Origin of the sequence: Streptomyces sp. NPDC017943, from assembly GCF_044328425.1 — a bacterium.
In the GTDB taxonomy this organism is placed as follows: domain Bacteria; phylum Actinomycetota; class Actinomycetes; order Streptomycetales; family Streptomycetaceae; genus Streptomyces; species Streptomyces djakartensis_A.
On sequence record NZ_JBIRHH010000004.1, the window covers coordinates 429,336 to 611,988 of the forward strand.

At 71.2% G+C, this 182,653-nt stretch carries 158 protein-coding genes, 4 tRNA genes, 1 pseudogene and 1 riboswitch; of the genes and pseudogenes, 70 read left to right on the forward strand and 93 right to left on the reverse strand.

The annotated features are described in order from the left end of the window. Nucleotides 1–226 (forward strand): annotated as a pseudogene (locus ACH4C6_RS15545) (hypothetical protein); the annotation flags it as partial. A 7-nt stretch (nucleotides 227–233) separates the two neighbouring features. Beyond that, complete coding sequence (locus ACH4C6_RS15550; protein ID WP_398109099.1) at nucleotides 234–491, forward strand: hypothetical protein; 258 nt, start codon at nucleotides 234–236, stop codon at nucleotides 489–491. Nucleotides 492–575: 84 nt separating this feature from the next. On the opposite strand, the gene aspS is transcribed toward ACH4C6_RS15550, so the two are convergent. Then, nucleotides 576–2,339 (reverse strand): aspartate--tRNA ligase, encoded by a 1,764-nt coding sequence (aspS, locus tag ACH4C6_RS15555; RefSeq protein WP_398109100.1) that lies wholly within the window; start codon nucleotides 2,337–2,339, stop codon nucleotides 576–578. Between the two features lie 157 nt (nucleotides 2,340–2,496). Here aspS and ACH4C6_RS15560 point away from each other — a divergent pair, with 157 nt between their 5' ends. Both ACH4C6_RS15560 and ACH4C6_RS15565 read left to right on the forward strand, forming a co-directional pair. After that, a complete protein-coding gene (locus ACH4C6_RS15560) occupies nucleotides 2,497–4,635 on the forward strand; it encodes a SpoIIE family protein phosphatase (RefSeq protein WP_398109101.1) in 2,139 nt (712 codons plus the stop codon). Between the two features lie 134 nt (nucleotides 4,636–4,769). Beyond that, entirely contained in the window at nucleotides 4,770–5,543 is a 774-nt protein-coding gene (locus tag ACH4C6_RS15565) for a hypothetical protein (RefSeq protein WP_398109102.1), read from the forward strand. A 6-nt stretch (nucleotides 5,544–5,549) separates the two neighbouring features. Here the strand turns inward: ACH4C6_RS15565 and ACH4C6_RS15570 are convergent, their stop codons facing one another. After that, on the reverse strand, nucleotides 5,550–6,527 hold the full coding sequence (locus ACH4C6_RS15570; RefSeq protein WP_398109103.1) for a pirin family protein: 978 nt from the start codon (nucleotides 6,525–6,527) through the stop codon (nucleotides 5,550–5,552). A 217-nt stretch (nucleotides 6,528–6,744) separates the two neighbouring features. Continuing rightward, on the reverse strand, nucleotides 6,745–7,209 hold the full coding sequence (locus ACH4C6_RS15575) for an SseB family protein (RefSeq protein WP_030245078.1): 465 nt from the start codon (nucleotides 7,207–7,209) through the stop codon (nucleotides 6,745–6,747). 204 nt (nucleotides 7,210–7,413) lie between these two features. Here ACH4C6_RS15575 and ACH4C6_RS15580 point away from each other — a divergent pair, with 204 nt between their 5' ends. The 3 genes from ACH4C6_RS15580 (at nucleotide 7,414) to ACH4C6_RS15590 (ending at nucleotide 10,971) form a co-directional block, all read left to right on the forward strand. After that, entirely contained in the window at nucleotides 7,414–9,240 is a 1,827-nt protein-coding gene (locus tag ACH4C6_RS15580) for an acyl-CoA dehydrogenase (protein ID WP_398109104.1), read from the forward strand. A gap of 78 nt (nucleotides 9,241–9,318) precedes the next feature. Then, nucleotides 9,319–10,656, forward strand: coding sequence for a M18 family aminopeptidase (locus ACH4C6_RS15585; RefSeq protein WP_398109105.1), 1,338 nt, complete (start codon nucleotides 9,319–9,321; stop codon nucleotides 10,654–10,656). 87 nt (nucleotides 10,657–10,743) lie between these two features. After that, a complete protein-coding gene (locus tag ACH4C6_RS15590) occupies nucleotides 10,744–10,971 on the forward strand; it encodes a DUF6458 family protein (protein WP_398109106.1) in 228 nt (75 codons plus the stop codon). A 50-nt stretch (nucleotides 10,972–11,021) separates the two neighbouring features. Here ACH4C6_RS15590 and ACH4C6_RS15595 read toward each other — a convergent pair whose 3' ends face one another. After that, nucleotides 11,022–12,854: an NHL domain-containing thioredoxin family protein gene (locus tag ACH4C6_RS15595; protein WP_398109107.1), complete on the reverse strand. Its 1,833-nt coding sequence runs from the start codon at nucleotides 12,852–12,854 to the stop codon at nucleotides 11,022–11,024. Nucleotides 12,855–12,952: 98 nt separating this feature from the next. Here ACH4C6_RS15595 and ACH4C6_RS15600 point away from each other — a divergent pair, with 98 nt between their 5' ends. Further along, nucleotides 12,953–13,444, forward strand: coding sequence for an LURP-one-related/scramblase family protein (locus tag ACH4C6_RS15600; protein ID WP_398109108.1), 492 nt, complete (start codon nucleotides 12,953–12,955; stop codon nucleotides 13,442–13,444). 21 nt (nucleotides 13,445–13,465) lie between these two features. Here ACH4C6_RS15600 and ACH4C6_RS15605 read toward each other — a convergent pair whose 3' ends face one another. Next, nucleotides 13,466–14,266 (reverse strand): carbon-nitrogen family hydrolase, encoded by an 801-nt coding sequence (locus tag ACH4C6_RS15605; RefSeq protein ID WP_398109109.1) that lies wholly within the window; start codon nucleotides 14,264–14,266, stop codon nucleotides 13,466–13,468. 181 nt (nucleotides 14,267–14,447) lie between these two features. Between ACH4C6_RS15605 and ACH4C6_RS15610 the strand changes: the two genes are divergently transcribed. Next, complete coding sequence (locus tag ACH4C6_RS15610) at nucleotides 14,448–15,272, forward strand: maleylpyruvate isomerase family mycothiol-dependent enzyme (RefSeq protein ID WP_398109110.1); 825 nt, start codon at nucleotides 14,448–14,450, stop codon at nucleotides 15,270–15,272. Nucleotides 15,273–15,352: 80 nt separating this feature from the next. Next, a complete protein-coding gene (locus ACH4C6_RS15615) occupies nucleotides 15,353–16,096 on the forward strand; it encodes an SAM-dependent methyltransferase (RefSeq protein ID WP_398109111.1) in 744 nt (247 codons plus the stop codon). Nucleotides 16,097–16,211: 115 nt separating this feature from the next. On the opposite strand, the gene ACH4C6_RS15620 is transcribed toward ACH4C6_RS15615, so the two are convergent. Together ACH4C6_RS15620 and ACH4C6_RS15625 are read right to left on the reverse strand one after the other, a co-directional pair. Then, nucleotides 16,212–17,507 (reverse strand): nitrate/nitrite transporter, encoded by a 1,296-nt coding sequence (locus ACH4C6_RS15620; RefSeq protein WP_398109112.1) that lies wholly within the window; start codon nucleotides 17,505–17,507, stop codon nucleotides 16,212–16,214. Next, entirely contained in the window at nucleotides 17,504–18,154 is a 651-nt protein-coding gene (locus tag ACH4C6_RS15625) for a GntR family transcriptional regulator (RefSeq protein WP_398109113.1), read from the reverse strand. Before ACH4C6_RS15625 ends, ACH4C6_RS15620 begins: the two co-directional genes overlap by 4 nt. A gap of 223 nt (nucleotides 18,155–18,377) precedes the next feature. Between ACH4C6_RS15625 and ACH4C6_RS15630 the strand changes: the two genes are divergently transcribed. Next, on the forward strand, nucleotides 18,378–19,265 hold the full coding sequence (locus ACH4C6_RS15630) for a D-alanyl-D-alanine carboxypeptidase family protein (RefSeq protein WP_398109114.1): 888 nt from the start codon (nucleotides 18,378–18,380) through the stop codon (nucleotides 19,263–19,265). 81 nt (nucleotides 19,266–19,346) lie between these two features. Here ACH4C6_RS15630 and ACH4C6_RS15635 read toward each other — a convergent pair whose 3' ends face one another. The 4 genes from ACH4C6_RS15635 to ACH4C6_RS15650 form a co-directional block, all read right to left on the reverse strand. Next, nucleotides 19,347–20,807: a dihydrolipoamide acetyltransferase family protein gene (locus ACH4C6_RS15635; RefSeq protein WP_398109115.1), complete on the reverse strand. Its 1,461-nt coding sequence runs from the start codon at nucleotides 20,805–20,807 to the stop codon at nucleotides 19,347–19,349. A 10-nt stretch (nucleotides 20,808–20,817) separates the two neighbouring features. After that, the gene (locus tag ACH4C6_RS15640) at nucleotides 20,818–21,795 is read right to left on the reverse strand and encodes an alpha-ketoacid dehydrogenase subunit beta (RefSeq protein ID WP_398109116.1); all 978 of its coding nucleotides are present in this window, start codon (nucleotides 21,793–21,795) and stop codon (nucleotides 20,818–20,820) included. 1 nt (nucleotide 21,796) lies between these two features. Beyond that, the gene (gene pdhA / locus ACH4C6_RS15645; RefSeq protein ID WP_398109117.1) at nucleotides 21,797–22,999 is read right to left on the reverse strand and encodes a pyruvate dehydrogenase (acetyl-transferring) E1 component subunit alpha; all 1,203 of its coding nucleotides are present in this window, start codon (nucleotides 22,997–22,999) and stop codon (nucleotides 21,797–21,799) included. Nucleotides 23,000–23,446: 447 nt separating this feature from the next. Continuing rightward, nucleotides 23,447–25,042 (reverse strand): protein kinase, encoded by a 1,596-nt coding sequence (locus ACH4C6_RS15650; protein ID WP_398109118.1) that lies wholly within the window; start codon nucleotides 25,040–25,042, stop codon nucleotides 23,447–23,449. Nucleotides 25,043–25,389: 347 nt separating this feature from the next. Between ACH4C6_RS15650 and ACH4C6_RS15655 the strand changes: the two genes are divergently transcribed. Next, nucleotides 25,390–27,018 carry a protein kinase gene (locus tag ACH4C6_RS15655; RefSeq protein WP_398109119.1) on the forward strand — a complete coding sequence of 543 codons (1,629 nt, stop codon included), beginning with the start codon at nucleotides 25,390–25,392 and terminating at the stop codon, nucleotides 27,016–27,018. Between the two features lie 102 nt (nucleotides 27,019–27,120). Here ACH4C6_RS15655 and ACH4C6_RS15660 read toward each other — a convergent pair whose 3' ends face one another. Next, nucleotides 27,121–27,663 (reverse strand): bacterial proteasome activator family protein, encoded by a 543-nt coding sequence (locus ACH4C6_RS15660; RefSeq protein ID WP_398109120.1) that lies wholly within the window; start codon nucleotides 27,661–27,663, stop codon nucleotides 27,121–27,123. A gap of 220 nt (nucleotides 27,664–27,883) precedes the next feature. Between ACH4C6_RS15660 and ACH4C6_RS15665 the strand changes: the two genes are divergently transcribed. Then, a complete protein-coding gene (locus ACH4C6_RS15665) occupies nucleotides 27,884–28,384 on the forward strand; it encodes a hypothetical protein (protein ID WP_398109121.1) in 501 nt (166 codons plus the stop codon). A 61-nt stretch (nucleotides 28,385–28,445) separates the two neighbouring features. On the opposite strand, the gene ACH4C6_RS15670 is transcribed toward ACH4C6_RS15665, so the two are convergent. Continuing rightward, on the reverse strand, nucleotides 28,446–29,426 hold the full coding sequence (locus ACH4C6_RS15670) for an NAD(P)H-quinone oxidoreductase (protein ID WP_398109122.1): 981 nt from the start codon (nucleotides 29,424–29,426) through the stop codon (nucleotides 28,446–28,448). A 190-nt stretch (nucleotides 29,427–29,616) separates the two neighbouring features. On the opposite strand from ACH4C6_RS15670, the gene ACH4C6_RS15675 reads away from it, so the two are divergent. Both ACH4C6_RS15675 and ACH4C6_RS15680 read left to right on the forward strand, forming a co-directional pair. After that, on the forward strand, nucleotides 29,617–30,633 hold the full coding sequence (locus ACH4C6_RS15675; RefSeq protein WP_398109123.1) for an ATP-binding cassette domain-containing protein: 1,017 nt from the start codon (nucleotides 29,617–29,619) through the stop codon (nucleotides 30,631–30,633). Next, nucleotides 30,630–31,478 (forward strand): ABC transporter permease, encoded by an 849-nt coding sequence (locus tag ACH4C6_RS15680; RefSeq protein ID WP_398109124.1) that lies wholly within the window; start codon nucleotides 30,630–30,632, stop codon nucleotides 31,476–31,478. Before ACH4C6_RS15675 ends, ACH4C6_RS15680 begins: the two co-directional genes overlap by 4 nt. 89 nt (nucleotides 31,479–31,567) lie before the next feature. Here the strand turns inward: ACH4C6_RS15680 and ACH4C6_RS15685 are convergent, their stop codons facing one another. From ACH4C6_RS15685 to pdhA (ACH4C6_RS15710), 6 genes are all read right to left on the reverse strand, one after another. Then, on the reverse strand, nucleotides 31,568–32,686 hold the full coding sequence (locus ACH4C6_RS15685; protein ID WP_398109125.1) for a potassium channel family protein: 1,119 nt from the start codon (nucleotides 32,684–32,686) through the stop codon (nucleotides 31,568–31,570). Beyond that, a complete protein-coding gene (locus tag ACH4C6_RS15690) occupies nucleotides 32,683–34,101 on the reverse strand; it encodes a molybdopterin molybdotransferase MoeA (RefSeq protein ID WP_398109126.1) in 1,419 nt (472 codons plus the stop codon). Before ACH4C6_RS15690 ends, ACH4C6_RS15685 begins: the two co-directional genes overlap by 4 nt. Further along, entirely contained in the window at nucleotides 34,098–35,108 is a 1,011-nt protein-coding gene (locus tag ACH4C6_RS15695) for an NTP transferase domain-containing protein (RefSeq protein ID WP_398109127.1), read from the reverse strand. Before ACH4C6_RS15695 ends, ACH4C6_RS15690 begins: the two co-directional genes overlap by 4 nt. Nucleotides 35,109–35,193: 85 nt before the next feature. Then, the gene (locus ACH4C6_RS15700) at nucleotides 35,194–36,657 is read right to left on the reverse strand and encodes a dihydrolipoamide acetyltransferase family protein (RefSeq protein ID WP_398109128.1); all 1,464 of its coding nucleotides are present in this window, start codon (nucleotides 36,655–36,657) and stop codon (nucleotides 35,194–35,196) included. Then, nucleotides 36,657–37,661 (reverse strand): alpha-ketoacid dehydrogenase subunit beta, encoded by a 1,005-nt coding sequence (locus ACH4C6_RS15705; RefSeq protein WP_398109129.1) that lies wholly within the window; start codon nucleotides 37,659–37,661, stop codon nucleotides 36,657–36,659. Before ACH4C6_RS15705 ends, ACH4C6_RS15700 begins: the two co-directional genes overlap by 1 nt. Then, nucleotides 37,658–38,803 carry a pyruvate dehydrogenase (acetyl-transferring) E1 component subunit alpha gene (gene pdhA, locus ACH4C6_RS15710; RefSeq protein ID WP_398109130.1) on the reverse strand — a complete coding sequence of 382 codons (1,146 nt, stop codon included), beginning with the start codon at nucleotides 38,801–38,803 and terminating at the stop codon, nucleotides 37,658–37,660. The genes ACH4C6_RS15705 and pdhA (ACH4C6_RS15710) overlap by 4 nt, the downstream gene beginning before the upstream one ends. Before the next feature lie 188 nt (nucleotides 38,804–38,991). Here pdhA (ACH4C6_RS15710) and ACH4C6_RS15715 point away from each other — a divergent pair, with 188 nt between their 5' ends. Continuing rightward, a complete protein-coding gene (locus ACH4C6_RS15715) occupies nucleotides 38,992–39,474 on the forward strand; it encodes an Lrp/AsnC family transcriptional regulator (protein ID WP_398109351.1) in 483 nt (160 codons plus the stop codon). A 59-nt stretch (nucleotides 39,475–39,533) separates the two neighbouring features. Here the strand turns inward: ACH4C6_RS15715 and ACH4C6_RS15720 are convergent, their stop codons facing one another. Together ACH4C6_RS15720 and ACH4C6_RS15725 are read right to left on the reverse strand one after the other, a co-directional pair. After that, complete coding sequence (locus ACH4C6_RS15720; RefSeq protein WP_398109131.1) at nucleotides 39,534–40,124, reverse strand: TetR/AcrR family transcriptional regulator; 591 nt, start codon at nucleotides 40,122–40,124, stop codon at nucleotides 39,534–39,536. Beyond that, nucleotides 40,121–41,638 (reverse strand): 3-hydroxyacyl-CoA dehydrogenase, encoded by a 1,518-nt coding sequence (locus ACH4C6_RS15725; protein ID WP_398109132.1) that lies wholly within the window; start codon nucleotides 41,636–41,638, stop codon nucleotides 40,121–40,123. The genes ACH4C6_RS15720 and ACH4C6_RS15725 overlap by 4 nt, the downstream gene beginning before the upstream one ends. 160 nt (nucleotides 41,639–41,798) lie before the next feature. Here ACH4C6_RS15725 and paaN point away from each other — a divergent pair, with 160 nt between their 5' ends. After that, nucleotides 41,799–43,490: a phenylacetic acid degradation protein PaaN gene (gene paaN, locus ACH4C6_RS15730; protein WP_398109133.1), complete on the forward strand. Its 1,692-nt coding sequence runs from the start codon at nucleotides 41,799–41,801 to the stop codon at nucleotides 43,488–43,490. Between the two features lie 135 nt (nucleotides 43,491–43,625). Here the strand turns inward: paaN and ACH4C6_RS15735 are convergent, their stop codons facing one another. The 8 genes from ACH4C6_RS15735 to ACH4C6_RS15770 all read right to left on the reverse strand — a co-directional run bounded on the left by ACH4C6_RS15735 (nucleotide 43,626) and on the right by ACH4C6_RS15770 (nucleotide 51,775). Then, on the reverse strand, nucleotides 43,626–44,828 hold the full coding sequence (locus ACH4C6_RS15735) for an alpha/beta hydrolase (protein ID WP_398109134.1): 1,203 nt from the start codon (nucleotides 44,826–44,828) through the stop codon (nucleotides 43,626–43,628). Between the two features lie 110 nt (nucleotides 44,829–44,938). Further along, the gene (locus ACH4C6_RS15740) at nucleotides 44,939–45,703 is read right to left on the reverse strand and encodes a TrmH family RNA methyltransferase (RefSeq protein ID WP_398109135.1); all 765 of its coding nucleotides are present in this window, start codon (nucleotides 45,701–45,703) and stop codon (nucleotides 44,939–44,941) included. Next, a complete protein-coding gene (locus tag ACH4C6_RS15745; RefSeq protein ID WP_398109136.1) occupies nucleotides 45,700–46,911 on the reverse strand; it encodes an HTTM domain-containing protein in 1,212 nt (403 codons plus the stop codon). The genes ACH4C6_RS15740 and ACH4C6_RS15745 overlap by 4 nt, the downstream gene beginning before the upstream one ends. Beyond that, nucleotides 46,908–47,726 carry a DUF5819 family protein gene (locus ACH4C6_RS15750; protein WP_398109137.1) on the reverse strand — a complete coding sequence of 273 codons (819 nt, stop codon included), beginning with the start codon at nucleotides 47,724–47,726 and terminating at the stop codon, nucleotides 46,908–46,910. The genes ACH4C6_RS15745 and ACH4C6_RS15750 overlap by 4 nt, the downstream gene beginning before the upstream one ends. A 330-nt stretch (nucleotides 47,727–48,056) precedes the next feature. Then, entirely contained in the window at nucleotides 48,057–48,386 is a 330-nt protein-coding gene (locus ACH4C6_RS15755) for a rhodanese-like domain-containing protein (RefSeq protein WP_398109352.1), read from the reverse strand. Nucleotides 48,387–48,452: 66 nt separating this feature from the next. Continuing rightward, nucleotides 48,453–49,274 carry a hypothetical protein gene (locus tag ACH4C6_RS15760; RefSeq protein WP_398109138.1) on the reverse strand — a complete coding sequence of 274 codons (822 nt, stop codon included), beginning with the start codon at nucleotides 49,272–49,274 and terminating at the stop codon, nucleotides 48,453–48,455. A gap of 273 nt (nucleotides 49,275–49,547) precedes the next feature. Continuing rightward, nucleotides 49,548–50,993 carry a DUF2252 domain-containing protein gene (locus ACH4C6_RS15765; protein ID WP_398109139.1) on the reverse strand — a complete coding sequence of 482 codons (1,446 nt, stop codon included), beginning with the start codon at nucleotides 50,991–50,993 and terminating at the stop codon, nucleotides 49,548–49,550. Nucleotides 50,994–51,106: 113 nt separating this feature from the next. Continuing rightward, nucleotides 51,107–51,775 (reverse strand): ScbR family autoregulator-binding transcription factor, encoded by a 669-nt coding sequence (locus ACH4C6_RS15770; protein ID WP_398109140.1) that lies wholly within the window; start codon nucleotides 51,773–51,775, stop codon nucleotides 51,107–51,109. Between the two features lie 191 nt (nucleotides 51,776–51,966). On the opposite strand from ACH4C6_RS15770, the gene ACH4C6_RS15775 reads away from it, so the two are divergent. Together ACH4C6_RS15775 and ACH4C6_RS15780 are read left to right on the forward strand one after the other, a co-directional pair. Beyond that, nucleotides 51,967–53,016, forward strand: coding sequence for a ScbA/BarX family gamma-butyrolactone biosynthesis protein (locus ACH4C6_RS15775; RefSeq protein ID WP_398109141.1), 1,050 nt, complete (start codon nucleotides 51,967–51,969; stop codon nucleotides 53,014–53,016). After that, nucleotides 53,013–53,942, forward strand: a complete 930-nt coding sequence (locus tag ACH4C6_RS15780) for an NAD-dependent epimerase/dehydratase family protein (RefSeq protein ID WP_398109142.1) — start codon at nucleotides 53,013–53,015, stop codon at nucleotides 53,940–53,942. The genes ACH4C6_RS15775 and ACH4C6_RS15780 overlap by 4 nt, the downstream gene beginning before the upstream one ends. A gap of 65 nt (nucleotides 53,943–54,007) precedes the next feature. Here ACH4C6_RS15780 and ACH4C6_RS15785 read toward each other — a convergent pair whose 3' ends face one another. The 3 genes from ACH4C6_RS15785 to ACH4C6_RS15795 all read right to left on the reverse strand — a co-directional run bounded on the left by ACH4C6_RS15785 (nucleotide 54,008) and on the right by ACH4C6_RS15795 (nucleotide 57,356). Then, nucleotides 54,008–55,318 (reverse strand): cytochrome P450, encoded by a 1,311-nt coding sequence (locus ACH4C6_RS15785; RefSeq protein ID WP_398109143.1) that lies wholly within the window; start codon nucleotides 55,316–55,318, stop codon nucleotides 54,008–54,010. 144 nt (nucleotides 55,319–55,462) lie between these two features. Next, nucleotides 55,463–56,122 (reverse strand): response regulator, encoded by a 660-nt coding sequence (locus ACH4C6_RS15790; protein ID WP_398109353.1) that lies wholly within the window; start codon nucleotides 56,120–56,122, stop codon nucleotides 55,463–55,465. Then, nucleotides 56,112–57,356, reverse strand: coding sequence for a sensor histidine kinase (locus ACH4C6_RS15795; protein ID WP_398109354.1), 1,245 nt, complete (start codon nucleotides 57,354–57,356; stop codon nucleotides 56,112–56,114). The genes ACH4C6_RS15790 and ACH4C6_RS15795 overlap by 11 nt, the downstream gene beginning before the upstream one ends. A 182-nt stretch (nucleotides 57,357–57,538) precedes the next feature. Here ACH4C6_RS15795 and ACH4C6_RS15800 point away from each other — a divergent pair, with 182 nt between their 5' ends. The 3 genes from ACH4C6_RS15800 (at nucleotide 57,539) to ACH4C6_RS15810 (ending at nucleotide 61,371) form a co-directional block, all read left to right on the forward strand. After that, nucleotides 57,539–58,264: an ABC transporter ATP-binding protein gene (locus ACH4C6_RS15800; RefSeq protein WP_398109144.1), complete on the forward strand. Its 726-nt coding sequence runs from the start codon at nucleotides 57,539–57,541 to the stop codon at nucleotides 58,262–58,264. Between the two features lie 314 nt (nucleotides 58,265–58,578). Beyond that, nucleotides 58,579–60,768 (forward strand): FtsX-like permease family protein, encoded by a 2,190-nt coding sequence (locus ACH4C6_RS15805; protein ID WP_398109145.1) that lies wholly within the window; start codon nucleotides 58,579–58,581, stop codon nucleotides 60,766–60,768. A gap of 69 nt (nucleotides 60,769–60,837) precedes the next feature. Further along, nucleotides 60,838–61,371, forward strand: a complete 534-nt coding sequence (locus ACH4C6_RS15810) for a winged helix-turn-helix transcriptional regulator (RefSeq protein ID WP_398109146.1) — start codon at nucleotides 60,838–60,840, stop codon at nucleotides 61,369–61,371. A gap of 111 nt (nucleotides 61,372–61,482) precedes the next feature. On the opposite strand, the gene ACH4C6_RS15815 is transcribed toward ACH4C6_RS15810, so the two are convergent. Further along, a tRNA-Leu gene (locus ACH4C6_RS15815) sits at nucleotides 61,483–61,566 on the reverse strand. A 472-nt stretch (nucleotides 61,567–62,038) separates the two neighbouring features. Between ACH4C6_RS15815 and ACH4C6_RS15820 the strand changes: the two genes are divergently transcribed. The 6 genes from ACH4C6_RS15820 to pknB all read left to right on the forward strand — a co-directional run bounded on the left by ACH4C6_RS15820 (nucleotide 62,039) and on the right by pknB (nucleotide 70,272). After that, the gene (locus tag ACH4C6_RS15820) at nucleotides 62,039–62,905 is read left to right on the forward strand and encodes an FhaA domain-containing protein (RefSeq protein ID WP_398109147.1); all 867 of its coding nucleotides are present in this window, start codon (nucleotides 62,039–62,041) and stop codon (nucleotides 62,903–62,905) included. A 10-nt stretch (nucleotides 62,906–62,915) separates the two neighbouring features. After that, a complete protein-coding gene (locus tag ACH4C6_RS15825; RefSeq protein WP_398109148.1) occupies nucleotides 62,916–63,425 on the forward strand; it encodes an FHA domain-containing protein in 510 nt (169 codons plus the stop codon). A 140-nt stretch (nucleotides 63,426–63,565) separates the two neighbouring features. Continuing rightward, nucleotides 63,566–65,122, forward strand: coding sequence for a Stp1/IreP family PP2C-type Ser/Thr phosphatase (locus ACH4C6_RS15830; protein ID WP_398109355.1), 1,557 nt, complete (start codon nucleotides 63,566–63,568; stop codon nucleotides 65,120–65,122). A gap of 27 nt (nucleotides 65,123–65,149) precedes the next feature. Beyond that, on the forward strand, nucleotides 65,150–66,607 hold the full coding sequence (locus ACH4C6_RS15835; RefSeq protein ID WP_398109149.1) for an FtsW/RodA/SpoVE family cell cycle protein: 1,458 nt from the start codon (nucleotides 65,150–65,152) through the stop codon (nucleotides 66,605–66,607). Then, nucleotides 66,604–68,082, forward strand: coding sequence for a peptidoglycan D,D-transpeptidase FtsI family protein (locus ACH4C6_RS15840; protein ID WP_398109150.1), 1,479 nt, complete (start codon nucleotides 66,604–66,606; stop codon nucleotides 68,080–68,082). The genes ACH4C6_RS15835 and ACH4C6_RS15840 overlap by 4 nt, the downstream gene beginning before the upstream one ends. A 168-nt stretch (nucleotides 68,083–68,250) precedes the next feature. Continuing rightward, complete coding sequence (pknB, locus tag ACH4C6_RS15845) at nucleotides 68,251–70,272, forward strand: Stk1 family PASTA domain-containing Ser/Thr kinase (protein ID WP_398109151.1); 2,022 nt, start codon at nucleotides 68,251–68,253, stop codon at nucleotides 70,270–70,272. A 96-nt stretch (nucleotides 70,273–70,368) separates the two neighbouring features. On the opposite strand, the gene ACH4C6_RS15850 is transcribed toward pknB, so the two are convergent. From ACH4C6_RS15850 to ACH4C6_RS15870, 5 genes are all read right to left on the reverse strand, one after another. Beyond that, nucleotides 70,369–71,118 (reverse strand): class E sortase, encoded by a 750-nt coding sequence (locus ACH4C6_RS15850; RefSeq protein ID WP_398109152.1) that lies wholly within the window; start codon nucleotides 71,116–71,118, stop codon nucleotides 70,369–70,371. Nucleotides 71,119–71,131: 13 nt separating this feature from the next. Then, nucleotides 71,132–72,328 carry a class E sortase gene (locus tag ACH4C6_RS15855; protein WP_398109153.1) on the reverse strand — a complete coding sequence of 399 codons (1,197 nt, stop codon included), beginning with the start codon at nucleotides 72,326–72,328 and terminating at the stop codon, nucleotides 71,132–71,134. Further along, a complete protein-coding gene (locus ACH4C6_RS15860; RefSeq protein ID WP_398109154.1) occupies nucleotides 72,325–72,963 on the reverse strand; it encodes an aminodeoxychorismate/anthranilate synthase component II in 639 nt (212 codons plus the stop codon). Before ACH4C6_RS15860 ends, ACH4C6_RS15855 begins: the two co-directional genes overlap by 4 nt. Further along, on the reverse strand, nucleotides 72,960–73,157 hold the full coding sequence (locus tag ACH4C6_RS15865; RefSeq protein ID WP_369196916.1) for a hypothetical protein: 198 nt from the start codon (nucleotides 73,155–73,157) through the stop codon (nucleotides 72,960–72,962). Before ACH4C6_RS15865 ends, ACH4C6_RS15860 begins: the two co-directional genes overlap by 4 nt. A 168-nt stretch (nucleotides 73,158–73,325) precedes the next feature. Next, a complete protein-coding gene (locus tag ACH4C6_RS15870; RefSeq protein ID WP_398109155.1) occupies nucleotides 73,326–74,108 on the reverse strand; it encodes a DUF881 domain-containing protein in 783 nt (260 codons plus the stop codon). 140 nt (nucleotides 74,109–74,248) lie between these two features. On the opposite strand from ACH4C6_RS15870, the gene crgA reads away from it, so the two are divergent. Then, a complete protein-coding gene (gene crgA / locus ACH4C6_RS15875) occupies nucleotides 74,249–74,503 on the forward strand; it encodes a cell division protein CrgA (protein WP_369196914.1) in 255 nt (84 codons plus the stop codon). A 255-nt stretch (nucleotides 74,504–74,758) separates the two neighbouring features. Here crgA and ACH4C6_RS15880 read toward each other — a convergent pair whose 3' ends face one another. Beyond that, on the reverse strand, nucleotides 74,759–75,649 hold the full coding sequence (locus ACH4C6_RS15880; RefSeq protein ID WP_398109156.1) for a rhomboid family intramembrane serine protease: 891 nt from the start codon (nucleotides 75,647–75,649) through the stop codon (nucleotides 74,759–74,761). Between the two features lie 93 nt (nucleotides 75,650–75,742). Next, on the reverse strand, nucleotides 75,743–76,270 hold the full coding sequence (locus ACH4C6_RS15885) for a peptidylprolyl isomerase (RefSeq protein WP_369196912.1): 528 nt from the start codon (nucleotides 76,268–76,270) through the stop codon (nucleotides 75,743–75,745). 339 nt (nucleotides 76,271–76,609) lie between these two features. Between ACH4C6_RS15885 and ACH4C6_RS15890 the strand changes: the two genes are divergently transcribed. After that, the gene (locus ACH4C6_RS15890) at nucleotides 76,610–77,311 is read left to right on the forward strand and encodes a DUF5324 family protein (RefSeq protein WP_398109157.1); all 702 of its coding nucleotides are present in this window, start codon (nucleotides 76,610–76,612) and stop codon (nucleotides 77,309–77,311) included. Nucleotides 77,312–77,475: 164 nt separating this feature from the next. On the opposite strand, the gene ACH4C6_RS15895 is transcribed toward ACH4C6_RS15890, so the two are convergent. Next, nucleotides 77,476–77,548, reverse strand: a tRNA-Ala gene (locus tag ACH4C6_RS15895). A 180-nt stretch (nucleotides 77,549–77,728) separates the two neighbouring features. Here ACH4C6_RS15895 and ACH4C6_RS15900 point away from each other — a divergent pair. After that, on the forward strand, nucleotides 77,729–78,277 hold the full coding sequence (locus tag ACH4C6_RS15900; protein ID WP_243380052.1) for a DNA-binding protein: 549 nt from the start codon (nucleotides 77,729–77,731) through the stop codon (nucleotides 78,275–78,277). Nucleotides 78,278–78,474: 197 nt separating this feature from the next. Beyond that, nucleotides 78,475–80,244, forward strand: a complete 1,770-nt coding sequence (locus ACH4C6_RS15905) for a protein kinase (RefSeq protein ID WP_398109158.1) — start codon at nucleotides 78,475–78,477, stop codon at nucleotides 80,242–80,244. 36 nt (nucleotides 80,245–80,280) lie between these two features. On the opposite strand, the gene ACH4C6_RS15910 is transcribed toward ACH4C6_RS15905, so the two are convergent. Then, nucleotides 80,281–81,639 carry a hypothetical protein gene (locus ACH4C6_RS15910; protein WP_398109159.1) on the reverse strand — a complete coding sequence of 453 codons (1,359 nt, stop codon included), beginning with the start codon at nucleotides 81,637–81,639 and terminating at the stop codon, nucleotides 80,281–80,283. A gap of 143 nt (nucleotides 81,640–81,782) precedes the next feature. Continuing rightward, a complete protein-coding gene (locus ACH4C6_RS15915; protein WP_003999697.1) occupies nucleotides 81,783–81,911 on the reverse strand; it encodes a DLW-39 family protein in 129 nt (42 codons plus the stop codon). 338 nt (nucleotides 81,912–82,249) lie between these two features. Here ACH4C6_RS15915 and ACH4C6_RS15920 point away from each other — a divergent pair, with 338 nt between their 5' ends. Then, complete coding sequence (locus ACH4C6_RS15920; protein WP_398109160.1) at nucleotides 82,250–82,615, forward strand: DUF6344 domain-containing protein; 366 nt, start codon at nucleotides 82,250–82,252, stop codon at nucleotides 82,613–82,615. 339 nt (nucleotides 82,616–82,954) lie between these two features. On the opposite strand, the gene ACH4C6_RS15925 is transcribed toward ACH4C6_RS15920, so the two are convergent. The 9 genes from ACH4C6_RS15925 to dnaA all read right to left on the reverse strand — a co-directional run bounded on the left by ACH4C6_RS15925 (nucleotide 82,955) and on the right by dnaA (nucleotide 95,998). Beyond that, a tRNA-Ile gene (locus ACH4C6_RS15925) sits at nucleotides 82,955–83,031 on the reverse strand. 89 nt (nucleotides 83,032–83,120) lie between these two features. Further along, the gene (locus tag ACH4C6_RS15930; RefSeq protein ID WP_398109161.1) at nucleotides 83,121–83,879 is read right to left on the reverse strand and encodes a DUF3566 domain-containing protein; all 759 of its coding nucleotides are present in this window, start codon (nucleotides 83,877–83,879) and stop codon (nucleotides 83,121–83,123) included. A gap of 19 nt (nucleotides 83,880–83,898) precedes the next feature. Then, nucleotides 83,899–86,493: a DNA gyrase subunit A gene (gene gyrA, locus ACH4C6_RS15935; protein ID WP_398109162.1), complete on the reverse strand. Its 2,595-nt coding sequence runs from the start codon at nucleotides 86,491–86,493 to the stop codon at nucleotides 83,899–83,901. A gap of 42 nt (nucleotides 86,494–86,535) precedes the next feature. Next, nucleotides 86,536–88,596: a DNA topoisomerase (ATP-hydrolyzing) subunit B gene (gene gyrB, locus ACH4C6_RS15940; protein ID WP_398109356.1), complete on the reverse strand. Its 2,061-nt coding sequence runs from the start codon at nucleotides 88,594–88,596 to the stop codon at nucleotides 86,536–86,538. A gap of 408 nt (nucleotides 88,597–89,004) precedes the next feature. Continuing rightward, nucleotides 89,005–89,550: a DUF721 domain-containing protein gene (locus tag ACH4C6_RS15945; protein ID WP_398109163.1), complete on the reverse strand. Its 546-nt coding sequence runs from the start codon at nucleotides 89,548–89,550 to the stop codon at nucleotides 89,005–89,007. Further along, on the reverse strand, nucleotides 89,547–90,668 hold the full coding sequence (recF, locus tag ACH4C6_RS15950) for a DNA replication/repair protein RecF (protein ID WP_398109164.1): 1,122 nt from the start codon (nucleotides 90,666–90,668) through the stop codon (nucleotides 89,547–89,549). The genes ACH4C6_RS15945 and recF overlap by 4 nt, the downstream gene beginning before the upstream one ends. A gap of 31 nt (nucleotides 90,669–90,699) precedes the next feature. Then, complete coding sequence (gene gnd / locus ACH4C6_RS15955; protein WP_398109165.1) at nucleotides 90,700–91,575, reverse strand: phosphogluconate dehydrogenase (NAD(+)-dependent, decarboxylating); 876 nt, start codon at nucleotides 91,573–91,575, stop codon at nucleotides 90,700–90,702. Nucleotides 91,576–91,750: 175 nt separating this feature from the next. Further along, entirely contained in the window at nucleotides 91,751–92,881 is a 1,131-nt protein-coding gene (gene dnaN, locus ACH4C6_RS15960) for a DNA polymerase III subunit beta (RefSeq protein ID WP_398109166.1), read from the reverse strand. 969 nt (nucleotides 92,882–93,850) lie between these two features. Further along, on the reverse strand, nucleotides 93,851–95,998 hold the full coding sequence (gene dnaA, locus ACH4C6_RS15965; RefSeq protein ID WP_398109167.1) for a chromosomal replication initiator protein DnaA: 2,148 nt from the start codon (nucleotides 95,996–95,998) through the stop codon (nucleotides 93,851–93,853). Between the two features lie 398 nt (nucleotides 95,999–96,396). Between dnaA and rpmH the strand changes: the two genes are divergently transcribed. The 9 genes from rpmH (at nucleotide 96,397) to ACH4C6_RS16010 (ending at nucleotide 103,394) form a co-directional block, all read left to right on the forward strand. After that, nucleotides 96,397–96,534 (forward strand): 50S ribosomal protein L34, encoded by a 138-nt coding sequence (gene rpmH / locus ACH4C6_RS15970; protein WP_003949374.1) that lies wholly within the window; start codon nucleotides 96,397–96,399, stop codon nucleotides 96,532–96,534. A 21-nt stretch (nucleotides 96,535–96,555) separates the two neighbouring features. Then, the gene (gene rnpA / locus ACH4C6_RS15975) at nucleotides 96,556–96,927 is read left to right on the forward strand and encodes a ribonuclease P protein component (protein ID WP_388166508.1); all 372 of its coding nucleotides are present in this window, start codon (nucleotides 96,556–96,558) and stop codon (nucleotides 96,925–96,927) included. After that, complete coding sequence (gene yidD / locus ACH4C6_RS15980; protein WP_398109168.1) at nucleotides 96,924–97,298, forward strand: membrane protein insertion efficiency factor YidD; 375 nt, start codon at nucleotides 96,924–96,926, stop codon at nucleotides 97,296–97,298. The genes rnpA and yidD overlap by 4 nt, the downstream gene beginning before the upstream one ends. Nucleotides 97,299–97,301: 3 nt before the next feature. Further along, entirely contained in the window at nucleotides 97,302–98,588 is a 1,287-nt protein-coding gene (gene yidC / locus ACH4C6_RS15985) for a membrane protein insertase YidC (RefSeq protein WP_398109169.1), read from the forward strand. Nucleotides 98,589–98,603: 15 nt separating this feature from the next. Next, the gene (locus ACH4C6_RS15990) at nucleotides 98,604–99,116 is read left to right on the forward strand and encodes a protein jag (RefSeq protein WP_398109170.1); all 513 of its coding nucleotides are present in this window, start codon (nucleotides 98,604–98,606) and stop codon (nucleotides 99,114–99,116) included. Between the two features lie 126 nt (nucleotides 99,117–99,242). Then, entirely contained in the window at nucleotides 99,243–99,959 is a 717-nt protein-coding gene (gene rsmG, locus ACH4C6_RS15995) for a 16S rRNA (guanine(527)-N(7))-methyltransferase RsmG (protein WP_398109171.1), read from the forward strand. Nucleotides 99,960–100,287: 328 nt separating this feature from the next. After that, on the forward strand, nucleotides 100,288–101,364 hold the full coding sequence (locus ACH4C6_RS16000; protein WP_398109357.1) for a ParA family protein: 1,077 nt from the start codon (nucleotides 100,288–100,290) through the stop codon (nucleotides 101,362–101,364). Beyond that, entirely contained in the window at nucleotides 101,361–102,458 is a 1,098-nt protein-coding gene (locus tag ACH4C6_RS16005) for a ParB/RepB/Spo0J family partition protein (RefSeq protein ID WP_398109172.1), read from the forward strand. Before ACH4C6_RS16000 ends, ACH4C6_RS16005 begins: the two co-directional genes overlap by 4 nt. 318 nt (nucleotides 102,459–102,776) lie before the next feature. Further along, entirely contained in the window at nucleotides 102,777–103,394 is a 618-nt protein-coding gene (locus tag ACH4C6_RS16010; protein WP_398109173.1) for a GNAT family N-acetyltransferase, read from the forward strand. 95 nt (nucleotides 103,395–103,489) lie between these two features. On the opposite strand, the gene trxA is transcribed toward ACH4C6_RS16010, so the two are convergent. From trxA to ACH4C6_RS16045, 7 genes are all read right to left on the reverse strand, one after another. Further along, nucleotides 103,490–103,822 carry a thioredoxin gene (gene trxA, locus ACH4C6_RS16015; RefSeq protein ID WP_398109174.1) on the reverse strand — a complete coding sequence of 111 codons (333 nt, stop codon included), beginning with the start codon at nucleotides 103,820–103,822 and terminating at the stop codon, nucleotides 103,490–103,492. Nucleotides 103,823–103,867: 45 nt separating this feature from the next. Next, nucleotides 103,868–104,836, reverse strand: a complete 969-nt coding sequence (gene trxB / locus ACH4C6_RS16020) for a thioredoxin-disulfide reductase (protein WP_398109175.1) — start codon at nucleotides 104,834–104,836, stop codon at nucleotides 103,868–103,870. A gap of 168 nt (nucleotides 104,837–105,004) precedes the next feature. Further along, a complete protein-coding gene (locus tag ACH4C6_RS16025; RefSeq protein ID WP_398109176.1) occupies nucleotides 105,005–105,943 on the reverse strand; it encodes an anti-sigma factor family protein in 939 nt (312 codons plus the stop codon). Further along, entirely contained in the window at nucleotides 105,940–106,665 is a 726-nt protein-coding gene (sigM, locus tag ACH4C6_RS16030; protein WP_398109177.1) for an RNA polymerase sigma factor SigM, read from the reverse strand. The genes ACH4C6_RS16025 and sigM overlap by 4 nt, the downstream gene beginning before the upstream one ends. Nucleotides 106,666–106,692: 27 nt before the next feature. Beyond that, a complete protein-coding gene (locus ACH4C6_RS16035) occupies nucleotides 106,693–108,384 on the reverse strand; it encodes a protein kinase family protein (RefSeq protein ID WP_398109178.1) in 1,692 nt (563 codons plus the stop codon). Between the two features lie 139 nt (nucleotides 108,385–108,523). Next, complete coding sequence (gene murJ / locus ACH4C6_RS16040; protein ID WP_398109179.1) at nucleotides 108,524–110,821, reverse strand: murein biosynthesis integral membrane protein MurJ; 2,298 nt, start codon at nucleotides 110,819–110,821, stop codon at nucleotides 108,524–108,526. 43 nt (nucleotides 110,822–110,864) lie between these two features. Next, nucleotides 110,865–113,255 (reverse strand): DUF6049 family protein, encoded by a 2,391-nt coding sequence (locus ACH4C6_RS16045; RefSeq protein WP_398109180.1) that lies wholly within the window; start codon nucleotides 113,253–113,255, stop codon nucleotides 110,865–110,867. A 256-nt stretch (nucleotides 113,256–113,511) separates the two neighbouring features. On the opposite strand from ACH4C6_RS16045, the gene ACH4C6_RS16050 reads away from it, so the two are divergent. Continuing rightward, the gene (locus ACH4C6_RS16050) at nucleotides 113,512–114,957 is read left to right on the forward strand and encodes a CCA tRNA nucleotidyltransferase (protein WP_398109181.1); all 1,446 of its coding nucleotides are present in this window, start codon (nucleotides 113,512–113,514) and stop codon (nucleotides 114,955–114,957) included. Between the two features lie 114 nt (nucleotides 114,958–115,071). Here ACH4C6_RS16050 and ACH4C6_RS16055 read toward each other — a convergent pair whose 3' ends face one another. The 4 genes from ACH4C6_RS16055 to ACH4C6_RS16070 all read right to left on the reverse strand — a co-directional run bounded on the left by ACH4C6_RS16055 (nucleotide 115,072) and on the right by ACH4C6_RS16070 (nucleotide 118,868). Next, the gene (locus tag ACH4C6_RS16055) at nucleotides 115,072–115,575 is read right to left on the reverse strand and encodes a hypothetical protein (protein WP_398109182.1); all 504 of its coding nucleotides are present in this window, start codon (nucleotides 115,573–115,575) and stop codon (nucleotides 115,072–115,074) included. Nucleotides 115,576–115,701: 126 nt separating this feature from the next. Continuing rightward, complete coding sequence (locus ACH4C6_RS16060; RefSeq protein WP_398109183.1) at nucleotides 115,702–116,967, reverse strand: MFS transporter; 1,266 nt, start codon at nucleotides 116,965–116,967, stop codon at nucleotides 115,702–115,704. 89 nt (nucleotides 116,968–117,056) lie between these two features. Beyond that, nucleotides 117,057–118,139: an inositol-3-phosphate synthase gene (locus ACH4C6_RS16065; protein WP_398109184.1), complete on the reverse strand. Its 1,083-nt coding sequence runs from the start codon at nucleotides 118,137–118,139 to the stop codon at nucleotides 117,057–117,059. Nucleotides 118,140–118,184: 45 nt separating this feature from the next. Continuing rightward, nucleotides 118,185–118,868 carry a PadR family transcriptional regulator gene (locus ACH4C6_RS16070; protein WP_398109185.1) on the reverse strand — a complete coding sequence of 228 codons (684 nt, stop codon included), beginning with the start codon at nucleotides 118,866–118,868 and terminating at the stop codon, nucleotides 118,185–118,187. A gap of 403 nt (nucleotides 118,869–119,271) precedes the next feature. On the opposite strand from ACH4C6_RS16070, the gene ACH4C6_RS16075 reads away from it, so the two are divergent. Then, entirely contained in the window at nucleotides 119,272–121,905 is a 2,634-nt protein-coding gene (locus ACH4C6_RS16075) for a transglycosylase domain-containing protein (RefSeq protein WP_398109186.1), read from the forward strand. A 122-nt stretch (nucleotides 121,906–122,027) separates the two neighbouring features. Beyond that, the gene (locus ACH4C6_RS16080; protein WP_398109358.1) at nucleotides 122,028–123,539 is read left to right on the forward strand and encodes a glycosyltransferase family 87 protein; all 1,512 of its coding nucleotides are present in this window, start codon (nucleotides 122,028–122,030) and stop codon (nucleotides 123,537–123,539) included. 77 nt (nucleotides 123,540–123,616) lie between these two features. Here ACH4C6_RS16080 and ACH4C6_RS16085 read toward each other — a convergent pair whose 3' ends face one another. From ACH4C6_RS16085 to ACH4C6_RS16095, 3 genes are all read right to left on the reverse strand, one after another. After that, nucleotides 123,617–124,648 carry an alanine racemase gene (locus ACH4C6_RS16085; protein ID WP_398109187.1) on the reverse strand — a complete coding sequence of 344 codons (1,032 nt, stop codon included), beginning with the start codon at nucleotides 124,646–124,648 and terminating at the stop codon, nucleotides 123,617–123,619. A 163-nt stretch (nucleotides 124,649–124,811) separates the two neighbouring features. Continuing rightward, nucleotides 124,812–125,933, reverse strand: coding sequence for a peptidoglycan bridge formation glycyltransferase FemX (gene femX, locus ACH4C6_RS16090; protein ID WP_398109188.1), 1,122 nt, complete (start codon nucleotides 125,931–125,933; stop codon nucleotides 124,812–124,814). A gap of 164 nt (nucleotides 125,934–126,097) precedes the next feature. Then, nucleotides 126,098–126,403, reverse strand: coding sequence for a hypothetical protein (locus tag ACH4C6_RS16095; protein ID WP_398109189.1), 306 nt, complete (start codon nucleotides 126,401–126,403; stop codon nucleotides 126,098–126,100). 264 nt (nucleotides 126,404–126,667) lie between these two features. Between ACH4C6_RS16095 and rpsF the strand changes: the two genes are divergently transcribed. The 4 genes from rpsF (at nucleotide 126,668) to rplI (ending at nucleotide 128,361) form a co-directional block, all read left to right on the forward strand. After that, nucleotides 126,668–126,958, forward strand: a complete 291-nt coding sequence (gene rpsF, locus ACH4C6_RS16100) for a 30S ribosomal protein S6 (RefSeq protein WP_003991486.1) — start codon at nucleotides 126,668–126,670, stop codon at nucleotides 126,956–126,958. Nucleotides 126,959–127,029: 71 nt separating this feature from the next. Beyond that, nucleotides 127,030–127,614 carry a single-stranded DNA-binding protein gene (locus ACH4C6_RS16105; RefSeq protein ID WP_398109190.1) on the forward strand — a complete coding sequence of 195 codons (585 nt, stop codon included), beginning with the start codon at nucleotides 127,030–127,032 and terminating at the stop codon, nucleotides 127,612–127,614. A 45-nt stretch (nucleotides 127,615–127,659) separates the two neighbouring features. Then, nucleotides 127,660–127,896 carry a 30S ribosomal protein S18 gene (gene rpsR, locus ACH4C6_RS16110; protein ID WP_003949403.1) on the forward strand — a complete coding sequence of 79 codons (237 nt, stop codon included), beginning with the start codon at nucleotides 127,660–127,662 and terminating at the stop codon, nucleotides 127,894–127,896. 18 nt (nucleotides 127,897–127,914) lie between these two features. After that, nucleotides 127,915–128,361, forward strand: a complete 447-nt coding sequence (rplI, locus tag ACH4C6_RS16115; RefSeq protein ID WP_398109191.1) for a 50S ribosomal protein L9 — start codon at nucleotides 127,915–127,917, stop codon at nucleotides 128,359–128,361. A gap of 174 nt (nucleotides 128,362–128,535) precedes the next feature. Here the strand turns inward: rplI and ACH4C6_RS16120 are convergent, their stop codons facing one another. Then, nucleotides 128,536–129,873, reverse strand: a complete 1,338-nt coding sequence (locus ACH4C6_RS16120; RefSeq protein WP_398109192.1) for an MATE family efflux transporter — start codon at nucleotides 129,871–129,873, stop codon at nucleotides 128,536–128,538. A 460-nt stretch (nucleotides 129,874–130,333) separates the two neighbouring features. Between ACH4C6_RS16120 and dnaB the strand changes: the two genes are divergently transcribed. Both dnaB and ACH4C6_RS16130 read left to right on the forward strand, forming a co-directional pair. Then, complete coding sequence (gene dnaB, locus ACH4C6_RS16125; protein WP_398109193.1) at nucleotides 130,334–131,812, forward strand: replicative DNA helicase; 1,479 nt, start codon at nucleotides 130,334–130,336, stop codon at nucleotides 131,810–131,812. An 80-nt stretch (nucleotides 131,813–131,892) separates the two neighbouring features. Then, nucleotides 131,893–133,281 carry a serine hydrolase domain-containing protein gene (locus ACH4C6_RS16130; protein ID WP_398109194.1) on the forward strand — a complete coding sequence of 463 codons (1,389 nt, stop codon included), beginning with the start codon at nucleotides 131,893–131,895 and terminating at the stop codon, nucleotides 133,279–133,281. Between the two features lie 56 nt (nucleotides 133,282–133,337). Here the strand turns inward: ACH4C6_RS16130 and ACH4C6_RS16135 are convergent, their stop codons facing one another. Then, nucleotides 133,338–133,790, reverse strand: coding sequence for a GNAT family N-acetyltransferase (locus ACH4C6_RS16135; RefSeq protein ID WP_398109195.1), 453 nt, complete (start codon nucleotides 133,788–133,790; stop codon nucleotides 133,338–133,340). A gap of 41 nt (nucleotides 133,791–133,831) precedes the next feature. After that, nucleotides 133,832–134,296: a MarR family winged helix-turn-helix transcriptional regulator gene (locus ACH4C6_RS16140; RefSeq protein ID WP_398109196.1), complete on the reverse strand. Its 465-nt coding sequence runs from the start codon at nucleotides 134,294–134,296 to the stop codon at nucleotides 133,832–133,834. A 140-nt stretch (nucleotides 134,297–134,436) separates the two neighbouring features. On the opposite strand from ACH4C6_RS16140, the gene ACH4C6_RS16145 reads away from it, so the two are divergent. Together ACH4C6_RS16145 and ACH4C6_RS16150 are read left to right on the forward strand one after the other, a co-directional pair. Further along, nucleotides 134,437–135,645, forward strand: coding sequence for an MFS transporter (locus ACH4C6_RS16145; protein ID WP_398109197.1), 1,209 nt, complete (start codon nucleotides 134,437–134,439; stop codon nucleotides 135,643–135,645). Nucleotides 135,646–135,713: 68 nt separating this feature from the next. Next, nucleotides 135,714–136,136: a heme-binding protein gene (locus ACH4C6_RS16150; RefSeq protein WP_398109198.1), complete on the forward strand. Its 423-nt coding sequence runs from the start codon at nucleotides 135,714–135,716 to the stop codon at nucleotides 136,134–136,136. Between the two features lie 68 nt (nucleotides 136,137–136,204). Here ACH4C6_RS16150 and ACH4C6_RS16155 read toward each other — a convergent pair whose 3' ends face one another. The 5 genes from ACH4C6_RS16155 to ACH4C6_RS16175 all read right to left on the reverse strand — a co-directional run bounded on the left by ACH4C6_RS16155 (nucleotide 136,205) and on the right by ACH4C6_RS16175 (nucleotide 139,920). Beyond that, nucleotides 136,205–137,071, reverse strand: a complete 867-nt coding sequence (locus tag ACH4C6_RS16155; RefSeq protein ID WP_398109199.1) for a GNAT family N-acetyltransferase — start codon at nucleotides 137,069–137,071, stop codon at nucleotides 136,205–136,207. A gap of 190 nt (nucleotides 137,072–137,261) precedes the next feature. Next, nucleotides 137,262–137,744, reverse strand: coding sequence for an NUDIX domain-containing protein (locus ACH4C6_RS16160; RefSeq protein WP_369196855.1), 483 nt, complete (start codon nucleotides 137,742–137,744; stop codon nucleotides 137,262–137,264). A 156-nt stretch (nucleotides 137,745–137,900) separates the two neighbouring features. Beyond that, nucleotides 137,901–139,049, reverse strand: a complete 1,149-nt coding sequence (locus tag ACH4C6_RS16165; protein WP_398109200.1) for a cystathionine gamma-lyase — start codon at nucleotides 139,047–139,049, stop codon at nucleotides 137,901–137,903. Continuing rightward, nucleotides 139,046–139,537 carry a low molecular weight protein-tyrosine-phosphatase gene (locus ACH4C6_RS16170; protein ID WP_398109201.1) on the reverse strand — a complete coding sequence of 164 codons (492 nt, stop codon included), beginning with the start codon at nucleotides 139,535–139,537 and terminating at the stop codon, nucleotides 139,046–139,048. Before ACH4C6_RS16170 ends, ACH4C6_RS16165 begins: the two co-directional genes overlap by 4 nt. Before the next feature lie 5 nt (nucleotides 139,538–139,542). Next, nucleotides 139,543–139,920: a phage holin family protein gene (locus tag ACH4C6_RS16175; protein ID WP_398109202.1), complete on the reverse strand. Its 378-nt coding sequence runs from the start codon at nucleotides 139,918–139,920 to the stop codon at nucleotides 139,543–139,545. Between the two features lie 59 nt (nucleotides 139,921–139,979). On the opposite strand from ACH4C6_RS16175, the gene ACH4C6_RS16180 reads away from it, so the two are divergent. The 4 genes from ACH4C6_RS16180 to ACH4C6_RS16195 all read left to right on the forward strand — a co-directional run bounded on the left by ACH4C6_RS16180 (nucleotide 139,980) and on the right by ACH4C6_RS16195 (nucleotide 142,247). Further along, nucleotides 139,980–140,297 (forward strand): cupin domain-containing protein, encoded by a 318-nt coding sequence (locus ACH4C6_RS16180; RefSeq protein WP_369196851.1) that lies wholly within the window; start codon nucleotides 139,980–139,982, stop codon nucleotides 140,295–140,297. Between the two features lie 162 nt (nucleotides 140,298–140,459). Beyond that, nucleotides 140,460–140,672: a DUF5326 family protein gene (locus ACH4C6_RS16185; protein ID WP_333931721.1), complete on the forward strand. Its 213-nt coding sequence runs from the start codon at nucleotides 140,460–140,462 to the stop codon at nucleotides 140,670–140,672. Nucleotides 140,673–140,948: 276 nt separating this feature from the next. Then, the gene (locus tag ACH4C6_RS16190; RefSeq protein WP_398109359.1) at nucleotides 140,949–141,713 is read left to right on the forward strand and encodes an IclR family transcriptional regulator; all 765 of its coding nucleotides are present in this window, start codon (nucleotides 140,949–140,951) and stop codon (nucleotides 141,711–141,713) included. A 99-nt stretch (nucleotides 141,714–141,812) separates the two neighbouring features. Beyond that, entirely contained in the window at nucleotides 141,813–142,247 is a 435-nt protein-coding gene (locus tag ACH4C6_RS16195; RefSeq protein ID WP_031115219.1) for an SsgA family sporulation/cell division regulator, read from the forward strand. Between the two features lie 137 nt (nucleotides 142,248–142,384). Here ACH4C6_RS16195 and ACH4C6_RS16200 read toward each other — a convergent pair whose 3' ends face one another. Next, a complete protein-coding gene (locus ACH4C6_RS16200; protein ID WP_398109360.1) occupies nucleotides 142,385–143,992 on the reverse strand; it encodes a YibE/F family protein in 1,608 nt (535 codons plus the stop codon). A gap of 234 nt (nucleotides 143,993–144,226) precedes the next feature. Then, nucleotides 144,227–144,416, forward strand: a riboswitch (TPP riboswitch). On the opposite strand from ACH4C6_RS16200, the gene thiC reads away from it, so the two are divergent. Both thiC and ACH4C6_RS16210 read left to right on the forward strand, forming a co-directional pair. Then, the gene (thiC, locus tag ACH4C6_RS16205; protein WP_398109203.1) at nucleotides 144,409–146,193 is read left to right on the forward strand and encodes a phosphomethylpyrimidine synthase ThiC; all 1,785 of its coding nucleotides are present in this window, start codon (nucleotides 144,409–144,411) and stop codon (nucleotides 146,191–146,193) included. Its footprint overlaps the riboswitch before it by 8 nt. 78 nt (nucleotides 146,194–146,271) lie before the next feature. After that, complete coding sequence (locus tag ACH4C6_RS16210) at nucleotides 146,272–147,378, forward strand: hypothetical protein (protein ID WP_398109204.1); 1,107 nt, start codon at nucleotides 146,272–146,274, stop codon at nucleotides 147,376–147,378. Nucleotides 147,379–147,460: 82 nt separating this feature from the next. Here the strand turns inward: ACH4C6_RS16210 and ACH4C6_RS16215 are convergent, their stop codons facing one another. The 3 genes from ACH4C6_RS16215 to ACH4C6_RS16225 form a co-directional block, all read right to left on the reverse strand. After that, entirely contained in the window at nucleotides 147,461–148,330 is an 870-nt protein-coding gene (locus tag ACH4C6_RS16215; protein WP_398109205.1) for a hypothetical protein, read from the reverse strand. Nucleotides 148,331–148,513: 183 nt separating this feature from the next. Next, nucleotides 148,514–149,608 carry a metallophosphoesterase family protein gene (locus ACH4C6_RS16220; RefSeq protein WP_398109206.1) on the reverse strand — a complete coding sequence of 365 codons (1,095 nt, stop codon included), beginning with the start codon at nucleotides 149,606–149,608 and terminating at the stop codon, nucleotides 148,514–148,516. A 334-nt stretch (nucleotides 149,609–149,942) separates the two neighbouring features. Beyond that, on the reverse strand, nucleotides 149,943–151,055 hold the full coding sequence (locus tag ACH4C6_RS16225; protein ID WP_398109207.1) for a LacI family DNA-binding transcriptional regulator: 1,113 nt from the start codon (nucleotides 151,053–151,055) through the stop codon (nucleotides 149,943–149,945). 431 nt (nucleotides 151,056–151,486) lie between these two features. Between ACH4C6_RS16225 and hisC the strand changes: the two genes are divergently transcribed. Continuing rightward, entirely contained in the window at nucleotides 151,487–152,566 is a 1,080-nt protein-coding gene (gene hisC, locus ACH4C6_RS16230) for a histidinol-phosphate transaminase (RefSeq protein WP_398109208.1), read from the forward strand. 35 nt (nucleotides 152,567–152,601) lie between these two features. Here the strand turns inward: hisC and ACH4C6_RS16235 are convergent, their stop codons facing one another. Beyond that, the gene (locus ACH4C6_RS16235) at nucleotides 152,602–152,994 is read right to left on the reverse strand and encodes a cyclophilin-like fold protein (protein WP_398109209.1); all 393 of its coding nucleotides are present in this window, start codon (nucleotides 152,992–152,994) and stop codon (nucleotides 152,602–152,604) included. Nucleotides 152,995–153,136: 142 nt separating this feature from the next. On the opposite strand from ACH4C6_RS16235, the gene ACH4C6_RS16240 reads away from it, so the two are divergent. The 4 genes from ACH4C6_RS16240 to ACH4C6_RS16255 all read left to right on the forward strand — a co-directional run bounded on the left by ACH4C6_RS16240 (nucleotide 153,137) and on the right by ACH4C6_RS16255 (nucleotide 160,362). After that, nucleotides 153,137–154,642, forward strand: a complete 1,506-nt coding sequence (locus ACH4C6_RS16240) for a cytochrome ubiquinol oxidase subunit I (RefSeq protein WP_398109210.1) — start codon at nucleotides 153,137–153,139, stop codon at nucleotides 154,640–154,642. Nucleotides 154,643–154,662: 20 nt separating this feature from the next. After that, nucleotides 154,663–155,667 carry a cytochrome d ubiquinol oxidase subunit II gene (gene cydB, locus ACH4C6_RS16245; protein WP_398109211.1) on the forward strand — a complete coding sequence of 335 codons (1,005 nt, stop codon included), beginning with the start codon at nucleotides 154,663–154,665 and terminating at the stop codon, nucleotides 155,665–155,667. 12 nt (nucleotides 155,668–155,679) lie between these two features. After that, the gene (cydD, locus tag ACH4C6_RS16250) at nucleotides 155,680–159,168 is read left to right on the forward strand and encodes a thiol reductant ABC exporter subunit CydD (protein ID WP_398109212.1); all 3,489 of its coding nucleotides are present in this window, start codon (nucleotides 155,680–155,682) and stop codon (nucleotides 159,166–159,168) included. 117 nt (nucleotides 159,169–159,285) lie between these two features. After that, nucleotides 159,286–160,362: a peptidoglycan DD-metalloendopeptidase family protein gene (locus ACH4C6_RS16255; protein WP_398109213.1), complete on the forward strand. Its 1,077-nt coding sequence runs from the start codon at nucleotides 159,286–159,288 to the stop codon at nucleotides 160,360–160,362. Between the two features lie 48 nt (nucleotides 160,363–160,410). Here the strand turns inward: ACH4C6_RS16255 and ACH4C6_RS16260 are convergent, their stop codons facing one another. The 4 genes from ACH4C6_RS16260 to ACH4C6_RS16275 form a co-directional block, all read right to left on the reverse strand. Beyond that, nucleotides 160,411–161,298, reverse strand: coding sequence for an HAD-IIB family hydrolase (locus ACH4C6_RS16260; protein WP_398109361.1), 888 nt, complete (start codon nucleotides 161,296–161,298; stop codon nucleotides 160,411–160,413). Between the two features lie 70 nt (nucleotides 161,299–161,368). Further along, a complete protein-coding gene (locus tag ACH4C6_RS16265; protein WP_398109214.1) occupies nucleotides 161,369–162,271 on the reverse strand; it encodes an LLM class flavin-dependent oxidoreductase in 903 nt (300 codons plus the stop codon). An 83-nt stretch (nucleotides 162,272–162,354) separates the two neighbouring features. Then, nucleotides 162,355–162,903: an RNA 2'-phosphotransferase gene (locus ACH4C6_RS16270; RefSeq protein WP_398109215.1), complete on the reverse strand. Its 549-nt coding sequence runs from the start codon at nucleotides 162,901–162,903 to the stop codon at nucleotides 162,355–162,357. 143 nt (nucleotides 162,904–163,046) lie between these two features. Next, nucleotides 163,047–164,804 (reverse strand): SDR family oxidoreductase, encoded by a 1,758-nt coding sequence (locus tag ACH4C6_RS16275; protein ID WP_398109216.1) that lies wholly within the window; start codon nucleotides 164,802–164,804, stop codon nucleotides 163,047–163,049. Between the two features lie 168 nt (nucleotides 164,805–164,972). Between ACH4C6_RS16275 and ACH4C6_RS16280 the strand changes: the two genes are divergently transcribed. From ACH4C6_RS16280 to ACH4C6_RS16300, 5 genes are all read left to right on the forward strand, one after another. Next, nucleotides 164,973–165,941: an ABC transporter ATP-binding protein gene (locus ACH4C6_RS16280; RefSeq protein WP_398109362.1), complete on the forward strand. Its 969-nt coding sequence runs from the start codon at nucleotides 164,973–164,975 to the stop codon at nucleotides 165,939–165,941. After that, complete coding sequence (locus ACH4C6_RS16285; RefSeq protein ID WP_398109217.1) at nucleotides 165,931–166,848, forward strand: ABC transporter permease; 918 nt, start codon at nucleotides 165,931–165,933, stop codon at nucleotides 166,846–166,848. The genes ACH4C6_RS16280 and ACH4C6_RS16285 overlap by 11 nt, the downstream gene beginning before the upstream one ends. Continuing rightward, a complete protein-coding gene (locus ACH4C6_RS16290) occupies nucleotides 166,845–167,756 on the forward strand; it encodes an ABC transporter ATP-binding protein (protein WP_398109218.1) in 912 nt (303 codons plus the stop codon). Before ACH4C6_RS16285 ends, ACH4C6_RS16290 begins: the two co-directional genes overlap by 4 nt. A 9-nt stretch (nucleotides 167,757–167,765) precedes the next feature. Next, a complete protein-coding gene (locus ACH4C6_RS16295; protein WP_333931693.1) occupies nucleotides 167,766–168,485 on the forward strand; it encodes an ABC transporter permease in 720 nt (239 codons plus the stop codon). Nucleotides 168,486–168,823: 338 nt separating this feature from the next. Then, nucleotides 168,824–168,910: transfer RNA gene (locus tag ACH4C6_RS16300), tRNA-Ser, on the forward strand. A 14-nt stretch (nucleotides 168,911–168,924) separates the two neighbouring features. Here ACH4C6_RS16300 and ACH4C6_RS16305 read toward each other — a convergent pair. The 9 genes from ACH4C6_RS16305 to ACH4C6_RS16345 form a co-directional block, all read right to left on the reverse strand. Further along, nucleotides 168,925–169,728 carry an HAD family hydrolase gene (locus ACH4C6_RS16305; RefSeq protein ID WP_398109219.1) on the reverse strand — a complete coding sequence of 268 codons (804 nt, stop codon included), beginning with the start codon at nucleotides 169,726–169,728 and terminating at the stop codon, nucleotides 168,925–168,927. Then, a complete protein-coding gene (gene serS / locus ACH4C6_RS16310; RefSeq protein ID WP_398109220.1) occupies nucleotides 169,725–171,002 on the reverse strand; it encodes a serine--tRNA ligase in 1,278 nt (425 codons plus the stop codon). Before serS ends, ACH4C6_RS16305 begins: the two co-directional genes overlap by 4 nt. Nucleotides 171,003–171,522: 520 nt before the next feature. Then, complete coding sequence (gene pheA / locus ACH4C6_RS16315; protein WP_398109221.1) at nucleotides 171,523–172,455, reverse strand: prephenate dehydratase; 933 nt, start codon at nucleotides 172,453–172,455, stop codon at nucleotides 171,523–171,525. Between the two features lie 61 nt (nucleotides 172,456–172,516). Continuing rightward, nucleotides 172,517–173,806 (reverse strand): iron uptake transporter deferrochelatase/peroxidase subunit, encoded by a 1,290-nt coding sequence (gene efeB / locus ACH4C6_RS16320; RefSeq protein ID WP_398109222.1) that lies wholly within the window; start codon nucleotides 173,804–173,806, stop codon nucleotides 172,517–172,519. 6 nt (nucleotides 173,807–173,812) lie between these two features. Further along, complete coding sequence (locus tag ACH4C6_RS16325; protein WP_398109223.1) at nucleotides 173,813–175,723, reverse strand: copper resistance protein CopC; 1,911 nt, start codon at nucleotides 175,721–175,723, stop codon at nucleotides 173,813–173,815. Nucleotides 175,724–175,736: 13 nt separating this feature from the next. Further along, on the reverse strand, nucleotides 175,737–176,204 hold the full coding sequence (locus ACH4C6_RS16330) for a copper chaperone PCu(A)C (protein ID WP_398109224.1): 468 nt from the start codon (nucleotides 176,202–176,204) through the stop codon (nucleotides 175,737–175,739). Beyond that, nucleotides 176,201–176,854 carry an SCO family protein gene (locus tag ACH4C6_RS16335; RefSeq protein WP_398109225.1) on the reverse strand — a complete coding sequence of 218 codons (654 nt, stop codon included), beginning with the start codon at nucleotides 176,852–176,854 and terminating at the stop codon, nucleotides 176,201–176,203. Before ACH4C6_RS16335 ends, ACH4C6_RS16330 begins: the two co-directional genes overlap by 4 nt. Before the next feature lie 92 nt (nucleotides 176,855–176,946). Further along, nucleotides 176,947–177,684, reverse strand: coding sequence for a YcnI family protein (locus ACH4C6_RS16340; protein ID WP_398109226.1), 738 nt, complete (start codon nucleotides 177,682–177,684; stop codon nucleotides 176,947–176,949). Between the two features lie 137 nt (nucleotides 177,685–177,821). Further along, nucleotides 177,822–178,643: a hypothetical protein gene (locus ACH4C6_RS16345; RefSeq protein ID WP_398109227.1), complete on the reverse strand. Its 822-nt coding sequence runs from the start codon at nucleotides 178,641–178,643 to the stop codon at nucleotides 177,822–177,824. Nucleotides 178,644–178,865: 222 nt separating this feature from the next. Here ACH4C6_RS16345 and ACH4C6_RS16350 point away from each other — a divergent pair, with 222 nt between their 5' ends. Then, nucleotides 178,866–179,330: an ATP-binding protein gene (locus ACH4C6_RS16350; protein ID WP_398109228.1), complete on the forward strand. Its 465-nt coding sequence runs from the start codon at nucleotides 178,866–178,868 to the stop codon at nucleotides 179,328–179,330. A 73-nt stretch (nucleotides 179,331–179,403) separates the two neighbouring features. Here the strand turns inward: ACH4C6_RS16350 and ACH4C6_RS16355 are convergent, their stop codons facing one another. Next, the gene (locus ACH4C6_RS16355; RefSeq protein WP_398109229.1) at nucleotides 179,404–182,397 is read right to left on the reverse strand and encodes a glycine--tRNA ligase; all 2,994 of its coding nucleotides are present in this window, start codon (nucleotides 182,395–182,397) and stop codon (nucleotides 179,404–179,406) included. Nucleotides 182,398–182,653 lie beyond the last annotated feature (256 nt).

The window sequence follows — 182,653 nt, forward strand, 5'->3', positions numbered from 1 at the left end:
CGAGCAGACCTACCTCGAAGGCAAAGCCGACGGGAAGGCGGAAGCCAAAGCCGAGAATCAGGCCGAGCTCATCCTCCGCGTGCTCCAGAAGCGAGGAATCCCCCTCACCCCCGACGACCGCGCACGCATCACCACCTGCACCGACCTCGACACCCTCACCCGATGGTTCGACCGGTCCCTCACGGCCGCGTCGGCGGCCGACCTCTTCGCCGACGCCGAAGACTGAGCCGAGCATGGTCGCCACCTACTTCCCGGGCAGGGGAACCCTCTTCGAGCAGACCTACCTCGAAGGCAAAGCCGACGGGAAGGCGGAAGCCAAAGCCGAGAATCAGGCCGAGCTCATCCTCCGCGTGCTCCAGAAGCGAGGCGTCCCCCTCACCCCCGACGACCGCGCACGCATCACCACCTGCACCGACCTCGACACCCTCACCCGATGGTTCGACCGGTCGCTGACCGCCGTCGGTGCGCACGAGGTCTTCTCCGCGGAGTGAGCGCGGGGCGCGGACAGCACAGCGGCCCGGGACCGTTTCCGGTTCCGGGCCGCTGCGCTGCTCGGCGTGCTGGTGCTCCGCGGGCTACTTCGGCTGCGGCTTCCGCACCGACAGGTGCAGTTCCTTCAGCCGGGCCTCCTCCAGCTCCGTCGGCGCGCCCATCATCAGGTCCTGGGCGTTGCCGTTGAGCGGGAAGGCGATCGTCTCGCGGATGTTGGGCTCGTCCGCGAGGAGCATGACGATGCGGTCGACGCCCGGCGCGATGCCGCCGTGCGGCGGGGCGCCGAAGCGGAAGGCGCGCAGCATGCCGGCGAACTTCTCCTCGACGGTCTCCCGGTCGTAGCCGGCGATCTCGAACGCCTTCAGCATGATCTCCGGCTCGTGGTTCCGGATCGCGCCGGAGGACAGCTCGACGCCGTTGCAGACGATGTCGTACTGCCAGCCCAGGATGTCCAGCGGGTCCTGGGTCCGGAGGGCTTCCAGACCACCCTGCGGCATCGAGAAGGGGTTGTGCGAGAAGTCGATCGCGCCGGTCTCCTCGTCCTTCTCGTACATCGGGAAGTCGACGATCCAGCAGAACCGGAAGACGCCGTCCTCGAACTGCCCGGCGCGCTTGGCGGCCTCGACCCGGACCGCGCCCATGATCTTGGAGACCTCGTCGAACTCGCCCGCGCCGAAGAACACCGCGTGACCGGCGGCCAGCGAGAGCCGCTTGGTGAGCTCCGCGACGTTGTCCTCGGTGAGGAACTTCGCGATCGGACCGGTCAGCAAGCCGTCCTCGGCGACACGGACCCAGGCCAGGCCCTTGGCGCCCTGCGAGACGGCGTAGTCGCCGAGCTGGTCGAAGAACTTGCGCGGCTGGCCGGAGACGTCCGGCACCGGCAGGGCGCGGACGTGCTTGCCGGCGAACGCCTTGAACTCCGAGCCCTCGAAGATGTCGGTGATGTCGACGAGTTCGAGCTGGGCGCGCAGGTCGGGCTTGTCGGAGCCGTACTTCAGCATCGCCTCGCGGAACGGGATCCGCGGGAACGGCGAGGTGACGTGACGGCCGCCGCCGAACTCCTCGAAGAGCTCGGTCATCAGCTTCTCGACGGGCTGGAAGACGTCCTCCTGCTCGACGAAGCTCATCTCGATGTCGAGCTGGTAGAACTCGCCCGGCGAACGGTCGGCGCGGGCGTCCTCGTCACGGAAGCAGGGCGCGATCTGGAAGTACCGGTCGAAGCCCGAGATCATCAGCAGCTGCTTGAACTGCTGCGGAGCCTGGGGCAGGGCGTAGAACTTGCCCGGGTTCAGCCGGGAGGGGACGACGAAGTCGCGGGCGCCCTCGGGGGAGGTCGCGGACAGGATCGGCGTCGCCATCTCGTTGAACCCGAGGGCGACCATCTTCGAGCGGATCGAGGCGATCACCGACGACCGCAGCATGATGTTCTTGTGCATGCGCTCGCGCCGCAGGTCGAGGAAGCGGTACTCCAGGCGCCGCTCCTCGTTGACGCCGTCCTCGGTGTTGATCGTGAACGGCAGCGGGGCCGCCGCACCGAGCAGCTCGACCTCACCGACCTCGACCTCGACCTCACCGGTCGGCAGCTCGGGGTTGATGTTCTCGGCACCGCGGGAGACGACCTTGCCGTCCACACGGACGGTCGACTCCTTGGAGAGCTTGTCGAGGGCCTCGTAGGCGGGGGTGCCGGGACGGGCCACGAGCTGCGTGATGCCGTAGTGATCGCGCAGATCGATGAAGAGGATGCCGCCCAGGTCGCGCCGATTGTGCAGCCAGCCACTCAGCCGGACGTCGGTGCCGACGTCAGAGGCGCGGAGCTCGCCGCAGGTGTGGGACCTGTACCGATGCATCGTCGTTCATCCAGTCTTCGCTGATCGGGGTCTGTGTTTCACGTGAAACTGGTCCCCAGCGTACCGGGCAGGTGAAGATCGGCTCTCCCCCGTTGTGCATCGCGCACGGGTCCGCCTTCGGTGGCAGTCTTCGAGCGCCTCTTCTTAAAGTGGGGCAATGCGCACTGGCGAGCCCCTGCCCGCCGTGGGGGAGGCACTGGCCGCCCTCGCGACCGGTCTGTGGCAATGGGACACCGCCACCGGGCTGGTCACGGTCGACGCCGAGGCGGCACGGCTGCTCGGGCTGCCCGCCGAGCAGGTCACGCTCACCGAGGCCCAGGCCCGGGCCCGGCTGCACCCGGTGGACTGGAACGAGATCACCGGCGTGGTCCAGCTGGCCGTCGCCGAGGCCACCCTCGCCGAGGTCCGCATCCGGATCATGGACGAGCAGGGGCAGGTGGTCCGGGTCGTGCGCAGCCGCTCCAAGCCGACCTTCGACCGCGCCCGCAAGGCGTACCTGCTGATCGGCACCCTCCAGGAGGTCACCGAGCCGACGCCGGGCACCCCAGCGGGGCGCAGCGCGGTCACCGGCGACTGGCGGCGCTCGCGGGAGGCCTTCCTGCTGGACGCGGGCCGGGCGCTGGCGGAGGCGCGCTCCACCCAGGAGGTCCTGCGGGTCACGGCCAATTTGTCGATGCCGGGCTTCTCACCGGACGGGCTGGCGGTGTTCGGGGTGGAGGGCGACCGGCTGACGGTCATCGGCCACCACGGCCAGCAGCGGGGCACCGAGAACCCGTTCTCGGACATGCCGCTGGACACGGACTACCCGGCCGCGGAGGTGGTGCGCACGGGCCGGGCGGTGTACCTGTCGTCGGCCCAGGAGTACAAGGCCCGCTACCCCCTGACGTGGCCGCTCGCCGAGCGGTTCGGGCGCCGCTCCTGGGCGTTCCTGCCGCTGACCGTGGCCGGCCGCACGATGGGCGCGTGGATGGCGGCCTTCGCCTATCCGGTCGCCTTCACGCCGGACGAGCGGTCCGTGCTGGCGACCGTGGCGCGGATGCTGGCGCAGGCGCTGACCCGGGCCGGGCTGGCGGAGAGCGAGCGGGCGCTGACCGACGGGCTCCAGCGCACGATGCTGCCGAGGCTGGGACCTCAGCGCATCCCGGGCATGAGCGTCGCCGCCCGTTACGTGCCCACCGGCGGCGGCCTCCAGGTGGGCGGTGACTGGTACGACGTGATCCCGCTGCCCAGCGGACGCTTCGCGCTGGTCATCGGGGACGTCCAGGGCCATGACGTCCGGGCGGCGGGCCTGATGGGGCAGCTGCGCATCGCCCTGCGCGCCTACGCCTCCGAGGGGCACCGCCCCGACGCCGTGCTGTCCCGGGCCTCCCGCTTCCTGCACGGCATCAGCGACGAGGACCCGTACGACCCGCGCTTCGCGACCTGTGTCTACGTCGAGGTCGATCCGTCGTCGGGGGTGCTGGACATCGCCCGGGCGGGCCATCCGGACCCGGCGATCCGGATGGCCGACGGCACGGTGCTGACCCGGCCGACCTCGGGCGGGCTGCCGCTGGGCATCGACCCGGACGCCGACTACCCGACGACCCGGCTGGTGCTGGAGCCCGGCGAGACCATGCTGATCTGCACGGACGGCCTGATCGAGACCGGCGGCCACGACCTGGACACCGGCTGGCGGCGGCTGCGGGCGATCCTGGAGGAGCACACGGGGGACCTGGAGGAGCTGGCCGACACCCTGGTGCAGGCCGTGCACGGGCCGTCCTCGCACCACACCATCGGCCCGCTGGCCGACCGCCGCGAGGACGACATCGCCATGCTGCTGCTGAGCCGGGAGGGCGGGGGCTGCGGCTGCGGGGACACCCGGGCGGCGACGCCGCCGGTGCGGCGCTCGGTGCTGACGGTGGCGCAGGCGGAACCGGAGCGGGTCGCGGTCGCCCGGCAGCAGCTGCGGGAGCTGCTGCACGACTGGTCCTCGCCGGACCAGATGGACTCGGCGGTGCTGCTGCTGTCGGAGCTGCTGACGAACGTCCTGGTGCACACGGACTCCGACGCGCTGCTGGTCGTGGAGTTGACCGGCGCCGTGGGGGAGCGGCGGCTGCGCGTCGAGGTGACGGACGCCGGCGACGACCTGCCGCACAAGCGCAGGCCGGGCGAACTGGCGTCCTCCGGCCGCGGCCTGGTCCTGATCGAACTGCTCGCGCACGCCTGGGGGGTGGAGCCGCGGGGCGAGGGCAAGAGCATCTGGTTCGAGCTCTACGAGTCGGTGAACGGCTCGGGCGAGGGCGCGTGGACGCCGTGACGATCCCCCCGGCGTCAACCCAGTGACGCCGATACACCCTTTCGTGTGACCACCGGGTGAGTGACGACGACGCCCTTCACACCACCTGCACGATGTGTGCCCTGGCCGCTTCCGACCGCAGGCAAGGAAATCGCATGGGCAAGTCCGCATCCCGTGAGGAACGGGGCAGGAGTTCCTCCTTCTCGATGTCGTACGAGGGCGGGCGGCGCGACCCCTCCACGCACGTCAAGCTCGGACGTCTCTCCTACAAGGGCCCCGCCACCGCCGTGGTGGCCCTGGCCGTGGTGGCGGCCGGTGGCGTGGTCGGGTACCAGCTGCTCGCCGGTCAGGACGGCTCCGGCGGCACGGGGTCCGGGCCGGGGACGAGCGTCTCCTCGGGCCCCGAGGCGGCGAAGGACACCGGCGGGCCGGACGCGGGCGGAGCGGGCCCGGGCCCGCAGGCCGCGGACGCGGGCGCCACCTCGGCACCGCCCGCGTCCGGCTCGTCGGCCACCGGCGGGTCCGGCCGCGCCACTCCCGCCGCCGACGGCGGGCCGGCGGCGGGAGCCGTCCGGGAGCACCGCAAGGTGGTGCTGCGGTCCGCGTCCAACATGGACCTGGACTTCGCCGACGCGGTCTCCGACATCACCTTCACGATGCCGTCCGGCGGCAACGGCTGGTCCCTGGTCGGCGACAGCGGCGACCTCGCCACCGTCGACGGCCCGGCGACCGCCGAGAGCTGCGCGGCGGCCACCGACTTCGGCTTCACCATCGACCGGAAGAACATCGCCAAGGGCCTCACGGCCTGCGTGCTCACGGACGAGAACCGGGTGGCGGCGATCACCGTCCTGGGCTGGCAGAAGGACGACAACGGCCTGTCGTCGGTCACCATGGACGTCACCCTGTGGGAGAAGCCCGAGGCGCCATGACGCCCGTCAGCCCTGGGGGCCGCTCTCGGTCATGCCGTGCACCGCGGGGACCGTGCCCAGCCGGCCCTTCTGGAAGTCCTCGAAGGCCTGCATGAGCTCGTCCTTGGTGTTCATCACGAACGGGCCGTAGTGGGCCATCGGCTCCCGGATGGGCTGCCCGCCGAGCAGGACGACCTCGAGGTCCGGGGTGTGGGAGTCCTGCGTGGCGTCCGCGCGGACGGTCAGCGAGGAGCCCGCGCCGAAGACGGCGGTCTGCCCGGCGTGGACCGGACGGCGGTCCGCGCCGACGCTGCCGCGCCCGGCCAGGACGTACGCCAGGCCGTTGAAGTCCTCGCGCCACGGCAGGGTCAGCTCCGCGCCCGCCGCCACCGTCGCGTGGATCATCGTGATCGGCGTGTGGGTGATGCCGGGGCCCTGGTGGCCGTCCAGCTCACCGGCGATGACCCGCAGCAGCGCGCCGCCGTCGGGGGTGGTGAGCAGCTGGACCGAGCCGCCGCGGATGTCCTGGTAGCGCGGGGCCATCATCTTGTCCTTGGCCGGGAGGTTCACCCACAGCTGCAGGCCGTGGAAGAGCCCGCCGGACATCACCAGGTGCTCCGGAGGGGCCTCGATGTGCAGCAGGCCCGAGCCGGCCGTCATCCACTGGGTGTCCCCGTTGGTGATCGTGCCGCCGCCTCCGTTGGAGTCCTGGTGGTCGAAGATCCCGTCGATGATGTAGGTGACGGTCTCGAAGCCGCGGTGCGGGTGCCAGGGGGTGCCCTTGGGCTCGCCCGGCGCGTACTCCACCTCGCCCATCTGGTCCATCATGATGAACGGGTCCAGGTAGCGGTAGTTGATGCCCGCGAACGCCCGGCGCACCGGGAACCCCTCGCCCTCGAAACCGCTCGGAGCGGTCGTGACGGCGAGCACGGGACGTGCCACGGCGTCGGCGGGCGCGGTCACGCGGGGCAGGGTCAGCGGGTTCTCGACGGTCACAGCAGGCATGTCGGTTCCTCCTCGGGTACGCCCAGTTTAGTTGAGCGTTGAACTTTCTGCCACCCCCAACCACGGAACCCGGGACCGCATTCCCGGCCGGGGGACGGCGCAGCGAACCACGGGGGACCTGCACGACGAAAGGCCGCCACCCCTGAACGGGACGACGGCCTCCGGACACCCGGCCGCCCGGCGCGGCGGCCGGGCCTGTGCACGGCAGCGGCGGCCTCTAGCCGTACATCCGCCGCATCGCGAACTCCACCATCTGCTCCACGGCCTTCGCGTCGAACACCATGCGGTGCTCGCCCTCCATGTCGAGGACGAACCCGTAGCCGGTCGGCAGCAGGTCCAGCACCTCGGCACCGGTGATCACGAAGTACTTGGACTCCTTGCCCGCGTACCGGCGCAGCTCCTTGAGGGTGCTGAACATGGGGATCACCGGCTGCTGGGTGTTGTGCAGCGCGAGGAAGCCGGGGTTGTCACCGCGCGGGCAGTACACCTTCGAGGTGGCGAAGACCTGCTGGAAGTCCTCGGCGGCCATCTGCCCGGTGGTGAAGGCGCGCACCGCGTCCGTGAGCGAGGGCGGGGACGGCTCGGGGTACAACGGCGGCTGCTGCCCGTATCCGCCGGACATCGGCTGCTGCGGAGGGGCGTACTGCGCTTGCGGGCCCGCTGTCTGGTCGTAGCCGTACATGGGCGCAAGCGTACCGAGCGCGGCGTCGCGGGGGTGCCGGTACGCCGGGCCCTTGACCGTCCCGGTGGGACCTGTCACAGATGACCGGGTGGGGTTGCGTCTTATTACTGACGGGTAGCATCATCGTAGCTACTTGTTGGTACGTGAACTAGCGCGAGGATCCAGTGCCTCGCCGATCTCTCTACGGAGCCGGGAGCCGTCGCCATGGGGCACTACAAGTCGAATCTCCGCGACATCGAGTTCAACCTCTTCGAAGTACTCGGGCGCGACAAGGTGTACGGCACCGGCCCGTTCGAGGAGATGGACGTCGAGACCGCCAAGAGCATCCTGGAGGAGCTGACCCGCCTCTCCGAGAACGAGCTGGCCGAGTCCTTCGCCGACGCCGACCGCAACCCGCCGGTCTTCGACCCGGAGACCAACACCGCGCCGGTCCCGGCCTCCTTCAAGAAGAGCTACCAGGCCTTCATGGACTCCGAGTACTGGCGCCTCGGGCTGCCCGAGGAGATCGGCGGCACCACCTCGCCCCGCTCCCTGATCTGGGCCTACGCCGAGCTGATCCTGGGCGCCAACCCGGCCGTGTGGATGTACTCCTCGGGCCCCGCCTTCGCCGGCATCCTCTTCGAGGAGGGCAACGAGGTCCAGAAGCACATAGCCAAGATCGCCACGGAGAAGCAGTGGGGCTCCACGATGGTGCTCACCGAGCCCGACGCGGGCTCCGACGTGGGCGCCGGCCGCACCAAGGCCGTGCAGCAGGAGGACGGCTCCTGGCACATCGAGGGCGTGAAGCGCTTCATCACCTCCGGTGAGCACGACATGTCGGAGAACATCCTCCACTACGTGCTGGCCCGCCCCGAGGGCGCCGGACCCGGCACCAAGGGCCTGTCCCTCTTCCTCGTCCCGAAGTACCTCTTCGACTTCGAGACCGGCGAGCTCGGCGAGCGCAACGGCGTCTACGCCACCAACGTCGAGCACAAGATGGGCCTGAAGGCCTCCAACACGTGCGAGATGACCTTCGGCGACAAGCACCCCGCCAAGGGCTGGCTGATCGGCGACAAGCACGACGGCATCCGCCAGATGTTCCGCATCATCGAGTTCGCCCGCATGATGGTCGGCACGAAGGCGATCTCCACGCTGTCGACCGGCTACCTGAACGCGCTGGAGTACGCCAAGGAGCGCGTCCAGGGCCCCGACCTCGCGAACTTCATGGACAAGACCGCGCCCAAGGTCACCGTCACCCACCACCCGGACGTCCGCCGCTCGCTCATGACGCAGAAGGCGTACGCCGAGGGCATGCGCGCGCTGGTGATGTACACCGCCTCGATCCAGGACGCCATCCAGATCAAGGAGGCCACCGGCGAGGACGCCACCGCCGAGCACGCGCTGAACGACCTGCTCCTGCCCATCGTCAAGGGCTACGGCTCCGAGAAGGGCTACGAGCAGCTCGCCCAGTCGCTGCAGACCTTCGGCGGCTCCGGCTTCCTCCAGGAGTACCCGATCGAGCAGTACATCCGGGACTCCAAGATCGACACCCTCTACGAGGGCACCACGGCGATCCAGGGCCAGGACTTCTTCTTCCGGAAGATCGTCCGCAACCAGGGCACCGCGCTGAACGGCCTGGCCGAGGACATCAAGAAGTTCCTCGCCCTCGGCACGGGCGGCGAGGAGCTGGCCGGCGCCCGCGAGCACCTCGCCAAGGCCGCCGTCGAGCTGGAGGCCATCGTCGGCCTGATGCTCACCGACCTCGCCGCCACCGAGCAGGACGTCAAGAACATCTACAAGGTCGGGCTCAACACCACCCGCCTGCTGATGGCCTCCGGTGACGTCGTCGTCGGGTACCTGCTGCTCAAGGGCGCCGCGATCGCCGCCGAGAAGCTGGAGACCGCGACCGCCAAGGACAAGGCCTTCTACACCGGCAAGATCGCCGCCGCGAAGTTCTTCGCCGCCAACGTCCTGCCGGGCGTCACCCTGGCCCGCAAGGTCGCCGAGGGCGTCGAGCTGGACCTGATGGAGCTGGACGAGGCCGCGTTCTAGACCTCGCTCCCGTCCCGTGTACGAGGGCCTGTTCCCCACCGTGGGGAACAGGCCCTCGTCCGTCGTTAAGGTGAAGCCATGACCCAACCTGCCCGCCCGTCCTCCCCCGCGAGCGCCCCGCGCGCGACCCGCCCCTTCGACCGCGGCCACACCGACGACCTCATGGCCTTCCTCGCGGCGAGCCCCTCGCCGTACCACGCCGTGGCCAACGCCGCCGAGCGGCTGGAGAAGGCCGGGTTCCGGCAGGTCGCCGAGACGGACGCCTGGGACGGGACGAGCGGCGGCAAGTACGTGCTGCGCGGCGGCGCGATCGTCGCCTGGTTCGTGCCGGAGGGCGCCGCACCGCACACGCCGTTCCGGATCGTCGGCGCCCACACCGACTCCCCCAACCTGCGCGTCAAGCCCCGGCCCGACAGCGGGGCGCACGGCTGGCGCCAGGTCGCCGTGGAGATCTACGGCGGGCCGCTGCTCAACTCCTGGCTGGACCGCGACCTCGGCCTCGCCGGCCGGCTGACCCTGCGCGACGGCTCCACCCGCCTGGTGAACGTCGACCGGCCCCTGCTGCGCGTCCCGCAGCTCGCCATCCACCTGGACCGCACGGTCACCGCCGACGGCCTCAAGCTCGACAAGCAGCGGCACCTCCAGCCCGTCTGGGGCCTCGGCCACGACGTGCGCGACGGCGACCTCATCGCCTTCCTGGAGGAGAGCGCCGGCATCCCGGCGGGCGAGGTCACCGGCTGGGACCTCATGACCCACTCCGTCGAGCCACCCGCCCATCTCGGCCGCGACCGCGAACTCGTCGCCGGGCCCCGCATGGACAATCTGCTGTCCGTGCACGCCGGGACCGCCGCCCTCGCCGCCGTGGCCACGGCCGCGACCGCGCCCGCCTCCATCCCCGTCCTGGCCGCCTTCGACCACGAGGAGAACGGCTCCCAGTCCGACACCGGCGCCGACGGGCCCCTCCTCGGCAACGTGCTGGAGCGGTCGGTCTTCGCCCGCGGCGGCACCTACGAGGACCGGGCCCGCGCGTTCGCCGGCACCGTCTGCCTGTCCTCCGACACCGGCCACGCCGTCCACCCCAACTACGCCGAGCGGCACGACCCGACGCACCACCCGCGGGTCAACGGCGGGCCCATCCTCAAGGTCAACGTCAACAACCGCTACGCCACCGACGGTTCGGGCCGCGCCGAGTTCACGGCGGCCTGCGAGGCGGCCGACGTGCCGTTCCAGTCGTTCGTCTCCAACAACTCCATGCCCTGCGGCACCACGATCGGCCCGATCACCGCCGCCCGGCACGGCATCCGCACCGTCGACATCGGCGTGGCCATCCTGTCGATGCACAGCGCCCGCGAACTCTGCGGCGCCGACGACCCGTTCCTGCTGGCCAACGCGCTGACGGCGTTCCTGGAGAGGTAGAACGGCCCCTCACCGCATGGGTGTTCGCCTCCGGGGTACCCGGTGTTCGGGACCGGAACGTCCGGACCGTACAGGGAGGCGACACTCATGGGCCTCGGCGGATGCATCATCCTCATCGCCGTGGGAGCCATCCTCACGTTCGCGACCGACTGGGACATGCAGGGGGTCAACCTCGACCTGGTCGGCATCATCTTCATGATCGTCGGACTGATTGGCGTCACGGTGTTCAGCAGCATTTACCGGCGCAGGCGCGTGGTCGTGCCGCCCCCCACGGCTCAGGTCGTGGACGACCCGGCGGCCCGCCGCGACGGCTAACACGGCGGATACGGCGTCTGACACAACCGCTCAGGCGGTGTCGGACCCGGTCAGGCGGTGTCCGTCCCGGTCAGCACCAGCGACAACCGGTCCGTTCCCGAGCCGTCGAGGCGCACGGGCACGTCCCAGTCCCGCCGGTGCACATGGCAGGCGGGGTGCGCGGTGCCCGGGTCGTCGTCGCAGGAGACGGCCCGGGCGGAGACATGCAGCACGCCCTGCCGCACGGCGGGGTCGAGCGCGAGGGTGCGGGACAGATCCGTCCCCGCGCCCTGCCCGTCGCGCAGCAGCTCCGGCGGGGTCGCCGAGACGGCCAGCCGGGTCGCCGGGCCGTTCCCGGTGTCCGGCCTCTGCCCCGGCGGCACCTCGAACACGACGTCCAACCGGAGCCGCCCGGCGGCCACTTCGGCCACCTCCCGCCGTCCAGGACGGGCCGCGCCGGGTGCTTCGGTCACCTCCCGGGGCAGCCGCAGCCGGGTCAGCCGGTGCCGGGCCGACTCGACGACCACGACCTCCTCGCCCACGACCACCGCGGCGCCGGCCTCGCGCAGGTCCGTGGCGAGGGTCGTCACCTCGTCCGTCACCGGGTCGTAGCGCCGCAGGGCGTGGTTGTAGGTGTCGGCGATCGCCACCGAGCCGTCCGGCAGGGCGGTGACGCCCAACGGGTGCTGGAGCAGGGCCTGTCCGGCGGGGCCGTCGCGGTGCCCGAAGGCGAACAGGCCGGCGCCGACGGCGGTGTGCACGGAGCCGTCCGGATCCACCCACCGCAGGGCCGAGGTCTCGGCGTCCGCCACCCACAGCCGCCCGGGTGCGGCGGCCAGTCCCGACGGCTGCGCGAACAGGGCCCGGCTGCCCGGCCCGTCGACCAGCCCCTCCTCCCTCGTCCCGGCCGCGACGGCGACCGTGCCGTCCTCCGGGTCGTACACCCACAGCTGGTGCACCCCGGCCATGGCGATCCACAGGCGGCCCCGCCACAGGGCGACGTCCCAGGGCGAGGACAGGTCCACCTCCCGGGCCGGGCCCGAGACCGGTGCCCCCCGCCACCACTGCCGACCGGTGCCCGCGAGGGTGGTGACCTCACCGCTGGCGAGGTCCAGCCGCCGCAGGGCGTGGTTGACGGTGTCGGCGACCGCCACGGATCCGTCGCCGAGCAGGGCGAGCCCCTGCGGCTCGTCGAACGCGGCCTCCTGCGCCCCGCCGTCCCGGAACCCCCGCGCACCGGTCCCGAACCGGCGCACCACGCTCTCGCCGTCCCCGGCCAGCTCCACCAGCCGGTGCCGGGCGGTGTCGCTCACCAGGAGGTTCCCGCCCGGCAGCAGGAGTGCCTTGCCGGGGAAGCGCAGCGCCGTGGGCCGCTGCGGCGGTGCCACGTACGGGACGCCGCCGCGCCGGAGCGTGCCCTTCGCCGCGTGCTCCGCCTCCAGCTCCCCCACCAGCCGCTCGATGGCGCGCACGTGCCCTTCCCCGGCGTGCTGGGCGACCACGTACCCCTCGGGGTCGACCACCACCAGCGTCGGCCAGGCCCGCACGGCGTACTGCGTCCAGGTGGTCAGCTCCGGGTCGTCGAGCACCGGGTGCCTCACCCCGTAGCGCTCCACCGCGTCCACGACCGTGCGGTGCTCGGCCTCGTGCGGGAACTTCGGCGAGTGCACCCCGATGACGACGACGGTGTCCCGGTGGCGGTCCTCCAGTTCCCGCAGCTCGTCGACGACGTGCAGGCAGTTGATGCAGCAGGAGGTCCAGAAGTCGAGCAGGACGATGCGTCCGCGCAGTTCGGCGAGGCTGTACCGCCGCCCGCCCGTGTTGATCCAGCCGCCCGCACCGGTGAGCTCGGGGGCGCGGACGCGGGCCCGGCGGCGGACGGGCGCGGGTGCGGGATCGGCCATGTGTCCAGCTTGCCACTCCGGCCGGCGCGGCCCGCCCGGCTCAGCCCGTCGGCCTAGCGGCCGCGTCGCCCGGGCGGCGACGGGGAAGCCCTCGTGTCATGAGATTCCTCGTGTACGACCGGCTCCTCGGCTTCGGCGACGACTACTGGATCGAGGACGAGCACGGCTCCAAGGTGTTCCTCGTCGACGGCAAGGCCCTGCGGCTGCGGGACACCTGGGAGCTGAAGGACGCCCAGGGCACCGTCCTGGTCGACATCCACCAGAAGATGCTCGCCCTGCGCGACACGATGGTGCTCCAGCGGGCCGGGGAGCCGCTGGCGACGATCCGCCGCAAGCGCCTGTCCCTGCTGCGCAACCACTACCGCGTGTCCCTGGCCGACGGCAACGAGCTGGACGTCAGCGGCAAGATCCTCGACCGGGAGTTCGCCGTCGAGTACGACGGGGAGCTGCTGGCGGTGGTCTCCCGCCGGTGGCTGACCCTGCGGGACACCTACGGGGTGGACGTCATCAGGGAGGACGCGGATCCCGCCCTGCTCATCGCGGTGGCGGTGTGCGTGATCCACCTGGCGGAGAAGGAGCGCGAGGACTGAGCCCGCTGCCGGCCGGGGCCGTCACGGCCGCCGGCGCGGGGGCTCCAGGCCGAGCAGCCGGTCCTTCAGCGCGGGGAACTGCTCCCGGGTGGCGGCGACCTTGCCCGGGTCGAACTCCACCGTCAGGACCTCCTCGCCGGCCCCGGCCTCGGCCAGGACCTCGCCCCACGGGTCCACCACGATCGAGTGACCGGCCTGGGGAACTCCGGCGTGGGTCCCGGCCGTTGCGCACGCGACGACGAACGCCTGGTTCTCCACCGCCCGTGCCTGCGCGAGCAGCGTCCAGTGGGACCGGCGGCGCTCCGGCCAGCCCGCCGCCACCACGAGCGTCTCGGCGCCGGCGTCGACGAGACCGCGGAAGAGTTCGGGGAAGCGGAGGTCGTAACAGGTCGACAGGCCCAGGGTGGTGACGGGCAGACGGACCGTCACCAGCTCCGACCCGGCGCCCATCAGGACGGCCTCGCCCTTGTCGAAGCCGAAGCGGTGGATCTTGCGGTAGGCGGCGGCCAGCTCGCCGGAGGGCGAGAAGACGAGGGAGGTGTTGTAGAGGGGGCCCTCGGGGTCCCGCTCGGGGATGGAGCCGGCGTGCAGCCAGACGCCCGCGTCGCTCGCCGCCTTGGCCATGGCCTCGTGGGTCGGGCCTTCGAGCGGTTCGGCCTCGGTCGCGAACGCGTCGTAGGCGAAGGCGCCGGTGGTCCACAGCTCGGGGAGGACGACGAGGTCGCTCCCGGCCTGTTCGCGCACCATCGCGGCGGCCCGCCGGCGGCGCGATTCGACCGATTCGCCCTCATCCACGGCGATCTGGATCACAGAGGCGCGCACACTACCACCGTCCTGGCATTCGAGCCGTCCACACGGGCCTACGATCGTCACACGAAAGCACTGCCGGGGTGCCCCACAGCAGCGTAACTTAGCTCGCAAGACACCCGCCGACAGCCGCAACCTCCCACTGGCAACGCCGCCACCACCTGCCCGTGCACCGACCGCCGAGGGGTCCCGTTCCGTGAGTCTGCATCCCACCCTCCAGCCCTACGCCGACGCCTGGACCCACTCCGTCGAAGCGATATCCGAGCTGGTCCAGCCGCTCGCGGAGGCCGAATGGAATGGGCGGACGCCGTGCCCGGGGTGGTCGGTGCGGGACGTGGTCTCCCATGTCATCGGCCTGGACTGCGAGATGCTCGGCGACCCGCGCCCCATCCACACGCTGCCGCGCGACCTCTTCCACGTCACCAACGACCACCAGCGCTACATGGAGATGCAGGTCGACGTCCGCCGCCACCACACGGCGCCGGAGATGACCTCCGAGCTGGAGTACGTGATCATCCGCCGCAACCGGCAGCTGCGCAACGAGTCGCGCGACCCGGGCGCCAAGGTGCGGGGCCCGCTGGGCAGCGAGCTGACGCTGGAGGAGTCGATGCGGCGGCACGCGTTCGCCGTGTGGGTGCACGAGCAGGACCTGCGCACGGCCCTGGGCCGCCCGGGCAACCTGGACTCCCCCGGCGCGCACGTCACCCGCGACGTGCTGCTCGGCGAACTCCCGCGTGTCGTCGCCGAGGACGCGCAGGCGCCGCGCAGCTCCGCGGTCGTCATCGACGTCCACGGGCCCGTGGAGTTCCTGCGCACGATCCGGGTCGACATCCAGGGCCGCGGCACCCTGGAGACGGCCCCGGCGCTCGGCCCGGCGGCGACCCTCACCCTGGACTGGGAGACCTACGTCCGCCTGGCCTGCGGCCGGGTGTCGCCGGAGGCGGTGACCGACCGGGTCAAGACGGAGGGCGACCCGGACCTGACGGCGGCGATCCTGCGGCACTTCACGGTGACGCAGTAGCCCCCGGGCAACCCCCGGGCCGGCGCCGCGGGCGGAAATCCGCGTGCCGCTTTCCCGCCTCGCGCCGTAGCGTCCCGGGCATGACGCCTTCCCGCCACGCCCGCCTCACCTTCCACGGCCCGCTGTCCGAGCAGCGGGCCGACGCCCTCGCGCGGCGCCTCACCCGCCACGGCCCCGCGACGGTCCTGGACATCGGCTGCGGCTGGGGCGAGTTGATGCTGCGCGTGCTGGCCGCCGCGCCGGAGGCGACCGGCACCGGGATCGACCTGGACGGCGGCGACCTGGAGCGGGGGCGGCGGGCCGCCGAGGAGCGCGGCCTGGCGTCCCGGGTCCGCTTCCTCCAGGAGTCCGCCACCGGCACCACCCGTGGCCCCGCCGACCTCGTGCTGTGCGTCGGCGCGAGCCAGGCGCTCGGCAGCGGGCTGCCGAAGGCCCTGGCCGAGCTGCGCCGCCTCGTCACCGACGGCGGCCGGGTGCTGCTCGGGGAGGGGTTCTGGCAGCGCACCCCGGAGCCGGGCGAGTTGTCGCGCATGTGGCCGGGTGCCACCGCCGGCGACCATCCCGATCTGGCGGGTCTGGTCGACACGGCGATCGGCGCGGGCTTCCGGCCCGAGTGGACCGAGACGGCGAGCCCGGACGAGTGGGAGCAGTTCGAGGCGGCGTACCTGGCGGACACGGAGGTGTGGCTCGCGGGGAACCCCGGCCACCCGGAGGCGGGGGAGGTCCGGCAGCGGGCGGACCGGCACCGGGCGGCCTGGCTGGCCTACCGCGGCGTCCTGGGCCTGGCGTACCTCACGCTCGTGCCGGTGCGGACCGCGACCTGACGCGGGCGGGGGCGGGGGCGGGCCCGGTAGCCGCCCGTCCGGGCCACGCCGGCCCGTGCCCGGCACCCGCCCGTCCGGGCCACGCCGGCCCGTGCCCGGCACCCGCCGGTCCGGCTTACGCCGGGACGTGCACGGTCTCCACCCGGCTGGCCACCAGCCGCTCCCGCTCCCGGTGGGCCGCCTGCCGGCGCAGCCGCAGGATCTGCGTGACGCCGGCCGCCTGGAGCACGAAGACCACGGAGAAGGCGACGCGGTAGTCGTCACCGGTGGCGTCCAGCAGGACACCGATCGCGAACAGCGTGGTCATCGAGGCCACGAAGCCGCCCATGTTGGTGATGCCGGAGGCGGTGCCCTGCCGCTCGGGCGGATTGGCCGGGCGGGCGAAGTCGAAGCCGATCATGGAGGCCGGGCCGCAGGCGCCGAGGACCGTGCACAGCACGATCAGCAGCCACATCGGGGCGTGCGCGCCCGGGTGGGCGAGGGTCGCCGCCCACAGCAGGGCCGTGGCCCCGACCGTGCCGAGCGCGAGCGGCAGCCGCGCCCCGTGGTGCCGGGCGACGATCTGGCCGTAGACCAGGCCGACGACCATGTTGGACAGCACGACCAGGGTCAGCAGCTCGCCGGCGGTGGCCCGGGTGAGGCCCTGCGCCTCGACCAGGAACGGCAGGCCCCACAGCAGCAGGAAGACCATCGCGGGGAACTGGGTGGTGAAGTGCACCCACAGGCCCAGCCGGGTCCCCGGCTCCCGCCAGGCCGCGGCGATCTGCCGGCGCACGTAGGCCGTCCCCTGGTGCGGGACGGGTGCGGTCGCGTGGCCTTCGGGGTGGTCCTTGAGGAACAGCACCACCAGGACGAACACCACGGCCCCGGCCGCGGCGCTGCCCGCGAAGGCGGCCGTCCAGCCGACGCCGTGCAGCAGCCGGGCCAGCACGAGCGTCGAGACGAGGTTGCCGGCCATGCCGATCAGCCCCGCGAACTGGGCGACGAGGGGCCCGCGCCGGGCGGGGAACCAGCGGCTGCCCAGCCGCAGCACGCTGATGAAGGTCAGCGCGTCACCGCAGCCGAGCAGCGCCCGGGAGGCCAGGGCCGTGCCGTAGGAGGGGGAGAACGCGAAGCCGAGCTGCCCGGCCGTGAACAGCACCGCGCCCAGCGTCAGCACCTTCTTGGTGCCGAGCCGGTCCACGAGCAGGCCCACGGGTATCTGCATGCCCGCGTAGACCAGCAGTTGCAGGATGGAGAAGGTGGACAGCGCGGAGGCGTTGACGTGGAAGCGGTCGGCGGCGTCGAGGCCGGCGACGCCCAGGGACGTGCGGAAGATGACCGCGACGAAGTAGACCGAGACGCCGATGCCCCAGACGGCCAGGGCGCGGCGGCCGCCCGGGGGGTCCTCCGGCAGCGCGGCCGAGCTCATCGGACCTCCCCGCGGGCCAGGTGGGAGAACCAGCCGACGTGCCGGTGGACGATGCCGACGGCGGCCTCGGCGTCCCCGGCGCGCAGCGCGTCCAGGATCTCCTCGTGCTCGGCGAGGGTCTTGGCGATGCGGTCGGGGTGGGAGTGCATGACGGCGACGCCCATCCGCAGCTGGCGGTCGCGCAGCTGGTCGTAGAGGCGCGAGAGGATCTCGTTGCCGCCGCTGCGGACGATCTCGGCGTGGAAGCAGCGGTCGGTGACGGCGGCGCCCGCGAGGTCACCGGCGGCGGCCTGCTTCTTCTGCCGGGCCAGCAGCTCCTCCAGGCGCTCGATGAGCCCGTGGGGCGCGGGGACGGCCTTGCGCGCCGCGTGTTCCTCGACGAGCAGGCGGGTCTCCACCACGTCCGCGATCTCCTGCGCGGAGACGGGCAGGACGAGGGCGCCCTTCTTGGGGTAGAGCCGGATCAGCCCCTCGGCCTCCAGCCGGAGCAGCGCCTCGCGCACCGGCGTGCGCGAGACCCCGACGGCCTCGGCGAGCTCGCCCTCCGTGAGCAGGGTCCCGCCTTCGTAGCGGCGCTCGAGGACGCCCTGTTTGACGTGGGTGTAGACCCGGTCGGCGGCGGGGGGTTGCTTCACGGCCACAGTCATACGAACAGGATAGATACATCAGGTGTGCATGGATGCATCCGTCCAGTATGCGGACCCGGATGTCACACATCCGTGGCAAAGCAGGGACCCCTCCCGGCAACAGCACAACCAACTGTGCTAGTTACGAGTCAGACACGTGCGGCCCCTTTCCCCTCGTCCTCAACTCGGCCGCACCGATGGGGCATTCGACGTAATCGGGGTACTTGACTTGATAACCGGCATTATGGGCACTCGTCTGCGCAGAGCCGCGGCCGTCACCGTGACCACCGGCGCCATGCTCGCGACCGGTGCCCTCACCGTCGCGCCGGCGCAGGCCGCGGGCTCGGCGCCCTCCATCGCCGCCAAGGGCGGCTACGTGATGAACAACGCGACCGGCAAGTCGCTCTACACCAAGGCGGCCGACACCCGTCGCTCGACCGGCTCGACCACCAAGATCATGACGGCCCTAGTGGTGCTGAAGCAGTCGAACCTCAACCTGGACAGCAAGGTCACCGTCCAGAAGGCGTACAGCGACTACATCGTCGCGAACAACTGGGCGTCCAACGCCAAGCTGATCGTCGGCGACAAGGTCACCGTCCGCCAGCTGCTGTACGGGCTGATGCTGCCGTCCGGCTGCGACGCCGCATACGCGCTGGCCGACAAGTACGGCTCCGGCTCGACGCGGTCGGCGCGGGTGAAGTCCTTCATCGGCAAGATGAACACCACCGCCAAGAGCCTGGGTCTGACGAACACCCACTTCGACTCGTTCGACGGCATTGGCAAGGGCAGCAACTACTCCACGCCGCGCGACCTGACGAAGCTCGCCAGCGCCGCGATGAAGAACTCCACGTTCCGCACGGTCGTCAAGACGAAGAAGTACACGGCGAAGACGACCACCAAGTCCGGCGGCACGCGGACGATGGCGCCGTGGACGAACACCAACCCGCTGCTCGGCAGCTACAGCGGCGCGATCGGTGTGAAGACGGGCTCGGGTCCGGAGGCCAAGTACTGCCTGGTCTTCGCGGCGACGCGCAGTGGCAAGACCGTCATCGGCACGGTCCTCGCCTCGACCAGCGCGACCGCGCGGCAGTCGGACGCGACGAAGCTGCTGAACTACGGCTTCACCAAGTAGCCGCGGGCTCCGCCAAGGAGCCGCGGACGCGCAACGCGAAGGGGGCCCGCCACAGCCGGTGGCGAGCCCCCTTCCCGTGTGTCAGGCCCAGGTGATCAGGCGCTTGGGCTGCTCCAGCACCGCGGCCACGTCGGCCAGGACCTTCGAGCCCAGCTCGCCGTCGACCAGGCGGTGGTCGAACGACAGCGCCAGGGTGGTCACCTGACGGGGCTTCACCTTGCCCTTGTGGACCCAGGGCTGCGGCTTGATCGCCCCGACCGCGAGGATCGCGGACTCGCCCGGGTTCAGGATCGGCGTGCCCGTGTCGACGCCGAAGACGCCGACGTTGGTGATCGTCACCGTGCCGCCCTGCATGGCCGACGGGGACGTCTTGCCCTCGCGCGCCGTCGCGACCAGCTCGCCCAGCGACCCGGCCAGCTGCGGCAGGGTCTGGGCGTGCGCGTCCTTGATGTTCGGCACGATCAGGCCGCGCGGGGTCGCGGCCGCGATGCCCAGGTTCACGTAGTGCTTGACCACGATCTCCTGGGCGGCCTCGTCCCAGGAAGCGTTGATCTCCGGGTTGCGCTTGATCGCGACCAGCAGGGCCTTGGCGATCAGCAGGAGCGGGTTCACGCGCAGGCCCGCGAACTCCTTGTCCTGCTTCAGCTCCTCGACCAGCTTCATCGTGCGCGTCACGTCGACCGTGACGAACTCCGTGACATGCGGCGCGGTGAACGCCGAGCCGACCATCGCGGCCGCCGTGGCCTTGCGCACGCCCTTGACGGGCACGCGGGTCTCGCGCGCGGTGTCGTACGAGGCCGGGGCGGTCGCGGCGGCGGCCGGGGCCGTCGAGGCCGGGGCCGGGGCGGCCGGGGCGGGAGCCGCGGCCGTGGCGGCGGCGACCGCCGCGTGCACGTCCTCACGCGTGATGATGCCGTCCGGGCCCGTCGGCGTGACCGTCGTCAGGTCGATGCCCAGGTCCTTGGCGAGCTTGCGCACCGGGGGCTTGGCCAGCGGCCGGTCCCCGCCCACCGCGGGGGCCGCCGGGGCCGGAGCCGGGACGGGCGCCGGGGCGTGGCCGTTCAGCTCGGACTGGATCGCCGGGGAGGCCGGCCGGGCCGGGGTCTCCTGGGTCTTGCGGGGGCGGCGGCGGGTGGAGGAGGTTGCCACCCCGTAGCCGACCAGGACCGGCTGGCGGCCCGAGCCCTCGGCCTTCGGCTCCTCGGCCGGCGGGGCGGCCGGGGCCGGGGCGGCGGGCTCCTGGGCCGCGGGCTGTTCGGCGGCGGGCGCGGACGCGGCACCGCCGCTCACGTCCACGGCGATGATCGACGTGCCCACGTCGACCGTGGTGCCCTCCGGGAAGTGCAGCTCCCGGACCACTCCGTCGTAGGGGATGGGCAGCTCCACGGCCGCCTTCGCCGTCTCGACCTCGCACACGACCTGCCCGTCGGTGACCGTGTCACCGGGCTGGACGTACCACTTGAGGATCTCCGCCTCCGTGAGTCCCTCGCCCACGTCGGGCATCTTGAACTCGCGCACGGACGCTTCCGTCATCGTCGTCACGACCCTCTCCTCAGTACGCCAGGGCGCGGTCGACGGCGTCCAGCACCCGGTCCAGGTTCGGCAGGTACTCCTCCTCCAGGCGGGCCGGCGGGTACGGGGCGTGGTAGCCGCCGACCCGGAGCACCGGGGCCTCCAGGTGGTAGAAGCAGCGCTCCGTGATCCGGGCGGCGATCTCCGCGCCCGAGCCGAAGAACACCGGTGCCTCGTGGACCACGACCAGGCGGCGGGTCTTCTCCACCGACGCCTGGATCGAGTCGAAGTCGACCGGGGAGATCGAGCGCAGGTCGAGGACCTCCAGGTTCCGGCCCTCCTCGGCGGCCGCGTCGGCGGCCTCCTGGCAGAGCTTCACCATCGGGCCGTAGGCGGCCAGGGTCAGGTCGGTGCCCTCGCGGACCACCTGGGCCTTGTGCAGCGGGCCCGGGATGGCCTCCGTGTTGACCTCGCCCTTGTCCCAGTAGCGGCGCTTGGGCTCGAAGAAGATCACCGGGTCGTCGCTCTGGATGGCCTGCTGCATCATCCAGTACGCGTCCGAGGCGTTCGACGGGCTGACCACCTTCAGGCCCGCCACGTGCGCGAACAGCGACTCGGGGGACTCCGAGTGGTGCTCGACCGCGCCGATGCCGCCGCCGTAGGGGATGCGCACCACGACGGGCATCTTGACCTTGCCCAGCGAGCGGGCGTGCATCTTCGCGAGCTGCGTGACGATCTGGTCGTACGCCGGGAAGACGAAGCCGTCGAACTGGATCTCCACCACCGGTCGGTAGCCGCGCAGGGCCAGGCCGACCGCGGTGCCGACGATGCCCGACTCGGCGAGCGGGGTGTCGATGACGCGGCTCTCGCCGAAGTCCTTCTGCAGGCCGTCCGTCACCCGGAACACGCCGCCCAGCTTGCCGACGTCCTCACCCATGATCAGGACCTTGGGGTCGGAATCCAGGGCGCGGCGCAGCGACTCGTTGATCGCCTTGGCCAGTGCCATCTTCTCGGCCATCTCAGTTACCCCCCTCGTCGGCGAAGGACGCCTGGTATGCGGCGAACTGGGCGCGCTCCTCGTCGACCAGCGCGTGTCCGTCCGCGTAGGCGTTCTCGAAGATCGCGAAGTGGTCCGGGTCCGGCATGGCACGGACCGCCTCGCGCACTCGCCTGCCCAACGCCTCGGACTCGGTCTCCAGTTCCGCGAAGAACGCCTCGTCCGCGTGGTTCGAGGCCTCCAGGTAGCTGCGCAGGCGCAGGATGGGGTCCTTGGCCTCCCAGGCCTGGCGCTCCTCGTCGCCCCGGTAGCGGGTCGGGTCGTCGGAGGTGGTGTGGGCGCCCATGCGGTAGGTGAACGCCTCCACGAGGGTCGGCCCCTCGCCGTTGCGGGCCCGCTCCAGCGCCCAGCGGGTGACCGCGAGGCAGCCGAGCACGTCGTTGCCGTCGACCCGGACACCGGGGAAGCCGAAGCCCTGGGCGCGCTGGTAGATCGGCACGCGGGACTGCTTCTCGGTCGGCTCGGAGATGGCCCACTGGTTGTTCTGGCAGAAGAACACGACCGGGGCGTTGTAGACCGCGGAGAAGGTGAACGACTCGGCCACGTCGCCCTGGCTGGAGGCGCCGTCGCCGAAGTAGGCGATCACCGCGCTGTCCGCGCCGTCCTTGGCGACGCCCATCGCGTAGCCGGTGGCGTGCAGCGTCTGGGAGCCGATGACGATCGTGTAGAGGTGGAAGTTGTTGCCGTTGGGGTCCCAGCCGCCGTTGTTCACCCCGCGGAACATGCCGAGCAGGTTGGTCGGGTCCACCCCGCGGCACCAGGCGACGCCGTGCTCGCGGTAGGTCGGGAAGACGTAGTCGTCGTCGCGCAGGGCCCGGCCGGAGCCGATCTGGGCGGCCTCCTGGCCGAGCAGCGACGCCCACAGGCCCAGCTCGCCCTGGCGCTGAAGGGCGGTGGCCTCGGCGTCGAAGCGGCGGGTGAGCACCATGTCGCGGTACAGGCCGCGCAGCTCCTCGGCGGTGACCCCGGCGACGTACTTGTCGAACTCCGCGTTCTTGACCCGCTTGCCCTCGGGCGTCAGCAGCTGCACGAGCTGCGGCTCGCCGCCCGTGGCGCCCGCGTCCTTCTTGGCGGTGGTGCGGGTGGTGCGCTTGGTGCCGGTGGCGCCGGCCTTGCTTCCGGCGCTGCGTCGCGGTGTGCGCGCGGCAGTGCTCTCCACGGTCACGTGTGCTCCTCCGTCGGTCCGGCTCCCGGGGTTGCCGGTGGGCCTGGGGTTCCCCCTGCTCGTTCAGAGCCTGGGGGAGCGGCTCACCTGTTCTCGACCACGGGCACGGGGTGGGTGCCGCTCAGCCGGGAGACAGGCGTGACAGGTGCCCCGGCGAGCGCCCTGCAGAAAGCACGTTACCCAGTGCGCCACATTTCTGTGAAACCCCATCTGACCTGCGATTTTGCTTGGATTTCCAAGTAAATCGGGAAGGCTGCGAAGGGGCCCTGGTCACAGCCTTGCAGGAGGCCGGAGCTACCGCACGTTAACCCGGTGACCCAGGTCACGGGAAGAGCCAACTTCCGGGCGCGGTGAAACGGCACGCGCGCGTGGGGCCCGTTCCCGGGTCCCACGCGCGCGTGGATCGTGTCTCCTCGGCCGGCAGTCAGCCGTCTTCCGCCGGACGGATCAGCCGCCGTCGCCGCCGGCGCCGCCCGCGTCACCGGCGGTGGTGCCGCCCGCGTCGGTGCCACCGGTGTCGTCCGGCGGGGTCTCCGGGTCGGTGGGCTCCTCGCCGCCCGTGGGCTCGCCGGTGGGCTCCGCGGAGGTCGGCGGGTTCGACGGCCGGCCCGTGGGCGACTGCGGCGCGCTCTGGGACGGCGTGTAGGAGGGCGTGTACGACGGCGTCCAGTCGCCGTTGCCGTTGCCCGTGCCGGTACCGCCGTCCGTGGTGCTGCCGGTCGGCTCGTCCGTCGGCTCGTCGCTCGGCTTCTTGCTGGGCTCCTTGTCCTCGCTGCTGCGCGAGGAGCTCGGCGACTGCTTCTTGCCCGGCTCCTCCTTGCCGCCGCCGGTGTTCTGCAGCGCCAGGGCGACGCCCGCGACCACGGCGATGACCGCGAGCACGGCGAGGATCCACAGTTTGCCCCGGCCGCTGCCCTTGTTGCCGTGGCCCTCGAAACCGCCGTCGTCCCCGCCGCCGTAGCCGGCCGGCAGGATCGGCGAGGGGATCTGGGTGGTGCCGGAGGCGTCCCCCGGGTGGCCCATCACGGCCGTCTGCGCGAAGCCGCCCGACGGGGTGTTGCGGCCCTCGTGCGCGACGACGGGGCCGGTGTTCCAGGTGCCGGTGTGGCCGCCCTGGTCGTACAGCATCTGCAACGCGTACTGGACCAGGCCGCGCATCTCCTCGGCCGTCTGGAAGCGGTCGTCGGGCTCCTTGGCCAGGGAGCGCATGACCAGGCCGTCCAGCTCCGGCGGGCAGGCGTCGGAGGCCTCGGAGGGCGGGGTCGGGATGTCCTGGACGTGCTGGTAGACCACCGACAGCGGGGTCTCCCCGGTGAACGGCGGGCGCAGCGACAGGAGTTCGTACAGCAGGCAGCCGGTCGCGTACAGGTCGGAGCGGTGGTCGACGGCCTTGCCGAGCGCCTGCTCCGGGGACAGGTACTGCGGGGTGCCCATGACCATGCCGGTCTGCGTCATCGTCGTCGACGCGCCGTGCAGGGCGCGGGCGATGCCGAAGTCCATCACCTTCACCGCGCCGTTGTGCGTGATGATGACGTTGGCCGGCTTGATGTCGCGGTGCACGATGCCGTGCTGGTGCGAGTAGGCGAGCGCCTCCAGCACCCCGGAGACGATGATCAGGGCCTGCTCGGGCCCGGGCGCCTCGGCGTTGAGCAGCAGGTCGCGGATGGTGCGGCCCTCGACCAGCTCCATCACGATGTAGGGCACGGACTGGCCGCCGACGACGTCCTCGCCGGAGTCGTACACGGCGACGATCGCGTGGTGGTTGAGGCCGGCGACCGACTGCGCCTCGCGCGTGAAGCGGGCCTTGGACACCGGGTCCTCGGCGAGGTCGGCGCGGAGCAGCTTGACGGCGACGGTGCGCCCGAGCCGGACGTCCTCGGCAGCGAACACCTCGGCCATGCCGCCCCGGCCGAGCCTGTGGGTCAGCCGGTACCGGCCGTCCCCGACGAGCCCGCCGTTGCCCCAGTTGTCCGGCGCGTCCGACATGCCGCCGCCAGTCGCCTCGGGGTCGGACGGGCCCTGAGCGCGCTGCTGCTGTGCCATCAGTCCTCGCCGTCGTTTCTGCCCGCGGTGCGCGCGGTGTTGTTACGGTCTCCGTCGGCCACGCTACAGCCTCCGCGCAAGCCTGAGGTGCGAGACGGGTGCCAGGGACCGGCACGAGACGGACCGGCCATGAAACCGTCACTCCGTACTGTCGTGCAAATTCCGTGTACCGGCCGTACGCCCCCTGTAACGCTTCCGCGACGCTTCTTTCGCGTACGGTCACGGAACGGGCACCGAGCTTGACGTGTCACTGCCCTGGGGCAGACTTGGCCGGGAATCACGGTGTGGATCACGACGGATCAGCGACAGGTCGGCGGCGCCCGCGGGGGCTACGGGGGACAGGGAACATGAGCCAGGACGGCGCACAGGGCCATTACACGGGGCGGGCGCTCGCCGGTGGCCGCTATCAGCTGCGCGACCTGCTCGGCCAGGGCGGCATGGCCTCGGTGCACCTCGCGTACGACAGCGTGCTCGACCGGCAGGTCGCCATCAAGACGCTGCACACCGACCTCGGCCGGGAGCAGGCGTTCCGCGAGCGGTTCCGCCGCGAGGCGCAGTCCGTGGCCAAGCTCACGCACACCAACATCGTCTCGGTCTTCGACACCGGCGAGGACACCGTCGACGGCATGACGACGCCATACATCGTCATGGAGTATGTCGAGGGCCGCCCGCTCGGCTCCGTGCTCGACGAGGACGTCCGGCAGCTGGGCGCGATGCCCGCCGACAAGGCGCTGAAGATCACCGGGGACGTGCTGGCCGCGCTGGAGATCAGCCACGAGATGGGCCTGGTCCACCGGGACATCAAGCCGGGCAACGTGATGATGACCAAGCGCGGCGTGGTCAAGGTGATGGACTTCGGCATCGCCCGCGCCATGCAGTCCGGTGTGACGTCGATGACGCAGACCGGCATGGTCGTCGGCACCCCGCAGTACCTCTCGCCCGAGCAGGCCCTGGGCCGCGGCGTGGACGCCCGCTCCGACCTGTACTCGGTCGGCATCATGCTGTTCCAGCTCGTCACCGGGCGGCTGCCGTTCGAGGCGGACTCGCCGCTGGCCATCGCCTACGCGCACGTGCAGGAGGAGCCGCCGGTCGCGTCCTCGATCAACCGCTCGCTGCCCCCGGCGGTGGACGCGCTGATCACCCGGGCGCTGAAGAAGAACCCGAACGAGCGCTTCCCCAGCGCCGAGGCCATGCGCGACGAGTGCCTGCGCGTGGCGGCCTCCTTCCAGGCGGCGCCGCCGAGCATCGTGCCGGGCACCCAGGCGCCGAGCGGCTCGGGTGTCGGCTCGGCGGTGTTCCCGCCGGTCGACCAGACCGGCCCGGCACCCTCCGGCCAGGTGCAGACGCCGTACCAGCCGACCCCGCCGCCGAACCCGTACGGCACCCCGGCCCCGGCGTACGGCTACCCGCAGCAGGGCGGCTACCAGGCGCCCACCCCGGCCGGCTACTCCCCGCAGCACGGTCCGTCGACCCCGCCGCCCTACAACCTCACCCCGCAGACGACGTCCGTCGGGCAGGGCGGCGGCAGGAGCAACAAGCCGGTGATCGTCGGCTCGGTCGTCGTGGCCCTGCTCGCCGTCGGCGGACTCGTCACGGCGCTGCTGATGATGGGCGGCGGCGAGGACGACAAGGGCGGCGGCAGCGACCCGAGCACGTCGGCCTCCGCGGAGAAGAAGCCCGGCTACCGCGGCCCGGACCGGTCGAGGACGGTCGACACCGAGGAGTGCACGGAGCCGCAGGAGTCGTACAACGACCCCGAGAAGATCGAGATCCCGAGCTTCAAGTTCAAGGACATCCAGTCCGTGAAGGCCTGCGCCCAGGCCGCCGGCTGGCAGGTCAAGACCGAGAAGGTCGACGAGAACACCTACGGCGAGGGCACGGTCATGAACCAGTTCCCGTCCAAGGGCACCGACGTCGACCCCAAGGACATGCCGACGATCGTGCTCAACGTCTCGACGGGCAACCCGCCGTCCTGACGGCCCGGGCCCGGACGCCCGGGACCCTGGCGCCCCGGACATGAGGAAGGGCCCGGCGGCCGCGGCCGCCGGGCCCGTGTCGGGTACGGGCTGTGCCGCCGTCTACAGGTACGGGCCGCCGGAACGGCCTCCCGGGTGCTGCTCGTCGAGCCCTTCGTGACCGACGCCCGGCGGGAGGGCGCGGCGCATCTGCTCCAACTGGGCACGGGCCGCCATCTGCTGGGCGAACAGCGTCGTCTGGATCCCGTGGAACAGCCCCTCCAGCCAGCCCACCAGCTGGGCCTGCGCGATGCGCAGTTCCGCGTCGCTGGGCGTGGCCTCGTCCGTGAACGGCAGGGAGAGCCGCTCGAGCTCCTCCACCAGTTCGGGCGCCAGGCCGTCCTCCAGCTCCTTGACCGAGCTGGCGTGGATCTCCTTGAGCCGGACCCGGCTGGCCTCGTCCAGGGGAGCCACGCGCACTTCCTCGAGCAGCTGCTTGATCATGCTGCCGATGCGCATGACCTTCGCCGGCTGCTCGACCTGCTCCGTGACCGGGGTCTCGCGGGAGTCCTCGTCTCCGCCGCCGCCGCTGAGCGCCATGCCGTCCTGGCCCACGACCAGGATCTGCGGGTTCTCCGGCGACCTTTCGTTCCTCGGCATCTCCATGCCGCCATTGTCTCGTACGCCTGCGCACCGCCCTCGGGGTGCCCCCGCGGGTCTTCCCGCCGTCGTCGTGACGGGTCGGGACACCCGGGCCGGGCGCCGGTTCCGCCCGTCGGCCGAACCCGGAGTGCCCGGTGCCGCGTGCGGTGTGAGGCTGAGTGCCCGGACACGACCCGACATGCCGTTCTGCCCCACCGGGGCACGGCGGGAGGGAGTCACCCCCGTGGCTCCATGGCTACACGCCCTGCGGGCGGCGGCACTGGCACTGGCACTGGCACTGGGAACGGGCGCGGCCGTCGCACCGTACGGGGCCGCCCCGTCCCACGCCGCCGTCCTCGCCCCCGGCGTCCTCGCCCCCGGACTCCCCACCGACGACGAGGACGCCGTGGCGGCCGCCCCCAGTCTCTCGCCGGTCCCCTCCGGCCCGGGTGAGCCCTCGCGGGCGGGCAGCCGGGCCGGGCAGGGACGGGAGCGCCCGGGCCGCCCTGCGGCCGCCTCGGAGGAGCCGGGCGTCACCGACGCCACCGCCCTGCCCGCGACGCCCCCGGAGCCCGTCCCCGAGCCGCCCGTGCCGACGGTCGAGGACGAGCCCGTGCGCCGGGCCGCCACCGCCGAGAGCCCTACCGCCCCGGTCCTGCGCATCCTGCCGCTGGGCAGCGGCCTGGTGCTGATCGGGCTGGGCCTGGGCCTGGCGTTCCTCGGGCTGAGGCTGCGGCGGGGGTAGCGGCCGGGAGGAACGGCGCCCGCCTCGGCCCGGGGCACCCGGACCGGCCCGGCGGTCCGCCCTACGGCGCGATCAGCAGCACCTTGCCGATGTGGCCGCTCTCCTCGACCACCCGGTGGGCCGTCGCCGCGTCCGGCATCGGGATCTCGCGGTCGACGACCGGGCGTACCCGGCCCTCCGCGAGCAGGGGCCAGACGTGCTCGCGCACGGCCGCGACGATGGCCGCCTTCTCCTCCCGCGGCCGGGCCCGCAGGGACGTCGCGCTGACGGCGGCGCGCTTGGCGAGCAGCGCGCCGATGTTCAGCTCGCCCTTCGCCCCGCCCTGCATGCCGATGATCGCGAGCCGGCCGTTGACCGCCAGGGCCCGGACGTTGCGGTCCAGGTACTTCGCGCCCATGTTGTCCAGGATGACGTCGGCCCCGGCCCCGTCGGTGGCCTTCCTGACCTCCTCGACGAAGTCCTGCTCGCGGTAGTTGACCAGGATGTCGGCGCCCAGCTCGGCGCACCGCTCCAGCTTCTCCTTCGTCCCGGCCGTGACCGCCACGCGCGCGCCGACGGCCTTGCCCAGCTGGATGGCCATGGTGCCGATGCCGCTGGAGCCGCCGTGGACGAGCAGCGTCTCGCCGGGGCGCAGGTGGGCGACCATGAAGACGTTCGACCAGACGGTGCAGACCACCTCGGGCAGCGCCGCGGCCTGCTTCAGATCCATCGACCCGGGCACCGGCAGCAGCTGCCCGGCCGGGACGGCCACCTTCTCGGCGTAACCACCGCCGGAGAGCAGCGCGCACACCTCGTCACCGACGTTCCAGCCCGAGACGCCCGGGCCGATCGCGGCGATCCGGCCGGAGCACTCCAGGCCCGGGTAGGGGACCGCGCCGGGCGGCGGGTCGTAGAAGCCCTGCCGCTGGAGGATGTCGGCCCGGTTGACGGCCCCGGCCGCCACCTCGACCAGGACCTCGCCCTCGCCGGGCACGGGGTCGGGGACCTCGTCCCAGACCAGCGCCTCGGGCCCACCAGGTTCGGGAATCGTGATCGCATGCATGAAGGGGACCGTACCCCCCGGCCCCGGGACCGAGTCCGATCCCTTCGCGGACGGCCCGGCTCGCCCCCGGGAAGAGGCCGGTTCGCTCCCCGGGCGGGCCGCGGCGGAAATCCATGTGCGCGACCGATGAGTTTGAGCGACGGTAAAGGTCTCCCCATGCGTAGCCCACGTACTCGGAAGGACCCGAAGCATGAGCACGCAGACGTCCGGCCTGGCGATCGAGACCGCGGGCCTGGTGAAGACGTTCGGCGAGACCCGGGCCGTCGACGGGGTGGACCTGTCCGTGCCCGCGGGCACGGTCTACGGCGTCCTCGGCCCGAACGGCGCCGGCAAGACCACCACCGTGAAGATGCTCGCCACCCTCCTGCGTCCGGACGGCGGTCAGGCCCATGTCTTCGGTCACGACATCGTCCGCGAGGCGGACGAGGTGCGCGGCCGGGTCAGTCTCACCGGCCAGTACGCCTCCGTCGACGAGGACCTCACCGGCACGGAGAACCTGGTCCTGCTGGGCCGGCTCCTCGGCCACCACAAGCGGGCCGCCCGGGACCGCGCGGCGCAGCTCCTGGAGGCCTTCGGGCTGACGGACGCCGCCGCCAAGCAGGTCAAGCACTACTCGGGCGGCATGCGGCGGCGCATCGACATCGCCGCGTCCATCCTCAACACCCCCGACCTGCTCTTCCTGGACGAGCCGACGACCGGCCTGGACCCGCGCAGCCGCAACCAGGTGTGGGACATCGTGCGGGCGGTGGTCGCCCAGGGCACCACCGTGCTGCTGACCACGCAGTACCTGGACGAGGCGGACCAGCTGGCGTCCCGGATCGCCGTCATCGACCGCGGACGGGTGATCGCCGAGGGCACCAAGGGCGAGCTGAAGTCGTCCGTCGGCGCGGGGTCGGTCCATCTGCGGCTACGGGATCCGGACCAGCGGGAGCTCGCGGCGGAGCTGCTGCGCCGCACCCTCGGCGCCCAGGTCCAGCCGGAGCCCGACCCGGTGGCCCTGACCGCCCGGCTCGCCGCGGCGAGCGACGACTCGGCGGCCGCGCACGCCTCGCGCGCGCTGGGCGAACTGGCCCGCGCCGGGGTCACCGTCGACAACTTCTCCCTGGGCCAGCCCAGCCTGGACGAGGTGTTCCTCGCCCTGACCGGGCACGACACGCACGACTCCGCCGACCGCTCCGACGACCCGAAGGACGAGGTGGCGGCATGAGCACCGCGACGACCACCGACAGCAAGGAACTCGCCCCGGTCAGCGCCGAGTCGCTCGCCGCGCTGCTCATCTCCAAGGAGCGGCCGCCGCGCCCCAGCGCGTGGTCGGCCTCGATGACCTTCGGCTGGCGGGCCATCCTCAAGATCAAGCACGTGCCGGAGCAGCTCTTCGACGTCACGGCGTTCCCGATCATGATGGTGCTGATGTACACGTACCTGTTCGGCGGGGCGCTGGCCGGCTCGCCGAAGGAGTACATCCAGTTCCTGCTGCCGGGCATCCTCGTGATGTCGGTCGTGATGATCACGATGTACACGGGCGTCTCGGTCAACACCGACATCGAGAAGGGCGTCTTCGACCGGTTCCGGAGCCTGCCGATCTGGCGGCCCTCGACCATGGTCGGCTATCTGCTCGGTGACGCCCTGCGGTACACGATCGCCTCGGTCGTGATGCTCACCGTGGGCATGATCCTCGGCTACCGGCCGGAGGGCGGTCCGGCGGGCGTGCTCGCGGGGATCGCCCTGCTGGTGCTGTTCTCGTTCGCGTTCTCGTGGATCTGGACGATGTTCGGGCTGATGCTGCGCACCGAGAAGTCGGTGATGGGCGTCAGCATGATGGTGATCTTCCCGCTGACGTTCCTGTCCAACGTGTTCGTCGACCCGAAGACCATGCCGGGCTGGTTGCAGGCCTTCGTGAACAACAGCCCCATCACGCATCTGGCGTCGGCGGTGCGCGGTCTGATGGGCGGCGACTGGCCGGCTGACGAGGTGGCCTGGTCGCTGGGCTGGGCCGGGCTGTTCGTCCTGGTCTTCGGGCCGGTCACGATGCGGCTGTACAACCGCAAGTAGCCCCATGGACCCCGGCCGGCCGTCACGCGCACCCGGTGCGGGACGGCCGGCCCTTTCGTGTCCCGGCCCTGTGCCGCCTCTGCCCGCGGCTACTTGTTGCGGGGCATCGGGGGCAGGGGCGGCATCGGGCGGACGTCCGGCGCGACCTGCGTGCCGGGGGTCTTGCGCACGATGGTGATGAGCCGGTCGGTCAGCTCCAGCCGGCCGACGGCCGGGTCGTCGTAGCCGAGCACCCGGTGACCGCGTATGACGCTGACCACCAGGTCGTCGATCTCCCGGGGTGTCCTGCCCACCTCCGCCTTCACGACCGGCCGCTCAACGATGTCCAGGCCGCTGCCCTGCTGGATGAGGTCCTCCATCACCATGCCGGCCGACGGGCTGAGCACGGACAGGCCGAGCAGCCGGCCCGCGGCGCTGGCACTGGTGATGACGGCGTCGGCGCCGGACTGCTTGAGCAGCGGGGCGTTCTCCTCCTCGCGGACCGCGGCGACGATGTTCGCCCCGCGGTTGAGCTGCCGCGCGGTGAGCGTCACCAGGACCGCGGTGTCGTCGCGCTGGGTGGCGATGATGATCTGGCGCGCCTTGTGGACCTCGGCCCGCTTGAGGACCTCGCTGCGGGTGGCGTCACCGACGATGCCGGCGTACCCCTCGGCGGTCGCGGCGTCGATCACCTTGGAGCTGGGGTCGACGACGACCACCTGCTCCTTCTTCAGCCCCGTCGCGCAGACGGTCCGGATCGCCGAGCGGCCCTTGGTGCCGAAGCCGACGACGACGGTGTGATCGCGCAAGGTGGACCTCCAGCGGGTCAGTCGCCACTCCTCCCGGGTGCGTTCGGTGAGGGCTTCCAGGGTCGTACCGACCAGGATGATCAGGAACAGCACGCGCAGCGGCGTGATGACGAGGATGTTCGTCAGCCGGGCGCTCTCGCTGGCCGGGGTGATGTCACCGTACCCGGTGGTGGAGAGGGTGACGGTCGCGTAGTAGAAGGCGTCGAGGAGGGTGAGGCCGCCGCCCGCGTTGTCGTTGTAGCCGTCCCGGTCGGCGTAGACGATCAGCGCGGTCAGGACGAGGACCACCAGGGCCATCGAGAGCCGCTTGGCGACCTGGCGGATCGGGTGCTCCACGACCTGCCGCGGGAGTTTCACCCGGTGGGTCACCAGGTGCTCGTCGGCCTGGCGGGCGATGGCGTCCTGGCCCGGAAGTTTCACGTGAAACACACCCCGATCCCGGCGGACGCCCAGGGCATGTCGAGCAGTTCCGCCTCCTGTCCCGGGCCGGCGCCACCCGGCGGCACGACGGCCAGTGCGTCGGCCGCGGCGATGCCGCGCAGCATGGCGGGCCCGTTGTAGTGCAGCGGCATCGCCCGGTCGCCGCGCAGGACCACGGGCACGAGCCGGGTGTCGTGGGGGTGCCCCTGCACGGCGTCCCCCAGCGGCAGCGTGTACGGCTCGGGAGCGGGGCGGGCGGAGAGGATCCGCAGCAGCGGCTCCGCGAGCGTCAGCAGCCCCGAGACGGCGGCGAGCGGGTTGCCCGGCAGGCCGACCAGGTGCCGTGTCTCGCCGATGCGGGCCAGGAGCATGGGGTGCCCGGGCCGGACCTGGACGCCGTCCACCAGGAGGTCGGCACCGATGCGCTCCAGGACCGGGTGGACGTGGTCGACCGGGCCCGCGGCCGTGCCGCCGGTGGTCACGACGACGTCGGCGCCCGAGGCGGTGATCGCCTCGTGCAGCGCCTCGATGTCGTCGCGCACGCGCTGGACGGCGGTGACCTCGGCCCCGAGCGCCCGCAGCCACGGCGGCAGCAGGGGGCCGAGGGCGTCCCGGATGAGGCCGTCGTGGGGCAGCCCTTCGGTGAGCAGTTCGTCGCCGAGGACGAGGACGTCCACCCGGGGGCGGGGCACGGCGGTGACGTTGTCGTACCCGGCCGCCGCGGCCAGTCCGAGGACCGCCGGGGTGACGAGGGTGCCGACGGGCAGCAACTGGTCGCCGGCGCGGCACTCCTGGCCGCGCGGGCGGATGTCCTGGCCGGTGACGACCTCGCGGGTGGCGTGCAGCCGGCCCTTGTCGTCGGTCCGGCCGTGCTCGCTGCGCAGGACGGCCGTGGTGTCCGCCGGGATGCGGGCGCCGGTGGCGATCCGGATCGCCTCGCCGTCGGTGAGCCGGGCGGGCGCGGCGTGCCCGGCGAGGACGCCCTCGTCCCGGACGGCCCACGGGGCGGGACCGGCCACCGCCCAGCCGTCCATCGCCGAGGTGTCGAAGGAGGGCAGGTCGGTGAGGGCGTCGAGCGGGGCGGCCAGGGTGAGGCCCAGGGCACCGTCCAGGGGCACGGAGACAGGCTCGCGCCGGGCGGCCCGGACGGTGGCCCGTGCGGTGCGTTCGGCGCGGGAACGGGCCTCGGACCAGGGCGTGGCGCGGTGGCCGCGCCCGGACCCGGCCGCGGGCGTACGGGCGTCGCCCCCCGCGGTGGGGCCGCCGGGTCCGTGGTCCGGAGCGGGGTGGTGCGCGCCCGAGCCGTGCCCCCGGCCGCCGAGGGTGCTGTCGTTGCTGTCGCGCACGAGTGCGAGCACCTCCTCGACGTCGAGATCCTCGGCGTCCTCGCCGGCGCGGGTGCCCGGCGGGGTCATCCGGCGTCCGGGCGGGTGTCCGGGGTGGCGTCCGGGGCGACGTCGCCGCCGGGCCGCCCGGCGGAGCCGTCCTGGGGGGTTCCGGGGGCGGCGGTGCTCTCCCGTGCCCAGCGCTCGGCGAGGGCTGCGGCCTTGCGGGAGGCCTCGGCGACCGCCTCGGGGCCGCCCCCTGCCTGTGCGGCGGCGTAGCCGACCAGGAAGGTGGTCAGCGGCGCCGCCGGCCGCGCCACCCCGTGGGCGGCGTCGCGGGCGAGGTCGAGCAGTCCGCGGGTGTCGACGTCGAGGTCGAGCCCGAGTTCGTCCTTGACGGCGGAGATCCAGTCATCCAACACGTGCCCATGCTCCCTGATGCGTGCCCTGGCGGTGGCGATGTCGTCCCAGGTGTCGCAGTCGAAGGACGCGACGGGGTCCGGGACCCGGGTGAGGTTCAGCTCTGCGACGAGGCGCCGCAGGGGGAGACCGGCGAGCGTGCCGTGCCGTTCCCGCAGCACAGCGAGGGTCTCGCGCAGCCGCGGCGCGCGGTAGGCGGCCACGAGCGGCTGGTCACGGCCGTCGGGGTCGGTGAGCAGCACGCCGTCGGCGCCGCTCGTGCGCAGCGTGCCGAGCAGCCCGGCGACGGTCTGCGCACCGAGGAACGGCAGATCGGCGGAGAGCACCACGACGTGGCCGGCGGCGGTGTGGCGCAGCCCGGCGTCGAGGGCGGCGACCGGGCCGCCGCCGGGCGGGTCCTCCAGAGCCCAGGTGACGGGCCGTTCGGTGGGTCTCGGCGTGGCGACGACGACGGTCGTGCGGGCGTCCCGGCACGCGGCGAGGACGCGGTCGAGCAGCGCCCGGCCGCCCACCCGCACCCCGGGCTTGTCCGCTCCGCCCAGGCGCCGGGCGCCGCCGCCCGCGAGCACGACGGCGTCGTGCGGGGCGTGGTCCGGCCCCTGCTCGGGGCCGTGGCCGGCGCGGGGCGCCGGACCGGTGCCGGCCCGGGGCGCGCGGGTGGGCTCGTTGGCGGTCACGCACCGAGTATGCGTGCCCCCGCGATCACACGGAACGCGGGGGAATCGACACGATCACGGACACCGGCTCACGGGCCGGACGGAATCAGAGCGTCCGCAGCAGCACCGCCGGCTGTTCCACGCAGTCCGCCACGTACCGCAGGAAGCCGCCCGCCACGCCGCCGTCGCACACCCGGTGGTCGAAGGTGAGGGAGAGCTGCACGACCTGACGTACCGCCAGCTCGCCGTCGTGCACCCACGGCTTGGGGACGATGCGGCCGACGCCGAGCATGGCGGCCTCGGGGTGATTGACGATCGGGGTGGAGCCGTCGACACCGAAGACGCCGTAGTTGTTCAGCGTGAAGGTGCCGCCTGTGAGGTCGGCGGGCGTCAGGGTCCCCGCCCGGCCCGCCTCGGTCAGCCGGGCGAACTCCGCCGTCAGCGACTCGGCGTCCCGCGTGTGCGCGTCCCGGACGACCGGGACGACCAGCCCCCGGTCCGTCTGGGCAGCGAAGCCCAGGTGCACGTGGTCGAACCGGACGATCTCCCTGGCCTCCGTGTCGACCGTGGAGTTCAGCTCGGGGAAGCGCGCGAGCGCCGCCGTGCAGATCCGGGCCAGCAGGGCCAGGAGGGAGACCTTCGGTCCGCCGGTCGCGTTCATGGCCGCCCGGGCCCGCATGAGCTCCGTGGCGTCGGCGTCCACCCAGCAGGTCGCGTCCGGGATCTCGCGGCGGCTGCGGGCGAGCTTGTCGGCGACGGCGCCGCGGACGCCCTTGAGGGGCGTGCGGATCTCGCCGGGCGCCGCGGTCGCGGAGGACCGGGGCGCGGAGACGGCCGGGGCCGCGCCGCGCGGTGCGGCGGTGCCGGCCTGGGCCGGCCGCGCCTGCGCCGGCGCGGTGGTCTGCCCGGCCGCGCGCAGAGCGTACTCGACGTCCGCCCGCAGGATCAGCCCGTCGGGCCCGGAGCCGGTCAGCTCCCGCAGGTCCAGGCCGTTCTGCCGGGCCAGGCGGCGCACCAGGGGCGAGATCACCGGGACGGGCCCGTCCTCGGACCGGGCGGCCGCGGGGGCGGAGCCGTGACCGTTCACCGCGAGGGCCGCGCCCTGGCCGGTCATGGCGGGCGCGGCGCTCACGCCCTCCACGGCGGCGCCGGCGGGTCCGGACGGCGTGCCGTGCACCGGGTGGGTCCGGCGCACCCGGCGCCGCCGCGCCGGTGCCTCGGAGGTGCCGTACCCGACCAGGACGTTCCCGGAGCCCTCCGCACCGGTGGCCGCGGGGGCCTCGGCGGTCCCGGCCGGAGTCCCGCCGTCGCCGGAGGCCGGGCGCTCCCCCACCGCCACCGTGATCAGGGGCGCCCCGACGGGCAGTTCCGTGCCCTCCTCGCCGAAGCGGGCCGTGACCACACCGCCGTAGGGGCAGGGGACCTCGACCATCGCCTTGGCCGTCTCGACCTCCACGACGGGCTGGTCGATCGCGACCACGTCGCCGACCTCGACCAGCCAGCGCACGATCTCCGCCTCGGTCAGTCCCTCACCGAGGTCGGGCAGCTTGAACTCCAGCACCTGTGCCATCAGCTCTCGGCCTCCCACTGCAGACGCGCCACGGCGTCCAGGATCCGGTCCACGCCGGGCAGGTGGTGACGCTCCAGCATGGGCGGCGGGTACGGCAGGTCGAACCCGGCCACGCGCAGCACCGGCGCCTCCAGGTGGTGGAAGCAGCGCTCGCCGATCCGGGACGCGATCTCGCCGCCCGGGCCGCCGTAGGAACCCGCCTCGTGGACGACGACCGCGCGGCCCGTGCGACGCACCGAGGCGCACACCGTCTCGTCGTCGAAGGGCACCAGGGAGCGCAGGTCGACGACCTCCAGGTCCCAGCCCTCGGCGCGGGCCGCCTCGGCGGCCTCCAGGCACACGGGCACGGACGGGCCGTAGGTGACGAGCGTGGCGCTGCGGCCGGGGCGCCGGACCACGGCACGGCCGATGGGCTCGACCGGGGCGGGCGCCTCGGGGTTCCAGGAGTCCTTCGACCAGTAGAGCCGCTTGGGCTCCATGAAGACGACCGGGTCGTCGGAGGCGATGGACGCGCGCAGCAGCCCGTAGGCGTCGGCGACGGTCGCGGGCGTGACGACGTGGAGCCCCGGGGTCGCCATGTAGTACGCCTCGGAGGAGTCGCTGTGGTGCTCGACGCCGCCGATGCCGCCGCCGTAGGGGACCCGGATGGTGATCGGCAGGGGCATCTTGCCGCGGGTGCGGTTGCGCATCTTCGCCACGTGCGAGACGAGCTGCTCGAACGCCGGGTAGGCGAACGCGTCGAACTGCATCTCCACGACCGGCCGGAGGCCGTACATGGCCATGCCGACGGCCGTGCCGAGGATGCCCGCCTCGGCGAGCGGGGTGTCGGTGCAGCGGTCCTCGCCGAACTCCTTGGCGAGTCCGTCGGTGACCCGGAAGACACCGCCCAGGGTGCCGACGTCCTCGCCCATGACGTGCACGGCGGGGTCGGCGGCCATGGCGTCGCGCAGCGCGCGAGTGAGCGCCTGCGCCATGGTGGCCGGCTTGACGGCGACGGTGGTCATCGGTGCGTGCCCTCCTCCGGCTCGGCCTCGGCCTCCAGCTCGGCCCGCAGCTGCTCGCGCTGCTCCAGCAGCTGCGGCGTGGGCTCGGCGTAGACGTGGCCGAACAGGTCCATCGGGTCGAGGACCGGGTCCTGGTTCATCTGCTCGCGCAGGGCGGCGGCCATGGTCTCGGCGTCCTGGCGGGCGGCCTCGATGCCGGCCTCGTCGAGCAGGCCGCGCCCGGTCAGCTCGCGCTCCAGCAGCCGGATCGGGTCGTGCTCGCGCCAGGCCTCGACCTCGGCGTCGCCGCGGTAGCGGGTCGCGTCGTCGGCGTTGGTGTGCGCGTCCATGCGGTAGGTGATCGCCTCCACCAGGACCGGACCGCCGCCCGCGCGGGCGTGGCGCACCGCGTCGGTGAGCACCTCGTGCACGGCGGCGGCGTCGTTGCCGTCGACCAGGCGGCCGGGCATGCCGTAGCCCACGGCCTTGTGGGCCAGCGAGGGGGCCGCGGTCTGCTTGGCGAGCGGGACGGAGATCGCGAAGCCGTTGTTCTGCACGAGGAAGACCACCGGGGCCTGCCAGACGGCGGCGAAGTTCAGCGCCTCGTGGAAGTCGCCCTCGCTGGTGCCGCCGTCGCCGACCATGGCCAGCGCGACCACGTCGTCGCCCTTGAGGCGGGCGGCGTGCGCGAGGCCCACGGCGTGCGGCAGCTGGGTGGCCAGCGGGGTGGACAGGGGGGCGACCCGGTGCTCGTGCGGGTCGTAGCCGGTGTGCCAGTCGCCGCGCAGCAGCGTGAGCGCCTCGGCCGGTGCCACGCCCCGGGCGACCACGGCGAGCGTGTCGCGGTAGCTGGGGAAGAGCCAGTCCTGCTCCTGCAGGACCAGCGCGGCGGCGATCTCGCAGGCCTCCTGGCCGGTGGTGGAGGGGTAGACCGCGAGACGGCCCTGCTTGGTGAGGGCGGTGGCCTGCGCGTTGTAGCGGCGGCCCTTCACCAGCTCCGCGTAGAGCCTGCGCAGCAGCTCCGGGTCGGCCTTCGCGGCCGCCTCGGTGCCGAGGACGCGGTAGGGCTCCGCGTCCGGCAGCAGCGGCGCGGGATCCGTGCGGGGCTGCCAGGCGGGCGGCGGGGTCGGCCGGTACGCGCCCCGCTGCTCCATGACCGTCATGACGGCACCTCCTCGTGGGAGCGGCTAGGAGGCACGTCGCCTGTGACGCGCCTCACCTACCGATTGTTCGGTCGCCGGCACATTTTGGCTACGGGTGGCCTCAGGCTGTGGACAAACGGTTCTCCACAACCTGAGATGGACGCAGTACGTCCATCACCGGGAGGCGGGCGCAGGTGGCACCTGAACAAATGGCCGACGGCCGGGACGACGGCCAGGCTCCTGCGCCCCGGCCGCTGGACGCCATAGACCAGGACATCCTGCGCATGCTCCAGGCGGACGGCCGCGCCTCGATACGGTCGGTCGCCGAGCGCGTCCACGTCTCGCGGGCCAACGCCTACGCCCGGATCAACCGGCTCGTCGAGGACGGCGTGATCCGCGGTTTCGGCGCCCGCGTCCACCACGAACGGGCAGGTCAGGGGACGTCCGCGTACGTCACCCTGAAGATCGTGCAGAACTCCTGGCGCACGGTCCGCGAGCAGCTCCGGCAACTGCCCGGCGCCTCGCACATCGCCCTGGTGGGCGGGGACTTCGACGTGCTGCTGCTGGTGCACGTGTCGGACAACCGCGCGCTGCGCGAGCTGGTGCTGACCCGCCTCCAGGCGATCCCGGAGGTGCTGAGCTCGCGCACGCTGCTGGTCTTCGAGGAGGAGGACCTGGAGCCGCAGGGCTGACCCGGTCCGTGTGGTGGCCCGCTGATCAGCACTGCGCTGTGGGAGGGCTCCGGCGCGGTTCAGCCGCTCCTGCGGAGCCCGCCGAACGCCAGCTGCACCACGGCGTCGGCCACCTCGCGCTCGCCCATGCCGCGGCCGTCCGGCCGGTACCACTCCACTATGGAGTTGATCATCCCGAAGACCAGCCGGGTCACCAGCCGGACCTCCACGTCCTCGCGCACGTCCCCGTCCGCCGCGGCGGCCTTGAGCAGGTCGGCGACCCGGTGGTCGAAGTCCCGGCGCCGCTCCAGGGCCCACCGCTCGGTGTCGGTGTTGCCGCGCACGCGCAGCAGCAGCGTCACGTACGGCAGTTCGGCCATGAGCACCTCGACCATGCGCCGCACGACGTGCTCCAGCCGCTCGACGGCCCTGCCCACGCGCGCGTGCTCCTCGTCGAGGATGCCGAACAGGCCGTCGAGGGCGCGGCTGACGGCCCGGCGCAGCAGCTCCTCCTTACCGGTGACGTGGTGGTAGATCGACGACTTGGAGATGCCGGCCGCCTTGGACAGGTGCTCCATGGAGGTGCCGTCGTAGCCGCGCTCGTTGAACACCTGGACGGCGACGGACAGCAGGGTGTCCGGCGTGTACGTGTCGCGCCTGGCCGTGGTCATGAGGCAGGGCCCTCCCGCTTGTCGGAGGCGTGGGCGTGGCGGTACAGCGCGAGGGACGGCGCGTAACGCCCCGAGGGGTCGCGCAGGTGCAGGTCGTCCAGGAGTGCGTAGGCCCAGAAGCGGCCGAGCCGGCGGCTCCACTCGAAGGGGCCCAGGGGGTAGTTCACACCGAGACGCATCGCGGTGTCGACGTCCTCCTCGGTGGCGACGCCCTTGGCCACGGCGTCGTGGGCGAGGTCGATGATCCGCGCGACCGTGCGGGCGACGATCATGCCGGGCACGTCCCCGATGACGCTGACCTTCTTGCCGAGCGCCTGGAACAGCCCGACGGCCTCCGCGAGGGTGCGCGGCGAGGTGTCCTGGGAGGCGGACAGGGCGATCCGGGTCGCCTTGCGGTAGTCCAAGGCGAGGTCGAAGTAGACGACGTCGCGGAACTCCACCGAGGTCTGCCCGTCGGCGAGGACCAGCTGGCCCCCGCTCGGCAGCACCAGCCGGGAGCCGTTGTCCTCGTCCTCCTCGCGCACCTCGACGCCCGCCTCGCGGATCATCGCGAGCAGCTCGGCGGCCGGCCCCAGGTCGCCCTCGGCGACGACGTACGCCGGCGGCTGCCGGTGGTCCGCCGTGTCCGGCTCGGGACGCTCGGCGCCGTCCCCGTGGTCGTACCAGCCGTGACCGCTCTTGCGTCCCAGCCGGCCGGACTCGACCAGCCGCCGCTGGGCCAGGGACGGGGTGAAGCGCACGTCCTGGAAGAAGGACTCCCACACCGAGCGCGTGACCGACTCGTTGACGTCCTGGCCGATCAGGTCCGTCAGCTCGAAGGCGCCCATGCGGAATCCGCCGGACTCGCGCAGCACCGCGTCGATGGTGGCCGGGTCGGCGCCCTGTGCCTCGTACACCGCGAAGGCCTCGGCGTAGAACGGCCGGGCGATGCGGTTGACGATGAAGCCCGGGGTGTCCGCGCAGGCGACCGGCGTCTTGCCCCAGGCGCGTGCGGTCTCGTACGCGCGCGTGGCCGAGGTGACGTCGGTGGCGAAGCCGGAGACGACCTCGACCAACGGCAGCAGGGGCGCGGGGTTGAAGAAGTGCAGTCCCACGAACCGGCCCGGGACGCGCAGGGCGCCGCCGATGGCGGTGACGGACAGGGACGAGGTGTTGGTGGCGAGCAGGCAGTCGTCGCCGACGACGTCCTCCAGCTCGCGGAACAGCGCCTGCTTGACGTCCAGCCGCTCCACGACGGCCTCGACGACCAGGGCGCAGCCGGCCAGCTCGGCGAGGGTCTCGGCGGGCCGGAGCCGCGCCCGGGCGGCGTCCCGGTCGCCGGCCGGCAGGCGTTCCTTCTCGACGAGGCGGTCCAGCCGGGCGCCGATGGCGTCGGCCGCCTGCCGCGCCCGCCCCGGCAGGGCGTCGTACAGCCGCACCGGATGGCCCGCCATCAGCGCGACCTGGGCGATCCCCTGGCCCATCGTGCCGGTGCCGACGACCGCCACGGGGCTGCTGAGGTCGAGTGCTGTCATGTGCGCGATCCTCCCGCACGGGGTTTTCCACAGATGCGGCGGACCCCCTTGAACCGACCGATCGTTCGGTTACTCTAGCTCTGTCCGAGTGTTCCTGCCCAGGTTTCTGCCCAGGTCATGAACTCGACGAGGAGTTCTTGAGACGAGGAGTTGGTCACCCATGACCGCCGCACTCTCGGCGCACGAGCTGATCGCCCGGCACCGGTCCACCCTCGACCAGGCGCTGGAAGCGATCCGCACGCGCGCCTACTGGTCCCCCCACCCCGAGCACCCCAAGGCCTACGGGGAGAACGGCAGCCTGGACGCGGCCGCGGGCAAGGCAGCCTTCGACGCCCTGCTCGGCGGCCGCCTCGACCTCGGCCAGCCCGGGACGGACGACTGGGTGGGCGGCGAGACGTCCCCGTACGGCATCGACCTGGGCGTCACCTACCCGCACGCGGACCTCGACGTGCTGCTGCCCGCCATGAAGGCCGGGCAGCGTGCCTGGCGGGACGCGGGCGCCGAGCAGCGCGCGGTGGTCTGCCTGGAGATCCTCAAGCGCATCAGCGACCGCACGCACGAGTTCGCGCACGCGGTCATGCACACCTCCGGCCAGGCGTTCATGATGGCGTTCCAGGCGGGCGGCCCGCACGCCCAGGACCGCGGCCTGGAGGCGGTGGCCTACGCGTACGTGGAGCAGGTCCGCACGCCGGACGAAGCCGAGTGGACCAAGCCGCAGGGCAAGCGCGACCCGCTGGCCCTCACCAAGCAGTTCACGCCGGTCCCGCGCGGCATCGCCCTGATGATCGGCTGCAACACGTTCCCGACGTGGAACGGCTACCCGGGCCTGTTCGCCTCCCTCGCCACCGGCAACGCGGTGCTGGTCAAGCCGCACCCGCGCGCGGTGCTGCCGCTCGCCCTCACCGTCCAGGTCGCCCGCGAGGTGCTCGCCGAGGCCGGCTTCGACCCGAACCTGGTGGCGCTGGCCGCCGAGCGCCCCGGCGAGGGCATCGCCAAGACGCTCGCGCTGCGCCCGGAGATCCGGATCATCGACTACACGGGCTCGACCGAGTTCGGCGACTGGCTGGAGGCCAACGCCCGCCAGGCGCAGGTCTACACGGAGAAGGCCGGCGTCAACACGGTCGTCGTCCACTCCACGTCGGACTACAAGGGCATGCTCTCCAACCTGGCCTTCTCGCTGTCCCTGTACAGCGGCCAGATGTGCACGACCCCGCAGAACCTGCTGATCCCGCGCGAGGGCATCGCCACCGACCAGGGCCCCAAGTCCTACGACGAGGTCGTCGCGGACCTGGCCCGGGCGGTGGACGGACTGCTCGGCGACGACGCCCGGGCCAACGCCCTGCTCGGCGCCATCGTCAACCCGGACGTGAAGGCCCGGCTGGAGGCCGCCGCCGGCCTGGGCGAGGTCGCCCTGGCGTCCCGCGAGATCACCAACCCGGACTTCCCGGGGGCGGTCGTGCGCTCGCCCGTGATCGTGAAGCTGGACGGGGCCAAGCCGGACGCGGAGGCCGCGTACATGAGCGAGTGCTTCGGGCCGGTGTCCTTCGCCGTCGCGGTCGACTCGGTCACGGACGCGGTGGAGCTGCTGGGCCGCACCATCCGTGAGAAGGGCGCGATGACGGTCGGCGCGTACACCTCCGACCCCGAGGTGGAGCAGGCCGTGCAGGAGGTGTGCCTGGAGGAGGCGGCCCAGCTGTCGCTCAACCTCACGGGCGGGGTGTACGTGAACCAGACGGCCGCCTTCTCCGACTTCCACGGCTCGGGCGGCAACCCGGCGGCCAGCGCGGCCCTGTGCGACGGCGCGTTCGTGGCCAACCGGTTCCGGGTGGTCGAGGTGCGCCGGGAGGCGTAGGGACCCGGGGGTGCGGTGAGTGCGCGCGTGCCGGTTGTTCGTGGTTGCTCGCGCAGTTCCCCGCACCCCCACAGGGGCGCTCGGCCCGGGCCCGGCGTACGTCACCCGGCTCCGGACGTCACGTGGCGCCGGGCGTCACAGCACCTCGGTCAGCACACCGTCCACATCGATGGCCCAGCTGCCGTCCTTGACGTCGTAGACCCTCTTGTCCTTGAGCCACTTCCAGGACATGTGCTGCAGGACCTTCGCGGCTCCGCGCTCCCAGACCGGGTTGTGGTCCCAGCCCTCCATGCGGAACATCAGCTTCCCTCCCCCGGGGACGGCCTTGTACAGCTTCGGCACGGAGAAGTGCAGCAGGGGTCCCATCTCCGGTGGCGTGTTGGCCGTCGTGTCGCGGTCCCCGTAGACGATGCACACGGGCACGCTGCCGCCGAGCACGGAGCCCTGTGGCGCGGTCTTGTCGTTCCAGCCCCACCAGTAGGAGTTGCGCCACCGCATGACGCCCTCCGGCTCCCCCGGTACCGAGCCGCCCCACTCCTTGCCGATGCTGTCGCCGTCCAGAACGGCCTGCCACACGGCGTCGGCCACGTCCTTGTCGCTGATGCCCGCCTGCAATGCCGTCTTGCTGGTCAGATTCATCGGGAAGCCGAAGACCGCGGCCGGCTGCGACTCGGGCTTCGTGGGCAACGGCGTCCCCGGAGGGGCCGCGAAGGGGTCGGCGCTGCTCGTCGACCACCGGCCGTTCGGAGGGAACATGGGTGCCAGCAGGAAGAGGCTCGCCACGTCCCCGGGGTGCTGAATCGCGTACGGCCCCATGACGAAGGACGCCGCCGACCACCCGATGAAGGAGACCTTCTCGTCGTTGCTCCGCTCCCTGACGAAGGCGACGACGGTGCCCAGTTCGTCCCATTCGCTCTTCGAGTTGCCCAGCTGATGCGGGTAGTTCGCCGTGGGGTCGCAGTCCGCCGTACCGGGGTTGTCCTTCAGCAGGGACCGCTGCGCCGGATTGGCATTGCACGGGTCGTGCATCTCGGGGCGCGGCGAACGCCCGGAACCCTGCAGATCCATGACGTATACGTCGTATCCCTTGCCCGCCAGCGCCTGGGCCCAGCTGAGGCTGGTGTCCGGGTGCGGGGATCCGCCCTTCGCAGGGAGTACGACGTCCAGTCCGGGAAGGGCCGGGACACTCCTGCCGTGGAGCATGAGGACCGGCTTGTGGGTGCCTCCGGAACCGAAGGCTTCGTATTGCCGGACGAAAAGGTTGACCTTCTTCCCGTAGTTCGCCGGCACGGTCGATGTGTGCTCGACCTCGTGGTCGATCGGAGTCAGGTGCGACATGGTCGCCTCCGGATGGGTTCGCCCTGGTAAAACCTCCCCGATAACAAGCCTTGACCTGTTGGGAGTACGGGGCAACCGGTGGGCAACCAGGTGAAGAGGAAACCACTTTGTCAACTGTTCAAAGTCGTCTGTCCGCCGGGTGCGCCGCAGCTCCAGTGGTACAGCGTCATCGCCACGCTCGTCGCCAGGTTGTAGCTGCTGACCTGGGGGCGCATGGGCAGGGACAGCAAGTGGTCGGCCCGGGCGCGCAGTTCGGGTGACAGGCCCGTGCGTTCCGAACCGAACGCGAGGACGGTGTCGTCCGGGAGCCTCACGCCCCGGAGGTCGTCGCCCTCCGGGTCCAGGGCGAAGAGCGGGCCGTGCGGCAGTTCGCCGACGGTCAGGCGTTCCACCGCGGTCGCGAAGTGCAGGCCCGCGCCGCCGCGCACGACGGTCGGGTGCCAGGGGTCGACGGTCCCGGTCGTCACCACACCGGTCGCCCCGAAGCCCGCCGCCAGGCGGATCACCGCCCCCGCGTTGCCGAGGTTGCGCGGGTTGTCCAGGACGACCACCGGGGCCGTGCGCGGCCGGTGCGCCAGCTTCTCCAGGTGGGAGGCGCGCGACGGGCGGACCGCCAGGGCGGCCACCGCCGTCGGGTGCGGACGCGGCACGAGCGAGGCGTACGTCCCCTGCGGCACCTCGGTCAGCAGAGCGTCCAGCGCCGGCCGCACGTCCGGCGCCAGTTCGGCGGCCAGGGCGAGCGTGGCCGCCCGATCGGCGGCGACCGCCACCGGCACCTCGGCGCCGAACCGCAGCGCGTGCTTGAGGGCGTGGAAGCCGTCGAGCAGGACGGTCTCACCGGCGATCCGGTGCCAGAGGGTGACGGGGTCGGTCATGTCCGGAAGCCTACGTGCGCGGCGTCGGCGCCCTCCGGGGCACGCTGCCCCGGCACCGGTGCCCGCCCGCCGCGCCGCAGCAGCCGGTCGCGGGTCCGGGCCGCCACATCGCCCAGGCGCCGCAGGAAGCCCGTCGGCAGGAACACCGCGTCCGCCGCGATCATCGCCAGCGAGAAGAACGGCAGCCCCAGGACCACGGCGATCGCCGCGTGCTCGGTGATCATGACGGCGAGCAGGACGTTCTTCACCCGCCGGTTCAGCAGGGTGAACGGGAAGGCGACCTGCACCAGGACCGTCCCGTACGTCACCAGCAGGACCATCGTGCCGCTGGCCGACAGCACGTCCGCGAGCGCGGGCCAGGGCGAGAAGTACTCCAGGTGGAGCGGGTAGTGGACGGCGGTGCCGTCCTGCCAGCGCGAGCCCTGGATCTTGTACCAGCCGGCCGTCGCGTAGATCAGGCACGTCTCCGCCATGATCACGAGCAGCGCGCCGTTGTGCACGATGTCCGCCACGACGTCCAGCAGCATCCGCGGCTGAGCGGTCCGGGCGGACCGTCCCACCAGCCACCACAGGGCCTGCCCCAGCCACACCGTCCACAGCAGCGCCGGGATCAGCCAGTCGCCCTCCAGCCGCCCGGACAGGGTCACCGCGACCAGCACGGCCCCGAGCACCGCCCACAGGGCCGGACCCGTCCGGTCGGTGACCCGCTCGCCCCGGGCCCGGGCCCCGGCGTCCCGTGCGGCGCGCCGGGCGTCCAGCGACCACACCCGGCCGCAGCGCGTGAACACCAGGTAGATCGACATCAGGTGCAGCACGTTGTCGCCGCCGTCGCCCATGAAGACACTGCGGTTCTGCAGCGACAGCACACCCACCATGAACAGCACCGACGTCGTGCGCGTGCGCCAGCCCAGCACCAGCAGGGCCGCGGCCAGGAGCGCCAGCGCGTAGACGGCCTCGAACCAGGTCCGGCCGTCGAACCACATGAGGGCGGTGAAGGACCCGTTGGAACCGATCAACTGCTCGGCGAGGTCCCGGCTCCAGGGGCCGTCGGGGCCGTACAGCTCCCCGCGGTGGGGGATCTCGCGCAGCAGGAACAGCAGCCAGGTGACGCCGGTGCCGATGCGCACGATCGCGGTCTGGTACGGGCCGAGGGCGGTCTCCGTGACCCGGGCGACGGCACGCGAGACGGCCAGGGACCAGCGGTTCATCCCACGCCTCCCACGGCCTCGTCCCGCGGCACCTTCCACCAGGGCAGCTCACGGTAGGACGGCGTCGTGGCGACCTTCTCCCGGCTCCACTCGGGCGGGGGCACGTTGCTGGTGCGCGAGCGGAACTGGAGCCGTTCGACGACGCCCCCGCCTCCGGTCGCCGCGCGCACCGCGTCGGCCCGGTCCAGGCGCAGCACCCCGATCCGCCGCAGGTACGACTCCGAGAGCGCGCCGCGCAGTCCCACCGGCCGGTTCCGGCTGTCGTGCGTGGCCACGTAGAAGTCCCAGGCGCGGCGCAGTTCGTTCTGCTGGGTGTGGCTCGGCAGCGGATTGCCGTCGATGGCCCGGCCGTCCTCGGCGGACAGGTCGTACCAGCCGGTGGTCGGTGCCGCGCCGTCCCGCCCCCGGACCTGGGCCCGGACCTGCACCGAGACGTTCTGCTGCAGCGGATTCGGCGCGAACAGCTTCCAGTTCTGCTCGAACTCCGGGTAGATCCAGTCGTCCACGGCACTGCCGTGCTGCCGGGTGAGCGTGTTGGCCGGGGCGACGTGCAGGAAGGTCATCCCGAGGTGCGCGCAGACCCCGGCCGCCACGATCGCCAGCGCCACCGCGACGGCGATCCGGTAGCCGAGGGGGAGACCGGCGATCCCGCCACGGGGATCGCCGGGGTCTGTGGCGTCGCCGGGGCCTGCGGCGTCGCCGGGTCCGGCCGGGAGGTCGTGCACGGGCCGGGCACCGGGCGGCGGACCGTCGCCCGTGTCTCCGGGCCCGCCCGGCGCACGCCGGGTCACCGAGCCCTCGTCGTACGCGTCCATTCCGCCCCGTTTCCGATCCCGGTCCGTCGTTCCCGATCCCGGTCCGTCGTTCCGCCCGCCCGGTCGCGAGGGCGTCGTCCCGCCGCGCAGCGCCGCGCGACCCCGGCACGGCACGGTACTCAGGCGGACCGTCCGGGCACATCCCCCGTCACGGGTTCGCGGCCGTGGCCGTCACCACATCGCCCGGGGGCTCCGACCGTACGGCGGTCGCGGCCGCCCTGGGGCGGGAACGGGGCATCCAATGCGGTGGCGCGGGGAGGGGTGTCCCGGCAGCCGTCGCACGGGACACCCGGGCGGCACCACCGCGCCGCCCGTCCACCGCGGGGGACGCTAGAGGACGAACCCCGGCTGTCCCTCGTCCGTGACCACGGGACGGCCCGCCGCCTCCCACACCTGCATGCCGCCCTCGACGTTGACGGCGTCGATGCCCTGCTGGGCCAGGTACATCGTGACCTGGGCGGAACGCCCCCCGGACCGGCAGATCACGTGGACCCGGCCGTCCTGCGGGGCCGCCTCGGTCAGCTCCCCGTAGCGGGCGACGAAGTCACTGATGGGGATGTGCAGCGCGCCTTCGGCGTGACCGGCCTTCCACTCGTCGTCCTCCCGGACGTCCAGCAGGAAGTCGCCGTCCTTGAGATCCGCGACCGCGACCGTGGGCACACCAGCTCCGAAATTCATGCGCCCGACGCTACCGGAACGGCCCGCCGCGGCGACCCGCGCCAGGACTCAGTCCGAGCCCTCGCCGAGCAGCGCGGCCAGCTCGGTCTCCCGCTCGCCGACCTGGGTGAGCAACTGCTGCCCGATCTCGTCCAGCAGCCGGTCCGGATCCTCCGGGGCCAGCTGGAGCATGTGCCCGATGGCGCTGTCCTCCAGCTCCTTGGCGAGCAGGGCCAGCAGCTCCTTGCGCTGGGAGAGCCATTCGAGGCGCGCGTACAGCTCCTCGGCCCGGCTCGGCAGGCGCTTCAGCTCGGGTCCCTTCGCCCATTCCTCGGCGAGCTCCCGCAGCTCGGTCTCGTCACCGCGGGCGTAGGCGGCGTTCACCCGCGTGATGAACTCCTCCCGCCGCACACGCTCCTGCTCCTCCTGCGCGAGGTCGGGGTGGGCCTTGCGGGCGAGGTCGCGATAGAGCTTGCGCGCCTCCTCGCTGGGGCGGACCCGCTGCGGGGGCCGGACCGGCCGGTCCGTGAGCATCGCCGCGGCCTCGGGGAACAGACCGCTGTCGTCCATCCAGCCGTTGAGCAGTTCCTCGACCCCGGGGATCGGGGCGAGCTGGGCCCGGGCCTCCTCCGCGCGGCGCCGGTCCTCCGCGTCGCCGGTGCGGGCGGCCCTGGCCTCCAGGATGCGGGCGTCCAGCTCCTCCAGGCGGGCGTAGAGCGGTCCGAGCTTCTGCTCGTGCAGCCGGGAGAAGTTCTCGACCTCGACACGGAAGGTCTCGACGGCGATCTCGTACTCGATCAGCGCCTGCTCGGCGGCCCGTACGGCCCGCTCCAGCCGCGCCTCGGGCCGGGCGGCGTCGCCGCCCTCGTGCTCAGCTTCCGGGGTCGTCACCCGACCAGCGTAGGCCACGGCCCGTCCCCGCCCGTGCCCCGGACAGCGATTGCCGCCGACCGGCCCCGGCGCCGGGACCTGGCATCCTCCCGCCGGCCCTCTCGCCCGGAGCCGACGCCCCTCGCGCACCGCCCGACCCCGGCCCCCGCGCACCGCCCAAGTCCGAGTCCGACTTCTGCGCACCGCCCGAGCCTCCCGCACCGCCCGAGTCCGGGACCAGGGCCTCCGCCGACGGGCGCCGCTCCTCCGCTCCTCCCCTGGGCCCCCGGCGCCCTACACCCCCGTCTCCGCCGCGATCCTGCCCGCCTTGATGCCCGCCAGCAGATCCGCGTGATCCGCCTCCGTGCGGTCGGCGTAGGCGACGGCGAAGTCCCTCATCGCCTCGTCCAGCTCCTCGTTCTTCCCGCAGTAGCCGGCGACCAGCCGCGGATCGGCGCTGTGGGCGTGCGCCCGGGCCAGGAGGGCGCCGGTCATGCGGCCGTAGTCGTCCAGCTGGTCGGGGGCCAGGGCGGCCGGGTCCACGCTTCCCTTGCGGTTGCGGAACTGGCGGACCTGGAAGGCCCGGCCGTCGACCGTCGTCCAGCCCAGCAGGTTGTCGCTCACCACCTGCATCCGCTTCTGCCCCAGCACCACCCGGCGGCCCTCGTGCCCGGCCTCCGGCACCTCGATGCCGGCGGTCAGCAGATGCGGCACCAGGGCCGACGCCCGCGCCTCCTTGACCTGCAGCACCAGCGGCTCACCGCGGTGGTCCAGGAGCAGCACGACGTAGGACCGGGTGCCGACGCTGCCGGTGCCGACGACCCGGAACGCCACGTCCTGCACGGCGTACCGGGCGAGCAGCGGCAGACGGTCCTCGGGCAGGGTCCCGACGTACTCCTCCAGGGAGAGCGCCACCGCGGCGGCCTCCTCGTCCGGCACGCGCCGCAGCACCGGGGGAGCGTCGACGAATCGGCGGCCGCCGCCGTCGGTGGCCTCGGTCGACTTGGCCGCGAAACGCCCGCTCGTGTTGTGCCGCGCCTTGTCCGAGATGCGCTCCAGCGTGCCGAGCAGGTCGTGGGCGTCGGCGTGGGACACGAGCTGCTCGTCCGCGATGGCGTTCCAGGCGTCCAGCACGGGCAGCCGGGCCAGCAACCGCATGGTCCGGCGGTAGGCGCCCGCCGCGTCGTGCGCCGCCTTGCGGCACTGGTCCTCGTCCGCGCCCGCCTCGCGGCCCGCCAGCACCAGCGAGGTCGCCAGCCGCTTGAGGTCCCACTCCCAGGGGCCGTGCACCGTCTCGTCGAAGTCGTTCAGGTCGATGACGAGGCCGCCGCGCGCGTCGCCGTACAGGCCGAAGTTGGCCGCGTGGGCGTCCCCGCAGATCTGCGCCCGGATGCCGGTCATCGGTGTGCGCGCCAGGTCGTGGGCCATGAGGCCGGCCGAGCCGCGCAGGAACGAGAAGGGCGAGGCGGCCATGCGGCCGACCCGGATCGGGGCGAGTGCGGGCAGCCGGCCGCGGCCCGACTCCTCGACCGCGCCCAGGGCATCGGGACGGGAGGCGTGCAGCTCCAGCGCGGCGTGCGCCCGGCGCGGAGTGCGCCCGCGCAGGGCCTTGCCCTCACGCTTCGGCGACCCCTCGGCCGGCCACTGGGCGAATCCGCGCACCCGCGGCAGCCGGCGCCCCGGCCCCGGCCCCGCCCCGGGCCCGCCCCCGGCCTTCGATCCGCTCTCCGTCCCGGTCATCCCGGCCGCCTCCCCCGTACCGCCACGAACATCAACTCGTGCCGACCGTACAACCGGCGCCCGGAACGCGTCAGACCCTGTGGACAACTTCCCGGCTGTGGATTTCCGCGCCGTCAGCCGCCGGAGACGGCTCGCGCCTCGGCCGGCTCCTGGTCGCCGCCCTCCGCCAGCAGCCGCTCGCCCCGGTCCGCCGACACCTCGAGCCGGGCCAGCACCGCCGGAACCGCGATGCTCGGCAGGAAGTGCTCGAAGAGCACGACGACCCGCTGCTCCAGGTCCTGCCGCTGGCAGCGCAGCTGGGACAGCAGCTGCACCCCCGAGAAGCTACCGACCAGCAGCTCCGCCGTGGCCGCCACGTCGACGTGCGGCAGCAACTCGCCCCGCTCCTTGGCCTCACCCAGCGTCTGCGCGTTCTGGTCGATCCACATCTGGAAGGCCGGCGACCGGTCCAGGTCCACGGCCCCCTGGTCGAGGGCGAGCCCCACGCTGGCCCGCACCAGCGGCTCGGACTTCAGCCGGCGGGCCAGCACCAGCCCGGAGTCGACGAGTTCCTGGAGCTTGCTGGCCTGCGGCGGGAGCGTCGGCGCGAGCTGCTCCCCGAACACCCCTGCCGCCAGCTCCTCCTTGGAGCCGAAGTGGAAGTACAGCGCGCCCTTGGTGACGCCCGCCCGGTCCAGGATCTCCCCGATGGTCGCCGAGGTGTAGCCGCGTTCGTCGAAGACGGCCGCGGCCGCCTCCAGGATGGTCCGCCGCGTGCGGATCGCGCGCTCCTGACGCGTCATCGGGTGCCTCCTGATCTCCGTCTGTCCCTGTGACATCGCATGACGTCGCACTGCGTCGGCGGCGGGAGAGCCTGCCCGGGCGGCGGGCCGCGCCCTTGGGGAAGACCGGCGCGCCTTTGAAAACGACCGGCGCGTCCGTACCTTAGTCGGACGCCGACCGCAGCCAGTCAGCCGATCCCCGGGGGGTTCCCATGCCGGAGACAGGCCCTTCGGGCGCGCTCGCGGAAGGCCTGAGGGGACCCGGGCGCCACCCCGCGGACAGGACCCTCGCGGCCGTCGGGACCGCGCCGCACCCCGACCACCGCCCTCCGCAGACCGCCGTCACCCGCGAACTCGCCCACCGCACCGCCGACACGGACGTCTTCCCCACCCGCTGGCACCGAATCTCGGACACCCGGTTCCGCTTCACCGCGCACTGGCCCGCCGACCACCCCTTCCTCGGACCCGTCGACGAGCGGCACCAGGACCCGATGATCGTGGGAGAAACGTTGCGTCAGGCGTCGATGGTGCTGGCGCACGCCGAGTTCGGCGCCCCGCCGGACACCCACTTCGTCATGGCGGACCTGGCGGTCGGCACGGACCCCGATGCACTGCTGCTGTCGGAGGCCGGCGAACCGGTGGAGATCGACGTGGAGTGCTCGGAGGTACGCCGCCGGGGCCGCCGCCTGGCGGGCATGCGCACCACGATGGAGTTCCGCCGCGCCGGCCGCCTCGTCGCCCGGGGCACCGGCAGCACCGGCTGCGTCTCGCCGGCCGCCTACCGCCGGCTGCGCGCCGGACGGCTCGACGCCTGGGACACCCCGGTGCCGCCGCTGCCGGGCCTGCCGCCCGGGGCCGTGGGCCGGGCACGCGCCGCGGACGTCCTGCTGGCCCTCACCGGCCGGCCCGGCGTCTGGCGGCTGCGGGTCGACACCGGCCACCCGCACCTCTTCCCGCGGCCCAACGACCACGTGCCCGGCATGGCCCTGCTCGAGGCGGCCCGCCAGGCGGCCGCCGCCGCGTCCGGCGTGCGCCCCTTCCTGCCCTCGTCGATGTCGGTCGTCTTCGCCCGCTACGCCGAACTGCACGACCCCTGCCTGCTCGTGACGGAGCCGCTCGTGGCCGAGCCGCTCGTGACGGAGCCGCTCGGCGCGGACCCGCAGCAGGTGACGGTGCGGGTCACCGGACGCCAGGGCGGCGAGACGGTGTTCACGGCCGTCCTGACCTCCGCTCGAACGGCGCCGGTACGGTCCGTGGGGTGACGACCCACCTTCTGATCGCCGGGGCGAGCGGATTCGTCGGCAGCCGGGTGGCCGCCGAGGCACGCCGCCGACCGGACGTGCGCGTCCGGCTGCTGTCCCGGCAGGCCCCGCCCGGCCCCGAGTACGTCCGCGGCGATCTGGCCGTCCCGCCCTCCCTGCGCGGTGCCTGCGCCGGCATCGACGTCCTGGTCCACTGCGCCTCCAGGATCGGCGGCGACGTGTCCGCCGCCGAGGCCGTCAACGACCGCGGCACCCGCGCCCTGGTCGAGGAGGCCGTGCGCGCCGGTGTGCGCCGGATCGTGTACGTGAGCACGGCCGCCGTCCACGGCCGCGGACCGTTCCGGGGTGTGCGCCCCGGTGAGGCGCCGGTCGCCCCCGTCTCGGCCACCAGCCGCACCCGGGCGGCCGCCGAGCGGCACGTCCTGGACGCCGGTGGCCTGGTCCTGCGCCCGCACCTGGTGTACGGCGAGGGCGACCGCTGGGTGATCCCCGGGCTGGTGTGGCTGATGGAGGAGCTGTCGGCCACCCTCACCGGCTGCGACGCGCGCCAGTCGATGATCGACGTCACCGCCCTGGCCCGCGCGGTGGTGGCCGCGGCCCTGTCCCCCCGGTACGCCGGTGGCGTGCGCCATGTGAACCACCCCGAGCCGGTGCCCGTCACGGATCTGCTCGGCAGGGTGTGCGCCGAGGTCGCCGCGCCCTGCCCGGGCGCCCGGGTGGACGTGCCCACCGCCCTGGAGCGGGCCGCGGGCTCACCCCGGGCCCTGCACCACCTGGGCATGCTCACCGTCGACCACTGGTTCGCCGACGACGCCTTCTGGACGGGCGTGGACTGCCCGCCCGGCGAGGGCTTCGCGGCCGGGTTCGCCCGGGCGGCGCCCTGGTACCGCTCCTACCTCGGGAACCGGACGGCGAGGACCCCCTAGGGACCGGACGGCGAGGACTCCGTGGGGACCGGACGGCGAGGACTCCCCAGGGACCGGACGGCTCCCTACGGGCCGGACGGCTCCCCGACCGGCTCCGCCCGCCCCGGCTCCCGGGGGCCCGGCAGGGCGTCCGGTGCCGCCCCGTGCAGCAGCACCGGCAGGCTCTCGTGGCCCGTGGAGATGATCGACCGCAGCCGCCGGGGCGGACGCGAGGGATCGGCCAGGGCCAGCCGGGGGAAACGCTCGAACAGGGCGGACAGCGCCACCGTCGCCTCGGCTATGGCCAGGGGCCGGCCCAGGCAGTGGTGCACGCCGTGGCCGAAGGACACGTGGTCGCGGCTGGTCGGGCGAGTGAGGTCGTAGCGGTCGGCGTCCGGCCCGTGCCGCTCGGGGTCACGCCCGGCGCCGGCGAAGGAGACCACGAGGGCATCGCCCCGGGGGATGGTCAGCCCCGGCTCGATCTCGATGTCCTCCACGGCGTAGCGCAGGCCCGACATCGCGCCCGGGGCCTCCAGGCGCAGCGACTCCTCCAGGGCGTCCTCCCAGCTCGCGCGCCCGGAGCGGACCAGCGCGAGCTGACCGGGGTGGGCGAGCAGGCTGTGCACGGTGTTGTCGATGAGGTTGACGGTCGTCTCGAAACCGGCGGTGAGCAGCAGGATCAGGTTGTCCCTCACCTCCTGTTCGCTCATCTCGCCCGCGTCGTGGGCGGCGAGGAGCGCCGTGGTCAGGTCGTCGGCGGGGTGCTCGCGCTTGTGCCGCAGGAACGCGCTCAGCGTGTCGTAGAGGTCCACGGCGTTCGCCCGGGCGTCCTCCAGGGAGATAGCGGTGTCGAAGAAGCGGTCGATGATGCGGTACAGCGCCGCCCGCGGGCCGTCCTCGCCGCGCGGTACGCCGAACAGCTCGCACACCACCTCGTGCGGCACCGGAGCGGCGAACTCCGCCCGCAGGTCGACGACTCGGCCGGGTGGGTGGTCCGCCAGGCGGTCCAGCGCCCGGCCGACGATCTCCCGCACGCGGGGCAGGAGTGCGTCGACGCGGCGCCGTGTGAAGGCGGCCGCCATCGGCCTGCGCAGCCGGCCGTGGTCCTCCCCGTAGGCGGTGACCATGTTGCGCACCGAGACCCAGATGGCCAGCGGCCAGGTGCGGGAGACGTCCCCGTTGATCCAGGCCGGCCAGTGCCGGTAGGCGTCCTTGCTGGTCTCGGGCCCGGCCAGCAGCCGCTTGTTCAGCTCCAGCCCGTTGATCCACCAGGCCCGTACCCCGCCCGGGAGTTCGACCTCGACGGCCGGGCCGCGGGCGCGGATCCGGGCGATCTCGCCGTAGAGGTCCTGGCCGGACGGGTCGATCTTCAGGAAGGGGCAGCCCTGCTGTGCCATGACGTGGCTCCTCGGTCCGGAGGCTGGGCCACCCATGGTGCGACCCGGACGACGGGACCACGCCGCGTCCGACAGCTTTCGGCCATTACCGCACTCGTCGTCGGCCAGGGGGCCGCCCGCTGGCGCGTTCCCTTCCCGGGCGTCCTACGCCCGCAGATACGCCAGCACGGCCCGCACCCGCCGATGGGTGTCGTCCGCCGGGGGCAGGTCCAGCTTGGTGAGGATGCCGGAGATGTGCTTGCCCACGGCCGCCTCGGAGACGACCAGCCGGCGCGCGACGGCGCTGTTGGAGTGGCCCTCCGCGATCAGCGCCAGCACCTCCCGCTCACGCGGCGTGAGCCGCTCCAGCGGGTCGCGGCGGCGCCGCAGCAACTGCCGTACGACCTCCGGGTCGACGACCGTGCCGCCGTCGGCCACCTTGCCTAGCGCCTCGACGAACTCCTCGACCTGGCCGACGCGGTCCTTGAGCAGATAGCCGACGCCCGTGCCGTCGCCGGTGTCCAGCAACTCGGCGGCGTAGCGGCGCTGGACGTACTGGCTGAGCACCAGCAGCGGCAGCCCGGGCCGCTCCCGGCGCAGCCGCACGGCGGCGCGCAGGCCCTCGTCCTGGAAGCCGGGCGGCATGCGCACGTCCGTGACGACCACGTCCGGGTCGTGCTCCGCGACGGCGGCGACGAGCGCCTCGGCGTCCCCGACGGCCGCGACGACGCGGTGCCCGCAGCGTTCGAGCAGCCCGACCAGGCCGTCGCGCAGCAGCACGCTGTCCTCGGCCAGGACGACCCGCAGGGGCCGCTCACCTCGCAGGCTCACCAGGGATCTCCACATGCAGCAGGGTCGGCCCGCCGGGCGGGCTGGACAGGGAGAGTGTGCCATCGAGCACCGACACCCGGTCGGCGAGCCCGGTCAGCCCGCCGCCGTCCCGGACCCGCGCCCCGCCGCACCCGTCGTCGCGTATCCGCAGGGTCAGCCGTCCGTCGCGGTACCCGCCGCTGACCTCGGCCCGCTGCGCACCGCTGTGCCGGCCGACGTTGGCGAGCGCCTCGCACACCACGAAGTACGCGGCGGCCTCGACGGCCTGGGAGAACCGCCCCGGCAGCTCCAGGTCCACGTCCACCGGCACGGCGGAGCGGTCGGCCGCGTCCGCGACGGCCGCCTCCAGGCCGAAGTCGGCGAGGACCTTGGGGTGGACGCCCCGGATCAGCTCGCGCAGTTCGGCCAGGACCGCACCGGCCTCCTGGTGCGCCCGGGCGAGCTGGTCGGCGAGCGGGCCCGGCGGGGCGTCGAGCCGGGCCAGGCCGAGCGTCATCGTCAGGGCGACCAGCCGCTGCTGCGCCCCGTCGTGCAGATCGCGTTCGATGCGCCGCCGCTCCGCCTCGAAGGCGTCCACCAACCGCACCCGGGACCGGGTCAGTTCGACGACCCTGGCCCCCAGCCCGGCCTCCCGCGGGGCGACCAGCAACCGGGTCAGCCCGGCCCGCGCCCCGGCCAGGCACCCCAGCGGATAGGCGCCCGCCGCGAGGAGGACCAGGCCCGCGACGGCCCAGCCGGCAGCGGCCGTCCAGTCCGTCACGAGCCACACCTTCAGCACCTTCGCCTCGCCCGCCACGGCCAGGACCAGCGGGGTCGCGGCCACGGAGAGCGGGAGCAGCAGGAGGACGGCGAGGGCGAGCGCGTCGACCGGCCACAACACCCCCGCGAGCAGCAGGGCGTGGCCCAGCTCGCGCCAGGTGGCGCGCTCCCGCAGCCGGCACGACAGCCAACTGCGCAGCCCGGGCCCGCCGGGCGGCTCGTGCGGGTCGCGTGCGGTCTCCGCGTCGGCCAGCCGCAACCGGTACCGCTCCACGGCCGCCACCGGGACACCGGCCAGGGCCGCGCCGAGCAGCAGCGGCAGCCCGGCCAGCACCACCGCGAGCACCCCGCCGGCCACCAGCGACGTCACCAGGGCCACGAGCACCACCGCGCCGAGCACCGCGCCCGACAGCAGGTACCCGGCCGACCGCCACGGCCACGCCGAGAGCAGGTAGCCGGGGCGGGACATGGCCTGCCAGACGTTGCGAGGGTGCATGGGGATCACCGTAGGAGCAGGTCGGGGGCGCGGCCATGGGCCTGGGCGGAGCATCGGGGTAGGTCTGGCCCTACCCCGGGTCTAGGCCCCGCCGCACTGCGCCGCGGGCCCCCGGCCCGGTTTCCTGGGACCCACACCGACACCAGGGGGTTCCCATGACGCACGACGCCGTCCGGCTCGACTCGGTCACCAGGACGTACGGGCGGGTCACCGCACTCGACGGGGTCTCGCTCGCGTTCCCGGCCGGGTCCTTCACCGCCGTCATGGGTCCCTCGGGCTCCGGCAAGTCCACGCTGCTGCAGTGCGCGGCCGGGCTGGACCGGCCCACGTCCGGCTCGGTCACCGTCGGCGGGACCGAGTTGACCGGCCTGAGCGAACGCCGGCTGACGCTGCTGCGCCGTGAACGCGTCGGGTTCGTCTTCCAGGCGTTCAACCTGCTGCCCTCCCTCACCGCCGAGCAGAACGTGGCCCTGCCGCTGCGCCTGGCCGGCCGCCGCGTCCCGAAGGACCGGGTGCGCGCGGCCCTGCGGCAGGTCGGCCTCGCCGACCGGGCCCGGCACCGCCCGGACCAGCTGTCCGGAGGCCAGCAGCAACGCGTCGCCCTCGCACGGGCGTTGACGACCCGGCCCGATGTGCTGTTCGCCGACGAGCCCACCGGCGCCCTGGACACGCGCACCGGCCACGAGGTCCTCGGGCTGCTGCGCGCGCTGGCCGACCGCGACGGCACGACGGTGGTGATGGTCACCCACGACCCGGTCGCCGCCGCGTACGCCGACCGCGTCGTGGTGCTCGTCGACGGCCGGGTGGGCGAGGAGCTGACCGGCGCCGACGCCGTCACCATCGCCGCCCGCACGACCCGCCCCCAGACCCTGCCGTGCTGAACGCCGCCCGGGCGTGGTCACCCCCGTCGCGGCCCGCACACCCCGGCGCACCGACCACCCACCACCCCTCACCCGCACCCCCCGCCGTGCCGATCACCGACCCGACCCCCACCCACACCACCCACACGACCCGCCCCCAGGCCCTGCCGTGCTGAGCATCGCCTGGGCGTGGTCACACCCGTCGCGGCCCGCACAACCGGCCCGCACACCCCGGCGCACCGACCACCCACCACCCCTCACCCGCACGACCCGCACCACCTGCACGACCTGCCCGCAGAACCCCCCGTGCCAAGCACCGACCCGGAGGTCCGCCCGTGCTGAACGTCGTCCTGCGCACCCTGCGCACCCTGCGCGCCCACCGGTCCGCCTTCGCGGGCGGCTTCGTCGCGCTCGCGCTGGGCGTGGCCCTGCTCACCGTGACGGGCCTGGCCCTGGCCTCCTCCCTCTCCGCCGGTCCCGGCCGGGCGCCGGCCGCGTCCGTCGTCGTGCAGGCCCGGGACACCCTGCGCGTGCCGACCCCGGCCGGCGAGCGCTCGGCCCGGCTCGCCCACCCCCGGCCGATCCCGCCCGCGACCGTCGCGGAGCTGCGGAAGCTGGGCCCGGTGCGGGTGGACGGGCGGTCCGGCCCCTCCCCTGTCGTCCGGCTGGAGACCGACGCCGACCCGGCGGCCGTGCGGAAGGCCGTGCGCGGCACGGCCCTGGTCCTCACCGGCGACGCGCGCCGGATCGGGGACCCCGCCCACGACCGCGACCGGGAGGCGCTCACCGCGCTGAACGCCCTGTTCGGCACCGCCGGAGGCGTGACCGCGTTCGTGTCGGTCTTCGTCGTGGCGTCCACGTTCGCCTTCGCGGTCGCCCAGCGGCGCCGCGAGTTCGCCCTGCTGCGCACGGCCGGGGCGACCCCGGGCCAGATCCGCCGCGGCGTCCTCGCCGAGGCCCTGGCCGTCGGCGTCCTCGCCTCGGCCACCGGCTGCGCCCTGGGCGCCCTCGCGGCACCGCACCTCGTCGCCTGGGCCGTGGCCGAGGACCTCGCTCCCTCCTGGTTCACCCTGGGCGACCCCACCTGGCCGTACCACGCGGCCTTCTGGACCGGGCTGCTCGTCGCCCTGGCCGGGGCGGGCGCGGCCTCCTGGCGGGCCGGACGCATCGCGCCGGCCGAGGCCCTGCGCGAGGCGTCGGCCGACAGCGGCGGCATCACCCGCGGCCGCCTGCTGTGCGGCACGGCCCTGCTCCTCACCGCCGCGGCGACCCTGGTTCTCGCGCTGGGCACCGACCCGGGCGACCTGCTCCACCGCAAGACCTACATCAGCCGCCCGATGCTGCTGATCAGCGCGGCCGCCCTGCTCTCCCCTCTCCTGCTGCGGCCCCTGACCCGGTTGCTCACCGCCCTGCCGGGGGTCAGCGCCCTGCTCGTCCGCGAGAACACCGCCACCGGTCCGAGCCGGTGCGCCGCACTCGCGGCCCCGGTTCTGATCACGGTGGCCCTCGCCGGCTCCCTGCTCGGCACCACCGCGACCCTGGACCGGGCCAAGGCCAAGGAGGCACGGGAACGGACCAGCGCCGCGTTCGTCGTGCTGCCGAAGGACCGGGCGGGCTTCGACGGGGCGACCCTGCGCAGACTGCGGCAGGTGCCGGGCGCCGTGGTCGCGCCCTCGGCCGCGACGGCCGTGCACGTGCTGGAGGACGGCGTGGCCCTGATCCGCTCCGAGGCCCGCGCCACGGATCCGCGCGCCCTGGCAGCGACCTCGCACGTGCCGCTGACGGCCGGCACGGTGAGCGCCCTCGACGACGACTCGATCGTCGTCAACGAGGAGTGGCAGCGGCACCGGGTGGGCGACCGCGTCCGGGTCTGGCTCGGCGACGGCACCCGCCGGACCCTGCGCATCGCCGCGGTCATGCCCACCGGAACCGGCGGCAACGGCGTCCACCTCACCCCGCGCAACGCCCCCGGGGCCCCGGTCGACCGGGTCGACGTCGCCCTGGCCCGGGGCGCGGACGCAGCGGCCGTCTCCACCGCCCTGCACCGCGCCGCCCGCACCGACGGCCGGGTCCTGACCCGGGAGGCGTGGTTGCAGGAGACCCGGCCCGGCACCCGGCGCACCACCCGGCTCGGCCTCCTTCTGGTACTCGGTCTCGCCCTGCTGTACACGGGCATCTCCGTGGCGAACACCACGGCCATGGGGGCGTCCGGCCGGCTCCGCGACGTGGCCGTGCTGCGGCTCGCCGGCGCCACCCGGTGGCAGGTGCTGAAGGTGACGTGCGCCGAGTCCCTCACGGTCGTCGCGGCGGGCGCCCTCCTCGGCGTCCTGGTCACCGTCGTCAACCTGGCCGGCCTGTGGGGCGCCCTCGCGCTGCTGTCCGCACCTCCGGCCCTCGTCCTGCCGTGGCAGGCGCTGGGCGCGACGGTGGCCGCGTGCGCCGCCCTGGCCGTGACCTCCGCGCTGCTCCCCACGGCCTTCGCACTGCGCCGCCGCCCGGCGGTCCTGGCGGGCGTCCGGGAGTGACCAGGAGGCCCGCCCGGCCTTCGTCTCATCATGAGACCGACCAGGAGGCGTCCTTCTACAGTGGAGCGCATGAGACGGACCTCGTTCGACGGCTGGCCCTGCTCCATCGCCCGCACCGCCGACCTCCTGGGCGACGCCTGGACCCTGCTGATCCTGCGCGAGCTCTTCTACGGCGAGTCCCGCTTCGACGGCTTCACCGCGACCCTGGGCATCGCCCGCAACACCCTCACCGACCGGCTGCGGCGCCTGGAGGCGGAGGGACTGCTGCACCGCCGGGCCTACCAGAGCGAACCGGTCCGCCACGCATACCTGCTGACCGACAAGGGCCGGGACTTCTTCGGGGTGCTCGCCGCGCTCAACGCCTGGGGCGACCACTGGCTGGCCGGCGACGAGGGTGCGCCGGTGGTGCTGCACCACACGACCTGCGGTCACGACACGCAGGCCCAGGTGGTCTGTTCCTCGTGCGGGGACCCGTTGGACCCCGGGGACCTCACCGCCCGCACCGGCCCGGGCTACCCGCCCCGCCTCCGGGACACCCCGGCGGCCCGGGCCCGCTTCGCCCCGGGCCGCACCCTGGGCCGGGCCGACTCCGAGCAGACCTGAGAGCTTCCTCACACGGCAGGGAACCGGGGTCCGCCTCGCAGGCGAGAGGGCCGTCACATCCGGGGAAACGACGAACGGGCGGCATCTGATCGATGCCGCCCGTTCCGACGGTGCGCGAGGGGGGAGTTGAACCCCCACGCCCTTGCGGGCACTGGAACCTGAATCCAGCGCGTCTGCCTATTCCGCCACCCGCGCATTGGGTGTGTCCTGGGCTCCGTCCTTTTCGGGCCGGCGCCTTCCGACACCCAGAACATTAGCACGCTGGACGGGGTGGGTTCACATCCCTTTCCGCCCCTGGCGGGGGCCGCCCCGGGTCATGGATGTCCCTGCCACGTATTGGCGCGTGCCTGTTCACGTATCAACCTCGTACCGGTACCCCCGGTCTCCCCGGGAGGGGGCCCGAGTCCACAGCCGGGTGCGGGACACTGGTCTCCCGCCGCCTCTACGATCCATGGCAGGAGTACGCCGGGCGGTTGCGCGCACCAGTACTCCGGCAGGAGTTCGAAGAGGAGCTCCACAGGGAACTTCGTCATGCGTCGACACCTGTCGGCGGGGCCGACAGGGGGAACCAGCCGATCGACCGGCGCGTGGATACGATCAGTAAGCAGTACCAGGCAAGTGCCCCGCAGGGCGGTACACAGGACGGCAGCGACGGAGGAGGTGCCCCATGGGAGTCCTGAAGAAGTTCGAGCAGCGTCTCGAAGGTCTGGTCAACGGCACCTTCGCCAAGGTGTTCAAGTCCGAGGTCCAGCCCGTGGAGATCGCGGGCGCGCTGCAGCGCGAGTGCGACAACAACGCCACCATCTGGAACCGCGACCGGACGGTCGTCCCCAACGACTTCATCGTGGAGCTGAGCACCCCGGACTTCGAGCGGCTCAGCCCCTACTCCGGGCAGCTCGGCGACGAGCTCGCCGGCATGGTGCGCGACTACGCCAAGCAGCAGCGCTACACCTTCATGGGCCCGATCAAGGTGCACCTGGAGAAGGCGGACGACCTCGACACCGGCCTGTACCGCGTGCGCAGCCGTACGCTCGCCTCCTCCAGCAGCCAGCAGGGCGGCCCGGGAGCCGGTGGCGCCCCCGCCGCCCCGCAGGGCGCCCGCCCGGGCGGCTACGGCTACCCGCCGGCCGCCTCGCCCACCGGCGCCCCGCCCATGCCGGCCGCGCCGCCCCCCGGCGGCCGCCCCGGCGGGTACGGCCACCCCCAGCCCGCGAGCGGCCAGCGGCCCCCTGCCGCGCCGGCCGCCGGCGGACGCACCCGCCACTGGATCGAGATCAACGGCACCCGCCATCAGATCTCCCGCCCGACGCTCGTGCTGGGCCGCAGCACCGACGCCGACGTGCGGATCGACGACCCCGGCGTCTCCCGCCGGCACTGCGAGATCCGGACCGGAACGCCCTCGACGATCCAGGATCTCGGATCCACCAACGGCATCGTGGTGGACGGGCAGCACACCACCCGCGCTACGCTCCGCGACGGCTCGCGGATCGTCGTGGGCAGCACCACCGTTATCTATAGGCAAGCCGAAGGGTGAAGCGGGGGCAATGTCAGAGCTGACCCTCACGGTCATGCGGCTGGGGTTCCTGGCCGTTCTGTGGCTGTTCGTGATCGTGGCCGTGCAGGTCATCCGGAGCGACCTGTTCGGAACGCGGGTCACGCAGCGCGGATCGCGCCGCGAGGCCGGCCGGCAGCAGCAGGCCGCCCGGCAGGCACCGCCGCCGCAGCGCCAGCAGTCCGCGGGCGGGCGGCGCGGCCGCAAGGCCCCCACCAAGCTCGTCGTGACCGAGGGCACCCTCACCGGCACCACGGTCGCCCTCCAGGGGCAGACCATCACCCTGGGCCGGGCGCACGACTCGACGATCGTGCTGGACGACGACTACGCCTCCAGCCGGCATGCCAGGATCTACCCGGACCGCGACGGCCAGTGGATCGTCGAGGACCTCGGCTCCACCAACGGCACGTACCTGGACCGGACGCGGCTGACGACTCCCACACCGATCGCGCCGGGCGCGCCGATCCGCATCGGCAAGACCGTCATCGAGCTGCGGAAGTAGTGCTACATCATGGATAGGCGCGAGCGGAGCGAGCACGCAGCGGCGGGCCTCACCCCGGCCCCCGGCGCGCTCCCGACCGGAGGGTGGGCAGTGTGGCTCGACACGACCGGCTGTACCCGGAGCCGACGGGCGAGGTGCGCATGAGTCTGTCACTGCGCTTCGCCGCCGGATCGCACAAGGGCATGATCCGCGAGGGCAACGAGGACTCCGGATACGCCGGCCCGCGCCTGCTCGCCATCGCCGACGGCATGGGCGGCGCCGCCGCCGGCGAGGTCGCCTCCTCCGAGGCCATCTCCACCATCGTCGCCCTCGACGACGACGTCCCCGGCTCCGACGTCCTCACCTCGCTCGGCACGGCGGTGCAGCGCGCCAACGACCAGCTGCGCTCGATGGTCGAGGACGACCCGCAGCTGGAGGGCATGGGCACCACCCTGACCGCCCTGCTGTGGACGGGCCAGCGCCTGGGCCTGGTGCACGTCGGCGACTCGCGCGCGTACCTGCTGCGCGACGGCGTGCTGACGCAGATCACCCAGGACCACACCTGGGTGCAGCGCCTGGTCGACGAGGGCCGCATCACCGAGGAAGAGGCCACCACGCACCCGCAGCGCTCGCTGCTGATGCGCGCGCTGGGCTCCGGCGACCACGTGGAGCCGGATCTCTCCATCCGCGAGGTCCGCGCCGGCGACCGCTACCTGATCTGCTCCGACGGCCTGTCCGGCGTGGTGTCCCACCAGACCCTGGAGGACGCCCTCGCCAGCTACCAGGGCCCGCAGGAGACCGTGCAGAACCTGATCGAGCTGGCGCTGCGCGGCGGCGGCCCGGACAACATCACGGTCATCGTCGCCGACGTGCTGGACCTGGACACCGGCGACACCCTCGCCGGGCAGCTGTCCGACACCCCCGTCGTGGTCGGCGCCGTCGCCGAGAACCAGCACCAGCTGCACGACAACGGCATCATGCAGACCCCCGCCGGCCGCGCCTCCGGCCTCGGCCGCCAGGGCCGCGGACAGGGCGGCGGCGGCGAGTTCGGCCCGCCCGGCTCGGGCGACACCACCGGCTACATCCCCGCCGGTTTCGACTACGGCGACGGCGACTTCGACAAGCCCCGCAAGAAGGGCCGCTGGCTCAAGAGGTCCTTCTTCATCGCCCTGGCCCTCGCCGTCGTCGGCGGCGGCCTGTACGGCGGCTGGCGCTGGACGCAGACGCAGTACTACGTCGGTGCCGAGGACGAGCACGTCGCGCTGTACCGGGGCATCAGCCAGGACCTGGCCTGGGTGTCGCTGTCGAAGGTCGAGAAGGACCACCCCGAGATCGAACTCAAGTACCTGCCGCCCTACCAGCAGAAGCTGGTCAAGGCGACCATCGCCGAGGGCGACCTGAAGAACGCCCGGGCGAAGATCCAGGAACTGTCGGTGCAGGCCTCCGCGTGCAAGAAGCAGGCACAGCGGCGCGAAGCCGAGAGCCAGAAGAACGCCAAGACCGGTGAGGGCGAGGCCGGGGGCACCACGGGAACCACACCCGCCTCCTTCACGTCCAAGGCCACAGCCACTCCGACACCGAACCCGTCGAACCCGTCGGGCTCGCCGTCGGCGCCCTCGAAGTCCACGCCCCCGACCACGACCGCACCCACTCCCAGCCCCGGCCCCAGCCTCTCGGAGGAAGAGCAGAAGGTCGTCTCGCTGTGCGGTAAGCAGTAGGCAAGCGGTGAGAGGCCCCGTCACACGATGAGCAGTACGAATGCATCGCACTCGGCGACGCACCACACGTCCACGATCGGCGCGATCGGCGCCCCGAGCCGCCGCAACACCGAGCTGGCCCTGCTGGCGTTCGCCGTCGTCATCCCGGTGTTCGCCTACGCCAACGTCGGCCTGGCCATCAACGGCTCGGTGCCGCCCGGCCTGCTGAGCTACGGTCTCGGGCTCGGCCTGCTCGCGGGCGTCGGCCACCTGGTCGTCCGGAAGTTCGCCCCGTACGCGGACCCGCTGATGCTGCCGCTGGCGACCCTGCTCAACGGCATCGGGCTCGTCGTCATCTGGCGGCTGGACCAGTCCAAGAAGCTCCAGGCGAGCAAGCAGTTCGTCGAGGCGGCGCCCCGGCAGCTGCTGTACTCCGCGATGGGCGTGGCCCTGCTGGTGGCGGTGCTGATCTTCCTCAAGGACCACCGCGTCCTGCAGCGTTACACGTACATCTCCATGGCCGGTGCGCTGTTCCTGCTGATCCTGCCGCTGGTGCCGGGCCTCGGCGCCGACATCTACGGCGCCAAGATCTGGATCAAGATCCCCGGCCTCGGCACGCTGCAGCCCGGTGAGTTCGCGAAGATCGTCCTCGCGGTCTTCTTCGCCGGCTACCTCATGGTGAAGAGGGACGCCCTGGCACTGGCCAGCCGCCGCTTCATGGGGCTGTACCTGCCGCGCGGCCGGGACCTCGGCCCGATCCTCGTCGTCTGGGTGCTCTCCATCCTCATCCTGGTCTTCGAGACCGACCTCGGCACCTCGCTGCTGTTCTTCGGCATGTTCGTGATCATGCTGTACGTCGCCACCGAGCGGACCAGCTGGATCGTCTTCGGTCTGCTGATGTCCGCGGTCGGCGCCGTCGGCGTCGCCAGCTTCGAGCCGCACATCCAGACGCGTGTGCAGGCGTGGCTCGACCCGATGCGCGAGTTCGAGCTGTCCCGGGCCGGCGTGCAGGACGGGATCATCCACTCCGAGCAGGCCATGCAGGCCCTGTGGGCCTTCGGTTCCGGCGGCACCCTGGGCACCGGCCTCGGCCAGGGCAACTCGGACCTCATCGGCTTCGCCGCCAACTCCGACTTCATCCTCGCCACCTTCGGCGAGGAGCTGGGCCTGGCCGGCGTCATGGCGATCCTGCTGCTGTACGGGCTGATCGTGGAGCGGGGTGTGCGCACCGCGCTCGCGGCCCGCGACCCGTTCGGCAAGCTGCTCGCGATCGGCCTGTCCGGCGCCTTCGCCCTCCAGGTCTTCGTCGTGGCCGGCGGTGTCATGGGCCTCATCCCGCTGACCGGTATGACGCTGCCCTTCGTGGCGTACGGCGGTTCCTCCGTGATCGCCAACTGGGCCCTGATCGGCATCCTGCTGCGCATCAGCGACACGGCCCGCCGCCCGGCCCCCGCCCCCGCCGCCAACCCCGACGTCGAGATGACCCAGGTGGTCCGCCCGTCATGAACAAGCCCCTGCGCCGGATCGCGATCTTCTGCGGCCTGCTGGTCCTGGCCCTGCTGATCCGCGACAACTGGATCCAGTACGTCCAGGCCGACGAGCTCAGGTCCGACAAGAACAACCGCCGCGTCACCATCGAGCGCTACGCCTCGCCGCGCGGCGACATCATCGTCGACGGCAAGCCGGTCACCGGCTCCGCCGAGACGTCGGGCAGCGACTTCAAGTACAAGCGGACCTACAAGAACGGCCCGATGTGGGCGCCGGTCACCGGCTACGCCTCCCAGGCCTTCGGCGCGACCCAGCTGGAGTCCCTCGAGGACGGCATCCTCACCGGCAACGACGACCGGCTGTTCTTCCGCAACACCCTGGACATGCTCACCGGTGAGAAGCAGCAGGGCGGCAACGTCGTCACGACGCTGAACGCCGCCGCGCAGAAGGCCGCCTACAACGGGCTGAAGAGGCAGGGCGGCAAGGGCGCCGTCGTCGCCCTGGAGCCGTCGACGGGCAAGATCCTGGCCCTGGCGTCCTACCCGTCGTACGACCCGTCGTCCTTCGCCGGCAACTCCACGACGACGGACACCGAGGCCTGGCAGAAGCTGCAGAAGAAGAACAACCCGAACGACCCGATGCTCAACCGGGCGCTGCGCGAGACCTACCCGCCCGGCTCCACCTTCAAGGTGGTCACCGCGGCCGCGGCCCTGGAGGACGGCATCTACACGAGCGCCGACGAGAAGACGGACTCCCCGGACCCCTGGGTCATGACGGGCACCACCACCAAGCTGCCCAACGAGGGCAACATCCCCTGCAAGAACGCCTCCCTGCGCATCGCGCTCCAGTACTCCTGCAACACGGTCTTCGGCAAGATCGGCGCCGACCTCGGCAACGAGAAGATGCTGAAGGAGGCCAAGGAGTTCGGCTTCGGCGAGGAGCACTTCACGCCGGTCCGGGCCAACGCCTCGGTGTTCTCCGACGACATGAACCCCTCGCAGACGGCGCTGTCCTCCATCGGCCAGTTCAACACCGCCGCGACCCCGCTGCAGATGGCCATGGTCGCCTCGGCCGTCGCCAACGACGGCAAGCTGATGAAGCCGTACATGGTCGACGAGCTCCAGTCGTCCGGCGTCGACCCGATCACGAAGACCGACCCGGAGGAGATGAGCCAGCCGCTGTCGCCGGAGAACGCCCAGATCCTGCAGTCGATGATGGAGACGGTCGTCGAGAAGGGCACCGGCTCCAACGCCAAGATCCCCGGCGTCAAGGTGGGCGGCAAGACCGGTACCGCCCAGCACGGTGTGGACAACAGCGAGAACCCCTACGCGTGGTTCATCTCCTACGCCAAGGACTCCGACGGCAACGCGCCGGTCGCCGTGGCGGTCGTCGTCGAGGACGACAACGCGGTGCGCGACGACATCTCCGGCGGCGGCCTCGCGGCACCGATCGCGCGGGGCGTGATGGAGGCGGTCATCAACGACAAGAAGTGACCCCGCTCACGTCTGCTTCACATCGGTGCACGTTGCGGTACCGGTCCGGTATCGGCTGACGGGCTTGGCCAGGTCACACAAAACGAGCCGGGTACGGTAGGCCCGGACGGCAGCCTCCGACCGCACACGCTTCCGGTCGGGACCGACGGAGAGGGCTGGTAGGTAACCATGGAAGAGCCGCGTCGCCTCGGCGGCCGGTACGAACTGGGCCAGGTGCTCGGGCGTGGTGGCATGGCGGAGGTCTACCTCGCGCATGACACCCGTCTCGGCCGCACCGTGGCGGTGAAGACGCTGCGCGCGGACCTCGCGCGTGACCCTTCCTTCCAGGCCCGGTTCCGCCGGGAGGCCCAGTCGGCCGCCTCGCTCAACCATCCCGCGATCGTCGCGGTCTACGACACGGGCGAGGACTACATCGACAACGTGTCGATCCCGTACATCGTCATGGAATACGTGGACGGCTCGACCCTCCGTGAGCTGCTGCACTCCGGCCGCAAGCTGCTGCCGGAGCGCGCCATGGAGATGACGATCGGCATCCTCCAGGGCCTGGAGTACGCCCACCGCAGCGGCATCGTGCACCGCGACATCAAGCCCGCGAACGTCATGCTGACGCGCAACGGCCAGGTCAAGGTGATGGACTTCGGCATCGCCCGGGCCATGGGCGACTCCGGCATGACCATGACGCAGACCGCCGCCGTCATCGGCACCGCCCAGTACCTCTCCCCGGAGCAGGCCAAGGGTGAGCAGGTGGACGCCCGCTCGGACCTGTACTCCACGGGCTGCCTGCTGTACGAGCTGCTCACCGTCCGCCCGCCGTTCGTGGGCGACTCCCCGGTGGCCGTCGCCTACCAGCACGTGCGCGAGGAGGCCCAGGCCCCCTCGGTCTTCGACCCCGAGATCACGCCCGAGATGGACGCGATCGTCCTCAAGGCCCTGACGAAGGACCCCGACTACCGCTACCAGTCGGCCGACGAGATGCGCGCCGACATCGAGGCCTGCCTGGACGGCCAGCCCGTCGCCGCCGCCGCGGCCATGGGCGGGGTCGGCTACGGCGGCTACCCGGACGACCAGGCGACGACGGCCCTGCGCGCGGACTCCGGCGCGGGCGCCACCTCGATGCTGCCCCCGATGAACCCGGACGACGGCGGCTACGGCTACGACGACCGCCCCGACCGGCGCCGCGGCCAGCAGCGCAAGTCCAACACCTCGACGATCCTGCTGGTCGTGGCCGGCATCCTCGTCCTGGTCGGCGCGATCCTCATCGGCCGCTGGGCGTTCAGCGGTGACGGCGTGGCCAACGACAAGGTCTCCGTCCCCAACCTGGTCGGGGAGAAGCTCGAGGACGCCAGGAGACTCGCGTCCAACAGCGAGCTGGAACTGACCACGACCAACAAGCCCTGCGAGAACCAGAGCAAGGGCAAGATCTGCGACCAGGACCCGAAGCCGCCGGCCGAGGTCAAGAAGAACTCCACCATCGAGGTCGTCGTCTCCACCGGCGCCCCGAAGGTGACCGTCCCCAGCGTCACCGGCCTGAGCATCGACGAGGCCAAGGACAAGCTGGAGGACGACAAGTACGCCTTCCAGGTCAAGACGGAGACCCGGACGTCCCCCGAGGACCCGGGCAAGGTGCTGGAGCAGAACCCGACCACGGGCGAAGAGGTGGAGAAGGGTTCCACCATCACCCTCACCATCGCCAAGGCGGAGAAGAAGTCCACCGTCCCGGACGTGGTCGGCCAGAGCTGCGACGCGGCGAAGGCCCAGATGCAGGCCAACGACCTGGTCGGCAACTGCACCGAGCAGGAGACCGACGACCCCAACCAGGTCGGCAAGGTCGTCTCCACCACCCCGCAGGCCAACCAGCAGGTCGACAAGAACTCGTCCGTGCAGATGGTGGTGGGCAAGGCCAAGCAGCAGAAGAAGGTGAAGGTGCCCGAGGTGCGGCTGCGGCCGCTGGGCCAGGCCAAGCAGATCCTCCAGCAGCAGGGCTTCACCAACATCCAGGTGTCCGGCCCGCAGGACGACAACGCCATCGTCACCCAGCAGGACCCGCAGCCCGGCACCGAGACCGACAACCCGGGCGGCCAGACGATCACGCTGACGACGGCCGGCGGCGGAGGCAACAACAACGGCGGCGGTGACAACGGCGGAGGCGGCATCTTCGGCGGCATCACCGGCCGCAGCGAGGACGACTGACCGCCTCACGCAGGACGTACGGCAAGCGGACATACGGCAAGCGCCCCGGCACTCGACGAGTGCCGGGGCGCTTCGCTGTCGGGGCCCGCCGTCACCTCACCGCAGTTCCTTCGGCCATGTCCGCTGCTCGTCGACCTTCTCGACCCGCTCCAGCTCGCCCCACACGACGTACCGGTAGGTGCTGGTGTACACCGGGGTGCAGGTCGTCAGCGTGATGTAGTGGCCCGGCTTCTTCCGGCCGGACTCCTTGGGGACGGGCGACAGGACCTGGACGTTGTACTTCGAGGTCTCGGGCAGGATGCCGTAGACCTTGTACACGTACCACTTGTCCTTCGTCTCGAAGACGATCGGGTCGCCCTTCGCGATCTTGTCGATGTTGTGGAACTTCGCGCCGTGGCCGTCCCGGTGGGCGGCGAGGGAGAAGTTGCCCTTCTTGCCCGACATCGGCAGGGCCGCCTTGACGGGGTCCGTGTAGTAGCCGGCGACACCGTCGTTGAGGATCTTGTTCGAGGTGCCCTTCTCGACCAGCACCTCGCCCTTGCTCATCGCGGGCACGTGCAGGAAGCCGATGCCGTTCTTCGTGTCGAGCGCACCCGGGCCGCCCCTGCCGTGGGCCCAGTCGTCACGGACCTTGTCGGCCTGCTTGCCGGCCGCGCGGTCGGCGACCACGTTGGTCCACCACAGCGAGTAGACGACGAACAGGCCGAGGACCAGGCCCGCGGTGATGAGGAGTTCGCCGAAGAAGCTGACCGCCATCCCCATCGGACCGGGACGGCGCCGTGCCGCGGGCGGCCGGGCCCCCCTGCCGGTGTGCTCTTCTGAACTCGTGTCGGTGGTCGCTGCCACTGGTCATCTGCCCTTAACTGACGAGCGCATCCGGCTTGCCCTTGCTGCGCGGCCGTTCCTCGACCATCTTGCCCCAGACGATCATCCGGTACTTGCTGGTGAACTCCGGGGTGCACGTGGTCAGCGTGATGTAGCGGCCGGGTTCGGTGAACCCCGACCCCTTGGGGATCGGGTCGAGGACGCTCGTGTTGCTGGGCGAGGTCACCGGCAGGATCGAGGCCATCTTGTAGACGTAGTAGTCGTCCTGCGTCTCCACGACGATCGGATCGCCCGGGGAGAGCTTGTTGATGTAGCGGAACGGCTCGCCGTGCGTGTTGCGGTGGCCCGCGAGTCCGAAGTTCCCGGCCTTGTCGCCCGGCATCGCGGTCTTGAGCGCGCCCTCCGCGTAGTGGCCCACCATGCCCCGGTCCAGGACGCCCTTGCTGCTGGTGCCCTCGGCGATCGGTACGACCACGTCCAGCTTCGGGATGTGCAGCAGGGCGAATCCCTGCCCCGGCTCGAAGGTGCCCGGGTTGCGCTTGCCGCTCGCCCAGTCGTTCTGGAGGCTGCTGGCCTCCTTGCCGGCCTGGGCGTGGGCCCGGACGTTGGTCCACCACAGCTGGTAGGTGACGAACAGCAGCATCAGCACACCGGTGGTGATGAACACCTCGCCGATCGCCCGGCTGGCCACGACCGCGGCGCCGGGCTTGCGCGCCCGGGCCCGCCGCCGCGCCTCGACGCGGGACAGCGGCGCCCGCGCGTCCTCCCGGACCGGCTGTCCGGCCCCGCGGGCAGCCCTCCGGCCCGACGGCGGGGCCTCGGCAGCGTCTCCATGGCGCCCGCGGCGGCCCTTGGCGGCCTTTCTGCGGGCCGCACGGCCGCCGGAGGCGGATCCGGGTCCCCGCGCCCCGTCGGCGCCCGCAGAGCCCGCTGTGAAGTCCTCGCTGGGCGGCGGATCCGGCACCCGCAGCGCGACGGTCTCCTCGTCGATCACCGGCGGCGGCTGGTACTCCTGCGGCACCGGTTCGTACGACGCCGGGTACGGCTGCCGCGCCCCGGGCGGGAACGGCCCGCGCCCCGGGCCGGGCTCCTGCGGGTACGGCTGCGGCCCCGCCTGCGGACCGCCCCCGTGGGCCGCCGGCCCCGGCCACCCCCCGAACGCGCCCGGCGCCCCGTACGACTGCTGCCCGTACGAGGTGTCGGACTCGCGCTCGGGGCGCAGCGCGGTCACGCCGTGGCCCTGCCCACCACCGGGGCGAGCCCGGCCGACCTCGCCACCGCGCCCTCGTCGCCGCACTCCGCCAGCCAGTTGGCCAGCATCCGGTGCCCGTGCTCGGTCAGCACCGACTCGGGATGGAACTGCACGCCCTCGACCGGCAGTTCACGGTGCCTCAGGCCCATGACGATGCCGTCCTCCGTCCGGGCGGTGACCTCCAGCTCGGCCGGCACCGTGGCCGGCTCGGCGGCCAGGGAGTGGTAGCGCGTCGCCGTGAAGGGCGAGGGCAGACCCGCGAAGACGCCGCCGCCCGCGTGCTCGACCAGGGACGTCTTGCCGTGCAGCAGCTCCGGCGCCCGGTCCACCACACCCCCGTACGCCACCTGCATCGACTGCATGCCGAGGCAGACGCCGAAGACCGGGACACCCGTCGCGGCGCAGTGGCGGACCATGTCCACGCAGACACCGGCCTGCTCGGGGGTGCCGGGCCCGGGGGAGAGCAGCACACCGTCGAAGCCGTCCTGGGCGTGTGCCGTGGAGACCTCGTCGTTGCGCAGGACCTCGCACTCGGCGCCCAGCTGGTACAGGTACTGGACCAGGTTGAAGACGAAGCTGTCGTAGTTGTCCACGACCAGAATGCGCGCGCTCACTGGTTGTCCACCGTCACATCGTTGAAGGGAAGCAGCGGCTCCGCCCACGGGAAGACGTACTGGAAGAGGACGTAGACCACGGCCACGACCAGGACGAGTGAGAGCAACGCCTTCACCCACGCGTTTCCCGGCAGATGCCGCCAGATCCAGCCGTACATGCCGTCCCTTCCGTCGTACCACGGCACCAGACCCACGCCGTACAGCCACCAGACTAACGGCGCAGCGCCTCCGGTTTCCCGGCCTCCGCGGGTACCGGCCCCCGGACCCGTCCACCCGGAAGTACGTGGGACAGCGTCGAACACCTCGATGTCGGAGGGCACTGTTCTGTACGGGGTCGGTGGATGTACCTGATCGCGACAGGCCTACTGCTCCACGGGCTTCGCGTGGTGCAGGTCCACGGTGCCCGAGTAGCCGGGCAGCGTCACCGGGCCGTTCTCCTCGACCTTCCAGCCGAGCCCGTAGACGTTGACGTAGACCATGTAGTTCTGGATGGCGGGCGCCTCGGCCAGCGCCTTCTTCAGCCGCCCGGGATCCCCGACCGCCGTGATCCGGTACGGGGGTGAGTAGACCCGGCCCTGGAGGATCAGGGTGTTGCCGACGCAGCGCACGGCGCTGGTGGAGATCAGCCGCTGGTCCATGACCTTGATGCCCTTGGCGCCGCCCTGCCACAGCGCGTTCACCACGGCCTGGAGGTCCTGCTGGTGGATGACCAGGTAGTCGGGCTGCGGCTCGGGGTAGCCGGGGAGCTTGGCGGTGGCGTCCGGCGGGGCGTCGTCGAGGGTGACGGTGAGCCCTTCGCCCTTGAGCTTCTGCGTCCCCGCCCGCTTCTCCAGGGCCGCGAGCTTGGCGTCCTCCGCGCGCGTGCTGCCGTCGTCCCGCTCGGCCAGGGCCTCTATGTCCTGGCGCAGGGCTCCGTTGCTCTCGTCCAGCTCGCCGTTCTCCCGGCTGCGCTCGTGGATGAGGTCGGACAGCTTCAGCAGTGAGGTGTCCGTGCGGATGTTGGTGCCCTTGGCGGTGTTGAAGCTGGTGAAGAAGATGAGTCCGGCGAGAGCGAACACGGCCGCCGTGAGGATCCGCACCGGCCGGAGACGACGTGCGCGCGCGGGGGTGGATCCCGTCCCGGGGGAGTCGGCAGAATTGCTCAACGTACCCTTATCTCCTTCGGCGCGGCGGAAGCACTACGCTAACGGACGCCCCGGGGGAGCCATCGGAGTCCCCTCCCGCTGCCCCGAGACCGACCCAGTTACCTGCGCGGCCACGCAGCGCATCGACAGGAGAGACCCTCGTGCCGAAGTCACGTATCCGCAAGAAGGCCGACTACACTCCGCCGCCTGCGAAGCAGACGACCGCGATCAAGCTGACCAACCGTGCCTGGGTCGCGCCCGTCATGCTGGCCATGTTCCTCATCGGTCTGGCCTGGATCGTCATCTTCTACGTCACCGACGGCTCGCTGCCCATCGACTCCCTGGGCAACTGGAACATCGTGGTGGGCTTCGGTTTCATCGCCGCCGGATTCGGCGTCTCGACGCAGTGGAAGTAGCGGTCACCAGCCGGTGAACGCAGCTCTGCCAAGGGTTGTTCACTGAGTTATCCACAGCGGTTTTCCACAGGTGGAAAAGAAACGACGATCTGTGGATAACTAGTTGCGTGTTGACGCCGGTATGACGGAAGTACCACGAGTCGAAAATACGTTCGCCCCCCGTCTGACCTGCGGTGACGCAGGTAGGTGACAGGGGGCACGTATGTTCCCGCACCGTGTGCACAGGATCCGCCACCCGCTGTGGACAACGCCTGCTCAGGTGAGCTGCACGGTCCTCAGCACGGTCAGCAGGAGGACCACGCCCAGCACGACGGCGCAGGTGCCGTACTGCACCAGGGCGCGGTGCTCACGCGGGGCGTGGACCATGCCGTAGCCGACGACGACGCCGGCGACGAGGCCACCGATGTGGGCCTGCCAGGAGATGTTGAAGCCCGGGCTGAAGGTGAAGATCAGGTTGATCGCCAGCAGCGCGATGATGGGCCGCATGTCGTAGTTCAGCCGGCGCATCAGCACGGCCGTGGCACCGAACAGCCCGAAGATCGCCCCGGAGGCGCCGAGCGTCGCCGTGTTGGGTGAGGCCAGCAGGTAGGCCAAGGCGCTGCCCGCGAGTCCCGAGACGACGTACAGGGCGAGGTAGCGCACCCGCCCGAGGGCCGCTTCCAGCGGACCGCCGAGCCACCACAGGCTGAGCATGTTGAACGCGATGTGCCAGATCTCCTGGTGGGTGAACATCGAGGTCACCATGCGGTACCACTCGCCTCCCGCGACGCCCTGCGTGGGCGTGAAGGGAGCCGGGGGCCAGGCGCCGAGCAGGACGAGGTCGCTCAGCAGCGACTCGTGCACCGAGACGGCGATGAAGACGGCCAGGTTGATCCCGATGAGGATCTTGGTGATCAGCCGGGGGTCGGACGTGACGGCACCGCCGGCGATGGTCCGGGGCCGGGCGGCCGAAGGAGGGTGGCCGGTGCCGGAGCCGGTCCGGACGCACTCGGGGCACTGGAAACCGACCGAGGCGTCGACCATGCACTCGGGGCAGATCGGACGCTCGCAGCGGGTGCAGCGGATGCCGGTCTCGCGGTCCGGGTGCCGGTAGCACAGGGGGACGCTGTGGGCGTCCTGCGGGCTGCCCGCAGCCTGGTCGTCCATGGGATCCCCTCGGTCGTGGTGAAAAGGCCCGCCCTGCCCATCCTTACGGACGAGCAGGGCGATTGGTTCCCCGGGGCGACCTCGGTACCCGGCTCAGCGGGTCTCGATGACGACCGACTCGATGATCACGTCGTTCAGCGGGCGGTCGGTGCGCGGGTTCGTCTGGGTCGTGGCGATGGTGTCCACGACCTTCTGGCTGGCCGCGTCCGTGACCTCACCGAAGATGGTGTGCTTGCGGTTCAGCCACGCCGTCGGGGAGACGGTGATGAAGAACTGCGAGCCGTTGGTGCCCGGGCCGGCGTTGGCCATCGCCAGCAGGTAGGGCTTGTCGAAGCGCAGGTCCGGGTGGAACTCGTCCTCGAACTGGTAGCCGGGACCGCCGGTGCCGTTGCCCAGCGGGTCACCGCCCTGGATCATGAAGCCGCTGATCACCCGGTGGAAGACCGTGCCGTCGTAGAGCTTGTCCGTGGTCTTCTGACCCGTCTCCGGGTTCGTCCACTCCCGCTCGCCCTGGGCGAGCTCGACGAAGTTCTTGACCGTCTTGGGGGCGTGGTTCGGCAGCAGCCGGACCTCGATGTCGCCGTGGTTGGTCTTCAGGGTGGCGTAGAGCTGCTCAGCCACGATCTGCCTTCCGTTGTCTTTCTGTGACTCCCTGATCCTCGCATGGACGGGCCTCCGCGTCGCCCGGCCTCGGTGCAGCGGGGGGAAACCCTCGGCGGGCGGTCGCGGAAATCCGGCCGAGTCGCTCCGGGTCGGGGGCGGACGGCGACGATCCGTGGCATTGTCGACGACAAGCTCCTGTTGCCCCTTATTCATCCGCTATCGCACGTGATCGGCGCTCGGGCGCCCGTTTGCGTGACCCGGATGCCCGTCCGCGCATGCCCGGTCGTGCACCGAGAGGCATGATCCGTAAAAGGGTGGAAAGTCGAATTACCGTACGCCACCGAGGAGGAGGAACCCGTGACCCGCATCGACAGCGTGCGCGCCGCGACCGGTTCGGCGAAGGAGAGCGTGCTGCACGCCGCGGAAGTGGTGGCGCCCTACGCCGACACGGCCAAGGACAGGGCCGCGCACTACGCACACGAGGCACGCGTACGGCTGGCGCCCAAGGTGACGCAGGCCGCCGGGCAGGCTCGCGTTCAGTACGGCACGCACGTACAGCCGTATCTGGAGCAGGCCCGGACGCACGTACCGCCGAAGGTCGACCAGGCCGCCCATGAGGCTGCCGTCCGCACCCGCAAGGCCGCCCGTCAGGCGGCGGAGTACTCCCGCCCGAAGATCGAGCAGGCCGTGGCGGCGGCCGGACCCGTCACGACCGAGGCCGCGGCACGGAGTGCGGCCGTCATGGCCGCGCTGCGTGGACAGGTCTCGTCGAAGGAGATCCAGAAGCTCGTCCGCAAGCAGCAGCGGCGGGCCAAGGCCGGCAAGGCCCTCAAGACGCTGGTGATCCTGAGTGCCGTCGCGGGCGGTGCCTTCGCCGCCTGGAAGTGGTGGGACAAGCAGGCCAACCCGGACTGGCTGGTCGAGCCACCCGCGGCGACGGAGGTTCCCGAGTCGGGGCGTCTGTCCTCCGTGGACGGCACGGGCGAGTCGGTTCTGGACCCGGAGGTCGAGGCCAAGCAGGCCGAGGACGAGGCCGCTCAGCGCGACGACCGTTCCTGACGGCCGGATCCAACAGCTCGGCGGGACCGGAGACTTGGAGTCTCCGGTCCCGCCGAGCTGTTTCACGTGAAACACCCACGCGGGGAAGACCGCGGAAGACCGCAGCACGCACGAAAAAGACCCTCCGCATCTGCGTTTCCGCAGCTCGGAGGGTCTTTCCGTAGTGGAGCCTAGGGGAGTCGAACCCCTGACATCTGCCATGCAAAGACAGCGCTCTACCAACTGAGCTAAGGCCCCGGAAGGAGACGTCCGACCCGGGAACCGCGTCCCGGCGGGCGTCGGAGACCAGAGTACCGGGTCACCCCCGGGATTCCGCAAAAAGATGGGGGGTCCCCGTCGACGACCACTCTCCGTAAGATGCACGGCGTGGTTCGCTACCGCGAACCGCCGTACTTGGGGAAGCGATGGGGAGACGCAATGGACGCCGCACAGCAGGAAGCCACCGCAAGAGCGCGGGAACTGCAGCGGAACTGGTATGGGGAGCCACTGGGGGCGCTCTTCCGTAGGCTCATCGACGATCTTGGGCTCAACCAGGCTCGTCTCGCGGGGGTGCTGGGACTGTCCGCACCGATGCTGTCCCAGCTGATGAGCGGTCAGCGGGCGAAGATCGGCAATCCCGCCGTGGTGCAGCGGGTGCAGTTGCTGCAGGACCTGGCGGGGCAGGTCGCCGACGGCAGCGTCAGCGCCGCCGAGGCCACCGAGCGCATGGAGGAGATCAAGAAGTCGCAGGGAGGCTCGGTGCTCAGCAACACCACGCAGACGACGAGCAGTTCGGGAGCGCCCACGGTCAAGCGCGTCGTCCGTGAGATCCAGTCCCTGCTCCGCTCCGTCGCGGCCGCCGGCGACATCATCGACGCCGCCGAGACCCTCGCCCCCACCCATCCGGAGCTGGCAGAGTTCCTCCGGGTCTACGGCGCCGGCCGCACCTCGGACGCCGTCGCGCACTACCAGTCCCACCAGAACTGACCTCGCCCCGCTGCCGAAGGGGGTTCGGCAGCAGGCAGTGAGCGAAGTGACGGGGGATGGGCGCGGTACGGGGAATGCGCCACAGCACGGGGGATGCTCACGGCATCGGGATCGCTTGAGAGGGCCCGGGGGGAGTCGCACGGCCCGCCACGGGGAGGCAACGGGGGTAGCCACTGGGGGAGGAGCGACGTACATCCATGGGTGAGGTCTTCGCCGGCCGGTACGAACTGGTCGACCCGATCGGGCGCGGAGGAGTCGGCGCCGTCTGGCGCGCCTGGGACCACCGCCGTCGCCGCTACGTGGCCGCCAAGGTCCTGCTGCAGAGCGACGCGCACTCGCTCCTCCGGTTCGTCCGCGAACAGGCCCTGCGGATCGACCACCCCCATGTAGTCGCCCCCACCAGCTGGGCGGCCGACGACGACAAGGTCCTGTTCACCATGGACCTGGTGGCGGGCGGCTCGCTGGTGCACCTGGTCGGCGACTACGGCCCGCTTCCGCCGGCGTTCGTCTGCACCCTGCTCGACCAGCTGCTGGCCGGACTGGCCGCCGTGCACGCGGAGGGCGTGGTGCACCGCGACGTCAAGCCCGCCAACGTACTGCTGGAAGCCACCGGAACGGCCCGGCCGCGCCTGCGCCTGTCCGACTTCGGGATCGCGATGCGGCTGGGCGAGCCCCGTCTGACCGAGACCAACCTCGTGGTGGGCACGCCGGGTTACCTGGCGCCGGAGCAGTTGATGGGATCCGAGCCGGACTTCCCGGCCGACCTGTTCGCCGTGGGACTGGTTGCCCTGTACCTGCTGGAGGGCGCCAAGCCGGACAGCAAGGCACTCGTCCAGTACTTCACCGAGCACGGGACGCCCGGCGCGCCCAAGGGCATGCCCGAACCGCTCTGGCAGGTGGTGGCCACCCTGCTCCAACCGGACCCCGAGGCCCGGTTCCGGACGGCCACGGGTGCGCGCAAGGCCCTCGCGGCCGCGGCGGAGCTGCTCCCCGCGCCGGGCCCGGACGACGAACTGATCGAGATCTTCGACCAACTCGGGCCGCTTCCCCAAGGGTTCGCCCCCGAGGGCCCACTGCGGCGGGCGAAGGGGCTGGGGCCCGCCCAGGACCCGCCCGGACGGCCGCAGACCGGCGACGGCCCGGGACGCGGCCCCGAACAGGGCCCGGGCACCGGTACGGACGGCGGGAACGGTACGGGCGACGGGACCGGTCCGGGCGACGGGGCGGGTACGGGCGGCGGGGCGCCGGGTTCCCTGACCGGCTCGGGCATGACGGACAGTGAGCGTGCGGGCCCGGTGACCGACTCGTCGGCGGCACAGGGGAACCCCCGGTCACAGGACGACCTCGCAGCCGGCCATCCCTCGCACCGGCCGCCCGTCCCGGCGACGACCGACGAACCACCCCGGGCGAACGAGCCCGCGCACCCCTCGGCCCGCCCCACCGCCGCCCCGATCAACTCCTCAAGCACCTCTTGGCCCGCACCGGCCGCCGCGCAGGAGCCCTCGACCTCCGACCCCCGGGGTGCGGGCCCCCGGGTCGCGGGCCCCCGGGGTGCAGCGGCCCTCCCTCCCCAGCCACCGTCCATGTCGGACACCGGCAGCTCCCCCCTGCCGCCCCCGCGGGCCACCGACACCTCCTCCCCCACCCCCCTGCCGCCCGCCGAGGCACTCCCCCCTCAGCACCCCGTCTCCCCCTACGACCCCACCCACCCGCTGCCCCCCGCGCAACCGGCCCCGTCGACGTACACCGCCCAGCCGCTGCCACCCGCCCAGCACTACCGCGTCGACACCGTCACCGCCTCGTACACGGCCCACAGTCCGCAGAGCGCACCCTCCGGTCAGCAGCCCGCACGGCATCGCGCCCGGCGCCCGGCCCGCCCCGGTCCCCCGGCCAAGGCGGTCGTCCCGCTCCTGGTCCTGGCACTCGCCTGCTACGTCGTGGGCTTCTGGGCCCTCGCCAAGATCTGAAGCGGTTGGTCTGACGCGGTCCCGCCCTCCCAGGCGTCAGCGGGGCGCTGCGCTCCGCCGGCGAGCCAGCAGGGTCCACACCCCGAGCCCCACCAGCAGCGCGCTCCCGGTGCCGATGCCGCTCACGGCGACCAGGCGCAGCGCGGTGTCGTCACCCCCCGGGACCCCGTCCGCCGCCTCCCGGTCCTCCTCGGAGACGTCGAAGAGACCTGCGGGATCGGATGTCCCCGCGTAGTCGGGTCCGGCCTGTGCCGTTCCGCTCACCTTGACCCGCAAGGTCATCGGGAAGGGCCCGTCCCCGAAGCTGTCGGCGACGCTCTCCGACAGGTGGGCGACCAGGTAGTAGGAGCCCGCGAAGCGCAGCGCGCCGGTCTGGGCCAGCGGGGAGTTGCGGTTGGCGTGGTCGACGGGCGGCAGGGGCGGCAGGCTGCCGGACTTCCGGTCGCCGTCGTAACCGACGCCGAGGCGGGCGACATGGCCGCGCGCCGGGTTGTAGAGGGTCACCTCCAGGGCGTCCGAGGCGTATCCCGTGCCGCCGGAGCCCGAACCGCCGAGGTCGGCGGTGACGGAGAGCTGCTGTCCCCAGTCGACCGGCACCGCGTAGAAGACCGTCTGCCCGGGACGCAGTTCCTCCCGCCAGACCCCCTGGTCCAGGGGAGTCGCCCCGGCGAACCCGGCACCGCCGTCGCGCTGCTCGGCGTCCCCGCGCAGCGGCTCCGGCGTGGCCGAGTCCCACGCCTGGGGAGCCCCGGTGGCACCGGCCTTCGCCGTCCGCGGCTCCGTCACGGCCAGCAGTTCCAGCTGCCAGGTGTCCGGCGAGGAGCCCTCGCCCTTCGGGTCGGCCCGTTCGACGGACACGTAGTACGCGCCGGCCTCGCGGCACAGGGACTTGCCGGGTGAGATCTCGCGCATGCCCCAGGCCGCGAGCGGGTGCGGGCTGCGGGCGGCGCCGAACGTCGTGGTGTCGACGGAGCAGGAGTTGCCCTCGGCGTCCTGCACGGACACCTTGAGGCCGTCGACGACGGAGACGGAACTGCCCGGAGGCGGGACGGCGGTGACCGAGACGTAGGCGTTGGTGGTGGCGTCGAGGTCCAGGCGGTAGCTGACCCGGGCGCTGCTCGGGAGCGAGCTCCGGTAGGACCGGCCGGGCGCCAGCGGCTCCGCGTCGGCGGTGCTGCGGGCGCCCTCGATGCCGGTCGCGGCCTCGGCGAAACCGTAGGAGCCGGGCGCCGCGGCCGCTGCGGGCAGCGCCGGCAGGGCCATCGCCTGCCCGGGCACGCCGGCGATCGACAGGCCGAGCGCCAGTGTCGCGGCCCCCCGGCGCACCGCCCGCGCGGGACGGCCGCGCCACGCCTTCGTACGCCGTCCCCCGGCCGTACGACACCGTCCCCTCACGCGCCACCCCTCACCGTCGCCGGACCACGAACCGTGAAACCGTGGCCCATCCTGCCCCGCCCCCGGGCTCCGCGGCGGGCCCTCGACACACAAAACCCCGACCGCGACGCGGCCGGGGTGTGCTCGTTAGGGGTGCTCGTGGCTCACGAACCCGTGGGCACGGAGTCGGTCGCCTCCGTCCACAGATCCTGCTCGGCGCGATCCGCCTGGATCTGGCGGTACACGAGGAGCCCGCCGATGGCGGCCAGTGCGACCAGGAGAAGCTTCTTCACCGCGCGACCTCGTCTTTCCTTGACGTAGGGGACCTCTGGCGCCCGACTATACACACCGACCGATACCGATCGGTGACCTGCATCGGCCCTCAACTCGCCGCCCCCACAGCGGGATAGGAGCGAAGGCGGCCGATCCGATCGGAGGGTGATCACACCCCGACGGACGGTTACTTCTGTCCCCTCTTCACTGCTCTGCGCACCTTTTCGCCCCTCCTGCGGCCATCCGGGTGGTGTTCATCTGAACATCGCGGCGCCACGGTCGGAGATCCACCACTTCCCGGCCCACATACACATCATGAGGAAAGTACGCAAATCGCCCGACCCGAAAGTGAGGGGCCATGGCCCGGAACAAGGTCATGAAGCTGTGGACCACCATCGTCACCGCCTTCCTCGCGCTGTGCACGGCGCTCGGACTCGTCACCACCACCGCCGCCGCGGCGGTACCGCAGGCCGAGCAGGAGCGCAACAGCACGAGCACCGGCGGCGGCATCCCGCAGCAGCGGACGGCATCGGTCCCGCTCCCCTGGACCCAGGCCAGGGCCCTGCCCCCCACGATGAAGCAGCGCATCCGCGCCGAGGCCCACGGGAAGTCGCCCCGCTGCCGCCACCGCGCGGTCGCGGACACGGCGGCCCCGCCCACCACCGACTGCGCCGACGAGGACAGCGACTCCGAGGGCGAGCAGCTCACACCGCTCCAGCGCTGACTCCCTGATTCCACCCCGGCGATCCTGCGTACAGAGCCCGGCAGCTCGACAGAGCCGCCGGGCTCACGCATGTCCCGCGCCGGCCGGGCGCGGACGGCATGCACCGGACACCACGCCCCCCGACCGCAACCGGTCGGGGGGCACCGCGCTGCCCGTCACTCCGGCGACGCGGCCTCACAGGCCTCCGACACCCGCACCACCTCGAGGACCACCAGGTACGCGGCGCTCCTCGCGCACCGTCGACCGCCTCGCCACACGTGCCGGCAGATCCCCTCATCGGCTGATGTCAGCCATGGATGCCAAAAACCCCCAGTCGCTATCGACTGGGGGTCTTCGTGCTGGTGGGGCTAACAGGATTTGAACCTGTGGCCTCATCCTTATCAGGGATGCGCTCTAACCAACTGAGCTATAGCCCCGCCGCGCTCTGCGGTGTGTGTCCCGCGCGCTGACTCCTGAAGATTAGCGCACGACATGGGCAGTCCCAAAATCGGTTGTGGAGCGTCCCTCACTCGTCCTCGGCGAGGGTCAGCTCCACACCACCGACGAAGCCGGCGGAGAGGTTGTAGATGAACGCGCCGAGCGTCGCGAGGGCCGTCGCCAGGACGACGTCGATGACCGCGATGATCGAGGTGAACATCAGGACGTTGGGCAGCGACAGGAAGGCCTGCAGGTCGAAGCCGTTGGATTCGTTCGAGCCGGTGGCCTCGGAGATCGTGCCGCCGACCGTCGAGAAGACGCCCATCGCGTCCATGACCATCCACAGCACGGCGGCCGCGACGATCGTGCAGATGCCCAGGGCGATGGAGAGCAGGAAGCTCACCTTCATCACCGACCACGGGTCGGCCTTCGCCACCCGCAGCCGCGCCTTGCGCACCCGCGGCACGGTCCGCGCCCCCGTGCGGGGCCGCCGTACGGCCGCCCCGGCCGCGGCGCCCTGCTGCGCCGGGTAGGCCTGCGGCGGGTGGTACGGCCCGGCCTGCTGCTGCGTCTGGCGTTCGCCCGGCAGCGGGGAGGCGGTGTCCTGCTCCGGAGCGGCCGTGCCCGCGCCGCCCTTGCCCCGGGCCTGCTTGCCCCGGCCGTCCGTCCCTGCCGCCCCCTTGGCGTCCCGTGCGCCGCGCGCGGGCGTCTCCGCGTCCGCGGACTTGACCGGCTTGAGATTGGTCGTCTGCGGGTCCGCCGCACGCGCGGCGGAGCCACGGCCGCCGTCGCCCGTGTCCGTACCCGTCGAGGTACCGCTCGGTCCGGCGCCCGTGGCTCCGCTCACGCTGACTCACTCCTCGTGCCTACTCGGCCGAGGGCGCCTCACCCTCGTCCGTGCCGGTGACAGCGGCGCCCTCGGCGGTTTCGTCGACGACCACGTCGCCGTCGACCTCTTCCGCCTCGCGCCCCGCCTCGGCGTTGCGAGCGATGCCCACGACGGCATCGCGCTTGCCCAGATTGATCAGTTGGACGCCCATGGTGTCACGGCCGGTTTCCCTGATCTCGTTGACTCGCGTACGAATCACACCGCCCGACAGCGTGATGGCGAGGATCTCGTCGGTCTCCTCGACCACCAGCGCGCCGACGAGGGAGCCGCGGTCCTCCACGATCTTGGCAGCCTTGATGCCGAGGCCGCCGCGACCCTGGACGCGGTACTCGTCGACGGCGGTCCGCTTCGCGTACCCGCCGTCTGTGGCAGTGAACACGAACGTACCGGGTCGAACAACATTCATCGAGAGGAGCTCGTCCCCTTCGCGGAAGCTCATGCCCTTGACACCCGAGGTGGCACGGCCCATGGGACGCAGGGTTTCGTCCGACGCGGTGAACCTGATCGACTGCGCCTTCTTGCTGATCAGGAGCAGATCGTCATCGGACGAGACCAGCTCGGCACCGATCAGTTCGTCGTCGGAACCGTCCGCCATCGAGCGGAGGTTGATCGCGATGACACCGCCGGAACGCGGCGAATCGTAATCCTTCAGCGGCGTCTTCTTCACCAGGCCGGCCTTGGTGGCGAGGACGAGGTAGGGGACCGCCTCGTAGTCGCGGATCGCGAGGATCTCGGCGATCGCCTCGTCCGGCTGGAAGGCGAGCAGGTTCGCCACGTGCTGACCGCGCGCGTCCCGGCCCGCGTCGGGCAGCTCGTAGCCCTTGACGCGGTAGACCCGGCCCTTGTTCGTGAAGAACAGCAGCCAGTGGTGCGTGGTGGACACGAAGAAGTGGTCGACGATGTCGTCTTCCTTGAGCTTCGTGCCCCGCACGCCCTTGCCGCCGCGCTTCTGGGCGCGGTAGTCGTCGGTCTTGGTGCGCTTGATGTAACCGCCCCGGGTGACCGTGACGACGATGTCCTCCTCGGCGATCAGGTCCTCGATGGACATGTCGCCCTCGTAGGGGATCAGCTTCGTCTTGCGGTCGTCGCCGTACTTCTCGACGATCGCGGCCAGCTCGGCGCTGACGATGCCGCGCTGGCGGACCGGGGAGGCCAGGATCTCGTTGTACTCGTTGATCTTCGCCTGGAGCTCGTCGTGCTCCTGGACGATCTTCTGGCGCTCCAGGGCGGCCAGCCGGCGCAGCTGCATCTCGAGGATGGCGTTGGCCTGGATCTCGTCGATCTCCAGCAGGCTCATCAGGCCGCCGCGGGCGATCTCGACGGTGTCGCTGCGCCGGATCAGCGCGATGACCTCGTCGATGGCGTCCAGGGCCTTCAGCAGGCCACGCAGGATGTGCGCCCGCTCCTCGGCCTTGCGCAGCCGGAAGCGCGTACGGCGGACGATGACCTCGATCTGGTGCGTCACCCAGTGGCGGATGAACGCGTCGAGGGACAGCGTGCGCGGCACGCCGTCGACCAGCGCCAGCATGTTGGCGCCGAAGTTGGTCTGCAGGTCGGTGTGCTTGTACAGGTTGTTCAGCACGACCTTGGCGACCGCGTCCCGCTTCAGCACGATGACCAGGCGCTGACCCGTGCGCGAGGAGGTCTCGTCGCGGACGTCCGCGATGCCGCCGATCTTGCCGTCCTTCACCAGGTCGGCGATCTTCTGCGCGAGGTTGTCCGGGTTGACCTGGTAGGGCAGCTCGGTGACCACCAGGCACTGGCGGTTCTGGATCTCCTCGACCTCGACGACCGCGCGCATGGTGATGGAGCCGCGGCCGGTGCGGTACGCCTCCTCGATGCCCCGGCGGCCGACGACGAGCGCGCCGGTCGGGAAGTCCGGACCCTTGATGCGCTCGATCAGCGCGTCCAGCAGCTCCTCGTGGGAGGCCTCGGGGTTGTCCAGGTACCACTGGGCGCCGGCGGCGACCTCGCGCAGGTTGTGCGGCGGGATGTTGGTCGCCATGCCGACCGCGATACCGGCCGAGCCGTTGATCAGCAGGTTCGGGAAGCGGGCCGGCAGGACGGTCGGCTCCTGGGAGCGGCCGTCGTAGTTGTCCGTGAAGTCGACGGTCTCCTCGTCGATGTCGCGGACCATCTCCATCGACAGCGGCGCCATCTTGCACTCGGTGTACCGCATGGCCGCGGCCGGGTCGTTGCCCGGGGAACCGAAGTTGCCGTTGGAGTCGACGAGCGGCATGCGCATCGACCAGGGCTGGGCCAGGCGCACCAGCGCGTCGTAGATGGAGGAGTCGCCGTGCGGGTGGTAGTTGCCCATGACGTCGCCGACGACGCGGGCGCACTTGTAGAAGCCGCGCTCGGGGCGGTAGCCGCCGTCGTACATGGCGTACAGGACGCGGCGGTGGACGGGCTTGAGGCCGTCGCGGACGTCGGGCAGCGCACGCGAGACGATGACGGACATCGCGTAGTCGAGGTACGAGCGCTGCATCTCCGTCTCGAGCCCGACGGGCTCGACGCGCATGGCCAGGGCGTCACCCTCGGACGTCGTCACGGGAGTGTTCTCGTCGGTCATTGCTGGTGAAGGTCCTTCCTGGTGCGGTCAGCTGAGACCGACTCAGATGTCGAGGAAGCGGACGTCCTTGGCGTTGCGCTGGATGAACGCGCGGCGGGCCTCGACGTCCTCGCCCATGAGGACCGAGAAGAGGTCGTCGGCCTGGGCGGCGTCGTCGAGGGTGACCTGGCCGAGGACGCGGTGCTCCTGGTCCATGGTCGTGATGCGCAGCTCCTCGGCGTTCATCTCACCGAGACCCTTGAAGCGCTGGACGGAGTCGTCCTTGATGCGCTTGCCCGCGTTGCGGCCCATCTCGATGAGGGCGTCGCGCTCGCGGTCGGAGTACGCGTACTCGAAGTCGTCCTTGCCCCACTTGATCTTGTAGAGCGGAGGACGGGAGAGGTACACGTGCCCGGCCTCGACCAGGGGCCGCATGAAGCGGAACAGGAAGGTCAGCAGCAGGGTGTTGATGTGCTGGCCGTCGACGTCGGCGTCCGCCATCAGGATGATCTTGTGATAGCGGAGCTTCTCGATGTCGAAGTCCTCGTGGACTCCGGTGCCGAAGGCCGAGATCAGCGCCTGGATCTCCTGGTTCTGCAGGATCTTGTCGATCCGCGCCTTCTCGACGTTCAGGATCTTGCCGCGGATCGGCAGGATCGCCTGGTACTCCGGGTTGCGGCCGGACTTGGCCGAGCCGCCGGCGGAGTCGCCCTCGACGATGAAGATCTCGCACTTGGTGGGATCGTTCGACTGGCAGTCGGAGAGCTTGCCGGGCAGGGACGCGGTCTCCAGCAGGCCCTTGCGGCGGGTGAGGTCACGGGCCTTGCGGGCCGCCACGCGCGCGGTGGCCGCCTGGATGCCCTTGCGGATGATGTCCGCGGCCTCGTTCGGGTTCCGGTCCAGCCAGTCGGTGAGGTGCTCGTAGACGACCTTCTGCACGAAGGTCTTGACCTCGGTGTTGCCCAGCTTGGTCTTCGTCTGGCCCTCGAACTGGGGCTCGCTCAGCTTGACCGAGATGATCGCCGTCAGTCCCTCGCGGATGTCGTCACCCGTGAGGTTGTCGTCCTTCTCGCGCAGCAGCCGCTTGTCGCGCGCGTACTTGTTGATCAGCGAGGTCAGCGCCGCGCGGAAGCCCTCCTCGTGCGTGCCGCCCTCGTGGGTGTGGATGATGTTGGCGAACGAGTACACGCCCTCGGTGTAGCCGCCGTTCCACTGCATCGCGACCTCGAGGGACAGGTTCTTGTCCTTGTCCTCGGCCTCCAGGTCGATCACGGTGGGATGCACCAGGTCTCCCTTGCGGGAGTTCAGGTACGTCACGAAGTCGACGATGCCGCCCTCGTAGTGGTACGAGACGCTCTTGACCTCGTGCTTCTCGTCCTCGCCCGCCTCGTCCGCACCGGCGGTGGCCTTCGCCGACTCGCGCTCGTCGGTGAGGTTGATCCGCAGGCCCTTGTTGAGGAAGGCCATCTCCTGGAAGCGCCGGGAGAGCGTCTCGAACGAGTAGTCCGTGGTCTCGAAGATGTCGCCGTCGGCCCAGAAGGTGACCGAGGTGCCGGTCTCCTCGGTGGCCTCGTGCCGCGCGAGTGGTGCCGTCGGGACACCCAGCTTGTAGTCCTGCGTCCAGCGGTGACCGTCCGTCTTGACCTCGACGGCGACCTTCGTGGAGAGGGCGTTGACGACGGAGACGCCCACGCCGTGCAGACCACCGGAGACCGCGTAACCGCCGCCGCCGAACTTGCCGCCCGCGTGCAGCACCGTCAGCACGACCTCGACGGCGGGCTTGCCCTCGGACGGGACGATGCCCACCGGGATGCCTCGGCCGTTGTCGACGACCCGGACGCCGCCGTCGGCGAGGATCGTCACGTCGATCGTGTCCGCGTAGCCGGCCAGGGCCTCGTCGACGGAGTTGTCGACGACCTCCTGCACCAGGTGGTGCAGGCCGCGCTCACCGGTCGAGCCGATGTACATGCCGGGTCGCTTGCGGACCGCGTCCAGACCCTCGAGGACGGTGATGGCGCTGGCGTCGTACGAGGCGGTGACCTCGCCGTTGGAGGTGATCGCCTCGCCGGTCACGCCTGCGTCGGTGGACGGGTTGTTCTCGTTGGGGTTGCCGGAATCGGCCACGAAGCGCCCTTTCTGGCACAGCACGAGCCGGGCTCCTGGGGGTGCCCCCTCCGCGGGGAGGGATGCCGGAGCGGCTGCGGCATGTTGCGTTGGTAAGCCTTGAGATCAGCGTTGCTCAGCTTTTCCCGGACGGTCCCCACGCTGGGGGCGGGATTGCTCTCCATTCTACCGGTAGCACTGACACTGATGGGGGTTTGCGGGTACCTGAGTCCGCATGTGCCGCCCTCGACGGGTCTCGTCCGACTCCCGATATACGGATGGGGGCTCCAAGAGGCTCACAGCGGCACTCAGCGCTTTCGGCCGTCAACCCGTTGCTACTTAGGAGTCAGCTCCCGATTCGCCACGTTGTGCGGCCCCATGCCGAGGGGACCGGACCCGTCGTTCCGGGCCGGTGAGGCGTGACGTAAGTCACCTGTAGGTATCGCCGGGACCGCTGCTGCCGGGGGCGCGGAGAGGGCCGTAACGGCGTGCGGGGGCGCTGGGCGCGAGCACCTTGATGTGCCGCACCCGGCCGTGGCCCAGGTCCTCGTTGAGACGGGCGACCAGGGTCGGGGCGAGCAGCCTGAGGTTCGTCGCCCAGGCCGTGGAGTCGCAGCGCACGACCAGGACGCGCTCGTCCTCGTCGTACCTCTCGGGCACGCAGTGCTTGGCGACGTCCTCGCCGACGATCTGTGGCCAGCGGCCCATCACGCCGCCCACCGCGGCCGGGGCCTCCCAGCCCCGCTCGGTGATCAGCCGGTTGATCGCGGCGCCGAGCGCCAGGGGGTCGCGGCCGTCGGCGTGCGCGCCGGAGCGCAGCCCGCCGCCCCGCCGCGCCTGCTTCTTCTGCTGTGCCGCGTCCCCGCGCGCGCGGGCGGCGTCCTTGGCCGCGCGCAGCACCACGCGCGCGAGGTCGACGCCGGAGGGTTCGGGCTGCCCGGACGGCTTCGGAGGCTGCGGTGTGTTCTCCGTCATACGCGCTCCACCGTTCCCTCGGACACGGCGAACCGGGTCCCGGACAGCACGTGGGGCACGTCGTCGTCGACCGCGGCGGTCACCAGGACCTGCTCACCGGGCGCGACCAGTTCGGCGAGCCGCTCGCGCCGGCGGGTGTCGAGCTCGGCGAAGACGTCGTCCAGCACCAGCACCGGTTCGTTGCCCTCGGCCCGCAGCAGGTCGTAGGAGGCCAGACGCAGTGCGAGCGCGTAGGACCAGGACTCGCCGTGGGAGGCGTAGCCCTTGGCGGGCAGCTGGCCCAGCTTGAGCTGGAGGTCGTCGCGGTGCGGGCCGACCAGGGTGACGCCCCGTTCGATCTCCTGCTTGCGGGCCTCGCCGAGCGCGGCGATCAGCTGCTCGAACAGGTCCTCGCGCGTGTGCGCCCCACCCGGGGCCGACGGCTTGTACTCCAGCGCGATCGGCCCGCCGCCGGGGGCCAGCTGCTCGTACGCCTTGTCGGCCAGCGGCTGGAGCGTGGCGATCAGGTCCAGGCGCTGCGCGAGCAGCTCGGCGCCGGCCCGCGCGAGGTGCTGGTCCCACACGTCCAGGGTGGACATGTCCATGGAGCGGCCACCGTGCCGGCGGGCCAGGGCGGCCGACTTCAGCAGGGTGTTGCGCTGCTTCAGCACCCGGTCGTAGTCGGAACGGACCCCGGCCATGCGCGGGGACCGGGCCGTGATCAGCTCGTCGAGGAAGCGGCGCCGCTCCCCGGGATCGCCCTTCACCAGGGCGAGATCCTCCGGCGCGAACAGCACGGTCCGTACGATCCCCAGCACGTCACGCGGCCTGACCTGCGAGGACCTGTTGATGCGGGCGCGGTTGGCGCGCCCGGGGTTGAGCTCGAGCTCGACGAGCTGCTGCCGCTCGCCCTGCCGGACCTGGGCCCGGACGATCGCCCGCTCGGCGCCCATGCGGACCAGGGGGGCGTCGGAGGAGACCCGGTGGCTGCCGAGGGTGGCGAGATAGCCGACGGCCTCGACGAGGTTGGTCTTGCCCTGCCCGTTCGGCCCGACGAAGGCCGTCACCCCCGGGTCGAGCGGGACCTCGACCCGGGGATAGGAGCGGAAGTCGGCCAGCGACAGATGCGTGACGTGCATGGTCGTACCGCCGACCTCCCTCGGTGCTCGGTTACTTCTTCTCGACCGCGTGGCCGCCGAACTGGTTGCGCAGCGCCGCGATCATCTTCATCTGGGGCGAGTCCTCCTGGCGCGAGGCGAACCGCGCGAACAGCGAAGCGGTGATCGCCGGCAGCGGGACCGCGTTGTCGATCGCGGCCTCCACCGTCCAGCGTCCCTCGCCGGAGTCCTGTGCATAACCCCGGAGCCCGTCCAGGTGCTCGTCCTCGTCGAGCGCGTTCACCGCGAGGTCGAGCAGCCAGGAGCGGATGACCGTGCCCTCCTGCCAGGAGCGGAACACCTCCCGGACGTCGGTGACGGACTCGACCTTCTCCAGCAGCTCCCAGCCCTCGGCGTAGGCCTGCATCATCGCGTACTCGATGCCGTTGTGGACCATCTTCGCGAAGTGGCCCGCGCCGACCTTGCCGGCGTGCACGGAGCCGAAGTCGCCCTCCGGCTTGAGGGCGTCGAAGACGGGCTGCACCTTGGCGACGTGCTCGGCGTCGCCGCCGTACATCAGCGCGTAGCCGTTCTCCAGGCCCCAGACGCCGCCGGAGACGCCGCAGTCGACGAAGCCTATGCCCTTGGCCGCCAGCTGCTCGGCGTGCTTCTCGTCGTCCGTCCAGCGGGAGTTGCCGCCGTCCACGACGACGTCGCCGGGCTCCAGCAGCTCGCCGAGCTCGTCGATGGTCGACTGCGTGGCCTCGCCGGCCGGGACCATCACCCAGACCACGCGCGGGCCGCTGAGCTTGCCCACAAGCTCGCGCAGGCTGTGGACATCGGCAAGGTCCGCATTGCGGTCGTATCCGTAGACGGTGTGGCCGGCGCGGCGGATCCGCTCGCGCATGTTGCCGCCCATCTTGCCGAGGCCGACGAGACCGAGCTCCATCAGTTGTTTTCCTTTGGTTCGCAGGTGTCCGACTGGCGTTGCGGCACGTATGTACCCGCGTCCGAGCCTAGACCCGGACGCTCATGCACATCTGTGGGCATACGCGCTCAGTCGTACGTCCTCACCTGCGGGTTTGTCCTCAGCCTGTGGACAGTGACCGCCGGATCCGGCCGTCTCAGCCGCTGAGGCGCACCGGCATGATCAGGTACTTGTAGGCCTCGTCCGCCTCGGCGTCCAGCGCGGGCCGGCCGCTCAGCAGGGCGGGCTTGGTGGACGTCGTGAACGACAGCTGGGCCACCGGGGAGTCGATCGCGCTCAGGCCGTCCAGCAGGAACGTCGGGTTGAAGGCGATCGAGATGTCGTCGCCCTCCAGCTGGGCGTCGACCCTTTCCACAGCCTGTGCGTCGTCGCTGGAGCCGGCCTCCAGGATGAGCACGCCCTGCTCGAAGCTCAGCCGCACCGGGGTGTTCCGCTCGGCGACCAGGGCGACGCGCTTGACGGCCTCCACGAAGGGGGCGGTCTCGATCACGGCGACGCTGTTGAACTCCGTCGGGAACAGCGTGCGGTACTTCGGGAGGTCGCCCTCCAGCAGGCGGGTCGTCGTGCGGCGGCCGGCGCCCTCGAAGCCGATCAGGCCCTCGCCGGAGCCCGAGCCGGACAGCGCCAGGGTCACCTGGTCACCGCTGGTGAGGGCCTTGGCGGTGTCCAGGAGCGTCTTGGCGGGCACCAGGGCGACCGCGGAGGCGTCCGGGTTCTCCGGCTTCCACAGGAACTCGCGGACCGCGAAGCGGTAGCGGTCGGTGGACGCCAGCGTGACCGTGTCGCCCTCGATCTCGATGCGGACGCCGGTGAGGACGGGCAGCGTGTCGTCACGGCCGGCCGCGATGGCGACCTGGGCGGCCGCGGAGGCGAAGACCTCGCCGGGGACGGTGCCCGTGGCGTTCGGCATCTGGGGCAGGGCCGGGTACTCCTCCACAGGCAGGGTGTGGAGGGTGAACCGCGAGGAGCCGCAGACCACCGTCGCCCGTACACCGTCTGTGGAGATCTCCACCGGACGGTTGGGCAGCGCACGGCAGATGTCCGCGAGCAGGCGGCCGGAGACCAGGACCGTGCCCTCCTCCTCGACCTCGGCCTCGACGCCCACCCGGGCGGAGACCTCGTAGTCGAAGCCGGACAGGCTCAGCTGGCCCTCCTCGGCCTTCAGCAGCAGGCCGGCGAGGACAGGCGCCGGCGGACGGGCCGGGAGGCTGCGTGCCGCCCAGGCAACTGCCTCCGCGAGTACGTCGCGTTCCACCCGGATCTTCACTGTTGCCGCCTCCTGCTGTTGCCGGCGCTTCTCGCTCTGCCTGGCCCTCGTCGTCTGTCTCGGTGTCGACGGTCCCGGTGAGGGGGAGGACACCGGGGACCAGTCTGACGCACCCCACTGACAGTAGGTGCCTCTCGGGGTCAAGTCGTGACGAGGGGCAGCCGGGCACCGGAGAGCGAGTTGTGCACAGGACCCGCTTCGAAACGAATTCCCAGCTCTCTCTAGTTGGGAGTAGTAGTAGGGCCTGTGGATACCGTGGATAACCGCGTTTGCCCTGCTCAGAGCCGGAATTTTGTCCACGGGGCCTGTGGGCGACGGCGGTGGACAACCCGGGGTTTCTGTGGAGAACGGAAAGTTCTGCACACCCCGTGCACAGGGAAGGGCGAGTTCTCCCCAGTGCCGTCCCCAGGTTTACCCGTCTTTCCCACAGCCCAACCCGGCACCTTCGTGTGACGCCTTTCACTCGACCCGGTGAGGAGGCGCGCCGCGTTGCCGAACAGTGGACAGGCGTGTGGAGAAGCGGCCCCACACTGGGGACAACCGCCCCCAGCCTGTGGGCGGGCGGTGGACAACTCGATGCACAGCCTGTGGATCAATCCTTCGTCCACAGTCTGTGGAGATCCTTCGTCCACGAATCCACAGCCTGCTGAGCTGGTCTGATGGTCCGTCCGCAGGGCGTGCTGTGGACACGGTCTGGACAACTTGCCGGTCCCCAGGATGTGGACGGCAGAAAGTCACCGAATCTGTGGAGGGAAGCCGTAACCCGGCAGCTATTCGAACAGAGGGTTGCGATCGGGTCGCTGGGGGCCGGGCCGCTGGGGGACGGGCCGGTGGTTGGTGGCCGGGCCGGTGCCGTGCCGGGGCGCTCCGCCGCGCACCCCACAGAGAGCACCTGCCGCCCTGCCGCATGCAGAAGGGCGTCCCCGGGGAAAGCCCCGAAGACGCCCTCAGCGGCTCCTGCCGCCGTCCTCAGCCGTTCTTGATGCGGTTGGTCAGCTCGGTGACCTGGTTGTAGATGGAGCGGCGCTCGGCCATCAGATTGCGGATCTTGCGATCGGCGTGCATGACCGTCGTGTGGTCGCGGCCGCCGAACAGCGCGCCGATCTTCGGCAGGGACAGGTCCGTCAGCTCACGGCACAGGTACATGGCGATCTGCCGGGCCGTGACGAGCGCCCGCCCGCGGGAGGTGCCGCAGAGGTCCTCGACGGTCAGCCCGAAGTAGTCCGCGGTCGCGCCCATGATGGCGGTCGAGGTGATCTCGGGGGCGGAGTCCTCACCACCGGGGATCAGGTCCTTGAGGACGATCTCCGTCAGCCCCAGGTCCACCGGCTGCCGGTTCAGCGAGGCGAACGCCGTGACGCGGATCAGCGCGCCCTCCAGCTCGCGGATGTTCCGGGAGATCCGGGACGCGATGAACTCCAGCACCTCGGGCGGCGCGTTCAGCTGCTCCTGCACCGCCTTCTTGCGCAGGATCGCGATCCGCGTCTCCAGCTCGGGCGGCTGGACGTCGGTGATCAGTCCCCACTCGAAGCGGTTCCGCAGCCGGTCCTCCAGCGTGACCAGCTGCTTCGGCGGTCGGTCGGAGGACAGCACGATCTGCTTGTTCGCGTTGTGCAGCGTGTTGAAGGTGTGGAAGAACTCCTCCTGCGTCGACTCCTTGTCCGCGAGGAACTGGATGTCGTCGACGAGCAGGATGTCCATCTCCCGGTACCGCTTGCGGAAGCTGTCGCCCTTGCCGTCGCGGATGGAGTTGATGAACTCGTTGGTGAACTCCTCGGAGCTCACGTACCGCACGCGCGTGCCCGGGTAGAGGCTGCGGGCGTAGTGCCCGATCGCGTGCAGCAGGTGGGTCTTGCCGAGCCCGGACTCGCCGTAGATGAACAGCGGGTTGTACGCCTTCGCCGGCGCCTCGGCGACGGCAACCGCGGCCGCGTGCGCGAAGCGGTTGGAGGCGCCGATGACGAACGTGTCGAAGAGGTACTTCGGGTTCAGGCGCGCGGTGGGCTCGCCCGGACCGGTCGCCGGCGCGGGCTGCGCGGCCAGCGGGCCGGGCGCCCCGGTCGTGGGCAGGTTCGGGCCGACGGGGCCGCCCCGGTGCACGTGCCCGGAGCCGGCCGGCGGCTCGGGCAGCTCCCGGCGGACCGCGTCGCGCTGGTCGTACTCGGGGCGCGGGGCGTGCGCGGTGTGGGGCTCGTCGTAGTCGGAGCGCGGCTGCTCGTAGGGCGGACGGTCCACCGGCTGCGGCCGGTAGTCCTGCGAGGGGGAGCCGTAGGAACCCTTCGGGCCGTACGAGTCCTGCGCGCCGTAGGTGTCCTGGGCGCCGGCCCCCGAGCCGTAGGGGTCCTGCGAGCCGTAGCCGTCCTGGCCCGGTGACGCGTACGGGTCACGCTCGGGGAAGCCGAGGCGCTGCTGCTGCCAGCCGTAGTCGTCCTGCGTCGGGCGCGGCCAGGCGCCCGGCTCGGGGCGCTGGTACTCGGAGGGGTACGCGGGGCGGGCCTTGGGGATCTGATCTCCGCGCGTAGGCGGGAGCTGGTCGGCGGCCGTTCCGGGCAGCGGCTCGGCGCGGTGGCGGCCGTACCCCTCGTACCCGTCTCGCTCCTGGCGGTCCTGCCGGTCGTGACGGGGGTCGTACCGGTCGCCGTCCGGCCGGGGGTCGTATCCCTCTCGATCCCGGTCCCGGTCCCGGTCCTGGCGGTCGTATCCGTCCCGGTCCTGGCGGTCGTACCGCTCGGCGTCCTGGCGGTCGTAGCGGTCGCTGTCCTGGCGCGCGGCCGGGAGCTCGGGCTCCTCGTAGCGCGGCTGGGGGCGCGACGGGGGTGCCGCCGGGGCGGGGGGCTCGCCCGCGGAGTCGTCCACGGTGATCGCGATGCGGATCGGCCGGCCGCACTCGCGGCTCAGCGTCTCGCTGACGACGGGCGCCAGCCGGCCCTCCAGCACGCCCTTCGCGAACTCGTTCGGTACGGCGAGCAGGGCCGTGTCCGCGACCAGCGCGAGCGGCTGGCAACGGCGGATCCAGTGCTCGTCCTTGGTCTCGACGCCCTGGCCCCGGCCCTCCCCGAGGAGCTGCTCCAATACGCGTGGCCACACTGCGGCAAGATCGGCAGGTACGTCAGCCACAGGGCACGCTCTCTCGCAGGTCCCACGAACGTGTGGTTCTGGGACGGGTCGGGATTGTCATCCGGGTGGGTGCCACGGGGGCAAACCCACCGGGGCAGGGACAAGGGAACGAATCGGAGTCCGCCACGGTAGTCAGGGCGACCGGTACGGTTCAAGTTGTTGTCCCCAGGCTGTGGACAAGTGTCTCCCGGCGGCTCCCGGTTTGACCGGATGGCGTAGCCGCGCGTACCGTAACCAGGTCGAGTTGTCGATGGCTGCTGCCGCCTGCCTCCGATGGGCACAGGTCACTTGGGTGATCGGTCAGCGGTGCAATCGGGCGTAACTGCGAGCTACTCGTGGGCGCACGGTGACAGCCAGGACGGCACCCCGCAACTACCGAATCTTTCTGGAGCCCCCGAGTGAGCAAGCGCACCTTCCAGCCGAACAACCGTCGTCGCGCGAAGACCCACGGCTTCCGGCTGCGTATGCGCACCCGTGCCGGCCGCGCGATTCTCGCGTCCCGCCGTGGCAAGGGTCGCGCCCGCCTGTCCGCCTGATTCCGATCAGGTCATGACGTCGTGCTGCCCACCGAGAACCGGCTGAGGCGGCGCGAGGACTTCGCGACCGCGGTACGACGAGGCCGTCGGGCAGGACGCCCGCACCTCGTCGTCCACCTACGAAGCGGTGCCACGGACCCGCATGCGCCTGGGGAGAGCGCTCCCCCGACGCGTGCGGGTTTCGTCGTGAGCAAGGCAGTGGGCGGCGCGGTCGTCCGCAACAAAGTGAAGCGCAGGCTTCGCCACCTGATGCGCGAGCGAGTCGCCCTGCTGCCCCCCGGTAGCCTGGTAGTCGTACGAGCGCTGCCCGGATCGGGCGACGCCGACCATGCACAGCTGGCCCGAGACCTGGACGCCGCTCTTCAACGGCTGCTGGGAGGGGGCGCGCGATGAAGTACCCGCTGCTGGCTCTGATCAAGCTGTACCAGTGGACGATCAGTCCGCTGCTGGGGCCGGTCTGCAAGTACTACCCGTCGTGCTCCCACTACGGCTACACGGCCATCGACCGGCATGGTGCCGTCAAGGGCACGGCGCTCACGGCCTGGCGCATCCTGCGGTGCAATCCGTGGTCGCTGGGCGGTGTGGACCATGTTCCCCCGCGCAAGCGTCCGCGGTGGCACGAAATGCTGCGTAACGCGTGGCGCGCACGCAAGGGCGGGCCCTCCGCCGCCGACCCGGCCACCGAGGGACAGACGTCACCCACAAGTCCGTCGAGTCCCTCGAGCCCGGCCGCAGAGACACCGTCCCATGCCCAAGGAGCATGATTAGTGGACACGATTGCCAGCCTCTTCAGCTTCATCACCACACCCGTCTCCTGGGTCATCGTCCAGTTCCACTCGGTGTACGGCGCCCTCTTCGGGCCCGACACCGGGTGGGCCTGGGGCCTGTCGATCGTGTCCCTGGTGATCCTGATCCGTATCTGCCTGATCCCGCTCTTCGTGAAGCAGATCAAGGCGACCCGGGCGATGCAGACGCTCCAGCCCGAGATGAAGAAGATCCAGGAGCGCTACAAGAACGACAAGCAGCGTCAGTCCGAAGAGATGATGAAGCTGTACAAGGAGACGGGCACCAACCCGCTCTCCTCGTGCCTTCCCATCCTGGCGCAGTCCCCGTTCTTCTTCGCCCTGTACCACGTGCTCAACAGCATCGCGTCGAACGACACCATCGGCGTGATCAACGACCGCCTGCTGGAGAGCGCCCAGAAGGCCCACATCTTCGGTGCGCCGCTCGCGGCGAAGTTCACCGACAGCTCCTCCAAGGTCGAGGCCCTCGGCTCGACCATCACGGACGTCCGGGTCGTCACTGCGATCATGATCGTCCTGATGTCGGCCTCGCAGTTCTTCACCCAGCGCCAGCTGATGACGAAGAACGTCGACACCACGGTGAAGACGCCGTTCATGCAGCAGCAGAAGATGCTGATGTACGTCTTCCCCATCATGTTCGCCGTCTTCGGCATCAACTTCCCCGTCGGTGTCCTCGTCTACTGGCTGACCACCAACGTGTGGACCATGGGCCAGCAGATGTATGTGATCCACAACAACCCGACGCCGGGCTCCAAGGCCCAGGCCGCCTACCTGGAGCGCCTGCACAAGCACGTCACGCAGCGCGACAAGGTGACCCGTCGCCGCGACCGCGCCATCGTGAAGGCGATCGTCGCGAAGGGTCGGGACCGCAACGAGTTCGAGCGCAAGTTCATCAACGGCCTGAGCAAGGCCGGACTCGCCGCCCAGCCCGACGGCACCGTGATCAAGGGCGACACCGCCGCCGTCACCGTGGCCGAGGACGGCACGCCGATGGCCACCGGTACGCCGAAGCGCCAGCAGCCCAAGCGCCAGAGCAAGGCCCAGCGCCAGTCCGGCACGGTCACCGGCGCGAAGGCGACCGGTGAGCAGGAGCCGAAGACGTCGCTGACCAAGTCCGAGGACCCGGAGGACGCCAAGCCCGCCGGCGCTGCCAAGAAGGGCGGCGCCAAGCCAGCCGGCGGTGCCCGGAGCAAGGCCCAGTCCGGTCAGCGCAAGGGTCCGCAGCGGCCCAAGTCCCCGTCCAAGAAGTAAGAAGGAGTCCATCCCGTGACGGAAGGCACCACCTCCGCCGCTGCCGAGGGCGCAGACACCGTGACGCGCCTGGAGCAGGAGGGCGACATCGCTGCGGACTACCTGGAGGGTCTGCTCGACATCGCCGACCTCGACGGCGACATCGACATGGACGTCGAGGCCGACCGCGCCTCCGTGTCGATCATCAGCGACACGGGCAGCCGCGACCTGCAGAAGCTGGTCGGCCGTGACGGCGAGGTGCTGGAGGCTCTCCAGGAGCTCACCCGTCTGGCCGTGCACCGGGAAACCGGTGACCGCAGCCGGCTGATGCTCGACATCGCGGGATACCGGGCCCAGAAGCGTTCCGAGCTGTCCGAGCTCGGTGCCAAGGCGGCTGCCGAGGCGAAGAGTAGCGGTGAGGCCGTGAAGCTCAAGCCGATGACGCCGTTCGAGCGCAAGGTCGTCCACGACGCGGTCAAGGCCGCCGGGCTGCGCAGCGAGTCCGAGGGCGAGGAGCCGCAGCGGTTCGTCGTCGTGCTGCCCGCCTGATCGGCCTCTCCTGGTCACCGGCCCCGTCTGTTGCGCAGACGGGGCCGAACTTTGTCAGCCTGATAGTTCTGGTTGGTTTCGGTGTCGGCGCCGGGTGCGCTGACGCGGTACGGAAGGACGGTCCCCGTGACGGAGGCAGCGGAGCTTCCCCCCGCGCCCGAGCAGGCGCGTGAGGTGTTCGGCGATCGCTTCGCGGATGCGGTGCGCTATGCCGAGCTGCTCGCCGAGGCGGGCGTGCAGCGCGGCCTGATCGGCCCGCGCGAGGTCCCTCGCTTGTGGGAGCGGCACCTGCTGAACTGCGCGGTGCTCTCGGAGGTCGTGCCGGAGGGTGTGACGGTGTGCGACGTGGGCTCGGGTGCCGGCCTGCCGGGCATTCCGCTGGCCCTGGTGAGGGAGGACCTGAAGATCACGCTGCTGGAGCCCCTGCTGCGGCGGACCAACTTCCTCACCGAGGTGGTGGAGCTGCTCGGCCTCGACCACGTGACCGTCATGCGTGGGCGGGCCGAGGAGGTCATGGGCAAGATCCAGCCCGTCCACGTGGTCACCGCCCGCGCTGTCGCTCCGCTCGACCGTCTCGCCACCTGGGGGATCCCGCTCCTGCGCCCCTACGGGGAGATGCTGGCCCTGAAGGGCGACACGGCCGAGGAGGAGCTGAAGAGCGCGTCGACGGCTCTCAGCAAGCTGGGCGCGGTGGGGACGTCCATCCTGCACGTGGGTGAGGGTGTGGTCGATCCCCTGTCCACGGTCGTGCGGGTCGAGGTCGGGGAGAGCCCCGGCGGTGTCCGGTTCGCAGCCAAGAGGGCCAAGGCGGCTCGCACAGGACGGACGCGCCGCAGGCGCTGAGCCGGCATCGAGTGCCCGCTCCGGTGAGCGACCGCGGTGATGTCGGTCACCGGCAAGGGTGGGTGACTTTTGCGAGCGAGACGTACTCCACACAAGCTGCCAAACCTACGCATGCCGGAGTGTCGCGACAGAACGGCCTCGGCTGCTGTGCATCGTGTTTCACGTGAAACGTCGCTCACTGCTGCACGGCATCATCAGTCGTGGCCGCGCTGCGGCCGAACCCCGCGACCGCAAGCCTCTCGGTTCACTCGATGAGGGACCTGAGATGTCCACAGAGGTGGATTTCTCCACAGAACGCCAGGCCTCACTGGTTCATGACCCCGAAGACATGGGAGGCTCTGTTCATTGCGAGCCTGAAGTCGAGGAGAGTGAATCCTTGCGGTCCGACGCTAACATCGCGGGACCGATGACCGATCCGGTCCCCGGTCCCCGTACCGAGTCGATGGGGGCGGATGTTTCACGTGAAACACCGCCTCCGATGGACGACACTCCCATCGGTCGAGCTGCCCAACTGGCAGTGGAGGCTCTGGGGCGCGCCGGCGAGGGTCTGCCGCGGCCCGAGCAGACCCGGATCATCGTGGTCGCCAACCAGAAGGGTGGCGTGGGCAAGACGACGACGACCGTCAACCTTGCCGCGTCCCTGGCTCTGCACGGCGGTCGCGTTCTCGTGGTCGACCTCGACCCTCAGGGCAATGCGTCCACTGCTCTGGGCATCGACCATCACGCCGAAGTCCCGTCCATCTATGACGTGTTGGTGGACAGCAGGCCCCTCTCCGAAGTGGTCCAGCCGGTCCCCGACGTCGAGGGGCTCTTCTGTGCCCCTGCCACCATCGATCTGGCCGGTGCAGAGATCGAGCTGGTGTCCCTGGTCGCACGAGAGAGCCGGCTGCAGCGTGCCATTCAGGCGTACGAGCAGCCGTTGGACTACATCCTCATCGACTGCCCGCCCTCTCTGGGGCTGCTGACGGTCAACGCGTTGGTGGCGGGGCAGGAGGTGCTGATCCCGATTCAGTGCGAGTACTACGCGCTCGAAGGCCTGGGGCAGCTCCTGCGCAACGTCGACCTGGTGCGAGGACATCTCAATCCCGCCCTGCACGTGTCGACCATCCTGCTCACCATGTACGACGGCCGGACCCGACTCGCGTCACAGGTCGCCGACGAGGTGCGGACGCACTTCGGCGACGAGGTACTGCGGACGAGCATCCCCCGGTCCGTCCGTATCTCGGAGGCGCCGAGTTACGGACAGACGGTACTGACTTACGATCCTGGATCGAGCGGTGCTCTCTCCTACCTGGAGGCGGCGCGCGAGATCGCACTGAAGGGCGTCGGCATCAGTTATGACGCGACGCACGCTCACATCGGTGCACAGCAGAACGACCCGAGCATGGTGGAGGGCATCCAGTGAGCGAGCGACGGAGGGGGCTGGGCCGTGGTCTCGGCGCACTGATCCCTGCCGCCCCGACGGAGAAGTCGGTGGCCCAGGCCGCGGTGGGCAATACCGCTTCCGCATCCCCGGCGGCAGTGCCCACAGTCCCGCACGATCGAGGTGTGGCCGCGGCCAAGGTGGCGACCTTGCCTCCTGTTTCACGTGAAACAGAGGAGCCGAAGCAGCCGAGCGCGCCCGCCCATGCGGCACCGATCGGAGCGCACTTCGCGGAGATCCCGCTCGGCGCCATCACGCCGAACCCGCGGCAGCCGCGTGAGGTCTTCGACGAGGATGCGCTCTCCGAGCTCATCACCTCCATCAAGGAGGTCGGGCTCCTCCAGCCGGTTGTCGTCCGGCAGGTCGGCCCCGCGCGCTACGAGCTCATCATGGGCGAGCGCCGCTGGCGTGCCTGCCGCGAGGCGGGGCTGGAGGCGATCCCGGCCATCGTGCGGGCCACGGACGACGAGAAGCTCCTCCTCGACGCTCTGCTCGAGAACCTGCACCGAGCGCAGCTCAACCCGCTGGAAGAGGCTGCGGCCTACGACCAGTTGCTGCGGGACTTCAACTGCACGCACGACCAGCTGGCGGACCGCATCGGTCGGTCCCGACCGCAAGTCTCCAACACCCTGCGGCTGCTGAAGCTCTCGCCTGCCGTGCAGCGCCGGGTCGCCGCCGGTGTGCTCTCGGCGGGGCATGCGCGGGCACTGCTCTCTGTGGAGGACTCGGAGGAGCAGGACCGGCTCGCCCATCGCATCGTGGCCGAAGGCCTCTCGGTGCGTGCGGTCGAGGAGATCGTGACCTTGATGGGGTCGCGGCCGCAGAAGGCTCAGAAGCCCAAGGGCCCGCGAGCCGGTGCACGGGTCTCTCCCGCCCTTTCCGACCTCGCCACGCGGCTCTCGGACCGCTTCGAGACCCGGGTGAAGGTCGACCTGGGGCAGAAGAAGGGCAAGATCACCGTCGAGTTCGCCTCCATGGAGGACCTCGAGCGGATCCTCGGCTCACTCGCCCCGGGCGAGGGACCGGTCCTGCAGAGGAGCCTCCTCGAGGGCGACGCCGAGGACGGCGAGTCCTGACGTTCGAGGGACGTCTGCCGCGCAGGTGACAGAGCGGGCCGTGTCCGGTGTGTGCCGGAAGGTGGCCCGCTCTTTCCTTTTTGGCGGTATCGACGGAATGGCATCGTGGATACGATGCGATCGAGTACGGCGCGACCACTCGGCAGCACCTCTGAAAGGGAGGCAGGGGCCCATGCGAACGATGAGCCGCACCGGACTGGTGGGCGCCGGTTTGGGGCTGGGGGCGGTCGGTGGGTTCATCGGCAGCCTGCTCAGGGAACGGAGCGCTCTGACAGCAGCCCGCGACGCCGCGGGCGAAGGAAGTGAGGATCAGCCTTCATGGGGCGCCGGCTCGCACCGCTCACGCTGGACAACCTTCAGGATCTCCCCCAGCGCTGTGGTTCGTGTGTCTTCTGGGAACTCGACCCGGTCAGTGGTGAGGCCGCGATAAAGGCGGGCACGGCCGCCTCCGAGAAGGAAGCCTGGATTTCGGCGGTCCTCCTGGACTGGGGATCCTGTGGTCGCGTCGTCTATGTGGACGACGTCCCGGTCGGCTTCGTGCTCTACGCCCCGCCCGCGTACGTCCCCCGGTCCACGGCGTTTCCCACGAGCCCTGTCTCCCCGGACGCCGTGCAGTTGATGACGGCGTTCATCCTGCCGGGATACCAGGGGCAGGGCCTGGGCCGGGTCATGGTCCAGACGGTCGCCAAAGATCTGCTCCGCCGTGGGTTCAAGGCCATCGAAGCGTTCGGCGACGCCCGCTGGAAGGAGCCGGCCTGCGTGCTGCCTGCCGAGCATCTCCTGGCGGTCGGATTCAAGACCGTGAGGCAGCACCCCACGCATCCGCGCCTGCGGCTGGAACTGCGGTCGACGCTCTCCTGGAAGGAGGACGTCGAGATGGCGCTGGATCGGCTGCTCGGCGCTGTGCAGAAGGAGCCGGCGCTGCGGCCTCTGTAGGTGTTCCTGGGCAAACAAAATGGGCCAGCCTTCTCGGGCTGGCCCATTCGTGTTTCACGTGAAACACGCACCGCCGGTGCGGCGGCGCGATCGCCTTACTCGGCGATGAAGGCCTCCAGGTCGCGCACGATGGCGGCCTTCGGCTTGGCACCCACGATGGTCTTGGCGACCTCGCCACCCTGGTAGACGTTCAGGGTCGGGATGGACATGACGCCGTACTTGGCGGCCGTGCCCGGGTTCTCGTCGATGTTGAGCTTGACGACCTCGATCTTGTCGCCGTACTCGGAGGCGATCGCCTCGAGGGACGGAGCGATCTGGCGGCACGGGCCGCACCAGGCGGCCCAGAAGTCCACCAGGACAGGCTTGTCGCTCTTGAGGACGTCCTGCTCGAAGGAGTCGTCGGTCACGTTCTTCAGGGTGCCGGCCACGGCGGGCTCCTTAACTGTTGGTGCGTGGGGCGGGTAGGGGGAAAGTCAGGCGGGGGTCTTCTCGGGCTCGGGCTGCTCCTCGTCCGCCAGGGCGGCGAGGTAGCGCTCGGCGTCGAGAGCGGCGGAGCAGCCGGTGCCGGCTGCGGTGATCGCCTGCCGGTAGGTGTGGTCGACCACGTCGCCGGCGGCGAAGACACCGGTCACGTTCGTCCGGGTCGACGGGGCGTCCACCTTGAGGTAGCCCTCCTCGTCCAGGTCGAGCTGGCCCTTGAAGAGCTCGGTGCGCGGGTCGTGACCGATCGCGATGAACAGTCCCGTCACCGCCAGGTCCGACAGCTCCCCCGTCTTGAGGTTGCGCAGCTTCAGGCCGGACAGCTTCGGGTCACCCTGGATCTCGGCGACCTCGCTGTCCCAGACGAACGAGATCTTCGGGTCGGCGAAGGCTCGCTCCTGCATGGCCTTGGAGGCACGCAGGGTGTCGCGACGGTGGACGACGGTCACGGACTTGGCGAACCGCGAGAGGAAGGTCGCCTCCTCCATCGCGGTGTCACCGCCACCGATCACGGCGATGTCCTGGTCCTTGAAGAAGAACCCGTCACAGGTGGCGCACCAGGACACGCCACGCCCGGAGAGCGCGTCCTCGTTCGGCAGGCCGAGCTTGCGGTGCTGCGAGCCGGTGGTCACGATGACGGCCTTCGCCCGGTGGACGGTGCCGGCCGTGTCGGTGACGGTCTTGATCTCGCCGCTGAGGTCGACGGCCACGACATCGTCCGGAACGAGCTCGGCGCCGAAGCGCTCCGCCTGGGCACGCATGTTGTCCATGAGCTCCGGGCCCATGATGCCGTCCTGGAAGCCGGGGAAGTTCTCGACGTCGGTGGTGTTCATGAGCGCGCCACCGGCGGTGACGGCGCCCTCGAAGACCAGCGGCTTCAGCGACGCGCGCGCGGTGTAGAGCGCCGCCGTGTAGCCGGCGGGCCCGGAGCCGATGATGATCACGTTACGGACGTCGCTCACGGCTGGATTCCTCGTCTCTGGACTGCGTCGTTCGACCGGTGAAAGCTCGTCTCGGAACTCTCACCCCACCCAACGGATCCTAAGGGGCTGGCATTCCCGCTGTGCCCGGGCACACGGAGCCGCCCCCACCGTGCCGGTTACCACACAGGGCGAAGGTGAAGCGCTCCGTCACACAGACGGGTACGTGCGCTCCAGAAGGATCTTGCCGGAGGTGGAGGATGCTCGATGATCCACACACGTGGCATCGACGATGTACGCGGTGACCCGAGTCGGGTCCGATGCTGCGGGAAGCAGGACGAGCAGGGCCTTCTTCCCCTGGTACCTGCCGTCCTCGACGGCCAGGGCGGCGTCGTCCCGGCCGATGCCGTCGCGGACACAGCCCGGTACGACAGGCTCCTGGAAGACCTTGGTGCGATTGCCGTCCGGTGCGGTCGCGGCGCCGAAGGGAGTGCGGGAGTTCCCGCCGCCCTCGGTCTTCTCGGACTTCTCCTCGGCAAGGAGACCGGCTACCTGCTGCTGCAGCTTTCCCTCGGAGAAGGTGTCCGCCGGGGCGGTTGCCCGTTCCCCTGCCGTGTCGTGCGACGGCTGGTCGTCGCCGAGCGATGCCAGCAGGACCGAACCGAGACCGAGAGCGGCGACGGTGAAGACGGTGCCCAGGACGGCGATCCTGCGACGCCCGCTGCGTGTGCGGCCCTTGCGGCCGGGGCCAGTGGTGGAGGCGCGGGGATGGCCTGCGGGACGACCGGCCGGCGTCGATGTTTCACGTGAAACACGCGCGACGCTCTCGTCCTCGGGCCGGGCACCGGAGCTGTCGAGTGGCTCCTCGGTGGACTCCCGCCCCTCGGTGTTCTTGGTGTTCAGCAGGGCTTCGGCGGCCAGAGCGGCGTCGATGCGGTGCGCGACGTCATCGGGCATGCGCGGTGGGCCCGGCAGTGTCCCGAGCAGTCCGCGGATCTCCTCCAAGGAGGCATAGACGTCCGCGCAGAGCTCGCACGCGTCGAGATGACGGCGCACAGCGGAGCCGCGAGACGGTGGCAGAAGGCCTTCGGCGAGGTCGGAGATTTCTGCAACGTCCGGGTGCCCGGTCCTGTCTGTTGTCGACGTCACGCTCGTCCACCTCCGCCCTTCACTGCGGCTGAGTCACTCGGTCCTGTGTCCGGCGGGTGCGCCCGAGGCGGTCCCGCTGCGGGTGGGACGGTCGGCTCCTGCGTCCGGTTCCGTTCCTCGTCGGGATTCTCGCTCCCGGCGTCGCCGTCCGGCCGGAGGTGGGTCAGCAGCGGCTGGAGTCTGGCCCGGCCGCGTGAGCAACGGCTCTTCACCGTGCCGGTCGGCACGTCGAGGATCCGGGCCGCTTCCGCGACGGGGTAGCCCTGCATGTCGACCAGGACGAGGGCGGCGCGCTGGTCGGCCGGCAGGGTGCCGAGGGCCTGGACCAGCTGCCGGTGGAGATCGTTGCGTTCCACCGGTGCCGAGGCGGACTCGTGCGGCTCCAGGAGTTGCTCCAGCCGCTCGGTGTCGTCGACCGGGGACGTCTTGCGGGAGGCCACCTTGCGGGCGCGGTCCAGGCAGGCGTTGACCGTGATGCGGTGCAGCCACGTCGTGACGGCCGACTGGCCCCGGAAGGTGTGGGCGGCCCGGTAGGCGGAGACGAGGGCGTCCTGCACCGCGTCAGCGGCCTCCTCGCGGTCCCCCAGGGTGCGCAGCGCAACGGCCCACAGCCGGTCCCGGTGCCGCCGTACGATCTCACCGAAGGCGTCGGGGTCGCCCTGGACGTGTCGGGCGAGGAGGTCCTGGTCGCTCACTCCGTCGTACCCGGTGCCGTCTGCCATCGGCCCCCTTCCTCGAGGCAGATGCCGTCAGCTGGTCACCTTGATGTCCACCACGCGTCCGCGGTAGTTGCCCTCGGCGGTCAGCGGCAGCTTGGTCAGCCAGACCAGGAGGTACCGGCTCTTGACCGACTCGCCGGGCTTGAGCGCCACGGTCGTACCGGATCCCTGGGCGACCTTGTCGTAGGCGTCGAGGGAGGTGGGTTGCGTGGTCGCGTCACCGGCGGCGCGCAGTTCCACGGAGGTGGCGCCCTGGAAGGACACCGTCACCTGTCCGACCTCCTGGACCTTGCCGAGGTCGAGGATGACGCCCACGCCCGACTTCAGCCGGCCGAAGTCGGCGCTGGTGTAGAAGCTGGTCTCCCAGTAGGTGCCCGGGGCGCTGTCGTGGACGCGGTTCGTCTCGTCCGGGTTCTCGGAGCCGTCGCTGCCCAACGGGTCGAAGTCCTTGGCGCCTTCGATGGCGACGGGCTTGCTGAGCGGCTTCTTCGGGCTCTTGTCGTTCCCGTCGTTGGTCTGGGTCTGACCCGGGTCGTCGTCTGTGCCGCCGTGGTCCATCAGGGCGTCCGCCAGCTGCCAGCTGCCGAGGCCCAGGGCGGCGATGAGCAGCGCGGACACGGCCCACTTCAGGGCCTTGCCCGTGCGGCTCTGCAGCGGGGGCGGCGGAGTGGTGACCGGCTGGGTCGCTCCGGGATGCCCGCTCTGCCGGCCGTAGGTGCCCTGCTGGTAGGTGGTGCGCTGGTACTCGGGCGGGGCGGTGAACGCCGGCTCCGGCGGGCGGATACGCGGCATGTCACCGATCGCCTTCACCAGCTCCTCGGGTGTGGTGCAGGGCGATTCGTGCCGGGAGGCGGTGGCGCCGTCGTTGGCCAGTGCGCGCATGGAGAGTTCGGACAGGCCTCGGTGCACACCGGCGCGCACCTGGTCCGGCGCGATCAGGCCGATGTCCTTCGGCAGGCCGGACAGCCCGTAGGCGTCGCTCTCGTACGGCCAGCGCTGGGTGAGCGCCGCGTACAGCAGGGCGCCGATGGCCTCGGTGTCCGTGCGCTGCGGGGTCTCGGAGGAGACGCCGCGCAGGGCGGCGTTCACGGCGAGACCGCGGATGCGCCACTGGCCGGTCGAGGTGCGCAGCACGGCGTTGGGGTTCAGGCGCAGATGGGCCAGGCCCTCACGGTGTGCGGCGGCCATGGCGGAGGCGACCTGGCTCACCAGCTGGTAGGCGTCGTACGGCTCCAGCGGTCCGGAGGCCAGGAGGGTGGTCAGTTCGGTGGCGTCGGGGAGCCACTCGTGGACGACGTAGACGACGTCGTTCTCCTCGACCGCGTCGAGGACCTGGACGAACCGTGGGTCACCCAGGAGGGCGGAGGAGCGGGCGGCGGCCAGGACGGAGCGGGCGCGCCCGTGGTCCGCAGGCAGGATGTGGACTCCGACGGCACGGCGGAGCTTCTCGTCGACGGCACGCCAGCTGCTGAAGCCGTCGAGGCGGGTGACGCACTCCTCCAGGCGGTAGCGCCTGGCGAGTTTGTGACCGCTGTGCAGTTCGGGCGGCGAGGTCTTTCCGGAACCGTCGGCCCGGGGGCTCTCCTGTACCTCGTCGCTGTCCGTGTCCCGCTCCCGGTTCTTGGCCACCCCGTCGGCCGTGGACTGGTCCGCCTGTGCGGTCAGCGACGTCTCGTCGCTGTTGTCTGCCACGTCGACGGCAGCCGTACTCCGTTCCGCCACCGTCGTTCCTGCCTCCCCATCCATTGCGCGTCGGCCGGCATCCGTTGCGTGCCGTCCGACGCCGAAACCAATTGTGCCCACAGTCCGCCGCTATGCACGACACGCGGTGCCCGACGATGGTTGTGCGCCCGCCCCCGCCTCAGCGTCCCAGGCGCCCGCGGACCATGCCCACCAGGGAGTTGAGCTCCTCGATGCGCATGCGGCGGGCGGCGACGAAGAAGACGGCGAGCAGCACCGCACCGCCCGCGAACACCGCGACGAGCGAACCGGCGACGCCCTGGCCGAGCGTCTGGGCGATGCCGTAGCAGGCCGCGCCGCTGAGCAGTGCGGCGGGGATCGACGCGATGCACAGCCGGGCGTAAGTGCGCAGCACCCGGGCGCCGTCGAGGTCGCCGCCCAGCCGCTTGCGCAGCCGGCGCCAGGCGACGCCCACTCCGATCGCGTAGGCCAGGCCGTAGGAGGCGGCCATGCCGACGACGGCCCAGCGGGACGGGATGACGAAGTAACAGATCGCCGAGGCGCCCGCGTTGACGGCGGCCACGATGACCGTGTTGTAGAAGGGGGTCCTCGTGTCCTCGTAGGCGTAGAAGGCACGCAGGACGACGTACTGCACCGAGTACGGGATCAGTCCGAGGCCGAACGCCATCAGCATGAAGCCCATGTTCGTGGCCTCGCTGGTGCCGGAGGAGCCGAACATCAGCGTGCACATCGGGATGCCGAGGGAGAGGAACCCGAACGCGATCGGGACGATCGCGACGGCCGTGGTGCGCAGGCCCTGCGAGATGTCGTCACGGACGGCGCCGCCGTCCCCCTCGGCCGCCGAGCGCGACAGGCGCGGCAGCAGCGCGGCCATCAGGGAGACGGTGATGATCGCCTGGGGCAGGCCCCAGATCAGCTGGGCGTTGGCGTAGGCGGCGAAGCCGGTGCCGTCGACGGGTGAGGCCTTGCCGGCCGCGGTGGACAGCTGGATGACGATCATGGCGCCGGCCTGGTTGGCGAGGACGAACAGGACCGTCCACTTGGCCAGTGTGATGGCCTTGCCCAGGCCTTGGCCCCGCCAGTCGAAGCGCAGTCGCAGCCGGAAGCCGGTCTCGCGCAGGTAGGGGATCATCGCCAGCGCCTGGACCACGAGGCCGAGCAGGACGCCGACGCCGAGCAGGTGCTGGCCCTCCGGCGGGATCGTCCCGGCCTTCATCCCGGACTCTGCGGCGGTGCCGTAGACGTAGATGAACATGCCCAGCGTCACGATGATGACGATGTTGTTCAGGACCGGGGTCCACATCATCGCGCCGAACTTGCCGCGCGCGTTCAGGATCTGGCCCATCACCACGTGGACGCCCATGAAGAAGATCGTGGGCAGGAAGAACTGGGCGAAGGTGATGGCAACCTGGTTCGCCGCCGGGTCGCTGGCGACCCCGTTGGACAGCACGCGGATGAGCAGCGGTGCCCCGATGACCGAGAGCGCGGTGAGCCCGCCGAGCGTCACGATGACGAGGGTCAGCAGCCGGTTGGCGTATGCCTCGCCGCCGTCCTCGTCGTTCTTCATGGCGCGCACGAGCTGCGGCACGAACACGGAGTTGAGGCCGCCGCCGACGGTGAGGATGTAGATCATCGTCGGCAGCTGGTAGGCGACCTGGAAGGTGTCGCCGAGGAGGCCGACGCCCAGGGCCGACACGATCAGTGCGGAGCGGACGAAGCCGGTGAGGCGGGAGACCATCGTGCCCGCCGCCATCACGGCGCTGGACTTCAGCAGGCCCGCGGCCCGTCCGCCCTTCTTGGCGGCGGGAGCGGACACGGGCTCCGGCTCGGGAGCCTCCTCCACCAGCGGGGTCGGTGCCGTCTGCCCGTACGCCGCGTAGGGGCCCTGCGGGGCCTGGCCCGGGGCGGGAGACGGGCCGGGGACCGAGGGCGACTCGTACGAGGGGTGCCCGCTGCCCTGCTGCTGGTCACGGAAAAGGTGCGCGAAGGCGTCCGGCTCCTGGCGCGGCTCGCCGGCCTGGGAGACGAGGTCGTCCACACCCACGAACTGGGTGGTGCGCGGGTCGTCGCCGTAGGGCAGGTGCCGGGTCGGTCCGTCCGGCTCCGGTGCGGGTGTCCGGGCCCAGACCCGTGGGTCGGGCGCGTAGGGCGACTGCGGCGGCTGTCCGTACAGCTGCTGTGCCTGAGAGGTGCCCGGAGCGGGCGGCTGGTGCGCGGCGCGGTCGTAGAGCGCATCGGCGCCCGGGTCCTGGACGGAGGGGCCCTGCGTCCGGTAGGCGTCCTGTGCGTACGCGTCCTGGGCGTAGACGTCCTGGGCGTAGGCGTCCTGGAGGTAGGCGTCCGCCGGGTGGGGCGGCACCTGGCCGTGCTCGTCCGGCGCGCCTTCGGGCCCGCCCCTCTCGGGCCGGCCCGGGCTGCCCGCGGCACGGCCGCGGTCACCGTCGTACGGCGCGTTCATGGTTACCCCACCTCATCGTCCCGGGCCCACCGGCCACGACATCTCAACGGTCCACTCTCTCACCCGTGCCGGACGGGTCGGCGCTTTCCGCTGCGGTGTCCGGGGCCGGGTCACTCGGCTGCTCGGGCGCGTCCGCGCGGGCACCGGCCTCCTCTTCCTGACGGTGACCGGGGTCCTCCGGGTTCCGCGGGGCGTCCGCCGGTCCGTCGGCTTCGCCGTCGGTCTCGGCTGCCTCGTCCTCGGCCGCCTCGCGGGCGGCGGCGCGCTTGCGCTGGGTGTACATCCGGAAGCCGGCCAGGACCAGCAGCAGCACGCCGCCGCCGATGACCAGCATGACCGTGGGCGTGACCTCGGTGACGCGCACGTCGAAGGTGACCGGCTCGCCGTACTTCTGACCGTCCTGCGTGTACAGCTGGGCGATGACCTCGGCCCGGCCGTTGGCGTTGGCGGACGTGGTGAACTTCACCGACTGGGCGTGGCCGCCGTTCACGGTGACCGGTTGCTCGTCGTAGGGCTCGCCGCTGATCTTGAGTCGGGTCGGGTTCTTCGACGTGAGCCGCAGTTCCAGGTGATCGACACCTTGGACCAGGTTGTTCTGGACGGTCACGGGGATGGTGGCGCTGCGGCCGGAGAGCTTGGTCTCCGACTTGTTGATCAGTTTGACCCCGTTGATGAGGCCGTCGAGGTAGCCCTCGATGCCGTCGCGGTAGCCCACCGCCGCGACGCCGCGCCCCCGCCACGTCGTGGACATCTCGCGCTCCATGGCCCGCCCGAAGGGCGTCACCACGCGGTCCTGGCGGGTGAGGATCACCTTGAACTTGTCGAGCTTGGCCTGAGTCCGGGCGATCTGCTCGAACGCGGCCCGCCGCAGCTCCTGCCTGCGCAGCGAGGAGGGGTACGCCGACGCCGACGGCACCCTGGTGGTGGCCGCGGGGTCGGGCTTCGTCCTGGCGGCGGCCGTGAGGTCCTGGGACTCGGACCAGGTCCCGTCCTGCAGGGTCCCGAGCGCCTTGGCCATGGCCTGGGCCTGGCTGACGGACGGCATGCGCTGCGGGGCGACGACGACGCTGCGCTCCTTGCCCGTCTGGAGGCCGAAGGCCAGGCTCTGGGCCAGGAACCGCTGTACCGCCAGTGTGGAGGCCGAGGCGCGCGTCAGATCGCCCTGGAACGCCGTGGACATCCGGGCGTCGCTCACGACCGCCGTGGTGCCCCCACCGATGGGGCGGGCGGCGGAGGGGGTGTAGGAGAGGTCGTCCTGCATGCTGTCGCTGCGGGCGATCACCTTGTCGGCGCCCGCGGAGGTCGCGACCTTCACGATCGACGGGTCGACGGCACCGTCCACGGGCCATGCGAAGTCCTTGGACGGTTTCACGTGGAGAATCGTCGGGATCGTGTTGTCGATGACGTCGGTGGCCTCCTTCAGGTGATTGAGGGTGCCGGTGACGCTCGTGCCCTTGTGGGCGATGGACGCCAGGTCGGGATCGCCGTACGGCAGGGCGACGACCTCCTTGCCCGACACCGCCTCCTGGAGGTCTGCGAGCCAGCGGTTGGCGTCCGCCTGGTGGGTGCCGTCGGTGGTGCCGCCGTCCGGGCCGCGCACCTCGTAGCTCTTGGTCATCGCGTCGACGGAGGCCAGCAGGTCCGGGTCGACCACCCAGGTGACGTCGAGCCCCTTGCCCAGCGACACCATCTGGTCGAGGCGACCGCCGGGAGCGATCTCCTCGGCGAGCTCGTCGTCGCGGAACACCGGCGTCTGCTGCTCGTTCGAGCCCGTCTCGGCGACCATGTGGGAGCTGGAGATGAGGGGCCACAGGAACGTGGTCTTCGTCTTGGTCCCGGCTTCCTCCGGCTGCCACGGCAGGAACGTGCGCTGGACGCCGAGGACCTGGTCCCAGGGCTGCGCGGCGGTCTCCCCGGACAGCGCGACGGCGAGCTGGTAGACGCCGTCCTCACCCAGATCCAGCTCGTCGACCGGTACCGAGATGCTGAAGGGCTCCGACACCCCGGGGGTGAGCTCGGGGAACTTCTCCGTGTACTTGCCGCCGACCGTCTCACCGGCGGGGCCTTGGATGCCGGCGCTCTTCCTTGCGAGGGCGTCGATGGACGAACGGGTGTCCAGCGGGGGCCCGACCTGAAGGTCGACGTGGGCGTCGGTGACGGCCTGCTTGCCCTTGTTGGTCACCGTGCCCGACACGGTCACCGTGTCCCCGTCGGTGGGGGCGCTGGGTGTGAGCGAATCGACGGCGACGGCCACCGAGCCCGAGCCGGCGGCGGCCCGGGCGGACTCCTGTCCGGCGGCGTCCGCCGGGCTCGCGGCGGGCAGCTGGAGGAGGCCGGTCAGCAGGGGCGCACCCGCGAGCAGTGCCCCGGTGCGCCGCAGCCACCGGCGGGCAGGTGAGGCACTGGTCCCCTGGAAGTCTGCCGCCTCGGCCACGCGCTCGTCCGTCCCTCGTCGTCGTCAGTGGTCGTCGGAATGTGCGTCCACGCATGGTAACGATGCGCGCGGAGGTGAAGTGCCGCGGTCCGCACCACAAGATCGCTCAGGACGGCCCGCCTGCCCGGTATGCGGTTCTCCGGAGAACGAACGGCCCCTTACCGGTCCGGGGCATGCCTTGTGCCGGTATGGCAGTACCTGTCCGCTCGAATATCCGGGGGAGCCCACGGCAGCGGGCCACGTACCCTCTTCTGTTGTGCCGAACGCCAATGAAGACACGTCCAGTGCCCTGAGCCAGGTGCAGCAGCGAGCCGTGAGTGAACTGCTGCGAGTCGCTCCTGTCGCCGATGACCTCGCCCGCCGCTTCCAGGAGGCCGGGTTCTCGCTCGCCCTGGTCGGCGGCTCGGTACGCGACGCGCTGCTGGGCCGGCTCGGCAATGACCTGGACTTCACGACCGACGCCCGACCGCAGGACGTGCTCAAGATCGTCCGCCCGTGGGCGGACGCCGTCTGGGAGGTCGGGATCGCGTTCGGCACGGTCGGTGCGCACAAGGGCGGCTACCAGATCGAGGTGACGACCTACCGGTCCGAGGCCTATGACCGGACCTCGCGCAAGCCCGAGGTCTCCTACGGCGACTCCATCGAGGAAGATCTCGTGCGCCGGGACTTCACCGTCAACGCGATGGCCGTCGCGCTGCCGGAGAAGGAGTTCGTCGACCCGCACGGCGGTCTGGAGGACCTGGCGGCACGTGTCCTGCGCACTCCCGGCACTCCGGAGGATTCCTTCTCGGACGATCCCCTGCGGATGATGCGGGCGGCGCGGTTCGCGGCCCAGCTGGACTTCGAGGTGGCTCCTGAGGTCGTCACGGCCATGACGGAGATGGCCGGACGCATCGAGATCGTGTCTGCCGAGCGTGTGCGGGACGAACTGAACAAGCTGATCCTCTCCGCCCACCCTCGCAAGGGCCTCACCCTGCTCGTGGACACCGGTCTCGCCGATCGCGTGCTGCCCGAGCTGCCGGCCCTGCGGCTGGAGCGTGACGAGCACCACCGCCACAAGGACGTCTACGACCACACCCTGATCGTGCTCGAGCAGGCGATGGCCCTGGAGAGTGACGGCCCCGACCTCACCCTGCGCCTGGCCGCCCTGCTGCACGACATCGGCAAGCCGCGCACGCGCCGCTTCGAGAAGGACGGCCGGGTCTCGTTCCACCACCACGAGGTGGTCGGGGCGAAGATGACCAAGAAGCGCATGACGGCCCTGAAGTACTCCAACGAGCTGGTCCGGGACGTCTCACAGCTGGTGGAGCTGCACCTGCGCTTCCACGGCTACGGCACGGGTGAGTGGACGGACTCGGCGGTCCGCCGTTACGTCCGTGACGCCGGTCCGCTCCTCGACCGTCTCCACAAGCTGACCCGCTCGGACTGCACCACACGCAACAAGCGCAAGGCGGCCGCTCTCTCCCGTGCCTACGACGGCTTGGAGGAGCGGATCGCGAAGCTGCAGGAGCAGGAGGAGCTGGACTCCATCCGCCCGGACCTCGACGGCAACCAGATCATGGAGATCCTCGGTGTGGGTCCGGGGCCGGTCATCGGCCGTGCCTACAAGCACATGCTGGAGCTGAGGCTGGAGAACGGACCGATGGAGAGCGATGCCGCGGTGACCGCGCTGAAGGACTGGTGGGCGGAGCAGCAGGGCTGAGCCCACGAAGCCGGGGGGCATGTTTCACGTGAAACATGCCCCCCGGCCCGAAGATCCCTGAACGAAGGGAGGGGCGGTGTTTCACGTGAAACACCGCCCCTTCGTGCGTCTGCCTTACTTCTTGTGGTCCTTCAGGCAGAGCAGGAAGTCCTTGCCGTCACCGCTCTGGGTGTAGACGTACTGGAAGTCCTTGGCCTCGGACTCGCACTTGCTGGACGCCAGGGTGTCCGTGAGGAACTTGCCCTCGATCTTGGCCAGCACCTCGTACTGAGCGGCCGCGTCCTTGCAGTCGACGACCTCGAGGTCCGGGTCGTTGTCGTTGGTGCTGCCGCGGTGCATGCAGTCGCCGACGGCGGCCGTGTTGGCGTCATCCCGGCTGGCTATGTACCCGCCGATGGCCGCACCGGCGACGATGAGGACGATGACGATGTTCTTGATGGTCTTGAAGCTGAGCTTGCGGCCGGTCGGCTGCGGCGGAAGCGGGGCGCCGCCCGGGGGCGGGAAGCCGGGCTGGCCGGGCTGCTGAGGGACGCCGCCCTGCGGCGGGTACGGAGCCTGCGGCTGGCCCGCGGGCTGGCCCTGTGCGAACGGGTTGCCCTGGGGCGGCGGAGTGGACATACGGGGGTCCCCCTAGAAACGCGCGATGAGTGACGCGAACATGTCGCGAGATAAGACGCACGTAAGTTATCGGTCCCCACTGACAACGCAGTAGCCAGGAAGGGCTCTGTGGCATTGATGTGACACTTACCGGCGGACAGATCGGGCCATAGCAGCAGCTACTGCCGCGTAGATAACGGCGATCGTGATCACCAGAGACACGGACCGGCCGTCCGGCGGCAGCATCAGGGCCGCTACGGCGGCTGCTCCGACGAAGAAGACGTTGAACAGCACGTCGTAGACGGAGAAGATTCGGCCACGGAAGCCGTCGTCGACGCACGACTGGACGATGGTGTCCGTGGCGATCTTCGCGCCCTGTGTCGTCAGGCCCAGCACGAAGGCAGCGGCCAGCAGTGGGACGGCGGCGAACGGCAGCCCCAGGGCGGGCTCCAGCAGTGCCGCGGCCCCCGCACACGCCACGATCCAGCGGCCCGGGCCGAGCCGGCCCGCGGCCCAGGGTGTCACCACGGCTGCCGCGAAGAAGCCCGCGCCGGAGACGCCCAACGCCAGCCCCAGCAGTGCCAGTCCGTCATCGGTCGTCGAAGTGAGGGCGTACCGGCAGAGCATCAGCAGCATGACCAGCAGGGCGCCGTAACAGAACCGCATGAGCGACATCGCCGCCAGTGCCCAGGCGGCCTCCCTGCGGGCCGGGGCGGCCAGATGGCGCACGCCGGCCGCCAGGTCCCGGGCAGTGCCGGAGAGGGCAGTCCTGATCCGCTGCGTCTGTCCGTCCCGCTTGTCGGGACCGAGGAGGTCACGCGCCATGCTCAACGACGCGACGGAGGCGCACAGATACAGCCCCGCCGCCACGAGCACGACGACCGCATCCGAGTCCACCGTCGCGAGGCGTACGACGAAGGCGATCCCGCCGCCGGCGGTCGCGGCGAGGGTTCCGGCCGTCGGGGACAAGGAGTTGGCGACGACGAGCCGGTCCGCGTCGACCACACGCGGCAGGGCGGCGGACAGACCGGACAGGACGAAGCGGTTGACGGCCGTGACGCACAGGGCCGAGACGTAGAAGAGCCAGTCCGGAGCGGGACTGAGCATGAGCAGGGCCGTCGCCATGGCCAGCAGGGCCCGCAACAGGCTGCCGCACAGCAGGACCTGACGGCGCCTCCAGCGGTCCAGCAGGACACCGGCGAAGGGTCCGACGAGCGAGTACGGGAGCAGCAGCACCGCCATCGCGGAGGCGATGGCGGCCGCCGAGGTCTGCTTCTCGGGGGAGAAGACGACATAGGCGGCGAGCGCCACCTGGTAGACGCCGTCGGCCCCCTGGGACAGCAGGCGCACGGCGAGCAGGCGTCTGAACCCCTGGAAACGCAACAGGACCCGCAGGTCACGGACGACGGCCATGGGCCCCAGCCTCACATACGGGGAGGGGCCCCGGGTCATGCGACCCGGGGCCCCTCACAGCCCTGGCAGGAGCGATCAGTTGTGGCGCGTCAGCGCTCGACCTCGCCCTTGATGAACTTCTCGACGTTCTCGCGAGCCTCGTCGTCGAAGTACTGCACGGGCGGGGACTTCATGAAGTAGCTCGACGCCGACAGGATCGGGCCGCCGATGCCGCGGTCCTTGGCGATCTTCGCGGCGCGCAGGGCGTCGATGATGACGCCGGCCGAGTTCGGGGAGTCCCAGACCTCGAGCTTGTACTCGAGGTTCAGCGGGACGTCACCGAAGGCGCGGCCCTCGAGGCGGACGTAGGCCCACTTGCGGTCGTCCAGCCAGGCCACGTAGTCGGACGGGCCGATGTGGACGTTGCCCTCGCCCAGCTCGCGGTCGCGGATCTGGGAGGTGACGGCCTGCGTCTTGGAGATCTTCTTCGACTCGAGGCGGTCGCGCTCGAGCATGTTCTTGAAGTCCATGTTTCCGCCGACGTTCAGCTGCATCGTGCGGTCCAGGATCACGCCCCGGTCCTCGAAGAGCTTCGCCATGACGCGGTGCGTGATGGTGGCGCCGACCTGGGACTTGATGTCGTCACCGACGATCGGGACGCCCGCCTCGGTGAACTTGTCGGCCCACTCCTTGGTGCCGGCGATGAAGACCGGAAGGGCGTTGACGAAGGCGACCTTGGCGTCGATGGCGCACTGGGCGTAGAACTTCGCCGCGTCCTCGGAGCCCACGGGCAGGTAGCAGACGAGGACGTCGACCTGCTTGTCCTTGAGGACCTGGACGACGTCGACCGGCTCCTCGGCGGACTCCTCGATGGTCTCGCGGTAGTACTTGCCGAGACCGTCGAGGGTGTGGCCGCGCTGGACCGTCACGCCGGAGTGGGGCACGTCGCAGATCTTGATGGTGTTGTTCTCGGAGGCGCCGATGGCGTCCGCCAGGTCGAGACCGACCTTCTTGGCGTCCACGTCGAACGCGGCGACGAACTCGACGTCGCTGACGTGGTAGTCGCCGAACTGGACGTGCATCAGGCCCGGCACCTTGGACGCCGGGTCGGCGTCCTTGTAGTACTCGACTCCCTGCACCAGCGATGCGGCGCAGTTGCCCACACCGACGATGGCTACGCGGACCGAACCCATTCCGGTTGCTCCCTGTGTGTACGAGTGAGGCCCATCAGCGGGCTCTCACGTGGCGGTGTCGCCGGGCGTATCCGGCCGGGGGTCGTCCCCCGGCCGGGGCAGGCCGCCCGGCGCTCCAGATGTGGTGTCGCGCGATGCGGGCTCCCCGGTGGCGGAACCCTTCAGGTCCCGTCCCGCCCGCTCGCTCTCGATGAGCTCGTTCAGCCAGCGCACCTCGCGTTCCACGGACTCCATCCCGTGGCGCTGGAGTTCGAGCGTGTAGTCGTCGAGACGCTCCCGGGTCCGGGCCAGGGAGGCGCTCATCTTCTCGAGGCGCTCCTCCAGCCGGCTGCGGCGCCCCTCCAGCACGCGCATGCGCACGTCGCGTGACGTCTGCCCGAAGAAGGCGAAACGGGCCGCGAAGGTCTCGTCCTCGTACGCGTCGGGACCCGTCTGCGAGAGCAGTTGCTCGAAGTGCTCCTTGCCCTCCGCGGTCAGCCGGTAGACGATCTTGGCCCGGCGCCCTGCGAGGGGGGCGGCGAGGGCGTCCTCGGCGGTACTGCCCGGTTCCTCGATCAACCAGCCGTTGGCGACCAGCGTCTTGAGGCACGGGTAGAGCGTCCCGTAGCTGAACGCCCGGAACACCCCCAGTGACGTGTTGAGGCGCTTGCGCAGCTCGTAGCCGTGCATCGGAGACTCGCGGAGCAGGCCGAGTACGGCGAACTCGAGGATCCCGGAACGCCGGCTCATCGTCGCCTCCTCTCTGCCGCGGTGCGCATGTATCGGACCGATGCGTCGGACCGATGTGTCGTGCCGATGTATCGACTCGATACATCACGACGATAGAACGGCCTTCCGGATGCGACAAGAGGGGGGGTGGTGAACGGGATCACATCACCGATTCGTCGGACACTACTTGCCTGATTTGAGGTGAACTTGGGGGCTCGGCAGGTTTTGGCGGTGCGTAGTCTGTGCGCCATGCACATCGCCGGGAACCGAGTGACGCCTGTGGGCGTCGTGGTCCTCGGTGTAGTACGGGTGCATGCGGGACCGATGAATACCGAGCCCACCGCATCCGTACTTCGGGGGGACCGGAAACAAGCCGCCGTTTCCAGGCGCGCAGGGGTGCGCCTGCCCGAGGAGTAGTCGTTCGATGAGCGAGCACCGTCGCAAACCGCCGCAGCCGCAGGGAGGCGGACGTGCCGCGGCCCGACGCGGCCAGTCCGGCTCGTCCTCCGGCCGCCGCGCGGCACCGCGAGGCGCAACCGGGTCTCCGTCCGACTCCTATGGGTCGGGTTCTCTCGGCTCGGGGGGTGAGGAGCGTCAGTACGGCGGCCGTGCAGAGGCCCGGCGTGCGGCGCAGAAAGGCACCGGCGGCGGCAGCCGCCGCCGTGCTGCCGAACCGGCCCGGGGCGGTCGGCGCGCCGCTCCGGCAGGAGGCCGCGCCGCAGCCGTCTCCGACCGGAAGCGGCTGGTCGACTACCCGCGGGCCGGGAAGTACGGCTGGCAGCGCTGGGTGCCCTCCTGGAGGCTCGTCTCCGGCCTCTGCATCGGCTTCCTGGGCAGCCTGGTGGCCGTGGCGGGCATCGGATACGCCATGGTCAGCGTCCCCAGCGAGAAAAACGCAGCGGCTCTGTCGCAGAACAACGTCTACCTCTGGGCCGACGGCAGTCGGATGGTCGCGGCGGGCAGTGGCACCAACCGGCAGAACGTCACGATCGAGCGGATCCCGCCGGCCATGCGGTGGGCCGTGATCTCGGCCGAGAACAAGAGCTTCTACGACGACAGCGGCGTCGACCCCATGGGTATCGCCCGCGCCCTGGCGAACATGGCCCGCGGCGGTGACACGCAGGGCGGTTCGACGATCACGCAGCAGTTCGTGAAGAACACCTACCTGAGCCAGGAGCAGACGCTCTCCCGCAAGTTCAAAGAGATGTTCATCTCCATCAAGGTGGGCAACAAGCTCAGCAAGGACCAGATCCTCCAGGGCTACCTGAACACCTCGTACTACGGCCGTGGCGCCTACGGCATCCAGGCGGCCGCGCAGACGTACTACGGCAAGGACGCGGAGCGGCTCTCGCCGAGTGAGTGCGCCTTCCTCGCCGCCCTGCTGAAGGGGCCGACGTACTACGACCCCGCGGGCAACGATGGCCTCGACCCCAGTGCGACCAAGGACGCCAACCGCAAGCGGTCGGAGGAGCGCTGGGGCTGGATCCTCGAGCAGATGCACAACGATGACAAGCTGACGGACGAGCAGTACCAGAAGGCGATCAAGGAATACCCCGAGCCCCAGGGCCGCAAGGCGACCAAGGGCATGACGGGTCAGATCGGCTACCTGGTGGACACGGCCAAGAAATACGTGCTGAACCACTCCAACATCTCGGAGAAGCAGTTCGACCAGGGCGGCTACCAGATCAAGACGACCTTCGTGAAGAAGAACGTCGAGGCTCTGACCGCCGCCGTGAAGAAGGTCGAGAAGCAGCACATCAACCCGAAGCGTGAACTCGACAGGCACGTTCAGTTCGGTGCGGCCTCGGTGAAGCCGAAGGACGGTGCGATCGTCGCCCTCTACGGCGGAGCGGGCTACGAAAAGGGTCACTTCAACAACAACGCCGACACCTCGGGCGTCCCCGTCGGCTCCACGTGGAAGCCGTTTGTGCTCGCCGCCGCAATGGAGCACGGAACGTACCGCAGCGACGGTCCTCTCTCGCCGCTCAGCAAGTACAACGGCAACGACCACCTCAAGGTCAGGAACAACGACGGCACCTACGTCCTGAAGAAGGACAACACGCCGTTCTTCCAGGAGAACGAGAGTGACCACCCCTGGGGCTACATCACCCTGCGCAAGGCGATGGAGCAGTCGGTCAACACCCCCTTCGTGCAGCTCGGTATGGACGTGGGGATGAAGAACGTGCGCGACGTGGCCGAGAAGTCCGGCATTCTGGACGCCAGCTTCGCGACCCTGGACCCGTCGTTCGCCCTCGGGACCTCGACCCCCAGCGCAATCCGTATGGCTGACGCATACGCGACGTTCGCCGCCGCCGGTAAGCAGGCAGCCCCCTACTCGGTGACCAGCGTCAAGTACGAGGGACAGGACGTCGCCGGCTTCGAGAAGCCGCGCGTGACGCAGGCCATGCCGGAGAACGTCGCCAAAAACGTCACTGACGTGCTGGAGAACGTGATCCAGAACGGCACTGGCAAGAACGCCCTGAGCCTGGGGCGCACGGCGGCCGGCAAGACCGGTACGACGGACGAGAACAAGTCCGCCTGGTTCGTCGGTTACACCCAGCAGCTGTCGACGTCCGTTGCGATGTTCCGCGAAGACCCCAAGAGTGCCAAGCTGCTGTCCATGAACGGCACCGCCGGTGTCGAGTCCATTCACGGTGGTGACATCCCCACCCTCGTGTGGACCGAGTACATGAAGGCCGCTCTCAAGGGCAAGGCCGACCTCGGCTTCCCGGAGCCCGAGAAGATCGGCACCGTCCAGGACGCCCTCGGCGCCCCCACGCCCAAGCCGACTCCCAGTGAGCAGCCCAGTCAGACGCCGTCCGAGACGCCGAGCGCCACGCCCAGCGAGACGCCGACGTCTCCCTCGCCCACACCGAGCGACACCTGCGGCTTCTTCGGCTGTGAGGAAGACGGAGGCCAGGAGAACGGCGGCCAGGACAACGGCGGCACGGACGGAGGCATCACCGCTCCGCCGACAGGGCCCACCGAGACGAACGACGACGGTGGCAACAACAGAGGCAACGGCAACGGAGGCATCTTCGGAGGCCCCAACGGCTAGCCGGACAAACGCCCGGCTTGGGTGTTTCACGTGAAACGCGAAGGTGTTTCACGTGAAACGAGGGCCGCCGCACCCACTCGGGTGTGGCGGCCCTCGGCGTATGGCCGGACTCGTACGGCAGGATGTGCGGCATGCCCAGTGCAGAATCGACGCGAGCAGGCGTCCACGAGCCGGAGCCGGTGCTGCCGACCAAGGAGGACGCGGTCGCCGCGGCCGGCAGTGAGCTGATCGGCGGCCCGATCGGGCGCCGTGCCCTGCTCGGGACGTCGTGGTGGACTCCGGTGCGAGTGATCGCGCTGGTGGCGATCGGCATGTTCGTTCTCGGCCTGGTCCAGAAGGCCCCTTGCTACAACGGCGCCTGGTTCTACGGCGCCAGCTCGCAGTACACGCACGCCTGCTACTCGGACATCCCGCACCTCTTCCAGGGGCGTGGCTTTGCCGACGGACTCGTGCCGTACTTCGACCGGCTCCCCGGTGACATGCAGTACCTGGAGTATCCGGTGCTGACCGGTGTCTTCATGGAGGTCGCTTCCTGGCTCACGCCCGGCAGCGGCACCATCCAGGACCAGGAGCAGTGGTACTGGATGGTCAACGCCGGGATGCTGATGGCCTGCGCGGCGGTCATCGCCGTCTGCGTGACCCGAACGCACGCCCGGCGTCCGTGGGACGGTCTGCTGGTCGCCCTGGCGCCCGCGTTCGCGTTGACGGCGACCATCAACTGGGATTTGCTGGCGGTCGCTCTGACGGCCGCGGCGATGCTGATGTGGTCGCGAGGCCGGGCCCTCGCGTTCGGCGTCCTGCTGGGGCTGGCGACGGCCGCCAAGCTCTATCCGTTCCTGCTCCTCGGTCCGCTGCTGGTGCTGTGCTGGCGCGCGGGGAGGTGGCGGGAGTTCGGGACGGCCCTGGGCGGCGCGGTCGTCGCGTGGGTCGTGGTGAACGGTCCGGTGATGCTGTTCGCCTTCGAGGGCTGGTCGAAGTTCTACACCTTCAGCCAGGAGCGGGGCGTCGACTTCGGGTCCTTCTGGCTGATCATGGCGCAGAACTCGGACGACCCGCTCAGTACCGACACCGTGAACACGCTCGCCACACTGCTGATGCTGGTGTGCTGCGCGGCCGTCGCGGTGCTGGGGCTGACGGCACGGCGCCGCCCCCGGTTCGCCCAGCTCGCCTTTCTGATCGTCGCGGCGTTCATCCTCACCAACAAGGTCTACTCGCCGCAGTACGTCCTGTGGCTGGTGCCGTTGGCCGCTCTCGCCCGGCCGAAGTGGCGGGACTTCCTGATCTGGCAGGCCTGCGAGGTGGCGTACTTCCTGGGGATCTGGCTGTACCTCGCGTACACGACCAGCGGAGAGGCCCACAAGGGGCTGCCCACCGACGGCTACCACTGGGCCATCGGCCTGCATCTGCTCGGGACGCTCTACCTCTGCGTCATGGTGGTGCGTGACATCCTCCGGCCGGACCGCGACCCGGTGCGCAGGTCCGGCGACGACGATCCCTCGGGCGGCGTGCTGGACGGAGCCGAGGACGTCTTCGTTGTGGGCCCGGCGGCCCGGCCGAAGCGGCACGAGGTGGCCCGGTCCGAAGGACCTGCGGTCGACTGGGGGCGACAGGGAGCCACGGGCGGTTCGCTCTGAGCGAACGTCCTTCGAGGGCTGGGAAAGCGAGAAGGCCGGACACGGGGACCGTGCCGGCCTTCTCGCCGAGTGTCCCGTCAGCGGTCCATGAGCCGGTCGAACTGGGTGGTGGTGTGCCGCAGGTGGGCCACCAGCTCATCGCCGACCTTCGGCTCGGGCGCGTCCGCCGGCACGAACAGGATCGACACCTGCATGTGCGGCGGTTCGGCGAACCAGCGCTGCTTGCCGCCCCACACGAACGGCGAGAGGTTCCGGTTCACCGTCGCCAGGCCGGCCCGGGCGACGCCCTTGGCGCGCGGCATGACGCCGTGCAGCGCCTTGGGGGCCTCCAGACCCACCCCGTGCGACGTTCCGCCCGCCACGACCACCAGGAAGCCGTCCGAGGCCGCCTTCTGCTGCCGGTAGCCGAAGCGGTCGCCCTTGGCGACGCGGGTGACGTCCAGGACCGCGCCGCGGTACTCGGTGGCGTCGTGGTCCCCGAGCCACAGCCGCGTGCCGATGCGCGCCCGGAACCGGGTCTGGGGGAACTGCTGCTGCAGCCGGGCGAGGTCCTCTGCCTTGAGGTGGCTGACGAACATGGTGTGCAGCGGCAGGCGCGCGGCCCGGAGCCGGTCCATCCAGCCGATGACCTCCTCGACGGCGTCCGAGCCGTCGGTGCGGTCCAGCGGCAGGTGGATGGCGAAGCCCTCCAGGCGGACGTTCTCGATGGCGGAGTGCAGCTGGGCGAGGTCCTGCTCGCTGATGCCGTGCCGCTTCATCGAGGACATCACCTCGATCACCACACGGGCGCCGACGAGGCCGTACACACCGTCTATCGAGGAGACGGAGCGGATCACCCGGTCCGGCAGCGGCACGGGCTCCTCACCGCGCCGGTACGGCGTCAGCACCAGCAGGTCGCCGCCGAACCAGTCCTTGATCCGGGCGGCCTCGTAGGTCGTGCCGACGGCCAGGACGTCCGAGCCCAGGCGGGTGGCCTCCTCAGCCAGCCGTTCGTGCCCGAAGCCGTAGCCGTTGCCCTTGCAGACCGGCACCAGGCCGGGGAACTGCTCCTGCACGTGCTTGTGGTGCGCCCGCCAGCGCGCGGTGTCGACGTAGAGCGTGAGCGCCATGGCCGGACCTGGAACCTTTCTCGTGGTTGCCGTGAATCGGCGATGCGGTGGATCGGCGATGCGATGGATCAACGATCGAGGTGGATCACGATCGCGGTGGATCAGCGGTGCCGCAGGGCGGTGGCCGCCGCGGGCCGGGAGTGGGGAAGCACCGAAGGGCGCGTCACCGGCGCGACATATACATGTCGAGCGCCTTGTGCAGCAGCTTGTTCAGCGGGAAGTCCCACTCGCCGAGGTACTCGGCGGCCTGGCCGCCCGTGCCCACCTTGAACTGGATGAGCCCGAAGAGGTGGTCGGTCTCGTCGAGCGAGTCGGAGATGCCCCGCAGGTCGTAGACGGTGGCGCCGAGCGCGTAGGCGTCGCGCAGCATCCGCCACTGCATGGCGTTCGAGGGCCGGACCTCGCGGCCGATGTTGTCGGAGGCCCCGTAGGAGTACCAGACGTGCCCGCCAACGATCAGCATGGTCGCCGCGGAGAGGTTCACACCGTTGTGCCGGGCGAAGTACAGGCGCATGCGGTTGGGGTCCTCGGTGTTGAGGGCCGTCCACATGCGCTGGAAGTACGACAGGGGGCGCGGACGGAAGTGGTCGCGCACGGCGGTGATCTCGTACAGGCGCTGCCATTCCTCGAGGTCCTGGTAGCCGCCCTGGACGACCTCGACGCCGGCCTTCTCGGCCTTCTTGATGTTGCGGCGCCACAGCTGGTTGAAGTTCTTGTGGACTTCTTCCAGGGACCGGTTCGCCAGCGGTACCTGGTAGACGTAGCGGGGCTGGACGTCGCCGAAGCCGGCGCCGCCGTCCTCGCCCTGCTGCCAGCCCATGCGACGCAGCTTGTCGGCCACCTCGAAGGCACGCGGCTCGATGTGGTCGGCCTCGATGTCGCGCAGGCGCTTCACGTCGGGGTTCTGGATGCCCTGCTTGATGGACGCGGCCTCCCAGCGCCGGATGATCACCGGCGGGCCCATCTTCACCGAGAAGGCGCCCTGCTGCTTCAGGTGAGCCAGCATCGGCTCGATCCATTCCTGCAGGTTGGGCGCGTACCAGTTGATGACCGGGCCCTCGGGCAGGTAGGCGAGGTAGCGCTTGATCTTGGGCAGCTGCCGGTAGAGGACCAGGCCCACACCCACCAGCTCGCCGGTGCGGTCGTCGAACCAGCCGAGGTTCTCCGAGCGCCACTCGGCCTTGACGTCAGCCCAGGCCGGGACCTGCATGTGGCTCGCCGACGGCAGGCTCTGGATGTATGCCAGATGCTGCTCTCGACTGATGGTCCTCAGGGTCAGGCTCATTCGGGGCGCTCCTCGGGCTGGTGTGTCCCCATGGGTTCAGGGGCTCCGGCTCTCGCGCGAAGCCTACTGCGCCGTGGGAGCGCGTCGTCTGGGCGTACGAATCTCCGCCCCGGCGTGAGGCCGGCCGGGGCGGGATCCGGTGTGCGGAAATGGGGTGCCCGGCGTCAGCCGATGAGGCCGCCGTGCGCCATGCCCAGGAAGAACCCGACGCCCGATGCGCCGAGGCCCAGGATGAGGCCGAAGCGCTCCCGGGTCGTCTCCGAGATCCACTGGCCGTACGCACCGGTGAGGATGCCCACCAGACCGGCCCAGGAACTGAGAATGTGCAGGTCGTCCTCGATGATCGCCGTGAGGAAGGCGGTGAGGCCCAGCACCAGGGTCACGGCGAGGAGGGCGTCCTGGAGAGGGTGGGGCTTTCCGTCCGTGGCGAGAAGGCCGCCGCCGGTGTTGGGTCGCAATGCCTGTGCCATGGGGCACCTCCTGCGAAAGTCGGCGCATCGTAGCGCCATACACACCCGATGTGTACAGATTGGCTGCCCCGGCGGCCGGATTTCAACCGGAAGCCACCGGGCGGGTAGTGTGTACCGTCTGCACCGGTGTCTGCCCATGCCATGGCGAGGGCTTCTCCACAGGACCCCTGATTGTCAGTGGTGGCCGATACCGTTGCGTACGCATCACAACCCTCCTGCCACGGAACGACCGTGGCCGCTGAGTCCAAAGGAGGTGGGTTCCACATGCGTCACTACGAGGTGATGGTCATCCTCGACCCCGACGTCGAGGAGCGCGCTGTCTCCCCGCTGATCGAGAACTTCCTCTCTGTCGTCCGTGACGGCGGCGGAAAGGTCGAGAAGGTCGACACCTGGGGTCGTCGTCGTCTCGCGTACGAGATCAAGAAGAAGCCCGAGGGCATCTACTCGGTCATCGACCTGCAGGCCGAGCCTGCGGTCGTCAAGGAGCTCGACCGCCAGATGAACCTGAACGAGTCGGTCCTCCGGACCAAGGTCCTCCGTCCCGAGACCCACTGAGCTTCCCCGCTCAGCTGATCCCGGGATTCGAGTAGCAAGCAGCCAGAGCAAACCCGCCGAGAGGTTCCCCCATGGCAGGCGAGACCGTCATCACGGTGGTCGGCAATCTTGTCGACGACCCCGAGCTGCGCTTCACCCCCTCCGGTGCGGCCGTCGCGAAGTTCCGTGTCGCGTCCACTCCCCGCACCTTCGACCGCCAGACGAACGAGTGGAAGGACGGCGAGAGCCTGTTCCTGACCTGCTCGGTCTGGCGTCAGGCGGCGGAGAACGTCGCCGAGTCGCTCCAGCGAGGCATGCGCGTCATCGTGCAGGGCCGGCTGAAGCAGCGGTCCTACGAGGACCGTGAGGGCGTCAAGCGCACGGTCTACGAGCTGGACGTCGAGGAAGTCGGCGCCAGCCTGCGCAACGCCACGGCCAAGGTCACCAAGACCACCGGCCGGGGTGGCCAGGGCGGCTACGGCGGTGGCAGCGGCGGCGGCCAGGGTGGCGGCGGCTGGGGCGGCGGCCCCGGCGGCGGTCAGCAGGGCGGCGGCGCTCCCGCCGACGACCCGTGGGCGACCGGTGCTCCCGCCGGTGGCAACCAGGGCGGTGGCGGCGGCTGGGGTGGAAACTCCGGCGGCGGTGGCGGCGGCTACTCGGACGAGCCCCCCTTCTAGGGACCGGCTCGCACCCACACTTCTTGATCACACAGGAGAAACACCATGGCGAAGCCGCCTGTGCGCAAGCCGAAGAAGAAGGTCTGCGCATTCTGCAAGGACAAGGTCACGTACGTGGACTACAAGGACACGAACATGCTGCGGAAGTTCATTTCCGACCGCGGCAAGATCCGTGCCCGCCGCGTGACCGGCAACTGCACGCAGCACCAGCGTGACGTCGCCACGGCCGTGAAGAACAGCCGTGAGATGGCGCTGCTGCCCTACACGTCCACCGCGCGATAAGGGAAGGGTGACCGACACATGAAGATCATCCTCACCCACGAGGTCTCTGGCCTCGGTGCCGCCGGCGACGTCGTCGACGTCAAGGACGGTTACGCTCGCAACTACCTGATCCCGCGGAAGTTCGCTATCCGCTGGACCAAGGGTGGCGAGAAGGACGTCGAGCAGATCCGTCGTGCTCGCAAGATCCACGAGATCCAGACCATCGAGCAGGCCAACGCTGTGAAGGCCCAGCTCGAGGGTGTCAAGGTCCGTCTGGCCGTCCGCTCCGGCGACGCCGGTCGTCTCTTCGGTTCCGTCACCCCGGCCGACATCGCTTCGGCGATCAAGGCTTCCGGTGGCCCCGAGGTCGACAAGCGCCGCATCGAGCTCGGCTCGCCGATCAAGACGCTGGGCGCCCACACGACGTCCGTGCGTCTGCACCCCGAGGTTGACGCCAAGGTCAGCATCGAGGTCGTCGCGGCCTGAGTGCCGCCCTCACTGACGAAGTGAGCGAGGGGGCCGCATCCTTCGGGATGCGGCCCCCTCGTCGTGTCGGCTGTGAGCTGGTTTCACGTGAAACACCGTCATCGGCGGACCGATGCTCAACAGTGAGCTGGTGCTCGTTTCACGTGAAACGCGCCCTCGGCTTTCCCTGAGTTGTCAGCGCGTCGCGCCCGTCACGATCCAGCGGCCCGACCGGCTTCGCAGCCACAGGGTCAGCATCCTGACGATCATCATCAACGTCATCGTGGACCAGAGGGCGGTGAGTCCACCGCCGAGCACCGGGACCAGCAGGGCGGCCGGTGTGAAGACCGCCAGCGTGACCAGCATGGCCCACGCCAGGTAGGGACCGTCACCGGCGCCCATGAGGACCCCGTCCAGGACGAAGACGATCCCGGAGATCGGCTGGGAGAGGGCGACGATGATCAGGGCGGGCAGTGCCACGTCCTTGACCGCCGGATCGCTGGTGAACAGAGGCAGGAAGGCCGGCCGGGCGACGACCACCAGAACACCGAGAACGACTCCGACGGCGATTCCCCACTCCACCATGCGGCGGCACACGGCACGGGCGCCCTCGGCGTCACCGGCTCCGAGGTAACGCCCGATGATGGCTTGCCCGGCGATGGCGATGGCATCCAGGGCGAAGGCCAGCAGACTCCACAGGGAAAGGATGATCTGGTGGGCGGCGATGTCGGCGTCCCCCAGCCGGGCGGCGACCGCCGTAGCGATCATCAGGATCGCGCGCAGGGAGAGGGTACGCACCAGCAGGGGCACACCGGCCTGTGCCGAGGCCCGGATCCCGGCTGCGTCGGGTCGCAGGGAGGCACCGTGCTTGCGGGCTCCTCGCAGGACGACCGCGAGGTAGACGCCGGCCATGCCGCACTGGGCGATGACCGTGCCCCACGCGGAACCGGCGATGCCCAGGTCGGCGCCGTAGACAAGCCCCACGTTGAGAGCTCCGTTGGCGACGAAGCCGGCGACGGCGACATAGAGCGGCGTCTTGGTGTCCTGCAGGCCGCGCAGAACACCGGTCGCGGCCAGGACGACGAGCATGGCGGGGACGCCGAGGATGGAGATGCGCAGGTAGGTCGTCGCGTACGGGGCGGCCGCGTCGGACGCGCCGAACAGGTCGACGAGGTGCGGTGCCGTCGGCAGAGCAGCGGCGACGACAGCGGCGCCGAGAAGCAGGGCCAGCCAGATACCGTCCATGCCTTGTCGGATGGCGGCCGGGAGGTCATCGGCGCCCACGCGTCGGGCGACCGCCGCGGTGGTGGCATAGGCGAGGAAGACGAAGACGCTGACCGCGGTCATCAGCAAGGCCGAGGCGACGCCGAGTCCGGCGAGTTGCGCGGTGCCCAGATGGCCCACGATGGCGGTGTCGGCCATGAGGAACAGGGGCTCGGCGACGAGCGCGCCGAAGGCCGGAACGGCCAGCGCGACGATCTCTCGGTCGTGCTGTCTGCGGCCGGTTGGGCGGCGCTCGGAGGCCTGTGTCATGTGCACCAATCTAATCGTCCACAGGTAAGAGATGCAAAGGTTCTCCGACCCTTACTTAGCCTCCTGTCGTGCGTACTGCTGTGCACCATTCGAAGCGATCTTGCTCCGCTGGGGAAAGTTTTTCTTCTGCACAGCCGGTGGACGGCAAAGTCGCAGGTCAGCTAGTTGAGGAGAGCGTCGGTTGGAGCTTGTTCACAGGACTGTCCACCGGGTCGTGCACAGGTTTCGTGGAGTTCTCCACAGCATCTGGGCCGTCGTCCACATGGCCTGTGGATAACCAGATTGGCTGACGGTGCCGACGGGCCTACGGTGGTCCGGCGCCCGCTCCGTCCGCCGGTTTTCAAAACACCACAAAACCGGCCTGCGTCAACCGGAGTTGGGCCTCTCATTTGTCAGTGCCGTGCCGTAGAAAGAAGGGGCACGGCGAGGTCTGCTGCGGCGGACGGGAGGAGGTGGCTCGGTGAGCATTTCCGAGCCCTTGGACGACCCGTGGGCCGACAGCGGTCCCAGTGATCGTCTGCCCGCCTCCCGCCGACGCGGCGACGGAGCGCGGGGCCGCGAGGAGCAGCACGAGCGCGGCAGGGACAACGGATGGGACGGTGGCTCGGCCCCGTCGTTCGAGCGGGTGCCCCCCCAGGACATCGACGCGGAGCAGTCCGTCCTCGGCGGCATGCTCCTGTCCAAGGACGCCATCGCCGACGTCGTCGAGATCCTCAAGGGACACGACTTCTACAAGCCGGCTCACGAGACGATCTACCAGGCCGTCCTCGACGTCTACGCCAAGGGCGAGCCGGCCGACCCCATCACGATCGCCGCCGAGCTGACCAAGCGCGGTGAGATCAACAAGGTCGGCGGGGCCTCGTATCTGCACACCCTCGTCCAGACGGTACCCACGGCGGCGAACGCGGCCTACTACGCGGAGATCGTCCACGAGCGGGCGGTGCTGCGCCGTCTCGTCGAGGCGGGCACGCGCATCACGCAGATGGGATACGCGGCGGACGACGACGTCGACGAGATCGTCAACCGCGCCCAGGCGGAGGTCTACGCGGTCACGGAGCAGCGCACCAGCGAGGACTACCTCCCGCTGGGAGACATCATGGAGGGCGCGCTCGACGAGATCGAGGCGATCGGCTCGCGCAGCGGTGAGATGACGGGTGTGCCGACGGGCTTCACCGACTTCGACTCGCTGACCAACGGTCTGCACCCAGGGCAGATGATCGTCATCGCCGCGCGTCCCGCCATGGGTAAGTCGACGCTCGCACTCGACTTCGCCCGGGCGGCGTCGATCAAGAACAACCTGCCGAGCGTGATCTTCTCCCTCGAGATGGGGCGCAACGAGATCGCGATGCGCCTGCTGTCCGCCGAGGCCCGGGTCGCCCTGCACCACATGCGGTCCGGCACGATGACGGACGAGGACTGGACCCGCCTGGCTCGGCGGATGCCGGACGTCTCGGCCGCACCCCTCTACATCGACGACTCGCCCAACCTGTCGATGATGGAGATCCGCGCCAAGTGCCGGCGCCTGAAGCAGCGCAACGACCTGCGACTGGTCGTCATCGACTACCTGCAGCTGATGCAGTCCGGCGGTTCCAAGCGGGCCGAGAGCCGCCAGCAGGAGGTCTCGGACATGTCCCGTAACCTCAAGCTGCTCGCCAAGGAGCTGGAGATCCCGGTCATCGCGCTCTCCCAGCTGAACCGTGGCCCCGAGCAGCGTACGGACAAGAAGCCGATGGTCTCCGACCTGCGTGAGTCGGGCTCCATCGAGCAGGACGCCGACATGGTCATCCTGCTGCACCGCGAGGACGCCTATGAGAAGGAGTCCCCGCGCGCGGGTGAGGCCGACCTGATCGTGGCCAAGCACCGTAACGGCCCGACGGCAACGATCACGGTGGCCTTCCAGGGCCACTACTCCCGTTTCGTGGACATGGCGCAGACCTGATTGCCACGAAAGCAGGGAACCCGCTCCGCCGGCGGTGAAATGGAGTCGACTCCGGGGCCGTCGGCGGGTGGACTGGGGACATGACGACACCTCAGGAAGAGCTGCTCCCCGCCACGCGACGGGCGTTGCTGCACCGGATCGCCGTGGCCCAGGCCGAGGGGCGGGCACCCTCGCTCGTCGCGGCCGTCGTGCGTGACGGGCGGGCGGTGTGGCACGGGAGCAGGTCCTCGGTGGAGGGGCACGCGCCCGATGAGAACACGCAGTACCGCGTCGGCTCGATCACCAAGACCTTCACCGCCGTTCTCGTGATGCGCATGCGTGACGAAGGGCTGGTCGGGCTCGACGATCCCCTGGAGAAGCACCTGCCGGGCACCGGCGCCGGGGAGGTCACGATCGCCCAACTGCTGGCCCACACCGGCGGGCTGGCGGCCGAGTCCCCCGGGCCGTGGTGGGAACGCACTCCCGGATCCCTCCGGCCGGAACTGTCCGACGTCCTCGGCGAGCAGCCCCTGGTCCACCCCGTCGGACGACGGCACCACTACTCGAACCCTGGCTACACGCTCCTGGGCGCGCTCGTGGAAGAGGTGCGCGGGACGTCCTGGGAAGAGGCACTACGGCGGGAAGTGCTCGAACCGCTGGGACTGAACCGAACCGGCGTGCGGCCGGAAGCCCCCCACGCGAGTGGCTGGGCGGTGCACCCCTGGGCGGACGTCCTGCTGCCCGAACCGGCCGAGGATCTTGGGCGGATGGCCCCGGCCGGCCAGCTCTGGTCCACGACGGGGGATCTGGCCCGGTTCGCGTCTTTCCTGGTGCGGGGCGACGACCGGGTGCTGAGCGCCGAGTCCGTGCGGGAGATGCGGACCCCGGCGGCACCCGCAGAGGCGGCGGACGTGATGTCCGGTGACGCCTACGGCCTCGGCATGCAGATCCAGGGACGGCACGGCCGGCTCCTCGTCGGGCACTCGGGCTCCCTGCCGGGGTTCCTGGCCACCGTGACCATCAGCGTGGAGGACGATGCCGCCGCGGTCGTCCTGGCGAACTGCACCTCCGGCCCGGCGGTGGCCACGGTCGCCGCCGACCTGGTCCGGATCGTGGCCGAGGCCGAGCCGCGCATGCCCGCCCCTTGGACGCCGCTGCGCCAGGCCGATCCGACGGTGCTGGAGCTGGCAGGTCAGTGGTACTGGGGGACGTATGCCTTCGCCCTGCGCTTCAGGTCCGACGGACTGGCCTCACTGGAGCCGCTGTCCGGCAACGGCCGCCGTTCGAGGTTCCGGCCGAACGGTGACGGTTCCTGGACCGGTCTGGAGGGTTACTACGCCGGCGAGCTGCTGAAGGTCGTGCGAGGGGGTGACGGGCGCGTCGACCATCTCGACGTGGGGTCGTTCGTGTTCACACGGCAGCCCTATGAGCAGGGAGCCGAGGTGCCGGGCGGGGTCGACGCCGGCGGGTGGCGCGGGATCGATCGGTAGGCGTAAGGACGGGGGCCGCTGTTTCACGTGAAACAGCGGCCCCTTCGCATGTTCGGTCAGAGCTGGAGCTTGAAGCCCGTGTGCGAGGCTTCGAAGCCGAGCCGCTCGTAGAAGCGGTGGGCGTCGACGCGGGTCTTGTCGGAGGTCAGCTGAACCAGCTGGCAGCCCTGCTCGCGGGATGTGTCGATGGCCCATTCGATGAGTTGAGTGCCGAGGCCGCTGCCCCGTTCGTCGGCGTGGATACGCACACCTTCGATGATCGACCTGGTGGACCCCCGCCGGGACAGTCCGGGGATGATCGTCAGCTGGAGCGTGCCGACGACCCTGTTCTCCCGGACCGCCACCACCACGTGCTGGTTCGGATCGGCGCTGAGTCGCTCGAGTGCCGTCAGGTACGGCGTCAGGTCGTCCGGTGATTCCCGGCGGGCACCCAGGGGGTCGTCCGCGAGCATGGCGACGATCGCCGGGACGTCGTCGGCGACGACAGGACGTATTTCAAGATCTCCCATAGCGGCACCCTACGCAGGTGGACCGCTGTCCGGACCCCTTTTCAGGCCGGTACCGGGGCCTTCAGCGTCTCGACGACCCGGACCAGAGGAGCCAACTCGGGGTTCTTCGCCGCCTCGTCGAGAGCCTCGCGCAGAGCGGCGTCGTTGGTGGGCCGTGCCGCCTCGAGCAACGCCAGACCCGCCTCGGTGACGTTCGTGTAGATGCCCCGGCGGTCGGTGGGGCAGAGGTAGCGCTCCAGGAGTCCGCGGTCCTCGAGCCGGGTGACCAGGCGCGTGGTGGCGCTCTGGCTGAGGACCACCGCGTCCGCCACCTGCTTCATCTGCAGATGGCCCCCCTCGCCGTCGTGCTGTCGGCTGAGTACGTCCAGCAGGGAGTATTCGCGCGCACTCAGGTCGTGCTGGGCCTGTAGGGCGCGCTCGATGTGGGCCTCGATCCTCCCGTGAAGCAGGGAAAGGGCGCACCACCCCTGGGCGAGAGCGGTGAGCGCGGGGTCCGTCGCTGTCATTGGCGTTTCCTCCGTCCCGAGCGGCTGCTTCCAGGATAGGGCAACGCCGCAATAGACGGCGGTTGCATATAGCCCGCGTGTGCAACTATTGTGGACGCACGCAAAGCGCTCCTGCAATCTTCTGGGAAGGTAACCCCTCCATGCCTCTCGCGCTTCTGGCCCTCGCGATCGGGGCCTTCGGGATCGGAACGACAGAGTTCGTGATCATGGGCTTGCTGCCCGAGGTCGCTGCCGACTACGGGGTCTCCATCCCCACCGCCGGGTACCTGGTGACCGGGTACGCGCTCGGCGTGATGTTCGGCGCCCCGCTGATGACCGTGCTTGGCACCAAGGTCTCCCGCAAGCGGATGCTGATGCTGCTCATGGGCCTGTTCATCGCCGGCAACCTGCTCTCGGCCGTCGCCCCGACCTTCTCCGTCATGCTGCTCGGGCGGATCGTCGCCTCGCTCGCCCACGGCGCCTTCTTCGGCATCGGTTCGGTGGTCGCGGCCGACCTCGTCGCCCCGCACAAGCGGGCCGGGGCCATCGCGATGATGTTCACCGGTCTGACCGTGGCCAACGTCGTCGGAGTCCCGCTGGGCACACTCGTCGGTCAGTCCATCGGCTGGCGGGTCACCTTCGCCATCGTGGCCGCCCTCGGCGTGATCGGCCTGGCCGGCATCGCCCGGCTCGTCCCCGACATGCCCAAGGCGGAAGGCGTGCACCTGCGGCACGAGCTGGCCGCCCTCAAGAACGTGCAGGTGCTGCTCGCGATGGCGATGACCGTCCTCGGCTTCGGCGGAGTCTTCGCGGCCATCACCTACATCGCGCCGATGATGACCCACGTCGCCGGCTTCGCCGACGGCTCGGTCACCTGGCTGCTCGTCCTCTTCGGCCTCGGCATGGTCGGCGGCAACCTGGTCGGCGGCAAGTTCGCGGACCGCGCCCTGATGCCCATGCTGTACGTCTCCCTGGGCGCTCTGGCCGTCGTGCTGGCACTGTTCACACTCACCGCCCATGACAAGGTGCTCTCCGCCGTCACCATCGCCCTGATCGGTGCCCTCGGCTTCGCCACCGTGCCGCCGCTGCAGAAGCGGGTTCTCGACCAGGCACACGGAGCCCCCACCCTGGCCTCGGCCGTGAACATCGGCGCCTTCAACCTCGGCAACGCCCTGTCCGCCTGGCTCGGCGGCATCGTGATCGCCGCGGGACTCGGCTACACCGCCCCCAACTGGGTGGGTGCCGCCCTCGCCGCTGCCGCCCTGGTCCTGGCCGTTCTCTCGGCCGCCCTGGAACGCCGCGGCAGCACCTCCGCCCCTGTCGTCGAGGGGCCCGCTTCCACCGGGCAGCGGATCAGCGTCCACCAGTGAGCATCCGGGCTGCCCAGGCCCACCTCGTCCCCTAGACCTGTTCGACCACTCTTCAGGAGACACACCTCATGAGCACCATCACCGCCGTCGCCCCGCTGACCACGCAGGACGCGGACGCCCTCGTCACCGCCGCCGGCCGTGCGGCCGAGGCCGCAGGCGTCACCGTCAGCATCACCGTCCTCGACGCGGGAGGACACCTGCTCGCCTTCCGACGCGACGACCGGGCCGTGCTGATCTCCGGTGAGACCAGCACCCGCAAGGCCTACACCGCCCTCCAGCTGAACGCGCCCACCGCCGACCTCGTGGACGCCGTGCAGCCCGGCGGCCCCTTCCACACGCTGCCCACCGCGCTCGACCGGCCTCTGCTGTTCATCGCCGGCGGCGTACCCCTGCACCGCGACGGCCGCCTGATCGGTGCGATCGGCGTGGGCGGCGGCGCTCCGGAGCAGGACCACGCCTTCGCCACGGCGGCCGTGGAATCTCTCGCCTGACCCGGCTCCCGCAGCGTGAACGCCGGCTCCCCCGTCCTGGGGGAGCCGGCGTTCGTCGTCTCGGAACGTCAGCCCGCCGCCACCGTGACCGGAGCGAACCGCCGGCTCCAGTCCCCGGGCAGCTCGGTGATGCCGTACGTCATCACCGCGTTGAAGGCGATGGAGTCCAGGCCGCGTTCCTTCACCCAGGCCAGGAGGTCTTCGTGCCGCACGTCGATGTCGGTGCGCAGGGGGCGATCGGTGTGGGCGGCGAGAGAGGCGATGAGGGCCTGGGCCACCGCCGTGTCCCGGGCGATGAGAGGGCCGACGACATGAGTGGCCATGTTCGGCCACGCGGCCGCGTAGCCGATGATCCGTCCGTTCTCCTCGGCGACCCGCAGCTGGTCGGCGAAGGCGGGCAGCCGCGTGACGATGTGTGTGCGGTCCGCCCCGAAGACCTGCTCGTCGAGCCGGAGGATCGCCGCCAGATCCTCGGCGGTGGCCGCACGGGTGGCGACCTCGAGTTCGGGTCCGCCGGGGACGAAGTGCCCGCTCACCATCTCGGCCCGTCCGGTGACCTTGAAGCCGAGCTCCTCGTAGAGAGGCCGGCCGTACGGTGTGGCATGCAGAGTGAGAGGCGTGGTGCCCATCTCGGCCACGACGTACTGCATCAGACGGCGTCCCACACCCTGCCGAGCGTGCCGTCCGGCCACGAGCACCATGCCGATGGCGGCGAGGGCGGGACGATCCCTCGGGCCGTACTCGGTGACCACGCAGGCGCTCACGAGACCGCCCTCGGGATCGTCGATGCCGAAGGCCTTGCCTGCTGTGAGCAGAAACTGCCACTTGTGCTCCTCCCGTAGCCACCCCCGGTCTTCGGACAGGTCGGCGCAGGCGGTGAGGTCGCGAAGCGTCAGACGGCGAACGGGCAGAAAGGCAAGGGAAGGAGTCGGCACGCAGGTCAGGCTGTCCGACGAAGACCCCCGGCGTCCACCTGTTTCGGTGGAGAGGCGCGAGCTTTTGGCCAGTTGTAGCCGCTCGCACCACCTGCGGTCAGGCGCTGGTCGTTTCACGTGAAACAGGCGGAACAGCACCATGGCGCATTCCCGCCGACGAGCCGGTCCTGGCCGGGTACTGACCACCGGTTCAGCCCAAGTCGGGTGCGTGCATGGCGCGGACACCCTCGATGTTGCCGTCCAGGTAATGCCGCAGCGACAGGGGAACGAGATGCACCGAGGCGATGCCGACGCGGGTGAACGGCACGCGCACGATCTCGTACTCGCCGATGGGCTCGTCCACCTCGGGGCCATGGCGGAGCGAGGCATCCATGGACTCCAGGTGACAGACGAAGAAGTGCTGCACCTTCACACCCGTGGCGCCGCCGTCGTCGCCGATGTGCTCCACGGTGTCGACGAAGCACGGCACCACGTCGCTGATCTTCGCGCCGAGCTCCTCGTACACCTCCCGGTGCAGGGCATCGACGACGGTCGGGTCGTCGGGTTCGACCCCGCCGCCGGGCGTGACCCAGTACGGATCGACACCCGGCTTGGTGCGCTTGATCAGGATCAGGTCGTCACCGTCCAGGAGAACGGCGCGGGCGGTGCGCTTGACCACGGGTCGGACGGTCATGGGGGAAATGTGGCCCGGCTGGTTCCACGTGAAACATTGCCTCATAGGTCGGCAGGGGTTCCGAGGGTGAGGCGGTGTCCCGTGCGCCCCGGTTACGAGGAACCGGGGGACGGTCCGAGCCACCAGGAGGGAGGTCCGGACCGTCCGTGGGGGTCTTCAGGGCGCCGACGCGTCCAGAGCGTGCAGCAGGTCCGCCACCAGGTCCTCGGGGTCCTCGGCGCCGACCGACAGCCGGATGAAGCCTTCCGGCACCGCGTCCCCGCCCCAGCGCCCGCGCCGCTCCGCCGTGGAGCGCACGCCGCCGAAGCTCGTGGCGTCGTCCACGATCCGCAGCGCCTCCAGGAAGCGATCGGCCTGCTCACGCGAGGGCAGGGTGAAGGACACCACGCAGCCGTAGCGCCGCATCTGCTGTGCGGCGATCTTGTGCGACGGGTCCTCGGGCAGCCCGGGGTAGCGCAGACCCGTCACCTCAGGGCGGTCGCGGAGCGCCTCCGCGACCGTCAGCGCCGTCGCGCACTGCCGGTCGACCCGCATCTGCAGGGTCGCGATCGACCGATGGGCGAGCCAGGCCTCCATCGGGCCGGGGATCGCGCCGACGATCTTGCGCCAGCGGCGCACCGCGGCCATGGCCTCGGGATCGCGGCCGGCGACGTAGCCCAGCAGGACGTCGCCGTGCCCGGTGAGCTGCTTGGTGCCGCTGGCCACCGCGAAGTCGGCGCCCAGCTCCAGCGGACGCTGTCCCAACGGGGTCGCCAGGGTGTTGTCGACGGCAACCAGGGCGCCCCGCGCGTGTGCCGCCTCGGAGAGCCGCCTGACGTCGCACACGTCGAGCCCGGGGTTCGAGGGGGTCTCGATCCACAGCAGCTTCGCGCCGTCGAGGGCGCCGAGCTGGGCGTCACCGCCGGTCGGGGCGGTGCGCACCTCGACGCCGTACGCCTCCAGCTGTGCGCGGACGAGGGGGAGCGCCTGGTAGCCGTCGTCGGGCAGGACGCACACGTCGCCGGTGCGCAGCTGCGAGAAGAGCACCGCGGAGATCGCGGCCATGCCGGACGCGAAAACGAGCGTCTCGACGTCGTCGTGGCCGGGGGCCTCCAGCTCACCGATGGCGCGTTCCAGCAGCGTCCAGGTGGGGTTCTCGTCGCGCCCGTAGGTGTAGGGGCCGGTGGGGTCGCCGGGCAGGTGGAAGTGGGCGGCGAAGACGGGGCCGGGCAGGGTGGGCTCGTGCTTCACCGGTTCGGGCAGCCCGGCCCGCACCGCACGGGTGCCGTCCCCCGCAAGCGTGTGACCCGCAGCGGATTCGCTCATGCCGCTCTTCCTTCCATGTCCTCGCGCACTGCGGCGAGCAGACCGTCGCTCGCCGCCTCCACCATCTCAAGACACGCGTCGAAGCCTTCGGCGCCCCCGTAGTAAGGGTCCGGAACGTCGGGGTCGTCGCCGGCGGCGGGGTCGTACGAGCGCAGCAGCCGTACCTTCCGCGCGTCCTGTTCCGTCGGGGCCAGGCGGCGCAGGTCCGCGAGGTGGCCGGAGTCGAGCGCGACCACCAGGTCGAGGCGGGAGAACCACGACGGCTGGAACTTCCGGGCCGTGTGACCGGTGGCGTAGCCGTTCTCCGCCAGGACCGCCGCGGTACGCGGGTCGGCGGCGTCGCCTTCGTGCCAGCCGCCCGTGCCGGCACTGTCGACCACCACCTCGCCCTCCAGCCCGGCCTCCGCGACGCGCGCGCGGAAGACGATCTCGGCCATGGGGGAGCGGCAGATGTTGCCCGTGCAGACGAAGCAGACGCGGTACGTCATGCCGCTCAGTCCCCGTCCGGCAGGACGACGTTCAGCGCCCAGGAGACCACCGAGATGATCAGGCCGCCCAGGACGGCGGTCCAGAAGCCCTCCACGTGGAAGCTGAGGTCGAACAGACCGGCCAGCCATGAGGTCAGCAGCAGCATCAGCGCGTTGACGATCAGCGTGAACAGGCCCAGCGTCAGGATGAGCAGCGGCAGGCTCAGCAGCTTGACGACCGGCTTGACCAGGAAGTTCACCAGCCCGAAGAGCAGCGCCACGACGATCAGCGTGCCGATCTCCTTGGCCGTGCTGTCACCGGTCAGGGTGATCTTGTCGAGCAGCCACACCGCGACGGCCAGGGCGCCCGCGTTGGCGATCGTCTTGACTAGGAAATTCTTCATGTGTCTGATCGTGGCAGACGTGATCGGACGCGGGCACAAGAGGCAGGGGCGGACAAGGCATGAAGGCATTCCGGCTGGACGAACTGGAGGCGGAGCGTGCCGCCAACGAGGGCGCCTACCTGCAGTTCCTTCGCGAGCAGAACATGTCGGTCGGCCTGTACGCACTCGACGCCGGTGAGCAGGATCCACAGAAGCCGCACCACCAGGACGAGGTCTACCTCGTGGTGAGCGGCCGCGCCTCGATCACCGTCGGCCTGGAGACGACCCAGGTGGCGCGCGGCAGCGTGGTCTACGTACCGGCGGGCGTGGCCCACAAGTTCCACCACATCACCGAGGACCTGAGGGTCGTGGTGGTCTTCTCTCCGCCCGAGAGCTGACGCGGCGCCTCGGGGTTCCCTAGGGGTTCGGTCAGGGGCAGACGGGGGGTGCGAGCCCCCCGCCGGGCGCCCTCGCGGACCTAGCATCGGGTGCAGGACACCAGAGGTCCGCACAACCGACAGGACCCGGCACGAACGGGCGGAGAGGCAAGGACGAGGGCGATGCGTGAGATCTTCGCGGGACTGCCGTGGTGGGTGAAGTGGGTCGCGGTGCCGGTCATCGCCCTGGTCGTGTTCGGCGGACTCATCGCCAGCGTGGTCGGGTTCGTCATCGGACTGCTCTTCAAGCTGCTGGTCTTCGTGGCCCTGGTCGGCGGACTGATCTACGTCGTACGGAAGTTCACCTCGAGTTCTTCGTCCCGCAGCGACTGGTGAGACCCCTGGGACACCGGTGGGGGTAGAGGGAAACGGGTGGGATCACCGGTTCCCTCGGGCGGGGGAACATTCCCGCCTGGGCCGTCTGCGCGCGGTGGCGGGCGAATAGAGTCCAGAACTCGACGCGGGGACAACCCCGCGAGCGGCCCCCACCCGTGTTTCCCGCACGGTCTCCCCCTCGCGCTCCGGGAGTGACCCTTGGTCCCCGCCGACACCGCCACCGTCCACCTGCACGCGGTCCCCGCGCAGCCCCGCTCGGCGGCGTCCGTCCCACCGCTGCCGCCCGCCGCAGCGCCGGCGACGCTCATCGGATCCGTGCAGCGCGCGATGCGTCTGCTGGAGACCGTCGCCCGGCACGAGTACGGCGCCCCGGCCAAGCAACTGGCCCGCGAGACGGGGCTGGCCCTGCCCACGACGTACCACCTGCTGCGCACCCTGGTGCACGAGGGATATCTGCGCCGGGACAAGGGGCTGTTCTTCCTCGGCGAGGCCGCCGAGCGGCTGGGCAGCAGCGGAGCACGGCAGAAACGTCGCAGCACGGTGGTGGACGCCCTCGCGCACTGGCGTGACACCCTCGGCGTGCCCGTGTACTACGCGGTGTACCGCGAGGGCGAGATCGAGATCATGTGCGTCTCCGACAGCCCCGGTACGCCGGCGGTGGAGGAGTGGGCCGACTTCCGCGAGACGGGGCACGCGCATGCCATCGGGCAGTGTCTGCTGTCCCAGCTCGACGAGGAGGCCCGGCGGGACCACCTCGACCGCTATCCCGTGCAGGCGCTCACGCCGTATACGGTGCGGGACAGCCACAACCTGTTGAGGCGACTGGAGCGGCTGCGGCGGATGGAGCCGGTGACCGAGCGTCAGGAGTACGCCCTCGGCGCGGTCTGCGCGGCGATCCCCCTCACCCTGGGCGCCACGGCCGCGACCGTCGCCATCTCGCTGCCGGCTCACCAGGAGCACCGTCTGCTGCCTGCGGCCCGGCAGTTGCAGTGCGAGATCGGCCGGATGCTCGGCTCGCTGGCGCTCTCTATCAGTATGTGAAAACTCACTCCTTGTGATCTGCTGTGTACGTTCAGCAAGATTCCTCCCAGTGTCAGAGGTTCGTACCCGGCCAGTCGACGGCGAATGACGGGGTTATCGATGCGCGAGTCCGTACAGGCAGAGGTCATGATGAGCTTTCTCGTGTCCGAGGAGCTCTCGTTCCGCATTCCGGTGGAATTGCGCTATGAGACCAGTGATCCCTATGCCGTCCGACTGACGTTCCACTTGCCGGGCGACGCCCCGGTCACCTGGGCTTTCGGGCGGGAGTTGCTGATCGACGGGGTCGGCCGGCCGTGCGGGGAGGGCGACGTGCGGGTCACGCCCGTCGAACCCGACGCGCTGGGCGAGGTGCTGATCCGCCTTCAGGTCGGCAGCGATCAGGCGCTGTTCCGGTCATCGACGGCCCCGCTGGTGGCCTTCCTCGACCGCACCGACAAGCTGGTGCCCCTGGGACAGGAAGGTTCCCTCGCCGACTTCGACGCCCATCTCGACGAGGCGCTGGACCGCATTCTCGCCGAACAGGGCGCCGGCTGACCGACTGTCCGCGCGGCACGGTGGAGGAACGCTTCACCGGACGCCGCCGGACGGTTGCGGGAACGTTCTTGTGAGGTGCCGTCGGGACCGAGGGCGGGGCGCCGCCGTGGATGAGGCGGGTGTCCCCCGGGCGCGCGTCAGCGCTTGCGGCGGCGGCCTCTGCCTCCACGCGCGGGTGCGGCGGCGGCCTCCGCGGCCGGCTGCGATCCCGGACGGTCCGCGGAGACCACGAGCGCCGCCAGGGCCGTGGTGACCGGCACCGAGGCGACCAGGCCGATCGAGCCGACCAGCGTGCGCACGATCTCCTCGGCGACCAGCTCGCTGTTGGCGACCGTCCCCACACTGCTCTGCGCGATCGAGAACAGCAGCAGCAACGGCAGCGCGGCACCCGCGTAGGCCAGGACGAGCGTGTTGACGACCGAGGCGATGTGGTCACGGCCGATCCGGATGCCCGCGCGGTAGAGCCCCCGCCAGCCCATCGTGGGATTGGCCTCGTGCAGTTCCCACACCGCCGAGGTCTGGGTGACCGTCACGTCGTCGAGCACACCGAGCGACCCGATGATGATCCCGGCGAGCAGCAGACCGCTCATGTCGATCGTCGGGTAGAGGCCGTGGATGAGGCCGGTGTTGTCGTCGGTGTTGCCGGTGAGGGCGGCCCAGTCGATGAACACCGAACCCAGGACGCCGATCAGCAGCAGCGAGATGAGCGTGCCCAGCACCGCCACGGAGGTCCGCGCGGACAGGCCGTGACACAGGTACAGCGCGATGAGCATGATCGCGCTCGAGCCGACCACCGCCACCAGCAGCGGATTCGAGCCCTGCAGGATCGCGGGCAGGATGAAGAAGTTCAGCACCATGAAGCTGATGGCCAGCGAGATGAGCGCCATGAGGCCCCGCAGCCGCCCGACGACCACCACGGCGACCGCGAAGATACCCGCGAGCAGGCTGAGGGGCAGCCGCCGGTCGACGTCCGTGACCGAGTACTGCAGATCCTTCGGCGCGGAGGGCTCGTAGGCGACCACGACCCCCTGGCCCTCGCTCAACTGGCGGGACTGGTCGGGCTGGATGATCTCCGTGAACGTGCGGCCCTCGTCCGGGCCGGTGTCGACGCGGATCGTCGCCCGCTTGCAGGTGCCCTCCTCCTGCTGCTTCGCGGACGAGCCCTCGGCGGTGGAGGTGTCGCCGGTGGGCGGGACGCCCTGCGCTCCGGCCTCCTTGCAGCTCACCTCCACGACCTTGGTGACCGTGGCCTGCTGCGTCTGCCGGTCGAACCCGACGCCCGTGCGCTCGTGGCCCGGCGCACCGCCCGGCCACAGCACTGCCAGGCCGATGAGTACGGCCGCCGCGAACGGGATCAGGACAGCGGCGATGACCTTGCGTAGATGCTGCGAGACGGGAGCGGCCGGGCCGTGGCTGTGCGAGTGCCCGTGCCCGCCCCCCGGAGAAGGATCGGAGCCGTGGCCGCCTCCCTGGCCGCTTCCGTGGCCGCCCCCGTGTCCGGGTCCGCCGTGCCCGTGTCCGGGTCCGCCGTGCCCGCCGCCGTCGACGCCGTCGTGGTCGGCACCATGGCCGTGTCCGCCGCCGTGGCCTGCTCCAGGACCGTTTCCGTCGCCGGGGCGGAAACCCGCGCCCTGCTCGTAACCCGGTCCCGTACCTGACCCCCGCTCAGCTCCCGGGCCCTGCCCGAAGCCACCCGACGGTCCGTGCCCCGGCCAGTCACCCTGGAGTGGCCCCGGCGGCGGCACCGCCGCAGGACCGCGTCCCCGCCCCGTGCCCGGCCCATGGCCGGAACCGGCGGCGAAGTCGTGGTCGTCTCCCCGGCCGTTGCCGTTGCCGTTGCCGTTGCCGGCGCCGGGTCCGCGGGGCGGCTCGGGCGGTGGGTAGGGGGAGCGATGCGTGGTGGTCACCCACCGATCATCGCAAGAACGAGGGGGGCCCTCTGGTCACCGCGCCAAGATTGCCGCTAGCGTGGAGTCACCTTTTGTACACGCGGGAGCTCGGAGCACCGGGCTGAGAGGGCGCTGACCTTCGTCCCAGCGATGTTTCACATGAAACATCACCGAAGTCGGGTGATGGTTCCCACGGAACGTCGGAGGACGGAAGCCGCTGCGTCGACCGCCGAACCTGTTACCGGGTAATGCCGGCGTAGGGAGTAGGTCTCATGACCAACAAGGACGCACGCACGCCTGCCTCCGTTCAGGACGCACAGTCCGAGGAGGCCGGGAAGTCCATCGGCTGGCACAAGGCGTACCTCGAGGGCAGCCGCCCCGACCTGCGCGTGCCTGTCCGGCAGGTGCACCTCACCAATGGGCGGTCGGTGACGCTGTACGACACGTCCGGCCCGTACACCGATCCACTCGTCGAGACCGACGTGCGCAGGGGTCTGGCCCCCCTGCGCGAGAACTGGATCGTCGCCCGCGGCGACACCGAGGAGTACGCGGGCCGCCCCGTCCGTCCCGAGGACGACGGCATCAAGCACACCTCGCCCCGCGGCGGCCTCCGCAACCTCGACGCCGTCTTCCCCGGGCGCCCGCGCCAGCCGCGCCGCAGCCGGGACGGCAAGGCGGTCACGCAGCTCGCCTACGCACAACGGGGCGAGATCACCCCGGAGATGGAGTACGTGGCTGTCCGGGAGAACGTGGCACCCGAGGTGGTGCGGGACGAGATCGCGGCGGGCCGCGCCGTTCTTCCGGCCAACGTCAACCACCCGGAGATCGAGCCGATGATCATCGGCAAGAGGTTCCTGGTGAAGGTCAACGCCAACATCGGCAACTCCGCGGTGACGTCCTCCATCGAGGAGGAGGTCGAGAAGATGACCTGGGCGACCCGCTGGGGTGCCGACACGGTGATGGACCTGTCCACCGGCCGCAACATCCACACCACGCGCGAGTGGGTGCTGCGCAACTCCCCCGTCCCCATCGGCACCGTGCCGCTCTACCAGGCCCTGGAGAAGGTCGACGGCCGCGCCGAGGAGCTGACGTGGGAGATCTACAAGGACACGGTCATCGAACAGGCCGAGCAGGGCGTGGACTACATGACCGTCCACGCGGGCGTGCGTCTCGCCTACGTGCCGCTCACCGCGAACCGGAAGACCGGCATCGTCTCCCGCGGCGGCTCGATCATGGCGGCCTGGTGCCTCGCGCATCACAGGGAGTCGTTCCTGTACGAGAACTTCGAGGAACTCTGCGAGATCCTCGCGGCGTACGACGTCACGTACTCGCTCGGTGACGGTCTCAGGCCCGGTTCCATCGCGGACGCCAACGACGAGGCGCAGTTCGCGGAGTTGAGGACGCTCGGGGAACTCAACCGGATCGCGAAGCGTTTCCACGTACAGACCATGATCGAGGGTCCGGGGCATGTCCCGATGCACAAGATCAAGGAGAACATCGACCTTCAGCAGGAGATCTGCGATGAAGCCCCGTTCTATACGCTCGGCCCGCTGACCACCGACGTCGCGCCGGCGTACGACCACATCACCTCCGGTATCGGCGCCGCGATGATCGCCTGGTGGGGCACGGCGATGCTGTGCTACGTCACGCCCAAGGAGCACCTGGGCCTGCCGAACCGCGACGACGTGAAGACCGGCGTCATCACGTACAAGATCGCCGCCCATGCGGCCGACCTCGCCAAGGGGCACCCGGGCGCCCAGGAGTGGGACGACGCCCTGTCCGACGCCCGCTTCGAGTTCCGGTGGGAGGACCAGTTCAACCTGGCCCTCGATCCGGACACGGCCCGGGAGTTCCACGACGAGACCCTCCCCGCGGAACCGGCCAAGACGGCCCACTTCTGCTCGATGTGCGGCCCGAAGTTCTGCAGCATGAAGATCTCGCAGGACATCCGCCGGGAGCACGGCGGCAGCCGGAGCGAGATCGAGGAGGGCATGGCGCAGAAGTCCAAGGAGTTCGCGGCGAGCGGGAACAGGGTGTACCTGCCGATCGCGGACTGAGCCGGCTCACGCAGATCCACGGTCCCTGAACAGGACAAGATCACGCGCGGTGTGATCGCAGTCCCTACCATGCCTGGCATGGGTGGGGTTGACGTGGCCAACGGAGTCGTCGGTGCCGTGCTGGGGATGCTGTGCGCGGTGCTCTTCCAGCAACCGCTGCAGGACGCCTGGTACAGGCTGCGTACTCGCTCCATGAGGGCGGTACGCAGCCTCCGGCAGCGGGAGGAGTCCGGCCCGGCGTGGCGGACCTTCTCCTTGGGCCCCCTTCACACGTCCGCCCTGATCGTGGAAGGGGACGGCGAGTCGTCCATAGCCAACGACTCCGTCTTCGTCCAGGTACTCGACGAGGAGATCCGGCTGCCCGCGGACATGGCGGGCTGGCGGGAGGAGATCGAGGCGGAGAGCGTGCGCCTGCGGGCAGAAGGCCGGACCCCCCTGTGGAACGGTTCACGCTATGCGGTCGAGTCCTTCGACGTGTCCCGGACCGCTCTCGACGAGCAGCCCGAGATCCACCTGCGGTTGCGCCCGACGGACTACTACACGTTCCTCGCGGCCCAGCAGCTCGATCGCCGGCTGGCCGACGGCACGACCCCGCGCACCCGCTATCTCGACCCGGACGATCCGCTGCGGGCCCCCGCGTTTCTGCACTGCAGTTTCGCCGTCAACATCGCGGTGGTGACCGCTGACGACATGCTGGTGGTCAGCCGTCGAAGCGACCGGGTTCGCATGGCTCCCGGCGTGTGGAACTCCTCCGTCAACGAAGGGCTGTCCCGGCACATCGACTCGTCGGGCCGAAGCGCCCCCGACCTGCACGGCGTCGCCCGGCGGGGTATGCGGGAGGAGCTTGCGATCGAGCCGAACGAGTACGCACTCGAGTTGCTGGCCTTCGTGCTGGACCTCGACAAGCGTCATTGGAGCGCCCATTTCCAGGCCAGGCTGACGGACTTGACCTGTGAGGGGCTGCAATCGCGCATGAGCCGCGGGGTCGCGGACCGATGGGAACACCAGACCATCGACTACGTGCCTTTCCGCCCTGCGCCGGTCATCAAGTACATGCTCCGTGCCGATCGCATCCATCGGTGGGCTCCACTCGCCCCCGCCCTCTTCCATCTCGCTCTGGTGCACACCTACGGGCGCACGTCGGTCGAGAGGGTGGCAGCGCAGATCGTCCGGCGCCTGGCGTGAAACCGGGACCCCGCTTCCCGTCGCCCCGGTCGTCCGGGGAGCGCGGGTCGTCGGGCGCCTGTCGGGGAGCGGGTGCCCGGGGCTAGTCCGGCTGGTGCTCCGGGCCCCCGAAGTCCGGGCTCGTGTAGTCCGGGCTGCTGAAGCTCGGCCGGGAGCCGCGGCCTCCGTCGTCCGGGCTGGAGAAGCCCGGGCGGTCGTACCCCAGGTGGGGCATGCGGCTGACCGGTGCCGAGGGCGCGGGGTGGTGGAGCGCGGCGGCCGCGCCGGGGTTGGCGAGCGCCTCCCGCAGGAACGGCAGGATGCCCCGCTCCAGCAGTGCCTCGCGCCATGCCTCCCGGGCCCGGTCGACCTCTCTGCGCAGCTCGCCGTACGGGCCCGTGTCGGCCGTCGGCTTGTTGCGCAGTGCGGTGAGCAGCAGCCCGACCGCGGCGACCAGGATGGCGACCGCGGTCACCGCGCCGAACACCCAGCCGGTGGTGAGCATGGTCCGGGCGAATCCCTGGTCGGGGTCGATCATCCGCAGGATGTAGCCGACGAGCAGGAAGATAGCGGCGGCGGTGCCGCCCAGGACGGGGGCGAGCACGGCGACGACGGCGACGGCGCCCGCGCCGGCGGTCTCGGCGGCGACCTCGCCCACGGTCGTGGCCAGCCCGGCCGCGCCCGAGCCCTCCTCGGACGAGCCCGTGTCGCGCACGGGCGCCGAGGCGGACGGGGCGGGCTGACGGAGTTCGTCGCGGAGCTTGACGTAGTGCTGGTACTCGGCCGACGCGGCGGCCGTGATGAGCGCGGTGGCGTTCAGCGCCATGGTGCGCAACTGCTCGGAGTTGAGCCGCTGTCCGACGGCGGACAGTTCCGGACGGTGTGGGGCGGAGCGCAGCGCCTCATCGAGGACCCGCTCGTACTCCTGGCGGTCCTCGCTCAGCAGGTGCTGCGGAACGCTGTTCATGTGCATCCCCCGATGCTCCGTAGGGCTTGGGGCTCGGCATGCTGACGAGCCGTCGGGCAGAAACGGAGGGGAGCCTGCTACGGATAAGCCGATGGTAGAGCGGTGACGGTGTGCGGTGACAGGGGGTTTACCGAAATTGGCCCCCCGTGGGAGGGGCCTCCGGGACGGTCGCTGTCGCCCGGTGAACGGTCAGGTGGCCAGGGGCAGTTGCTGGACCAGCAGTTTCCCGGCCATCGTCACGCCGCCGTCCATCGCGATGGCCAGCCCGTCGGCGTAGACGTGCGGACCCTCGACGACGGGGTCGGTGGCCTCCTCGTCCTCCTCGGAGCCCGCCTCGCCCAGCAGGTACGGGATCGGGCTGTGGCCGTGGACGATGCGGGTGCCGCCGTAGGTCTCGAGCAGCGAGCGCACGGCGTCGGCGCCGCCCTCGTCGCGGAAGGAGAACCGCTTGGTGAACTTGCGGAACAGGTCCCAGACCTCGTCGGCGTCGTTGCGCGTGAGCGTCTCGCGGACGGTGTCGTTGACCTCCTCGATGGAGCGGCCGTAGTCGAGGTAGGCGGTGGTGTCGGAGTGCACGAGCAGGTGCCCGTCCACCTCCTCGACGGCGTCCAGGCGGGCCATCCACTGCAGGTGGTGGTCCTGGAGGCGGTCCATGTCGGTCTTCTGGCCGCCGTTGAGCAGCCAGGCCGCCTGGAAGGTGGCGGTGCCGGCCCCGGAGTTGACGGGTGTGTCGCCGAAGCGCTTCGCGCCCAGCAGCAGCAGCTCGTGGTTGCCCATGAGCGCCTTGCAGTAGCCGCCGGCGGCGGCGGCCTCGGCGGACAGCCGCATGACCAGGTCGATCACACCGATGCCGTCCGGGCCGCGGTCGGTGAAGTCGCCCAGGAACCACAGCCGGGCGGTGCCCGCGCACCAGTTGCCGGCGGTGTCGAGCAGGCCCTTCTCCTGCAGGGCGGCCACCAGCTGGTCGAGGTAGCCGTGGACGTCGCCCACGACGTACAGCGGGCCCTGCCCGGTGGCGGCGGACTGCGGGGCTGCGGCGGCTTCGGGTTCGACGGTCACCTGGACAGTGTCACCCCGGTTCACGACCGGAAGGTCGCGCTGGGTCGGCGTGTAACCCTCCGGATACGTCTCGGCGGGCGGCGGGGTGACCTCGCCGGGGTGGACGCTGTGGACGTACGGACCGGTCTCGTGGACGTACGCGGGCACCCGGAAGTCGCGCAACGTCGCCGTCCGCTCCACCGCGGGTCCCTGACCGGCCCCCTGAGTCATCGACCCCTCCACCATCGCGCCGCATCTGCACCGCATCGGACTGCCTGGTCGTAGCGGCCCGCCGGTGTCGTGGGCCCATCATAGGAATGCGGATCGCGCCATGTGATGACCCAGGGGTGGTGAATCGGACCAAGACTCCGGTTCGCCGCGGCTTTCGCCCCGATTACGCCGTACTTCTACCACCGTGGGACCGTCCTCGCGCTTGTTCTCTTCGCGAGAACGATCCCGTCTCTCCGGGGGACCGGCCCCGTTTCCCCGGGGAGTGCGACCTTCCGTCACCCGGGAGCGGCCACCGGGGAGCGGCCACCCGGAAGCGACCGGCCGGGAGCGGCCACCCGGGAGCGGGGCCTCACGTCTCCTCGGGCGACCGCGGCGGGCTGACCGTCGTGCGCGGCGGCCGGCGCTGGGACGACGTGCGCACGATCAGCTCCGTCGGTATCACCTGCTCGACCGGCTGCTCCGACTCGACGCCCTCGATGGCGTCGATGAGGAGCTGGACGACCGCCGTGCCGATGCGCCGCGGCTTCAGGGAGAGCGTGGTGATCGGCGGTTCGGTGTTCGCGTAGACGGTGGACTCGCTGCAGCAGACGAGCAGCAGGTCCTCGGGGACGCGCAGGCCGTAGCGCCGGGCGGCGGCGAGCAGGTCGGTGCCGTTCGGGTCGAACAGTCCGTAGACGGCGTCGGGGCGGTCGGGCCGGGCGAGCAGCCGGTCGGCCGCAACGGCGCCGGCGCACGGGTCGTGCGCCGGGTAGGCCTCATAGACCGGGTCCTGGCCGACGCGCTCGCACCAGCGCAGGTACGCGGTGGTGGACAGGTGGGTGTAGGTGTCCGTGCTCGTGCCGGTCAGCAGGCCGATGCGGCGGGCGCCGGCGTCGGCCAGGTGGTCGAGGATGCCGAGCACGGCGGCCTCGTGGTCGTTGTCGACCCAGGCCGTGACGGGCAGCGCGCCGGCCGGGCGGCCGTCGGAGACGACGGGCAGACCCTGCCGGACGAGTTCGCCGACCACCGGGTCCTGGTCGGAGGGGTCGATGACGACCGTGCCGTCCAGCGCGACGTTCGACCACACGTCGTGCCGGGAGGTCGCGGGCAGGATGACGAGGGCGTAGCCGCGAGCCAGCGCGGCGGAGGTGGCGGCCCGTGCCATCTCTGCGAAGTACGCGAACTCGGTGAAGGTGAAAGGTTCATCCCCGTACGTCGTCACGGTCAGGCCGATGAGGCCCGACTTGCCGGTGCGGAGGGTCCGGGCGGCGGCCGAGGGCCGGTAGCCCAGCCGGTCGGCGACCTCTCGGACATGCCGCCGGGTGGCGTCCGGGAGCCGGCCCTTGCCGTTGAGGGCGTCGGAGACGGTCGTGATGGAGACTCCGGCGGCGGCGGCCACGTCTCTGATACCCGCCCGACCCGGCCGGCTGCCTCGCCGTGAGGTTTCCGCGCGGCTCACCTGGTGCTTCCCTGCTGCTGTCATGGCGAGCCGATAGTAGGGCTCATGCGGTGGGGTAGGGCGGACGCATATGCACGCGTTGACAGACACGTTTCTGCATGATCATGTGGCGGCAATTGCCTGCGAAGCAAAGGGGGTTGAGCGCTCCCATGGCAGTACGTGACGTGGTGGCGCGTGCGTACCTGCCCCGTGGCGGATGTTGCGAAGAGGTCTCAACTCACCTGCACGGGTGATGCGCGCCAGGGCGTGCACCACCGGCGCGTAGATATATGTGCGGCGCGCCCCCGGATTCGTACGCCTTCATACGTCGATGCCCTGGATGCCGGTGGGCTGCCGGGTCCCTCGCGGGGTCGCTTCGCCGTGGCTATACGCAGCGGCGCCGAATCCTCATAAGGTGAGGAGTATTGGATGTCGGCGGCGGTCATGGGCCGCCGGTCTTCACGAGGAGGACTGCGGTGAGCGAGACGAGCCCCAAGCTGCGCGCCGAGCTGGAGGGGATCCCCACCTACAAGCCGGGCAAGCCCGCTGCGGCCGGGGGACCGGTGGCCTACAAGCTGTCCTCCAACGAGAACCCCTACCCGCCGCTGCCGGGCGTCATGGAGACCGTGACGGCGGCGGCCTGCACCTTCAACCGCTACCCGGACATGGCCTGCACGGCGCTGATGAACGAGCTGTCCGAGCGGTTCGGCGTGCCCCTCTCCCACCTGGCCACCGGCACCGGGTCGGTCGGCGTCGCCCAGCAGCTGATCCAGGCCACCTCCGGTCCGGGCGACGAGGTGATCTACGCCTGGCGCTCCTTCGAGGCGTACCCGATCATCACGCAGATCAGCGGCGCGACCTCGGTGCAGGTGCCGCTGACCTCGGGGGATGTGCACGACCTCGACGCGATGGCGGACGCCATCACCGACCGGACCCGGCTGATCTTCGTCTGCAATCCCAACAACCCGACCGGCACGGTCGTACGGCGGGCGGAGCTGGAGCGCTTCCTCGACCGGGTCCCCGGTGACGTGCTGGTGGTGCTCGACGAGGCCTACCGCGAGTTCATCCGCGACCCCGAGGTGCCGGACGGCATCGAGCTGTACCGGAACCGGCCCAACGTCTGCGTCCTGCGCACCTTCTCCAAGGCGTACGGCCTGGCCGGCCTGCGGGTAGGGTTCGCCGTCGCCCACGAGCCGGTGGCGGCCGCGCTGCGCAAGACCGCGGTACCGTTCGGGGTCAGTCAGCTCGCGCAGGAGGCGGCGATCGCCTCGCTGCGGGCCGAGGACGAGCTGCTCGGACGGGTCGGTTCGCTGGTGTGTGAGCGCACGCGCGTGGTCGACGGGCTGCGCACCCAGGGCTGGACCGTGCCGGAGACGCAGGCCAACTTCGTGTGGCTGCGGCTGGGGGAGCGCACGGTCGGCTTCGCGGAGGCCTGTGAGCAGGCGGGCGTGGTGGTGCGACCGTTCCCGGGCGAGGGTGTGCGGGTGACGGTCGGCGAGGCCGAGGCGAACGACATCTTCCTGAAGGTGGCGGAAGGGTTCCGCAGGGAGCTCTGAATCGAGCGGGACAATCGTGGTGGAGCCGGTCGGCGTCAGTCGTCGACCGGCTCCACGCGTATCGGGTCGCCGTCACGGATGGTGGCCAGCAGCCGGGGGTCGCCGTCGACGCGGCCCAGGACGTTGCACGGGCTGGCGAGACGGCATTCGTCGCCCTGGCTGATGGGCGTGGGGCCGTAGGGGAGCGCCAGTGCGTCACCGTCCATCCAGAAGACGACCGTGCCCGGCTCGACGACCTGCCGGGCGCCTGTTTCACGTGAAACCGACACTCCCGTGTCGAAGTACACCTCTTCGCCCCAGGTCCGGGCGGTGGAAACCAGCGGCAGCGTCTTGCTGAGGGCTTGGGTGGTCGGAGTGTCGTCGAGGGTCGCGGTGAGGTGCCCGGAGGGCCAGGAGATCCGGATCCGGGTCGGTGTGTGCGTCTGCATGCGACAGATTCAACATTATGTTGAAGTTCCCGCCAAGGGTTGACGAGCGTCACACGGGGCCCCCTCCGACCCTCGAATGTGCGTGCTGCATAATGGCTTGTGAATGTGAACGCTTTCACAAGCGTAGGTAAGGAGCGGCGACGTGGACCTGGCTCTGGCGCCGGAGACCCTGGCGCGATGGCAGTTCGGCATCACCACCGTCTACCACTTCCTGTTCGTCCCCCTGACGATCTCGCTGGCCGCGCTGACGGCCGGTCTGCAGACCGCCTGGGTGCGGACGGAGAAGGAGAAGTACCTCCGGGCGACCAAGTTCTGGGGGAAGCTCTTCCTGATCAACATCGCGATGGGCGTGGTGACGGGCATCGTGCAGGAGTTCCAGTTCGGCATGAACTGGTCCGACTACTCGCGCTTCGTCGGTGACGTCTTCGGTGCTCCGCTGGCCTTCGAGGCCCTCATCGCGTTCTTCTTCGAGTCCACCTTCATCGGCCTGTGGATCTTCGGCTGGGACAAGCTGCCGAAGAAGATCCACCTGGCCTGCATCTGGATGGTCTCGATCGGCACGCTGCTGTCGGCGTACTTCATCCTGGCCGCCAACTCCTGGATGCAGCACCCGGTCGGCTACCGGATCAACGAGTCCAAGGGCCGCGCCGAGCTCACCGACTTCTGGCTGGTACTCACCCAGAACACCGCGCTCAACCAGGTCTTCCACAGCTTCTCCGCCGCCTTCCTGACCGGAGGCGCCTTCATGGTGGGCATCGCCGCCTTCCACCTGCTGCGCAAGAAGCACATCCCCGTCATGCGGACCTCCCTCCGCCTCGGCCTCGTCACCGTTGCCGTCGGCGGCCTGCTCACCGCGGTCAGCGGCGACACGCTGGGCAAGGTCATGTACGAGCAGCAGCCGATGAAGATGGCCGCCGCCGAGGCGCTGTGGGACGGCGAGAAGCCGGCGCCCTTCTCGGTGTTCGCCTACGGGGACGTGGACGAGGGCCACAACAAGGTCGCCCTGGAGATTCCCGGACTGCTCTCCTTCCTGGCCCACAGCGACTTCGAGTCGTACGTGCCGGGCATCAACGACACCAACAAGGCGCTCCAGGAGAAGTTCGGCCCCGGCGACTACAAGCCCATCGTCCCCGTCGCCTACTGGGGCTTCCGCTGGATGATCGGGTTCGGCATGGCGTCGTTCTCGATCGGCCTGCTCGGACTGTGGCTCACCCGCAAGAAGTTCCTGCTGCCGGCCGCCTGGCGCACCGGCGACGACGAGGTGCCGCATCTGGTGCTGCTGCGCAAGCCGCTGCAGCCGCGTCTCACCCGCCTGTGGTGGCTGGCGGCGGTCTGGACGATGGCCTTCCCGCTGATCGCCAACGCGTGGGGCTGGATCTTCACCGAGATGGGCCGTCAGCCCTGGGTCGTCTACGGCCTGTTCCAGACGCGTGACGCGGTCTCCCCCGGCGTCTCCCAGGCCGAGGTCCTCACCTCGATGCTCGTCTTCACCACGCTGTACGCCGTCCTCGCCGTGATCGAGGTCAAGCTGCTCGTGAAGTACGTCAAGGCCGGGCCGCCCGAGCTCACCGAGGCCGACCTCAACCCGCCCACGAAGATCGGCGGCGACTCCCGGGACGCCGACAAGCCGATGGCCTTCTCGTACTAGGCCGAGGGAGCTGCACAGTCATGGAACTGCACGACGTCTGGTTCGTCCTGATCGCCGTCCTGTGGACCGGCTACTTCTTCCTGGAGGGCTTCGACTTCGGGGTCGGGGTGCTCACGCGGCTGCTGGCCCGCAACCGGCCCGAGAAGCGGGTCCTGATCAACACCATCGGGCCCGTCTGGGACGGGAACGAGGTGTGGCTGCTCTCGGCGGGCGGCGCGACCTTCGCCGCCTTCCCCGAGTGGTACGCCACGCTCTTCTCCGGCTTCTACCTGCCACTGCTGCTGATTCTGGTCTGCCTGATCGTCCGGGGCGTGGCCTTCGAGTACCGCGTGAAGCGGCCCGAGGAGACGTGGCAGCGCAACTGGGAGACGGCGATCTTCTGGACCTCGCTCCTGCCGGCCTTCCTGTGGGGCGTGGCCTTCGGCAACATCGTGCGGGGCGTGAAGATCGACCAGGACTTCAACTACGCCGGTGGGGTCCTGGACCTGCTCAATCCGTACGCGCTGCTGGGCGGTCTGGTCACGCTGACGCTGTTCACCTTCCACGGGACGGTGTTCGTCGGCCTCAAGACCGTCGGGGAGATCCGGGAACGGGCGCGGACGCTGGCACTGCGGGTCGGCGCGGTCACCGCCGTGCTGGCGCTCGCCTTCCTGCTCTGGACGCAGGCAGAGCGTGGTGACGGCGCGTCGCTGGTCGCGCTGGTCGTGGCCGTGGCGGCGCTGGTCGCGGCCCTGGGTGCCGCACGGGCGGGGCGTGAGGGCTGGGCGTTCGCCCTGTCGGGCATCACGATCGTCGCCACCGTGGCGATGCTGTTCCTGACGCTGTTCCCGAACGTCATGCCGTCGACGCTGAACGCGGACTGGAGCCTGACGGTCACCAACGCCTCGTCCAGCCCGTACACGCTGAAGATCATGACCTGGTGCGCCGGGGTGGCCACCCCCGTGGTCCTGCTCTACCAGAGCTGGACGTACTGGGTCTTCCGCAAGCGGATCGGCACCCAGCACCTCGCCGACCCCGTGCACTGAGGTGTGTTTCACGTGAAACCGATCGATCCGCGTCTGCTCCGCTACGCCCGTGCCACCCGGGTGTTCCTGGTGGCCGTCGTCGCCCTCGGCGCGCTGGGGGCGGGGCTGGTCATCGCGCAGGCCATGCTCATCGCCGAGGTGGTGGTCGGGGCGTTCCAGCACCGCATGACGGTGTCCGACCTCGCCACTCCCCTGGTGCTGCTGGTCGCCGTGGCGGCCGGGCGGGCGCTGGTCGGCTGGCTGACGGAACTCGCCGCCCATCGGGCGAGTGCGGCAGTGAAGTCGGAGCTGCGGGGGCGGCTGCTGGAGCGTGCGGCCTCCCTGGGGCCGGGGTGGCTGGGCGGGCAGCGGACCGGTTCGCTGGTCGCCCTGGCCACCCGGGGTGTCGACGCACTGGACGACTACTTCGCGCGGTACCTGCCGCAGTTGGGTCTCGCGGTGGTCGTGCCGGTGGCGGTGCTGGCGCGGATCGTCACCGAGGACTGGGTCTCCGCGGCGATCATCGTGGGCACTCTGCCCCTCATCCCGGTCTTCATGGTGCTGATCGGCTGGGCGACCCAGTCCCGGATGGACCGTCAGTGGCGGCTGCTGTCGCGGCTGTCCGGGCACTTCCTGGACGTGGTCGCCGGGTTGCCGACGCTGAAGGTCTTCGGTCGGGCCAAGGCGCAGGCGGAGTCGATCCGGCAGATCACCGGCGCATACCGGCGGGCGACCATGCGGACGCTGCGGATCGCCTTCCTGTCGTCCTTCGCGCTCGAACTCCTCGCGACGATCTCGGTGGCACTGGTCGCCGTGACCGTCGGCATGCGGCTCGTGCACGGCGAGATGGACCTGTCCATCGGCCTGGTCATCCTGATCCTGGCGCCCGAGGCGTATCTGCCGCTGCGGCAGGTCGGCGCGCAGTACCACGCGGCGGCGGAGGGGCTGGCGGCGGCCGAGGAGATCTTCGAGGTCCTGGAGACTCCCCTGCCGGTGTCCGGCTCCGCGCCCGTGCCGGAGGGCGCGCTGTCCTTCGAGGACGTCACCGTCCGGTACCCGGGCCGCTCCACGGACGCCGTCTCGCGGATCTCCTTCAGCGTCGAGCCCGGGGAGACGGTCGCCCTGGTCGGCCCCAGCGGTGCGGGCAAGTCGACCCTGCTGGACGTGCTCCTCGGGTTCGTCCGGCCCACCGGGGGACGGGTCCGGGTCGGCGGGACCGATCTGGCGGACGCCGACCTGGAGCAGTGGCGGTCCCGGATCGCCTGGGTTCCTCAGCGCCCGCACCTGTACGCCGCGACGATCGCCGAGAACGTGCGGCTGGCACGGCCCGACGCGGACGACGGCGCCGTACGGCGGGCGCTGCGGGACGCCGGGGCACTGGAGTTCGTGGACGCGCTGCCCGAGGGTGCCGGAACGGTGCTCGGCGAGGGCGGGGCGGGGCTGTCGGCCGGGCAGAGGCAGCGGCTGGCGCTGGCCCGGGCGTTCCTCGCGGACCGGCCCGTGCTGCTGCTCGATGAGCCGACCGCTGCGCTGGACGGAGCCACCGAGGCGGAGGTCGTGGCAGCGGTGCGGCGGCTGGCGGCCGGCCGGACGGTGCTGCTCGTCGTGCACCGGCCCGCGCTGCTGGAGGTGGCGGACCGGGTGGTGCGCCTGGGGGAGCCCGAGACGCCCGCCGCCGCGGTGGTCCGGCCTGCCGTCCGAGAAGGCGGGGCGCGTCCGGTCGTTGCCGCGCAGCCGCCCGTTCCCCCGGAAACCCTCGACCGGCCCGTACCGGGCGGGGTCCTCGGGCGGGTGCGTGCCGTGTCCGGGGCCCGGCGCGGCCGGCTGGGGCTCGCGCTGCTCCTCGGTTCGCTCGCACTGGGCAGCGCGGTCGGGCTCATGGCCACGTCGGGATGGCTCATCTCGCGGGCCTCGCAGCAGCCGCCCGTGCTCTATCTGATGATGGCCGTGACGGCCACGCGGGCGTTCGGCATCGGGCGGGCCGTGTTCCGGTACGCCGAGCGCCTGGTGTCGCACGACGCCGTGCTGCGGATGCTGGCCGACACCCGGGTCGCGGTCTTCCGCAGGCTGGAGCGGCTGGCCCCGGCCGGGCTGCACCGCACCCGCCGGGGCGACCTGCTCTCCCGCCTGGTCGCCGATGTGGACGCGCTCCAGGACTACTGGCTGCGCTGGCTGCTGCCGGCCGGGTCCGCGCTCGTCGTGTCCGCCGTCTCCGTCGGTTTCACGGCGTGGCTGCTGCCCGAGGCGGGTGGCGTGCTCGCGGCCGGGCTGCTCGCCGCCGGAGTGGGCGTGCCCCTGGTCACGGGGGCCGTCGCCCGGCGGGCCGAGCACCGGCTCGCCCCCGCCCGCGGGGCGCTCGCCACGCGGGTGACCGACCTGCTCACCGGCACGGCGGAACTCGCCGTCGCGGGCGCGCTGCCCGCGCGGGTCGGGCAGACGCGCGAGGCCGACAGGACGCTCACCCGGATCGCCTCGCGCGCCGCCACCGCCACGGCCCTCGGAGACGGGCTCACCGCGCTGGTGTCGGGCCTGACCGTCACGGCGGCCGCTTTGGCCGGTGTGCAGGCGGTCGCGGCCGGACGGCTGGACGGCGTGGCCCTGGCCGTCGTCGTCCTCACCCCGCTGGCCGCGTTCGAGGCCGTGCTCGGGCTGCCGCTCGCCGTGCAGTACCGGCAGCGCGTCCACCGCAGCGCCGGGCGGGTCTTCGAGGTCCTGGACGCCCCGGAACCCGTACGGGAGCCGGAGCGGCCCCTGCGGGCACCCGCGTCACCCTTCCCGGTCGTCGTTGAGGGCCTGGCGGCCCGGCACGCGGGCCAGGACCGGGACGCCCTCGGCGGAGTGGACCTGAGCCTCGAGGAGGGCCGCCGGATCGCCGTGGTCGGGCCCTCCGGCTCCGGCAAGACGACCCTGGCGCAGGTGCTGCTGAGGTTCCTCGACGCACGGGCCGGCGCGTACACCCTTGCGGGCGTCGACGCGCACGGGCTGGCCGGGGACGACGTGCGGGCGATGGTCGGGCTGTGCGCGCAGGACGCCCACCTCTTCGACAGCTCCCTGCGCGAGAACCTGCTGCTCGCCAGGAAGGACGCCGACGAGGAGGACCTGTGGGCGGTGCTCGACCGGGTCCGGCTGCTGGACTGGGCCCGCACCCTGCCGGACGGGCTCGACACGCTGGTCGGTGAGCACGGTGCGCGGCTGTCGGGCGGGCAGCGGCAGCGGCTGGCCCTGGCGCGGGCCCTGCTCGCCGACTTCCCCGTCCTGGTGCTGGACGAGCCCGCCGAGCACCTCGACCTGCCGACCGCCGACGCCCTCACCGCCGACCTGCTGGCCGCCACCGAGGGCCGCACCACGCTGCTCATCACGCACCGGCTGGCCGGACTGGACGCCGTGGACGAGGTGGTCGTGCTCGACGCGGGACACGTCGTGCAGCGCGGCCGGTACGCCGAACTGGTGGACCGGGAGGGCCCGTTGCGGCGCATGGCGGAGCGGGAGGCGGCGGTGGAGCCGCTCGTGGGCGCCGCGTAGTCCGCGGCTGAGCCGAGGCCGCCCCGGCCGGTCCGTCTGGGCCGTTCGGGGCAGCCGGTCCCCCGGCCGTACGACGAGAACAGGACCGGGCGGCCGGGGCGGGTGACGATCGCTGACATGCGCTCATATCGCCGTCATCGTCTGCTGGTTCCGGTGTTGCTGTGCGGGCTGGCCGTCCTCGCGGCCCGGCCGGGATCGGCCGACGAGGAGTACGGCACCGGCACCGGAGCCGGCGGCACGGAATCGGCCTCGGGCGGGCTCAGCGCCGAGGTGGTCCGGCTGTACGAGGAGGCCGCCGTCGCGACCCGGCGGTACGAGGCGGGCCGCGCGGAGGCCGAGGAGCAGCGGGACAGAGCCCGGCGGGCGGAGGACCTGCTGGACGCGCAGCGGGAGCACATCGCGGCCCTGCACGAGGACCTGGGCCGGATCGCCCGGGCGCAGTACCGGGGCAGCGGGGGACTGCCCGTGGCGGCGCAGATGATCCTCGCCGACGGCCCCGACGCCCTGATGCGGGGTCAGCACGCCTTCGCACAGGCGGATCTGGCACTGAACAACGCGATCAGCAGGAGCAGCCGCGCCGAGGCACGGCTCGCCGCGGACGAGGCAAGGGCGGCGGCGCTGTGGGAGCGGCTGGAGAAGCGGAACGCCCAGCTCGCCGCGTTGAAGGCGGGAATCGAGGAGAAGCTCGCATCGGCCCGCGAGCAGCTCCAGGGAGAGGCGGACGCCGCCGTCGCCGCGGGCTCCTGCCCGGGAGCCGTCCGGCTCGACCAGCCGGCGACGGGCTTCACCAGCGCCTGGGTCGCACCCGTAGAGACGTACGAACTGTCCGCGTCCTACGGCAGCGGTGGTGCGCGGTGGTCGAACCGGCACACCGGGCAGGACTTCGCGGTGCCGATCGGGACGCCCGTGCGGGCCGTGGGCGCGGGCCGCGTGGTGAGCGTGTCCTGCGGCGGCGCCTTCGGCATCCAGATCGTGCTGAAGCACGCGGGCGGCTACTACACGCAGTACGCCCACCTCTCGTCCGTCGCGGTCGACCAGGGCGAACTCGTCGAACCGGGCCAGTGGATCGGCCAGTCCGGCACCACCGGGAACTCCACGGGACCGCACCTGCACTTCGAGGCCCGGGTCACGCCCGAGACGGGTTCGGCGGTGAACCCGGTCTCCTGGCTGGACGCCCGCGGCGTGTCACTGTGACCGGACGAGCCGCTCGCCGGATCTCGCCCGGGGCCTGAGGGCCGCCCGCTACCGGCGTTCGGCCAGCAGCCGCTCGATCACGACCGCCACGCCGTCCTCGTTGTTCGCGACCGTCCGGCCGGAGGCGGCGGCGATCACGTCCGGGTGGGCGTTGCCCATCGCGTACGACCGGCCGGCCCAGGTCAGCATCTCCACGTCGTTCGGCATGTCGCCGAAGGCGACGACCTCCTCGTGGGAGATGCCGCGCTCGGCGCAGCACAGGGCGAGCGTGCTCGCCTTGGACACCTCGGGGCCGCTGATCTCCAGCAGGGCGCTGGGGCTGGAGCGGGTGACGTTGGCGCGGTCGCCGATGGCGAGGCGGGCCAGGGTCAGGAAGGCGTCCGGGTCGATCTCGGGGTGGTAGGCGAGGATCTTCAGCACCGGCTCGCCTGCGGCGCGGTGGTGGGCCGACAGCAGCTCCTCGGCCGGGGCGAGGCTGTCCGGTATCTCCATGTGCAGCTTCGGGTACGCCGGCTCCTGGTAGAAGCCGTAGGTCTGCTCGACCGCGTACACCGTGCCGGGCGCGGCATCCCGCAGCAGCCGGACGGCGTCCAGGGCGTTCTCCCGGGCCAGCTCGCGGACCTTCACGAAGCGGTGGGCACCGGGGCCGCCGTGCAGGTCCACCACGGCGGCGCCGTTCCCGCAGATCGCCAGGCCGTGGCCGTGGACGTGGGCGCTGACGACGTCCATCCAGCGGGCCGGGCGGCCGGTGACGAAGAAGACCTCGATGCCCGCCTCCTCCGCGGCGGCCAGGGCCGCGACCGTGCGCGGGGAGACCGACTTGTCGTCACGCAGCAGGGTGCCGTCGAGGTCGGTGGCGATCAGTCGCGGCGGGACGGTCTCGGCCGCGGTCTCGGGCTGTCGGGTCGCTGAAGTCACCCGGCCATTGTCCCGCACATGCCTGCACGGACGGGCGGGTGTGCGCACAGGTGAGTGGATACGGCTTCCCACCGGGCGGCCTCGCGGCTCACCGCAGCTGCGCCGGCGCCTCCATCGCGATCTGCTCGAAGACCTTCTGCTCCGCGGCGAACTGCGAGTCGGGGATCGGCCAGTGGACCACGAGCTCGGTGAAGCCCAGCTCCGCGTGCCGGCCGGCGAAGTCGACGAAGGCGTCCAGGGACGCCAGCGGCCCCTGGCGATCCGGGGTGAAGCCGGTGAGCAGGATCTTGTCGAGGCCGTTCACGTCCCGGCCGGTCTCGGCGCAGATGTCGGTCAGCTTCTCCACCTGCCGGCGAATGGCCTGAACCGACTGCTCCGGAGTGCCGTTCTCGAACAGCTTCGGGTCGCCGGTGGTGACCCAGGCCTGTCCGTGCCGGGCGGCGAGGCGCAGCCCGCGCGGCCCGGTGGCGGCCACCGCGAAGGGCAGCCGGGGCCGCTGCACACAACCGGGGATGTTCCGTGCCTCGTGGGCCGAGTAGAAGTCACCCTCGTACGACACGGCGTCCTCGCTGAGCAGCCGGTCGAGCAGGGGGACGAACTCGGCGAAGCGGTCGGCGCGCTCGCGCGGGGTCCAGGGCTCCTGGCCGAGTGCCGTGGCGTCGAAACCGGAGCCGCCCGCACCTATGCCCAGGGTGATCCGCCCTCCCGAGATGTCGTCGAGGGAGATCAGCTCCTTGGCGAGGGTCACCGGGTGTCGGAAGTTCGGCGAGGTCACGAGGGTGCCCAGCCGCATCCGCTCGGTGACGGCCGCGGCGGCGGTGAGGGTCGGGACGGCGCCGAACCACGGTCCGTCCCGGAAGGTGCGCCAGGACAGGTGGTCGTAGGTGTACGCGGCGTGGAAGCCGAGCTGCTCCGCCCGCGTCCAGGCCGCACGGCCGCCCTCGTGCCAGCGGCGGTAGGGCAGGATCACGGTGCTCAGGTGCAGACTCATGCCGTCGAGCCTAAAGGAGGTCGGCGGGGCGGCCGTGTTTCACGTGAAACAGTCACCACGCGTCGCGGACTGGGCGCAGCCCGTCAGTGGGGTCCGGGGAAGCGCAGATATTCCGGCGGCACCGCTTCGGTCAGCCACACGCCGTTCTCGCTCACCTGGAAGACATGGCCGTCGCGGTGCATGGCGGCCGCGTCCACGCCGAGCACGACCGGCCGTCCCCGGCGGGCGCCCACCCGGGTGGCCGTCTCGCGGTCGGGTGAGAGGTGCACGGCGTGCCGGTTCATCGGCCGGAGACCCTCGGCCCGGATTGCCTCCAGGTGGCGGGCGACGGTGCCGTGGTAGAGGTGGGCGGGCGGAGTCGCCGGTGACAGACCGAGGTCGACCTCGACGCTGTGGCCCTGGCTGGCGCGGATCCGGCTGCCCTCCACGGCGAACCGCCGCTTGTCGTTGGTGGCCACGGCCTGGTCCAGCTCGTCCCGGGAGAACCGGAAGCCGTGCGCGGCGGCCGCGGCGATCAGGGTGTCGATCTCCACCCAGCCGGCCTCGTCGAGCGTCAGACCGATCCGCTCCGGTTGGTGGCGCAGGTGCTTGGAGAGGTACTTCGACACCTTCACGGTGCGTCTTTCGTCCATCCCACCAGGGTGCTGGAGAGACGTGAATCACGCGATCGAGTTTTGTCCACCACGTTTGATCCACAGCCAAGTGGTGTTATCCACAGGAAGAGTGGGCTTCGCTGTGGACAACTGGTGCTTCCGCGCCGGGTGTTGGCGCCCTCTCACACGGGCGGCTTGACCCGGGCGATCCCGCGCAGCAACCCCGGGGCGACCCGGGCCAGCAGTCGGGCGCCCCGCGCCTCCGGTGTCACCGGCACCACCGCGGCATCGCGTGCCACCGCCCGCAGGATCGCGCGAGCCACCTTCTCCGGCGGGTAGTTGCGCAGCCCGTACAGACGGGCGGCGCGCCGCTGGAGCCGCTTCTCCTCCCGGGCGTCGACCCCGGCAAAACGTGCCGTGGACGTGATGGCCGTGTTCACGAAACCGGGGCAGACTGCCGTCACCCCGATCCCCTGGCCGGCGAGTTCCGCCCGCAGGCACTCGCTGAGCATCAGCACGGCCGCCTTCGAGGTGCTGTACGCCGGAAGCGCGCGGGAGGGCTGGTAGGCCGCGGCGGAGGCCACGTTCACGATGTGGCCGCCCTGTCCGCGCTCGGCCATCCGCCGGCCGAAGACCCGGCAGCCGTGGATGACACCCCACAGGTTGACGTCGAGGACCTTCCTCCACTCCTCGGGCGTGGTGTCGAAGAAGGAGCCCGACAGCCCGATTCCGGCGTTGTTCACGAGCACGTCGACCACACCGTGGTCGGCGGTGACCTTCTCGGCGAGCTTCTCCATGCCCTGCTCGTCGGACACGTCGGCCGTCTCCGCCCAGGCCCCGGCCGCGCCCGCCGCGCGCGCCGACCCGGCCGTGCGGACGGCCGCCTCCGCGTTGCGGTCGACCGCCACCACGCGTGCTCCCGCAGCGGCGAACGCGAGCGCCGTCGCCCGTCCGATGCCGCTGCCCGCGCCGGTGACCAGCACGAGCTGCCCCGCGAAGCGCTCGGCGTGCTCCCCGCTCGCCGGCACCGGCGCGTGCCCGGCCTCGACGGACGTCACGAACGCGCCGATCCACGAGGCGAGCTGGTCCGGGCGGGTCCGTGGGACCCAGTGCCCCGCCTGCACGGTCCTGCGGGTCAGCTGCGGAACCCACTGCTCCAGCTCGTCGGTGAGCCGCTCCGAGAGGAATCGGTCCTCCAGCGGTGTCACGAGCTGCACGGGCGCGTGGGCACGGGCGTCGGTGCGGGGAACCCGCAGCCGGGACCGCACGTTGTCCCGGTACAGCCAGGCGCCGTGGGCCGCGTCCGAGGGCAGCGAGGGGAGCGGGTACTCGCCCGTCGGCACCTTCTCGACGCGCTCCAGCACCTTGGGCCAGCGCTTGCCGAGCGGGCCGCGCCAGGCCAGCTCGGGCAGCAGGGGCGTCTGGAGGAGGTAGACGTACCAGGACCGGGCGCCCTGTCCGAGCAGCTGGCCGATCCGGCGCGGGGTGGGCCGTCTCAGGCGCCGTGTGATCCAGTGGCCGAAGTGATCCAGGGAGGGACCGGAGATCGACGTGAACGAGGCGATGCGCCCCTCCGTGCGCCGCACGGTGGTGAACTCCCAGGCCTGCACCGACCCCCAGTCGTGGCCGACCAGATGCACCGGCCGGCCGGGGCTCACCGCGTCCGCGACGGCGAGGAAGTCGTCCGTCAGCTTCTCCAGCGTGAATTCGCCGCGCAGCGGCCGCGGCGCCGTCGACCGGCCGTGGCCGCGGACGTCGTACGCCACCACGTGGAAGTCACCGGCGAGCCGCGCGGCGACCTCCGACCACACCTCCTTGGTGTCGGGGTAGCCGTGCACCAGGACGACCGTGGGCCGTGCCGGGTCTCCCAGCTCGGCCACGCACAGCTCGACCCCGCCGGTCCGGACCCTGCGCTCGCGCGCGCCCCTGAGCAACGTCATCCGGCGAATCTGGCAGTTGTTAGAGAGTTCGTCAATAGGGCGCCCCGAGCCCCGCTACCCCGGGAGAAGCAGGTCCCCTAAGGGCGCCTAATACTCCAGGCTGACCCCAAGACAGCTCTGCGGAGTGACGACCTCCTCGTGGACGGCCCCTACCGTCGAAGCGTGACTGTGATCGCGACCGAAAGCCTGAGCAAGCGGTTCCCCCGGGTGACCGCGCTTGACCGGCTCTCCGTGGACGTCGGGCCCGGTGTGACCGGACTCGTCGGAGCCAACGGGGCCGGCAAGTCCACACTGATCAAGATCCTGCTGGGTCTGTCCCCCGCCACGGAGGGCCGCGCCGCAGTGCTCGGCCTCGACGTCGCCACCCAGGGCGCCGCCATCCGCGAACGTGTCGGGTACATGCCCGAGCACGACTGCCTGCCGCCGGACGTCTCGGCCACCGAGTTCGTCGTCCACATGGCGCGGATGTCCGGCCTGCCCGCCACGGCGGCGCGCGAGCGCACCGCCGACACCCTGCGCCACGTCGGCCTGTACGAGGAGCGCTACCGCCCCATCGGCGGCTACTCCACCGGCATGAAGCAGCGGGTGAAGCTCGCGCAGGCCCTGGTGCACGACCCGCAGCTGGTCTTCCTGGACGAGCCGACCAACGGCCTGGACCCGGTCGGCCGGGACGAGATGCTCGGCCTGATCCGCCGCATCCACACCGACTTCGGCATCTCGGTCCTGGTCACCTCGCACCTGCTGGGCGAACTGGAACGCACCTGCGACCACGTCGTCGTGGTGGACGGCGGCAAGCTCCTGCGCTCCAGCTCCACCACGGACTTCACCCAGACCACGACCACCCTGGCCATCGAGGTCACCGACTCGGACGAACACCCGGACGGCACCCGCGCGGTCCGTGAGGCGCTGCACGCGCGCGGGGTGAGCGTCGAGGACGGCAGCGGCCTGCCGGGCGCCGGCCACATCCTCCTGCTCACCGCGCAGGGCGAGGAGACGTACGACCTGGTCAGAGACGTGATCGCCGATCTCGGGCTCGGCCTGGTGCGCATGGAGCAGCGCCGGCACCACATCTCCGAGGTCTTCACCACCGGCGACCGGAACGAGCAGCGGAAGGAGGCGGTCGGCCATGGCGGTTGAGCACTCCACGGGGGCGCCCGCCCCGGCACCGGGTGACCAGACCCGCATCCACAACATCGGCTACCGCAGCTACGACGGACCGCGCCTCGGCCGCGCCTACGCCCGCCGCTCGCTGTACTCGCAGTCCCTGCGCGGCTCCTACGGCCTCGGCCGCTCGGTGAAGTCCAAGGTGCTGCCGATGCTGCTGTTCGTGGTGATGTGCGTGCCCGCGGCCATCATGGTCGCCGTCGCGGTCGCCACGAAGGCCAAGGAACTGCCCCTGGACTACACGCGCTACGCGATCGTCATGCAGGCGGTCATCAGCCTGTACGTCGCCTCGCAGGCGCCCCAGTCGGTCTCGCGGGACCTGCGCTTCAGGACCGTACCGCTGTACTTCTCGCGGCCCATCGAGACCGCCGACTACGTCCGCGCCAAGTTCGCGGCGCTGGCCTCGGCGCTGTTCATCCTGACGGCCGCCCCGCTGCTCGTGCTCTACGTGGGCGCTCTCCTGGCCAAGCTCGACTTCGCCGACCAGACCGAGGGATTCGGACAGGGATTGGTGTCCGTGGCGCTGCTCTCCCTGCTCTTCGCCGGCATCGGCCTGGTCATCGCGTCCTTCACCCCGCGCCGCGGCTTCGGCATCGCGGCCGTGATCGCCGTGCTGACCATCACCTACGGCGCCGTCTCCACCCTCCAGGCCATCGCCGACGCCCAGGGCAGCGGCGACGCCGTGCCGTGGATCGGGCTGTTCTCGCCGATCACCATCGTCGACGGGGTGCAGTCCGCGTTCCTGGGCGCGACCTCCGCCTCCCCCAGCGGGGTGGGCCCGAGCACCGCCGAGGGCGTCGCCTACGTCCTCGTCGCCCTGGGCCTGATCGCGGCGAGCTACGGCCTCCTGATGCGCCGCTACAAGAAGGTGGGACTGTGACCACGCTCAGCATCGACCACGTCTCCCGCTGGTTCGGCAACGTGGTCGCCGTCAACGACATCACCATGACCATCGGACCCGGCGTCACGGGCCTGCTCGGGCCCAACGGCGCCGGCAAGTCCACCCTCATCAACATGATGGGCGGCTTCCTCGCCCCCTCCACGGGCACGGTCACCCTCGACGGCAGGCCCGTCTGGCGCAACAAGGAGATCTACCGGCACATCGGCGTCGTCCCCGAGCGGGAGGCGATGTACGACTTCCTCACCGGCAAGGAGTTCGTCCTCGCCAACGCCGAACTGCACGGACTGGGCGCCAAGGCGGCCCAGCGGGCCCTGGCCACCGTGGAGATGGAGTACGCGCAGGACCGCAAGATCCAGACGTACTCCAAGGGCATGCGCCAGCGCGTGAAGATGGCGAGCGCCCTGGTGCACGACCCCGCGCTCCTGCTGCTCGACGAGCCCTTCAACGGCATGGACCCGCGCCAGCGCATGCAGCTGATGGACCTGCTGCGGCGGATGGGCGACGAGGGCCGCACGGTGCTGTTCTCCTCCCACATCCTCGAAGAGGTCGAGCAGCTCGCCTGGCACATCGAGGTCGTCGTCGCCGGCCGGCACGCCGCCAGCGGTGACTTCCGCAAGATCCGCCGCCTGATGACCGACCGGCCGCACCGCTACCTGGTGCGCTCCAGCGACGACCGCGCCCTCGCGGCCGCGCTGATCGCCGATCCGTCGACGTCCGGCATCGAGGTCGACCACGCCGAGGGCGCGCTGCGCATCCAGGCCGTCGACTTCGGCCGCTTCACCGCGCTGCTGCCCAAGGTCGCCAGGGACCACGGCATCCGGCTGCTCACGGTCTCGCCGTCCGACGAGTCCCTCGAGTCCGTCTTCTCGTACCTGGTCGCGGCGTAGGAGGCCCTGATGTACGACCCCACAGTCGCCCGGCTCACCTACCGGGCCCTGCTCGGCCGGCGCCGGGCCCTCATCCTGGGCGCCCTGCCGCTGCTGCTGATCGTGATCGCCGTGGCGGTGCGCGGCCTGGCCGGAGCGGACGACCAGACCGCGGCGGATCTGCTGGGCGGGCTCGCCCTGGCGACGATGGTGCCGATCATCGGCGTCATCGCGGGCACCGGCGCGATCGGCCCGGAGATCGACGACGGCTCGGTGGTGTACCTGCTGTCCAAGCCGATCAAGCGGCCGACGATCATCTTCACCAAGCTCATCGTGGCCGTCGCGGTGACGATGGTGTTCTCGGCGGTGCCGACGCTCGTCGCCGGGTTCATCCTGAACGGCAACGGCCAGCAGGTCGCGGTCGCCTACACGGTGGCGGCCCTGGTCGCGTCCATCGCCTACGCGGCGCTGTTCCTGCTGCTCGGCACGGTCTCGCGGCACGCGGTGGTGTTCGGCCTGGTGTACGCCCTGGTCTGGGAGGCGCTGTTCGGCTCCTTGGTGCCGGGGGCGCGCACGCTGAGCGTCCAGCAGTGGTCGCTGGCCGTCGCCCAGAAGGTGTCCGGCGGGGACCTGGTCTCCTCCGACGTCGGCCTGACCACGGCGACGGTGCTGCTGGTGGCCGTCACCGTGCTGGCCACCTGGTACGCGGGGCAGAAGCTGCGCTCCCTCACCCTCGCCGGCGAGGAGTGACGTGACCGGTGTGCCTCGACGGGCCTCGTCCCCGCCGAGGCACACCGGCGAGGCACACGGGCGAGGCACACTGGCGAGCGCAGGGTTTATTCGGTGGCGCCCGATGCGCCCGGCGGGCACAGTGGTCGTGTCCCCGCCGGGCGAGAGGCCCGGCGTCGGGTTCTGGGAGAGGAGCGGGACGATGTCTCTGCACGGCAGTACGTCCAGCTCCCTTCAGGGCAGCCCGCGGCCGGTTCCGGAGTAGCCACCACCCCTCCGTGGAGCCCGCGCCGCACGGGGAGCTGCCCGGGGCGGCCGCTTCGAGCACGCGAACCGCACATCGCGTGGGCCGCCCACCCGGAGGATTGGCCGAGTGGTAAGGCACTGGCTTGCTGAGCCATGGTCGGGCCGGAAGGCCCGCGCACGTTCGATCCGTGCATCCTCCGCCGGAAGACCGCGTTCAGCCGAGCATCCGCTCCAGCACCACGGCGATGCCGTCCTCGTCGTTGGAGGACGTCACCTCGTCGGCGACCGCCTTGAGGTCCTCGTGGGCGTCCGCCATCGCGACGCCGTAGGCGGCCCAGCCGAACATCGGTATGTCGTTGGGCATGTCGCCGAAGGCGATGGTGTCGGCCGCCTTCATCCCGAGCCGGCGGGCCGCCAGCGACAGCCCGGTCGCCTTGGACAGGCCGAGCGGGAGCAGTTCGACGATCCCCGCGCCCGCCATGACGACGGTGACGAAACCGCCCGCGATCCGCGAGGCGACCTCGCACAGCTCGTCGTCCGAGAGGGTCGGGTGCTGGATGTACAGCTTGTTCAGGGGCGCGCTCCACAGATCGGAGGCGTCCGTGAAGGGTGTGGCGGGCAGGGTGCCCTGCACGGCGTAGCCCGGGCCGACCAGCACCTCGCCGTCCAGGCCGTCACGGCTCGCCGCCATGTACAGCGGGCCGACCTCCGCCTCGATCTTGGCCAGCGCCACCCCCGCCAGCTGCCGGTCCAGCGTCACCGACGTCAGCAGGCGGTGCGCGCCGGCGTCGTACACCTGCGCGCCCTGGCCGCAGACGGCCAGCCCCTGGTAGCCCAGGTCGTCCAGGATGTGCCGGGTCCAGGGGACCGCGCGGCCGGTGACGACGATGTGGGCCGCGCCCGCCGCGGTGGCGGCGGCGAGCGCGTCACGGGTGCGCCGGGAGACCGAGTCGTCGGAGCGCAGCAGCGTCCCGTCGAGGTCGGTCGCGACCAGCTTGTACGGAAGGGCGGCGGTCACTTCGCCACCGGCTCCAGGACCTCGCGGCCACCGAGGTAGGGCCGCAGCACCTCGGGCACGCGCACCGAGCCGTCGGGCTGCTGGTGGTTCTCCAGGATCGCCACGATCGTGCGCGGGACGGCGCACAGCGTGCCGTTGAGCGTGGCCAGCGGCTTGACCTGCTTGCCGTCACGGACCCGGATCGACAGCCGGCGGGACTGGAACTCGGTGCAGTCCGAGGTCGAGGTCAGCTCGCGGTACTTGCCCTGGGTCGGGATCCACGCCTCGCAGTCGTACTTGCGGGCCGCCGAGGCGCCGAGGTCGGCGCTCGCCACGTCGATCACCCGGAACGGCAGCTCCAGCGAGGTCAGCCACTGCTTCTCCCACTCCAGCAGGCGCTGGTGCTCGGCCTGGGAGTCCTCGGGGGAGACGTAGGAGAACATCTCGACCTTGTCGAACTGGTGCACGCGGAAGATGCCCCGGGTGTCCTTGCCGTGCGAGCCGGCCTCGCGGCGGAAGCAGGGCGAGAAGCCCGCGTAGCGCAGCGGGAGGCGGTCGGCGTCGAGGATCTCGTCCATGTGGTACGCCGCCAGCGGCACCTCGGACGTGCCGACCAGGTAGAGGTCGTCGTCGGCGAGGTGGTAGACGTCCTGGGCGGCCTGGCCGAGGAAGCCCGTGCCCGCCATGGACTGGGGCCGGACCAGGGCCGGGGTCAGCATCGGCGTGAAGCCGGCCGCGCCGGCCTGGGCCATCGCCGCGTTGACCAGGGCGAGCTCGAGCAGGGCGCCCACGCCGGTCAGGAAGTAGAAGCGCGAGCCGGAGACCTTGGCGCCGCGCTCGACGTCGATCGCGCCGAGGATCTGCCCGAGCTGCAGGTGGTCCTTGGGCTCGAAGCCCTCGGCGGCGAAGTCGCGGATCGTGCCGTGCGTCTCCAGGGTGACGAAGTCCTCCTCGCCACCCACCGGCACGTCCGGGTGGACGAGGTTGCCGAGGCGGAGGAGGAGTTCCTGGGTCTCGGCTGCCGCCGCGTCGCGGTCGGCGTCGGCGGCCTTGACGTCGGCGGCCAGCTGACCGGCCTTCTTCAGCAGCTCGGCCTTCTCGTCCCCGCTCGCCTTGGGGATGAGCTTGCCGAGCGCCTTCTGCTCGGCGCGCAGCTCGTCGAAGCGGACGCCGGACGACCTGCGCCGCTCGTCGGCAGACAGGAGGGAGTCGACGAGCGCGACGTCCTCTCCACGGGCGCGCTGCGACGCGCGCACACGGTCGGGGTCCTCACGGAGCAGGCGAAGGTCAATCACGCGCCCAAGGCTACCGGTGTGGGGTGACCACCTACGACTCCGTATTCCATGTGCCCTTTACGGGGCGTTATGGCCGAATTGCGCACCGTGTCAATATGGGGCGCCCGGCTCCCCGGAACGGGGCATCCGGCGAGCGTCGTCTTGACTCGAATTCCTTGCGGCGGGCGGGACTTGGGCCTCGGTTGTCCACAGCAGTCCACACCGTCGGAAAAGTTATCCACAGGCTGTGTGGAAGATCTGTGGACTTCGGAATGGATCACTCCGGAAGCACCGAACTCTCTGGGGAATTCCCAGGACAAACCCTCCCTACCCTCACTTTCGAGTGGAAAGGGGCCACCTCGAAGGGTGACGCATGGGGAAACGGTGGACGAAGGGTGACCTGCCCGCCGATGGCCGCATCGAGGCCGAGAAGGGTGATTTGTCGACTGACTCACGCTTCGTTGTCGACTTGTCCCCAGGTCGAGAAGCGGACCTGTGGATAACTTCTGTGGACAACGACTGTCAGCAGGTACGACCGGCTCTAGAAGCGGCCGTCCTGGCAGCGCGCGACCCAGTCGGCCGCCGCCACGAACTCGTCGTCCGAGGTGCCCGGCCGCGGCGACTGCAGTTCTCCCGGCCGCACGTCCGCGCGCGGGTACGAGCCGAGGTACCGCACCTGGAGGCAGATGCGCTTCAGGCCCATCAGCGCCTCGGCGACCCGGCGGTCGGAGATGTGGCCCTCGGCGTCGATGCAGAAGCAGTAGTTGCCGATGCCCGCGCCGGTGGGCCGGGACTGGAGCAGCATCAGGTTGATGCCGCGGGTGGCGAACTCACCCAGCAGGTCGCGCAGGCCGCCGGGGTGGTCGTCGCGCTGCCACAGCACGACGGACGTCTTGTCCGCGCCGGTCGGCGCCGCCGGCCGGGCGGGGCGGCCGACCAGCACGAACCGGGTCTGGGCGTTCTCGGCGTCGTGGATGCCGGTCTCCAGGGCTTCCAGCCCGTACCGGGCGGCCGCGAACTCCCCCGCGAAAGCGGCGTCGTAGCGGCCCTCCTGGACCAGCCGGGCGGCGTCGGCGTTCGAGGCGGCCGACTCCCAGTGGGTCTCCGGCAGGTGCTTGCGCATCCAGTTGCGCACCTGGGGCTGGGCGGCCGGGTGCGCGGAGACGGTCTTGATGTCCGACAGCTTCGTGCCCGGACGCACCAGCAGCGCGAAGGTGATGGACAGCAGTACCTCGCGGTAGATCATCAGCGGGGCGCCGGCGACCAGCTCGTCGAGGGTGGTGGTGATGCCGCCCTCGACCGAGTTCTCGATCGGCACGAACGCGGCCTCGGCCTCGCCTGCGCGGACCGCGTCGAGCGCGGACTGGACGGACACGTACGGGATGAGCTCCCGGGTGGCGGCCTCGGGAAGCGTGCGCAGGGCGACTTCGGTGAAGGTGCCCTCGGGGCCGAGATACGCATAGCTCGCTGGCATGACCTCACCCTAATGGGCCCGCGGAAGCCCCGTTTCCCCCTGCGCGCACTCCGTCCGGCGCTCAGCCCTCCAGCAGCCGCTGCCCCACGTACTCGCCCTCCGCGGCCCCGCCCGGCACCGCGAACAGCCCGCTCGACTCGTGCCGGACGAACTGCGACAGGGCGTCGCCCCGGTCGAGCTTGCGCTGCACCGGCACGAAGCCGCGCAGCGGATCGGCCTGCCAGCAGATGAAGAGCAGACCCGCGTCGGGCGTCCCGTCGGGGTCGATGCCGTCGTGGAAGGAGAACGGGCGGCGCAGCATGGCGGCGCCGCCGTTCTGGTCGGGCCGGGTGATCCGGGCGTGAGCGTTGATCGGCACGACGAGGTTGCCCTGGGCGTCCGTCTTCTCCAGGTCCATCGCGGTCGTCTCGGTCCCTCCGGACAGGGCTGCCCCGTCCGACTTGCGGCGCCCGATGACATTCTCCTGGGCCGTGACCGAGAGCTTCTCCCAGTCGTCCAGGAGCATCCGGATGCGGCGGACGACGGCGTAGGAGCCGTTCGCCATCCAGGCGGGTTCACCCGTTTCGGGGACGAAGATCCGGCGGTCGAAGTCGGCCTCGTCCGGCTTCGGGTTCCGTGTGCCGTCGATCTGGCCCATCAGGTTGCGGGCCGTCATGGGGTGGGCGGTGGCACCGGGCGAGCGGTTGAAGCCGTTCATCTGCCAGCGCACCCGGGCGGCCCGGCCCGCGTCCTTCTGGATAGCGCGCAGGGCGTGGAAGGCGACCAGCGCGTCGTTCGCGCCGATCTGCACCCACAGGTCACCGTTGCTGCGGTTCTTGTCGAGGCGATCGGAGGAGAACTCGGGCAGTGGGTCCAGGGCGACCGGCCGCTGCTTCTCCAGGCCGGTGCGGGCGAAGAAGCTGTGACCGAAACCGAAGGTGATCGTCAGCGACGAGGGCCCGGCATCGCGGGCCACGCCGGTGTCGTCCTGTGCGCTCGGCTCGCCCGCCATCAACCGCCGGGCCGTCTCCGACCAGCGGCGCAGCAGGGCGGCCGCCTCCTTGCGGCCCGTGCCCGCGGTGAGGTCGAAGGCCACGAGATGGCCGCGGGCTTGGAGCCCGTCGGTGATGCCGGGCTGATGTTTCCCGTGAAACATCGACCGGCCGGTGCCGAGTGAGGTGAGGGGGGCGGCCGCCTCGGACGGGGCGGCCGCGTGGCCCACCGCGGCACCGGCGGTGCCGAGCACGAGCCCGGTGGCACCGGCGGTGCCCAGCAGACGCCGCCGGGAGATGCCCTCCCCGGCCGGGGCCGCCGCGGTCTCCCCCGGCACGGTGCCGGGGGTGCGGGCCTGCGGAATGGACTGGTCAGCCATGGTGGTTCAGCCGATCTGAGCGTTCTTGGTGACGGTCACCTCGTCGATGTCGGAGGTCCGCACGGTCACGTCGACCTGCCAGTCGCCGGCCATGGGGATCTGCACTCCGTTCGCCGACCAGTGTCCGGTAGCGATGTGGTCCGGTACGACGGGCAGCGGCCCGATGTCCTTGGCCTTGAGGGTGAAGTCGACCTTCACCTCGGGGATGTCGAACGCCCGGCCGTTGGGCCGCTCCACGTAGACGTGCATCTCGTTGTCGCCCGGGCGGGCGGGGTCGATGTCGATCGTGACGACGCCCTTGCCGTCCTCGCCGCCGGTGTCGAAGGGCATGTTCAGGGTGAGCGCCCCGGACGTGCCCGACTCGGCGGAGGCGGCGGCGGATTGTGTGGCCGTCTTGGCCTCCTCCTCCGTGCGTCCCGGCTCGGTCTGCGTCAGCACGGTGGTCACGGCGAGCAGGACGACGGCGACCCCGGCCTCGGCCAGCACGGAGCGGCGCAGTCCAAAGCGGTTCGGATCGGCGTCCCGGATCCTCCTCTGCCGGGCGGCGTCCCGGGCGGCCCGTTGCCGGGCGAGCTGGGCGGCCCGGCGTGCGTCGGCGGGCTCGGACACGCCGGCGTCCGCCGCGGCCTCCGGCCCGGTGCCGACCCGTGCCGTCTCCCGCTCCTCGGCAGCGGGCGGTGCGGTCTGCGCCAGCCGGCCCGTCCACCGCCGCGAGATCCACGCGACCCCGACGAGCACGACGACCAGGGCGATCTTGGCCAGGAGCAGCCGGCCGTAGCGGGTGTCGGTGAAGGCCGTCCAGGAGCCGAGCTGACGCCACGACTGGTAGACGCCGGTCACGATCAGGACGACGACGCTGCCGAACGCCAGCCGGGAGAACCGGTGGACGGCCGGGGCGCCGACGGGTGAGGCGGCGGGCGCCCGGTACAGGGCGACCAGCAGGGCGCCCAGTCCGCCGAGCCAGGCGGCGGCGGCCAGCAGGTGCAGCACGTCGACCGGCATGGCGACCCCCGCCTGGAGCCCGACCGAGGCGTGCTCGGACATCGCCCAGCTCGCCGCGATCCCGGCCGCCACGACGGCACCGCCGATCGAGAGCCCGAAGGTGAGGTCCCGCCGCTCCTGCGGGTCCTCGCGCTTGTCGTACGCCCCGAACAGCACGGCGATGAACAGCGCCGCCGCGGCGAGCAGCAGCAGCCGGGAGACCAGGGCCGCACCGGTCTTGGTCTGGAGCACCTGCCCGAGCAGGGACAGGTCGAAGACGTCGGAGACCTTCCCGGAGCCGGTGAAGGACCCGCGCAGGAGCAGCAGGGCCAGGGTCGCCGCGGTGAGCGCGACCCAACCGGAGACGACGTACCGCTGTACCGGTCGCACCCCCGAGCCGCGCGGCCAGCAGGCCAGCACGAAGGCGGCACCGCCGGCCATCACCAGGAAGCCGGCGTAGGACACGTACCGGCCGACGCCGTAGAGCCAGCCCACCACCCCGTCGTCGGTGGTCTGGCCGGAGACGGACACGGACGTCTTGGAGGGGGCGCCGATGGAGAAGGTGTACGCGCCCGCGACGGGATGGCTGTCGGCCGACACGACCTGGTACGCCACGGTGTAGGTCCCGTCGGGCAGCCCCGAGTGCAGCCGCACGGCGTACGTCGTGCCGCTGACGTTGGACGGCTCGCCGGTGTCGACGCGCTTGCCCTCGGGGTCCAGGACGCGCAGCGAGTCGTCGGACACCGCTACCTGCTCGGAGAAGGTGAGCGAGATCCGGGCGGGGGCCTGGTCGACCACCGCCCCCTGCCCGGGGTCGCTGCCGGTCACCGCGGCGTGCGCGGAGGCCGGTCCGGCGCCCGCGAACAGGGCGCAGACCGCGGCCAGGAGCAGCAGCACCAGGATCCGGACGCGGCGGGGGGCGATGGTCTGCGTCACAGGGGTCCCTCCCTCAGTGTCCGGTCTTCGGGGTGTAGGTCGCCGGCTTCACCGGCATCCGCACCGTGACGGGCGCGGAGTGGGCGAAGCGCAGTTCGACGGAGACCGTCTGGCCTTCCTTCGGCTTGCGCTTCAGCTGCTCGAACATCAGATGGTCGCCGCCGCTGCGCAGCTCCAGCCGGCCGCCCGCGGGGATCTCCAGGCTCTCGACCTCCTGCATCGCCCCGTCGACGGTCTCGTGCACGGTGACCCGGCCGATGTCGCTGGTGACCCCGGTCAGTTCGTCGTCGGCGCCGCCCTTGTTGGTGACGGTGAGGAAGCCGGCCGCCATGTCACCGGACATCGGCTGCGGCATGTAGGCCGAGCCGACGGAGAGTTCCGCCTTGCCGGAGCCGGAGTCGCTGCCGGAAGCGTCGCCGCCGCAGCCGGCCAGGGCGAGCGCCCCGGCTATGGCGAGGGCGGCCGGACCGGTGCGCCTCACGGCTTCTCCCCCTTGACCAGTGCGGGCAGGTCCTTGGTGTAGTCGTCGACGGTCGCGTCCTCGCCGTAGAGCACGTACCCGCCGTCGGTCTTCGGCGAGAACGCGATGACCTGGGTGCCGTGTTCCGAGACGAGCTTGCCGTTCTTGTCCTTGCGGGTCGGCTCGATGCTGATGCCGAGAGTGCGGGCGCCGGCCTGGATGGTGGGGAAGTCCCCGGTGAGGCCGACGAAGGAGGGGTCGATGCCCTTGAGCCAGGTGCCGAGTTCGGCCGCGGTGTCGCGCTCGGGGTCGGTGGTGACGAACACCACGCGCAGCTCGTCCTGTTCGGCCTTGGGCAGCTGCTTCTTGGCGACGGCGATGTTGTTCATCGTCAGCGGGCACACGTCGGGGCAGTGGGTGTAGCCGAAGTAGATCAGCGTGGGCTTGCCCGCGGTCTCCTTGCGGAGGTCGTACTTCTTGCCCCGGGTGTCGGTCAGGACCAGGTCCGGCTTCTCGAAGGGCCTGTCGAGGACGGTGGCGGCCTTCTTGCTGGCGGCCCCCTCGGAGACCACGGACACGGGCTTGCCGTTGTCGTCGCCGCTGCCGCACGCGGTCAGGGTCAGGGAAGCGGCGGCGAGCAGGGCGGCCGCGGCGAAGGTTGTGGTGCGCATAGAAAATGTCCCAGATGTCGGTGTCCCGGCACGCACCGGGGTGCCCCCGCGGTGGGGGGTGGTGCCCCGGTGCGTGCCGTACGGAAGCAGCCTCAGGCGGTGCGCCGGCGCCCGGCGAGCACGCCGTAGGCGACGCCGGCCGCGCCGACCACGATGCCCACGATGCCCAGGACGCGGGCGGTGGTGTCGGTGCCGTCCGAGGAGCCGGAGTCGGCGGCGGTGTGCGCGGACGTCTTCTCGGCCTTCTCCTCGTCGGAGTCCGAACCGGCCGACGAGCCGTGGTGCCCGTCCTCGGAGGCGGCGGACAGCTTCAGCACCGGGGCCGGGTTGTCGGGCTCCTCCTTGCCCTCCTGCGGCACCTCGATCCAGCGGACGACCTCCTTGTCGGAGTACGTCTGCAGGGCCTTGAAGGCGAGGGTGTCGGTGTCCTCGGGCAGCTGGCCCAGGGAGACGGGGAACTTCTGGAAGTACCCGGGCTGGATGCCCTTGCCGTCGGCGGTCCAGGTGACCTTGGAGACGGCCTCGGAGATCTTCTCTCCGTGCATCTCCAGCGGCTTGTCGAGCTTGGACTTGGTGACCTCGACCTTCCAGCCCGGCACCGGCTCCGGCATGACGGAGGCCAGCGGGTGGTCGGTCGGGAAGTTCACCTCGAGCTTGGTGGTCGAGGCGTCGTCGCGCTCGTTGGGAACCTTGAAGTCGACGACCGCGTAACCGCCCTTGGCGGCCGCGCCCTCGGGCTGCACGGTGACGTGCGCGAAGGCGGGGGCGGACAGGGCGAGGACGGTGACACCGGCGGCGGCACCGGCCGCGGCGATACGGGAAACCTTCATGGAAGGAAACACTCCGCTGTGAGAGTCGGTACGACTGAGGACGAGGGATACGCGCACGCGCGCCCACCGCACGACGGCGGCGGCCTCTCCCAGCCGTCCGGTACACAGAGCGGATCAGCGCAGGGGTGGTCGCGTCGTCAGGCGGCCAGGGCGAGTGCGGACACGGAAGCCGCACCGGCCGGCGGGCCGCGCCGGATCACCGAGTGCTGAAGGGCGACGGCGCACGGCAGCGGCGCGGCGTCCCGATCGGCCCGCACCGGGCGCGGACCCGCCTCGAGGGCGCCCGGAAGTCCGGCACGCAGAGCGCGCACGAACGCGAGGGCACCGCGCAGGGAGCGCATCAGCGCTCCCTCAGCGACGCCCTGCGCCGACAACTCGGTCAGCCGCAGCAGCGCCAGGTCGCCGCGGCGCAGCAGCCACCTGGCCGCGAGGGCCGCGAGGACGTGGCCCAGCAGCATCGGCAGGGACGGCCACAGCGAGGCGGACGAGCCGGGGGCGACCTCTCCGGCCAGGTGGGTGTGCGCTCCCGCGGCCGGATCGATCCGGGCGTCGGTGAGGATCCTCTGCGCCTGGGCGGGGCTGATCGCCGCGGCCGTCGTGCCGCAGACGAGGCGTGCCGCCTGCTGGACCAGGGCGGCGTCGCTACCACCCGCCGGGGTGGAGGCGCCGACGGCGGCCGTGCCGTGCTGGCCGAGGCCGAACACGATGTGCAGCACCGTCTGGCCGGCCGCGAGCAGGGCCGCCACCCCGGCCAGCGAGCGCACCCGCCCGGCGAGCGGGGCCGCCACGAGGAGCACCCCGAGGAATCCGGCGCCCAGCGTCCACAGCGGGACGCTGTCGCAGGAGGCGAGCGTGTGACCTGCCCCGGCCAGCACGACACAGACCGCGGCGAACACCGCGGCCCGCAGGATCCGGAGCGGATCTCCGGGGCGCGTCGCGCGCGCGTGGGGGGCAGTCATGGCGGGCTCATCATCGCACTGGCCCCGCGGCCCCCGTACGGCAGGTCCACAAGATGCCGTACGACCGGAACGTCACCCTCTGGCCCCGCCCGCCCGTACATACACCGATCAGGACCAGCCCGCATCCGCCATATGGGCGGCCTCACGGCGACTTCACGCTTACACCCGGGGACTGAGGGCAATACGTAACGGTATGTCGAGGCACAGCCAGGAGGCTGGAGCATGAGCATCTGGTGGTCACTCCATCTGCGGCGGGACGCCGCGAGCGTGCCCCTCGCCCGGCGCCTGCTGATCGGCACGATGGAAACCGCGGGCGTGGACCCCGACATCTCCTACGACCTCTCCGTGGCCCTCACCGAGGCCTGCGCCAACGCCGTCGAGCACGGTGGGGAACAGGGCTGCGGCCCGGGCTCGGAGGCCTACCGGGTCACCGCCTACCTCGACGGCGAGACCTGCCGGATCGAGGTCGCGGACGCGGGCCCGGGCTTCCCCGGGGCTTCCGCCGAGCGGTCCCGCCCGCAGATCAGGCCGGCCCGCACCGACGCGGAGCACGGCCGGGGCCTGTGCCTGATCGAGGAGCTCGCCGACCACGTCCACATCGGCAACAAGCCGGGCCGGGGCGGAGCCGTGGTGAGCTTCGACAAGGTCCTGAAGTGGCGCGAGAACGCACCGCTCATGGCGGTCTGACAGCGGCCCCACCGGGCAGCGGGACGGTGTTTCACGTGAAACGCCCGCCCCGCCCCCGGTTCCACAGCGTTGCCTACAGCGCTCCCCAGTCCAGGGTCGTCCGCGCCAGCCCCGCCACCTCCGTCAGCAGCGCCAGCCGCGCCGCCCGCACCGCCGGGTCGGGGTCCATCACCAGCACCTCGTCGAAGAAGGCGGCGATCGCCTCGACCAGCGGGGCGGAGACCTCGATGAGCGCGCCGAGGTCGTCCTCGCGGCCCTGAAGGGCCTCCCGTACGGCCCGGGCGCTCTCGGCGAGGCGCAGTTCGGCGGGAGCGGTCAGCACGGAGAGATCGGCTTCTGCGACGCCGCCCTCGGGCAGGATCCGCACGACCCGCTGGAAGGCTGCCGCCAGCGCTTCGAACGCCTCGCTGCCGACGTGCCGCTCCAGCGTGGCCAGCGTGCGGTCCCCGTGGGCGGGGCGGTCGGCCCACACCAGGACGGCCTGGACCAGCCGGTGCTCGTGCCCGGCGTCCGTGAGCTGCTGCTCATAGCGCCGGGTGATCAGCTCGGCGGCCTCGGCGACCCGCTCGGCGGGCACCTCGACGCCCTGAGCGGCGTAGCGCACGGCCGCCGCGCGCAGCCCCTCGCGCACCCGGACGCCGGCCACGGCGGGCAGGCTGCGCAGGACGTTGAGCAGTCCGATCGCGGCCCGGCGCACCCCGTACGGATCGGAACTGCCGGTCGGTGCGGCGCCGATGATGAACATGCCCGTGACCAGGTCGAACCGGTCGGCCAGGGACAGCACGGCCCCCGCCTCCGAGGCGGGCAGCTCCCCACCGGCCGCGCGCGGCAGCTCCATCTCGGCCAGGGCACGGGCGACCTCGGCGGACTCCCCGGCGTGACGGGCGTACTCCTCGGCCATCACACCGGCCAGCCCGGAGAACTCGATCACCATCTGGGAGGCCAGGTCGAACTTGGCCAGGGCACCGGCCCGCCGGACGACGGCCACCGTCTCCTCCTGGAGCCCGGCGCGTCCGGCCAGGTCCAGGGCGAGCTTGGCCAGCCGGTCGGCCCGGTCGGCGACCGTGCCGAGCCGATCCTCGAAGGTCAGCTTGTCCAGGCGCCGCCGGAACTCCTCGGGCGCCACCTTCAGGTCCGCCCGCCAGAAGAACGCGGCGTCCTCGTAGCGGGCGCGCAGCACCGCCTCGTTGCCCGCGCGCACCACGTCGTCGTCGCACAGGGCGTTGGCGAACGTCACGAAGTGCGGCATCAGCCGGTCGCCGTCCAGCACGGGCAGGTAGCGCTGGTGCTTGCGCATCACCGTGGTCAGGACGCTCGCGGGCAGTTCGAGGTAGCGCTCGTCGAACGATCCGCGCACGGCGTAGGGGAACTCGAGGATGTCCGTGATCTCGTCGATCAGCCCGGACTGGCCCTCCACGTCGATCCGCCCGCCCACCTCGGCGGCCGCCTCCACGGCGCCCCGCACGACGGCACCGCGCCGGGCGTCCCGGTCCAGGAGGATGCCGTGCATGTGCAGGAAGTGCGGATAGCCCTCGGCGGAGGTCACCCGGACCTCCGGGTAGGGGGCCTGGCGCTGCACCCGGGTGGTGTCGCCCGAGGTCAGCGAGGAGACCACCACGGGCAGGGGGGTGCGGCCCAGCAGCGCCAGCAGCCAGCGCACCGGGCGGGAGAACGACAGGCCCGGGTCGCTCCAGCGCATGTTGCGCCCGGCGCGCAGCCCGGACACGACCTCGGCCAGCAGATCGCTGAGCACCTCGACGGCCGGGCGGCCCTCCTCGTGCCGGGTGACCGCCACGTACGCGGTGCCGTTGACCTCGACGGTGCGCACATCGGCGGGTTCGGCGCCCTGGCTGCGGGCGAAACCGAGCAGCGCGGGGGTGGGGGCGCCGTCCTTGTAGGCGGCGGCGACCTTCGGGCCGCGTACGGTCCGCATGGTGTCGTGCTCGCGGGGCTGCACGCCGTCGATCGTGATCACGATGCGGCGGGGCGTGGCCATCACGGTGATCGCCCCGTGGCCCAGCCGGGTCTCGGCGAGCTTGGCGGTGATCGACGCACGCACGGCCTCGGTGGTGGCGGGGACGTCCGCGTACGGCAGTTCCTCGACGCCGATCTCGAACAGCAGGGTCTCCACGCCGGGCACCTTGGGCAGCGGGGCCCGTTCGGCCGGCGCCGGCACGGCCGCCACGCCCAGCGGGTGCTCCAGCGCCGCCCGGCGCTGCTCCCACAGCTTCGCGGTCTCGTGCGTCAGCCCGCGCATCAGCGAGAACGCCTTGGCGCGCTCGGTGGTGCTGATGGCGCCGCGCGCGTCGAGCACGTTGAAGGTGTGGCTGCACTTGAGCACGTACAGGTAGGCGGGGACGGGCAGTTCCAGGTCGAGCAGGCGACGGGCCTCGGCGGCGTACGACTCGAACAACCGGTGGTTGGTGTCGATGTCCGCGTCGTCGAGGTAGTAGCGGCTCATCTCGTACTCGTTCTGCCCGAACACCTCGCCGTAGGTGATGCCGGGGGCGTACGCGATGTCCTTGAAGTGGGACACGCCCTGAAGGTTCATCAGGATGCGTTCGAGGCCGTAGGTGATCTCCACCGACACCGGGTCCAGCGCGACTCCGCCGACCTGCTGGAAGTAGGTGAACTGGGTGATCTCCATGCCGTCGAGCCAGACCTCCCAGCCCAGGCCCCAGGCGCCGAGCGCGGGAGAGGCCCAGTTGTCCTCGACGAACCGCACGTCGTGGGCGTTGAGGTCGACACCGAGGGCGCGCAGGCTCCCCAGGTACAGCTCCTGCGGGTTGCCCGGGTCGGGCTTGAGGATCACCTGGAACTGGGTGTGCGTCTGCAGCCGGTTGGGGTTCTCGCCGTAGCGCGAGTCGTCCGGCCGGACGCTGGGCTCGACGTAGGCCACGCTCCACGGCTCCGGGCCGAGCACGCGCAGGGCGGTGGAGGGGTTGGCCGTACCGGCACCGACCTCGGTGTTCAGCGGCTGCGTGATCATGCAGCCGTTGTCGCTCCAGTACTTCTGCAGGGTGAGGATGGCGTCCTGCATGGTCAGTGCGGTCTGAACGTTGTTCATGGTGATCGCGCCCGTTCCCCGAGTCGGCCCGGCAAGGTCGGCCATGATCTCATACGTCAACCAGCGCTGACCTGCTCTTTCTTGACCAGGCACAACGGGCGGCACAGCACTGCGGGGCGCGGGGGGGCCCCCCGGGGGCCGGCCCCCCCCCCCCCCCGGGGGGGGGGGGCCCCCGAAAGGCGCCGGCCACCCCGGGCCGCGGCCCCACACGCCACGACCACCGCGGAGCGGCGGGGGACCGCGGCGCGGTGGTTCG

Excerpts from the sequence above, each read along its gene's own strand:
- ACH4C6_RS16335 (WP_398109225.1), bottom strand. The coding sequence starts at position 176,854 with ATGCGCACCACAACCTTCGCCGCGGCCGCCCTGCTCGCCGCCGCTTCC.
- ACH4C6_RS16285 (WP_398109217.1), top strand. The coding sequence starts at position 165,931 with ATGGCGGTTGAGCACTCCACGGGGGCGCCCGCCCCGGCACCGGGTGAC.
- rplI (WP_398109191.1), top strand. The coding sequence starts at position 127,915 with ATGAAGATCATCCTCACCCACGAGGTCTCTGGCCTCGGTGCCGCCGGC.
- ACH4C6_RS15640 (WP_398109116.1), bottom strand. The coding sequence starts at position 21,795 with ATGGCCGAGAAGATGGCACTGGCCAAGGCGATCAACGAGTCGCTGCGC.
- ACH4C6_RS15580 (WP_398109104.1), top strand. The coding sequence starts at position 7,414 with ATGGGGCACTACAAGTCGAATCTCCGCGACATCGAGTTCAACCTCTTC.
- ACH4C6_RS15765 (WP_398109139.1), bottom strand. The coding sequence starts at position 50,993 with ATGACCGGGACGGAGAGCGGATCGAAGGCCGGGGGCGGGCCCGGGGCG.
- ACH4C6_RS15680 (WP_398109124.1), top strand. The coding sequence starts at position 30,630 with ATGAGCACCGCGACGACCACCGACAGCAAGGAACTCGCCCCGGTCAGC.
- ACH4C6_RS16080 (WP_398109358.1), top strand. The coding sequence starts at position 122,028 with ATGTGCGGCATGCCCAGTGCAGAATCGACGCGAGCAGGCGTCCACGAG.
- ACH4C6_RS16175 (WP_398109202.1), bottom strand. The coding sequence starts at position 139,920 with ATGAAGAATTTCCTAGTCAAGACGATCGCCAACGCGGGCGCCCTGGCC.
- ACH4C6_RS15585 (WP_398109105.1), top strand. The coding sequence starts at position 9,319 with ATGACCCAACCTGCCCGCCCGTCCTCCCCCGCGAGCGCCCCGCGCGCG.
- ACH4C6_RS15630 (WP_398109114.1), top strand. The coding sequence starts at position 18,378 with ATGGGCACTCGTCTGCGCAGAGCCGCGGCCGTCACCGTGACCACCGGC.
- ACH4C6_RS15800 (WP_398109144.1), top strand. The coding sequence starts at position 57,539 with ATGACGCACGACGCCGTCCGGCTCGACTCGGTCACCAGGACGTACGGG.
- efeB (WP_398109222.1), bottom strand. The coding sequence starts at position 173,806 with ATGGCTGACCAGTCCATTCCGCAGGCCCGCACCCCCGGCACCGTGCCG.
- ACH4C6_RS16180 (WP_369196851.1), top strand. The coding sequence starts at position 139,980 with ATGAAGGCATTCCGGCTGGACGAACTGGAGGCGGAGCGTGCCGCCAAC.
- cydB (WP_398109211.1), top strand. The coding sequence starts at position 154,663 with ATGGAACTGCACGACGTCTGGTTCGTCCTGATCGCCGTCCTGTGGACC.
- pheA (WP_398109221.1), bottom strand. The coding sequence starts at position 172,455 with ATGCCAGCGAGCTATGCGTATCTCGGCCCCGAGGGCACCTTCACCGAA.
- ACH4C6_RS16255 (WP_398109213.1), top strand. The coding sequence starts at position 159,286 with ATGCGCTCATATCGCCGTCATCGTCTGCTGGTTCCGGTGTTGCTGTGC.
- ACH4C6_RS16055 (WP_398109182.1), bottom strand. The coding sequence starts at position 115,575 with ATGTCCACTCCGCCGCCCCAGGGCAACCCGTTCGCACAGGGCCAGCCC.
- ACH4C6_RS16170 (WP_398109201.1), bottom strand. The coding sequence starts at position 139,537 with ATGACGTACCGCGTCTGCTTCGTCTGCACGGGCAACATCTGCCGCTCC.
- ACH4C6_RS16000 (WP_398109357.1), top strand. The coding sequence starts at position 100,288 with ATGGGAGGCTCTGTTCATTGCGAGCCTGAAGTCGAGGAGAGTGAATCC.
- ACH4C6_RS15785 (WP_398109143.1), bottom strand. The coding sequence starts at position 55,318 with ATGGCACAGCAGGGCTGCCCCTTCCTGAAGATCGACCCGTCCGGCCAG.
- ACH4C6_RS16355 (WP_398109229.1), bottom strand. The coding sequence starts at position 182,397 with ATGAACAACGTTCAGACCGCACTGACCATGCAGGACGCCATCCTCACC.
- ACH4C6_RS16340 (WP_398109226.1), bottom strand. The coding sequence starts at position 177,684 with ATGAAGGTTTCCCGTATCGCCGCGGCCGGTGCCGCCGCCGGTGTCACC.
- ACH4C6_RS15670 (WP_398109122.1), bottom strand. The coding sequence starts at position 29,426 with ATGCATGCGATCACGATTCCCGAACCTGGTGGGCCCGAGGCGCTGGTC.
- ACH4C6_RS15745 (WP_398109136.1), bottom strand. The coding sequence starts at position 46,911 with ATGAACCGCTGGTCCCTGGCCGTCTCGCGTGCCGTCGCCCGGGTCACG.
- ACH4C6_RS15715 (WP_398109351.1), top strand. The coding sequence starts at position 38,992 with ATGGCCGACGGCCGGGACGACGGCCAGGCTCCTGCGCCCCGGCCGCTG.
- ACH4C6_RS15880 (WP_398109156.1), bottom strand. The coding sequence starts at position 75,649 with ATGGACGACCAGGCTGCGGGCAGCCCGCAGGACGCCCACAGCGTCCCC.
- ACH4C6_RS15720 (WP_398109131.1), bottom strand. The coding sequence starts at position 40,124 with ATGACCACGGCCAGGCGCGACACGTACACGCCGGACACCCTGCTGTCC.
- pdhA (WP_398109130.1), bottom strand. The coding sequence starts at position 38,803 with ATGACGGTCATGGAGCAGCGGGGCGCGTACCGGCCGACCCCGCCGCCC.
- ACH4C6_RS16120 (WP_398109192.1), bottom strand. The coding sequence starts at position 129,873 with ATGACACAGGCCTCCGAGCGCCGCCCAACCGGCCGCAGACAGCACGAC.
- ACH4C6_RS15660 (WP_398109120.1), bottom strand. The coding sequence starts at position 27,663 with ATGGAGATGCCGAGGAACGAAAGGTCGCCGGAGAACCCGCAGATCCTG.
- ACH4C6_RS16065 (WP_398109184.1), bottom strand. The coding sequence starts at position 118,139 with ATGGGTTCGGTCCGCGTAGCCATCGTCGGTGTGGGCAACTGCGCCGCA.
- ACH4C6_RS15565 (WP_398109102.1), top strand. The coding sequence starts at position 4,770 with ATGGGCAAGTCCGCATCCCGTGAGGAACGGGGCAGGAGTTCCTCCTTC.
- ACH4C6_RS15740 (WP_398109135.1), bottom strand. The coding sequence starts at position 45,703 with ATGACCGACCCCGTCACCCTCTGGCACCGGATCGCCGGTGAGACCGTC.
- ACH4C6_RS16085 (WP_398109187.1), bottom strand. The coding sequence starts at position 124,648 with ATGGCGCTCACGCTCTACGTCGACACCGCGCGCTGGCGGGCGCACCAC.
- ACH4C6_RS16160 (WP_369196855.1), bottom strand. The coding sequence starts at position 137,744 with ATGACCGTCCGACCCGTGGTCAAGCGCACCGCCCGCGCCGTTCTCCTG.
- gyrA (WP_398109162.1), bottom strand. The coding sequence starts at position 86,493 with ATGACCGACGAGAACACTCCCGTGACGACGTCCGAGGGTGACGCCCTG.
- ACH4C6_RS15705 (WP_398109129.1), bottom strand. The coding sequence starts at position 37,661 with ATGACCACCGTCGCCGTCAAGCCGGCCACCATGGCGCAGGCGCTCACT.
- ACH4C6_RS15945 (WP_398109163.1), bottom strand. The coding sequence starts at position 89,550 with ATGACGGAGAACACACCGCAGCCTCCGAAGCCGTCCGGGCAGCCCGAA.
- ACH4C6_RS15750 (WP_398109137.1), bottom strand. The coding sequence starts at position 47,726 with ATGGACGCGTACGACGAGGGCTCGGTGACCCGGCGTGCGCCGGGCGGG.
- ACH4C6_RS16345 (WP_398109227.1), bottom strand. The coding sequence starts at position 178,643 with ATGACTGCCCCCCACGCGCGCGCGACGCGCCCCGGAGATCCGCTCCGG.
- ACH4C6_RS15620 (WP_398109112.1), bottom strand. The coding sequence starts at position 17,507 with ATGAGCTCGGCCGCGCTGCCGGAGGACCCCCCGGGCGGCCGCCGCGCC.
- ACH4C6_RS16070 (WP_398109185.1), bottom strand. The coding sequence starts at position 118,868 with ATGAGCCGGCGTTCCGGGATCCTCGAGTTCGCCGTACTCGGCCTGCTC.
- ACH4C6_RS15820 (WP_398109147.1), top strand. The coding sequence starts at position 62,039 with ATGGGAGTCCTGAAGAAGTTCGAGCAGCGTCTCGAAGGTCTGGTCAAC.
- ACH4C6_RS15900 (WP_243380052.1), top strand. The coding sequence starts at position 77,729 with ATGGACGCCGCACAGCAGGAAGCCACCGCAAGAGCGCGGGAACTGCAG.
- ACH4C6_RS16130 (WP_398109194.1), top strand. The coding sequence starts at position 131,893 with ATGACGACACCTCAGGAAGAGCTGCTCCCCGCCACGCGACGGGCGTTG.
- ACH4C6_RS16295 (WP_333931693.1), top strand. The coding sequence starts at position 167,766 with ATGTACGACCCCACAGTCGCCCGGCTCACCTACCGGGCCCTGCTCGGC.
- gnd (WP_398109165.1), bottom strand. The coding sequence starts at position 91,575 with ATGGAGCTCGGTCTCGTCGGCCTCGGCAAGATGGGCGGCAACATGCGC.
- ACH4C6_RS16095 (WP_398109189.1), bottom strand. The coding sequence starts at position 126,403 with ATGGCACAGGCATTGCGACCCAACACCGGCGGCGGCCTTCTCGCCACG.
- ACH4C6_RS16270 (WP_398109215.1), bottom strand. The coding sequence starts at position 162,903 with ATGGACGAAAGACGCACCGTGAAGGTGTCGAAGTACCTCTCCAAGCAC.
- paaN (WP_398109133.1), top strand. The coding sequence starts at position 41,799 with ATGACCGCCGCACTCTCGGCGCACGAGCTGATCGCCCGGCACCGGTCC.
- ACH4C6_RS15810 (WP_398109146.1), top strand. The coding sequence starts at position 60,838 with ATGAGACGGACCTCGTTCGACGGCTGGCCCTGCTCCATCGCCCGCACC.
- ACH4C6_RS16350 (WP_398109228.1), top strand. The coding sequence starts at position 178,866 with ATGAGCATCTGGTGGTCACTCCATCTGCGGCGGGACGCCGCGAGCGTG.
- femX (WP_398109188.1), bottom strand. The coding sequence starts at position 125,933 with ATGAGCCTGACCCTGAGGACCATCAGTCGAGAGCAGCATCTGGCATAC.
- ACH4C6_RS15600 (WP_398109108.1), top strand. The coding sequence starts at position 12,953 with ATGAGATTCCTCGTGTACGACCGGCTCCTCGGCTTCGGCGACGACTAC.
- ACH4C6_RS15675 (WP_398109123.1), top strand. The coding sequence starts at position 29,617 with ATGAGCACGCAGACGTCCGGCCTGGCGATCGAGACCGCGGGCCTGGTG.
- ACH4C6_RS16225 (WP_398109207.1), bottom strand. The coding sequence starts at position 151,055 with ATGACAGCAGCAGGGAAGCACCAGGTGAGCCGCGCGGAAACCTCACGG.
- pknB (WP_398109151.1), top strand. The coding sequence starts at position 68,251 with ATGGAAGAGCCGCGTCGCCTCGGCGGCCGGTACGAACTGGGCCAGGTG.
- ACH4C6_RS16215 (WP_398109205.1), bottom strand. The coding sequence starts at position 148,330 with ATGCACATGAACAGCGTTCCGCAGCACCTGCTGAGCGAGGACCGCCAG.
- ACH4C6_RS16185 (WP_333931721.1), top strand. The coding sequence starts at position 140,460 with ATGCGTGAGATCTTCGCGGGACTGCCGTGGTGGGTGAAGTGGGTCGCG.
- ACH4C6_RS15795 (WP_398109354.1), bottom strand. The coding sequence starts at position 57,356 with ATGTCCCGCCCCGGCTACCTGCTCTCGGCGTGGCCGTGGCGGTCGGCC.
- ACH4C6_RS16145 (WP_398109197.1), top strand. The coding sequence starts at position 134,437 with ATGCCTCTCGCGCTTCTGGCCCTCGCGATCGGGGCCTTCGGGATCGGA.
- ACH4C6_RS15725 (WP_398109132.1), bottom strand. The coding sequence starts at position 41,638 with ATGACAGCACTCGACCTCAGCAGCCCCGTGGCGGTCGTCGGCACCGGC.
- ACH4C6_RS16195 (WP_031115219.1), top strand. The coding sequence starts at position 141,813 with ATGCGCGAGTCCGTACAGGCAGAGGTCATGATGAGCTTTCTCGTGTCC.
- ACH4C6_RS15655 (WP_398109119.1), top strand. The coding sequence starts at position 25,390 with ATGAGCCAGGACGGCGCACAGGGCCATTACACGGGGCGGGCGCTCGCC.
- ACH4C6_RS15775 (WP_398109141.1), top strand. The coding sequence starts at position 51,967 with ATGCCGGAGACAGGCCCTTCGGGCGCGCTCGCGGAAGGCCTGAGGGGA.
- ACH4C6_RS16135 (WP_398109195.1), bottom strand. The coding sequence starts at position 133,790 with ATGGGAGATCTTGAAATACGTCCTGTCGTCGCCGACGACGTCCCGGCG.
- ACH4C6_RS15735 (WP_398109134.1), bottom strand. The coding sequence starts at position 44,828 with ATGTCGCACCTGACTCCGATCGACCACGAGGTCGAGCACACATCGACC.
- recF (WP_398109164.1), bottom strand. The coding sequence starts at position 90,668 with ATGCACGTCACGCATCTGTCGCTGGCCGACTTCCGCTCCTATCCCCGG.
- ACH4C6_RS15595 (WP_398109107.1), bottom strand. The coding sequence starts at position 12,854 with ATGGCCGATCCCGCACCCGCGCCCGTCCGCCGCCGGGCCCGCGTCCGC.
- ACH4C6_RS15835 (WP_398109149.1), top strand. The coding sequence starts at position 65,150 with ATGAGCAGTACGAATGCATCGCACTCGGCGACGCACCACACGTCCACG.
- ACH4C6_RS15690 (WP_398109126.1), bottom strand. The coding sequence starts at position 34,101 with ATGACCCCGCCGGGCACCCGCGCCGGCGAGGACGCCGAGGATCTCGAC.
- thiC (WP_398109203.1), top strand. The coding sequence starts at position 144,409 with ATGACCAACAAGGACGCACGCACGCCTGCCTCCGTTCAGGACGCACAG.
- ACH4C6_RS16140 (WP_398109196.1), bottom strand. The coding sequence starts at position 134,296 with ATGACAGCGACGGACCCCGCGCTCACCGCTCTCGCCCAGGGGTGGTGC.
- ACH4C6_RS15550 (WP_398109099.1), top strand. The coding sequence starts at position 234 with ATGGTCGCCACCTACTTCCCGGGCAGGGGAACCCTCTTCGAGCAGACC.
- ACH4C6_RS15615 (WP_398109111.1), top strand. The coding sequence starts at position 15,353 with ATGACGCCTTCCCGCCACGCCCGCCTCACCTTCCACGGCCCGCTGTCC.
- ACH4C6_RS15905 (WP_398109158.1), top strand. The coding sequence starts at position 78,475 with ATGGGTGAGGTCTTCGCCGGCCGGTACGAACTGGTCGACCCGATCGGG.
- yidD (WP_398109168.1), top strand. The coding sequence starts at position 96,924 with ATGAAGTACCCGCTGCTGGCTCTGATCAAGCTGTACCAGTGGACGATC.
- ACH4C6_RS15650 (WP_398109118.1), bottom strand. The coding sequence starts at position 25,042 with ATGGCACAGCAGCAGCGCGCTCAGGGCCCGTCCGACCCCGAGGCGACT.
- ACH4C6_RS16150 (WP_398109198.1), top strand. The coding sequence starts at position 135,714 with ATGAGCACCATCACCGCCGTCGCCCCGCTGACCACGCAGGACGCGGAC.
- ACH4C6_RS15575 (WP_030245078.1), bottom strand. The coding sequence starts at position 7,209 with ATGTACGGCTACGACCAGACAGCGGGCCCGCAAGCGCAGTACGCCCCT.
- ACH4C6_RS15625 (WP_398109113.1), bottom strand. The coding sequence starts at position 18,154 with ATGACTGTGGCCGTGAAGCAACCCCCCGCCGCCGACCGGGTCTACACC.
- ACH4C6_RS16010 (WP_398109173.1), top strand. The coding sequence starts at position 102,777 with ATGGGGCGCCGGCTCGCACCGCTCACGCTGGACAACCTTCAGGATCTC.
- ACH4C6_RS15920 (WP_398109160.1), top strand. The coding sequence starts at position 82,250 with ATGGCCCGGAACAAGGTCATGAAGCTGTGGACCACCATCGTCACCGCC.
- aspS (WP_398109100.1), bottom strand. The coding sequence starts at position 2,339 with ATGCATCGGTACAGGTCCCACACCTGCGGCGAGCTCCGCGCCTCTGAC.
- ACH4C6_RS16060 (WP_398109183.1), bottom strand. The coding sequence starts at position 116,967 with ATGGCCGTCGTCCGTGACCTGCGGGTCCTGTTGCGTTTCCAGGGGTTC.
- ACH4C6_RS16210 (WP_398109204.1), top strand. The coding sequence starts at position 146,272 with ATGGGTGGGGTTGACGTGGCCAACGGAGTCGTCGGTGCCGTGCTGGGG.
- ACH4C6_RS15770 (WP_398109140.1), bottom strand. The coding sequence starts at position 51,775 with ATGACGCGTCAGGAGCGCGCGATCCGCACGCGGCGGACCATCCTGGAG.
- ACH4C6_RS15830 (WP_398109355.1), top strand. The coding sequence starts at position 63,566 with ATGAGTCTGTCACTGCGCTTCGCCGCCGGATCGCACAAGGGCATGATC.
- ACH4C6_RS15570 (WP_398109103.1), bottom strand. The coding sequence starts at position 6,527 with ATGCCTGCTGTGACCGTCGAGAACCCGCTGACCCTGCCCCGCGTGACC.
- ACH4C6_RS16220 (WP_398109206.1), bottom strand. The coding sequence starts at position 149,608 with ATGGTGGAGGGGTCGATGACTCAGGGGGCCGGTCAGGGACCCGCGGTG.
- ACH4C6_RS16075 (WP_398109186.1), top strand. The coding sequence starts at position 119,272 with ATGAGCGAGCACCGTCGCAAACCGCCGCAGCCGCAGGGAGGCGGACGT.
- rpsF (WP_003991486.1), top strand. The coding sequence starts at position 126,668 with ATGCGTCACTACGAGGTGATGGTCATCCTCGACCCCGACGTCGAGGAG.
- murJ (WP_398109179.1), bottom strand. The coding sequence starts at position 110,821 with ATGAACGCGCCGTACGACGGTGACCGCGGCCGTGCCGCGGGCAGCCCG.
- ACH4C6_RS15590 (WP_398109106.1), top strand. The coding sequence starts at position 10,744 with ATGGGCCTCGGCGGATGCATCATCCTCATCGCCGTGGGAGCCATCCTC.
- ACH4C6_RS15700 (WP_398109128.1), bottom strand. The coding sequence starts at position 36,657 with ATGGCACAGGTGCTGGAGTTCAAGCTGCCCGACCTCGGTGAGGGACTG.
- ACH4C6_RS15560 (WP_398109101.1), top strand. The coding sequence starts at position 2,497 with ATGCGCACTGGCGAGCCCCTGCCCGCCGTGGGGGAGGCACTGGCCGCC.
- ACH4C6_RS16165 (WP_398109200.1), bottom strand. The coding sequence starts at position 139,049 with ATGAGCGAATCCGCTGCGGGTCACACGCTTGCGGGGGACGGCACCCGT.
- ACH4C6_RS16265 (WP_398109214.1), bottom strand. The coding sequence starts at position 162,271 with ATGAGTCTGCACCTGAGCACCGTGATCCTGCCCTACCGCCGCTGGCAC.
- ACH4C6_RS16105 (WP_398109190.1), top strand. The coding sequence starts at position 127,030 with ATGGCAGGCGAGACCGTCATCACGGTGGTCGGCAATCTTGTCGACGAC.
- ACH4C6_RS16235 (WP_398109209.1), bottom strand. The coding sequence starts at position 152,994 with ATGCAGACGCACACACCGACCCGGATCCGGATCTCCTGGCCCTCCGGG.
- sigM (WP_398109177.1), bottom strand. The coding sequence starts at position 106,665 with ATGGCAGACGGCACCGGGTACGACGGAGTGAGCGACCAGGACCTCCTC.
- ACH4C6_RS15840 (WP_398109150.1), top strand. The coding sequence starts at position 66,604 with ATGAACAAGCCCCTGCGCCGGATCGCGATCTTCTGCGGCCTGCTGGTC.
- ACH4C6_RS15825 (WP_398109148.1), top strand. The coding sequence starts at position 62,916 with ATGTCAGAGCTGACCCTCACGGTCATGCGGCTGGGGTTCCTGGCCGTT.
- ACH4C6_RS16275 (WP_398109216.1), bottom strand. The coding sequence starts at position 164,804 with ATGACGTTGCTCAGGGGCGCGCGCGAGCGCAGGGTCCGGACCGGCGGG.
- rpsR (WP_003949403.1), top strand. The coding sequence starts at position 127,660 with ATGGCGAAGCCGCCTGTGCGCAAGCCGAAGAAGAAGGTCTGCGCATTC.